The 226,972-nt window shown below is 64.3% G+C and carries 207 protein-coding genes, 17 pseudogenes and 1 riboswitch (2 of these 225 cut by a window edge); of the genes and pseudogenes, 127 read left to right on the top strand and 97 right to left on the bottom strand.

Features of this window, described 5'->3' with window-relative positions; genetic code table 11:
- Together ACQCSW_RS17430 and ACQCSW_RS17425 are read left to right on the top strand one after the other, a co-directional pair.
- Positions 1-1,317: the 3' portion of a dynamin family protein gene (locus tag ACQCSW_RS17430; RefSeq protein ID WP_426990725.1), read on the top strand. Its footprint begins 651 nt before the window's first position; only the last 1,317 of its 1,968 coding nucleotides appear in the window; its start codon lies off the left edge, out of view; the stop codon is at positions 1,315-1,317.
- Positions 1,314-2,807: a dynamin family protein gene (locus ACQCSW_RS17425; protein WP_426987868.1), complete on the top strand. Its 1,494-nt coding sequence runs from the start codon at positions 1,314-1,316 to the stop codon at positions 2,805-2,807. The genes ACQCSW_RS17430 and ACQCSW_RS17425 overlap by 4 nt, the downstream gene beginning before the upstream one ends.
- A 9-nt stretch (positions 2,808-2,816) precedes the next feature.
- Here ACQCSW_RS17425 and ACQCSW_RS17420 read toward each other — a convergent pair whose 3' ends face one another.
- Together ACQCSW_RS17420 and ACQCSW_RS17415 are read right to left on the bottom strand one after the other, a co-directional pair.
- A complete protein-coding gene (locus ACQCSW_RS17420) occupies positions 2,817-3,437 on the bottom strand; it encodes a hypothetical protein (RefSeq protein ID WP_426987866.1) in 621 nt (206 codons plus the stop codon).
- A 5-nt stretch (positions 3,438-3,442) separates the two neighbouring features.
- Positions 3,443-3,910, bottom strand: coding sequence for a PLD nuclease N-terminal domain-containing protein (locus ACQCSW_RS17415; protein ID WP_426987864.1), 468 nt, complete (start codon positions 3,908-3,910; stop codon positions 3,443-3,445).
- Between the two features lie 60 nt (positions 3,911-3,970).
- Here ACQCSW_RS17415 and ACQCSW_RS17410 point away from each other — a divergent pair, with 60 nt between their 5' ends.
- Positions 3,971-4,312, top strand: coding sequence for a DUF4229 domain-containing protein (locus tag ACQCSW_RS17410; protein WP_426987862.1), 342 nt, complete (start codon positions 3,971-3,973; stop codon positions 4,310-4,312).
- Positions 4,313-4,330: 18 nt separating this feature from the next.
- On the opposite strand, the gene ACQCSW_RS17405 is transcribed toward ACQCSW_RS17410, so the two are convergent.
- From ACQCSW_RS17405 to ACQCSW_RS17385, 5 genes are all read right to left on the bottom strand, one after another.
- On the bottom strand, positions 4,331-5,212 hold the full coding sequence (locus ACQCSW_RS17405) for a 1,4-dihydroxy-2-naphthoate polyprenyltransferase (RefSeq protein ID WP_354252951.1): 882 nt from the start codon (positions 5,210-5,212) through the stop codon (positions 4,331-4,333).
- Between the two features lie 79 nt (positions 5,213-5,291).
- Entirely contained in the window at positions 5,292-6,524 is a 1,233-nt protein-coding gene (locus tag ACQCSW_RS17400; RefSeq protein ID WP_426987860.1) for an AMP-binding protein, read from the bottom strand.
- A gap of 60 nt (positions 6,525-6,584) precedes the next feature.
- On the bottom strand, positions 6,585-7,556 hold the full coding sequence (locus ACQCSW_RS17395) for a 1,4-dihydroxy-2-naphthoyl-CoA synthase (RefSeq protein ID WP_426987858.1): 972 nt from the start codon (positions 7,554-7,556) through the stop codon (positions 6,585-6,587).
- A gap of 21 nt (positions 7,557-7,577) precedes the next feature.
- Positions 7,578-8,018: a VOC family protein gene (locus ACQCSW_RS17390; protein WP_426987856.1), complete on the bottom strand. Its 441-nt coding sequence runs from the start codon at positions 8,016-8,018 to the stop codon at positions 7,578-7,580.
- Between the two features lie 49 nt (positions 8,019-8,067).
- Entirely contained in the window at positions 8,068-8,829 is a 762-nt protein-coding gene (locus ACQCSW_RS17385; RefSeq protein ID WP_426987854.1) for a CPBP family intramembrane glutamic endopeptidase, read from the bottom strand.
- A gap of 77 nt (positions 8,830-8,906) precedes the next feature.
- Here ACQCSW_RS17385 and ACQCSW_RS17380 point away from each other — a divergent pair, with 77 nt between their 5' ends.
- The 3 genes from ACQCSW_RS17380 to ACQCSW_RS17370 are packed head-to-tail and all read left to right on the top strand — an operon-like array spanning position 8,907 to position 11,590.
- Positions 8,907-9,920, top strand: coding sequence for a metal ABC transporter substrate-binding protein (locus ACQCSW_RS17380; RefSeq protein ID WP_426987852.1), 1,014 nt, complete (start codon positions 8,907-8,909; stop codon positions 9,918-9,920).
- Positions 9,917-10,708, top strand: a complete 792-nt coding sequence (locus tag ACQCSW_RS17375) for a metal ABC transporter ATP-binding protein (RefSeq protein WP_111908944.1) — start codon at positions 9,917-9,919, stop codon at positions 10,706-10,708. Before ACQCSW_RS17380 ends, ACQCSW_RS17375 begins: the two co-directional genes overlap by 4 nt.
- A gap of 3 nt (positions 10,709-10,711) precedes the next feature.
- Positions 10,712-11,590 (top strand): metal ABC transporter permease, encoded by an 879-nt coding sequence (locus tag ACQCSW_RS17370; RefSeq protein ID WP_354252317.1) that lies wholly within the window; start codon positions 10,712-10,714, stop codon positions 11,588-11,590.
- Positions 11,591-11,789: 199 nt separating this feature from the next.
- On the opposite strand, the gene ACQCSW_RS17365 is transcribed toward ACQCSW_RS17370, so the two are convergent.
- From ACQCSW_RS17365 to ACQCSW_RS17355, 3 genes are read right to left on the bottom strand one after another with little or no spacing between them, the layout of a single operon-like run.
- Positions 11,790-11,957: a hypothetical protein gene (locus ACQCSW_RS17365; RefSeq protein WP_426987849.1), complete on the bottom strand. Its 168-nt coding sequence runs from the start codon at positions 11,955-11,957 to the stop codon at positions 11,790-11,792.
- A 38-nt stretch (positions 11,958-11,995) separates the two neighbouring features.
- The gene (locus tag ACQCSW_RS17360; protein ID WP_426987847.1) at positions 11,996-12,859 is read right to left on the bottom strand and encodes a DUF4097 family beta strand repeat-containing protein; all 864 of its coding nucleotides are present in this window, start codon (positions 12,857-12,859) and stop codon (positions 11,996-11,998) included.
- A complete protein-coding gene (locus ACQCSW_RS17355) occupies positions 12,859-13,374 on the bottom strand; it encodes a histidine kinase (protein ID WP_426987845.1) in 516 nt (171 codons plus the stop codon). The genes ACQCSW_RS17360 and ACQCSW_RS17355 overlap by 1 nt, the downstream gene beginning before the upstream one ends.
- A 221-nt stretch (positions 13,375-13,595) precedes the next feature.
- Here ACQCSW_RS17355 and ACQCSW_RS17350 point away from each other — a divergent pair, with 221 nt between their 5' ends.
- From ACQCSW_RS17350 to ACQCSW_RS17330, 5 genes are all read left to right on the top strand, one after another.
- Positions 13,596-15,323, top strand: a complete 1,728-nt coding sequence (locus ACQCSW_RS17350; protein ID WP_426987843.1) for an ABC-F family ATP-binding cassette domain-containing protein — start codon at positions 13,596-13,598, stop codon at positions 15,321-15,323.
- Positions 15,324-15,577: 254 nt separating this feature from the next.
- The gene (locus tag ACQCSW_RS17345; RefSeq protein ID WP_426987841.1) at positions 15,578-15,925 is read left to right on the top strand and encodes a molybdopterin oxidoreductase; all 348 of its coding nucleotides are present in this window, start codon (positions 15,578-15,580) and stop codon (positions 15,923-15,925) included.
- A complete protein-coding gene (nirB, locus tag ACQCSW_RS17340) occupies positions 15,925-18,441 on the top strand; it encodes a nitrite reductase large subunit NirB (RefSeq protein ID WP_426987840.1) in 2,517 nt (838 codons plus the stop codon). The genes ACQCSW_RS17345 and nirB overlap by 1 nt, the downstream gene beginning before the upstream one ends.
- Positions 18,438-18,806: a Rieske (2Fe-2S) protein gene (locus ACQCSW_RS17335; protein WP_426987839.1), complete on the top strand. Its 369-nt coding sequence runs from the start codon at positions 18,438-18,440 to the stop codon at positions 18,804-18,806. The genes nirB and ACQCSW_RS17335 overlap by 4 nt, the downstream gene beginning before the upstream one ends.
- A 189-nt stretch (positions 18,807-18,995) precedes the next feature.
- A complete protein-coding gene (locus ACQCSW_RS17330; protein ID WP_426987838.1) occupies positions 18,996-20,456 on the top strand; it encodes an amino acid permease in 1,461 nt (486 codons plus the stop codon).
- Between the two features lie 184 nt (positions 20,457-20,640).
- On the opposite strand, the gene ACQCSW_RS17325 is transcribed toward ACQCSW_RS17330, so the two are convergent.
- Together ACQCSW_RS17325 and ACQCSW_RS17320 are read right to left on the bottom strand one after the other, a co-directional pair.
- Positions 20,641-21,384, bottom strand: coding sequence for a dienelactone hydrolase family protein (locus ACQCSW_RS17325; protein ID WP_426987836.1), 744 nt, complete (start codon positions 21,382-21,384; stop codon positions 20,641-20,643).
- Between the two features lie 216 nt (positions 21,385-21,600).
- Positions 21,601-21,777 carry a CsbD family protein gene (locus tag ACQCSW_RS17320; protein ID WP_111908936.1) on the bottom strand — a complete coding sequence of 59 codons (177 nt, stop codon included), beginning with the start codon at positions 21,775-21,777 and terminating at the stop codon, positions 21,601-21,603.
- 133 nt (positions 21,778-21,910) lie between these two features.
- On the opposite strand from ACQCSW_RS17320, the gene ACQCSW_RS17315 reads away from it, so the two are divergent.
- From ACQCSW_RS17315 to ACQCSW_RS17290, 6 genes are all read left to right on the top strand, one after another.
- Positions 21,911-22,369, top strand: coding sequence for an SRPBCC family protein (locus ACQCSW_RS17315; RefSeq protein ID WP_426987834.1), 459 nt, complete (start codon positions 21,911-21,913; stop codon positions 22,367-22,369).
- Entirely contained in the window at positions 22,369-23,031 is a 663-nt protein-coding gene (locus ACQCSW_RS17310) for a pentapeptide repeat-containing protein (RefSeq protein WP_426987832.1), read from the top strand. Before ACQCSW_RS17315 ends, ACQCSW_RS17310 begins: the two co-directional genes overlap by 1 nt.
- A 91-nt stretch (positions 23,032-23,122) precedes the next feature.
- Positions 23,123-24,334, top strand: a complete 1,212-nt coding sequence (locus tag ACQCSW_RS17305; RefSeq protein ID WP_426987830.1) for a thiolase family protein — start codon at positions 23,123-23,125, stop codon at positions 24,332-24,334.
- Positions 24,334-25,119 carry an enoyl-CoA hydratase/isomerase family protein gene (locus ACQCSW_RS17300; protein WP_426987828.1) on the top strand — a complete coding sequence of 262 codons (786 nt, stop codon included), beginning with the start codon at positions 24,334-24,336 and terminating at the stop codon, positions 25,117-25,119. The genes ACQCSW_RS17305 and ACQCSW_RS17300 overlap by 1 nt, the downstream gene beginning before the upstream one ends.
- Positions 25,120-25,121: 2 nt before the next feature.
- Positions 25,122-25,982: a 3-hydroxyacyl-CoA dehydrogenase family protein gene (locus ACQCSW_RS17295; protein ID WP_426987826.1), complete on the top strand. Its 861-nt coding sequence runs from the start codon at positions 25,122-25,124 to the stop codon at positions 25,980-25,982.
- A gap of 9 nt (positions 25,983-25,991) precedes the next feature.
- Complete coding sequence (locus ACQCSW_RS17290; protein WP_426987824.1) at positions 25,992-26,600, top strand: GNAT family N-acetyltransferase; 609 nt, start codon at positions 25,992-25,994, stop codon at positions 26,598-26,600.
- An 84-nt stretch (positions 26,601-26,684) separates the two neighbouring features.
- Here ACQCSW_RS17290 and ACQCSW_RS17285 read toward each other — a convergent pair whose 3' ends face one another.
- Positions 26,685-27,605, bottom strand: coding sequence for an SGNH/GDSL hydrolase family protein (locus ACQCSW_RS17285; protein WP_426987822.1), 921 nt, complete (start codon positions 27,603-27,605; stop codon positions 26,685-26,687).
- A gap of 161 nt (positions 27,606-27,766) precedes the next feature.
- Here ACQCSW_RS17285 and ACQCSW_RS17280 point away from each other — a divergent pair, with 161 nt between their 5' ends.
- Together ACQCSW_RS17280 and ACQCSW_RS17275 are read left to right on the top strand one after the other, a co-directional pair.
- Entirely contained in the window at positions 27,767-28,213 is a 447-nt protein-coding gene (locus tag ACQCSW_RS17280) for a tyrosine-protein phosphatase (RefSeq protein WP_426987820.1), read from the top strand.
- 139 nt (positions 28,214-28,352) lie between these two features.
- Entirely contained in the window at positions 28,353-31,010 is a 2,658-nt protein-coding gene (locus ACQCSW_RS17275) for a S1 family peptidase (protein WP_426987818.1), read from the top strand.
- A gap of 80 nt (positions 31,011-31,090) precedes the next feature.
- On the opposite strand, the gene ACQCSW_RS17270 is transcribed toward ACQCSW_RS17275, so the two are convergent.
- The gene (locus ACQCSW_RS17270; protein WP_426987816.1) at positions 31,091-31,534 is read right to left on the bottom strand and encodes a PaaI family thioesterase; all 444 of its coding nucleotides are present in this window, start codon (positions 31,532-31,534) and stop codon (positions 31,091-31,093) included.
- A gap of 132 nt (positions 31,535-31,666) precedes the next feature.
- On the opposite strand from ACQCSW_RS17270, the gene paaZ reads away from it, so the two are divergent.
- Together paaZ and ACQCSW_RS17260 are read left to right on the top strand one after the other, a co-directional pair.
- Entirely contained in the window at positions 31,667-33,775 is a 2,109-nt protein-coding gene (paaZ, locus tag ACQCSW_RS17265; RefSeq protein ID WP_426987814.1) for a phenylacetic acid degradation bifunctional protein PaaZ, read from the top strand.
- Positions 33,776-33,892: 117 nt separating this feature from the next.
- A complete protein-coding gene (locus ACQCSW_RS17260; protein ID WP_426987812.1) occupies positions 33,893-34,300 on the top strand; it encodes a VOC family protein in 408 nt (135 codons plus the stop codon).
- A 139-nt stretch (positions 34,301-34,439) separates the two neighbouring features.
- Here ACQCSW_RS17260 and ACQCSW_RS17255 read toward each other — a convergent pair whose 3' ends face one another.
- Positions 34,440-35,720: a haloacid dehalogenase-like hydrolase gene (locus tag ACQCSW_RS17255; protein WP_426987810.1), complete on the bottom strand. Its 1,281-nt coding sequence runs from the start codon at positions 35,718-35,720 to the stop codon at positions 34,440-34,442.
- 394 nt (positions 35,721-36,114) lie between these two features.
- On the opposite strand from ACQCSW_RS17255, the gene ACQCSW_RS17250 reads away from it, so the two are divergent.
- Positions 36,115-37,182, top strand: coding sequence for an IS110 family transposase (locus ACQCSW_RS17250; protein ID WP_426987808.1), 1,068 nt, complete (start codon positions 36,115-36,117; stop codon positions 37,180-37,182).
- Between the two features lie 56 nt (positions 37,183-37,238).
- Here ACQCSW_RS17250 and ACQCSW_RS17245 read toward each other — a convergent pair whose 3' ends face one another.
- The 4 genes and pseudogenes from ACQCSW_RS17245 to ACQCSW_RS17230 all read right to left on the bottom strand — a co-directional run.
- The gene (locus tag ACQCSW_RS17245) at positions 37,239-37,844 is read right to left on the bottom strand and encodes a TetR/AcrR family transcriptional regulator (RefSeq protein WP_354252296.1); all 606 of its coding nucleotides are present in this window, start codon (positions 37,842-37,844) and stop codon (positions 37,239-37,241) included.
- Between the two features lie 311 nt (positions 37,845-38,155).
- Entirely contained in the window at positions 38,156-39,523 is a 1,368-nt protein-coding gene (gene paaK, locus ACQCSW_RS17240) for a phenylacetate--CoA ligase PaaK (RefSeq protein WP_426987806.1), read from the bottom strand.
- A 6-nt stretch (positions 39,524-39,529) separates the two neighbouring features.
- The gene (locus tag ACQCSW_RS17235; RefSeq protein ID WP_354252294.1) at positions 39,530-40,003 is read right to left on the bottom strand and encodes a hotdog fold thioesterase; all 474 of its coding nucleotides are present in this window, start codon (positions 40,001-40,003) and stop codon (positions 39,530-39,532) included.
- A gap of 431 nt (positions 40,004-40,434) precedes the next feature.
- Positions 40,435-40,909, bottom strand: a pseudogene (locus ACQCSW_RS17230) (glycogen debranching N-terminal domain-containing protein); the annotation flags it as partial.
- Positions 40,910-41,282: 373 nt separating this feature from the next.
- Between ACQCSW_RS17230 and ACQCSW_RS17225 the strand changes: the two are divergent.
- Positions 41,283-41,567 carry a hypothetical protein gene (locus ACQCSW_RS17225; RefSeq protein ID WP_354252293.1) on the top strand — a complete coding sequence of 95 codons (285 nt, stop codon included), beginning with the start codon at positions 41,283-41,285 and terminating at the stop codon, positions 41,565-41,567.
- Positions 41,568-41,746: 179 nt separating this feature from the next.
- Here the strand turns inward: ACQCSW_RS17225 and ACQCSW_RS17220 are convergent, their stop codons facing one another.
- From ACQCSW_RS17220 to bioB, 5 genes are all read right to left on the bottom strand, one after another.
- On the bottom strand, positions 41,747-42,925 hold the full coding sequence (locus ACQCSW_RS17220; protein ID WP_426990724.1) for a cytochrome P450: 1,179 nt from the start codon (positions 42,923-42,925) through the stop codon (positions 41,747-41,749).
- A gap of 14 nt (positions 42,926-42,939) precedes the next feature.
- Entirely contained in the window at positions 42,940-43,617 is a 678-nt protein-coding gene (gene bioD, locus ACQCSW_RS17215; protein WP_426987803.1) for a dethiobiotin synthase, read from the bottom strand.
- A complete protein-coding gene (locus ACQCSW_RS17210; protein ID WP_426987801.1) occupies positions 43,614-44,771 on the bottom strand; it encodes an 8-amino-7-oxononanoate synthase in 1,158 nt (385 codons plus the stop codon). Before ACQCSW_RS17210 ends, bioD begins: the two co-directional genes overlap by 4 nt.
- Positions 44,772-44,779: 8 nt before the next feature.
- Positions 44,780-46,138 (bottom strand): adenosylmethionine--8-amino-7-oxononanoate transaminase, encoded by a 1,359-nt coding sequence (locus ACQCSW_RS17205; RefSeq protein WP_426987799.1) that lies wholly within the window; start codon positions 46,136-46,138, stop codon positions 44,780-44,782.
- A gap of 217 nt (positions 46,139-46,355) precedes the next feature.
- Positions 46,356-47,381 (bottom strand): biotin synthase BioB, encoded by a 1,026-nt coding sequence (gene bioB / locus ACQCSW_RS17200; protein ID WP_426987797.1) that lies wholly within the window; start codon positions 47,379-47,381, stop codon positions 46,356-46,358.
- Positions 47,382-47,685: 304 nt separating this feature from the next.
- Here bioB and pta point away from each other — a divergent pair, with 304 nt between their 5' ends.
- Entirely contained in the window at positions 47,686-49,773 is a 2,088-nt protein-coding gene (gene pta / locus ACQCSW_RS17195; RefSeq protein WP_426987795.1) for a phosphate acetyltransferase, read from the top strand.
- A 118-nt stretch (positions 49,774-49,891) separates the two neighbouring features.
- On the opposite strand, the gene ACQCSW_RS17190 is transcribed toward pta, so the two are convergent.
- From ACQCSW_RS17190 to ACQCSW_RS17180, 3 genes are all read right to left on the bottom strand, one after another.
- Positions 49,892-50,176, bottom strand: coding sequence for a hypothetical protein (locus ACQCSW_RS17190; protein WP_426987793.1), 285 nt, complete (start codon positions 50,174-50,176; stop codon positions 49,892-49,894).
- A gap of 96 nt (positions 50,177-50,272) precedes the next feature.
- Positions 50,273-50,395 carry a type B 50S ribosomal protein L36 gene (gene ykgO / locus ACQCSW_RS17185; RefSeq protein WP_058931424.1) on the bottom strand — a complete coding sequence of 41 codons (123 nt, stop codon included), beginning with the start codon at positions 50,393-50,395 and terminating at the stop codon, positions 50,273-50,275.
- A 73-nt stretch (positions 50,396-50,468) separates the two neighbouring features.
- Positions 50,469-51,584 (bottom strand): GTP-binding protein, encoded by a 1,116-nt coding sequence (locus ACQCSW_RS17180; RefSeq protein ID WP_426987791.1) that lies wholly within the window; start codon positions 51,582-51,584, stop codon positions 50,469-50,471.
- Positions 51,585-51,725: 141 nt separating this feature from the next.
- Here ACQCSW_RS17180 and ACQCSW_RS17175 point away from each other — a divergent pair, with 141 nt between their 5' ends.
- From ACQCSW_RS17175 to ACQCSW_RS17165, 3 genes are all read left to right on the top strand, one after another.
- The gene (locus tag ACQCSW_RS17175; protein ID WP_426987789.1) at positions 51,726-52,169 is read left to right on the top strand and encodes a hypothetical protein; all 444 of its coding nucleotides are present in this window, start codon (positions 51,726-51,728) and stop codon (positions 52,167-52,169) included.
- Positions 52,166-52,471 carry a winged helix-turn-helix domain-containing protein gene (locus tag ACQCSW_RS17170; RefSeq protein WP_426987787.1) on the top strand — a complete coding sequence of 102 codons (306 nt, stop codon included), beginning with the start codon at positions 52,166-52,168 and terminating at the stop codon, positions 52,469-52,471. Before ACQCSW_RS17175 ends, ACQCSW_RS17170 begins: the two co-directional genes overlap by 4 nt.
- A gap of 102 nt (positions 52,472-52,573) precedes the next feature.
- A complete protein-coding gene (locus ACQCSW_RS17165; RefSeq protein WP_426987785.1) occupies positions 52,574-53,740 on the top strand; it encodes an acetate kinase in 1,167 nt (388 codons plus the stop codon).
- A 225-nt stretch (positions 53,741-53,965) separates the two neighbouring features.
- Here the strand turns inward: ACQCSW_RS17165 and ACQCSW_RS17160 are convergent, their stop codons facing one another.
- Genes ACQCSW_RS17160 through ACQCSW_RS17150 form a run of 3 tightly spaced genes read right to left on the bottom strand, consistent with a single transcriptional unit; the run spans position 53,966 to position 55,698 of the window.
- Positions 53,966-54,565 (bottom strand): hypothetical protein, encoded by a 600-nt coding sequence (locus tag ACQCSW_RS17160; protein WP_426987783.1) that lies wholly within the window; start codon positions 54,563-54,565, stop codon positions 53,966-53,968.
- Positions 54,562-55,113 carry an RNA polymerase sigma factor gene (locus tag ACQCSW_RS17155; RefSeq protein WP_426987781.1) on the bottom strand — a complete coding sequence of 184 codons (552 nt, stop codon included), beginning with the start codon at positions 55,111-55,113 and terminating at the stop codon, positions 54,562-54,564. The genes ACQCSW_RS17160 and ACQCSW_RS17155 overlap by 4 nt, the downstream gene beginning before the upstream one ends.
- 33 nt (positions 55,114-55,146) lie before the next feature.
- Positions 55,147-55,698: a protein tyrosine phosphatase gene (locus ACQCSW_RS17150; protein WP_426987779.1), complete on the bottom strand. Its 552-nt coding sequence runs from the start codon at positions 55,696-55,698 to the stop codon at positions 55,147-55,149.
- 275 nt (positions 55,699-55,973) lie between these two features.
- Between ACQCSW_RS17150 and ACQCSW_RS17145 the strand changes: the two genes are divergently transcribed.
- Positions 55,974-56,531, top strand: coding sequence for a GNAT family N-acetyltransferase (locus ACQCSW_RS17145; protein ID WP_426987777.1), 558 nt, complete (start codon positions 55,974-55,976; stop codon positions 56,529-56,531).
- 67 nt (positions 56,532-56,598) lie between these two features.
- Positions 56,599-56,772 (top strand): annotated as a pseudogene (locus ACQCSW_RS17140) (putrescine oxidase); the annotation flags it as partial.
- A 59-nt stretch (positions 56,773-56,831) separates the two neighbouring features.
- Here the strand turns inward: ACQCSW_RS17140 and ACQCSW_RS17135 are convergent.
- Both ACQCSW_RS17135 and ACQCSW_RS17130 read right to left on the bottom strand, forming a co-directional pair.
- Positions 56,832-57,476 (bottom strand): hypothetical protein, encoded by a 645-nt coding sequence (locus ACQCSW_RS17135; protein WP_426990723.1) that lies wholly within the window; start codon positions 57,474-57,476, stop codon positions 56,832-56,834.
- 28 nt (positions 57,477-57,504) lie between these two features.
- Positions 57,505-58,047, bottom strand: a complete 543-nt coding sequence (locus ACQCSW_RS17130) for a hypothetical protein (protein ID WP_426987775.1) — start codon at positions 58,045-58,047, stop codon at positions 57,505-57,507.
- 219 nt (positions 58,048-58,266) lie between these two features.
- Between ACQCSW_RS17130 and ACQCSW_RS17125 the strand changes: the two genes are divergently transcribed.
- A complete protein-coding gene (locus ACQCSW_RS17125; RefSeq protein WP_354252275.1) occupies positions 58,267-58,734 on the top strand; it encodes an SRPBCC family protein in 468 nt (155 codons plus the stop codon).
- A gap of 39 nt (positions 58,735-58,773) precedes the next feature.
- On the opposite strand, the gene ACQCSW_RS17120 is transcribed toward ACQCSW_RS17125, so the two are convergent.
- On the bottom strand, positions 58,774-61,038 hold the full coding sequence (locus ACQCSW_RS17120; RefSeq protein ID WP_426987773.1) for a S9 family peptidase: 2,265 nt from the start codon (positions 61,036-61,038) through the stop codon (positions 58,774-58,776).
- A 361-nt stretch (positions 61,039-61,399) separates the two neighbouring features.
- Entirely contained in the window at positions 61,400-63,064 is a 1,665-nt protein-coding gene (locus ACQCSW_RS17115) for an alkaline phosphatase D family protein (protein ID WP_426987771.1), read from the bottom strand.
- A gap of 171 nt (positions 63,065-63,235) precedes the next feature.
- Here ACQCSW_RS17115 and ACQCSW_RS17110 point away from each other — a divergent pair, with 171 nt between their 5' ends.
- Both ACQCSW_RS17110 and ACQCSW_RS17105 read left to right on the top strand, forming a co-directional pair.
- Entirely contained in the window at positions 63,236-63,652 is a 417-nt protein-coding gene (locus ACQCSW_RS17110; protein WP_426987769.1) for a hypothetical protein, read from the top strand.
- Between the two features lie 154 nt (positions 63,653-63,806).
- The gene (locus ACQCSW_RS17105) at positions 63,807-64,004 is read left to right on the top strand and encodes a hypothetical protein (RefSeq protein WP_252570151.1); all 198 of its coding nucleotides are present in this window, start codon (positions 63,807-63,809) and stop codon (positions 64,002-64,004) included.
- An 89-nt stretch (positions 64,005-64,093) separates the two neighbouring features.
- Here ACQCSW_RS17105 and ACQCSW_RS17100 read toward each other — a convergent pair whose 3' ends face one another.
- Together ACQCSW_RS17100 and ACQCSW_RS17095 are read right to left on the bottom strand one after the other, a co-directional pair.
- Positions 64,094-65,197, bottom strand: a complete 1,104-nt coding sequence (locus ACQCSW_RS17100) for an LCP family protein (RefSeq protein ID WP_426987767.1) — start codon at positions 65,195-65,197, stop codon at positions 64,094-64,096.
- Between the two features lie 438 nt (positions 65,198-65,635).
- The gene (locus ACQCSW_RS17095; RefSeq protein WP_426987765.1) at positions 65,636-66,277 is read right to left on the bottom strand and encodes a low molecular weight phosphatase family protein; all 642 of its coding nucleotides are present in this window, start codon (positions 66,275-66,277) and stop codon (positions 65,636-65,638) included.
- A 220-nt stretch (positions 66,278-66,497) separates the two neighbouring features.
- Between ACQCSW_RS17095 and ACQCSW_RS17090 the strand changes: the two genes are divergently transcribed.
- Entirely contained in the window at positions 66,498-67,196 is a 699-nt protein-coding gene (locus ACQCSW_RS17090) for a hypothetical protein (RefSeq protein WP_426987763.1), read from the top strand.
- A 144-nt stretch (positions 67,197-67,340) separates the two neighbouring features.
- Here the strand turns inward: ACQCSW_RS17090 and ACQCSW_RS17085 are convergent, their stop codons facing one another.
- From ACQCSW_RS17085 to ACQCSW_RS17070, 4 genes are all read right to left on the bottom strand, one after another.
- On the bottom strand, positions 67,341-68,225 hold the full coding sequence (locus ACQCSW_RS17085; protein ID WP_426987761.1) for a F510_1955 family glycosylhydrolase: 885 nt from the start codon (positions 68,223-68,225) through the stop codon (positions 67,341-67,343).
- 80 nt (positions 68,226-68,305) lie between these two features.
- Positions 68,306-68,941, bottom strand: coding sequence for a DUF305 domain-containing protein (locus tag ACQCSW_RS17080; RefSeq protein ID WP_426987759.1), 636 nt, complete (start codon positions 68,939-68,941; stop codon positions 68,306-68,308).
- Positions 68,942-69,084: 143 nt separating this feature from the next.
- Positions 69,085-69,549: a hypothetical protein gene (locus ACQCSW_RS17075; RefSeq protein WP_426987757.1), complete on the bottom strand. Its 465-nt coding sequence runs from the start codon at positions 69,547-69,549 to the stop codon at positions 69,085-69,087.
- 96 nt (positions 69,550-69,645) lie between these two features.
- Entirely contained in the window at positions 69,646-71,604 is a 1,959-nt protein-coding gene (locus ACQCSW_RS17070; protein ID WP_426987755.1) for a heavy metal translocating P-type ATPase, read from the bottom strand.
- An 18-nt stretch (positions 71,605-71,622) separates the two neighbouring features.
- On the opposite strand from ACQCSW_RS17070, the gene ACQCSW_RS17065 reads away from it, so the two are divergent.
- Positions 71,623-71,841, top strand: coding sequence for a hypothetical protein (locus ACQCSW_RS17065; RefSeq protein WP_426987753.1), 219 nt, complete (start codon positions 71,623-71,625; stop codon positions 71,839-71,841).
- A 37-nt stretch (positions 71,842-71,878) separates the two neighbouring features.
- Here ACQCSW_RS17065 and ACQCSW_RS17060 read toward each other — a convergent pair whose 3' ends face one another.
- From ACQCSW_RS17060 to ACQCSW_RS17050, 3 genes are all read right to left on the bottom strand, one after another.
- A complete protein-coding gene (locus ACQCSW_RS17060; protein WP_426987751.1) occupies positions 71,879-72,193 on the bottom strand; it encodes a heavy-metal-associated domain-containing protein in 315 nt (104 codons plus the stop codon).
- Between the two features lie 201 nt (positions 72,194-72,394).
- A complete protein-coding gene (locus tag ACQCSW_RS17055) occupies positions 72,395-72,754 on the bottom strand; it encodes an ArsR/SmtB family transcription factor (RefSeq protein WP_426987749.1) in 360 nt (119 codons plus the stop codon).
- Positions 72,755-72,758: 4 nt separating this feature from the next.
- Positions 72,759-73,988 carry an MFS transporter gene (locus tag ACQCSW_RS17050; protein ID WP_426987747.1) on the bottom strand — a complete coding sequence of 410 codons (1,230 nt, stop codon included), beginning with the start codon at positions 73,986-73,988 and terminating at the stop codon, positions 72,759-72,761.
- Between the two features lie 152 nt (positions 73,989-74,140).
- On the opposite strand from ACQCSW_RS17050, the gene ACQCSW_RS17045 reads away from it, so the two are divergent.
- Positions 74,141-74,551, top strand: a complete 411-nt coding sequence (locus ACQCSW_RS17045) for a hypothetical protein (protein ID WP_426987745.1) — start codon at positions 74,141-74,143, stop codon at positions 74,549-74,551.
- A gap of 32 nt (positions 74,552-74,583) precedes the next feature.
- Here ACQCSW_RS17045 and ACQCSW_RS17040 read toward each other — a convergent pair.
- Both ACQCSW_RS17040 and ACQCSW_RS17035 read right to left on the bottom strand, forming a co-directional pair.
- Positions 74,584-75,135, bottom strand: a pseudogene (locus tag ACQCSW_RS17040) (AAA family ATPase); the annotation flags it as partial.
- A gap of 54 nt (positions 75,136-75,189) precedes the next feature.
- Positions 75,190-75,393, bottom strand: coding sequence for a cold-shock protein (locus ACQCSW_RS17035; RefSeq protein ID WP_426987743.1), 204 nt, complete (start codon positions 75,391-75,393; stop codon positions 75,190-75,192).
- Positions 75,394-75,583: 190 nt separating this feature from the next.
- Here ACQCSW_RS17035 and ACQCSW_RS17030 point away from each other — a divergent pair, with 190 nt between their 5' ends.
- The gene (locus ACQCSW_RS17030; RefSeq protein ID WP_426987741.1) at positions 75,584-75,802 is read left to right on the top strand and encodes a hypothetical protein; all 219 of its coding nucleotides are present in this window, start codon (positions 75,584-75,586) and stop codon (positions 75,800-75,802) included.
- Positions 75,803-75,983: 181 nt separating this feature from the next.
- Here the strand turns inward: ACQCSW_RS17030 and ACQCSW_RS17025 are convergent, their stop codons facing one another.
- Positions 75,984-78,479, bottom strand: a complete 2,496-nt coding sequence (locus ACQCSW_RS17025; protein ID WP_426987739.1) for an ATP-dependent Clp protease ATP-binding subunit — start codon at positions 78,477-78,479, stop codon at positions 75,984-75,986.
- Between the two features lie 398 nt (positions 78,480-78,877).
- Here ACQCSW_RS17025 and ACQCSW_RS17020 point away from each other — a divergent pair, with 398 nt between their 5' ends.
- The 13 genes from ACQCSW_RS17020 (at position 78,878) to purU (ending at position 92,003) form a co-directional block, all read left to right on the top strand.
- Entirely contained in the window at positions 78,878-79,021 is a 144-nt protein-coding gene (locus ACQCSW_RS17020) for a hypothetical protein (RefSeq protein ID WP_354252254.1), read from the top strand.
- A gap of 145 nt (positions 79,022-79,166) precedes the next feature.
- Positions 79,167-79,307, top strand: coding sequence for a hypothetical protein (locus ACQCSW_RS17015; protein ID WP_426987737.1), 141 nt, complete (start codon positions 79,167-79,169; stop codon positions 79,305-79,307).
- Positions 79,308-79,790: 483 nt separating this feature from the next.
- On the top strand, positions 79,791-79,964 hold the full coding sequence (locus tag ACQCSW_RS17010) for a hypothetical protein (protein ID WP_426987735.1): 174 nt from the start codon (positions 79,791-79,793) through the stop codon (positions 79,962-79,964).
- Entirely contained in the window at positions 79,961-80,206 is a 246-nt protein-coding gene (locus ACQCSW_RS17005; RefSeq protein WP_426987733.1) for an AzlD domain-containing protein, read from the top strand. The genes ACQCSW_RS17010 and ACQCSW_RS17005 overlap by 4 nt, the downstream gene beginning before the upstream one ends.
- Before the next feature lie 38 nt (positions 80,207-80,244).
- Positions 80,245-80,342: riboswitch (glycine riboswitch) on the top strand.
- A 161-nt stretch (positions 80,343-80,503) separates the two neighbouring features.
- Positions 80,504-83,371 carry an aminomethyl-transferring glycine dehydrogenase gene (gene gcvP / locus ACQCSW_RS17000; RefSeq protein ID WP_426987731.1) on the top strand — a complete coding sequence of 956 codons (2,868 nt, stop codon included), beginning with the start codon at positions 80,504-80,506 and terminating at the stop codon, positions 83,369-83,371.
- Positions 83,372-83,393: 22 nt separating this feature from the next.
- The gene (gene gcvT, locus ACQCSW_RS16995) at positions 83,394-84,506 is read left to right on the top strand and encodes a glycine cleavage system aminomethyltransferase GcvT (protein WP_426987729.1); all 1,113 of its coding nucleotides are present in this window, start codon (positions 83,394-83,396) and stop codon (positions 84,504-84,506) included.
- A gap of 87 nt (positions 84,507-84,593) precedes the next feature.
- Positions 84,594-84,977, top strand: coding sequence for a glycine cleavage system protein GcvH (gene gcvH, locus ACQCSW_RS16990; RefSeq protein ID WP_354252249.1), 384 nt, complete (start codon positions 84,594-84,596; stop codon positions 84,975-84,977).
- The gene (gene glyA, locus ACQCSW_RS16985) at positions 84,974-86,299 is read left to right on the top strand and encodes a serine hydroxymethyltransferase (RefSeq protein WP_426987727.1); all 1,326 of its coding nucleotides are present in this window, start codon (positions 84,974-84,976) and stop codon (positions 86,297-86,299) included. Before gcvH ends, glyA begins: the two co-directional genes overlap by 4 nt.
- 104 nt (positions 86,300-86,403) lie before the next feature.
- Positions 86,404-87,801: an L-serine ammonia-lyase gene (locus ACQCSW_RS16980; RefSeq protein ID WP_426987725.1), complete on the top strand. Its 1,398-nt coding sequence runs from the start codon at positions 86,404-86,406 to the stop codon at positions 87,799-87,801.
- Between the two features lie 13 nt (positions 87,802-87,814).
- Complete coding sequence (lipA, locus tag ACQCSW_RS16975; RefSeq protein ID WP_426987723.1) at positions 87,815-88,825, top strand: lipoyl synthase; 1,011 nt, start codon at positions 87,815-87,817, stop codon at positions 88,823-88,825.
- A gap of 27 nt (positions 88,826-88,852) precedes the next feature.
- The gene (locus ACQCSW_RS16970) at positions 88,853-89,680 is read left to right on the top strand and encodes a methylenetetrahydrofolate reductase (RefSeq protein WP_426987721.1); all 828 of its coding nucleotides are present in this window, start codon (positions 88,853-88,855) and stop codon (positions 89,678-89,680) included.
- The gene (cycA, locus tag ACQCSW_RS16965) at positions 89,670-91,148 is read left to right on the top strand and encodes a D-serine/D-alanine/glycine transporter (protein ID WP_426987719.1); all 1,479 of its coding nucleotides are present in this window, start codon (positions 89,670-89,672) and stop codon (positions 91,146-91,148) included. The genes ACQCSW_RS16970 and cycA overlap by 11 nt, the downstream gene beginning before the upstream one ends.
- A complete protein-coding gene (gene purU, locus ACQCSW_RS16960) occupies positions 91,149-92,003 on the top strand; it encodes a formyltetrahydrofolate deformylase (RefSeq protein WP_426987717.1) in 855 nt (284 codons plus the stop codon).
- Positions 92,004-92,149: 146 nt separating this feature from the next.
- Here the strand turns inward: purU and ACQCSW_RS16955 are convergent, their stop codons facing one another.
- Entirely contained in the window at positions 92,150-92,890 is a 741-nt protein-coding gene (locus ACQCSW_RS16955; RefSeq protein WP_426987715.1) for a GAF and ANTAR domain-containing protein, read from the bottom strand.
- Positions 92,891-92,976: 86 nt separating this feature from the next.
- On the opposite strand from ACQCSW_RS16955, the gene ACQCSW_RS16950 reads away from it, so the two are divergent.
- Positions 92,977-93,138: a type II toxin-antitoxin system prevent-host-death family antitoxin gene (locus ACQCSW_RS16950; protein ID WP_426990722.1), complete on the top strand. Its 162-nt coding sequence runs from the start codon at positions 92,977-92,979 to the stop codon at positions 93,136-93,138.
- A gap of 111 nt (positions 93,139-93,249) precedes the next feature.
- Here the strand turns inward: ACQCSW_RS16950 and ACQCSW_RS16945 are convergent, their stop codons facing one another.
- Entirely contained in the window at positions 93,250-93,984 is a 735-nt protein-coding gene (locus ACQCSW_RS16945) for a GAF and ANTAR domain-containing protein (RefSeq protein WP_426987713.1), read from the bottom strand.
- Positions 93,985-94,019: 35 nt separating this feature from the next.
- The gene (locus ACQCSW_RS16940) at positions 94,020-94,145 is read right to left on the bottom strand and encodes a hypothetical protein (protein ID WP_426987711.1); all 126 of its coding nucleotides are present in this window, start codon (positions 94,143-94,145) and stop codon (positions 94,020-94,022) included.
- Positions 94,146-94,252: 107 nt separating this feature from the next.
- On the opposite strand from ACQCSW_RS16940, the gene ACQCSW_RS16935 reads away from it, so the two are divergent.
- Both ACQCSW_RS16935 and ppsA read left to right on the top strand, forming a co-directional pair.
- Positions 94,253-95,071, top strand: coding sequence for a pyruvate, water dikinase regulatory protein (locus ACQCSW_RS16935; protein WP_426987709.1), 819 nt, complete (start codon positions 94,253-94,255; stop codon positions 95,069-95,071).
- 152 nt (positions 95,072-95,223) lie between these two features.
- Positions 95,224-97,608 carry a phosphoenolpyruvate synthase gene (ppsA, locus tag ACQCSW_RS16930; RefSeq protein ID WP_426987707.1) on the top strand — a complete coding sequence of 795 codons (2,385 nt, stop codon included), beginning with the start codon at positions 95,224-95,226 and terminating at the stop codon, positions 97,606-97,608.
- 102 nt (positions 97,609-97,710) lie between these two features.
- Here ppsA and ACQCSW_RS16925 read toward each other — a convergent pair whose 3' ends face one another.
- From ACQCSW_RS16925 to ACQCSW_RS16915, 3 genes are all read right to left on the bottom strand, one after another.
- Positions 97,711-98,676 carry a hypothetical protein gene (locus tag ACQCSW_RS16925; RefSeq protein ID WP_426987705.1) on the bottom strand — a complete coding sequence of 322 codons (966 nt, stop codon included), beginning with the start codon at positions 98,674-98,676 and terminating at the stop codon, positions 97,711-97,713.
- Between the two features lie 199 nt (positions 98,677-98,875).
- Entirely contained in the window at positions 98,876-99,277 is a 402-nt protein-coding gene (locus ACQCSW_RS16920) for a VOC family protein (protein ID WP_111906859.1), read from the bottom strand.
- 22 nt (positions 99,278-99,299) lie between these two features.
- Positions 99,300-99,725 (bottom strand): helix-turn-helix transcriptional regulator, encoded by a 426-nt coding sequence (locus ACQCSW_RS16915; RefSeq protein WP_426987703.1) that lies wholly within the window; start codon positions 99,723-99,725, stop codon positions 99,300-99,302.
- A gap of 378 nt (positions 99,726-100,103) precedes the next feature.
- Here ACQCSW_RS16915 and ACQCSW_RS16910 point away from each other — a divergent pair.
- The 5 genes and pseudogenes from ACQCSW_RS16910 to ACQCSW_RS16890 form a co-directional block, all read left to right on the top strand.
- Positions 100,104-100,223 (top strand): annotated as a pseudogene (locus ACQCSW_RS16910) (zinc-ribbon domain-containing protein); the annotation flags it as partial.
- 126 nt (positions 100,224-100,349) lie between these two features.
- Positions 100,350-102,143, top strand: a complete 1,794-nt coding sequence (locus ACQCSW_RS16905; protein ID WP_426990746.1) for a hypothetical protein — start codon at positions 100,350-100,352, stop codon at positions 102,141-102,143.
- Between the two features lie 217 nt (positions 102,144-102,360).
- Complete coding sequence (locus ACQCSW_RS16900) at positions 102,361-103,968, top strand: hypothetical protein (protein ID WP_426987701.1); 1,608 nt, start codon at positions 102,361-102,363, stop codon at positions 103,966-103,968.
- Between the two features lie 23 nt (positions 103,969-103,991).
- Entirely contained in the window at positions 103,992-104,981 is a 990-nt protein-coding gene (locus ACQCSW_RS16895) for a GDSL-type esterase/lipase family protein (RefSeq protein WP_426987699.1), read from the top strand.
- 85 nt (positions 104,982-105,066) lie between these two features.
- Positions 105,067-105,711, top strand: coding sequence for a hypothetical protein (locus ACQCSW_RS16890; RefSeq protein ID WP_426987697.1), 645 nt, complete (start codon positions 105,067-105,069; stop codon positions 105,709-105,711).
- Positions 105,712-105,743: 32 nt separating this feature from the next.
- On the opposite strand, the gene ACQCSW_RS16885 is transcribed toward ACQCSW_RS16890, so the two are convergent.
- Complete coding sequence (locus tag ACQCSW_RS16885; protein WP_426987695.1) at positions 105,744-108,035, bottom strand: ATP-binding cassette domain-containing protein; 2,292 nt, start codon at positions 108,033-108,035, stop codon at positions 105,744-105,746.
- Positions 108,035-109,894, bottom strand: a complete 1,860-nt coding sequence (locus ACQCSW_RS16880; protein ID WP_426987693.1) for a protein kinase domain-containing protein — start codon at positions 109,892-109,894, stop codon at positions 108,035-108,037. Before ACQCSW_RS16880 ends, ACQCSW_RS16885 begins: the two co-directional genes overlap by 1 nt.
- Positions 109,895-110,077: 183 nt before the next feature.
- Between ACQCSW_RS16880 and ACQCSW_RS16875 the strand changes: the two genes are divergently transcribed.
- Together ACQCSW_RS16875 and ACQCSW_RS16870 are read left to right on the top strand one after the other, a co-directional pair.
- Positions 110,078-110,491, top strand: coding sequence for a HepT-like ribonuclease domain-containing protein (locus ACQCSW_RS16875; RefSeq protein WP_426987691.1), 414 nt, complete (start codon positions 110,078-110,080; stop codon positions 110,489-110,491).
- Between the two features lie 138 nt (positions 110,492-110,629).
- The gene (locus ACQCSW_RS16870) at positions 110,630-113,200 is read left to right on the top strand and encodes an AMP-binding protein (protein WP_426987689.1); all 2,571 of its coding nucleotides are present in this window, start codon (positions 110,630-110,632) and stop codon (positions 113,198-113,200) included.
- Between the two features lie 191 nt (positions 113,201-113,391).
- Here ACQCSW_RS16870 and ACQCSW_RS16865 read toward each other — a convergent pair whose 3' ends face one another.
- Positions 113,392-114,366 (bottom strand): hypothetical protein, encoded by a 975-nt coding sequence (locus ACQCSW_RS16865; protein ID WP_426987687.1) that lies wholly within the window; start codon positions 114,364-114,366, stop codon positions 113,392-113,394.
- A gap of 309 nt (positions 114,367-114,675) precedes the next feature.
- Here ACQCSW_RS16865 and paaA point away from each other — a divergent pair, with 309 nt between their 5' ends.
- The 10 genes and pseudogenes from paaA (at position 114,676) to ACQCSW_RS16815 (ending at position 122,748) form a co-directional block, all read left to right on the top strand.
- A complete protein-coding gene (paaA, locus tag ACQCSW_RS16860; protein WP_426987685.1) occupies positions 114,676-115,668 on the top strand; it encodes a 1,2-phenylacetyl-CoA epoxidase subunit PaaA in 993 nt (330 codons plus the stop codon).
- Positions 115,665-116,024, top strand: coding sequence for a 1,2-phenylacetyl-CoA epoxidase subunit PaaB (gene paaB / locus ACQCSW_RS16855; protein ID WP_426987683.1), 360 nt, complete (start codon positions 115,665-115,667; stop codon positions 116,022-116,024). Before paaA ends, paaB begins: the two co-directional genes overlap by 4 nt.
- Positions 116,021-116,887, top strand: coding sequence for a 1,2-phenylacetyl-CoA epoxidase subunit PaaC (gene paaC / locus ACQCSW_RS16850; protein ID WP_426987681.1), 867 nt, complete (start codon positions 116,021-116,023; stop codon positions 116,885-116,887). Before paaB ends, paaC begins: the two co-directional genes overlap by 4 nt.
- Positions 116,884-117,402 carry a 1,2-phenylacetyl-CoA epoxidase subunit PaaD gene (paaD, locus tag ACQCSW_RS16845; RefSeq protein ID WP_426987679.1) on the top strand — a complete coding sequence of 173 codons (519 nt, stop codon included), beginning with the start codon at positions 116,884-116,886 and terminating at the stop codon, positions 117,400-117,402. The genes paaC and paaD overlap by 4 nt, the downstream gene beginning before the upstream one ends.
- A 9-nt stretch (positions 117,403-117,411) precedes the next feature.
- Complete coding sequence (gene paaE, locus ACQCSW_RS16840) at positions 117,412-118,650, top strand: 1,2-phenylacetyl-CoA epoxidase subunit PaaE (protein ID WP_426987677.1); 1,239 nt, start codon at positions 117,412-117,414, stop codon at positions 118,648-118,650.
- 7 nt (positions 118,651-118,657) lie between these two features.
- Positions 118,658-119,440 carry an enoyl-CoA hydratase/isomerase family protein gene (locus ACQCSW_RS16835; protein WP_426987675.1) on the top strand — a complete coding sequence of 261 codons (783 nt, stop codon included), beginning with the start codon at positions 118,658-118,660 and terminating at the stop codon, positions 119,438-119,440.
- Positions 119,441-119,789: 349 nt separating this feature from the next.
- The gene (locus ACQCSW_RS16830) at positions 119,790-120,965 is read left to right on the top strand and encodes an ATP-binding protein (protein WP_426987673.1); all 1,176 of its coding nucleotides are present in this window, start codon (positions 119,790-119,792) and stop codon (positions 120,963-120,965) included.
- 114 nt (positions 120,966-121,079) lie between these two features.
- Positions 121,080-121,241 (top strand): annotated as a pseudogene (locus ACQCSW_RS16825) (hypothetical protein); the annotation flags it as partial.
- Between the two features lie 279 nt (positions 121,242-121,520).
- Positions 121,521-121,958 (top strand): annotated as a pseudogene (locus ACQCSW_RS16820) (2Fe-2S iron-sulfur cluster-binding protein); the annotation flags it as partial.
- Between the two features lie 7 nt (positions 121,959-121,965).
- Positions 121,966-122,748, top strand: coding sequence for an enoyl-CoA hydratase/isomerase family protein (locus ACQCSW_RS16815; protein WP_426987671.1), 783 nt, complete (start codon positions 121,966-121,968; stop codon positions 122,746-122,748).
- A gap of 381 nt (positions 122,749-123,129) precedes the next feature.
- Here ACQCSW_RS16815 and ACQCSW_RS16810 read toward each other — a convergent pair whose 3' ends face one another.
- From ACQCSW_RS16810 to ACQCSW_RS16795, 4 genes are all read right to left on the bottom strand, one after another.
- A complete protein-coding gene (locus tag ACQCSW_RS16810) occupies positions 123,130-124,404 on the bottom strand; it encodes a type II toxin-antitoxin system HipA family toxin (protein WP_426987669.1) in 1,275 nt (424 codons plus the stop codon).
- Positions 124,401-124,649 carry a helix-turn-helix transcriptional regulator gene (locus ACQCSW_RS16805; protein WP_426987667.1) on the bottom strand — a complete coding sequence of 83 codons (249 nt, stop codon included), beginning with the start codon at positions 124,647-124,649 and terminating at the stop codon, positions 124,401-124,403. Before ACQCSW_RS16805 ends, ACQCSW_RS16810 begins: the two co-directional genes overlap by 4 nt.
- Before the next feature lie 158 nt (positions 124,650-124,807).
- Positions 124,808-124,987 carry a hypothetical protein gene (locus ACQCSW_RS16800; RefSeq protein ID WP_426987665.1) on the bottom strand — a complete coding sequence of 60 codons (180 nt, stop codon included), beginning with the start codon at positions 124,985-124,987 and terminating at the stop codon, positions 124,808-124,810.
- 20 nt (positions 124,988-125,007) lie between these two features.
- The gene (locus ACQCSW_RS16795; RefSeq protein ID WP_426987663.1) at positions 125,008-125,217 is read right to left on the bottom strand and encodes a hypothetical protein; all 210 of its coding nucleotides are present in this window, start codon (positions 125,215-125,217) and stop codon (positions 125,008-125,010) included.
- A 130-nt stretch (positions 125,218-125,347) separates the two neighbouring features.
- On the opposite strand from ACQCSW_RS16795, the gene ACQCSW_RS16790 reads away from it, so the two are divergent.
- The 5 genes from ACQCSW_RS16790 to galU all read left to right on the top strand — a co-directional run bounded on the left by ACQCSW_RS16790 (position 125,348) and on the right by galU (position 129,870).
- The gene (locus tag ACQCSW_RS16790) at positions 125,348-125,794 is read left to right on the top strand and encodes a helix-turn-helix domain-containing protein (RefSeq protein ID WP_426987661.1); all 447 of its coding nucleotides are present in this window, start codon (positions 125,348-125,350) and stop codon (positions 125,792-125,794) included.
- A complete protein-coding gene (locus tag ACQCSW_RS16785) occupies positions 125,791-126,231 on the top strand; it encodes a HepT-like ribonuclease domain-containing protein (RefSeq protein WP_426987659.1) in 441 nt (146 codons plus the stop codon). The genes ACQCSW_RS16790 and ACQCSW_RS16785 overlap by 4 nt, the downstream gene beginning before the upstream one ends.
- A gap of 759 nt (positions 126,232-126,990) precedes the next feature.
- A complete protein-coding gene (locus ACQCSW_RS16780; protein WP_426987657.1) occupies positions 126,991-128,133 on the top strand; it encodes a 2Fe-2S iron-sulfur cluster-binding protein in 1,143 nt (380 codons plus the stop codon).
- A gap of 7 nt (positions 128,134-128,140) precedes the next feature.
- Complete coding sequence (locus ACQCSW_RS16775; protein WP_426987655.1) at positions 128,141-128,923, top strand: enoyl-CoA hydratase/isomerase family protein; 783 nt, start codon at positions 128,141-128,143, stop codon at positions 128,921-128,923.
- 56 nt (positions 128,924-128,979) lie between these two features.
- Positions 128,980-129,870, top strand: coding sequence for a UTP--glucose-1-phosphate uridylyltransferase GalU (galU, locus tag ACQCSW_RS16770; RefSeq protein WP_426987653.1), 891 nt, complete (start codon positions 128,980-128,982; stop codon positions 129,868-129,870).
- A gap of 46 nt (positions 129,871-129,916) precedes the next feature.
- On the opposite strand, the pseudogene ACQCSW_RS16765 reads toward galU, so the two are convergent.
- A pseudogene (locus ACQCSW_RS16765) lies at positions 129,917-131,209 on the bottom strand (ISL3 family transposase).
- A gap of 741 nt (positions 131,210-131,950) precedes the next feature.
- Between ACQCSW_RS16765 and ACQCSW_RS16760 the strand changes: the two are divergent.
- The 7 genes and pseudogenes from ACQCSW_RS16760 to ACQCSW_RS16730 all read left to right on the top strand — a co-directional run bounded on the left by ACQCSW_RS16760 (position 131,951) and on the right by ACQCSW_RS16730 (position 138,267).
- A complete protein-coding gene (locus ACQCSW_RS16760; protein WP_426987616.1) occupies positions 131,951-133,309 on the top strand; it encodes an IS110 family transposase in 1,359 nt (452 codons plus the stop codon).
- A 306-nt stretch (positions 133,310-133,615) separates the two neighbouring features.
- Positions 133,616-134,392: pseudogene (locus ACQCSW_RS16755) on the top strand (transposase); the annotation flags it as partial.
- 122 nt (positions 134,393-134,514) lie between these two features.
- Positions 134,515-135,315 (top strand): site-specific integrase, encoded by an 801-nt coding sequence (locus ACQCSW_RS16750; RefSeq protein ID WP_426987651.1) that lies wholly within the window; start codon positions 134,515-134,517, stop codon positions 135,313-135,315.
- Entirely contained in the window at positions 135,296-135,739 is a 444-nt protein-coding gene (locus ACQCSW_RS16745) for a tyrosine-type recombinase/integrase (protein WP_426987649.1), read from the top strand. Before ACQCSW_RS16750 ends, ACQCSW_RS16745 begins: the two co-directional genes overlap by 20 nt.
- A complete protein-coding gene (locus ACQCSW_RS16740) occupies positions 135,736-136,650 on the top strand; it encodes a tyrosine-type recombinase/integrase (RefSeq protein WP_426987647.1) in 915 nt (304 codons plus the stop codon). The genes ACQCSW_RS16745 and ACQCSW_RS16740 overlap by 4 nt, the downstream gene beginning before the upstream one ends.
- Positions 136,647-137,633, top strand: a complete 987-nt coding sequence (locus tag ACQCSW_RS16735) for a tyrosine-type recombinase/integrase (RefSeq protein ID WP_426987606.1) — start codon at positions 136,647-136,649, stop codon at positions 137,631-137,633. The genes ACQCSW_RS16740 and ACQCSW_RS16735 overlap by 4 nt, the downstream gene beginning before the upstream one ends.
- A gap of 118 nt (positions 137,634-137,751) precedes the next feature.
- Positions 137,752-138,267 (top strand): ISL3 family transposase, encoded by a 516-nt coding sequence (locus ACQCSW_RS16730; protein WP_426987645.1) that lies wholly within the window; start codon positions 137,752-137,754, stop codon positions 138,265-138,267.
- Positions 138,268-138,505: 238 nt separating this feature from the next.
- Here ACQCSW_RS16730 and ACQCSW_RS16725 read toward each other — a convergent pair whose 3' ends face one another.
- Both ACQCSW_RS16725 and ACQCSW_RS16720 read right to left on the bottom strand, forming a co-directional pair.
- Entirely contained in the window at positions 138,506-139,864 is a 1,359-nt protein-coding gene (locus ACQCSW_RS16725; protein ID WP_426987643.1) for an IS110 family transposase, read from the bottom strand.
- A gap of 566 nt (positions 139,865-140,430) precedes the next feature.
- Complete coding sequence (locus ACQCSW_RS16720) at positions 140,431-141,504, bottom strand: LCP family protein (protein WP_426987641.1); 1,074 nt, start codon at positions 141,502-141,504, stop codon at positions 140,431-140,433.
- A gap of 458 nt (positions 141,505-141,962) precedes the next feature.
- Here ACQCSW_RS16720 and ACQCSW_RS16715 point away from each other — a divergent pair, with 458 nt between their 5' ends.
- The 14 genes and pseudogenes from ACQCSW_RS16715 to ACQCSW_RS16650 all read left to right on the top strand — a co-directional run.
- The gene (locus ACQCSW_RS16715) at positions 141,963-143,345 is read left to right on the top strand and encodes a polysaccharide biosynthesis tyrosine autokinase (RefSeq protein ID WP_426987639.1); all 1,383 of its coding nucleotides are present in this window, start codon (positions 141,963-141,965) and stop codon (positions 143,343-143,345) included.
- Between the two features lie 190 nt (positions 143,346-143,535).
- Positions 143,536-145,329, top strand: coding sequence for a polysaccharide biosynthesis protein (locus tag ACQCSW_RS16710; RefSeq protein ID WP_426987637.1), 1,794 nt, complete (start codon positions 143,536-143,538; stop codon positions 145,327-145,329).
- The gene (locus tag ACQCSW_RS16705) at positions 145,326-146,459 is read left to right on the top strand and encodes a DegT/DnrJ/EryC1/StrS family aminotransferase (protein WP_426987636.1); all 1,134 of its coding nucleotides are present in this window, start codon (positions 145,326-145,328) and stop codon (positions 146,457-146,459) included. Before ACQCSW_RS16710 ends, ACQCSW_RS16705 begins: the two co-directional genes overlap by 4 nt.
- 43 nt (positions 146,460-146,502) lie before the next feature.
- Complete coding sequence (locus ACQCSW_RS16700; RefSeq protein ID WP_426987634.1) at positions 146,503-147,561, top strand: polysaccharide biosynthesis protein; 1,059 nt, start codon at positions 146,503-146,505, stop codon at positions 147,559-147,561.
- Between the two features lie 119 nt (positions 147,562-147,680).
- The gene (locus ACQCSW_RS16695) at positions 147,681-148,649 is read left to right on the top strand and encodes a capsular biosynthesis protein (protein WP_426987632.1); all 969 of its coding nucleotides are present in this window, start codon (positions 147,681-147,683) and stop codon (positions 148,647-148,649) included.
- 6 nt (positions 148,650-148,655) lie between these two features.
- Positions 148,656-149,801: a non-hydrolyzing UDP-N-acetylglucosamine 2-epimerase gene (wecB, locus tag ACQCSW_RS16690; protein WP_426987630.1), complete on the top strand. Its 1,146-nt coding sequence runs from the start codon at positions 148,656-148,658 to the stop codon at positions 149,799-149,801.
- A gap of 56 nt (positions 149,802-149,857) precedes the next feature.
- A complete protein-coding gene (locus ACQCSW_RS16685; RefSeq protein WP_426987628.1) occupies positions 149,858-151,186 on the top strand; it encodes a lipopolysaccharide biosynthesis protein in 1,329 nt (442 codons plus the stop codon).
- Between the two features lies 1 nt (position 151,187).
- Positions 151,188-152,471, top strand: coding sequence for a glycosyltransferase family 4 protein (locus ACQCSW_RS16680; RefSeq protein ID WP_426987626.1), 1,284 nt, complete (start codon positions 151,188-151,190; stop codon positions 152,469-152,471).
- 17 nt (positions 152,472-152,488) lie between these two features.
- Complete coding sequence (locus ACQCSW_RS16675) at positions 152,489-153,562, top strand: GNAT family N-acetyltransferase (RefSeq protein WP_426987624.1); 1,074 nt, start codon at positions 152,489-152,491, stop codon at positions 153,560-153,562.
- A gap of 89 nt (positions 153,563-153,651) precedes the next feature.
- Positions 153,652-155,499: a sugar transferase gene (locus tag ACQCSW_RS16670; RefSeq protein WP_426987622.1), complete on the top strand. Its 1,848-nt coding sequence runs from the start codon at positions 153,652-153,654 to the stop codon at positions 155,497-155,499.
- Between the two features lie 20 nt (positions 155,500-155,519).
- Entirely contained in the window at positions 155,520-156,278 is a 759-nt protein-coding gene (locus ACQCSW_RS16665; protein ID WP_426987620.1) for an N-acetyltransferase family protein, read from the top strand.
- 10 nt (positions 156,279-156,288) lie between these two features.
- A complete protein-coding gene (locus ACQCSW_RS16660) occupies positions 156,289-157,227 on the top strand; it encodes a DegT/DnrJ/EryC1/StrS family aminotransferase (RefSeq protein ID WP_426987618.1) in 939 nt (312 codons plus the stop codon).
- 621 nt (positions 157,228-157,848) lie between these two features.
- The gene (locus ACQCSW_RS16655) at positions 157,849-159,207 is read left to right on the top strand and encodes an IS110 family transposase (RefSeq protein WP_426987616.1); all 1,359 of its coding nucleotides are present in this window, start codon (positions 157,849-157,851) and stop codon (positions 159,205-159,207) included.
- Between the two features lie 313 nt (positions 159,208-159,520).
- Positions 159,521-159,844: pseudogene (locus ACQCSW_RS16650) on the top strand (transposase family protein); the annotation flags it as partial.
- A 125-nt stretch (positions 159,845-159,969) separates the two neighbouring features.
- Here ACQCSW_RS16650 and ACQCSW_RS16645 read toward each other — a convergent pair.
- The gene (locus tag ACQCSW_RS16645; RefSeq protein ID WP_426987614.1) at positions 159,970-160,485 is read right to left on the bottom strand and encodes an ISL3 family transposase; all 516 of its coding nucleotides are present in this window, start codon (positions 160,483-160,485) and stop codon (positions 159,970-159,972) included.
- Between the two features lie 165 nt (positions 160,486-160,650).
- On the opposite strand from ACQCSW_RS16645, the gene ACQCSW_RS16640 reads away from it, so the two are divergent.
- From ACQCSW_RS16640 to ACQCSW_RS16625, 4 genes are read left to right on the top strand one after another with little or no spacing between them, the layout of a single operon-like run.
- Positions 160,651-161,874: a tyrosine-type recombinase/integrase gene (locus tag ACQCSW_RS16640; protein ID WP_426987612.1), complete on the top strand. Its 1,224-nt coding sequence runs from the start codon at positions 160,651-160,653 to the stop codon at positions 161,872-161,874.
- Positions 161,871-162,266: a hypothetical protein gene (locus ACQCSW_RS16635; protein WP_426987610.1), complete on the top strand. Its 396-nt coding sequence runs from the start codon at positions 161,871-161,873 to the stop codon at positions 162,264-162,266. The genes ACQCSW_RS16640 and ACQCSW_RS16635 overlap by 4 nt, the downstream gene beginning before the upstream one ends.
- An 8-nt stretch (positions 162,267-162,274) precedes the next feature.
- Positions 162,275-162,784, top strand: coding sequence for a tyrosine-type recombinase/integrase (locus ACQCSW_RS16630; protein ID WP_426987608.1), 510 nt, complete (start codon positions 162,275-162,277; stop codon positions 162,782-162,784).
- Positions 162,781-163,767: a tyrosine-type recombinase/integrase gene (locus tag ACQCSW_RS16625; RefSeq protein ID WP_426987606.1), complete on the top strand. Its 987-nt coding sequence runs from the start codon at positions 162,781-162,783 to the stop codon at positions 163,765-163,767. Before ACQCSW_RS16630 ends, ACQCSW_RS16625 begins: the two co-directional genes overlap by 4 nt.
- A gap of 75 nt (positions 163,768-163,842) precedes the next feature.
- Here the strand turns inward: ACQCSW_RS16625 and ACQCSW_RS16620 are convergent.
- Positions 163,843-164,619 (bottom strand): annotated as a pseudogene (locus ACQCSW_RS16620) (transposase); the annotation flags it as partial.
- A gap of 186 nt (positions 164,620-164,805) precedes the next feature.
- Between ACQCSW_RS16620 and ACQCSW_RS16615 the strand changes: the two are divergent.
- From ACQCSW_RS16615 to istB, 7 genes and pseudogenes are all read left to right on the top strand, one after another.
- Positions 164,806-167,043, top strand: coding sequence for a putative transposase (locus ACQCSW_RS16615; RefSeq protein ID WP_426987604.1), 2,238 nt, complete (start codon positions 164,806-164,808; stop codon positions 167,041-167,043).
- Between the two features lie 17 nt (positions 167,044-167,060).
- A pseudogene (locus ACQCSW_RS16610) lies at positions 167,061-167,402 on the top strand (ISL3 family transposase); the annotation flags it as partial.
- A gap of 133 nt (positions 167,403-167,535) precedes the next feature.
- Positions 167,536-169,091: pseudogene (gene istA, locus ACQCSW_RS16605) on the top strand (IS21 family transposase).
- Positions 169,088-169,837, top strand: coding sequence for an ATP-binding protein (locus tag ACQCSW_RS16600; RefSeq protein WP_426987602.1), 750 nt, complete (start codon positions 169,088-169,090; stop codon positions 169,835-169,837). The pseudogene istA (ACQCSW_RS16605) and the gene ACQCSW_RS16600 overlap by 4 nt, the downstream one beginning before the upstream one ends.
- Positions 169,838-169,954: 117 nt before the next feature.
- On the top strand, positions 169,955-170,107 hold the full coding sequence (locus ACQCSW_RS16595) for a hypothetical protein (RefSeq protein ID WP_426990745.1): 153 nt from the start codon (positions 169,955-169,957) through the stop codon (positions 170,105-170,107).
- Between the two features lie 69 nt (positions 170,108-170,176).
- Positions 170,177-171,418, top strand: a complete 1,242-nt coding sequence (gene istA, locus ACQCSW_RS16590; protein ID WP_426987600.1) for an IS21 family transposase — start codon at positions 170,177-170,179, stop codon at positions 171,416-171,418.
- Entirely contained in the window at positions 171,415-172,173 is a 759-nt protein-coding gene (gene istB, locus ACQCSW_RS16585; RefSeq protein WP_426987598.1) for an IS21-like element helper ATPase IstB, read from the top strand. The genes istA (ACQCSW_RS16590) and istB overlap by 4 nt, the downstream gene beginning before the upstream one ends.
- A gap of 222 nt (positions 172,174-172,395) precedes the next feature.
- On the opposite strand, the pseudogene ACQCSW_RS16580 reads toward istB, so the two are convergent.
- From ACQCSW_RS16580 to ACQCSW_RS16570, 3 genes and pseudogenes are all read right to left on the bottom strand, one after another.
- Positions 172,396-173,442: pseudogene (locus ACQCSW_RS16580) on the bottom strand (IS110 family transposase).
- A gap of 277 nt (positions 173,443-173,719) precedes the next feature.
- Positions 173,720-174,706, bottom strand: a pseudogene (locus ACQCSW_RS16575) (IS110 family transposase); the annotation flags it as partial.
- Positions 174,707-175,287: 581 nt separating this feature from the next.
- Positions 175,288-176,499 carry a hypothetical protein gene (locus tag ACQCSW_RS16570; RefSeq protein WP_426987596.1) on the bottom strand — a complete coding sequence of 404 codons (1,212 nt, stop codon included), beginning with the start codon at positions 176,497-176,499 and terminating at the stop codon, positions 175,288-175,290.
- Between the two features lie 373 nt (positions 176,500-176,872).
- Here ACQCSW_RS16570 and ACQCSW_RS16565 point away from each other — a divergent pair, with 373 nt between their 5' ends.
- Together ACQCSW_RS16565 and ACQCSW_RS16560 are read left to right on the top strand one after the other, a co-directional pair.
- Complete coding sequence (locus ACQCSW_RS16565; RefSeq protein WP_426987594.1) at positions 176,873-177,880, top strand: alpha-ketoacid dehydrogenase subunit beta; 1,008 nt, start codon at positions 176,873-176,875, stop codon at positions 177,878-177,880.
- Positions 177,877-178,433 (top strand): annotated as a pseudogene (locus tag ACQCSW_RS16560) (2-oxo acid dehydrogenase subunit E2); the annotation flags it as partial. The gene ACQCSW_RS16565 and the pseudogene ACQCSW_RS16560, both read left to right, overlap by 4 nt.
- Here ACQCSW_RS16560 and ACQCSW_RS16555 read toward each other — a convergent pair.
- The 7 genes from ACQCSW_RS16555 to ACQCSW_RS16525 form a co-directional block, all read right to left on the bottom strand.
- Positions 178,376-178,675: an integrase core domain-containing protein gene (locus ACQCSW_RS16555; RefSeq protein WP_426990721.1), complete on the bottom strand. Its 300-nt coding sequence runs from the start codon at positions 178,673-178,675 to the stop codon at positions 178,376-178,378. The pseudogene ACQCSW_RS16560 and the gene ACQCSW_RS16555 sit on opposite strands and share 58 nt — an antisense overlap.
- Positions 178,676-178,844: 169 nt before the next feature.
- Positions 178,845-179,885 carry a tyrosine-type recombinase/integrase gene (locus ACQCSW_RS16550; RefSeq protein WP_426987592.1) on the bottom strand — a complete coding sequence of 347 codons (1,041 nt, stop codon included), beginning with the start codon at positions 179,883-179,885 and terminating at the stop codon, positions 178,845-178,847.
- Positions 179,882-180,841 carry a tyrosine-type recombinase/integrase gene (locus ACQCSW_RS16545; RefSeq protein ID WP_426987590.1) on the bottom strand — a complete coding sequence of 320 codons (960 nt, stop codon included), beginning with the start codon at positions 180,839-180,841 and terminating at the stop codon, positions 179,882-179,884. Before ACQCSW_RS16545 ends, ACQCSW_RS16550 begins: the two co-directional genes overlap by 4 nt.
- On the bottom strand, positions 180,838-181,674 hold the full coding sequence (locus tag ACQCSW_RS16540; protein ID WP_426987588.1) for a tyrosine-type recombinase/integrase: 837 nt from the start codon (positions 181,672-181,674) through the stop codon (positions 180,838-180,840). Before ACQCSW_RS16540 ends, ACQCSW_RS16545 begins: the two co-directional genes overlap by 4 nt.
- Positions 181,625-182,044: a hypothetical protein gene (locus tag ACQCSW_RS16535; RefSeq protein WP_426987586.1), complete on the bottom strand. Its 420-nt coding sequence runs from the start codon at positions 182,042-182,044 to the stop codon at positions 181,625-181,627. Before ACQCSW_RS16535 ends, ACQCSW_RS16540 begins: the two co-directional genes overlap by 50 nt.
- Positions 182,045-182,096: 52 nt before the next feature.
- Entirely contained in the window at positions 182,097-182,789 is a 693-nt protein-coding gene (locus ACQCSW_RS16530) for a DDE-type integrase/transposase/recombinase (protein ID WP_426987584.1), read from the bottom strand.
- A gap of 20 nt (positions 182,790-182,809) precedes the next feature.
- On the bottom strand, positions 182,810-183,121 hold the full coding sequence (locus tag ACQCSW_RS16525; protein WP_426987582.1) for a transposase: 312 nt from the start codon (positions 183,119-183,121) through the stop codon (positions 182,810-182,812).
- A gap of 282 nt (positions 183,122-183,403) precedes the next feature.
- On the opposite strand from ACQCSW_RS16525, the gene ACQCSW_RS16520 reads away from it, so the two are divergent.
- Complete coding sequence (locus tag ACQCSW_RS16520) at positions 183,404-183,529, top strand: hypothetical protein (protein ID WP_426987580.1); 126 nt, start codon at positions 183,404-183,406, stop codon at positions 183,527-183,529.
- A 215-nt stretch (positions 183,530-183,744) separates the two neighbouring features.
- Here ACQCSW_RS16520 and ACQCSW_RS16515 read toward each other — a convergent pair whose 3' ends face one another.
- A complete protein-coding gene (locus tag ACQCSW_RS16515; protein ID WP_426987578.1) occupies positions 183,745-185,487 on the bottom strand; it encodes a hypothetical protein in 1,743 nt (580 codons plus the stop codon).
- Positions 185,488-186,782: 1,295 nt separating this feature from the next.
- Between ACQCSW_RS16515 and ACQCSW_RS16510 the strand changes: the two genes are divergently transcribed.
- The 3 genes from ACQCSW_RS16510 (at position 186,783) to ACQCSW_RS16500 (ending at position 190,547) form a co-directional block, all read left to right on the top strand.
- The gene (locus tag ACQCSW_RS16510; RefSeq protein ID WP_426987576.1) at positions 186,783-188,390 is read left to right on the top strand and encodes an MDR family MFS transporter; all 1,608 of its coding nucleotides are present in this window, start codon (positions 186,783-186,785) and stop codon (positions 188,388-188,390) included.
- Positions 188,391-188,446: 56 nt separating this feature from the next.
- Complete coding sequence (locus ACQCSW_RS16505; RefSeq protein ID WP_426987574.1) at positions 188,447-189,679, top strand: acyltransferase family protein; 1,233 nt, start codon at positions 188,447-188,449, stop codon at positions 189,677-189,679.
- 70 nt (positions 189,680-189,749) lie between these two features.
- Positions 189,750-190,547, top strand: a complete 798-nt coding sequence (locus ACQCSW_RS16500) for an SGNH/GDSL hydrolase family protein (RefSeq protein ID WP_426987572.1) — start codon at positions 189,750-189,752, stop codon at positions 190,545-190,547.
- Between the two features lie 39 nt (positions 190,548-190,586).
- On the opposite strand, the gene ACQCSW_RS16495 is transcribed toward ACQCSW_RS16500, so the two are convergent.
- Positions 190,587-191,051, bottom strand: a complete 465-nt coding sequence (locus ACQCSW_RS16495) for an Lrp/AsnC family transcriptional regulator (RefSeq protein WP_056345240.1) — start codon at positions 191,049-191,051, stop codon at positions 190,587-190,589.
- A 159-nt stretch (positions 191,052-191,210) separates the two neighbouring features.
- Here ACQCSW_RS16495 and ACQCSW_RS16490 point away from each other — a divergent pair, with 159 nt between their 5' ends.
- From ACQCSW_RS16490 to ACQCSW_RS16480, 3 genes are read left to right on the top strand one after another with little or no spacing between them, the layout of a single operon-like run.
- Positions 191,211-192,428: a thiamine pyrophosphate-dependent dehydrogenase E1 component subunit alpha gene (locus ACQCSW_RS16490; RefSeq protein WP_426987570.1), complete on the top strand. Its 1,218-nt coding sequence runs from the start codon at positions 191,211-191,213 to the stop codon at positions 192,426-192,428.
- Complete coding sequence (locus ACQCSW_RS16485) at positions 192,425-193,537, top strand: alpha-ketoacid dehydrogenase subunit beta (protein WP_426987568.1); 1,113 nt, start codon at positions 192,425-192,427, stop codon at positions 193,535-193,537. The genes ACQCSW_RS16490 and ACQCSW_RS16485 overlap by 4 nt, the downstream gene beginning before the upstream one ends.
- Positions 193,538-193,539: 2 nt before the next feature.
- Positions 193,540-195,027: a dihydrolipoamide acetyltransferase family protein gene (locus ACQCSW_RS16480; RefSeq protein WP_426987566.1), complete on the top strand. Its 1,488-nt coding sequence runs from the start codon at positions 193,540-193,542 to the stop codon at positions 195,025-195,027.
- Between the two features lie 5 nt (positions 195,028-195,032).
- Here ACQCSW_RS16480 and ACQCSW_RS16475 read toward each other — a convergent pair whose 3' ends face one another.
- Positions 195,033-195,968: a hypothetical protein gene (locus tag ACQCSW_RS16475; RefSeq protein ID WP_426987564.1), complete on the bottom strand. Its 936-nt coding sequence runs from the start codon at positions 195,966-195,968 to the stop codon at positions 195,033-195,035.
- Positions 195,969-196,924: 956 nt separating this feature from the next.
- Here ACQCSW_RS16475 and ACQCSW_RS16470 point away from each other — a divergent pair.
- Positions 196,925-197,768, top strand: a pseudogene (locus ACQCSW_RS16470) (IS5 family transposase).
- Between the two features lie 162 nt (positions 197,769-197,930).
- Positions 197,931-198,746: an MBL fold metallo-hydrolase gene (locus ACQCSW_RS16465; RefSeq protein WP_426987563.1), complete on the top strand. Its 816-nt coding sequence runs from the start codon at positions 197,931-197,933 to the stop codon at positions 198,744-198,746.
- A gap of 337 nt (positions 198,747-199,083) precedes the next feature.
- On the opposite strand, the gene ACQCSW_RS16460 is transcribed toward ACQCSW_RS16465, so the two are convergent.
- A complete protein-coding gene (locus tag ACQCSW_RS16460; RefSeq protein ID WP_426987562.1) occupies positions 199,084-199,653 on the bottom strand; it encodes a hypothetical protein in 570 nt (189 codons plus the stop codon).
- Positions 199,654-199,924: 271 nt separating this feature from the next.
- On the opposite strand from ACQCSW_RS16460, the gene ACQCSW_RS16455 reads away from it, so the two are divergent.
- Entirely contained in the window at positions 199,925-200,221 is a 297-nt protein-coding gene (locus tag ACQCSW_RS16455; RefSeq protein ID WP_426987560.1) for an antibiotic biosynthesis monooxygenase family protein, read from the top strand.
- A gap of 100 nt (positions 200,222-200,321) precedes the next feature.
- Here the strand turns inward: ACQCSW_RS16455 and ACQCSW_RS16450 are convergent, their stop codons facing one another.
- The gene (locus ACQCSW_RS16450) at positions 200,322-200,603 is read right to left on the bottom strand and encodes a DUF805 domain-containing protein (RefSeq protein ID WP_426987559.1); all 282 of its coding nucleotides are present in this window, start codon (positions 200,601-200,603) and stop codon (positions 200,322-200,324) included.
- A gap of 434 nt (positions 200,604-201,037) precedes the next feature.
- Between ACQCSW_RS16450 and ACQCSW_RS16445 the strand changes: the two genes are divergently transcribed.
- Positions 201,038-202,297, top strand: coding sequence for a Fic family protein (locus ACQCSW_RS16445; protein ID WP_426987557.1), 1,260 nt, complete (start codon positions 201,038-201,040; stop codon positions 202,295-202,297).
- A 286-nt stretch (positions 202,298-202,583) separates the two neighbouring features.
- Entirely contained in the window at positions 202,584-202,751 is a 168-nt protein-coding gene (locus ACQCSW_RS16440) for a hypothetical protein (RefSeq protein ID WP_426987555.1), read from the top strand.
- 191 nt (positions 202,752-202,942) lie between these two features.
- Here the strand turns inward: ACQCSW_RS16440 and ACQCSW_RS16435 are convergent, their stop codons facing one another.
- From ACQCSW_RS16435 to ACQCSW_RS16425, 3 genes are read right to left on the bottom strand one after another with little or no spacing between them, the layout of a single operon-like run.
- Positions 202,943-203,728: an ABC transporter permease gene (locus ACQCSW_RS16435; RefSeq protein WP_426987553.1), complete on the bottom strand. Its 786-nt coding sequence runs from the start codon at positions 203,726-203,728 to the stop codon at positions 202,943-202,945.
- Positions 203,725-204,462, bottom strand: a complete 738-nt coding sequence (locus ACQCSW_RS16430; protein ID WP_426987551.1) for an ABC transporter ATP-binding protein — start codon at positions 204,460-204,462, stop codon at positions 203,725-203,727. The genes ACQCSW_RS16435 and ACQCSW_RS16430 overlap by 4 nt, the downstream gene beginning before the upstream one ends.
- A complete protein-coding gene (locus ACQCSW_RS16425) occupies positions 204,459-205,031 on the bottom strand; it encodes a TetR family transcriptional regulator (protein ID WP_426987550.1) in 573 nt (190 codons plus the stop codon). The genes ACQCSW_RS16430 and ACQCSW_RS16425 overlap by 4 nt, the downstream gene beginning before the upstream one ends.
- A gap of 397 nt (positions 205,032-205,428) precedes the next feature.
- Here ACQCSW_RS16425 and ACQCSW_RS16420 point away from each other — a divergent pair, with 397 nt between their 5' ends.
- Positions 205,429-206,709 (top strand): MinD/ParA family ATP-binding protein, encoded by a 1,281-nt coding sequence (locus tag ACQCSW_RS16420; RefSeq protein ID WP_426987549.1) that lies wholly within the window; start codon positions 205,429-205,431, stop codon positions 206,707-206,709.
- A gap of 203 nt (positions 206,710-206,912) precedes the next feature.
- Here the strand turns inward: ACQCSW_RS16420 and ACQCSW_RS16415 are convergent, their stop codons facing one another.
- The 4 genes from ACQCSW_RS16415 to ACQCSW_RS16400 all read right to left on the bottom strand — a co-directional run bounded on the left by ACQCSW_RS16415 (position 206,913) and on the right by ACQCSW_RS16400 (position 211,142).
- A complete protein-coding gene (locus ACQCSW_RS16415; RefSeq protein WP_426987547.1) occupies positions 206,913-207,665 on the bottom strand; it encodes an SDR family oxidoreductase in 753 nt (250 codons plus the stop codon).
- A gap of 49 nt (positions 207,666-207,714) precedes the next feature.
- Positions 207,715-209,148 (bottom strand): TrkH family potassium uptake protein, encoded by a 1,434-nt coding sequence (locus ACQCSW_RS16410; protein WP_426987545.1) that lies wholly within the window; start codon positions 209,146-209,148, stop codon positions 207,715-207,717.
- The gene (locus ACQCSW_RS16405; RefSeq protein ID WP_426987543.1) at positions 209,145-210,542 is read right to left on the bottom strand and encodes a hypothetical protein; all 1,398 of its coding nucleotides are present in this window, start codon (positions 210,540-210,542) and stop codon (positions 209,145-209,147) included. Before ACQCSW_RS16405 ends, ACQCSW_RS16410 begins: the two co-directional genes overlap by 4 nt.
- Positions 210,543-210,641: 99 nt before the next feature.
- Positions 210,642-211,142, bottom strand: coding sequence for a hypothetical protein (locus tag ACQCSW_RS16400; protein WP_426987541.1), 501 nt, complete (start codon positions 211,140-211,142; stop codon positions 210,642-210,644).
- Positions 211,143-211,286: 144 nt separating this feature from the next.
- Between ACQCSW_RS16400 and ACQCSW_RS16395 the strand changes: the two genes are divergently transcribed.
- Entirely contained in the window at positions 211,287-211,628 is a 342-nt protein-coding gene (locus ACQCSW_RS16395) for a hypothetical protein (protein ID WP_426987539.1), read from the top strand.
- A gap of 70 nt (positions 211,629-211,698) precedes the next feature.
- Here the strand turns inward: ACQCSW_RS16395 and ACQCSW_RS16390 are convergent, their stop codons facing one another.
- A complete protein-coding gene (locus tag ACQCSW_RS16390) occupies positions 211,699-214,176 on the bottom strand; it encodes an Ig-like domain-containing protein (RefSeq protein ID WP_426987537.1) in 2,478 nt (825 codons plus the stop codon).
- 28 nt (positions 214,177-214,204) lie between these two features.
- On the bottom strand, positions 214,205-214,837 hold the full coding sequence (locus tag ACQCSW_RS16385) for a hypothetical protein (RefSeq protein WP_426987535.1): 633 nt from the start codon (positions 214,835-214,837) through the stop codon (positions 214,205-214,207).
- A gap of 370 nt (positions 214,838-215,207) precedes the next feature.
- Between ACQCSW_RS16385 and ACQCSW_RS16380 the strand changes: the two genes are divergently transcribed.
- The gene (locus tag ACQCSW_RS16380) at positions 215,208-215,546 is read left to right on the top strand and encodes a hypothetical protein (protein ID WP_426987533.1); all 339 of its coding nucleotides are present in this window, start codon (positions 215,208-215,210) and stop codon (positions 215,544-215,546) included.
- Positions 215,547-215,678: 132 nt separating this feature from the next.
- Here ACQCSW_RS16380 and ACQCSW_RS16375 read toward each other — a convergent pair whose 3' ends face one another.
- Complete coding sequence (locus ACQCSW_RS16375; protein WP_426987531.1) at positions 215,679-216,020, bottom strand: hypothetical protein; 342 nt, start codon at positions 216,018-216,020, stop codon at positions 215,679-215,681.
- A 121-nt stretch (positions 216,021-216,141) separates the two neighbouring features.
- Between ACQCSW_RS16375 and ACQCSW_RS16370 the strand changes: the two genes are divergently transcribed.
- Positions 216,142-217,359 carry an MFS transporter gene (locus ACQCSW_RS16370; RefSeq protein ID WP_426987529.1) on the top strand — a complete coding sequence of 406 codons (1,218 nt, stop codon included), beginning with the start codon at positions 216,142-216,144 and terminating at the stop codon, positions 217,357-217,359.
- Between the two features lie 7 nt (positions 217,360-217,366).
- Here ACQCSW_RS16370 and ACQCSW_RS16365 read toward each other — a convergent pair whose 3' ends face one another.
- A complete protein-coding gene (locus tag ACQCSW_RS16365; RefSeq protein ID WP_426987527.1) occupies positions 217,367-217,726 on the bottom strand; it encodes a ribbon-helix-helix protein, CopG family in 360 nt (119 codons plus the stop codon).
- Positions 217,723-218,064, bottom strand: a complete 342-nt coding sequence (locus ACQCSW_RS16360) for a hypothetical protein (RefSeq protein ID WP_426987525.1) — start codon at positions 218,062-218,064, stop codon at positions 217,723-217,725. The genes ACQCSW_RS16365 and ACQCSW_RS16360 overlap by 4 nt, the downstream gene beginning before the upstream one ends.
- A 315-nt stretch (positions 218,065-218,379) precedes the next feature.
- On the opposite strand from ACQCSW_RS16360, the pseudogene ACQCSW_RS16355 reads away from it, so the two are divergent.
- Positions 218,380-219,050, top strand: a pseudogene (locus tag ACQCSW_RS16355) (MFS transporter); the annotation flags it as partial.
- Between the two features lie 487 nt (positions 219,051-219,537).
- Here ACQCSW_RS16355 and ACQCSW_RS16350 read toward each other — a convergent pair.
- From ACQCSW_RS16350 to ACQCSW_RS16340, 3 genes are all read right to left on the bottom strand, one after another.
- Positions 219,538-220,266 (bottom strand): signal peptidase I, encoded by a 729-nt coding sequence (locus ACQCSW_RS16350; protein ID WP_426987523.1) that lies wholly within the window; start codon positions 220,264-220,266, stop codon positions 219,538-219,540.
- A gap of 61 nt (positions 220,267-220,327) precedes the next feature.
- Complete coding sequence (locus ACQCSW_RS16345; protein ID WP_426987521.1) at positions 220,328-220,933, bottom strand: TasA family protein; 606 nt, start codon at positions 220,931-220,933, stop codon at positions 220,328-220,330.
- Between the two features lie 354 nt (positions 220,934-221,287).
- Positions 221,288-222,196, bottom strand: a complete 909-nt coding sequence (locus tag ACQCSW_RS16340) for a phosphatase PAP2 family protein (protein ID WP_426987519.1) — start codon at positions 222,194-222,196, stop codon at positions 221,288-221,290.
- A 192-nt stretch (positions 222,197-222,388) separates the two neighbouring features.
- On the opposite strand from ACQCSW_RS16340, the gene ACQCSW_RS16335 reads away from it, so the two are divergent.
- Together ACQCSW_RS16335 and ACQCSW_RS16330 are read left to right on the top strand one after the other, a co-directional pair.
- Positions 222,389-222,556: a hypothetical protein gene (locus ACQCSW_RS16335; RefSeq protein ID WP_426987517.1), complete on the top strand. Its 168-nt coding sequence runs from the start codon at positions 222,389-222,391 to the stop codon at positions 222,554-222,556.
- A 26-nt stretch (positions 222,557-222,582) separates the two neighbouring features.
- Positions 222,583-224,052, top strand: coding sequence for a glycoside hydrolase family 32 protein (locus ACQCSW_RS16330; RefSeq protein ID WP_426987515.1), 1,470 nt, complete (start codon positions 222,583-222,585; stop codon positions 224,050-224,052).
- A gap of 8 nt (positions 224,053-224,060) precedes the next feature.
- Here ACQCSW_RS16330 and ACQCSW_RS16325 read toward each other — a convergent pair whose 3' ends face one another.
- The 3 genes from ACQCSW_RS16325 to ACQCSW_RS16315 form a co-directional block, all read right to left on the bottom strand.
- A complete protein-coding gene (locus ACQCSW_RS16325) occupies positions 224,061-225,125 on the bottom strand; it encodes a LacI family DNA-binding transcriptional regulator (RefSeq protein WP_426987513.1) in 1,065 nt (354 codons plus the stop codon).
- Between the two features lie 144 nt (positions 225,126-225,269).
- Positions 225,270-226,448: an MFS transporter gene (locus ACQCSW_RS16320; protein ID WP_426987511.1), complete on the bottom strand. Its 1,179-nt coding sequence runs from the start codon at positions 226,446-226,448 to the stop codon at positions 225,270-225,272.
- A 140-nt stretch (positions 226,449-226,588) separates the two neighbouring features.
- Positions 226,589-226,972, bottom strand: the 3' portion of a protein-coding gene (locus ACQCSW_RS16315; RefSeq protein WP_426987509.1) for an SRPBCC family protein. It continues 123 nt past the right edge of the window; the window shows 384 of its 507 coding nt (coding positions 124-507); its start codon lies off the right edge, out of view; the stop codon is at positions 226,589-226,591.

The following is a 226,972-nucleotide window of genomic DNA, read 5'->3' as shown; positions in this document are numbered from 1 at the left end:
CGGCGGGTGGAGGCCATGGACCGTGCCCAGCTCGCGCAGATGGCGCCGGACATCCCACTGTTCGCGGTTTCCTCAGATCTCCGGCTGGAGGCTGCACGCCTGCAGGACAGCGAACTCAACGCCGAGTCGGGTTTCCCCGTGCTGATCGGCCACCTCCGGAATGAAATTGTGGGCAAGGCGGAACGGCTGCAACGGCGCTCCGTCAGCCAGGACCTGCTCTCCGTGACCGAGAACCTGCGCCTGTCCTTGCGGTCCGAGCTGGGAGCGCTTGAGGATCCTGAGGGGACGCCGCGGATGATTGCGGGGCTGGAGGAGGCGAAGACACAGGCCGATGAGCTGCGCAAACGTTCCGCCCGGTGGCAGATTACGCTCAACGACGGCATCGGCGACCTGATCGCGGACATGGAGTACGACCTCCGGGACCGACTGCGGCGCATCCAGCGCGAAGCCGAGGCCGCTATTGACCAGGGCGATCCCGGCCCCACCTGGACCCAGTTTTCCGCGTGGCTCGAGGAGTGCGCCGCCGCCGCGATCTCGGACACGTTTGTGTGGACCAGCGAACGCGCGCAGTGGCTGGCCGCCCAGGTGGCCGAGCATTTTTCAGAGGACGAAGTGGCCCTGCCGGTGCTTCACGTCTCGGACACCGGCGACGCGCTGGACCCGGTGGACAACATGCCCGGGCTTGACGATGGGCACGTGAACCCCCTGCAGAAGGTCCTGATCGGCATGCGCGGATCCTACGGCGGCGTGTTGATGTTCGGGCTCTTGACGGGAATCTTCGGTATGGCCCTGATCAATCCCCTGTCAGTGGGCGCGGGCCTGCTGCTGGGCCGCAAGGCGTACCGCGAGGACAAGGAAGCACGGCTGAAGCGCCGGCAGGCCGAAGCCAAAGCGCTGGTCCGCCGCCAACTGGATGATGTCACCTTCCAGGTGGGCAAGCAGCTCAAGGACCGGCTGCGGCTGGTGCAGCGCTCCACCCGGGACCACTTCACTGAAATCGCGGACGAACACCACCGCTCCCTCGCGGATTCGGTGGCGGCGGCCCAGAAGGCAGCCACCACCTACACGCTGGAAAAGGATATCCGCATCCGCGAGATCAAGGCGGAGCTCAAAAAGGTGGACGCCCTGCACCATGCGGCCGGTCTGGTGGCCACCGAAGTGGCCCAATCCCCGGAGCCGCAGTCTCCGGCCGGGCAGTCTCCGGCCGGGCAGTCTCCGGCCGGGCGCGGCACGGCGGTGGGAAATCCGGCGTCGGGAAGTCCGACGGCGGGCGGCCAGTCGGTGGGCACGGCGCCGGCGGTTGCGGCGGCCAGATGAAGAAGTCCATCAGCGCGGGAGTGGCGGACCTGATCCAGGACGCCCTGCTCGTGTATGCGGACGACCCCGCTGCGGCTGCGGCATTGGAGACCTACGCCCGGCGGCTGTCCGAGCCCCTCAGGCTCGCTGTGGCAGGCATGGTCAAGGCGGGAAAATCCACGCTGCTGAACGCCATCATCGGGGAGGAGATCGCCCCGACCGACACCGGGGAATGCACAAGGATTGTGACTTGGTACCGCTACGGGCACACGCCGCGGATCACGGCCTACCCCATTGCTGGTGAACCGCATATCCTGCCGCTGAAGCGCGTGGACGGCCGCCTGGTGTTTGTCCTGGGCAACGCCCGCGCCCAAGACGTGGAACGGCTTGTCGTGGAGTGGCCCTCGCCGGCCCTGCGCGAGCTCACCCTGATAGACACCCCGGGAATCGCCTCGTTGTCCGAAGACGTCTCTGCCCGGTCCACCGATTTCCTCATCCCCGTGGACGCGCCCTCTGAGGCTGATGCCATCATCTACCTGATGCGCCACATGCACGCCTCGGACCTTCGGTTCCTCGAATCCTTCAGGGATACCGAGGCGGGTAGGTCGGGAACCGTGAACGCCCTTGCCGTGCTGTCCCGGGCCGATGAGATCGGCGCTGGCCGCATTGATTCGCTTCTGTCAGCCGGTGAGATCGCCGAGCGTTATCGCGGGGACCACAACCTGCGAAAGCTGGCGTTGGGGGTGGTCCCGGTGGCCGGGCTGCTGGCGCAGAGCGCACGCAGCATGCGCCAGTCGGACTTCGAGTCTTTGCGGGTCCTGGCCGGCATGGAGCGGTCCGCCCGGGAGCGGATGCTGCTGTCGGCGGACAGGTTCATCAGGGCCTCTGTCCCGCAAAGCCTGGGCGCTGAAGCCCGAGCCTCCCTCCTTGAGCGGTTCGGCCTGTTTGGGATCCGGCTGGGCGTGGTGCTGATCCGGAGTGGCTTCACTGAACCCACGCCACTGGCGCATGAACTGGCCCGGCGCAGCGGGCTGGACCCGTTGCTGCACCTTGTGGCCCGGCAGTTCCAGGCCCGCGGGGATGCCCTCAAAGCCCGCACTGCCTTGGTGGGAGTGGAAAGCTTGCTGCGCACTGCGCCCAGGGAGGGGGCCGGTCACCTGGCCGCAGCCTTGGAACGCCTTCAGGCCAACGCCCATGAGTTCCGTGAGCTCCGCCTGCTCGCCACGATCCGTACCACCGGGGTATCCCTCAGCGATGAATTGGCCGCGGAAGCCGAAAGGCTGGTCGGCGGCTGGGGAGCGGAGTCCGCCCTGAGGATGGGGCTGGCTCCGGATGTCGGCCCGGACGAAGTCCTGGCCGAAGCCCGCCGCTGCCTGAACCGGTGGCGGACAGTATCGGAAAACCCGTTGACGGAGCGCTCAGCCGTGGAGGCCTGCCGCGTGGTGATGCGCAGCTGTGAGGGCGTGGTGGCTGAATGCTCGGCCCTGCAGCTGCACCGGCAGTCGGCCTGAGGTCAGCCTTTACTGCCGCGCCCGCGCCGCACTGACCTGCGCCGACTGGATCCGTCCGGCCTTGAGCCATCTGCCAGCCGACGGCACAAACACCGCCACCAGGCCGAGGAAGGCAAGAAGCAACTGGGCTCCCCAGAGCAGGACAACGTAGCTGCCGGCGTCGCCCTCGGGAACGAGGAAGGCTGCGGCCACCACCATGACCATTACCTGGCCGGCCAGCAGCGGGATCATCAGCCAGCGGACCCAGCCGTGGCGCGCGGAGAAAATCGCCAGCGCCGCCGCTCCTAGCAGAATCATAAACAGCAGGGCGCCGAGGCTGCCCCAAAAAACAATGGCCGTGGAAGTGGTCACGGCGTCGGCTTCCCCGCCGGGCGCCATTTGGTCCACCACCGTGCGGAGCCGCTCCAGGTGTGAGTCGCGGGTCAGGAAAGAGCCGATGAGTACGGCCAAACCGGCGACGAAGCTGAACAGCCAGAACGTCCTAGCCAAGCGGACGCTGCGGGGCGTCGGCGGCGTGACCAGGATCGGCGCCGGTGCGGCGTAGGAGAGTCCGGGCCGCGGCGGAGGCGGCGGACTGGCAGCCCCGGCGGCGGCAGGAAGTTGGGGGTCTACGTCGGGGTGCTGGGCCATGGGACCTACTTCACGTCGCCGGTGTCATGGGTGTCTGCGTCTCCGGTGCTGGCACCGCCGGTCTCGCCGTGGCCGGTTCCCTTCCCGCCCGGGCTCCGCGTGCCGGAACTGTCCGGCCCGGTGCCGGCAGAGCCGCCGTCGGCCTTTGCCTTCGCCTCAAGCTCATCCTTGAGCTTCTTGAGGCGGTCGGCTTCTGCCTTGTTCCGGCGGCGCATTTCCAGGTTGCGGAGGAAATCGGGATCATCATCCGGAGCGGTGGGGTGGCTGTGTGTTTGGCGGACCGGGGCTGAGTCACGCGGACGGCCGATCAGCAGCCACAGGATGGCGCCGAGGACCGGAAGGACAATCATCACCACGATCCAGGCCGGCTTGGAGATCCCGCGGGTGACGCGGCCGTCAGTGCGGATCACGTCCACCAGGCCATACACAAAGATGACGAGAACTGCGACGGCGAGAACCACACGGAAGAGCATGCCATTAAGTCTATCGTCCGCGGCCCGAGGGCGTTCAGGCAGGGCGGCTAAACTTGTACCGTGGCCTTTCTGAAATACTCCCTGATCCGGCTGGCGCTGTTTGCGCCGCTCTTTGTGCTCTTTATGTTCCTGAAGCTGGGGGCGGTGCTGTCAGTCATCTGCGCAGCACTGATCGCGTTTGCGGTCAGCTACCTTTTCTTCCAGAAACAGCGCGACGCCGCCGCGGCCGCCATTCACGGCCGGCTCTCCGGCAAAGCCAAGCCGCTGCGCAGTCAAGGCGAACTGGCCGACGCCGATGCCGAGGACAGCCTCCTGGACGCCAACCCGGACATCACCATCCGGAACAGCGGCCCGAAGACACGCGAAACGAAGGCGCCCGAAACGAAGACGCCCGAAGCCTAGGATCCGCCTGGATTCGGCCTAGAATCCGTGGCTGAGCACCAGTCCGAGTGAGAACAGCAGGCTGTACCCGAGGTTGATCAGGCCGGTCTGCTTGAGCACCGGGATGAGGCTCTTGCGCTTGCGGCCGTTGATCATCAGCCAGGCGGGCATCAGGCAGGCCGGGATGAGCAGCAGCACGATCAGCATCCACGGCCGCCCGGGAGCCAGGATGACCACCAGCAGAATGGCCACGGCGAGCATCAGCACGTAGCTTTCCCGTGCGTGCTTATCTCCCAGCCGCACCGCAAGGGTCTTCTTGCCCGCCTGGATGTCCGTAGGGATATCGCGGACGTTGTTCGCCATCAGCAGCGCCGTGGCGATCAAGCCGGTGCCGATCGCGCCGATCACGGAGGGCAGGCTGACCTGGCCGGCCTGGGTGTACGTGGTGCCCAATGTTGCCACCAGGCCGAAGAAGACAAACACAAAAACATCGCCCAGGCCCATGTAGCCATACGGGTTCTTGCCGCCGGTGTAGCCCCAGGCTGCCATCACGCAGCCGATCCCCACCAGGATCAGCCACCAGCTCTGGGTGATCACCACCAGCACCAGGCCCAACACCATGGCCAGCGCGAACGTTCCGAACGCCGCGTATTTGACGTGCTCCGGGCGGGCAGTCCCGGATCCGACCAGCCGCAGCGGCCCCACCCTGTCCTCGTCGGTGCCGCGGATTCCGTCCGAATAATCATTGGCGTAGTTCACGCCGATCTGCAGCAGCAGCGCCACCAGGGCGGCCAGCACGGCATTAACGGGGCGGAACGAATCCAGCTCGTAGGCCGCGGCGGTGCCGATCAGTACCGGGGCGATGGCGGCCGGCAAAGTGCGGAGGCGGGCGCCTTGGATCCATTGTGCGGCTGTGGCCACGGTCAGTACCTCGTGTTGGGTCGGGAGAACGATGAAACGGTGGTGGCAGCAGCGAACGGGCCGCCGGTGCAGCTCTACTCTACTTTCCCTGATGCAGCGCGTTGAGCCGGTCGATCATCGCCAGGCGGTCCGGCTTGCCGTTGGGAAGCATCAGCAGTTCGGGGCCGGCCAGCACGGTTTTCGGCGCCAGGAGGCCAAGCCGCCGGTGCCATTCCTCTTCGAGTACGACGGCGTGATCCCCGGTTGGCGTGCCCGCGGCACCTGAGTCCCCGGTTGGCGTGCCCGCGGCACCTGAGTCCGCGGCTGCGCCAAAGGCGGCGCCGTCGAGCGCGACAAAGGCGGCCACGGCCTGGCCCCACTCCGTGGAGGGGACGCCCGCCACAAAAGCCGCCGTGACGCCGTCGGACTTTTCCAGCTCTTCCTGCACATGCGCGGCGGAGACCTTGACGCCGCCGGTGATGATGACATCGTCGTCGCGGCCCAGCACCGTGAGCCGGCCGTCCGCGTCCAGCGCGCCGAGGTCATTGGTGCGGTACCAGCGGACGCCGTCCTCCTCGAAAAAGGTGTCGGTGGCTTCCGGCGCGTGCAAGTAACCGGCGGCCACGGTATCGCCGCCCAGCAGGATACGGCCGTCGTCGGCCACCCGGACCTGGACGCCTTCCAGCGGCACGCCGTCGTACACGCAGCCGCCGCAGGTTTCCGCGGACCCGTACGTGGTGATCACCCTGACGCCGGCCTCGCGGGCCGCGTCCAGCAGCCCGGCCGACGCCGGTGCGCCGCCCAGCAGGATGCCGTTGAACCGCCGCAGGACGGCCAGCGTCTCCGGCGACGGCGCCTCCAGGACGCGTTGGAGCTGTGTGGGCACCAGCGACGTGAAGCGGAACTTGTCAGTCAGCTCCAGCGCGCCGGCCGTGAAGGCCTCGGGGGTGAAGCCGCCGGACATGTCCATCACCCACGGCCGGGTCCCGGCGAACAGCGACCGCACTAGGACCTGGACGCCTGCCACGTACTGCACTGGCAGCGCGAGGAGCCACTGGCCCTCGCCCTTGAGCGCCAGGGCGGTGGCCATGGATGAGGCCGCCAGCGCCTCGACGGTCAGGATGGTGGCCTTCGGCGCGCCTGTCGAGCCGGAGGTGCGGACCACCGCCACGGCGTCATCGCAGCCTGGCGTCTCGGTGTGTCCCACCACCAGTTCGCCGTCGGGGCCCATGGAAAGTTCGACGGCGGGTCCCTCACCGTGGAGGGCGGCGGCCAGGGCTTTGAGCACCGGGTCGATGTCCGTGGGACCGATAGTCTGGGTTCCGAGATTCATGTGCGGTCCTGCCTTTGTGGTCAGCCGGGGCCTGGAGGCGGGCCGGATTGGAAGTGGTGCCTAGAAGTAGTGCGGGAAGCGGGACCAGTCCGGGTCCCGTTTCTCCAGGAAGGCTTCCTTTCCTTCCACCGCCTCATCCGTCATGTAGGCCAGTCGCGTGGCTTCGCCGGCAAAGACCTGCTGGCCGGCCAGGCCGTCGTCGGCGAGGTTGAAGGCGAATTTCAGCATGCGGATGGCCTGCGGTGACTGCCGGGCGATGTCCGCGGCGTATTCCAGGGCCACCTCTTCGAGGCGCTCGTGGTCCACGGCCTCGTTCACGGCGCCCATGCCGACCATGTCGTCCGCGGAGTACTCGCGGGCCAGGAAGAAGATTTCGCGGGCGGACTTCTGGCCGATCTGGCGGGCCAGCAGCGCAGAGCCGTACCCGGCGTCGAAACTTCCCACCGTGGCGTCCGTCTGCTTGAACTTGCCGTGCTGGCGGGAGGCGATGGTGAGGTCCGAGACCACGTGCAGCGAGTGCCCGCCGCCGGCAGCCCAGCCGTTCACGACGGCGATGACCACCTTGGGCATGGTCCGCATGAGCCGCTGGACCTCGAGGATATGGAGGCGGCCGGCGCGGGCGGGATCGATGGTTTCCTGGGTCTCGCCGTCGGCATACCTGTATCCGTCCCGGCCGCGGATGCGCTGGTCGCCGCCGGAGCAGAATGAATGTCCGCCGTCCTTGGGGGAGGGGCCGTTGCCGGTGAGCAGGACGGTGGCGACGTCCGGGGTCATGCGGGCGTGGTCCATGGCGCGGTAGAGCTCGTCCACGGTGCCGGGGCGGAAGGCGTTGCGGACTTCCGGGCGGTTGAAGGCGATGCGGACGGTGGGCAGGTCCCTGGTGACGGTTTCTGTCCCGGTTGGTCCGGTTGTCGAGACGCGCTCGACCTGCCGGTGGTACGTCATGTCCTGGAAGTCGTCGAAGCCGGACACGGTGCGCCAGCGGGTGGGGTCAAAGACGTCGGACACCTTGGCGGGAAATTGGTTGCTCACTGGACAAGTCTAGTAATCGGCTCAGCTGATGCAGAACTCGTTGCCCTCGGGATCGGCCATGGTGTGCCACTCGAGCGGGCCCTGGCCGGCGGTCCACAGGAAGCTGGCGCCGCGGGCTTCGAGTTCCTTTCGGACATCATCCTTGTCGCGACCATCCAGGCGCACGTCCCAGTGGATGCGGTTCTTGACGGTCTTTCCTTCCGGCGCCGTCTGGAACAGGATGCGGCGTGCAGGTGCGGCGGCTTCGATTTCCTCCACTGGGCGGATGGCCTGTCCTGTCCGCCACACGAGTTTGTCCTTATGGACCAGCGTCTCGGCGTCCGTGGCGTAGCCCCGGCTGATCATGGAGCGGATGAAGTCCTCGTCCTGCGGTTCCACCGCCCAGTCCAACGTTTCCGCCCACCAGTCGGCGAGCTCATGCGGGTTCTTGCTGTCCACGACGATCTGGATGTTCAGTCCCATCCCACCAAAATACGACGGCGCGCGGCTGCTGGGTAGGGGCGGCGCGTTCCTAGGGCTGGACCTGCTGCAGCTGCTCGAAAAGCTCGGGCGGGATGGCGTAGATGAAGATGACCGCCAGGAGGTTCTTCGCCGCGTGCACAAAGTAGGAGAACACCAGGTTCTTCCCGGTCCACACGTAGACAAAGACCAGCGTGGCGCCCATGGCCAGGTAGGGGAGCAGCGCATTGAGCGTGATGGCTTCCTGGCCCGCGATGTGGATGCCGGCAAAGAGGACCACAGACAGGGCGCAGCACAGCCAGATGTTGAGCCGGCGGCTGAGCTTGCCGATCAGCAGATGCCGGAAGATGTACTCCTCCACAAACGGGCCCACCACCACCAGGACCGGCACCATCAGCCAGGCGGGTACCTGTTGCATCAGTGCCTGCAGTCCGGCCTGGTTCGCGGAAGTCTGCACCCCGCCGCCGGCCGCCACCACAATAGCCGTGAGGATCATCATGGCGATCACCGCCGCGGGCACCATCAGCAGCGTGAACCACGGGCGGGTGGCCAGTACGCGCAGGTCCCTGGCCACGACCCGGCGGGCGGCGGCCAGCGCCAGGATCCCGATTGAGCCATAGAAGATGAGGTTCCTTGCGTACGACGCCGCGGCCGGGCTGGGCGCAAGCTGGCGTATAAGCGGGGCCAGCAGTTCCCCGGCCACGGCGAATTGCCCGGCCACTGCCACGTAGAGGCCGACGGCGGTGAAATCAAGGGTGGAAAACCGGTACAGCTCGGGGTGTGGCAGGGGTGGTTTCCGGTGTGTGGTGGCCATACGTTCAGCCTAGTTGGGCAGGGGAGGGGTGCGTCGCAGATTGCGGGGCCAGCTCTGCATCCCGTAGAATATTCGGCATGCCTAACTTTCTGTTTCGGTGCGCCAAAGTAGCCGCCCGAACCCTCGCCGGGGGATCGGCGGCGTTCCGCGGTGCCGGCGCCGCCGTCGTCGTCCTCTTGACCCTCTCCCTTACCGCGTGCGGGGGTGACGCTTCAGGCAACAGTGACAGTGACAAGCCCGTAGTTCTGACCACCTTCACGGTACTGGCCGACGTCGCCCGGAACGTTGCTGGGGACAAGCTCACCGTGGAGTCCATCACCAAGGCGGGCGCCGAGATCCATGGCTACGAACCCACCCCCGGCGACATCCGCAAGGCAGCCAAGGCGGACCTCATCCTCGACAACGGCCTGAACCTCGAAGCCTGGTTCGGGCAGTTCGTGGAGGGCCTGGACGTGCCGCACGCGGTGGTGAGCGACGGTGTGGAGGTTATGCCCATCGGCGAGGACTCCTACCAGGGCAAACCGAACCCGCATGCGTGGATGTCGCCCGTGAACGTGCAGATCTACGTGGACAACATGGTCAAGGCGTTCAGCGAGCTTGACCCGGAGAACGCCGCGGCTTTCAAGGCCAACGGTGACGCCTACAAGGCCGAACTGCAGGCTGTGCAGAACGAGATGAAAGCAAGCCTCGCCGGCCTCCCGGAGAACCAGCGCGCCCTGGTGACCTGCGAAGGCGCCTTCTCCTACCTGGCCCGCGACGCAGGGCTCAAAGAGGTCTACATCTGGGCGGTCAACGCCGAACAGCAGGCCACGCCGCAGCAGATCACGCGCGCCATTGAGTACGTCAAGGCCAACCAGGTTCCCGCAGTGTTCTGTGAATCCACGGTGTCCGACGCCCCCATGCAGCAGGTGGTGGGCGCCACCGGAGCCAAGTTCGGCGGCACGCTTTATGTGGATTCGCTGTCCGAGGCTGACGGTCCTGTGCCCACCTACCTGGACCTGATCAGGCACGACGCCGACCTCATCACCAAGGCCCTGGCCGGCACGTCAGCCGTCGCGTCTGCCAACGCCTCCGCGGGGTCCAAGCCATGAGCACCCCCGCCATCCTGGTTGAAAACGTCACAGTCCACTACGGCGAGGTCCTGGCGCTCGATTCAGCCTCGCTCACCCTGGACGCCGCCCGGATCTGCGGCCTGATCGGTATGAACGGGTCCGGGAAATCCACCCTGTTCAAGGTGATCATGGGAATGATCAAGCCCGACGCCGGCCGCGTGCTGATCGGCGGACAGTCTCCTGCCAGGGCGCGCAAGGAGGGTGGGATCGGCTACGTGCCGCAGAGCGAGGATGTTGACTGGCAATTCCCGCTGTCCGTCCGCGATGTGGTGATGATGGGACGCTACGGGCACCAGGGCTTCACCCGCCGCCCCTCCAAGGCCGACCGCGCCGCCGTCGACCAGGCGCTGGACCGCGTGGAACTGTCCGAATTCGCGGAGCGGCAGATCGGGCAGCTGTCCGGCGGGCAGAAGAAGCGCGCTTTTGTGGCCCGCGGCATCGCCCAGGGCGCCACCATGATGCTCCTGGACGAACCGTTCGCCGGCGTGGACAAGCGCTCCGAGGCCACCATCACGCGGCTGTTGCGCGAGCTCGCCTCCGACGGCTGCACCATCCTGATCTCCACCCACGACCTGCATGCCATGCCGGCCCTCTGCGACGAAGCCGTACTCCTCATGCGCCGCGTCCTGATGCACGGTGCCCCGGACCTGGTGCTGCAGCCGGAGAACCTGGCCATGGCGTTTGGCCTGGACGTGCTGAACCGCGACCTCCCGGAACCTGCCGCACCCGCCATCGTCCATCCCGCCGGCACCGAGAGCAGGGGCTGACCCATGGAACTCCTCGACATCCTGCTCGAACCGCTCAGCTACGACTTTATGGTCCGCGCCATCATCACCACCGCGCTCGCCGCCGTCGTCTGTGCCGTCCTCAGCTGCTGGCTGGTGCTGATCGGCTGGTCCCTGATGGGCGACGCCGTCTCCCACGCCGTCCTGCCCGGCGTTGTGCTGGCCTACATTGTTGGCGCCCCGTTTGCGCTCGGTGCACTGGTGTTCGCGCTGATCGCTGTGACCCTGATCGGCGTGGTCCGCAACACCAGCCGGGTGAAGGAGGACGCCGCCATCGGCATTGTGTTCACTTCGCTGTTCGCCCTGGGCCTCGTGCTCATCTCCGTCACGCCCAGCCAGACGGACCTGAACCACATCATCTTCGGCAACCTCCTGGGCGTCAGCATCCCGGACCTCATCCAGGTGCTGGTCCTCGGCGTCGTTGCCTTCGTCATCCTGATCCTGAAGCGCCGCGACCTGACGCTTTACGCGTTTGACCCCACGCACGCCCACGCGATCGGGCTCTCCCCAAAACGGCTGGGGGCGCTGCTCATGGGGCTGCTGGCGCTGACGTCCGTAGTGGCGCTGCAGACCGTGGGTGTGGTGCTGGTGGTGGCCATGCTCATCATCCCCGGCGCCACCGCCTACCTGCTCACGGACCGCTTCAACCGGATGCTGGTCATCGCCCCGGTGGTCTCGGCCGTGTGCTCCATTGCCGGCATTTACTTCAGCTACTACCTGGACACGGCTTCGGGCGCCATGGTGGTTCTCACCCAGGGCGTGGTGTTCGCCGCCGTCTACCTGTTCAGCCCCCGGCAGGGGCTGATCGGCACCCGGCTGGCGAAGGCCCGCCGCCGGAAGGCCGCCGCGCTTCTGGTCGCGTAGGATTTCCCGCCGGTCCACAGCAACGCGGGGTCACTTACGGCCCATCCCGAGTGGAAACTTGGGCCGTAAGCGACCCCGCGTTGCTCTTAACTAGGCCCCGCCGAGAACTGCCCGGTGAGGCCGATCTTGTCGCGCACCTCATCGGCCTGGCGTACGACGTCGAAACCTCCCACCGCAATCTCCCCGCCGTCGGCGCGGATCAGGGTGGAGAGGATATGGACGATGGTGGTCTTTCCTGCTCCGTGGGGCCCAGAAGGGCAAAAACGGTTCCAGTCGGCACGGCGAAGTCGACGCCGTCGAGGACTTGTTTGCTGCCGTATGCCTTGCGCAGCCCGGCCACGGTGATGGCCGTTTGGGTGCTTGCCATGACTTTTCCTTTGCTGATGTCTTGCCTGGTGTGGTTTCTTACCTGGTGGGAACAGGGGAGCGCCGCACGGTGATGTCGCCGTAGGCGCTGCGGGCGCGGATCTCCACTTTGGCGTCCGTCTCGCTTGGCCCTGTGGTGGCGTCGAGTCCGTTGCGGACGCGCCCGTACTTGGTGCTGAGGTCCAGCCACGCGGCGCTGCCTTCGCGGACGCCGATGGCCAACGAGCCCGCCGCGGTCTGGAGGGTGAGGGTTCCGCGCGCCACCTCGCCGACGGTGATGTCGCCGTTGGAGGCCTTGATGGTGGTGGTGTCGCCGGCCCGTTCAAGGGCGACGTCCCCGTTGGCGGCACTGACCTTGAGTTCACCGGCGGCATCCACGATGTGCGTGCTGCCGTTGCCGTTCTTGACGCTGGCGGTCCCGTCGATTTCCCGGATACGGATCTTGCCCGAGCCGGTCTTGATTTCGGCCCGCCCCGCGACGCGTTCCACGGTCACATCGCCCATGCCCGTGTGGACCCGGAGTTCCGTGCAGTGATCGAGGTGGACGTGGCCCATTTCCGTCTTCAGTTCGGCGGAGCCGAATTCGCCCTCGCAGCGGAGGTCGCCCATTCCGGACTTCAACTCCAGGCTGCAGCCGATGGGCACTTCAACGGTGATGTCCACGGCGCCGCCGTCGCCGAACCAGCTGTGGCGGCGCTGGGGACGCAGCCTTACCTGCAGGCGCCCATCCGTATAGTCCACGGTGGTCTGCTCGGCCACCCTGATGTCCAGGGCCCGGGTTGCATCGCGGGGCCGGACGTTGACTGCGGTGTCGGTGCGGTTACCGGCGACAATCAGAATGTCGGCACGGACGGACACGTCCACCACGACGGCGATTGGTTGGGGGGTCTCGAAGATTGTCATCAGCGTGCCCATCCTGTGAAGTTCTGCTCGCCCGGATCGCGGCGAATGGTCCGTTGGGTGGATTTGCTGCCGTTGAGGGCGTCCGCGACCGCCCGGATCAGCCAGGAGTTTACCGACAGGCCTACAAGACCGGCGGCCTCTTCGACCTGCTGCTTGAGGTGATCCGGAAGACGGAGCGTCGTGCGGGAGGTGCTGGCGCCGTCGAACTCTTCCGGGACCTGCCGCGCCGGCTGGGCGGACCGTTCCGTCACCGCTTCGAAGTCGCTGGCAGCGGGCGGGCTGGTGACCACAAACTCCGGATCGCGTCCCCGGAGCCGTACCTCCACCGACGCCGGGGCCAGCTCGAGGGTGATCTCGCTGGCGGCGTCGGAGAGGGCTTCGAGCAGGACGAGCCGGACGGTGGACTCAAGCGCGGCAGTGAGGCGTTCGCTGAGTTCCCGGGCCTCAGGGCCACCGGCTTCGGCGGCGACGCCCAGCTGATGCTGGACGGCTGATACGTATTGGTTGAGTTGCATGACACCATTCTGACGTCACTCTGGTGTCACGTCAATACCCTCCGGCGAATTATGGTGTCACCGGTGGTGTCCCGGCTTGACGCTGCGGCTTCCGGCGGGCAGGCTGGAGCGATGAAGTCCTGAGCAGCAGTCCGGCATTGCCGGACTGTGTCCCCGAATCCAGGGCCGCCGTCGAGCACCAGTTCCGGCGGCCACACTCCGGAATCTTGCGAGGACTTGTCTTGACTGAACACCTGAACCTTTCCGGCGTCTCCCACGGCTACGGCGACCGGCAGTTGCTGGACGGAATCGGCCTGGTCATCACGGCCGGCGAGCATGTTGCCATCGTCGGCGAAAACGGCGCCGGCAAATCCACGCTGCTCCGGATCCTGGCCGGGCTGGAAGCGCCCGACGAAGGAACTGCGATCAGCCACGGCCGCGTTGGATACCTGGCCCAGACGCACGGCCTGCCCGAATCCTTCACCGTGGGCGCCGCCGTCGACTCTTCCCTGGCCTCGCTGCGCGCCCTCGAAGCCGAGCTTGACCGGCTGGAGGCCGGCCTCGCCGATGCCGAGGACGACGAGCTGGAAACGTACGGCCGGCTGCAGACCGAGTACCAGCTGCGCGAGGGCTACGCCGCGGAATCCCGCGTGGAGGCAGCACTGGACCGGTTGGGCCTGGGCGGCCTCGACCGGAAGCGGACGCTGGGATCGCTCTCCGGCGGCGAGCAGGAACGCGTGGCGCTGGCCTGTGTCCTGGCCGATCCGGCTGACATCCTGCTCCTGGACGAACCCACCAACCACCTCGATGCCCGCGGAACCGCCTGGCTGGAGGACCGGCTGGCCGCCCATCGCGGGACAGTGGTGGTGGTGTCCCACGACCGTGTGCTGCTGCGCAAAGTTGCCACCACGGTGATTGAGGTTGATGCCGAGCGCCGCGCCGTGACCCGGTACGGCAACGGCTACGACGGCTATCTCCGCGAGAAGGCCGCCGAACGCCAGCGCTGGGTCCAGCAGTACCACGAGTGGATCGATGCGATGGAGGCCGAACAGCGGCAGGCGGACACCGTGGCCGGAAAAATGGGCTACGCCCGCAAGCGCGACAACGACAAAATGGGCTTCGACTTCAAAGCCGGCACCTGGCAGAAGGCGGCGAGCAGCAAGGTCCGCAACGCGCAGGAACGGCTCCGGCGCCTGGAAGCGAGCCCCATTGACCGCCCGCCGGTGCCGCTGCGGCTTGCGGCGGAGCTGGCCGTGGATCCGGAGGCTCTGTCTGTCTCTGCGGCGGCCGGGGCTTCCGGGGCAAATGCGGCCACCGGAGACGACTCCCTCTTGGCGGCGTCGGCGGTCCTCGTTGCCCGCGGCGTCAACGTTCCCGGCCGACTGGGCGTCACTGATTTCGCAGCCGGCACTGGGGAGAAGATCCTCATCACCGGCCCGAACGGCGCCGGCAAATCAACTCTGCTCTCCGTGCTGGCGGGAACCCTGGAGCCCGCCGAAGGGTTGGTTCAGCGGCCTTCGCGGATCGGCTACCTGCAGCAGGAACTCGAACTGCCGCAGCGGCCTACCCTCCGCCTGCTCCCGGCCTTCGCGGCTGGCCTCGGCGGCAACATCGATGAGCACGCCGAGGCGCTCCTGCGCCTGGGGCTGTTCCGCACCAGCGAGTTCCACGTCCCGGTGGGCAGCCTGTCCGCAGGCCAGCAGCGAAGGCTTGCCCTGGCGCGCCTGCTGCTGGGCGGCTATGGCACGCTGATTGTGGATGAACCCACCAACCACCTGGCTCCGGTCTTGGTGGAGCAGCTCGAAGAGGCGCTCGCCGGCTTCACCGGGACCCTGGTTATGGTCAGCCACGACCGCGCCCTCCGGGACTGGTTTGCCCGGTGTGCGAAGAAGGGCGACACCTCCCGGACCGACCAGGCCGGTCGCTGGATCCGGTACTCGATGGACAAGGGCGTGCTGGCCCCGGCCTGACGCGGCCAAGACACACCACCGTCCTTGGGGGCCACGACTGCCCGTGCCCGTTTAGACGGTTCCGTGCCCTCTCGACGTCGGCCGCCGTCGTACCCGCAGGGAACCGTCTAAACGGCGCCGCACGCCCGGGGAGGACCTCCCGGAAGGAGGTGAGATTTGCGCAAAGGAAAAGTTACGCGCCGACCGGCAGGCGGAAACATCGGCGGCGGAAGATAGGCCTATGCCAGTCTCCCGCCGGCCGAAAGGATCTGTCCGTGATCACCAAAAACCTTTTCCTGCAGGGCATCTTCCCGTTTGAGGGCACCGGGCTGGAAAAACCCGTCCCCATCCACAGCGAACTCTCCCACTTCGTTCCCGACGGCATCATCAACCAGACGCTCTATTTCCGGGGCGGCAATTCCAGCAGTGAACTCATCACCGTGGTGCTGATGCGGAACGGCGTGCCCATGCGCTATTTCCCGATCGGCGCCAAGAGCGACGTCCATGTGCCGCTTCGGGTGGTGGAGGACATCGACGGCGGCTCGGTGGTGGAGCTCTATCTCGCCGCACCGGATGGTGTTGGGGGATCCGTGGTGGTGGACCTGGGCATGGTGGAGCACTGATGACCAGCGTGCTGGACCGGCCGCAGGGGAGGCACGCAGGCGCCGCGCCGCGCGGTCGGCTGGTGGTGGTGGGTAATGGCATGGCCGGTGCCCGGGCGGTGGAGGAGATCCTCGCCCGGGGCGGCGCGGACCAGTTCACGATCACTATGTTCGGGGACGAGCCCTACGGAAACTACAACCGGATCATGCTCAGCCACGTCCTCTCCGGCGAGGAAAGTGACGCGGACATCTTCCTGAACGCCCTGTCCTGGTACCGCGAGAACAGCATCACCCTGCATGCCGGCGTCCGTGTTGACCGGATCGACAAGTTCACGAAGCACGTCTTTTCCAACGACGGCCGCGTGACGCCGTACGACACCCTCATCATCGCCACCGGGAGTCGCTCCCACATGCCGCCGATGGACGGGCTGTACACGCCGGGCGGGTCCGTGAAGAACGGTGTGTTCGGGTTCCGCACCATCGATGACACCCGACACATGGTCCAGCATGCGCGGCAGGAGCACCACCGGCGGGCGGTGGTGATCGGCGGTGGCTTGCTGGGTCTGGAGGCGGCCTACGGACTGAAAAGCCACGGTATCGCGGTGGAGGTGGTGCACTCGGGCGGGCACCTCATGAACGCGCAGATGGGGCCCGACGGCGGTGCGGTGCTGCGTAGGAGCGTGGAGGCACTGGGTATCCGGGTGCACACGTCCAGCCGCACCACAGCAGTCCTCGGCACGGAGCGGGTCAGCGGCGTCAGCCTCCGGGACCGGGAGGACATCGCCTGCGACATGGTGGTGGTGGCCGCGGGGATCCGGCCCAACGTGGACGTGGCCGTGCTGAGCGGGCTGCCGGTGGAGCGGGCCATCGTGGTGGATGACAGGCTCCGGGTCCAGGACGAAGACGATATCTACGCTGTTGGGGAGTGCGTCCAGCACCGCGGCGAGGTCTATGGCCTGGTGGCGCCGCTGTGGGAACAGGCCGTGGTGCTTGCCAACCACGTCACCGGCGCCGATACCTCCGCGGCCTACCTTGGTTCGCGGACCGCCACCAAACTCAAGGTGGCCGGCGTGGAGGTCGCGTCCATGGGGCTGCACGGGCCTGAACTCGACACGGACGAGCACATTGTCTTCTCGGAGCCCAGCCGCGGTGTGTTCAAGTCCATCGTGGTCCGCGACAACAAAATGGTGGGGGCCACGCTGCTGGGCGACAGCAGGAAGGTCGCCTACCTGACGCAGGCCTACGACCGCGGGTTGCCCCTGCCGGAGGAACGGATCGCCCTGATGTTCGACGTCGGGGGGCCGGGTGAGGAGGTGGGTGTGGCCGAGCTCGACGACGGCGCCCAGGTCTGCAACTGCAACGGCGTCAGCAAGAAGGCACTGGTGGACGCCGTGAAGGGCGGCTGCACCACGGTTTGCGGCGCCATGGACGCCACCCGCGCCGGCAAGGGCTGCGGTTCCTGCAAACTCCTGGTCAAGCAGGTGGTGGAGTGGGCCGCGGACGGGGCTGTGGAGGAGGACCCGGCCGCCAGCTATTACGTGCCGGGGATCCCACTGGACAAGCCGTCTCTGATGGCCGCCATCCGGAAGCTCGGGCTGCGCTCGGTGTCCCAGGTGTTCGCTGCCTTGGCGCCGGGGAGCGCCGAGGACGCGAAGTCCAAAATGGGCCTGGCATCGTTGCTGAAGATGATGCTCGCCGACCAGTACATCGACGAACGCGACGCGCGCTTCATCAATGACCGTGTGCACGCCAACATCCAGCGCGATGGCACCTTCTCCGTGGTGCCGCAGATGAAGGGCGGCGTGACGTCGGTGCAGCAGCTGCGCCGCATTGCCGACGTCGCCGAGAAGCACAACGTACCGCTGATCAAGCTGACCGGCGGGCAGCGGATCGACCTGCTGGGGATCCCCAAGGAGGACCTCCCGCAGGTCTGGGCGGACCTGGACATGCCGTCCGGCTATGCCTACGGCAAGAGCTTCCGTACGGTGAAGACCTGTGTGGGCAAGGACTTCTGCCGGTACGGCACCGGCGATTCCACCAAACTGGGCATCGAGATCGAGTCCCGGTTCCAGGGGATCGAGTCGCCGGCCAAGCTGAAGCTGGCGGTGTCCGGTTGCCCGCGGAACTGCGCGGAATCGCTGGTCAAGGACGTGGGCGTGGTGGCCGTGGAGGGCGGCCGCTGGGAGTTGTACGTCGGCGGCGCCGCGGGAGCGCACATCCGCAAAGGTGACCTGCTGGCCACCGTGGATGATCCCGAGGAGGTCAAGCTCCTCACCGGCCGCTTTATGCAGTACTACCGGGAGCAGGCCAACTGGCTGGAACGGACCTACGCCTTTGTGCCGCGGGTGGGCATCGAGCACATCCGCTCGGTGATCGTGGAGGATTCCGAAGGCATCGCCGAGCGTCTGGACGCAGCGATGCAGGCGTCCGTGGACAGCTACATGGACCCGTGGAGCGAACGCGACGATCCGCTCACGCCGGGCCAGTTCCGCACCTCCCTGCCCCTCACCGTCCCGCCCCAGGTGCCGGTCCGATGAGCGCCGACCCGATCAGCACTGAGCCCGTCAGCGCCAACAGCCACATCCTGGGCTCCGTGGACCAGATCCCCTTTGGTGAGGGACGGGCTTTCGGAGTGGGCGGCGAGCAAGTAGCGGTCTTCCGGCTCAGGGACGGGTCGCTTCGGGCGCTGTCCGCCGTCTGCCCGCACCGCGGCGGTCCCATTGCGGACGGGACCATCGACCGGCAGGTGGTGATGTGTCCCCTCCACCAGCACGCCTTCGACCTGAAGACGGGCTGCTCAATTACCGGCGCCGAACCACTGCGCACATACGGCGTCCTGGAGGACGCAGAACAGAACATTGTTCTGCAAATCCCCCATATAGGTGGCAATAGCTTGGCTTAACCGTGACTGAGTGTAGCCCGCGTCACTTGCATCGGTTCGAATCTTGTAGGATGGAAAGGCCGCGCGAGCCTTCGACGCCTGAGAGTTTTTGTCCACATAAGTACCCCAAATGCGGGATTATCCCGAATTATCTGGACAAAAACTCGGCGTTTCCGGTGCCGGCCAATCCCCTACCCCCAAGGAATTGTTGTGCCTCAAAGTACCCCCACCGAACTCGAGAGCCCCACGGCGCAATCCGCCGTCGTCGACTCCACCCTCAGCGCCGAGGGCTATAAGAAATCCCTGACCGGCCGCCAGGTCACCATGATTGCCATGGGTGGCGCCATCGGCGTCGGCCTCTTTATGGGGGCCGGCGGACGCCTGGCCTCCACGGGCCCCGCGCTCATCTTCTCCTACGCCATCGCCGGCGTCATCGCCTACCTGCTGATGCGGGCGCTGGGCGAACTGATCATGTACCGCCAGACGTCGGGCTCGTTCGTCAGCTACGCCGGCGAAATGTTCGGCAAGAAGGGCGCGTACCTGTCCGGCTGGATGTACTTCATCAACTGGGCAATGACCGGTATCGCCGAGCTCATCGCGATCGGACTGTACTTCCAGTTCTTCTTCCCCAACGTGCCGGTTGAACTCAGCGCCATCGCCGCGCTGCTGCTGCTCGTGGGCGTCAACCTCCTGAGCGTCAAGGCGTTCGGCGAATTCGAATTCTGGGCCTCCTGCCTCAAGGTGGGCGCCATCGTGATCTTCCTGGCCGTGGGCACCTTCATGGTGGTCACCAACGCCCAGGTGGGCGACGGCAACGCCTCGGTGAACAACCTTTTCGCCGCCGAAGGCGGAATGTTCCCCAAGGGTGCGCTGGTGATGATCCTGGTCCTGAACGCGGTGATCTTCGCCTACAACGGGATTGAACTCGTGGGCATCACGGCCGGCGAAATGCAGGACCCTGCCAAGGAAGTGCCCAAGGCAATCCGCGCCGTCGTCTTCCGCATCGTGGTCTTCTACGTCGGTTCCGTGACCCTCCTGGCCATGCTGCTGCCCTCGGACCAGTACGTGGCCGGCACCTCGCCGTTCGTCACCGTGTTCGGCCAGATGGGCCTCGGCTGGATGGGCGACGTGATGAACATGATCGTCATCACTGCCGCGCTGTCCTCCTGCAACTCGGGCCTGTACTCGATCGGCCGGATCTTCCGGACCATGGCCAACAACGGACACGCTCCGGAGTGGCTGACCCGGATGTCCAAGAACCACGTCCCGTACGCCGCCATCCTGGCCATCGGCGCCGTGTACCTCGTCGGCATCCTGCTCAACATCTGGCTGGGCGGCTCACACGCCTTCGACCTCGCGCTCAACTCCGCATCGATCGGCGTGATCTTCACGTGGGGCGCCATCTTCGCCAGCCAGATCGCGCTGCGCAAGAAGAAGGGCAAGGTCTCATCACTGCCCGCGCCGGGCGGAACGTGGAGCAGCTGGGCCGGCCTGGTCGCCCTGCTGGCCATCACTGTGCTGATCGGCTTCGACACCATGACCAGCAAGTCCGGCGAGGTCTTCCACCTCGGTCTCTGGACCCTGGCCACGATCCCGTTCTTCGTGTTGGTCCTGTGGCTGGGCTGGCAGAAGGTCAAGCACAACGAGCCCAAGAGCGAGCTCTTCTGCTAGGGCTTTTCGCCTCAGCAGGCGGACGCTAAGAAGTCCGACGTCGGCGGGTCACCCTCTCGGGGGCGGCCCGCCGTCGTCCGTTCCCCCGTGCGTTCCTGCCCACTTGCGCGGCCCGGCGCGCCCAAAAGGCCGGCGCGTCGCGGGTGGTCGACGGGAAACCGGGGGACTAACTGGGCAGGAGCGCTCAGGTGCGGTCGGCGTCCACGCTCTTGAGGTGCCGCGCAAAGTGGTCTTCGATCCGCTGCCAGGCTTCGGGGGAGGACGCCGGGTCCGGGCCGATGCCCATGACCCGCATCAGCGGCCGGAAAACTGCCGGGCCAAGGTCTGTTTCGTTGAGGAACGCGTGCCCGGCGGTGGGGAATTCCTTGACGCTGTTTTCGATGCTGAGGTTGTCCAGGGCGGTCTCGAGCTTGCCAGCCGCGCCCTTGAGGGTGAGGTCGCGGCCGCCGAAGTTGGCCACGATGGGGCAGGCGCCACGGAGGGCTTCCTCGAGATTGCCGGGCAGGTGGCCGTAGTTGACCGAGGCCGCGTCGAAACCATCGCGGGCCACGAGCAGCGCGAAACCGCCGCCCATGCAGAATCCGATCACCCCGGTCTTTCCGGTGGACAGCGGTGAATTAGCCAGCCAGGTCCGGGCGGTAGCGAGGTCGGTGAACGCTCGGCCGCTTCCCCTGAGCATGCTCCGCATGGTGCTGACCAGGCAGCGGCGCGGGCCGCCGTCGCTGAACAGGTCCACCGCCAGCGTCAGGTACCCGGCGCGGGCCATCCGGTCGGCATGCCCGCGCACCAGGTCGTTCAGGCCGAAGGCTTCGTGGATCATCAGGACCGCGGGGAACGGGCCGGTTCCGGCAGGCGTGGCGAGATATCCGCCGAGCGAAGGCGAACCACCGGAAGCGGCACTCTGGGCACTCAGGTCCACGTATGTCATGGGCCAAGGGTAGCCGCCGCCGTCGATCCCCTCCATCGATTGCTCCCCGCCGGCCCCCTCGCCTGACAAGTTCGGCCAGGGAAACCTGCCGGAGTGGGTCCGGGGCCCCTCTGGGGCTTTTAAAGAGGCCGGTGGGGAGCAATCGACGGGGTGGGCAGACACAAGAGCGGCGGCGGACCCCCCATGGGAATCCGCCGCCGTTCGAATGTGGAAGGACTAGTCCTTCTTGAAGGTGTCCTTGACGTTTTCGCCAACCTTCTTGGCATCAGCCTTGACTTGGTCTGCCTGGCCTTCGGCCTTGAGTTTGTCGTTGTCCGTGGCGTTGCCTGCAGCTTCCTTGGCCTTGCCGCCCAGGTGCTCTGCTTCGTTACTGATCTTGTCTCCGAGGCCCATGAGTCTGGCCACCTTTCGTGTCCGTTGATCAAACAATGCTTTTTCAGCCTAACACAAAGCATGCTTACCATTTCAAGGGTCTTCCGATATTGACTGCCTGTCGAATGTCTGTGCCCCCGGCTAGGCTCGATGCATGGAACACAGCACAAGCCTGACCCAGCACATCCATGCCACGCCGGAAAAGGTATGGGCTGTCATCTCGGACATCCCGGGTTCAGCCGCCACCCTGTCCGGGATCGACGCCGTGCAGATGCTCAGCGACGGGCCCTACGGCGAGGGGACGCGCTGGAAGGAAACGCGGACCATGATGGGCCGTTCGGAGACTGTGGAGATGTGGGTGGCGCAGGCCGATCCTCCCCGCAGCACCACGGTCAAAGCCCTCCAGGGCGGCGCCGATTACACTTCGCGCTTCAGCTTGGCCGAGCGCGACGGCGGGACGGACCTTACGCTGACCTTCGGCGCCGACGTCGTCAAACCCACCCTCTTCAGCAAGATCACCATGGCACTGTTCGGCAAGCTGGGCATGAGCATGACGCGCAAGGCGCTTACCAAGGACCTGGCGGAAATCGCGGCCAAAGCGGAATCGCTCTAGTGGCCGCAAAGGCCCCCAAGGTAACGGCTCCCCGGCTCTCGCCGGTCAGCCTGGAGGATGTCACGGATGATCCCGCCCCGGACTTCCGGCGTGGTGAAAGGTACGACGGCGTCCGGTACAGCCGGGCGGCCGCCGACGGTCTGGAGCTGAGCGGCACGGATTTTGCCGAGTGTGAGTTCCAGGGCGTCTCCTTCAATGACACCCAGCTCCGCGGGGCCACCTTCCGGGACTGCATCCTGTCCGAGCTGTACGCGCCGGTCTTCCGGGCCGCCCGCTCCACGTGGCGGGACGTTCAGCTGAACAATCCGCGGCTGGGCTCGGCTGAGCTGTATGAGACCGGCTGGCAGTCGGTCCGGATCGACGGCGGAAAACTGGACTTCCTCAATCTGCGCGGGTCCAAGCTGACCGACGTCGTCATCAGCGACTGCATCATCAACGAACTGGATCTCGGTTCCGCCGCCGGGACGCGGGTGGCGCTGAAGAACTGCACTATCGGAACCCTGGATCTCACCGGCGCGCGGCTGAAGGACTTTGACCTTCGCGGCACGGATTTCCGGACCATCAGCGGCCTCGGGAGCCTGGCCGGCGTGGTGATCGACGACTATCAGCTGAGCCTGCTGGCGCCGCTCCTGGCCGGGCACCTCGGCGTCGTAGTCCTGTGAGTGTAGTCTTTATAGAACGAACGGTCGGTAAATAGGGCGGTCACTGGACGGTCCCGAAGATTCCGGCTCCCTGGCGTAAAGGATGTTCTCAATGGTCGAGGCTTTTCTTGTTGGCGGCGTCCGCACTCCCGTGGGCAGGTACGGTGGTGCGTTGTCGGCGGTCCGCCCGGATGATCTCGCTGCACTGGTGATCCGCGAGGCCGTGTCCCGAGCAGGCCTGGATCCGGACAGCATCGAGGAAGTCATCCTCGGCAACGCCAACGGTGCGGGCGAAGAAAACCGCAACGTGGCCCGGATGGCCACCCTGCTGGCCGGACTTCCCCTCCACATCCCCGGGATCACGGTCAACCGGCTTTGCGCGTCAGGACTGAGCGCCATCATCCAGGCCAGCCACATGATCAAGTCCGGCGCCGCGGATGTTGTGATCGCCGGCGGTGTGGAGTCCATGAGCCGTGCGCCGTGGGCTCAGGAAAAGCCCGCCACGGCGTTCGCCAAACCGGGCCAGATCTTCGATACCTCCATCGGCTGGCGCTTCGTCAACCCGCTCTTCCAGAAGGGCGGGTTCGCCAGGGACGGCAAGATGACCTACTCCATGCCGGAGACCGCGGAGGAAGTGGCCCGCATGGACGGCATCACCCGCGAGGACGCTGATGCCTTCGCGGTCCGCTCCCACGAGCGTTCCCTCGCCGCCATTGCCGCAGGGCGCTTCAGGGACGAGATCGTCCCGGTGACGGTCAAGTCCCGCAAGGCCGAAACGGTGGTGGACACCGATGAAGGCCCGCGTGCCGGCACCACCCTGGAAGTCCTAGCAGGGTTGCGCCCCGTGGTTCCGGGCGGTTCCGTGGTCACGGCCGGGAACTCGTCCACGCTGAACGACGGCGCTTCGGCCATCATCGTTGCGTCCGAGGCCGCCATCCAAAGGCTTGGCCTGACGCCGAGGGCCCGGATCATCGACGGTGCCTCCGCCGGCTGCGAACCTGAGATCATGGGCATCGGCCCGGTCCCTGCGACGCAGAAAGTACTCAAGCGGAGCGGCCTCAGTGTCGGTGACCTGGGCGCCGTCGAGCTTAACGAAGCGTTCGCCACGCAGTCACTCGCGAGCATGCGCCGGCTCGGGCTGGACCCGGGCACGGTAAATAACGACGGCGGCGCCATCAGTTTGGGGCACCCGCTCGGTTCCAGCGGATCGCGCATCGCCATCACCCTGCTGGGCCGGATGGAACGCGAGGACGCAAGAATCGGCTTGGCAACGATGTGTATCGGCGTGGGCCAAGGCACCGCGATGCTGCTGGAGCGTGTCTGATGCCCACCCCGGACGGCGCGGACGGATCCCTGGGTTCGGTCGACTTCAGTACCCTCCTGGTCGAGGAGCGGGAGGACCGCGTGGTGGTCCTACTCAACCGCCCTGAAGTCCGGAACGCCATCGACCAGCAGATGGTGGACGAACTCCACGTGGTCTGCGCTGCGCTGGAGCAGAGTCCCAAAGTCCTGATCATCTCAGGGGTCGACGGCGTCTTCGCCTCGGGCGCGGACATCGCCCAGCTGCGCGAGCGGCGCCGCGATGATGCCCTGCAGGGCATTAACTCCACGATCTTCGTGCGGATCGCCAAGCTGCCCATGCCGGTCATTGCCGCACTGGACGGCTACTGCCTGGGCGGCGGCGCCGAGCTCGCCTACGCCGCCGACTTCCGGATCGGAACGCCCAGTGTCCGGATCGGCAACCCCGAAACAGGGCTGGGGATCCTCGCCGCGGCCGGGGCCAGCTGGCGCCTAAAGGAGCTGGTGGGGGAGCCGTTGGCCAAGCAGATCCTGCTGGCTGGCCTGGTGCTCCGGGCCGAGGACGCCCTGGCTGCCAGCCTCATCACTGAAATCCACGAGGCACCGGACCTGATGGATGCCGCGCACAACCTGGCGGACAGGATCGGCCGCCAGGATCCGTTGGCCGTGCGGATTACCAAGTCGGTGTTCCACGCCCCCCCGGAGGCCCACCCGCTGATTGACCAGCTGGCGCAGGGGATCCTTTTTGAATCCCAGGCCAAGTTTGACCGCATGCAGGCTTTTCTCGACAAGAAATCAGAGAAGAAATAACCATGACGAACCCGAACCTTCCCTCCACAGTCGGCGTCCTGGGCGGCGGGCGGATGGGCGCCGGCATCGCCCACGCCTTCCTCATCAACGGGGCCAACGTCCTGGTGGTGGAACGCGATGAAGCGTCCGCCGAAGCCGCCCGCGAACGCGTGGAATCCGCGGCCGCCAAGAGCATCGAACGCGGAGCCACCGACGGCAACCTCGATGAGATGGTGTCACGGCTCGCTGTCACGGTGGACTACGACGACTTCAAGGACCGCCAGCTGGTGGTCGAGGCCGTTCCCGAAGAGTGGGACCTGAAGGTCACCTCGCTGCGCGGCATCGAGGAGCGCCTGGACGATCACGCTTACCTCGCCTCCAACACGTCGTCCCTGTCCGTCACCGGCCTGGCCCGCGAACTCAAGCGCCCGCAGAACTTCCTCGGCCTGCACTTTTTCAACCCCGTCCCTGCCTCCACCCTCATCGAAGTGGTGCTTGGCGAGCAGACGTCCCCGGACCTTGCTGCGGCGGCGAAAAGGTGGGTCGAGGCACTCGGCAAGACCGCCGTCGTCGTCAATGATGCCCCGGGCTTTGCTTCTTCACGGCTGGGAGTGGCCATTGCCCTGGAGGCCATGCGCATGGTGGAGGAGGGGGTGGCGTCCGCGGCCGACATCGACGCCGCCATGGTACTTGGGTACAAGCACCCCACCGGCCCCCTGAAGACCACGGACATCGTGGGCCTGGACGTGCGGCTGGGCATCGCCGAGTACCTGCACTCCACGCTGGGTGAACGCTTCGCCCCGCCGCAGATCCTGAAGGACAAAGTGGCCCGCGGAGAACTCGGACGCAAGACGGGAAAGGGTTTCTTCGACTGGTCTGAGTAAGCTTTGCAGGTGATCTCGATTGAACCCATCACCTTGGCCGGACAGCACGTCATCCTGGAACCCCTGAGTCAGGCCCACCACGACGGCCTGGTTGCCGCAGCGCAGGATGGCGAGCTGTGGAACCTTTGGTACACGTCCGTGCCCACACCCGACGGCATGGCGGCTGAGATCGGCCGCCGGCTCAGCCTCCAGGAGCAGGGGTCCATGCTGCCGTTCACTACGCGCCTGACCGATCCCGCCACGGGCGGCCAGGGCAGGATCATCGGCATGACCACGTATATGAACATCGACGCCGGCACACCACGCGTGGAGATCGGCTCCACGTGGAACGCGGCTTCTTCGCACGGCACCGGAACCAACGCAGACTCCAAGCTGCTGCTCCTGCGCTATGCGTTTGAGACGCTCGGCTGCCCCGCTGTGGAATTCCGGACGCACTGGCTGAACCACCAGTCCAGGGAAGCGATCGCCAGGCTGGGTGCGAAGCAGGACGGCGTGCTGCGTAGCCACCGGCGGACCAGCGACGGCGTCCTGCGCGACACCGTGGTGTTTTCAATCCTGGCGCACGAGTGGCCCATGGTCCGGAACGGGCTGGAGCACAGACTCGCCAGGCACCTGTAGCGGCCGTACCTCCGAGTTTTTGTCCAGATCAAGCGCCAAACCCGTCGGCCAACTGGCGTTATCTGGACAAAAACTCGGAATGCGCTACTGCCGGGCCAGCAGCGCCGGCTTAATCGCTCCCATCAGTGCGGCAGCATAGCCCCGGGCGTGGCCGGCCTTGTTCGGGTGGAAGTTGTAGTCCGCCGTGGGCAGGCTGGGGTTCAGCTGCACCCACGGATCAGTGGAATTCACTGCATGCCCCATGAACCTGGCTGTCACATCGACGTACTGCGTGTTCGCCTGGTAAACCGCGTTGGCCGTGCCGGCGGCTGCGGCCACGGTGGAGTTCAGTGCCAGGGCCGCCTGGTTGACGAGTGTCTGGTTGGCCGGCGGAATGGGTGCGAAGGGGCTGGCCGGGTCAAAGAGCAGCGGGTACCCCATGACGGCAATCCTCGCGCGAGGCGCCGCAGAGTGAATGGCAGCGTATGTCTGTACCAGGCCCGCGTTGAGGGCCTGCAGTGCAGCCGGCGCCGAAGCCTGCTGCAGCACCGCCGCGCAGACCTCCTGCGTGTTCGTGGCGCAGACGCCTATCACGTAGGAAAAGCCAAGGTCGTTCGCGCCGGCCGTGATGCTGACCAGCCCGGTGGCCGCCGATATCTTGCCCTGGACAGCCAGTCCGAAGAGCTGATCTTCAACGGTGGGGGTATAGAGGCCGGTGTCGTAGAAGGGACTGGCGTTGCTGAGAACGGCACCGTGGCAGGCTGCATTGGCTACCAGGTTGACGCGTCCCGTCTGGCCTACGTCGTCCACGTAGCCAGGGTGGCTTTGCCAGCAGGCCACCCCTGCGGGCCGGAACGGGTCGCCGGCGCCGGTCCCGGCCGTGTAGGAATCACCGAGCGCCACGTAGGCCACTGGCGCTGGAGGTGCGGCTTGGGCGGGAGCCGCCGCCAGCCCTACCGCCACCGCCAACGCGGCGAGACCCGCGGCAAAAGCCGAGCGCCGCCGTCGTAATGTCATATGTCCCATTTCTAAACCCCTTTTATTCGTCGAAAACGGGTGGAGTGCATACACATGTCACCGTACGCCTCACGCGGGAAAGGGGCACTGGTCGAAAGTACCTGTTTTTCCGCACCTGCCCACTTATTTTGTGGCGTGCGGCACGCAGGTGCTTGTGGTTAGCTGGGCGGATGCAGAATTCCGGCGGCTGCGTGGACTGGGACGGTGCGGTCAACGTCGGGCTCTTCGCGGAGAAACTTGTGGGGGTTTTCCGGGCCCTGGCCGCTGCCGGCGAGCAGGGTTCGGTGGTGATCCACTGCGCCGCAGGCCGGGACCGCAGCGGCATGGTGTCTGCCATGCTCCAGGACCTCGCAGGGGACTCCGACCAGGACATTGCTGCCGGCTACGCCCGGGCCGCCCGCGGCATCAACGAACGCTACCGGACCCACGGACCTCCACACGCTCGGGAACGGTACGTTCCGGAAGTCGAACTCGCGCCACTCCTTGAACTGCGGGGCGGCGCGGCAGTTTCGTTCGTACGGGAGCTGGATACCCGGGAATTCCTGCTTGAACATGAATTCAGCCCTGCCGAACTGACCGCCCTTCTGAGCCTGCTCGGCAGCCGGGTACACTTGTGACCGATGTGACCTATGTGACAGGTGGTGACGGCGCCCCAGTTGACGATCAACGTTTAATGGCGGACAGACGTCGATAAGTGGGACGAACGGAACGGCGACCCGAATGAAACGGATTTTTGCTGCAGGAACGACAGCTGGGATGGCTCTGGCGCTGGGATTCGGTGCCGTTCCAGCCGTGGCCTTCCCGGATACGGCCGGCTCCGAAAGCCCGACGCCGGATAGTGCCGGAACCAACGGCGCGCCCCTTAGCAGTGCCGAGGTCCCGGTTTCTGCCGTTCCAGCAGGCGCCGTACCGGCGGCCGGCCCCTCCGATGCAGGCCTAGCTGTAGCGGTCCGTCGTGATCTCGGCATGAGCCTGGCGGAATTCAACGCCGCCGGGGAACTGGGACGCCGGGCAGCCGACGCCGCCCCTTCCCTGACTGGGCTCCCTGGCTTCGTAGGCATCAGCCTGAAAGCCGGCAAGATCATGGTTGAAGGCGCTGGCCCCGAACTGCAGGCCAGGGTGGATGAGCTGAACCAACCCGGCCCTGCAAACTTTGTGCTGGTGGCATCGTCAACGCCCGTTGCTGCCACGCCCGTTCCCCAAACGGCAGCTGCCACACCTCTCGGCACGGCCGCCCCTACCGCCGTCCCCACCACAGCTCCGTCCACTCCCGCTCCATCAACGCCCGAGTTGGTCGCGGGGAACATAGATCAGTTGTTCCAGGCCTACGTCCGTGACGTCGGCACCCAAGGCCTTCAGGCCGTTGCCTACACCGATGGTCAATTTGTCATCCGCACCGGTTCTGTCAACACCCCGGAATCAGAGGGCACCGCCAACCTGGGCAGTCAGCCGTTCCCAGCGGCCGCCTCCCCAGCAGCGTCCGCGCCCGCGCCGTCCGCGGCCGGCAAGTTGACGCCCGCGCAGTTCGTGGCACGTTACGCCAACGTCCAGCTTGAAAAGGGCGCCGCCGTCAAAACCGAAGACGACATCTTCGGCGGCCAGGGGTACTTCATCGATAACATGGCCAGATGCTCGGCGGGCTTCGGAGCGTTCAGCCCCTCCGGTCTGCCGCTGGTCCTGACCGCCGGACATTGCGCCGAAGACGGCTTGGCCAAAGCTGCAGCACTTGAGCCCCTCGCCTGGGCTCCGGCAAGCGGCTCCAATACTCCGACACCTCAAGCGTTGCCCCCGCTCGCGCCGCTCGGCAGCTTCGGGTTCAGCCAGTTTGGTGGCCCGAACAACTCGGCAGCCACGGCGGACCGATCCAATGGCGGCACCGATATCGCCGTCATCCAGGACATCGCCCCCGGGCTCAACCTGCAGGCGGCCGCCACCAAATGGGACAAGCCCAGTGCCCCGGGCCAGGGCGCCGTCAAGATTGTGGGGATCGCGGCGCCCTTCCAGGGCCAAGACGTGTGCAGGTCCGGGCGGACATCAGGATGGAAGTGCGGCACCGTTGATGCAGTCGGCATCTGGATGATGCCGGGGTCAAAGAGCGTCCCGCCGAATTATGACAACGACCTCCGGCCTGTCCGAGCCTTCGATTCCACGTCAGTGAAGTCAGCGGGCGGCGATTCCGGCGGCCCCTGGATCAGTGGCAACTTTGCCGTCGGCACGCATACCGGGGCCGAAACTCTGAATGGCGTACAGACCCGAGCCATTGCCGCCACCCTCGAGGACTCTGTGACCAGCATCCCCGGCGGAGTCCAGCTCCAGTTGTTCCTGAACAAGCCCGAACTCGCCGCACCCGCGGATCTGACTTTCAAAGCCGGCACGAGCATCACCGGGAGGATTGCCGCCGCTCCTGCGTCGGTCGTCGCTGCGGGTTCAAAGGTCAGGATCACGGTTGCGGGGCAGCAGCCCCTCGAGGTACCGGTGGACGCCAGCGGCAACTGGTCCTTCCCGGCGCCACTGCCAGCCGGCTCCTTGACATTCACGGCGGAAACCGTGAACGGCTTCAGCCGCTCCGGCGCCGCTTCACTTTCCGTGGTGGTGGCACCGTCGCCGCTGGCTGCACCGACAATCACGACGCCGGCAACAGCACGGTTGACCGAGCTGAAGAGCCTTGAGGGCACCGGAATGCCCGGGGCCATTGTGACACTCTCGGGCAACGTCGCGGGTTCGGGGAGTGTGGGACTCGATGGAAAATGGACGGTTCTCCTCACAGGCCCCGCAGTCTTTGGCAAGGTGACGGCGGAGGCTGTGCTGTCCTCCCCGCGGACAGCGGACAGTGCCCCCGCATCGGTAACGTTTACCCTCATCCCGCCGGCCCCTGCCGTATCCAGCATCTCCGACGGCCAGCACCTCCGGCAGGACGACCTTCCGGCAGCCATTTCAGGAAGCGGAGTCAGTGGCGCGGAGGTGACCGTGTCCGTTGACGGGGTTCCCCTGACCGGCGCGCCAGGTGGTGGCGGAGCCGGGTCGAGGTCCGCTGCGCGTGCCGTGGCTCCGTGGGTCCTGGTGGCCGGCGGACAGTGGAGCGTGCCGTTCCCCGCCGGATTGGCCCTTGGCACACACGCGTTCTCAGTCACGCAGGCTGTTGACGGAGTCGTGTCTGCCCCGGCCGTTGCGTCGTTCGCCCTCGACGCCCCGCCCCCGGCTGAAGTACCAGCCGCGAACGGTGCGGTGCCTCCGGCAGGTAACAGCGCCGCCGTCGTACGTCCGCTGGGTGACAGCGGGGCGGCAAGCCTGGCCAACACCGGTGCATCCAGGCTGATTCTGTTCGCCAGCCTCGCTGCTGGGGCGCTCGCCGTCGGCGGTGTGTTGCTGGCTTTGGCCCGACGGCGGAAGCGGCAGCGCCCCACCCCAACTTGATCTCTCACTTAACGTCGTCATCGGCGAGGAATGGCGACGTTAAGTGATAGGGCAACCGGGGGTGGGTGAGGGGGCTATTCCTAGCGCTTCCGATCCATCAGCAAGTTGGTGATGCGCAGCGTGCAGAGGCGCTGGCCGGCGTCGTTGGTGATCAGGACCTCGTGGGTGGTCAGGGTGCCGCCGAGATGGATGGGCGTGGCGGTGATGGTGATCTGGCCCTCGCGCGCGGAGCGGTGGTGCGTCGCGGAGACGTCCACTCCCACGGCAGTTTTCCCCAACGTGCTGGCGTGGATCACTGCCGCCCAGGAGCCCACAGCCTCGCCCACCGCCAGGGACGCGCCGCCGTGCAGCAACCCGAACGACTGCCTGTTGCCCTCCACAGGCATCGTCGCCACCACGCGCTCGACCGATTCCTCGAGGATTTTCACGCCCATCTTCTCGTCGAGCTCGCCGAGGACGATCTTCCACGGGGTGGCGTCCGGGGTGGTGTCCCGCGCAGCGGCGTCCGGGGATAGGGCGGTCATGGGTCTCCTTTGGCGAGGCTGAACTTCCAGTGTGCAGTACAGCACAGTCATGTACTGTAGACATATTACCGAACGGACGGTCAGTAAAGCCCTGGCCGCGTTCTGTCCCCGTGTTGGAAGGACCCGTCAACGATGACCACCACCGCAACCGCTGAAGCCACAGTCGACACCGTAGAGACCGTCCCCAGTTTTGTGCAGGACTCCTGGTGGACTCCCGACGCCGGTTCGGCAGCTTCCGCCGTCCCCGTGCGGGATGCGAGCACCGGGGAAGTCCTGGCCAAGGTGAGCACCGACGGCCTGGACCTTGCCGCCGTCGTGGATTACGGCCGCACCACGGGACAGTCCGAACTGGGCAAGCTGACCTTCCACCAGCGCGCGCTGAAGCTCAAGGAGCTGGCGCAGTACCTGAACGCCCGGCGCGAGCACTTCTACACGTTTTCGGCCCAGACCGGTGCCACCAAGATCGACTCGATGATCGACATCGACGGCGGCATCGGCGTCCTCTTCACGTTCGGTTCTAAGGGCCGGCGCGAGCTGCCCAACTCGCAGGTGGTGGTGGACGGCCCCATGGAGGTGCTGTCCAAGGACGGTTCGTTCGTGGCCGAGCACATCTACACGCGCATCCCCGGCGTTGCCGTGCAGATCAACGCGTTCAACTTCCCGGTCTGGGGCATGCTGGAGAAACTTGCGCCCGCCTTCATCGCCGGGGTCCCAACGATCGTCAAGCCGGCCACCCCCACCGGGTACGTGGCCGCGGCCGTGGTGAAGGCGATCATCGAATCCAATATCCTGCCGAAGGGCTCGCTGCAGCTGATTTCCGGCTCCGTCCGCGGCCTCCTGGACGTGCTGGACTACCGCGACCTGGTGGCTTTCACCGGCTCCGCGTCCACCGCGCTGTCCCTGAAATCGCATCCCAACGTGGTGCAGGGCGGCGTCCGGTTCACGTCCGAAACGGACTCCCTCAACGCCGCCATTCTTGGTCCGGACGCGGTGGAGGGCACCCCGGAATTCGACGCCTTCATCAAGTCCGTGGTCACCGAAATGACGGTCAAGGCGGGCCAGAAGTGCACGTCCATCCGCCGCGCCATCGTCCCGCAGGAGCTGGTGCCGGCGGTGATCGCCGCGATCGGCAAGCGCGTGGACGAGCGTGTGGTGCTGGGGGATCCCCGCGCCGAGGGTGTCACCATGGGCGCTTTGGCGTCGCTCGAGCAGCTCGCTGACGTCCGTGCCGCAGTGCAGTCAATGCTCGACGCCGGCGGTGAGCTCGCGTACGGAACGCTCGATTCGCCGTCGTCGACGTCAGCCAGCGGTGCCACGGGCGTAGTGGATGCCGGCGCCTTTATGTCGCCGTTGGTGCTGAGCTGGGCTGACGCGGAGGCTGACGCGATCCACTCGCTGGAGGCGTTCGGACCGGTGGCCTCCGTGATCGGTTACAAGGACCTGCCCGACGCCGTCCGCCTCGCCGCCCGGGGTGGCGGCTCCCTCGTGGCATCGGTGTGCACGAACGATCCTGCCGTTGCCCGCGAACTCGTCACCGGGATCGCCGCGCACCACGGCCGTGTCCTGATGCTCAACCGCGAGGACGCCCGCAGTTCCACCGGGCATGGCTCACCCGTGCCGCACCTGGTCCACGGCGGTCCAGGCCGGGCCGGCGGCGGCGAGGAGCTGGGCGGCATCCGCTCGGTCATGCACCATATGCAGCGCACCGCCATCCAGGGTTCGCCCAACATGCTCACCGCCGTTACCGGCCTATGGCACACCGGGGCGGACCGGAACTTCACAGTGGAGGCCGAGGGGACGCACCCGTTCCGGAAGTCGCTGGCGACTTTAAGGATCGGCGACGCCGTCCGGTCCGGCCTGCGGGAAGTGTCCCTGGCGGACATCACGGCGTTCGCGAACTCCACGGGCGATACCTTCTATGCGCACACCAACCAGGAAGCGGCCGAAGCCAACCCGTTCTTCCCGGGCATCGTGGCGCATGGCTATTTGCTGCTGAGCTGGGCCGCCGGGCTGTTCGTGGAGCCGGCGCCGGGTCCGGTCCTGGCCAACTACGGCCTGGAGAACCTCCGCTTCATCACACCTGTGGCTGCCGGCGATTCCATCCGGGTCACCCTCACTGCCAAGAAGATCACCCCGCGCGAAACCGACGAGTACGGCGAGGTGGCCTGGGACGCGCTCCTGACCAACCAGAACGACGACATCGTGGCCACCTACGACGTCCTCACCCTCGTCGAAAAGTAGGCCCGGTGGTTAAGTCTGTCGAAACCAGGGCCCGGTGGTTGAGTCCGTCGAAACCCGCCTGCGGGAGATCTTTCGACGCCGCTCAGGCGTAAAATTTCCACCGTAGGAGGTGGCCAAATGAACCTAGCCCTGAACACAGCCACAACCATCCTGCCCGTCGATGATGCAGCGCGCGCCCGCAGTTTCTACACCGAAAAACTGGGCCTCCCGCACCGCGGAATGACAGACGATGGAAGCGAATTACTCGGTAGCGACGGCGGCCCGATGCTGCAGTTGTTGCCAGTCTCGGACGGGAAACACTCCGAGCACACCGCCCTCAGTTTCGAGGTGCGTGACATTGAGCGGATCGTGCAGGACATGGAGGCCAAGGGCGTCCGGTTCCAGGACTATGACCTGCCCAACCTGAAGACCGAGAACCACATCTGCACTAAGGACTCCGAGAAGTGCGCCTGGTTCATGGACACGGAGCACAACATACTCTGCGTTCACGAGACGTTGGGTATGCAGGCCGAGTACCAGCTCTGACCTGCGTTACTCTGACCCGCGCCACACCATGAGGGGGCGTCCCGGCCTGCGGGACGCCCCCTCGTGGGCGAGTCCGCCTTGCCTACATCTTTAGTTGCTTCTTTATTGGCTACGGTTCACCGTCCCAAGATCCGGCTGATCAGTGAGCAGTGTCTGTCTGGTCTGGAATCACACTGCCGTCTACCCGTTTTACCGGCCCTGGGCTGTTGTTGGGGTTGGTGTAAGCCTTCGTAGAGCAAGCGTAAGGATCGGTTCGCTGGGGTTTGGGATCTATGAACATCGGCGTCACCAGCCATTTGCCGTCGTCATTATCGTACGCACGGCACATGAGCTCGGCCTTGTTGCGGTTGATAACGAGGCGGGCCTCGGTGGCGTCACCCACAAAGGTGACGTCGGTGACAGAGTCACCCGCAGAGAGTATCTGACGGTGCTCCGCCGGAAGCTGCTCAAATGCCGCGGGCCCTTCGACTCCGAAGATCACCTGGTTTGCCCAGCAGCGCTTCCCGTCGATGTAGGTCATGACAGAATCGTCGCCGTCAGGCACTCCCCCGCAGCCCTCCAGATGAGGTGTCTGGATGCCGTTTTCATAAACGCTTCGTACACCGACGATATGCGCAGCGTCGATCCCGACCTCCTCGGCCCACACCTTGACAATTGGTTCCGGCGATGCTGAAACCACCCAAGTCTGAACACCGTGAGCCTGCAGGGTGCCGATGAGGTCCTTGATTTGCTGATACACCCGGATGTATCCGTCCACCTGTTTCGTCCCGACAGTCTGCGTCGCGCCCTCCGGGGCTCCCAAGTTCTCCTGTTTCATCGCGGCAGCGAATCCCTCCAAATCCTCCGCGGTGTAACCGGCAGACAAGGCCGCCCCCCAGGAATATGCCCCCGTCATGCGGCGTGCGTCGAAGCCTGCAAAGGCGGGTTCACCAGCGCGCGTTGTGTCATCTAGGACTGCAACGATCTCGTCCGCACACTCGGCATCAGTGCTTGTCTTCAGCGGCCGGCCTGCAGGAGTCTCGCTACCACAGGCGGCGCTCAAAGCGACGGCCGCCGCATCGGTGAGATAGCGGTCGGTCGTTTTCCAATCCTTGTTGGCAGGCTGAAGAACCTTATCGTTACGCAACATCCAGAAGTTCGTCCCGTACCCTATGTCGTTCTTGACAACCGTGTTGTCCCAGTCAAAGATCGCCACCGGCGCCCGTCCGCCTGAAAACGTGCCGGTGCAGCTGCTGTGTGCGTCGATCGTCGTCTGCAACCGTTCGCGAATGTTCCCGAACCATGGCAGGCCCGGGCTGAGCTGGCGACATTCCGTGACCGTCGATGCGCCGCTTCCAGGGGTGGCAGCGCAACCGGCCAATGCCATTTGGGCGACAAGAGAGGCCGCAACGATGGCGGTTAGTCGGACTATACGGCGCATGAGTTGTCCCCTTCGAAGTGGTATGGAAACAGACCATAGCATTCGATGGATAAGTTGTATATAGCGCAACAGGACGCACTGGCAGCTTGGTTGGGGACCACTTTGTTGGTCTGGCATGAGGTCACCTGCGACTTGCTGAGGGCACGTCCCGACGAGGGGTGGTTGAGCCTGTCAGTAATGATTGATGTGGGGGTCGGGTTGGTCTGACTCAGAGCCTGTCTGACGCTTTGGCTGTCTTTATTTCGATGCGTCGGCCGGCCTGGTCCCCGTCACTAATTAGTGATGCGTTCAGGAATGCCGTGCATGACTTAATAGGAGCCTGACTCCAGTCCCGTTACTGACTTGTCTGTTGGCATTCCTGAACGCTGACCCTCACGAAAGGGCTTCTTCCAGCATGCCGGAAAACATTCATAAAATCATCATTGGTGTGGACACCCATAAGGACTTCCACCACGTTGCCGTCATCACCACGTTGGGTGCAGCGGTCGCTGACCGCCGGTTCCCGGCGACCCAGGCCGGGTACGGGGAGATGCTGGACTGGGTGGCCGGTCACGGGCAGGTCCTGCGGGCCGGCGTGGAAGGGACGGGTTCCTATGGTGCCGGGCTGACCAAACGATTCCGGGTTGCCGGCATCGAGGTCGTTGACGTCATTGCCCCGGATAAGCAGGAGCGGCGTTTGCGGGGCAAGACGGACAAGATTGATGCGTATTCCGCGGCCCGGGCCGTGCTCGCCCAACGCGCCACGACGGTCCCGAAGACCCGTGAGGGCCACGTCGAGGCGATCCGGGTCCTGCACACCACCAAGCGGCTGGTCATCAAGCAGAGCACCGAAACGATGAACCAGCTCAAGGGCCTGCTGGTCTCCGCCCCGGACACGTTGCGTGAGAAGCTGGCCGGCCTGACGGGCAAGCCGCTTTCCCGTGCCTGCACGGGCCTGCGCGCGCTCAAGACTGATGACCTGGTGACCCAACACAGCAAGACGGCCCTGAAAGCACTCGGGAACAGGCACCTGGCGCTGCAGGCCGAAGCCGCCGCCCTGCTGAAGGACTACGAGGCATTGGTCAAGGACTACGCCCCGGAGCTTCTGGCCGTCCACGGCGTCGGTCCCGACGTTGCTGCGGCCCTACTGACCGTGACCGGGGAGAACGTTGACAGGATCACCAGCGAATCAGCTCTCGCCCACCTCTGCGGCGCAGCTCCGATCCCCGCGTCCTCCGGGAAAACGAACAGAAACCGGCTGAACCGGGGAGGAAACCGGCAAGGCAACGCCGCCCTCCACCGCATCATTGTCAGCCGTTTGAAAGGCCATCAAGCCACCAAGGACTACATGACCAAATCCCTGGCCCGAGGGAAGAGTAAACGCGAGGCCATGCGGCTACTCAAACGCTACGTCTGCCGCGAAATTCATCCCATCCTCATCAAGATCCAACAACGCCACCAAACCCTTCAACAAGCCGCTTGACAACCATAGGAGCATCGAGATCCCAATGGCTTCGGCAGGCTCAACCACCGTCCCTGTCAGGCCTGCGCGTGGAGCCCTTCGAACGCGATGGTGATGACGTCGTCGGCCAGTTTTTCCGGCGTGAGGGAGCCGCCCGGCTTGTACCATTCCACGATTGAGTTGATGGTGCCGAACAGCAGGCGCGTGACGGTGCGGGGATCGATGTCCTGGCGCAGCGAGCCTTCGTCGCGGGCCGCGGAAATCAGGGCGGCCACCTCGTGATCAAACGCGCGACGGCGTTCAAGGGCGTCGCGCTCAATGTCAGTATTGCCCCGCAACCGCAGGAGCAGCGTGACAAACGGCAGACGCTCCACCAGTACCGCCACGGTCTGCCGCAGCACAAACTCCAGCCGTGCATCCGCCGCGCCGCTTTGCGCCCCGGGCTGTTCGAGGATTGATTCCAGGCCGCCCAGCGCATGATCGAGCGCGAGCTTCAGGAGGTCGCCCTTGGACGGCACGTGGTGGTAGATGGCCGATTTTGAGATGCCCAGGTTCTCGGCGAGGATGCCCATGGAGGTGGCGTCGTAGCCGTGCCGGTTGAAGACGTCGACGGCGATGAGCAGCACTGACTGCTGGTCGTAACCGGGACGGCCGCGCTTGTTGGGGGCTGCTGTAGTGGGCATACCCGCTATTTTCCCATGAACGTTCGGTAATCCCTGTAGCGGCGCAGCCCACGGACATTCGGCAGACAAAAGCGGCGGCCCACCGTGGTGGGCCGCCGCCTGTCTGGAGCAGGGTTGGACGGGAGGGCTGGGGCCTCAAGTGTCCGTTCGCGCTTAGCTGGCGTTTTCCTCCAGGGTGAGGTCGCGAAGCCCTGGATGAACCGCAGAACGGTCAGGAGGACCGGGGCCAGGATCCCTACGGATTCGTAGGTGGGGAGCAGGCCCATGGCTAACGCGTGTGCCAGTTCGCGCAGCTCGGTCTTGGTGACGGACTATGTCTTGGGCCGCAGGTCGTAGATCCGGCGCAGTTTGCCGTTTGACCGCTCCAGCGAGCCCGGCTCCACCACGTCAACGGCGCACGAAGAACCCACGTGGATCTTGATCTGTTCCTGCAAGGTGCGCGCCGCCGTCGTACTCTGCTCCACGGTCACGGCGTCCCGGCGTTCGATCTTGACCGTCAGCTGGTCCATCCGCTGGCCCTCGGGGCGGGTGAGTTCGAGCTGGAAGTGCGGGCTGAGTTCGGGGATGCGCAGTGCGATTTCCTCGATCTGGGACGGGAACAGGTTCACGCCGCGGAGGATGATCATGTCGTCGCTGCGGCCGGTGATGCGGCCCATCCGGCGGTGCGCGGGACGGGCGGTGCCGGGCAGCAGGCGGGTGAGGTCCTTGGTGCGGTAGCGGATGATCGGCAGCGCTTCCTTGGTGAGCGATGTGAACACCAGTTCGCCGTGTTCGCCGTCGCGCAGTACGTTTTCCTTGCCCACCGCGGGGTTGAAGGCGTCGATGATTTCGGGGCGGAAGTGGTCCTCCCAGATGTGGCTGCCGTCCTGGGTTTCCACCGATTCGCCGGCGACGCCCGGCCCCATCACTTCGGACAGGCCGTAGATGTCGCAGGCCTTGATGTTCATGGTGACTTCGAGTTCGTGCCGCATCTCCTGCGTCCACGGTTCGGCGCCCAGCACCGCGTACTTGAGGGAGGTGGACGTCGGGTCGATGCCCATGTGCGCCATGGCATCGGCGATGGTGAGCAGGTAGGTGGGAGTGCAGAGGATCGCGTCAGGCTGGAAATCCTGGATGAGCTGGATCTGGCGTTCAGTCTGCCCGCCGGACATCGGGATGACGGTGCAGCCCAGTGCTTCGGCGCCGGCGTGCGCGCCCAGTCCGCCGGTGAACAGGCCGTAACCGTAGGCGTTGTGGACCTTCATGCCGGGCCGGACGCCTGACGCGCGGAGGCAACGGGCCACGAGTTTGGCCCAGTCGGCCAGGTCCTGTTTGGTGTACCCGACGACGGTGGGCCGGCCCGTGGTGCCCGAACTTGCGTGCACGCGGGCTACTTCGCTCTGCGGCACGGCGAACATGCCGAACGGGTACTCGGCGCGCAGGTCTTCCTTGGTGGTGAACGGGAAGTTTCCCAGATCGCCCAGTTCGCGCAGGTCCGCGGGGTGGATGCCGGCGTCGTCGAACTTGCGCTTGTAGAGCGGCACGCGGTCATAGGCGTAGGCCACTGTGTGCTGCAGACGGGTGAGCTGGAGGGCTTCGAGTTCGTCGCGGGAGATGGTTTCTTCGCGGTCCAGCGTGGCGGGATCGGCGGCTGCGTTGGTGGACTGCGGTGTGGGGGTTTCGGAGGCGTGGAGGGTCATGGTTTCCTACTTCTTGGGGATGGTGCGGCTGCGTCCGCGGAACTCGGCAATGAGTTCCCCCGGTGTGCCGGAACTGGGCAGTGAACCGGGCTGCGCGTCGGCGTCGGCCGCGAAGATCTGGATGTCGTACAGGCCGCTGCGTCCCGAGCTGGAACGGCGGTCCGCGACGGCGGTGATGACCTGGCCGCGGTAGGCGGGCTTCAGGAAGTTGATGTCGACGCCGGCGGCAACGGTAATGCTGTCGGCCTCTTCCGGGGTGGGGTTGACCGGATTGCAGGCCAGGGCGAAGGCAGAGTCGGCGAAGGCGAAGATCATTCCGCCGTGGGCCATGCCGAAGCCATTGAGCATTTCCTGCCGGAGTGTCATGCGGATGGTGGCGTGCCCGTCGCTGACGGCGAGGACTTCGATGCCCATCCATTCGGAGGCGTAGTCGTTTTCCAGGATGGGGTGGGTGGCCCCGGAGAGTGCTGCTTCAGCCATGCGTCATTGCCTCCAGCTTTATTTACCGAATGTTCATTAGGTAATCCCAAGTGTGGTGCCGGTGTCAAGGGTGCGGCGGAGTTCTTCGGCGTGCTTGCCGGAACAGAGCGTGTGCGCACCAGCCGGGTTTGTCAGCACCGGACCAGCCCTCCGCCCCCATCCCGTTCATCGCCGCCTGGATCTTCCAGAACACCGAAAACGGCCATGGTGTGGGCGGTGATTTCTCCGGTGGCCGGCTTCAGTGCATGGCCCACGACGTTGACCGCGTGAACATCCAGACCAATGAAAGTATGCTCAAACATAAGCCGGGACCTCCCAAACTTCACATGTGGCACTACCATTGCACCCAAGCCGGCGCTGCGGGACCGCCCCGGCGATAATGGCCGGTCCCGGACGGGCCCAGAACCTGCACCCCTCACGTCATATCGTCTGAGGCCGCTGGAGACATCGAGCCTGACCTCGTGCAGCATCTTCCCCGGCTCCTCCTCGCTCACCGGGTTCACCACCCTGCCCTGGCGGTCGGCCAGCGTCTGGATGGTGCCAAGGGCCAGGGAAGGATCTACGGGCAGGGCCATGAGGGACGCCCACAGCGAGTCCATGCCGAACAGCGCCAGGAACCATGGCGCGCCAGCAGCCACTACGATCCGATCAGGGTGTTCAGGATCCTCAATGCGAAGTGCGCCCAGATCGTCGTAGCTGCGTCGTTCCCTCGATGATAGGCGCCACACTGACGGTGGCGCTCCATTGTCCGTGCGACGGAACAACGGTCCGGTAAATCAGCGTTTCCGGTGCGACGTCGGCGCCGATGGCCGAAACGACGACGCCCTTCCTGACATCCTGCCAGACAGTCCGGATCGTCAGCGATTCGCCATCGGCTTCGCGGGACTCCTCCCAGCGCCGCTGGATTGACTACACAGCACCCTGGCAGCCCGGTGGTCCATTATCGAGCCACTCGATCGCTGTTTCATTTACACAACCGACGCAACGCCCGCGGACCAAGTGAAGCCAGTTTGACCTGCAAAGTGCTGAGAACCTCCCCGCGCATCCTCATGGGGCATGGCGCGGCTTTGGCTTCCTCGTCCGGCAATTAGTAAGGGCAGCTCGACTGACGGATCGCCTCGGTTAGCCGCGCGACCAAATGGAAATGCATCAGATTTTTCCAAGCTTGTGGTTCCGCCGGCACCGGTCCTTACTAGTGTGAGGAGGCTAAGCCCCCGAGCTTGCCGCCAACCGCTCGAGTGGCGTGCAGGCTTCACGAACGACTGTCGGAGGATTAACAATGTTCGCTCGCGTCAGTACCTACCGGCCCGCCCCTGACAGCACCGGTGCGCCTTCAGAAGAAACCGTTCGTCAGGTGCTTGGTCTGCCAGGATGCCTGGGTATCTATTACTTGCTGGGAAAAGAAAACACGTCACTCGCGCTCACCCTTTGGGACGACGAGGACGCACTTGCCGACAGCCGTCAGGCGGCGGACCGTATCCGCGCCAAGACCACTGTGGAGCAACACATGGAGATTCTTGGCGTAGACGAATTTGAAGTACTAACCCAGCAGCTTAAGGAGTGAGTAAACGTCCAAGTCGGGGATGAACTCCAGGAATGGCGTCCTGGCCGGCCGATGCCGCCATCACTTGCAACCGACTCACCTCGACCTCACCTCAATCAACGGTACCAACAACTATTCATCAGTTGTCGTGGCCGCAATAACCCCTAGATTCCGGGCAACGCAACATTCAGTCCGTGTTGTCAGCAGGGCTTGTTCCTAACGGCGACCGTTTTGGGTGCCTGGAATGACAGGAATCGGATCCATTCGGGTTCGGGGTCACGGAGTTGTATCCCCGGCAGTGCGGCGGCGGTTTCCTGGACGATGACGGCGGCCTCGAGTTCGGCGAGCTTGGCTCCGAGGCAGCGGTGGATGCCGGACCCAAAGACCAAGCCGAGGCCTGGGTTGGATGATCCGTTCTGGTCCGCCTGTCCAGGTAACGGCTGGCTCCCGGGGCCGGACGGTGAGGTGATCTGGTTACCGGTCAGTTCGAGGAGGATTTCGGTACCCGCCGGAATCCGCGAGCCGGCGAGGTTGGTGCCGTGGGCTGCCACACGACGCCAGGTGGGGACGGATGATTCGGTGGCCAGCATGTGCCGGACCACGGACCGGGCGCCCGTTTCGGAGGCCGCGTCCTGCCAGTTTTCGGGCGCGGATCCCTCAAGGAGCCGGAACAGGGTAGTGCTGATCAGCTGCGTGGTTGTCTCCTGGCCGGCGATCAGCAGGAAGTAGCCCAGCGAGCAAATTTCAGGCATTGACAGGCCGTGTTCGGCCAGGGATTTGACCAGGTTGCGTCCTGGGGCCTTCATGGATTCCGTGACGAGCTGACGCAGCCAGACGTAGAAATCGGCGGCGCTGTGGGCGAGTTCGAGTTGCCGGTCCTCGTCGGGCCAGCCCCAGAACAGCTCCATGGAGTCAAGGCCCCACCGTTTGAGGGCCGGAAGGTCCCGCACAGGCAGCCCGAGGAGTTCGAGCATAACGACCGCCGGAGGGAAGGCGGCCACTGTCTGGACGAGATCCACGTGACCGGAGGTGGCGAGCTGGTCCGCGGCGTTCTGTACCGCTTCCCGGGCCAGTTCCCGGATCCGCGGTTCCATGCCGGCGACGGTGGCAGGGGTGAAGAATCCGGCTACTACCTTGCGGGTCCCGGCATGCGTGCCGGTGTCGTTGCTGGCCAGCACCGGAGGGAGGGCAAAGCGCACGCGCTGCAGCACGCGCAGGGCAGGCCCCTCCAGGGGCGTCACGGCAACCAGGGCATTCGCAGGGCTGAAGTCGGCAGGCCGCTGCAGGACGTCACGGACCGCTTCCGGGTCACGCACCACAAGGTACGGGCAGCGGGCCTGGCCGGAGCCTCCCCCCATCGACTCCGCGGATCCGGCCATCGACAGCAGCGGGTTCATGCGGGCAGTCCGTTCAGCCACGCTGCTGCTTCGGCACGGAAAGTTTCCGGGGACAGTTCCGAGGCCTGCTCGGGAAGGGCACCGAGCAGTGGCACCCGCAGCGATTCGAGCACCTCCCGGTTGCTCTGGTGCACGACCTCAGGGGCGGAGGGCCAGCTTCCGAGCACCACGCCAAGGACCTGTTGGTCCCGCGCCTCCAGCGCCTCGAGGGTCAGCGCGGTGTGGTTCAGGGTTCCGAGGGCCGGCCGGGCGACCAGCACAAACGCCGCCGCGAGGAGCGATCCGAGGTCAGCGAGCGTGCCGCCGTCGGCATCCAGCTCCACCAGCAGCCCGCCCGCGCCTTCAGCCAGGACATGATCGTGGGACGCGGCGAGTTCCCGGATCCTCTCCGCGTGCGCAGCCAGCGTCGGGAGCTGCGTTCCGTCGGCGGCGGCAGCGGCGACAGGTGCCAGCGGCTCCTGCAGAACCACTCCCGCTTCCGCCGTCACGGCGCCGGTGAGCCGGACAATTTCGGTGGTGTCGGAGTCGCCGTCGGCGGCCCCGGACTGGCAGGGCTTGTACACGGCGACGCTGCGCCCCCTTCCGTGGAGGACGGCTGCGAGGGCCGCCGTCGTGATGGTCTTGCCGACTCCGGTGTCGGTTCCGGTGACCAGGATGATGCCGGGCAGGTTCATGGAATGTCCTCCAAAATGCCGCGCAGCACTGCGCGGCTGTCTTCGATTTGCTCGGGGGTCAGGGTGGCGCGGGCGGTAAGCCGCAGCCTCGAAATGCCGTCCGGAACGGACGGCGGGCGGAAACAGCCGATCCGGACGCCGGCCGCGCGCGCGGCACCGGCGGCTGCCAACGCCGATTCGGCGGACGGCATGGCGATGGACTGGACCGCCCCCGCCCCGTGCTCGACCTCAGCGCCGCGGGCTGAAAGGGCCGGGGCGAGCCCGGCGGCCAGTGCCGCAGCGTTGGTTTGGACGGATTGGGCCCGCCATGGTTCGTCGCGGATGATCCGCACCGCGGCGAGGGCAGCTGCGGCGGAGGCCGGCGCCAAGCCGGTGTCGAAGCTGAAGGTCCTGGCCCGGTTGACGAGGTGCTCCCGCAGCAGGGGTGACCCGAGGACCGCTCCGCCTTGGCTGCCCAGGGCTTTGGACAGTGTTGCGGTCACGATCACGTTTGGATGCCCTGCGAGTGCTGTCCCGGCCACCGAGCCGCGGCCCTGAGAGGCCCCGGCGCCGGTGACTCCGAGGCTGTGGGCCTCGTCGATGAGCAGCATGGCGTCGTACTGTTCGGCCAACGCCAGCAGTCCCGCGAGCGGGGCTTCGTCACCGAGGACGCTGTAGACGGATTCGACGGCAATGAGTGCGCGCGGTTCCGGCCGTCCGGCCAGCAGGCGGCTGGCTTCCTCCACGCTGTTGTGGGCGAAGGATTCGGTGCGGGAGCGGCTGAGCCGGAATCCGTCGATCATCGAAGCATGGCAGTGCTCGTCTGCGACGATCAGGGTCCCGGGGCCGCCCAGCGCCGTGATCACACCGATGTTCGCCAGATAGCCGGAGGAGAACACGAGCGCCGTTTCCATCCCCGCCAGGCTTGCGAGTTCATTCTCCAAATCAAGATGCAGCCGGGTGGTCCCGGCCACCAGCCGCGAGGACGTGGCGCCGGCACCCCACCGCGACGCTGCCGCCGCGGCTGCCTCGGTGACCCGCGGGTCCGTCGTGAGGCCCAGATAGTCGTTGCTGGCGAGGTCGATGAACTGTTCGTCTGCAGCGCGGGGGAGCGGGCGGCGGACCAGGCCCCTACGGTCCCGGACCGCGGCCTGGCGCTCAAGCCATCGGATCATCGAGGCGCTCATCCCACGCCCCCGGACCGCGCCGCGACGCCGTCATGAACGTGGGCGACGGCCGCCGTCATACCCGCGGTGATCTGGTCAATGTCCGCAGCGGTGCTGATGTAGGGAGGCATCGTGTAGACGAGGTTCCGGAACGGCCGGACCCAGACTCCGTGCCGGATGGCTGCGGAGCTGACCGCGGTGACGTCGACGTCGTCGTGCAGTTCAATGACTCCCACCGCGCCGATGGTGCGGACATCCCGGACCGCCCCGAACTCCCGGGCGGGAGCGAGCCCGGCCACGAGGCCTGCGTTGATCCGGGCAACATCCGCCCGCCAGCCGCCGTCGTCGATAATGCCGAGGCTGGCGTTGGCCACCGCGCACGCCAGCGGGTTTCCCATGAAGGTGGGGCCGTGCAGCAGCGCCCCGGCCCGGCCGGCCGAGACCATGGCCGCGATCTCGCCTGTGCACAGCGTGGCGGCGAGGGTCAGGTACCCGCCGGTCAGGGCCTTGCCCACACACATGATGTCCGGCACGACGCCGGCATGATCGGCCGCGAACAGTTCGCCGGTACGCCCAAAACCGGTGGCGATCTCATCGAAGATGAGCAGCAGCCCGTGCCGGTCCGCCACCTGCCGGAGCGCTGTCAGGCATTCGGCCGGGTAGGCGTGCATGCCGCCGGCGCCCTGGAGGACCGGTTCGACGATGATGGCGGCGAGCTCCCCGGAATGCGCAGCAGCGATCTCCTCGAGTTCGGATTCCCACGCCCGGATGCTTTCCGGCGTGGCGGAAGCCGCAGCCGGCGGCCGCGGAGCAAAGACGTTGCCCGCCAGCAGGCCGGGGAAGGCGCAGTGCATGCCATCCACGGGATCGCAGACGCCCATCGCCGCGAAGGTGTCGCCGTGGTATCCGCCGCGGATGCTCAGGAACCGCTGGCGCTGGGGGTACCCGGACGCGGTCTGGAACTGCACCGCCAGCTTCAGTGCTACCTCCACCGCGACCGAACCGGAATCCGCCAGGAACACCCGCTCCAGGGCCGGCCTTCCGGGTGCACCAGGGGCCATGTCCACGAGCCGCTCGGCCAGTTCCACCGCCGGGGCGTGCGTGAGGCCGCCGAACATTACGTGGCTGAACGTCTCCAGCTGCCGCCGCGCGGCGGCGTCGAGCACGGGGTGGCGGTAGCCGTGGATCGCCGACCACCACGAGGACATCGCATCCACCACCTCATGGCGTGTGCCGTCCTCGCCCCGAAGCTGCAGCCGCACGCCGTCGGCCGCCTCGACCTCCCACAGCGGAAGGTCCGGGGAGGCCGGCGCGTAGGGATGCCACAGCCGCGCGCGGTCCCGCTGGATCAGGCCCAGCTGCGCCTCACCAGTCATAGTGCAAGCACCCCGTGGCGGGAGCATTCCGCCGTCCAGCCCAGCGGTGTGACCTGGACTTTCATCCGGCGCCGGCAGGCGGCGCAGTACCGCGGCGGCTCCATCGCGAGGCGCTGTGCGCAGCTTTGGTGAGCGTCCGACGGCGGCTGCGCACCGGCGTCGTACGTCCCGCCGCAGTGCCCGCAAAACTCAGCCGTGGTTGGGAGGGAAACCGCGTTCACAGCGCCTTCTGGAGTTCCTTGATGGGCATGTTCAGTTCCACCAGGAGGTTGAGGTCGGCGTTGGCGGGGCGGCCCAGGGTGGTGAGGTAGTTGCCGACGATGACGGCGTTGATGCCGCCGAGCAGGCCCTCGCGGGTGCCGAGGTCGCCGAGCGTCAGTTCACGGCCGCCGGCGTACCGCAGCACCGTCCGGGGCATGGCGAGGCGGAAGGCAGCGATCGCGCGCAGGGCGTCCTTGCCGTCCATGATTCCCTGGTTCTCCAGCGGGGTCCCGGGCCGGGGGTTCAGGAAGTTCAGGGGGACCTCGTGGGGTTCCAGGGCTGCGAGCTGGGCTGCGAGTTCGGCGCGCTGCTCCAGGGTTTCGCCCATGCCGATCAGGGCGCCGCAGCAGAGTTCCATGCCGGCGGCCTTGACCATGTTGCAGGTCTCCAGACGTTCCTCGTAGCTGTGCGTGGTGACCACTTCGGGGAAGTAGCTGCGGGCGGTTTCGAGGTTGTGGTTGTAACGGTGCACGCCCCAGCTGGCGAGCTGGTCCACTTGGCGCTGGGTCAGCATCCCCAGGGAACAGGCGATGTTGATGTCCACTTCTTCGTTGATGCGGTCAATCGCGAACTTGATCTGGTTCATGAGTTTGATGTCGGGGCCGCGGACGGCGGCGACGATGCAGAACTCGGTGGCTCCGGTTGCGGCCGTCTCCTTGGCGGCCTTGACCAGCTCAGGGATGTCGAGCCAGATGCCGCGGACGGGGGAGTCGAACAGGCCGGACTGGCTGCAGAAGTGGCAGTCCTCGGGGCAACCGCCGGTCTTGATCGAAATAATGCCTTCCACCTCGACGTCTTCGCCGCAGTGTTTCAGGCGTACTTCGTGGGCCAGCTGCAGGGCGGCGGGCAGATCCCGGTCCGGAAGCCTGAGGATTTCCAGAAGCTGGCGTTCGGAGAGTCCGGTGCCCTGCTCCAGAACCTGCGTCCGGGCGGTCTCGAGGATGGTGCCGGGGTTGGCCTGGAGGTCTGGCTGCATCGTCATCGATAATCCTTTGGGGTGCATAGCTGCGGATATTTCCTCGGAACAAACGCTAGGTCCCAGTGAGAGGCGAGATTTTGTTGGGTTCCGACAAAGTGATGAAGCGGATATTGGACGGACCACGTGCTGCCCCAAGTGGCGCTGGCGATCGGTTTCCGAACGGCCGGTTCACGATTTCGAGCGTTGTAACTTTGCGGTTCCGTGAGGACGCGCTCGGGCGCGCGCCGGCGATGAGCCGGGTCGCCTCAGCCCGCCAGGGAAGTGCAAGGATGGAGGGACCGGCACCACGCACAGCAAAGGGCGGACCATGGCCAAAGGCATCTACGTCAGCGCGACCACTCCGGGATCGGGCAAATCGCTCGTGGCCCTGGGCCTCGCGGACACGCTCCACCGGCATGCGGACCGGATCGGGTTCTTCAAACCGGTGGTCCACGGCCCGGACGCCGCCAATGACCCCATGGTGGCGCTGATGAAATCACGCTTCGCGCTCGACGACGACCGCTGCCGAGGGGGCCTGACGTCCGCCGAAGTGCGTGCTCTCCTGGCAGACGGAAAACGCGCGGACATCGACGCCCGCTGTGTGGAGATCTTCGCCGACATCGCCAAGCATTGTGACGTGGTGATCGTGGAAGGGACGGACCTCACCGGCCAGGACGCCGCCGTCGAGTTTGACCTCAACGCCCGGCTGGCCAACAATCTGGCCGCGCCGGTGGTTGCCGTGGTGGGCGCCAAGGGGCTCAGTGTTGCCGAGGCTGCGGCCGCCGTCGAGGTTGCCCGCAAGGAGCTGGCGGCGGAGAAGTGCACGCTGCTGGCCATCATGGTGAACCGCGCGGACCCGGACTTGCTGGAGGAAATCGCGGCCGCCGTGAAGCCCGGTGCATCCAAGCGGCCGGTGTACGTCCTGCCGGAGCTTGAGGAGATCGCCCGGCCCACCACCGGTGAGGTAGCTGCGGCCCTCGGCGTACGCCAGATCGCCGGTCTTGCGGACATGGAACGCGACGTCCGGGATATCAAGGTGGCGGCCATGAACGTGGGCAACTTCCTGAACGTGCTGGACGAGGGCGCCCTGGTGATCGTTCCCGGCGACCGCGCGGACGTGATGGTGGCCTGCCTGGCGTCGTCGTTCTCGCCGGAATTCCCCGTTCCGTCGGCGCTGATCCTCACCGGTGGCCTGGCCCCGGACGCCAACATCTACCCGCTCCTGGCGCAGGCACCCTTCCCCGTGTTTGCCGCCAGCGATGACACCTACACCACCGCCAAGAGGGTCTCCGAGGTCCGCAGCGAGATCTGGTCCGGGCACCGCCGCAAGGTGGCGTCCGCGCTGGGCCTGTGGTCCAAACGGGTGGATGAGGCTGAGCTCGTGGAGCGACTCCACCTGCCGCGCCTGGAACGGATGACCCCGCTGCGGTTCCTGCACGACCTCATCGAACGGGCCAGGGGGCAGCGCCGGCATGTGGTGCTGCCGGAGGGAACGGACGTCCGGATCCTGCAGGCCGCCGAAATCCTGCACCGCCGCGACGTCTGCGACCTCACCCTGCTGGGGCCCGATTCGCAGGTCCGGGAGCTGGCGGCGGCCAACGGCATCGACCTCACCGGGATCAACATAGTGGACCCGGCCACCTCGGAGCTGCGGCAGGGTTTCGCGGAAAAGTACGCGGAGCTGCGGGCACATAAGGGCGTGGACCTGCCCAAGGCACTGGAAATCATGCAGGACGGCAGCTACTTCGGCACCATGATGGTCCAGCTGGGCGTGGTGGACGGCATGGTGTCAGGCGCCGCTCACACCACGGCGCACACCATCCGCCCGGCGCTGGAGTTCGTCAAAACCCGCGACGGCGTGAAGATCGTATCCTCCGTGTTCCTGATGCTCATGCCGGACCGGGTGCTGGTCTATGGCGACTGCGCCGTGAATCCGGACCCCAACGTGGAGCAGCTCGCGGACATCGCCCTCGCCTCGGCCGAAACCGCGGTGCAGTTCGGGGTGGAGCCGCGCGTGGCCATGCTGTCCTACTCCACCGGCGGCTCGGGCTCCGGCGAGGCCGTGGACGAAGTCCGGCAGGCCACCGAACTGGTGCGCGAACGCCGCCCGGATCTCGCCGTCGAAGGCCCCATCCAGTACGACGCAGCCGTGGACGCCTCCATCGCGGCCTCCAAGATGCCTGGCTCGTCGGTGGCAGGGCAGGCGACCGTGTTCATCTTCCCCGACCTGAACACCGGCAACAACACGTACAAGGCGGTGCAGCAGAGCTCCGGCGCGGTCGCCGTCGGGCCCGTCCTGCAGGGCCTGCGCAAGCCGGTCAACGACCTCTCCCGCGGCTGCACCGTGGAGGACATCGTGAACACGGTGGCCATCACGGCCATCCAGGCGCAGGTGCCGTCTCCGGCGTCCGTTTAACGTCCGACGGCGGCACCCGGTTTGGGTCCCGGACGGTAAGCAGCGAGATGGCACTTCACGGCAATGTTTCTCGAAAACACTGCCGCGAAATGCCATCTCGTGGAGGTTGAAGGTGGCCCTAGCTGTTCTCCGGCTTGGCCACGCTGTCCGGGTCCTCCTGCTTGGCCGGCTCATCGGAGAGTCCTTCGGGCGTGAGGTCCAGGTTTTCTGGATCCTCGGGCTGCTCAGGGGCCTCGCCCACCTCGTCGGCTTTGGGGCTTCCGGTGTCGTCCAGGGCCGGGTTGGCACCCTCGACGCCGGTGGGGTCCATGGTGCCGGAGCCTGCGGCGCTGGGCTCGGTGCCGGGGGCGGGTGCTGCGGTCTCGGGTTCGGTGTTGTCGGGCTGAGTGGTGTCGTTCGGCATGGAAGTCCCTCTCTGCATGGTGCAACGTGTCCGCCGACTCTAAGCGCCTGCCGTGGCTGGCGCAACGGCAGGCGCGGGGTGAGCCCGACCCCAGCCTCAGCCCTGACGGGCCTTCATCCGCGGGTTCTTTTTGTTGATCACAAAGGTGCGGCCCCGGCGTCGGACGATCTGGGCGCCGGGAACCTTCTTCAGGGCGCGGAGGGAATTTCTGACTTTCATGGGCTTGCTCCTTGTGTAGTGGCGGTTGATGGGCGGCGTTTTGGCCGGTGGCGCAGTGTGAAGCCGGGGCCGTTCAGGACGGGGCGGGGTCGAGCTGGAACGGGTCGGTCAGCCCGGCAAACCCGGCCTCCATTTCCGCGTCGGTGAGTTCGCAGGCGGAGAGCAGCTGCGCAATTTCCCCCGGGTCCATGCCCTCTCCGGTCGCGGCCAGCACGCTTCCGCGGTCCCCGTGTTCCGGATGCCAGTCGAGGTGTGCGTCCACGTGGTTGAGGGGATCGGGCGCCGCACCGGCGTCCTGGTCTGCCAGCCACGGTCCAGTATTTTCGAGCCAGACGCGAGGGCCGATGCCCTGGATGGCGATCCGGCACTGAGGTGCGGCGGCGATCCACAGGCGGCCCCGCAACCAGCAGCACCCCTCCGCGAGCGATGCCAGGGCGTGCCGGAACCGCTCTGGGTGCAGCGGACGTTGGGCCCGGTGCGTGACAGTGGTGAACGGTGAGATTGAGGACGACGCCGGGATCCGCACCGAACCGGGGACCGTCCGGCTCAGGGCGTCCTGGTAGTCGTGGCGGCCGGGGCGGATGAGGCCGGCGTTTTCCACCACGTCAGCGTGCGGAGCCAGTTCCCTCACCAGTTGCACGCCGCGAACCCGCAGGGCTGGGTCAGCCGGAAACAGGTCCACCTCCGCCAGCAGGACGGTGTCATTGAACGACAGCTCGCCAATGAGGAATTCGCCCGCAGTGCGCTGGTCCTCCGGGACCGGCGTGAACCCGGATTCAAACAGGGTGTGGTGGTCCCAAATGTGGTCCTCCAGCGTGTCAGGGGCGCAGGCAAGGACAGCGGAATCAATCGTCACCGGGCGGGAAAGGCCACGCCGCAGTGCCCCGATCGCGGCCTCTGCGGACACCGCCGGAGGGAGCCCGATGATGGCCTGAGTCTCCCCGCGTTCCAGCAGCCGCTCGATGGTGGGCACGAGGTCCAGCCTCACGGTGCAGCTCAGGCAGCCATGTTCCAGCCGTGTCTCGGCGCGCTCCAGGAGCCCGGACTGGCTGGAGATCCTGCGGATGACGACGCCGTTCTCCAGAAGGTCGTGCAGGACCACCACGGCGCCGGGATTGGCCGCGGCCGCGTCTTGGCAGGCTTGCTGGCGGCACGGGGCGTCCAGGGAGCTGATCACAGTGAGATGCATGCCGATCACTCTAATAAGAATGATTATCAAATACAAGTCGCTGAAATCATCGGCCTTTCTTCATGATGGAAAGCACTTGACGTAATGGAAAGTACTTTCCTGTGATGAGTTCACTACTCAGCAGCGGCGAAAGGCAACACCATGGACGAGACATCGGCAAGTCCCACTCCTGCCGAGGCACAGGAGCTCCTGGCGAAGGCGCAATCGATCGGCGCCACCTCCATCAACGCGGCGGCATGGCCTGTTGCCATGGTCTTCACCAGCCTGGCCATCCTGGGATCGATGCTGATGATCGGCATGCACATCGTGTCCCACACCGGCTACGGCGCGCCGCTGCTGGCGACCGCCGTCGGAATCTGGGGAGCGGCAACGGCCTGCATCTGGCCGATGTTCCAGACGTCCACCAAAGCCGGGTACACCAGCCGGTTCCTGACGTCATTGATCGCCTACTTCGTTCTGTATGGCATCGCGCTGGGGGTAGGAGCCAGCCTCTTCCGCGACGGGAACCTCTGGTTCTACATGAGCGCCGCCGTCGTACTCGCCGGAGTTGGCCTGGCCGCCGCCTTCCGTGAGCTGCGGGCATGAGCACCGCAGCGGAACATCCCCGCCACCGGCTCGACGACCTTATCCACCAGCCGGTCCGCTTCTCCATCATGGCGGCGCTGGCAGGTGCGGAGTCGCTGGACGTCAAGGACCTGCGGGACGCCATCCAGGTCAGCGATTCCGTGCTCAGCACGCAGCTTGCCGTGCTTGAAAAGGCCGGCTACGTCAAGATCAGGAAAGGGTTCGCGGGGAAGATGCCGCGGACCTCGGCGAGCGTGACCGCGGCAGGGCGGAAGGCCTGGGACGGGCACCTGCAAACCCTGCGGGACATCGCCGGCGGCTGACGCGGCAACTTATAGAGTGGGACCCTGGGAGCGCTCCGCCAGGCTCCACCACCACCACCCCTCGTCAGCTGTGCCCGCGGTACCAAGGCTTCAGGAGGCCCCATGCTTGTGCTCGTCATCAATTCCGGTTCGTCCTCGCTCAAGTACCAGGTCCGTGACGTGGCCGCCGGCATTGTGCTGACCGAAGGACTGATCGAGAAGATCGGCATGGGCAACGGCGGCGATGGCGACGGCGAAATCGAGGGCCCCCGCGACCATGCGGAGGCACTGGAACAGGTGGACGCCGCGATCCATGCCGAGCTCGGGGACCCCGAGTTGGCGGCGGTGGGCCACCGCGTGGTGCACGGCGGCGAGCGGTTCGCCGAGCCGGTGCTGATCGACAACGAGATCACCCGCGCCATCGAGCGCCTCAACCCGCTGGCGCCGCTGCACAACCCCGCCAACGTCCTGGGCATCCGCGCCATCAGCAAGAAGTGGCCGGACCTGCCGCAGGTGGCCGTGTTCGACACCGCTTTCCACCGCACCCTGCCCGAGCACGCCTGGCGCTACGCCGTCCCCGACGAGCTCTATACGAACCACGGCATCCGCCGCTATGGCTTCCACGGCACCTCGCACGAGTACGTCACGCACCGCGCCGCCGCGCTGCTGGATCTGCCCGTGGACGAGTTCGACGGCGTGATTGCCCACCTGGGGAACGGCGCCTCCGTCACGGCCATCCGGGGCGGTCATTCTGTGGACACGTCCATGGGCTTCACCCCACTGGAGGGCCTGGTGATGGGCACGCGCTCAGGCGACCTCGATCCCTCCATCCTGGTATTTCTCGGCCGGAACGGCTGGACGCCGGAGGACATCGACACCATGCTCAACCGTGAATCGGGGCTGAAGGGGCTCGCCGGGAACAACGATATGCGCTCGGTGGTGGAAGCTTCCGAGGGCGGCGACGCCAAAGCCGCGATGGCGCTCGCGGTCACGTCCTACCGGCTGGCCAAATACATCGGCGGCTACCACGTGGCCGTCGGGGGCGCCAAGGCCCTCGTGTTCACGGCGGGGATCGGCGAGAACTCGCACCAGTTCCGTGCCCTGGTGACTGACCGGCTGCGTGCGCTGGGCATAGAGCTCGACGCCGGCCTGAACAGTCAACGGTCCAGGGAACCGCGCGTGATTTCCACGGCTGCGTCCGTCATCCCGGTGTTGGTGGTGCCCACCGACGAGGAACGCGCCATCGCGGAGGCAACTGCCGCCGTCGTCCACTCATCGATTGCTCCATAGCGGCCCTTGGGGGCGCTCAAAACGGCCGTTACGGAGCAATGGACGGGCGCTTCAATCAGCGCCGAAGTCAGCTGCGGGCCCGCCTGAGCAAGGCATTGGACGCACCGCTCAGGCGTGAGAACATCGTGACGGGCTTGACGGAGAGGACCTGCGGCCTTCGACCAGGACCGTTACGTATTCAAAATTGGCATTTTCGTCCATGGCAATGCTCCTTCGGGCGCCCACTCATGGGCGGCTGCGCGCGGTGTCCGTTGCCCTGGGCGGCGTAGCCACCGGGGGCGTCCCTGGACTGATCAGTGGACGGGCTTCGTCTCCCGAATTTCCGGTCCCGGGGGCGGATGAGGTGACCTTCGGCCCGGTGCGGCCGGATTCGTTCCCGCCAGGGCCTCGAACGTCGGGAGCTTTGGCGGGGGTGGCGGGAATCGCCGGAACCACGGGCGACGGCGGTGCGGCCGGTTCAGGCCGCCCGGGCCGGCCTTGCGTGACTACGTTGACCACCGTGTTGATGGCCGCCTGGGCCTTTTGCCGGAACCCGGGGTCTGCCGCGGCCACGGCGCCGCTGCCAATTCCCATGGACGCTGCGATGGCCAGGGCGGCAATCGCGGCGTGATGACGATGGCGCCGCCGGCGGGCGTCCAGGCTCACCGGCCCCGTCGACATTAGTGCGGCAAGTTCGGCCGAAGCAGCCACAGGCGGCCCTGCCGCGAAGGAGCGCAGCTCCAACAGCGCCAGCCTCAGGTCCTCGAAGTCGTCTTCTTCTTCTTCTGTTTCGAGAAGCAGTTGATCGACGATCTGTTCGTCCTGAAGCGTGTGCACGGTGCTCATGTTGGCACTCCGTTCTTTGCTCTTAGCTGGTTCCGGAGACTGGCCATCGCCCGGTGCTGGAGCTGCGTGACGGCTCCTGGCGATTTCTGCATGATGTAGGCGACGTCGTTCACGGACAGTTCCGCGATGATGCGCAGCCGGAGGACCTCCCTGTGATCCTCACGGAGGCCCTCCAGCAAGGCCAGGGCGTTGGCCTCGGCGTTGCCATCAAGGGCCACATCTTCGGCTGATGCGCTCAGGCGCTCGTCCCTCCCGGGATCGTATTCCGCCGGGGCAGGCATTCTGGTGCGGCGGCGGTGGTGATCGACCAGGCGGGCGTGGGCGATGGAGAAGATCAGCACCCGCAGGCCCTGCGTTCCGCCACGGACCGCCTTCAGTCTGGTGTACAGGGCAAGGAATACGTCATGGGTGACGCCTTCCGGATCCTCCACACCACCGGCGCGCAGGTAACCGGCAACGCCCGGAGAGAATGAGCGGTAGGCGGCGCTGAACAACAACGCTGCGTCGTCGTGGCCCGCAGCCATCAGGTCCTCAGTGATCGGATCCATCCCCACCTCCGGTCAGTCGCTGGTGGTGCTGGTTTAGGGTTTCCCGGCCGTGACTGGCTTGTGCGAGAGGCCCTTGTTTGCCTGGGCCGGCGGTGTTCCGTTGTTCCGTGACCCGGAGTCTCCTGAATTGCCCTGAGATTCGCTGCGGTGGTCGGCGGACTGGCCCGGTGCCGGCACGGACTTGCAGTACGCGGCGATATCCCCGCTGTCCTTCGCCGCCGCGACCAGGGACTTGTAGGCCACTGAGGCCGGATCCAGGCCGCCTTTGGTAAACGCCGTGCAGAGCCCGAATGCGGCCGGTCCTGTGGCGTCAGGGCCCACTGCCGCGGCGCTCGTATTAGGGCTAGTCGAAGCAACTGCAGGTCGCGAGGCCTTTCCGTGCGAGGCAACAGCGGCCTTCTGGCCGCCAGTATCGGAGGCGGCGGCCGGTGCCGGGGCGCCGATTATGGTGTGGGCACTTTCCTGCAGCGGCGCAGGCGGTGTTCCGGTATGGGCCCCGGCGGCGGCGCCGCCAACGGCCAGAGTTCCTCCGGCCAGAACTCCAGCTGCGATCTTGCTGGTCACCAATGCGGTAAAGAACGACATGAAATCCTCCGATATGAGAAAACCTGAAAGTGCGCCTGGACGTCTTGGAGTCCATATCAAAGTAATCGCCGCGAGGAAGGAAATATTACGGAAAAACCTCAAATTCTGCGCATTTAATTCCAAGGAATTGATCAAGGGAGGCCCCGGCGGTTGAGCCTGCCGGCGGCACCACAAAACCGCCGTCGTCCACTCATCGATTGCTCCGTAGCGGCCCTTCTGGGCGCTCAAAACGGCGGTTACGGAGCAATGGACGGGCTGCGGAGTAGCCTCAGTCCATGCCTGAGATCACTTTGCCCATCCGCACCGAGCGGCTGATCCTGCGCCGGTTCGAAGGTACGGACCTGGACGCCTTCCATGCCTACCATTCGCTGCCCGACACCGCCCGCTTCCTGCCGGGGGAGGCCAAGAGCTACACCAAGTGCATGGAGTCCGTGGGCAAGTACGCCAACTTTGTCTTCGAGAAGGAGGGCGACTGGGTATGCCTGGCCATCGAGCCGATGGGATCGCCGGAGCTGGTGGGCGAAGTGGTGCTGAAGTGGCTTCCGGGGCGCGGCCAGGGCGAAGTCGGATGGACCCTGGCGCCGGCCGCGCGGGGCAAGGGCTACGGGGCCGAGGCCGCGGATGCGGTGCTGAAGCTGGGGTTCGAGGAGCTGGAGATGCACCGGATCGAGGCAAAGCTCGACGCCCTGAATACCGCCTCCGCCGCCTTGTGCGAACGGCTCGGCATGCGGTTAGAAGCCCGGCTGGTGGACAAGTGGCACTACAAAGGCCAGTGGGCCACCGAGCTGGTCTACGCGATCCTCAAGGACGAATGGCGCGCCCCCTCCTGGTGATCGCCCCCTCCCGGTGATCGAGCCCTCCCGGCGATCGAGCCTGTCGCGATGCGTTATTTCAGGCCGCCGCTGCGGGAGGGACCAGTCCACCCCCGTGGGCCCTATTTGCTGGTGCTCCTCAGACATCGCCGCTGAAGGGTACCGGCACGTGGACGGCGCCATCAGGATGGGACGGTTGACCGCGGCCAGGGTCGCGAAAGCGGCCCGCGTTGCCGAACGTGCCCCCGAACCCGTGGCATGACGTTCGTCGAGCGAATGATGCCACAGCGCTCAGCCGCGGACGCCACCCGAGGAATCATGTCAAGATGCCCGCGTAGCGTTTATCGAAGAATCATTTGATTGTGCCCGGATGGGTGGTTGGCTCTTGGGGCCTTGCTTGGCCGTGGTGAGGGTGAGAAGTTCAGCGCAGAGTGCTTGAACCTGACGTTGGATTGCCGCCGGATTCAAGGGCTTGTTCTCCCGCCTCAACTTCGCCTTCACACCTTTCTGGACCGTGCCCTCGTCGGTCAGGACCCGCTGGTACGGGGTTGCCGGCCGGTCATATTTCTTGCTGATCTTTGCGCCGGTCCGGATCTTCTGGACGAGTTTCTGCTGGGGTCCGAAGTGATTGGTCAGCCGCCCCTGCAACGCCCAGATCCGGTTCAGCAGTTCCAGTTCGGCCGCCGTGTCGTAGCGGTGGTATCCGACGGTTTGCCGGACAACATGCCAGTTCTTCTGTTCCACATGCGCGCCGTCATTCTTGTTCCCGGACCGGGACCTGGTGAAGGTCAGTTGCTCCTGTTCACACCACCGCAGCAGCCCCCAATTGATGAACTCGCTCCCGTTGTCCGAATCGATCCCCCGGATCGGGAACGGGAACGCCGCGGTGGCTTCCTTGATCGCGGCGAACACCCACTTCTGGGCCTTGTTCCGCACCGACCGGGTCTCGGTCCACCCCGTGGAAATGTCAGTGATCGTCAGGGTGAAACAGAACTCACCCCTGAATTGCCGCCCTCGTGGCCAACCAGATCAATCTCCACAAAGCCGGGCACCGCATCGTCCCATTCGGCCCAGGTCCGCATCGGGATGGAGTCCTTGAGCAGTGTTCCGGGCTTCGTGTGGGAGCGGCCCCTTGGATCGAGTTTGTCCCGGTCACCTTGAGCCGGCGGTCGATGGTGGCCGGAGCGATCTTCAGCAACAACGCCGCCGTCCCGTCCTCGATCGCCAACTCCTTGAACCGGCGCAGCCGCGGCACCAAATCCGGCAGCGCTGCGGCCAGCAGGCGCCCGCACGGGGTGCCCTGCACGGCCCAGCAGAACCGCAGCGCCTCGATCACGTCCTCGCCATAGAGCGCGGGCCTGGGCGGCCGGGACTTGACCTGCTTGAGCACCAGCGCCTGCCGCAGCGCCTTACGCGCATGGTCCCGGTGCCAAAGCGTCAGGGCACACAGCTCGTCCAGGATGGTCTTCTTGGCCGCACGGTCCGACCGGGCATATCGGAGGGCAGTGGTCTTCGTGACGGCCTTGCGTTCGCTCATCGAAAGCTCCATGGCTCACAGTGCCGGGCCAGCGGATACCACCCCAGCAGACGCGCCGCTACGCGGGCATTACCAAATGATTCTTCGATAGCAGCTACGCGGGCATCTTTGATGAGTCAACGCGCGCCATTGACTGTCTGGTGCGCCAGGGCCAAACTGGCGTTGTGCTTAGCTGCCGGCCACGCCGCGCTGGCAACAGGCGTTTCCGAGGAGAATCCGATGCCTGTCGTGGAAGAAACCGTCTACATCGCCCGGCCGCCGCAGGAAGTGTTCAACTTCTTGTCGAAGAGCGAAAATATTTCAGTCTGGGACTCCTCGGTGGTGCACGCTGAAACAATCGGGACCGGGCCCGTTGGGCTGGGCACGCGGGCCAAAGGAACCAGCAAGATAGTGGGACGGAAATTCGACTGGACCACGGAAGTGGCGGAATTCCAGCCGCCAAGCCGCTTCGTTTCCAAGTCGGTGGAAGGAAAGATGGACTTCACGGTATCCTCTGCCCTGGCACCCGAAGGTGACGGCACCCGCCTGAACTACCGGATCGACGCCGCGTCCGGACTGGGCGGGGTGTTCGGCAAACTCGCCGACCGGTTCGTGGAAAAAGCCCAGGCCCGGACCGTCCGTGCCAACCTCGAGACACTGGCCGAACTGCTGGCCGAGCACCCCGAATACGGCAGGGATGAGGGCTGAGGTGGTGGGCCCAGGCTCAACCACCGGACTTGAGAAGCCCTACTTCAGCCCAGCCCCGGGCAACAGGTCCTTGGCGCCGAGGGAGTCGGCTATGAACGCGTAGTCCCACGCCCGCTCGCGCCACTGGACATAGCGCCCGGACGCGCCGCCGTGGCCGCCGTCCATCTCGATCTTCATGACCACCGGCTCCGTGCCGGTGGTCTTGTTCCGCAGCTCCTGGACCCACTTGGCGGGCTCCACGTAGAGCACGCGGGTGTCGTTGAAGGACGTCACCGCGGCTACCTTGGGGTAAGCAACTGAATGCACGTTCTCGTACGGCGAATAGGACTTCATGTAGGCGTACACGTCAGGATCCGTGATGGGGTTGCCCCATTCCTCCCATTCCAGGGCTGACAGCGGAAGCTCCGGGTCCAGGATGGTGGTGAGGGCATCCACGAACGGCACCTGCGCCACCACCGCGGCGTACTTTTCCGGCGCCAGGTTGGCCACGGCGCCCATCAGCAAACCGCCCGCCGAACCGCCCAGCGCCGCAATGCGGGACGGATCCACCCAGCCGGAGTTGGCCAGCCAGTCGGTGGCGTCCACAAAGTCCGTGAAAGTGTTCTTCTTCGTGAGCTTCTTGCCGTCCTCGTACCAGTGCCGGCCCAGCTCGCCGCCGCCGCGGATGTGCGCGATCACAAACACCACACCGCGGTCCAGCAGCGACAGCCGCGCGATGCCGAAACCGGGGTCCATGCTCAGCTCGTAGGAGCCGTACCCGTAGACCAGGCCCGCCGCCGTCGAATCCTGCTTCACGGTCTTGTGCCGCAGCACAGACAGGGGGATCCGCGTGCCGTCCGCGGCGTCGGCCCATTCGCGGGTGGCCACGTACTCGCCGGCGGAGTAGCCGCCGAGCACCGGGCTTTCCTTGCGGAGCAGCAGTTCGCCGGCGGGCTGCGCCGGGGTGGGCAGCACAAAGTCGTAAACGCGCGACGGCGTGAAGTAGGACGTGTAGCCCAGCCGGATCACCGGCGCCTCGTAGTCCGACCCGCCGACGCCGGCCGTGTACAGCTCATCGTCGAACGCGGGTTCCACCGGAGCTTCCTGCGCGGGGGTGCCGAGGGCCGCCAGCCCCATGACCTGGACGCGCTCGATGGTGTCCTTGCGGACGGACACAATCAGGTGCGTGGAGGTAACACCGGCACCGTTGACGCGGACGTCATCGGAATGTTCGACGACGGTGCTCCAGTGCTGCTCGGCCAGCGGCTTGGCGAGCTCGGCAGGGTCGATCAGGGAGACCATGGAGTTCACGGCGTTCCGGTTGTGCGTGATGATGATGCGTTCCGACTTTTCACCCTCCGGGCCGGTGAGCAGGAAGGGTTCGGCCTCATAGAGGACGCGCTCGTCCCGCGAAATCACGGTGGTGAGGGCCGCCGTCGGGTCATCGAAACGCAGGAGGCGGGTCTCGCTGTACTCGGAGCAGCCGATGCCCAGCACGAGGTGACGCCTATCTGAGGAGAGCTCAAAGCCCAGCCACATGGCGACGTCGTCCTCCTGGTAAATCACCTCATCGTCGGTGACCGGCGTGCCCAGGACGTGGGACTTGACCTGGTACGGCCGCCACGAATCGTCCACCACAGTGTAGAAAATGCGGGTGCCGTCGGGGGAGAAGCTGACGCCGTAGAAGATGTTCTCGATGACGTCCGGCAGGAGTTTACCCGTGCGGAGGTCCTTGATGCGGAGGGTAAAACGTTCGTCGCCGGCGTTGTCCACGGCGTAGGCGTAAAGGTTCCCGTCCACCGTGACGGCCGAGCCGCCCACCGAAAAGAACGGCTTGCCTTCGGCTTCAATGTTGCCGTCCAGCAGCACTTCCTCGCCGGGGATTTCGACGCCGGCCTCCACTGCGGGGGGAGTCCAGTCGGCCACGGGGTTGCCGGAGTCCTGGGCGCGGACGCGGCACTGGATGCCGTACTCCTTGCCCTCAGCCGAGCGGCTGAAGTACCACCAACCGTCCTTGCGGTTTGGAACAGATAGGTCTGTCTCCTGGGTGCGGCCCTTGATTTCCTGGAAGATGGCCTCGCGCAGCGGCTCCTGGTGGGCGGTGACCGCCTCCTGGTAGGCGTTCTCAGCCTTCAGGTGCTCAACCACCTCGGCGGATTCCTTCTCTCGCAGCCACTCGTAGTTGTCCACGAAAGTGTCGCCGTGGTGCGTCCGCTCGTGCGGTACTTTCTTGGCTACGGGGGGCGCCGGCGGCGCCGGCGGCGCGGGCGGCACCGGGTAGGCGGCGGAAGAACTGGCGGAATCCTGCAGCGGAGTCTGGGTCATGCCTTCAATATATAGAGCCGGGCGGACAAAAAGACCGCCGTTCGCTACCGGGGTAGCCACCTCAAACGCTCTCTCACTCCGCCAATCCGGACGTGCAGCTAAGTTACCCGCCGGAACCCCTTGAACCCGCCTCCGTACGGTGCTAGAACAGCATTACCGGGAGGATCCGGACGCGTTCTTTTTCATCTGCCTCCTTAGGGCGGTTAGCCGTTTGGGCACGCCACAGCGCCAATAGCGCATCGGCAGTCTGCGGGTGACCCTCCCGATACGGTGGCCCCCGGCATTGCCGGGGGCCATCCCTAATGTCTGGCAAAGAAGCTCTGGCAAAGAAGCTCCGGCTAACGGTCGAAGGCGACCGTCCTCACCGTTCGGGAGTGAGCACCTGGGAGAAGACCACGGCGCCGTTGGCATTGCGGAGGCTGGCGGTGAAGCTGTCATCCTCGCCCAGCTGGACGTGGCCGAAGAACTGGTTCTCGCCGTCGCGCGGTGATTCGCCAGGGAACCGTCCCGCCTTGGTGAATACCACCTCGGGTCCGAACGTCCCGTCCATCGGGTTGGGCCCGAAGGATCCGGCCGCGATAGGGCCGGCCACGAACTCCCAGAACGGATCGAAGTCCGTGAAGGCCGCGCGCTCGGGGGAGTAGTGGTGGGCGGCGCAGTAGTGCACGTCGGCCGTCAGCCACACCACGTTCTTCACCCGGTTCCGCTTGAATGCACTGAGTACCCCGGCGATTTCGAGCTCGCGGCCCAGCGGCGCACCGGGGTCGCGGTTGGCCAGGCTTTCCTGGTTCACGGCACCATCCGGGACGACGATGCCCAAGGGCAGGTCCGCGGCGATCACCTTCCAGGTCGCCTTGGACCTGGAAACCTCGCGGATCAGCCAGTCCACCTGCTCCTGGCCAAGGATGGAGGTGGCATAGGCCTCCTTGCCGTCCGTGTTGGGCGACTTGAAGGTACGCATGTCCAGGCAGAACACATCCAGCTGCGGACCGCGGGGGATCTTCCGGTAGATGCGGGCCGGCTGGTACTGCCCGCCGTCGTCGAACGTTCCCGGGCGCCACAGCGCGGAACTGTCGGCGATGGGCATGTTCTCCTGCCAGGCCTGCCGGCCACGCGCTGCGAGGGTGTTGACGTCGCGGACGGTGTAGCGGGGGTCGTCGATGATCTCGCCCGGGTACCAGTTGTTAGTGGTTTCGTGGTCGTCCCAGTTGGCGATCACGGGGACGTCAGCGAACATGGCGCGCATGTTGGCGTCCAGGGAGTTGTAACGGTGCCGCCCGCGGAACTCGGTGAGCGTTTCGGCCACCTTGGAGACCTCCTCCGTGACAAGGTTGCGCCATACCTGCCCGTCCTTCTCCACCACGGTTTCGGTGATGGGGCCGTCGGCGTAGACGGTGTCGCCGGAGTGGATGAAGAAGTCGGGCCGGGTGTTGTGCATGGCCCGGTAGCCGCGCATGCCGCCGATCTCCTCGTTGATGCCCCAGCCCTGGCCCGCGGTGTCGCCGGTCCAGACGAAGCTTTGGGCGTACGACGTCGGGAGGTCACCGCCGGTGCGTCCCTCCCCATTGTGGCTCCCGGCGTCGGGGGCCGTGCGGAAGGTTCCCTTGACGGTCTCGCCGGCCGCGCCGCCGTCGTCCTCGAAACTGATCTCCAGTGCGAAGCGGGTGTTGGATGGCAGGTTGCCGGCGTGGATTTTGGCCGTGAAGTCCGACGCCTGGGTGGCCCGGGGGCCGCGGAGGGTGCGTTCGAAGGCGCCCCGCCCGCTCAGCACAGTGCCGCCGTCGTTCACGGCGCGGAGGGTGGCGGCCATCCGGCCGGCGGCGGAGGAACGGGACCAGAGCACGGCGGAATCGGAGGTGACGTCACCGGTGGCGATGCCGCTGGGCAGGGTGAGGCGGTTCCGGACCAGGGGGATCCCGGTCCTGCCGGCCGGGAAGCTGCTTGCGTTGGCGGCGGCGGGCGCGGCCGCCAATGCTGCTGCGAGGACGGAACCTTTGACGATGGTGCGGCGTGAGATATCAGTCATGGCCCCACCCTGCCCGCGGCGCGCACACGGCCCGTTTCCCCAGGATGAACGCCCGGCGTGGCGCGGGTTAACTCATGCTGGTGTGGGTTGCCACATAACGCTGAGCGGAACCTTGACAGGGCGTCATTTTCGCGGGCTAATTGTAAGCACTCTTAGTAATTTTTGGGGGCGATGATGCGAAACCTGATACCGAAAGGCACCCTCCGGCAGATGCTCCTGCCGCCCACGTTCGGGCTGCACCTGACGCGCGGCGCTGAGTTCACGGTGCTCTCCGTGGAAGTCTGGAGCACGTGCCTTGTGGTCAACATCCACGTGGAATCCGCGGCCGGCAGAGCGGTCCCGGAAATTGCCATCGAGGACCATTGGGGCACGCTTTATACCTTCCGGGACTCCGCCAGCCTGGGGTTCCGGAACCTGCAGGTGTTCACTCCATCGGTGCCGCCCGGCACCAGGAGCCTGACAATCCGGTCCACCGACGACGCCGATGCCCGCCTTGTGGTGAGTTTCGCTGTCCCCCGGATACGTAATGCTGAAGACGTGGACCAAGTCCCGATGTCCCACCCGTCCCGCCTGCGCCGCCCTGCATAGAAGCCCGCCAGATCGGGAACGGGCCCGCACATCCTGATGGGAGGTGAGAGCGCGGTGGGGAAATTCCTGCAGGAAGTGAGAGAGCGTTGGAGGCGGGGCAGGCGTATCCTGATCACGCAAAGGCGCACCCGCCCAGCGTGAAAGGGGAAGTTCCATGACCATCCCGCCAGTGCACGAACCAGAGCCGTTCCCGCCGGAACCAGGCCCGGACCCCTTCAACCCGGACCCCACCCATCCCGGCCACCCGGGACCGGACCGGCCCAGCCCCATCCCGACGCCGGAACCTCCCGGCCCGCTGCCCGTCCCGGACCCGGGGCCGGCACCGTTGCGCCCGGACCCCACCCGGAGCTAAATCACCAATGAAACGGCCCCCGGCCCAGCCGGGGGCCGTTTCGCTTAGTGCCCGGACCGTGTTGCCCCGGCGTACTACCCGCCGGCGTACTACCCGCCGGCGTACTCGGGCAGCCGGCCTTCGCGCATGGCAGCCGCCACCTGGGCGATCCCGCCGTAGTCCGGGAACACGACTGACGCTCCGCCGGCCGTCAGGCCCGCGCCGGCCGTCGGCAGGGTGAGGGTCACTACGGCGTTGGGGTCGATGCCGCGCATGCCGTAGGCAAGGATCGCCACGCCCACAGGATCAAAGCCCTGATCCACCGTGAGGTAACCTCCCGCAAAATTCACTAGGGCCCGCACGGCAGTCACGTCGTTCAGGGCGCCGTCGCTGGTCAGCCGGGCGAGGATGGCCCGGAGGAACGTCTGCTGGTTCCGGACCCGCTGGAAGTCGCCGTCAACGAAGGCGTAGCGCTCGCGGACGAATTCCAGCGCCGCCTGGCCGTCGAGGCGGTTCACCCCAGCCGTGAAGATGTGCTGCGTTTCGTGGGTGGACTGGAACGGCACGGTGACGTTCACGTCGATTCCGCCCAGCCCGTCAGTGAGGGTCTTGAAACCGTTGAAGTCCAGCATGAGGGTGTGGTCGATGTGGGTCTCCATCAGGGACTCCACCGTCCGGGTGGCCAGCGGGATGCCGCCCACCTGCAGGCTGCTGTTGATCTTGGCGTAGCCGTAGTCGGGGATGTTTACGTACAGGTCCCGCATGAGGGAGACCACGTGCACGCTGCGGCGGTCGGCCGGGATGTGGACCAGCATGAGGGTGTCGGCGCGGTGGTCCTGGGATTCGCCGGTGGCCGCGGTGATGGCCGCCTGCTCCCGGGCGTTGGCGCGGCTGTCGCTGCCGATCACCAGGATGTTCATGGGCGCCGCCGGGAGCTCGGGAATTGGTTCGGGCGGCGGGGGAGGGGCCGGTGCCGGTGGGGGCGTCGTCTCCGAAGGAGTGGGGGTGGCGGTGTCAGTGATGGTGGGCGCCGGGGCTGCAACTTCCGCGGCAGGGCGGCTGAACAGCAGGGCGGACACGGCGACGACGGCCACCAGTACCAGCGTCAGTACCGCGGCGATCACGCGGCGCCGTTTCGGCGCGGCAGGGGCAGCAGGCTCGGGGCCCGAAGAGGCCGGGCCGATCGGATCAGGACCGCTTGGGGTGCTCACCATGACTTAGTGTCCGCCCTCGGGCGCCGATACGGCTACAACGCGGAGCGTGTCGTTTCCGTGCTGTAGCCTACGACGGCGCGCCGGGTTCAGCGGACTGCCCCCCCCCGCAGTGCGGGGCACACTAGGCTCTTGGCCAGGAACGGGATATCTGTGGGGGGATCTGATGGAAAAGACGAAGCCGGTTCTGCTTGTCACCAGCCGGGCGGCCTGGGAGAAGCAGTACGAGCGTTACAAGCGAACGGGCAAACGGCTGAATGCGGTCCATGGGCTGCTGTTCATTCCGTTCCTGGCCAGCATGCTTTACCTGGCAGGGGGTGCTCTTCCCCCTGGTTACAGGGGACATTGCGTTTGGCCACCCGGGCCACTACTGGTACCGCGCGGCTAGCGACACAGCGCTGTTGATCCTCGCCATAACCTTCGTGCTCTACGCAGTGTTCGCTAAGCCGGAACGTTCAGGCGGGCGTGCCGCAGGACAGAAACGATGGCGGGGGCCAGCTCGTCTTCCATCTGGCTGTAGATTTCGGGGCTGCGCCGGTAGGGGTCGATGATGTCGTTCTCGGCGGAATCCGTCGGCAGTGACAGGTGCCGGACGGACGCGGCCCGCGCGGGCAGCCCCCGCCAGAAGGCGGTGTTGGCGCTGAGGGGACTGCCGCCGTCGGCCGTTACCGGAACGTTTCCGGCACTGTCCGCACGCTCGTCCAGGACGTCGAGCATGCGGGCGAACTCGCGGATGGTGAAGGTGCGCTTGAGCAGGGAGGCGTCCAGCTGGAGCACTTCGCCGCGGTGGCCGGAGGTCATGGTGAGCACCAGGTCCACGCCGCGCAGGATCTTGCTGGTCAGCTGCCGCGAGACGAAACCGTCCGGGTTCCCGCCAAAGGTGCGCACGATGTCTCCGGACAACGGCTGCATGGGGTCGCCCACCATGGCCCGCGTTCCGGCGCTGGTGACCTCAAATCCGCCCGGCATCACCTGGTCCAGCCCGGCCTGCAGCAGCCGTTCGGCCACGGGCGAACGGCAGATGTTACCGGTGCAGACCGTCAGAATCCTCACGGGTGTGGGGGCGGGTTGGGGGAGTTGCAACAGGGATACGCCTTCCAGCCGGTGCACCGACCGGGCGGTCCGCACATTTCAACTTAACACGTGAGGGCGCGGCTGCCACCCAGGCCGGGTGCCGCCGTCGTCCTCCACGGGTGCCGCCGTCGTCCTCCACGGGTGCCGAGACCCATCCGCGGGCTCATGTGCTACGAATCACATCTGACTGCCGGGAGTTCCCCGGTGGGCGTTGATCAAGGAGCGAATTATGAAACGCAATACAAAGCTTGTTCTCGGCGGTGCCGGCGTGGCGATGCTGGCTGCAGTATCCCTGGGCGCTGGCCCGGTCGCAGCTCAGAACGCAAAGCCGTTGGAGAAAACCGTAACGCTGACGGCAAACCTCACGGAGCTCAACGGCTCCGGGGCTTCCGGAACAGCTACCGCCGTGGTTCGTAACCAGAAGATCCAGCACATCGAGGTGCACGCAACAGGTCTGACGCCCGATGCTCCCCACGCCCAGCACATTCATTACGGCAACCAGGCCTTGAATGAGTGCCCCACCCTGGCGCTGGACAGCAACGGAGACGGTCGGCTGAATACTATCGAGGGTGTTCCGGCCTATGGCCCCGTGGTGGTTTCGCTGAACACCACCGGCGATACCACGCCCGCCAGTTTCCTGGCCGTTTCCCGATTCCCCGTCTCACACAATGGCAGCTATGACTACAGCAGGGACAACATCGAGTTTACGGACGTGGCGGGGACCGGCTACCCCGGTGCCGGCGGTCTCGGCACTGCCAAGCAGATCGCCGACGCCATCCGCGACGGCGAGGGCGTGCTGGTGATCCACGGGCAGGACTACGACGGCAACGGAACCTACAACTTCAGCGATCCTGAAGGTGCCAGTGAGCTTGACCCGAACCTCCCGGCAGAGGCTACCGACCCCACTGCCTGCGGCGTGCTGCGCTAAGCACGCACTTCCCCGCCGTTCGGAGCCCAAGCAAGGCTAAACCCCAGTGCCGTGCTTGGCCTGAAGGCGGCAATGAACGGCAACAGGTAGGGCCGGTCCGCGGAGTGCGGACCGGCCCTTCCTCTGCTTTTGGCAGTGAACGGGTCAGCCGGCGTCCGAGGGCCGGAAGGTGGCCCCGCCGTCCGTCGATACGACCAGTCCGGTGGAGGTGGCGGCCCAGACCCAGGGGTTCGCGCCTGAACCCTCCACCGCCGCTATCGCCTGCACCTCCCCTTCGATCCGTCCCGTCCGGGACCAGGTGGTTCCACCGTCGGTCGAATAATGGACGGAACCGTCCGGTTCCACGCCGATGGCTTCGGTTGGGCTGGCGAAGCTCACGAACTGGATCACCGGGGCGGCCGGCGCCAGCGCCCAGGTCTTGCCGCCGTCCGTGGAGCGCTGCACCCCGTCGCGGGTGGTCGCAAGCACCGTGTCACTGGACGGGTCCGCGGCCAGTGCCGCCGGAATGAACCGGGCGGCGACAGCGGACCAGGTCTTCCCGTCAGGGCTCGTGCGCAGGGTCCCGTCAAAGGCCACGATCCCGGACTTGGCCGAGGTGAGCGCGTGGAAGTCCGATTCACCCTGGCGGGAGAGCTGCTCCCAGGACTTGCCGCCGTCGGTGGATTTGATCAGGCCCATAGGGTTAGGCAGGTCGGAGCCTGGCCCGGGATGGCCCGAGGCGTAAAACACGCCCTGGTCAGGGCCCGCGGTGAAGCCCATCAGGTCGTTGGTGCCACCGATTTTGGTGGCGGGCTGTGCAGTGACGTCGTACAGACCATCGTGGGTGGCCAGGAGAACCTGGTCCGTTTCGCGGTTCACGGTGAGGCCGTGGATGTGGCTGCTGGGCAGGCCGGTCGCGGAGTTGGTCGGGGCAGCGGTGCTCGCGGCCGGTGACGAAGCGGGTGTGCAGGCGGCAACGGTGAGCAGAAGTGCGGTCGCCGCGGCGGCGGCCGAAGCGGAACGGTAACGGGTGAATGTGTGCGCGGGCATCGGAAACTCCAGGTGGCGGAACGGAAAATGTGGGTGGTCAGGCACCGGCCCGTGGCCGGGCCGGTGCCTGGGAACTGCTGCTACAGGGTGGCCAGCAGCTGCTTCATCTCTACAATCTCGGCCTCCTGCGAGGTGATGATCGCCTGGGCCAGGGCAATGCTTTCGCTGTCCTTGCCGGAGTCGACCTCTGTTTTGGCCATGGCAATGGCGCCTTCGTGGTGGGCGACCATCTGCGTGAGGAAGAGTTTCACGGCCTCATCGCCCTTGGCGGACTTGAGCTTATCCAGATCCTCGGAACCGACCATGCCGGACATGCCAGCACCCGGCATGGAGTGGCCTGAAATCATGTCCGTGGGCTGGTTCCAGCTCTTCAGCCAGGCGGTCATCTGCTCGATTTCGGGCGCCTGTGCTTCCTTGATCCTGGTGGCCAAGGAGGTCACCGCAGCCGGCAGGCCAGTCTTTGCCAGCATGATGTCGCTCATCTCCACGGCCTGGGAGTGATGGGGAATCATCATCTGCGAGAACATGATGTCCGCGGCGTTATGGTCCGCCGAGGCGTCCGGCATCATGCTGGACATCGGGCTGGAGCCGGCCATCGGCCCCGAGCTGCTGTGGTTCATGCCGGACATGGGCTGGTTGCTTGTTCCGGTGGAGCAGCCGGCCAGGGCAATCGCTGCAGCGATGGAAACGGCGGAAAAGGTCAGGGTCTTTTTCATTAAAATCAGGGTCCTTCGAACGATCAAGCGGCGTCTGGCGCCGTTGCGGATGTGTGCAAGGGAATGTGGGCCGGTTGGCGGCCCCGGCGTTCGCCGGGTTGCTGCGCAGGGTGCGCCGGGCAGAACACGGCGCAGGGCAGTTTCTACGTCCGGCTGATGCAGAGGTCGCCGGGGGAAGGGCTGCCCGGCAGATAGGAATAGCTGGTGGTGACCAGGGCGCCGCCGGTGACGTCAAGGGCCGGGAACGGCGTGGTGCCCGGCAGCGGCGCCGACAGGGAGGTGCTGGCAGGGGACAGGACACAGACCGCGTCCATCGCGGACATGGACGGGCAGCTGCCGTGGGCCGCGCATGCGGACGCCGTCCCGGACACCGCCGCCGATGCTCCGGTAGCGGCGGATTGGGCTGCCGGGTGGTCCCCATGGTCGGCATGGGAGCCCTGGATCTGGGTCAGGGGCATGTCCGTGCCGGCAGAGGCTGCCGCGGGCATGGTGTGGGCGCCTGACATGAGGTGCATACCGAAAATCCCGGCGATGACAGCCAGCAGCCCGGTCAGCAGCCCTGCACGGAGGAGGAGCGCCCCGAAGGGTTTGGATGCTGTTGCTGCCACGGCGTTCCTCCTACTCGGGTGGGCGGGCCTGCTGGTTTAGGCCAAACGGCTTGTCGTTAGCCTAACGACTTGGCCTTTGTCGGGTGGTTCTCTGGTTCAACGCACCTGGGCGGGGTTGAGTTTCACGCGGCGCAGCAGCTGGGCGTTCAAAGCCACCACGATCGTGGACACTGACATCAGCACGGCGCCGGCCGCGGGGGACAGTACCACCCCTGCGAAGGCAAGCACGCCCGCGGCCAACGGGACGGACAAGACGTTGTAGCCGGCGGCCCAGATCAGGTTCTGCCACATCTTCCGGTAGCTGGCACGGGACAGGTCCACCATGGACAGCACCGCGCGGGGGTCGTTGCCGGCCAAAACCACACCGGCCGATTCCATCGCCACGTCAGTGCCGGCGCCGATCGCGATGCCGACTTCAGCCCTGGCCAAGGCCGGGGAGTCGTTGACGCCGTCGCCCACCATCGCCACTTTCAGCCCGCGGCCCTGGAGCTCGGCGACCTTTTTGTCCTTGTCCGCGGGGAGGACTTCGGCGAAGACCTCGTCGATGTTCAGGTCTTCGGCAACGGCCTGGGCGACCTGCCGGGCATCACCGGTGATCATGGCCACCTTGATTCCGCGGTTCTGCAGGGCCGCCACGGCCTGCCGGGATTCAGGGCGGACGGCGTCTTCGAGGCTGACGGCCCCGAGGACACTGTTTCCGTCGATCACGTGCAGCACGGCGGCTCCACGGTCCATCCAGCCCCGGGTGGAGCGAGCCAGCGGTTCAGGCTCGACGGCGCCGAGCTCGCGCAGGAGGGCTGGCCCGCCCACGTGGATCGTCCGGCCGTTCATGGTGGCGCGGACGCCGCGTCCGGTCATGGAAGTGAAACCGGTGGCCTGCGGAATGCGCAAGGTCCGCTGCCGGGCCGCCCTGACGATGGCCCGGGCAACGGGGTGTTCGCTATCCGCCTCCACGGCGGCGGCGAGCGCAAGCAGCTCGTCCTGGCTGCCGCCGTCGGACGCTATGACGTCTTTGAGCTCTGGCTCGCCCGTGGTGAGGGTGCCGGTCTTGTCAAAGAGGACGACGTCGATAGTCCGCATGCGTTCCAGGGCCATCCGGTTCTTAATCAGCACTCCGGCCCGGGCAGCCTGTTCGGTGGAGATCGCGATGACCAGCGGGATGGCCAGGCCCAGGGCGTGCGGGCAAGCGATTACCAGGACGGTGACGGTGCGCGTGACGGCCTCCGGGACACTGCCCAGCAGTGACCAGACAATGAAGGTGATGACGCCCGCGCCGGCGGCGAAGTAAAACAGGAACCCCGCGGCCCGATCGGCCAGCGCCTGCGCCTTGGACGAGGATGCCTGCGCCTCGGCTACGAGCCGCTGGATGCCGGCCAGCGCGGTGTCCTCCCCGACGGCGGTCACCCGGACCCGGACGGTGTTGTCCGTCGCCACGGTTCCGGCCACCACTTTGTCACCGGGGGCGCGGGGGACTGTTTTGGATTCGCCGGTGATCATGGATTCATCGAACTCGGCCTGGCCGTCGACGACGGTTCCGTCGGCGGGCATCCGGGCGCCGGAGCGGACCAGGACTGTGTCGCCTTCACGGAGTTCCGAGACGGGTACGGTCTCCGTGCCGGCGTCGGTAATGCGGTCGGCTTCATCCGGGAGCAGGGCCGCGAGGGCGTCCAGGGCGCCCTGCGCGGAACCGAGGGCCCGCATTTCAATCCAGTGGCCCAGGAGCATGATGGCAACCAGCAATGCCAGCTCCCACCAGAAGTCCAGGTCGAAACCGCCGATGCCTAAGGTGGTGACCCAGGATGCGGCGAACGCAACAGTGATGGCCATCGCGATCAGCAGCATCATCCCGGGGCTCCGGGTCTTCAGTTCCTGCAGGCCGCCCTTGAGGAACGGCTGGCCCCCGTAGAGGAAAACCACCGTTCCCAGCACGGCCGGGATCCAGGTTGAGCCGGGGAACACCGGCGGCATGTAGCCCAGGAGGTGGCCGACCATCGGGCTGAAGTACACCACGGGCACGGACAGGACCAGGGTGAGCCAGAACCTGTTCTTGAACATGGCGGTACTGTGCCCTGCGTGCTGCCCGTGGCTGTGGACCGCGTGGTCGTCGTCGTGAGCACCATGCTGCTGGTGGGCGTGACCGGCGTGACCGGCGTGGTCGGCCGGTGGGCTGGCCACCGCCGTCGCCTGGCCCGCTACGGGCTGCGGGGCCTGGTGGCCGACGTGGTCCACGCCGCCGTCGTGATTGTGGTGGTTTTCCATTGTTGCCCTCCTGTGTGGGGAAGTCTTCCCTGAGGAAGCCGCCAGGGCTGCCCTCAGGGCGGGAGTTGGACTACCTGCTGGTGAGGCTGTACCCGGCGGCGGCGACGGCGTCGCGGACGGATGCCTCCGTGTGCGGCCCCGAGACGCTCAGGAGTGAGGTCCCGCCGGCGACGAGTTCGACGGCGGCCGACGTCACGCCGTCGAGCGCGGAGACTGCCTTTTCAACGGTCTGGACACAGTGCCCGCACGTCAGGCCGGTGACGGAGTACTCCGTACCTTCTGCCTGGGGTGACAGCTGCTTCGCTGAAGGGGTGGAGCAGCAACTGCACCCTGCAGTTTCGGCTGCAACGATGGGCAGTTCGGTCCGGACCTGGGGTGCACTCATATCAGTTCTGTCCTTTTGCAAGAGAGGTGTGATGAGGTGCTGGGGTTGAACGGCTGTAAGGGCCGGAATTGCACGGGCCTGGACAAACCACTTCACTGGCAACACCCAAAGAATACCCCCATGGGGTATATTTTGCAATGTGCCGATGCCCACAGCTTCGGGGGAGCGGGCGGCCGCGCGCTCGCCTTACCGCCAGGGCAGTCAGTCGTGGCTCGGTTCCCCCGTGACGGTGTGGTCGGCGTGGTTCAGGCCTTCCAGGACAAGCCGGGCCAGGTGGCCGTCCGCGATGCTGTAGACCACCCTGCGACTGACTTTTTGCGTGCTGACGAGGCCGCTGAAGCGGAGCTTGGCCAGGTGCTGGCTGACTGAGGTCCGGGGGGCTCCGGTGCGTTCCACCAGGGTGGTGACGTCGGCCGGTTCCTGGGTCAGGAGCCAGAGCACATGCAGGCGGGTGGGATCGGAGAGCATCCGGAACGTGGCCGTCGCGGCATCCAGCCGGCGGGCATCGGGGAGCCTGGGGTGGTGAAGGCTCGGTGTGTTGACGTCTTGGGCCTCTTCCACCGGATCACCCTTTCCTGCTGGCCGGTTCTGAGTCGGTCCTGGAGGCAGCCGGCCAGAATTTCAGGGCCGCTGCTGTACTGATCATAGCCACCACAGTCAGGACTGCTGCGGCCGCGGGCTGGCCAGCGGACGCGCCGATCCAGCCGGCTACCGGGTAGGTGATGATGAAGCACGCGTGGGAGAGGGAGAACTGGGCGGTGAAGATGTAGGTCCGCGTGCTTTCCGATGCGGAGCGGCGCAGCAGCCGGGCCGAAGGGGTGCTGATCATCGAGGTTCCGGCCCCCAGGGCAACCCAGAGCCCCAGTAGCATGAGCCACGGCCCGGCAGTCGCCAGCAGGACAAACGTTCCGGCGAGGCCAATGCCAAGAAGCGCAGCTCCGGACATCATCAGCGAGCGGTCCCCCAGGCGGTCCAGCGCCCCGGGTGCGCTCAGCGCGACAGCCATCGAACCGGCGCCGTAACAGGACAGGGCGATGGCGACGTCTGCGTTGGATCCTGCGAACAGGTCCCGGGCATAGACCACCGTGTTGACCAGCACCAGGGCTGTAGCGGCCGCAACGGCCAGATTCAAAGCGAGGAGGCCACGCAGTTCCGGCGTCTTCATAAAGATCCGTGCACCCAGGGTGGTGCGGCGCCAGACTGATCCTTCCTGACGGGCTGCCGGTGTTGCAGGCAGCCTGGTGGTCACCACCAGTGCCGCAGAGAACATAAAGCCTGCCACGGTGCCGAGGAAAAGTTCGTGGAAGGAAAGTACAGACAGTAGTCCTGCGGCCAGGGCCGGGCTGATCAGGGATTCCAGGTCATACGCGAGACGGGAGAGTGACAAGGCCCGCGTGTACTGCCGTTCATCGGGAAGCACCACCGGGATCAAGGACTGGAACGTCGGCGTGAACGTAGCCGAGGCGCTCTGAAGGACAAAGACCAGCACATAGATTTGCCAGGCCTGATCCACCGCGGGCAGCATCAGGGCGATTCCTCCACGGATCAGGTCGGCGGCCACCAGGACCGGCTTTTTTGGCAGCCTTTCCACCAGTGCCGCCATGACTGGTGCGACGAAGACGTAGGCCAGCATCTTTATGGTCAGCGCTGTCCCGAGCACGGCCCCGGCCTGCGCTCCTGCAAGGTCGAACGCCAGCAGTCCGAGGGCCACCGTTAGCAAACCGGTCCCCAGAAGCGCAACAATCTGGGCTGAGAAGAGCTTCCGATAGGCAGGAACTGCCAGAACTTCGATCATGCGGACCCCTCAATCCAAACAACACGTGCGTACATGTGCACTCATTATACGAGTTGTGTGTTGTCTGCTCCGTCTGAACGCCCCGGATGAACCCAGGCCTCCGCCCTAGTGTTCGGCTAGATTCGGGGTATGCGACCAGTTGGAGTGACGCAATGACTGACCCGGCAAACGGGAATCCGGACCTCCTTGCCCTGATAATGCTCGTGGAGGACTGGCTGTTCATCGACGGGACCATTGACAACACCGTCGCCATCGCCGCCGTGGATGGCCCTGACTCCGCCGTCGAGCAGGGCCACTCGATCCGCGAGGCGGGCTGGGCGGCAACCCGCGCCCACCCCCGGAACAAGGACGGCTGGGGCGGCTGGCCGCCCACCGATGACGAGATTACCGTGGCGCTGCCGCCAGCGGCGTGGCGGTTCGTCGTACAGGAGTTGTACAGGTGGGAGCAGGTGATGGCCGACGGCGGCGCGGGTGTCGGTGCCGACAGCGGGGATTCGGAGGTGCCCGAGACGCGGGGCTTTGCGGTTGCGCGCCGTCTGGTGGAACGCCTCGGCGAGGCGTAGCGCGAATCGGAGTAGCCGCAGGTCAGCGACAATCGCGCCAGCTCCGGGGTCAGCGACCTGACGCGGGACTCGGCCCGGACCGGGCCGGGCCCGCTGTCAGGGGAGCCGATCACGCAGGCGGTCCCGTCGTCGTGCTAGGCGAGCCAGGCGTCGAGGACCGAACCCAGCTCCGACGTCGACCGGTGGACAACGGCGATGCCGCTGCTCCGGATGGAGGTGGGCACGTTTGCGTCCGGGAGGACGGCCCTGATGACCGGCTCGGATTCGGCCAAGACCTCCTCCGGCGTCCGGTAGTTGATGCTGAGGCTCGCCAGGTTCACGTCGGCCATTCCGACCCGCTTGAGCCGTTCCTGCCACGACTCGGCGAACCCGTGCCTGGCCTGGGCGCGGTCTCCCAGGATGGTGAAGCTCCGGGACGGGCAGCGGAGCAGCAGCATCTGCCACTCTGCGTCGGTCAGCTCCTGCGCCTCGTCCACCACCACGTGGGCGAACGGGCCAGCGAGCACATCCGGGTCGGCGGTGGGCAGCGCGTCCTCGTCCACCAGCTTGTCCTGGATGTCCTGCCCGCGCAGCATCGACATCACCAGCATCAGCCTTGCGGCGCGGGCTGATGTTCCGCAGTCGCTGTCCTGCATGTCTTAGAGCGGGTGAATGTTCTCCGCCTGCGGTCCCTTCGGGCCCTGGGCCACATCGAATTGGACTTTCTGGTTCTCTTCCAGGGACCGGTAGCCGCTGCTGGCGATTGCTGAATAGTGGGCGAATACGTCTGCGGAGCCGTCGTCATTGGTGATGAATCCGAAGCCTTTTTCGGAGTTGAACCATTTCACTGTTCCTGTTGCCATGTCTGCTTTCCCCGCCATACTCTCTGTTCCCGCCGGCGCTCAATGGCCGGGGGCTGCGGAAACCCTCGTCCGCTGTCCCAAACGTACGGTGCCGGATCGGCAGGTGCAAGCGCCTAACCGCGGAACAACGCGGCGGCCCCTCCATGCCTTCACTACAGAGCAGAAGGGCGGGGCTCCTGCTTGGGTTCTAATGGTCGTTGCAGCACCCAAAGATTTTGGGAGTTGCAACGACCGTGCCGCATTAACAGACAAATCGCCGGGAAACAGGAAGTACACGCAGCAGGAGAAGGATGAGTTCTTCGCGGTGCTCGATACACGGTTCCTGGAATGGCAGCATTCATCCAGCGCCAGTACGAATCCTCCGCATAGCCATTTAGCCAGCCAATTCCTGCCGCCAGGCGACCTGTGACTCTCCGGGCCGTGACGGCGGACGCCAACCACCCGAACAAATTGTGCTGGTCTATCCCTGTCGAAGCAGCAGCACCCCGGCTGGATCCCCAGGGCGTCATGGAATCCTTCGCCTGCAGCACAGTGAGGTGTGACACCGGACTTCAGCCCGCCTCGACGGTAGTCAGACGTGGTTTTCCTGGTTAGCTCGCGGCCGGCAGTGCGTCCGGGATCCGGGGTTTCGTGTTTCCTGCGAAGGTGAACTGCGCGTCGTCGCCGTCGCCGTCAACGTCCACCACAACGATGTCGCCCGGGTGGAGCTCTCCGACGAGGATCTTCTCGGAGAGCTGGTCCTCGATCTCGCGCTGGATGGTGCGGCGCAGCGGCCGCGCACCCATGGCCGGGTCATACCCGCGGGTTGCCAGGAGCACCTTGGCTGCGGTGGTGAGCTCGATACCCATGTCCTTGTCTGCCAGGCGCTGCTCCAGGCGGCCGATCATCAGGTTCACGATCTGGATGATCTCCTCCTGGGTCAGCTGGGGGAAGACGATGACGTCGTCAACACGGTTCAGGAACTCGGGACGGAAGTGCTGCTTGAGCTCTTCCGTCACACGGGCGCGCATCCGGTTGTAGCCGGTCTGCGTGTCCGTGCCCGACTGGAAGCCGGTGGCAACGCTCTTGGAGATGTCCCGCGTGCCGAGGTTCGTGGTCATGATGATCACGGTGTTCTTGAAGTCCACCACCCGGCCATGGCTATCGGTCAGGCGGCCGTCTTCGAGGATCTGCAGGAGGGAGTTGAAGAGGTCCGCGTGGGCCTTCTCAACTTCATCGAACAGGACCACGGAGAACGGACGGCGCCGGACCTTTTCGGTCAGCTGCCCGCCTTCGTCGTAACCGACGTAGCCCGGAGGCGCACCGAAGAGCCGCGAGACCGTGTGCTTCTCCGAGTACTCGGACATGTCCAGGGTGATCAGAGCGTCTTCGTCGGCGAAGAGGAACTCGGCGAGGGCCTTGGCGAGCTCGGTCTTGCCGACGCCGGTGGGGCCGGCGAAGATGAACGAGCCGCCGGGACGCTTCGGGTCCTTGAGGCCGGCACGGGTGCGGCGGATAGCCCGCGAAACCGACCTAATCGCCTCATCCTGGCCCACGACGCGCATGTGCAGCTCGTCTTCCATCTTCAGCAGGCGGGAGGACTCCTCCTCAGTGAGCTTGAACACCGGGATGCCGGTGGAATTCGCCAGCACCTCGGCGATCAGTTCCTCATCAACTTCGGAGATATCGTCCATGCCGCCGGTCTTCCAGTGGCGTTCCTTCTCTCTGCGCACGGCGACGAGCTTCTGCTCCTGGTCGCGCAGCGCTGCGGCACCTTCGTAGTCCTCCGCATCCAACGCGGACTCCTTCTCCATTTTCAGAGCAGCGATGCGCTCGTCCATCGCCTTGAGCTCCGGCGGTGCGCTCATGCGCCGGATACGCAGCCGGGCGCCAGCCTCATCGATCAGGTCGATGGCCTTGTCCGGCAGGAAGCGGTCCGAGATGTAACGCTCCGAGAGGTTCGCGGCGGCGACCAGCGCGCCGTCGGTGATGGTGACCCGGTGGTGTGCCTCGTACCGGTCACGCAGGCCCTTGAGGATCTCGATTGCGTCGGCCACGGAGGGTTCCGGGACCTGGATCGGCTGGAAGCGGCGCTCCAGGGCAGCATCCTTCTCGATGTGCTTGCGGTAGTCATCGAGCGTGGTCGCACCAATGGTCTGCAGCTCGCCCCGGGCCAGCAACGGCTTCAGGATCGAAGCCGCATCGATCGCACCCTCGGCCGCACCGGCACCGACAAGGGTGTGGATCTCATCAATGAACAAAAGAATATCCCCGCGGGTGCGGATCTCCTTCAGGACCTTCTTCAGCCGCTCCTCGAAGTCACCGCGGTACCGGGAACCGGCCACCACGGAGCCCAGGTCCAGCGTGTACAGCTGCTTGTCCTTGAGAGTCTCCGGGACATCGCCGCGGACGATCGCCTGGGCGAGGCCTTCGACGACGGCGGTCTTGCCGACGCCGGGCTCACCGATCAGGACAGGGTTGTTCTTGGTGCGGCGCGAAAGGACCTGCATAACGCGTTCCATCTCGGATTCGCGACCGATCACGGGGTCAAGCTTGTTCTCCCGCGCAGCCTGGGTGAGGTTGCGGCCGAACTGGTCCAGCACCACGGAACCGGTAGGGGTACCTTCGGCCTGGCCCGGGCCTAGGTCTGCGCCCGTGGTCTCCTTGCCCTGGTAGCCCGAGAGGAGCTGGATGACCTGCTGGCGGACCCTGTCCGGGTCCGCGCCGAGTTTGACGAGAACCTGCGCGGCAACACCCTCACCCTCGCGGATGAGGCCCAGCAGGATGTGCTCGGTGCCGATGTAGTTGTGGCCCAACTGCAGGGCCTCGCGCAGGGCCAGCTCCAGCACCTTCTTGGCCCGCGGAGTGAACGGGATGTGGCCTGACGGGGACTGCTGGCCCGGGCCGAGGATCTCCTGTACCTGCTCACGCACGCCGTCGAGTGAAATGTTCAAGGACTCAAGAGCTTTGGCGGCAACGCCTTCACCTTCATGGATCAGACCCAAGAGGATGTGTTCGGTACCAATGTAATTGTGGTTCAGCATGCGTGCCTCTTCTTGGGCAAGCACAACTACGCGACGGGCACGGTCCGTAAATCGCTCAAACATTTCGCCACACTCCTGGCTGCCGCCTACTTTGATGCTACGTCGCCGCAGGCCCTCTTGGGGTGTTCGTCGAGACGCAGGATAAAGAGAGCCGGGTTCCCGTGACTTTCCCATGTAAGAGGCAGGGTTTCGCACCGCTATCCGCCACGTCACCGCGTGTCACCGTGTGGGCGCAGAGGCACCGCAGTCGCCGAGCGGAAAATCGATGCGCATTACGATGCGCATTATCTGCAAACCTGTGGGACCGACTCAGTCTCCTGCGCCAGGTGCCAAACCTGCGGGGGCGGAACTCACAGCCGCAACTACCGCATGGGACCATCCGAAATCCCCGGAAAACCTCATCGAGCTTGCCAGTGCCGGCACACAGCGAACGCCCGCCGGCTCAGTAGCCCGTCCGCGCGTTGTTCCTGTGTACGGGCAACAGCGTCCGGTCCCAGATGATCGAGGCGACCTTGGAGCGCCTGGGCGGCTCTCGGATCGAAGCCGCCAGCGCCGGTAGTCACCCCCAAAGACCTTCACCCCAACGCCGTACGAGTGATGCGTGAGCGTGGCATTGACATTAGTGGCGCACGCTCCAAGCATCCGGGGGAGTTCGTCGAGCAGCGATTCGAACATGTGATCAGCCTTTGTGACCGCGTACAGGAAGCATGCCCGGACTTCCCAGGGCCGCCCGCGATGGTGCTTTGGAGCATGCCCGATCCGGCGGCCGAAGCGGCGGCGGACCAAGACAGATATCCGGCGTTCGTCCGCACAGCGGACGAACTGAACACGCGGATCCAGTTCCTGCGTTACGCGATCGAGTACTCCCAAACGAGTTCGGAGCGGAGCTAGAAATGCCCAACGACCTTACGGACCTGGTCAGCGTCCGGTACGTGGTCGACGACGTCGATGCGGCTATCGACTTCTAGACCAAGCAGCTGGGGTTCACCCTCAGGATGAGCGCCGCACCGGGGCGTGAACTGTTGGTCGTTAAGGCACATGAGACCAAGGAGGTCTTGCCATGGGCGATGGGGCAGATCGGCGCGGCAGCTGTGACTGTTAACTTCGCTTGGCGGCTAAATCGCAGCTTCGTTTGGCGGTTGGCCGTGCGGTTGAGGTTCGCCCTACTGGGATTGTTCTTTGAGTAAGCGGCGGCGAGACTGCCAAGGCTAGGGTCGCATGGCTAGGATGCTTTGCATTGTCGGTGATGAAGTGTGGGCCCCGGCGTCCCTGGCGCTGCTCCGGCAGTGGATCAACGCCTACATCGAGGACCCCCAAAACCAGAAGGCATAGCCGGTGGGACCTTCAATTTCGTGGGCGACGAGGTGGCGGCGTTTGCGTGGCTTTGATCGGGTATGGGCGGGTATCAACCAGGGAACAGCACCCGACGGGACAAACGGACGCCCTCGAACCTGGGCGCTGCGCGCGGCCCCGTTCGCCCTGCTGGCCGCGCTGCATCACAGCGCACTGCTGCCCTACCTGAACGAAAACATGCGGCTGGCATCATGACCATCCTCGTCTTCTATACGGTGCGGCACGCCCCCGTAGCCCTGACGCCGGTCGCCGCCGCAGTCGCTGCAGGGCTCATCGTCACCGCCGGCCTCCACCTCTGGCGGCGCAACGCCATCGTGAGCGTCCTCGGCGGAACCGCCGTCCATGTGGCACTGGCATCCACGCTCCCTGCCCGTAACGACTCATGTCAAGACGCTCGCGAAAGTGTTGTGCTTGCCAGCAATCCAGAATCCGGCTAACCTGTGAGACGTGTCACGGACAAAGTGGCACATGCTTTTGATCTGCGGCGGGAGAGTCTTGCCGGTACGTTCAGCAGGCGCCGTAGGAGCAAATCCTCTCCGGGAATCTCTCAGGCCCACGTACCGCCGCGGTTAGGCAACTCTGGAAAGTAGTCCGGCAACGGGCTCACCGACGGTGCAAGCGTCACCCTGCGACAAGCAGGTGGGCGCGGAAACTCTCAGGTCCAATACAGAGCGGGGAGGAACCCGAATCAATGTGGCGTACCCAGCGCGCCACCTGAATTATGGAGTTCCTTCATGACCATCCAGTCGTCCCCTTCCACCTTTGCCGATCGGCATATTGGTGCGCGCCGCCAGGCCGATGTTGACACCATGCTCAAGGCCGTTGGCTATGACAGCGTTGACGGTCTCGTGGACGTTGCCGTCCCCGACTCCATTCGCCAGGCCAAGCCGCTGGCCCTCAAGGACGCCCTCAGTGAGGTTGAGGTTCTTGCGGAGCTGCGTAAGCTCGCGGCGAAGAACAAGACCGCTGTGCAGATGATCGGGCAGGGCTATTACGACACCGTGACGCCCGCGGTGATCCGCCGGAATATCCTCGAAGCCCCTGCCTGGTACACCGCCTACACCCCGTACCAGCCGGAAATTTCCCAGGGCCGGCTGGAGGCGCTGCTGAACTTCCAGACCATGGTCCAGGACCTGGTGGGCCTGCCGATCGCGAACGCGTCGCTGCTGGATGAAGCCACCGCCGTCGCCGAGGCCGTCCTCATGATGCGCCGGGCGAACAAGAACAAGGAGGCCCGGGACGGCAAGACGGTCCTGGATGCCGACTGCCTGCCGCAGACCATCGCGATTGTGAAGGGCCGCGCCGAGGCGCTGGGTTTCGAGGTGGAGGTCGCTGACCTGTCCAAGGGACTGCCCGACGGTGTCATCAACGGCATCGTGCTGCAGCAGCCGGGCGTGTCCGGCCGGGTCTTCAACCACGCCGCAGTGATCGCGGCAGCCAAGGAGCGCGGCGCGCTCGTCACCGTTGCCGCCGACCTGCTGGCCCTGACCCTGATCACCCCTCCCGGGGAGCAGGGCGCGGACATTGCCGTCGGCTCGACCCAGCGTTTTGGTGTGCCGTTGTTCTTCGGCGGCCCGCACGCCGCGTACATGGCGGTGGCGAAGGGCCTGGAGCGGTCCATGCCCGGCCGCCTGGTTGGGGTGTCCAAGGACGACGCCGGGACCCCCGCGTACCGTCTGGCGCTGCAGACCCGTGAGCAGCACATCCGCCGCGAGAAGGCCACGTCCAACATCTGCACCGCGCAGGCGCTGCTGGCCATCGTCTCCTCCTTCTACGCCGTCTACCACGGCCCCGACGGACTGAAGGCCATCGCCGAGCGCGTCCACCACAACGCCCGCACGCTGGCCACTACGCTGAAGGTCGCCGGCCGCGAACTGGTCACCGAGACCTTCTTCGACACCGTCACGGTCCGCGTCCCGGGCAAGGCCGCCAAGGTCATCGCCGCCGCCGAAGCACGCGGCATCAACCTGCGCCACATCGACGAGGACACCATCGGCGTCTCCGCTGATGAAACCACGACGACGGATGTCCTCTCCGCCATCGCCGTCGCCTTCGGTGCCGGCCCGGTAGTGGACGCGAAGGGCTTTGACCTGCCCGAATCGGTGCTCCGCACCTCCGAGTACCTGCAGCACCCGGTGTTCAACACGCACCGTTCCGAGACCCAGCTGCTGCGCTACATCCGCAGGCTGAGCGACCGTGACCTTGCCCTGGACCGGACCATGATCCCGCTGGGTTCCTGCACCATGAAGCTGAACGCCACGGCCGAGATGGAAGCCATTTCCTGGCCGGAGTTCGCCTCGATCCACCCGTTCGCCCCGGACTCACAGACGGTGGGCTGGCGCGAGCTCATCAGCGGGCTGGAAGCTGACCTCGCGGAAATCACCGGTTACGACCAGGTCTCTCTGCAGCCGAACGCCGGTTCCCAGGGTGAGCTCGCGGGCCTGCTGGCCATCCGTGGCTACCACCTGTCCCGCGGCGATGACCAGCGCACCGTTTGCCTGATCCCGGCCTCGGCCCACGGCACCAACGCCGCCTCGGCCGTCCTGGCCGGCATGAAGGTTGTTGTCGTCGCGACGGCGCCGGACGGCAGCATCGACCACACGGACCTGTACGCCAAGATCGAGGCGAACAGGGACGTCCTCTCGGCCATCATGATCACCTACCCCTCCACGCACGGTGTCTACGACGCCGACGTCACCGAAATCTGCGACGCTGTGCACGCTGCCGGCGGCCAGGTCTACGTGGACGGCGCCAACCTCAACGCCCTCGTGGGCCTGGCGCAGCCGGGCAAGTTCGGCGGCGACGTCTCGCACCTGAACCTGCACAAGACCTTCTGCATCCCGCACGGCGGCGGCGGCCCGGGCGTTGGCCCGGTCGCGGCCAAGGCCCACCTGGCACCGTTTATGCCCGGCGACGCCAACAAGGCCGCGCACGAGTCCGGCTCTGCCGGATCAACAACAGGCGTGGCCATCTCGGCGTCCAACTACGGCTCCGCAGGCGTCCTGCCGATCTCCTGGGCCTACGTGAAGCTGATGGGCGCCGAAGGCCTGACCGAAGCCACGAAGTCGGCGCTGCTCGCGGCGAACTACGTCGCGGCCCGCCTGAACGAGTACTTCCCCGTCCTCTACACCGGCGAAGGCGGACTCGTGGCGCACGAATGCATCCTGGATCTCCGTGAGCTGACGGCGAAGACCGGCGTCACCGCGGAGGATGTGGCCAAGCGTCTGATTGACTACGGCTTCCACGCCCCCACCCTGGCGTTCCCGGTTGCGGGCACGCTGATGGTGGAGCCCACGGAGTCCGAGGACCTGGTGGAGATCGACCGGTTCATCGACGCGATGATCACCATCCGGAAGGAAATCGACCAGGTGGCCAACGGCGACTTCACCGTGGAGAACAGCCCGCTGCGCCACGCACCCCACACCGCGTCCGCCGTCGTCACCTCCGACTGGGCCCGCCAGTACCCGCGTGAGCAGGCCGCGTTCCCGGTCCACCACCTCAAGCAGGACAAGTACTTCCCGCCCGTCGGCCGCATCGACGGCGCAGCCGGGGACCGCAACCTGATCTGCTCCTGCCCGCCCATCGAAGAGTTCGCGAATTAGTTTCGTGTGAAAGGCTTTCATAATGACTGAGAACTACACCGCTCTCTACGAAGAGCACAAGAAACTCGGCGCTTCCTTCACCGATTTCGGTGGTTGGCAGATGCCCCTGAAGTACAGCTCCGAGCTGGCCGAGCACCACGCGGTGCGCAAGGCTGCCGGCCTGTTCGACCTCTCCCACATGGGCGAAGTCTGGGTCACCGGCCTGGAAGCCGGGGCGTTCCTGGACTACGCGCTGGTGGGCAAGCTCTCCGCAATCGCGGACGGCAAGGCCAAGTACTCGCTCATCTGCAACGCCGACGGCGGCATCATCGATGACCTCATCGTGTACCGCTTTGGCGACGAGAAGTACCTCGTGGTCCCCAACGCAGGCAACGCCCCCACTGTCGCCGTCGCCCTGGCCGAACGCGCCGTGGCGTTCAACGTGAAGGTGGAGGACGCCTCCGCAATCACCTCGCTGATCGCGGTCCAGGGTCCCAAGGCCGAGGCCATCCTGCTCAAGCTGACCGCTGAGGCCCAGCACGCACTGGTCACCGACCTGAAGTACTACGCGTTCAACGAGCTCACGGTGGCCGGCCACGACGTCATCCTGGCACGCACCGGGTACACCGGCGAGGACGGCTTCGAGCTCTTTGTACCGAACGACGGCGCCGCCTCCCTGTGGGCGTCCGTCGCCGAAGCGGGGGCTGAGTTCGGCATCGTTCCGTGCGGCCTCGCTTCCCGCGATTCGCTCCGCCTCGAAGCCGGCATGCCGCTCTACGGCAACGAGTTGTCGCTCGAACGGTCGCCGTTCGACGCCGGCCTGGGTGGCGTTGTGGCGCTCAAGAGCAAGGAAGGCGACTTCGTGGGCCGCTCCGCCCTGGAAGCCGACAAGGAAGCCGGATCAAAGCGTAAGCTTGTGGGCTTGAAGGGACTCGGCCGTCGCGCCGGCCGCGGGCACTACCCGGTGCTCAAGGACGGTGCCGTGGTTGGCGAAGTCACCTCCGGCCAGCCCAGCCCCACCCTCGGCTACCCGGTGGCGATGGCCTATGTCGACGTCGAGCACGCCGAGATTGGCACCGCCCTGGACATCGATCTGCGCGGCAAGGCAGAGCCTTTCGAGGTTGTCGCCCTGCCGTTCTACAAGCGCCAAAAGTAAGTCCCGCCCGGTGGTTGAGCCTGTCGAAACCCCTGGATCTCGACAAGCTCGATCACCGGAACACCACAAACTTAAGGAATAGACAACATGGCTAAGGTTGCCGCTGAACTGAAGTACTCCGCCGAGCACGAGTGGATCTCCACTGATGGCTCTGGGCCATCCATTGTTGGCGTGTCCGCTGTTGCCGCTGAGGCGCTGGGCGACATCGTCTACGTTGACCTGCCCGAGGTTGGCTCCACTGTGACCGCAGGGGAGACCTGCGGCGAGATCGAGTCCACCAAGTCCGTTTCTGACCTGTACTCCCCGGTGACGGGCGAGGTCACGGAAATCAATGATGGCGCCGTGAGTGATCCCGCATTGATCAACTCCGATCCGTACGGTGCCGGCTGGCTGTTCAAGGTGACCGTTGAGTCCGAGGGCCCGCTGCTGTCCGCGCAGGAATACGCCGAAGTAAACGGTGGCGAGCTGTGAGCGCCGCTGCAGCAGGCACCGCAGTCTTTGAGCAGGTAGTCTCCGCGAGCCTGGACACCGACCTCTCGGTGCTGGACCCCGAGATCGCCGTCAAGATCGACGACGAACTGGGCCGCCAGCGTAATGGCCTGGAAATGATCGCCTCCGAGAACCACACGGCCGTTGCCGTGATGCAGGCGCAGGGCTCGGTCCTGACCAACAAGTACGCCGAGGGCTACCCGGGCAAGCGCTACTACGGTGGCTGCGAGCACGTTGACGTCATCGAGCAGCTGGCCATCGACCGGGTCAAGGCCCTTTTCGGTGCTGAGTTCGCCAACGTGCAGCCGCACTCCGGCGCCCAGGCGAACGCCTCGGTCATGCACGCGCTGATCAAGCCGGGCGATACCATCATGGGCCTGAACCTGGCCCACGGCGGCCACCTGACCCACGGCATGAAGATCAACTTCTCCGGCAAGCTCTACAACGTGGTCCCGTACCAGGTCCGCGAAGACACCCACACCATTGACATGGCCGAGGTGGAGCGCCTGGCGCTGGAGCACAAACCGCAGCTGATCGTCGCCGGCTGGTCGGCCTACGCCCGCCAGCTGGACTTCGCCGAGTTCCGCCGGATCGCCGACCTGGTGGGCGCCTTCCTGATGGTTGACATGGCGCACTTCGCCGGTCTGGTGGCAGCTGGCCTGCACCCGTCGCCGGTGCCGCACGCCCACGTCACCACGTCCACCACGCACAAGACCCTCGCCGGTCCGCGCGGCGGCATCATCCTCTCCAACGACGCCGCGATCGCCAAGAAGATCAACTCGGCTGTCTTCCCGGGACAGCAGGGCGGCCCGCTGGAGCACGTCATCGCCGGCAAGGCCGTGGCTTTCAAGATCGCAGCCACGCCTGAGTTCAAGGAACGCCAGGAGCGCGTCCTGGCCGGTGCCAGCATCCTGGCCGACCGCCTGGTCCAGCCGGACGTCACCGCCAAGGGCATCAATGTGATCTCCGGCGGCACCGACGTCCACCTGGTCCTCGTTGACCTGCGCAACTGCGAGCTGGATGGCCAGCAGGCCGAGGACCGCCTGGCCGCGATTGACATCACCGTCAACCGCAACGCCGTGCCGTTCGATCCGCGCCCGCCGATGGTCACCTCCGGTCTCCGGATCGGCACCCCCGCACTGGCCACCCGCGGTTTCGGCGAAGCAGCCTTCCGTGAAGTTGCGGACATCATCGCCGAGGCATTAATTGCCGACGCCGACGCGGACCTTTCCGGCCTGCGTCACCGGGTAGAGGCACTCGCCGCCGCCCACCCGCTGTACCCGTCAGTCGCTCCCCTCAGCTGATGGAGTTTTTGTCCAGATAATGCAGCTTTTGAGCTCGTTTAGGCCCATTATCTGGACAAAAACTCCTGACTGGTCACGAAGAATTAGTTAGTTAGGAAACGCACATGGCCGTTGGAGTCTTTGATTTGTTCTCCGTCGGGATCGGGCCGTCGAGTTCGCACACCGTTGGCCCGATGCGCGCCGCCGCAGTGTTCGCCGAGGAGCTCAAGGTCTCCGGCAGCCTGGACAAGGTGGCTGGGCTGCGGGTGGACCTGTACGGTTCGCTGGCGGCGACGGGCCACGGCCACGGCACCATGACGGCGATCCTGCTGGGCCTGGAAGGTTTCCACCCCGAAAAGATCCTGCCGGCCGAGGTGGAGGAGCGGCTCGCCGCGATCGCCGACACAGGCACTCTCCAGCTCGCCGGTTCCGTCCCCCTGCCTTACGGCGTCAAGGATATGGTCCTGCGCCCGCTCACTGTCCTGCCCCGGCACACCAACGGCATGACGTTCACGGTGACGGACGCTGAAGGCGAAGTCCTGCACAAGGCCACGTTCTTCTCCGTCGGCGGGGGCTTTATTGTCCGCGAGGGCGAAGAGGACGCGGCCCTGAAGGAGCTGGACGAGTCCAAGAAGGAACTGCCGCTTCCTTTCCGCACGGCTGCGGAGCTGCTGGGCCGGTGCCAGTCCAAGGGTTTGTCCATCGGCGACATCATGTTCGTCAACGAGCGTGCGTCCCGGTCCGAGGAGGAAATCCGCGAAGGCCTGCTGCACATCTACTCCGTCATGGAGGAGTGCGTGGCAACCAGCCTCAAGCGTGAGGGGCTGCTGCCCGGCGGACTGAAGGTCCGACGTCGTGCTCCCGACTGGCATGAGCGGCTGGAGAAGGAGGACAAGGACCGGGACGCGAAGTACTGGCAGGAATGGGTGAACCTCATCGCCCTGGCAGTGAACGAGGAGAACGCGTCCGGCGGCCGGGTGGTCACAGCACCCACCAACGGCGCTGCGGGCATCATCCCGGCAGTCCTGTACTACGCACTGCATTTCGCACCCGGCATGGACAAGGCCACGCAGGAAGACCGCGACGACGTCGTCGTCAAGTTCCTGCTCACGGCCGGTGCCATCGGGGTGCTGTACAAGGAACAGGCGTCCATTTCGGGTGCCGAGGTGGGCTGCCAGGGCGAGGTGGGATCGGCGTCGTCCATGGCGGCCGGTGCCCTCGCCGAGGTCATGGGCGGGACACCCCAGCAGGTGGAGAACGCTGCGGAGATCGCGATGGAACACAACCTGGGCCTGACGTGTGATCCGATCGGCGGGCTGGTCCAGGTGCCGTGCATCGAGCGCAACGCGATCGCGGCGGCGAAGGCCATCAACGCCGCGAAGATGGCCCTGTGGGGGGACGGTACGCACCGGGTGTCCCTGGATGAGGTGATCGTGACCATGCGCGAGACCGGCAGGGACATGAGCTCCAAGTACAAGGAAACGGCCATGGGCGGCCTCGCCGTCAACGTAGTGGAATGCTAAGGGAAGAGAACTGATGACACTGGCACCAGAAGGCCGGAAGCTGCTGCGTGTTGAGCAGCGTAACTCTGCAGTACCTGTGGAGCGGAAGCCGGAGTGGATCAAGGCGAAGGTCCAGATGGGTCCTGAGTATGTCCAGCTCAAGAACCTGGTCAAGAAGGAAGGCCTGCACACGGTGTGTGAGGAGGCCGGCTGCCCGAACATTTTTGAGTGCTGGGAAGACAAGGAAGCCACGTTCCTGATCGGCGGGTCCGAATGCACCCGGCGCTGTGATTTCTGCCAGATCGACACGGGCAAGCCCTCCCCGGTGGACATGTTCGAACCGACCAAGGTGGCCCGCTCGGTCCTGGCCATGCAGTTGCGCTACGCCACCGTGACGGGGGTGGCCCGTGATGACCTGGCCGATGAGGGTGTGTGGCTGTACGCCGAGACGGTCCGGAAGATCCACGAGCTGAACCCGGGCACCGGCGTGGAGCTGCTGATCCCTGATTTCTCCGGCAAGCCCGAGCACATCGAGGCGATCTGCGATTCCAAGCCGGAGGTCTTCGCGCACAACGTCGAGACCGTCCCCAGGATTTTCAAGCGCATCCGTCCGGCGTTCCGGTATGACCGGTCCCTGGATGTCATCACCCAGGGCCGGAAGCTGGGCATGGTGACCAAGTCCAACCTGATCCTGGGCATGGGTGAGACCCGTGAGGAGATCTCCGAGGCGTTGCGGGACCTGCACGAGGCCGGCTGCGACCTGATCACCATCACCCAGTACCTGCGCCCGTCCGAGCGGCACCTGCCGGTGGACCGCTGGGTCAAGCCCCAGGAGTTCGTGGACCTCCAGGACGAGGCCAAGGAGATCGGGTTCCTGGGTGTGATGTCCGGGCCGCTGGTCCGTTCCTCCTACCGTGCCGGCCGGCTCTGGGCCACCGCGATGCGCAAGAAGGGCTGGGAAATCCCCGCCCAACTCGCCCACATCGAGTCCTCCGGCAGCACCCGCCAGGAAGCCAGCTCACTGCTCGCCGCACACGCCAGCTGACCGCCCGAGATCAGGAAAGGACCGAAGATGTTCCCTACAAGAATCGAAATCATCCCCTCAACCGGGATCGTTGACCAGGTCCAGGCGCTGGTTCCGCTGACCACCACGCTCACTATGACCTGCCTGCCGCACCACGGCATCGAGCGGACCATGCGCACCTCGGTGGAGCTGAGCACCCTCGGCTACACCGTCATCCCGCACCTGGCCGCGCGCAGCATCCACGACCGGGCCGAACTGACCCGGATCATGCGCGAGTGTGACGGTGCCGGCATCGGCGAGGTGTTTGTGATCGGCGGCGACCGGAAGCAGCCCGCCGGACCGTACGACTCAGCCCTCCCGCTGCTCGAGGACATCGCCCAGTACACCGGCGGCCGGATGCGCGCAGGCGTGGCCGGCTACCCGGAAGGCCATCCGACGGTGGCCGCCCTGGACCTGCTGGATGCCCTGCAGGACAAGAAACACCTGGCCACGCACGTTGTCACCCAGATGTGCTTCGACGCCCCCAAAATCCTCGACTACACGGCGCTCCTGCGCCGCGAAGGCGTGGATCTGCCCGTCTGGGCTGGCGTGGCGGGGTCCGTCCCGCGGACCAGGCTGCTGGCACTGGCCACGCAGATCGGCGTCGGAAGTTCCCTGAAGTTCCTCAGCAGCAAAGGAACGCTGGCGCGCAAGCTGCTCAGCGGCGACCGCTACTCACCCCACACCCTGGTGGCCGGGCTCGAAAACCAGCCCGGCATCGCAGGGATCCATCTTTACAGCTTCAACAACCTCGATGCGGTCCCCAACGAAGCGGCCGCGTCTTCCACAATGGCACTCCAGCCAGCATTGATTCGAGGAGCAGCACGTGAGCACTAAAACCGTCACTACCCCGGGCACGCCCCACTTGGAGCGGCAGCTCAGCAACAGGCACATCCAGCTGATCGCCATTGGCGGCGCCATCGGTACGGGCCTGTTCATGGGTTCCGGCAAGACCATCTCGGCCGCCGGCCCGTCCGTCATTTTCGTCTACATGATCATCGGCTTCATGCTGTTTTTCGTCATGCGGGCCATGGGCGAACTGCTGTTGTCCAACCTGAACTACAAGTCCTTCAGCGACTTCGCCGCTGACCTGCTGGGCCCCTGGGCCGGCTTCTTCACGGGCTGGACCTACTGGTTCTGCTGGGTGATCACCGGCATCGCGGACGTCATCGCCATCGCCGCCTACTCCGAGGAACTCTGGCCGGGTGTGCCACTGTGGATCCCGGGCATCGCCACAGTGATCATCCTTCTGGTCCTGAACCTCGCCACGGTGCGGGCGTTCGGTGAGACCGAGTTCTGGTTCGCGCTGATCAAGATCATCGCCATCGCGGCGCTGATCATTGTGGGTCTGTTCATGATCTTCAGTGGCTTCCAGTCCGACGCCGGCCCTGCCACCTTCACGAACCTGTGGAGCCACGGCGGTATGTTCCCGAACGAATTCATGGGCTTTGTTGCAGGCTTCCAGATCGCCGTATTCGCTTTCGTTGGCATTGAACTCGTAGGTACCACCGCAGCCGAAGCCAAGGACCCGGAGAAGAACCTCCCCAAGGCCATCAACTCCATCCCCATCCGCGTCCTGCTCTTCTACGTAGGCGCCCTCATCATCCTGATGTCCGTGACCCCCTGGACCCAGTTCCAGGCCGGCCACAGCCCGTTCATCGCCATGTTCTCCCTCGCCGGCCTGGGCGCCGCAGCCACCATCGTGAACCTCGTGGTGCTCAGCTCGGCCATGTCCTCGGCCAACTCCGGCATCTACTCCACCTCCCGCATGGTCTACGGCCTGGCCCAGGAGGGCGACGCCCCCACCGCGTTCAGCAAGCTGTCCCGCCGCAAGGTCCCGCAGAACGCACTGTTCCTCTCCTGCATCCTGCTGCTCTCCGGCATCATCCTGATGTACGCCGGCAAGGACATCGGCAAGGCGTTCGACATGGTCACCACGGTCTCCGCCGTCTGCTTCGTCTTCGTCTGGTCCATCATCCTGGCCAGCTACCTGAAGTTCCGTTCACGCCGGCCGCACCTGCACGACGCGTCCAAGTACAAGATGCCCGGCGGCATCCCCATGGTCTGGGTGGTCTTCGCGTTCTTCGCCTTCGTCCTGTGGGCACTGACCACGCAGCCGGACACGCTTGTGGCGCTCCTGGTCACCCCCACCTGGTTCATCATCCTCGGCGTCGCCTGGTTCATCCTGCGCAAGCGCCCGGCCCACCTGGCCCGCTACGCGGAGTTCCAGAAGGACCTCGCTGGCGAGAAGGCAGTGGCCGACGAGAAGGCCCTGGCCGATGCGAAGGCTTCGCGGGAGAGCTAAGTGGTCTCCGAACACGTTCTGACGGTCAACTGCGCGGAGTCCCCGGGCATCGTCCACGCCATCACCGGGTACCTGCTGGATCACGACTGCGACATCATCGACACGAAGCACTTCGGTGACCGCCAGGCCCAGCAGTTCTTTATGCGGGTGCATTTCGCAGCCGGGAAGACGGCCTTCAGCACTGAAGATCTCCGCCGGGACTTCGAGCCCTTGGCCGCTGAGTGGGCCATGAACTGGCAGCTGGAGCCGCACGGCCGCAAACGCCGGGTCCTGGTGATGGTGTCCAAGTTCGGGCACTGCCTCAACGACCTGCTGTTCCGGGCCCGCACGGGCGATCTGCCGGTGGAAATCGTGGCCGTGGTCTCCAACCACACGGACCACGAGGAACTGGTGAAGTGGCATGACATCCCGTTCTTCCACCTCCCGGTCACCAAGGAGACCAAGCCGGCGCAGGAAGCGCGCCTGCTGGAGCTCGTGGATGAGTTCGAGGTGGAACTGGTGGTCCTGGCCCGCTACATGCAGGTTCTCAGCGATGAGCTGTCTGCCCAGCTGACGGGCCGGACCATCAACATCCACCACTCGTTCCTGCCGAGTTTCAAAGGCGCCAAGCCGTACCACCAGGCCTACGACCGTGGGGTGAAAACCGTGGGCGCCACGGCGCACTACGTCAACGCGGAGTTGGATGAGGGACCGATCATCGCCCAGCAGGTCATCGACGTGGACCACACGTATACGGCCGATGACCTGGTGCGCGTGGGCCGCGACGCTGAGTGTAAGGCGCTGAGCAACGCGGTCCGGTGGCACTGTGAAGGCCGGGTAATGCTCGACGGCGGGCGCACAGTGGTTCTGCGCTGACCGTCCCTGCGCGTCCCCACCAAACTGAGTCGCAGTAGATGTCGTTATGAGCCCTCATAACGACATCTACTGCGACCTGCATTCGGGGGAGTGTGGTGGGGCGCCACCGTTCGGAGGCAGGGTAGGGCTCGACGGCGGGAGCCGGCTCAGGCGCGCTGCTGGACGTGTGTGGCCGGAACGACGCCGGGCAGGGTGCGCAGCATCCCTTCGGCAACGTCGCGGATGGCCAGGTTCCGATGGTTCGAAGCGAGGGTGAGAATCTGGAACGCTGCCTCGTAGGAGCACTGGTTCTGGCCCATGATCATGCCGCAGGCGGTGTTGATTGCGGTGCGGCTGGCCAGGGCTGCGCGGAGCTCTGCGGAATGGGCCAGACCGGCCCTGACCTGCAGTGCCAGGACCAAGCTCTTGGCCGCCACCTCGGAGAAAGCCAGTGCCTGGGTGGCGGCAACCGGGGTGAACACGTTCGTTTCCGCCGAATACACCGTCAGTGCGGCCCGGTAGCCATGCTCCAGCTTCAACGGCACGGCGACGGCTGATCGGAACCCGGCGGCACTGAGACTGGCCGGGTATTCCTGCCAGCGCGTGTCCCGGCCGTGGTCGTTGGGAAAGATGGTCAGGCGGCCGTCCAGTGCCCTCGACGTGGGGCCCCGTCCGGCGAGCTGGTCCCAGCGGGAAAGGCCGCCGGCGCCGTCGGTGGTGGCCGCTGTGAAGGGCGTCCCGTCCGGCCGCACGAGCGTTACTGTGCTCTCCACGGGGGAGCCGGCAATGTCTCTCACGGCGGACGCCGCGATCCGGGCCAAGGCACACGCCGATGCCGCTTCCGAGTGTCCGCGGATATCCAGCAGGACGCCCGAGGCGCGCCAGTCCACCTGTTGATCGATCATCATGCCCCAGTCCTCATGTGTCGGTACGCCCTCATCGTAAAAGCCCCAACCGGCTGGCACACGAGTAGTGAGTACTCGCTTTTGCAGGCATCACCCGCCACGGTAAGCCTGTGGCTTTCCTGATCGGCGTTGAGGACTTCGCGCGCCTGGAGGAGCTGGAGGACGCCGCGGATCTCGCCGAGTTCCGTGCTGCCAAAGCCGAGGACGACGGCCGTCGAGTGAGCCTGGCTGAGCTTCAGGCCGAACTCTAGGCGTGGGCGTCCATCGCAGGGTTGGCAGCAGATCCGCGACCCGGTGGATGCAAGAAGCTGGCCGGCGAACAGAACGCTTGGAGGGTCCGCATTGCTGACACTAACCGAGCACTACATGTCGAAGTAGGTGCTGGCTTCCTCGCCTGAGACCTTCCGGACGATCTCGTCGGCCACGTCCCGGAGTTTCTGGTTCCGGTGGCTGGAGACGTTCATCAGGATGGACATCGCCTCGGCCTGGCTGCAACGGTTCTGGGCCATGATGATCCCGCCGGCAAGGTTGATGGCTGTGCGGCTCATCATCGCCGCGCTGAGGTCATCCGCGACGCTCTCGGCGGTTCCCACCCTGACGGCCAGGCGGACGGCACGGCCGGCGACGTCGGCGAAGCTGGCTGCCTCACTGATGGTTTCCTCTGTGAATACGCCAGTGGCCGGCGCGAAGAAGTTCAGGACTGCCGCCGCATTTTCGCCGAGTTCAAGGGGGACGCCGAGGACGCTGTGGATGCCCTCCGCGATCAGCCGTTCCTGGAAGGCAGGCCAGCGCGGGTCAGTGCGGACGTCGGCCAGCAGGACGGGGGTCGCCGTTCGCAACGCTGCGATGCAGGGCCCGTCGCCCACATCCTGTTCGATGCGGTCCAGGTGGATGGCGCGCTCAGTGCTCCCGCCGACCGTTGCGGTTTTCCTGACGCGCTTGAGCGTGACTCCGCATTCCACCGTTGCGCCAGTGGAGCGGCTCAATGCGGCCGCGGCGATGATGGCGAACCCGCCCAGGAAGTCAGCCACCGATCCCGTGCCGATAATCAGGTCCTGCAGCTCCAGGATCAGTTCATGTTCGGGCGAATTGGTCATGCCCAAATCTAGGCCGAACCGCGGGCGCTCACAAGCTAGCCGGCCGCCTGCGGGGCCGCCACTTTGATGATCTCCAGAGCATCCGGGTCCAGCAGCTTCCGGGTGCCGGTCCTCGCGTCCAGGATCCAGATCAGGTCCAGTGAACGCACGACGTCGGTCACCCGGCCTTTGTGGAAAAGCTTGCCGTTGTGCCACGCCTCGATGTGGTCGCCGGGGTGTTTCTACCGGGTGATTTTTCCGTGTCGGCTACCCGGTGGAGAATGCGTTCATGACCAATGACGAGATTCGGCCTGTCTACTTCCTTTCGGACAGCACCGGCATCACCGCGGAAACCCTCGGCAATACCTTGTTGACGCAGTTCCCCGCGAATAACTTTGACCGCATCACGGTCCCGTTCATTACCACCGTCGAACAGGCCAGGACCGTGGTGGGAACCATCGATAAGCTGGTGGCCACCGGCCCGCGGCCCATCGTCTTTTCCACCGCCGTCAGCATCGACATCAGACAGGCCATTGCAACGTGCCGGGGGATCATCGTGGATCTTATCGGGATGCATGTGGGACAGCTGGAGCAGGCCCTCGGTTCCCAGGCCAGCGCTGAACCCGGCAGGGCCCACGGCCTGGGCAACGCGGAGCGCTATCAGTCCCGGATGGCCGCCGTCGAGTATGCAATGGAACATGACGACGGCCAGAGCCTGCGGGCGCTGGAAAAGGCACAGGTCATCCTGGTGGCACCGTCCCGCTGCGGAAAAACGCCCACCACCATGTACCTGGCGCTACAACATGGCATCTTCGCCGCGAACTTCCCGCTGGTGGATGAGGACTTTCAACGGGAAGGGCTGCCTAAGCCGCTGCGGCCCTTTGTTGAGAAGTGTTTCGGGCTGTCCTCCAACCCCCTGCGGCTGAGCCAGATCCGCACCGAACGGCGCCGCGGCTCACCCTACGCGTCGCTGCGGCAGTGCGGCTTCGAGCTGCGCAGTGCCGAGCAGTTGTACGTCTCCCACCGGATCCCGTACTTGAATTCGGCCACCGTGTCCGTGGAGGAAATGGCCGCCACCATCCTGCAGCGGATGAACCTTAAACATTAGGGAAAAATTTCACAAGCTTGGTGTGGCGCACATCATGTTGGAAAGAGCGCCCCGGACCTGTCACTGTAGACAGGATTCGCGCCCACCAACCGGCCACAGCCGCGAGCGGGGCGGCGCCAAGGCATGCCATCATCTGCGAAGGAGCAGCAATTATGACGACAGACATCCTGTGGTTCTCAGAACTCGGACTCAAGGACCTGGACCGGGTAGGCGGCAAGAACGCCTCCCTCGGTGAGATGGTGCAGAACCTGACCTCTGCCGGCGTCCAGGTTCCGGACGGCTTCGCCACAACAGCCGACGCCTACCGCAGCTTCCTGGCTGACTCGGGCCTGGACCAGAAGATCGTGGACCGGCTGGTGGGCCTGGACACCGATGACGTCACGGCCCTGGCAGCAGCGGGCAAGGAGATCCGGGCGCTGATGCGCCAGACGCCCTTCCTGCCGGACTTCGAGGCGCAGATCCGGAACTCCTACCAGCAGCTGGTGGACAAGCACGGGGGATCCGAGGACCTCTCCTGGGCCGTCCGGTCCAGCGCAACGGCGGAAGACCTCCCGGATGCCTCCTTCGCCGGGCAGCAGGAAACCTTCCTGAACGTCCGCGGCATCGAGAACATCCTGATCGCCATCAAGGATGTGTTCGCGTCCCTCTACAACGACCGCGCCATCGCCTACCGCGTGCACCATAAGTTCGAACACGCCGAGGTGGCACTCTCGGCGGGCATCCAGCGGATGGTGCGCTCCGACGTCGGGGCCTCCGGCGTTATGTTCACGATGGACACCGAGTCCGGGTTCCAGGACGCCGTGTTCGTCACGTCCTCCTACGGCCTGGGCGAGGCCGTGGTCCAGGGCGCCGTGAACCCTGATGAGTTCTACGTCTACAAACCCGCGCTGCAGGCCGGCCGCCCGGCCATCCTCAAGCGCGGCCTGGGCGAGAAGGCCCTCCAGATGACCTACACGGACAGCCAGGAGATCGGCCGCACCATCGACTTCGTGCCGGTGGAGGCCTCGCTGCGGAACCGCTTCAGCCTCAGCGATGACGACGTCGAGCAGCTCGCCCGGCACGCCGTCGCCATCGAGAACCATTACGGCCGCCCCATGGACATCGAATGGGGCAAGGACGGGACCGACGGCGGCCTGTACATCCTGCAGGCCCGCCCGGAGACCGTGCAGTCCCGCCGGGCCGCCGGCAGCCTCAGCCGTTTCCGCCTCAACGCGACCGGCCGGGTCCTGGCCGAAGGCCGCGCCATCGGCCAGCGCATCGGTGCCGGCAGCGTCCGCATCCTCACCGCGATCGACCAGATGGCCGCCTTCAAGACCGGCGATGTCCTCGTCGCCGACATGACCGACCCGGACTGGGAACCGATCATGAAGCGTGCCTCCGCCATCGTCACCAACCGCGGCGGACGCACCTGCCACGCGGCCATCATCGCCCGGGAACTGGGGATTCCCGCCGTCGTCGGCACCGGAAGTGCTACGGATTCCCTCACGGACGGCCTCGAGGTGACCGTCTCGTGCGCCGACGGCGAGACCGGCACCATCTACGAAGGGCTCCTGGACTTCAGCGTCGAGGAAACCGCCATCACCGAGCTGCCCGAGGCCCCGGTCAAGGTCATGATGAATGTGGGTACCCCGGAGCAGGCGTTCACGTTCGCGCAGCTGCCCAACCACGGCGTGGGCCTGGCCCGGCTGGAGTTCATCATCAACCGCCAGATCGGCATCCACCCCAAGGCGCTCCTGAACCTGGACAGCCAGCCGGCGGACGTGGCCGCGGAAATCCGGGAACGGATCGCCGCCTACGACAGCCCGCGCGAGTACTACATCAAGCGTCTGGCCGAAGGCGTGTCCACCATCGCGGCGGCCTTCGCGCCGGAGCCGGTGATTGTGCGCATGTCCGACTTCAAGTCCAACGAGTACGCCAACCTGATCGGCGGACCGGCCTACGAGCCGCACGAAGAGAACCCGATGCTCGGCTTCCGCGGTGCCTCCCGGTACCTGGAGCCGTCCTTCCGGGACTGCTTCGACCTTGAGTGCGAGGCCCTGTCCTTCGTCCGCAACGAGATGGGGCTGACCAACGTCAAGCTGATGATCCCGTTCGTGCGGACCTTGGATGAGGCCCGCGGCGTCATCGAACTGCTGGCGGAGAACGGCCTCGTCCGTGGCGAGAACGGCCTCGAGGTGATCATGATGTGTGAGATTCCGTCCAACGCGCTGCTGGCGGACGAATTCCTGGACTACTTCGACGGCTTCTCCATCGGTTCCAATGACATGACCCAGCTGGCCCTGGGCCTGGACCGGGATTCCGCGATTGTCTCGGGCGGCTTCGATGAACGCGATCCTGCCGTCAAGAAGCTCCTGAGCATGGCCATCAAGGCCTGCAAGGAGCGCGGCAAGTACGTCGGCATCTGCGGCCAGGGTCCCAGCGACCACGCGGACTTCGCCGAGTGGCTGGTCGAGGAAGGCATCGACTCGGTCTCCTTGAACCCGGACACCGTGGTGGACACCTGGCTCCGGCTCGCCGGCGCCGCAGTCGCGAGCTGAACGTATGACGTCGGCACCCGGCCTGGGTGCCGACGTCGGTCCTGGCGCTACGCATATTCCTTGTCGACACCCAAATATCGGGGGCGCCAGGGAATATGCGCGTCACGGTCGGGTTTGCGCGTCGAAAACCGCGGAACGCGTACGACGGCGGGGCACGCCAGCCGCTGCCAGCTTGCGTTCCAGCTTCCCAGGCTCCATCAGATCGGCCCAATCCCACCTCACCACGTTGAACCCAGGCGCGGATTCGCGCTTCTTTTCCTCCACCACTGACTGCGACGAGGTCCGGCCTTTGAGGTACTCGGGTTTGACGTACTTCTCCACACCATCGAATTCGCCGACAACCCTGGCCTGCTTCCAACAGAAGTCTGTGTAGCCCACCAGGCCGGCCTCGTCGTGGATGGCTTGCTGCAGGACCGGGGCTTCGAAGCCGGCCACATGGATCAGTGCGCGGCTGTAGGACTCCTCTGCGGAACCGGACATAGGGTCCGCGAAAGCCACGGCGGTCAGGACCCTTCGCCCCGCAGCAGCGGAATACACAGATCCGATACCTGCCTCCAGTTCAGCCTTGGTCACGGCAGGCAGCCGCAGGGTCCGGTCTGGTCGAAGCACATGGTCCAGGGGTGCGGCAGCTTCGGTGAAAGGCGTGTACGCCGCCAGGTCCAGGACAGTGCGGATGCGGCCGGTGACGAGCAGGCCCTCCCGCCGGACCACCATCAGACCTGCCGGCGCAGCAAAGTGGCGGCTGACTCCAGCACGTGACCGGCCGCCGTCGTTCTTCATGGTGAGGGCCTGGACCGGGTGGTTCGGGCCGATGGTGGGATTTCCCCACACGCTGGCGGCGGAGTGCCTGGCGAAGAACGTGGGTTTCTCGAACGTTTCCGCAGCTGCCTGGACGCGGAGGCGATATTGCTCCCACGGCTTCAGTCCCTTCCAGACCTGCCCGTCCGTGTAGACGCCGTGCCGGACGCGGACCAGGGAACCGGCCGTTACGCGCTTGGTAAGGTCATTCGGGGTCAGTCCGTGAAGGACGCGGTTGCGGGACAGGAACAGCGGCGGAAGGTCTGTCATATACCGAAGTTGCCAGCTGCGCACCCTCGGCGGGAGGGGTAGGTGCCGCTATGTGGAGAAGTCCTGGCGACGCGCTTGTTCGTTTCCGACCTACACCTACCCTGGCGCACCCGGAATTTGGACTGCGTAGAGGAATATCCGCGTCGAAAACGACTTTGCGCGTCCCAGGCCCGGCAAGCTCGACCACCGGCCGCCCAAATCAGCCCTGGTTGATGCGGATCATGTTGCCGGACGGGTCGCGGAAGGCGCAGTCGCGCGGGCCCCAGGGCTGGACGATGGGTTCCTGGAGGACCTCCGCGCCGGAGGCCCGGGCAGCTTCGAACGCGGCGTCGAGATCGTCTGTGCTGAACACGAGCATGGGCATAACGCCCTTGGTGAGCAACTCCTGGATGGCGTCCCCGTCGGCCTGGGAGCGGCCGGCGTGCGGTGGGGACAGGACGATCTCGAGGTCGGGCTGGGCGGCACTGCCAAGGGTGACCCAGCGCTGTCCGTCCGAGCCGACGTCGTTCCTGACTTCCAAGCCGAGGGCGTCGCGGTAGAACGCGAGGGACTCATCGAGATCGTTAACGGTGACGTGTGCGTACTTCAATGAAATGTTCATAACTCCCACGCTAGGGGAGTGGCTAGGAAGAAGCTTCTTCAATCCTGCTCGGCTTCCGGGCGGGCCGGGTGTGCTGCCGGGCGATGCACGTGGGCATCGCTTTCACGGCGTGGTGTTCGCGGGCGCGGTAGGCGCTGGGCGTCATGCCGACGATCTCGGTGAACCGCGAGCTGAACGAACCCAAGGACGTGGAGCCCACCTCCATGCATGCATCGGTCACGCTGGCACCGGCGCGCAGCAGCGCCATGGCGCGTTCGATCCGCCGCGTCATGAGGTAGTTGTACGGCGTCTCACCGTAGGCGGCCTTGAACTGGCGGGAGAAGTGCGCCGCTGACATGAGGGCACCGGCGGCCATGGTGGGCACGTCCAGCGGCCGGGCGTAGTCGCGGTCGATCAGGTCACGGGCCCGGCGCAAGTGGGCCAGGTTGGCCAGCTCCTGCGGTGTCATGCCGCTATTCTACGGTGGTCGAGCTGTCCGGGACCCCGGTGCTTGAGCCTGCCGAAATCTCGGTCCGGAGCCAGATCGGTTCCAGTGAACGAACGACGTCGGTTACCCGGCTTTTGTGGAAAAGCTTGGCTATTTTTCAGTTTTGTTTTAGGACTGCTTGTTCGTTGTATTACCTGATTGCGGAGGCAGCGCGGGGAAGTGGCTGGAACAGTCCTGAAAGGCTCATTATTCCCTCTGCTTTTGTATTGACTTGAAATATCACTGTTCATATGTGGGTACTGGCTTGCGGGTACGGCACGCTCCCTCTAATCTAAGCTCTGACTTATAAATCTCCATCGAAGTTTCTATGGAGACACATAAAACATTTGGGGGAATGCTTTGGAACAGACGATATTTAGTGAATCCACGAAGGATGGCACACCGGGCGGTGCCGCGGGATTCTGCTCGTCGTGCGGAACGGCGGTAGCACCAGAAGCGCAGTTTTGTGCGTCGTGCGGTTCCCGAGTCCTCCTGACTGAACAGGGTAATCCGGGAGCTGCGTTTCCCCCCGCGCCCCTGCCGAGGACGCCGCGCAAGTCTTTCAAGCTGTCGCGGCGCCTGACGGTCCTGCTATCTGTCCTTGGCGTGCTCGCCATCGCGGGTGTAGTGGGCGCCATTGTGCTGACCAATATCCTTCGGGGTGGAGCAGACACGCCTGAGCAGGCCGTGACGAAGTCCATCGAGGCCGTGACCAACAAGGACCTCGTTGGACTCTTCACCATGGTGTCGCCCCATGAGCGTGACGCGGTGATGCGCGTCCAGGATGCAGTTGTAAAGAAGGTCAAGGATGAGGGCATCACCGACGCTGCCAAGTCCGTTGCTGCGAAGGACGGCGCGGACGCGGGTTCGGAGCTCGTCTTCGACGGCGTGGATGTGACGTTCTCGGGGATCAACCCCTCCGTCAGCCAGGTGTCCGAGGACGTTGCAGTGGTTCACATCAGCAGCGGCGAGGTCAAACTGCACGTGGATCCGGCCCAGACCAAGGGCGCCATTCGTTCCTTTGTGGACAACTTTGAAAATGCTTCGGTCACAGACCAGACCTTGGACATCAGTGACCTCGGGCCGTCCAACTCCGGCCTGTCGCTGCTGGCGACCAAGAAGGACGGGCGCTGGTATGTGAACCTGGTCGGTTCAGTGTTGGAGGCTGTCAACAGCTACCAGGGAACACCGCGCGGCGTCATCCCGGCCTCCAGCCAGACAGACGGCGATAACCCGCAGAGCGCAGCCAAATCGGCTGTCCAGGCGTCCCAATCGCAGAGTGCTTCGCAGGTTGCACCGTTCATGGTCAAGGACGAAGCCAACATTTTCTACCTCTATGGACATCTGTGGAACAACTTCAACACGGGCTCCAGTTCCAGGTTCTCCTTTGGCAACGTGGACTTCACTGAAGGTCCCCGTGAAGGCAACCGGGCACAGGCCTACGTCAGTCAAATCAACGTCTCCACAGGCAGCAGTGACAAGTTCACTCTGACGGACAAGTGCTTCAAGAACAGTTCCTCCAGCCAGGATGGCAACTGCCTCAACGGCTCGGCCTACCAGAGCAACGGCTACGGCTACGGCGAGATCAACTGGGTGAGCGCCCTCCTCTCGCACGATGGCAAATTTGCCCTGACCACGGTGAATGAGGACGGCAAATGGAGGGTCAGCCTCCTGGACTCTGCGGCCGATCACCTGGTCAGTGCCGTCAACAGCCTCACACATGAGCAGTCACTGGCTGTGAGCAGCCTGGCGCGTTCGCAAGCCGCCTCCGGTTCGATCAGCCTTGGCGAGTCCAAGGACCTTGATTTTAACAATGCCGGGTACGCGATATCCACTCTCAAGCTGGACAAGGCCACCAAGCTGCAGCTGGAGAGCAAGTCCACCCTTGGTGCGGTGAGGCTCTTTACCGCCGACGGCAAGGAGGAAAAGGGAGGCGTCTCCACCGGCGACTACAACTCCGTCACCTTCGAACCGGGTGACTACAAGGTAATCGCCTGGGCGGGGAGCGAATTCCGGGATGCGGCCCGGACGGACGGCAAAACCGCAGGGCTTAAGGGCAAGATCAACATCCTGGAATACGTGGAGCCGGCAACGATCAGCGGAAGCACAACCGTTTCCAGCACATACGTCTCGTCGTCGTCAAATAGCTATAGCGTCACCGTGCCCACAGACCGGGCCGGCGCGCTGTTGCTGAAACCGTCTTCCGGCACAAGCTCCGGCATCAGGATCGTGGCCACCATCAACGGAAAAACCTATGACGTTGATCCCACTGTCGGGAAGAGCACGGGCATTCCTGTGGGCGTGGGAAGCCACACCCTGATGCTGGATGTGGAGTCGACATCCTCCAAGAGCTTCTTCTCGGGCTATGCATACCTCGACATGTCCTTTGAGAACCAGTAGCCGGCGAAACAGCCGCTCCCGCAAGTCCACCAACCACTGAAAGGCAGTCATGTCTTACTGCACCAACTGCGGAGGCCAGCTTGCGCCCGGCGCACGGTTCTGCACCTCCTGCGGAACGCAGCAACAGGCCCAAGCGCAACAGGCCCAGCCGCAACAGCCCCAAGCCCAGCAGTCCCCGAATGGGAACCCCCACCAGAGCCACCATCCAGCACCCCGCGTGACGTCAAGCGCGTTCGCTTCGGTACCCGTGTCCGATTACGTCCGGGATGGTCTGGCGGTCTTCCTGCTCCTGATCTCCATGTTCATGGTCTGGACTTACGGCACCACCCCCTCCGGAAGCGTCGCCGCCACCAGGATCGACGTCATCCTCATCACGCTGGTGAGCATGTTCAGCGTCGCCATCCCATACTTGTGGCGGTCCGGGGTCTTCGGGCAGGCCTGGGATTACCGAAGGACGCAGCTGGCCCGGCTGGCCGCCAACGCCCCGTACTTTGTGCTGGTGGTGGTCTACCTGATCCTGGAATTGATCAACAGGAGCGGCCTGGGTCCGGCCATGGCATTTGGCCTCGCCGGGGCGATCTTGGCGGCCCAACCCCGCCGCGCGGAGCTGGGATCTGCAGCGGCGGACGCAACCACGGACAAGAGGTGGGGCATCGCGCTTCTCGGCTTCGCCGTTCTCGTCGGTGTGCTCTCCGTGATCCAGTTCATTGAACGGATGGCCTTGGTGGCGTCAGGCGAATGGGCAGGCACGCTTGCCACGGTCCTGCTGGCAGCAGCAAATGTGGCCCTCCTGGTGTGGACCGCTATCGGGGCAAGCCGCGGGCACAACCTGCGCCGGCTCATCGGACTCGGCGTTGGCGTGGCAGGGACTGGAATGGCGCTGTTGGCACTCATCCCGGCTGTGACTGTGGTCTCACTTATCTTCCAGGCATTCTCGCCCGGGCTCAGTGTCTTCTTCTGGCTGGCCTTCGGAGCACTGGCAGCGTCTCCTTCAGTGGCCAGGATCTGCACCCACGCCGAACCGCGGGACTCCAACGGCGCCCTGGCGAGGACCCGCGTGCTTACAACCCTCGCGGTCATCGTCCTGGGCCTGCTCGTGGTGGTCTCGGCGCTCGTGCTGATTTCCTACGCAACGTACGCGGGCTACGGCGTGGCCGCCAACACGGTCCCTTGGGTGGTGGTCATTTTCCTGGCAGTCGTGGGCGCGGTGGGCGGCTTCGTCGCAAAATCTGCCCTGAACCAGCACACCAGGCAGTCCTACCTCGTAACGGCCGGTTACGCCGCGGTGCTCTTCATCCTCGGCCTCGTCATTGTCATCATGGCTGCCACTTCCCAAATGGTGTGGAACGGTACGCTGGGCCTGCTGGTCGCTTTTGCGCTCCCGGCAGCCCTGGTTCTGTCGATGTTTGGGTCCGCGTCCCAGCGGGAAGCCTTCCGGGCTGCCGATCACGGCGGCCACAGCGGTTTCACCTTTGAGAATCCCGCACCCGTGTGGAGCCAGCCGGAAAGCACGACGCCGGAAGTCACCTACCAGCCGAGCGACGCCTTCCAGCCGGCCCCCGAGGTCCATAGCGCCCCCGGCAGCGAGCCGGCGATGCAGGGTGGGGGCACAGTGGTGCAGGTGGACGAGGAACTGGCACGGATCCTGGCCGAGTCGGCCGATCCCGCATCGCCGCCCGCCCGCCTTTACGAGATCGCTGCGCAGTATCCGCAGGCCCGGGCCCTGATCGCCGGCAACCCTGCAGCGTATCCGGCTCTCCTCACATGGCTGGCCGAGCAGCGGGATCCTGAAATCGACGCAGCCCTGGCGCAGCGTCGGGAGTGAAAAAACGGCCAGCCTCGGTGGCCGTGGCAATTCTTGCCGCGGCCACCGTTGCTGCGCTCACGGGGCTGGGACAGGTCGTGGCTCCCGCCACCCCCATCGTGGCAGGGCCTACCGCGGCCGTTACAGCCACTGATTCCCCATCCAAGCCCGTTCAGCCAGCGCCGGGCACCGACGCCTTTGCCGGGGTGAGCATCATGCTGCTGGGGGATTCCCTGGCGGCGGGTGAAGGTGCCGGCAGCTACTTCAGTGGCACGGACCAGCCGCACCAGCGTTGTCACAGGAGCGCCGCTGGCTGGTTTTCCGGGACGGCCGCGGACGTCACCAATGCAGGATGTTCCCGGGCCATCATCCGAAACCTGGATTCTGGGCAGCAGCACGCCGAGTTCAACGCCCGCGCCGAACCGGCCCAGTTTGAGGCGACCTCCGCCGAGACCCCTGACATTACGTTGGTGATGCTGGGCGGCAACGACATCCGCTTCGCCGAGATCTTCAATGAGTGCGTCCTTTCAGACGCCGACTGCACCTCCGACGGAGCGTTCACTTCGGGAGCGCTCCGCTCTGCCGGAGCCCTGACGGACGCGCTGGCGGGCGCATACCGCCGCGTGGCGGACCGGGTCGACGGCAAAACCGTCCTGGCCCCCGCCTACCCTCAATTGCTCGGCGAAGGTGCATCGGGTGGCTGTGGCAGGATCAGCCCTGCAGAAGCCATTTTTGCCCGTGCGCTCATCGCGGCGTTGAATGACTCTGTCCGCGCAGCGGCTGAGGAAGCAGCCAAAACCTACGCGGACATCAGGTTCGTCCCGGCTACCGAGGACGCCCTTGCCGGGCATGGAGCCTGTGACCCGGAACCGTATGTCCACACCGTTCTGCCAACGGCGCTCATTGACGCCGCCCATAAGCAAAGCGCGGCGCAGGAACTGTTGCATCCCAACGCTGACGGCTACGTCAGGCTGACCGAATCCCTCACGGGGTGGCTGGCCAGCAACCCCTCAATCGTCACCACAGCACCCTAAGGATCACCCGATGTCGCAGCTGCCCCCACCTCCGTCGCAGCTGCCCCCACCTCCGCCGCCTCCTCCTGCGAGTTCTCCTGCCGGGGTGCCGCCCGGCAGCAGGGGGCCGCGAAGGGGCCGGACAGCGCTGCTCATCTCCGCGGGGCTGCTGCTCCTTGCGGCTGCGGGGGCGGCGGCTGTCATCTTCATCCCGTCACTCTCCGCACTGGCCGGGATCGATGGGGCGGCGCCGTCCAGTGGCGCACCGACAGTCTCCGGCTCCGGCCCAGCCACGGCTTCAGCGTCCGCAACGTCTTCCGCCGCTTCACCCAGCGCCACTGCCACGCCGACGTTCCAGATGGCACCCGTCATCACCAGCCCGCCGCCCGTGGCAGAAACCGCCCCGCCCGCTAACACCAGCCTGGATCTCGGTCTGGCCATTCCCGTGGACCTCGTGCCGTGCAATGGCCAGTACCTGACCTTCTATTACTCGGCGATAACCCCCGGCACGTACGCCTCTGAGATACAGGCATCGCTTGACACCCATCCGGGTAGCCGTTACCTGGTCACCGAAGGAAGCTGCAGCGCCCTGAACCAGGTCTCGAAGGACGGCACGCGCATCTATGGCGTCTACAGCGGTCCATACACCACCGCGGCGAGTGCGTGCCTGGCGAGGGCGGGGGAGTCCGGCGCCTACGTTAAGGTCATGAATCCCAGCACCAATTCGGAGTCGACGGTGGCCTGCGGCTAGGGCGTGAGTCCCATGGCCAGTTGGGACGTCAATTACCCGTTGTTCCGCGGGAGTTTCGCCAGCCGCGCCCAGGCGAGGATCCAGGAGAGGGCCCCTAAAGCCAGCAGGGCACCGGTGGCTAGCCCTGCGCGCTTCAGTGAGTGGGTCCACAGCCAGTCGTCCTCGGTGGTGGGCACCAGGGACTTAAGGTCGATGGACTGAGCGCCGATGGCGAAGCCCCAACGGGTGGGGGAGAACCATGAAACCTGCTCCAGGCCTGCCCGGCCTGTGACGGGAATCAGGCCGCCAGCGAGGACAAGCATGGCCATGGCAGTGACTACCAGCAGCGGCATCACCTGTTCCGAGGTCTGAACCCAGGCGGACATGGCCAGCCCCAGGAAACTGCACACGCAGGCCGTCAGGGCAATGGCAAAGAAGATCTCCAGGCCCGGAATATCGGTCACCAGATAATTGTCGGGCGCGGGCTTTCCAACCAGGACAATTCCCGTCATGACCGCGGACTGAATAAGGCACACCGCGGTGCAAACAATTGATTTAGCAAGAAGATATGGAGCCGGGCGCAAACCCACCGCATTTTCGCGCCTGAAAATTGCCCTTTCACTCACTAGATCCCGTGCCGAAAGTGCCATTCCCATAAAGGCAGATCCGAAAATGAGCACCACCAGGAGCTGGCTCGGTTCGCCTATTTCTTTGAGCGTCGGCGTCCCGAATCCCTTGGTGCCCGGAACCACCAGCGCAAGGCCGCCCAGGACAATGGGCAGCAGCGTCAGGAAGATGAAGTAGCCCTTGTCTGCCCAGAGCAGGAACAGCTGCCGGGTGATGATCGCCCGCAATTGGCGGAGGCGGGACGTCGGGGGAGCAACCGTTGCCGGTGGTGCTGCGGCCGTCTCCGAGGGCTCCGGGTGGACTCTGGGCCCGGCAGGATTCAGTGTACGGAAGTTTCCATAGAGCTCGTCCGCTTCCTCGGAGGCCTTCTTGAACACGCCGGCCCAGTCGGCCGTCTTGAAGTGGGACAGGATGGTGTCCGGACGCCCCGCGTAGGCGGGCAAGCCGCCTTTGGCCAGGAGAATCACCTGGTCACAGACCCCCAGGTTGGCCACGTTGTGCGTTACTACCACCACCACGCGCCCTGCGTTGGCGAGCTGCCGCAAGGTATCCATGACCTGTTTGTCCATGGCCGGGTCCAGCCCGGACGTTGGTTCGTCCAGGATCAGCAGTGACGGTTCGGTCAGCAGTTCCAGCGCCACGGATGCGCGCTTGCGCTGGCCGCCGGACAGCCTGCTGACCTTCGTTCCGGCGTGCTCCACCAGGCCCAGCTGCGTCAGGACACTGTCGATCTGGGCGCGTCGTTCTTCGGCGGTTGTGTCCGCGGGCAACCGGAGCCGCGCGGCAAACTCCAGGGCCTGCCGGACGGTCAGGGTTCGGTGCAGGATATCTTCCTGCGGGACAAACCCGATCCGGGTGCGGAGGGCTTCGTAGTTTTTGTTGATGTCCTGGTCGTCGAAACGGACACTGCCCGACGTCGGACGGTTGGCACCGGTCATGACGCTCATGAGCGTGGACTTGCCGGCGCCCGACGGGCCGATGACGGCCAGCAGGCGCCCGTGCGCGGAGGCGAAGTCCACATCCCGGAGCAGGGCCTTGGCCTTGCGTCCGTCGCGGATTTCATAGCCCACCGAATCAAGCCGCAGGCCTTCCCCATCCGGAACTTTCTCGACGGTCAGGGCCGAGCCGGCCATGGTGATCCGGTAGTCGGTGTTGCCGATCGTGAGGCGGTCGCCGGGCTGGGCGGTGGCCTCTCCGGAAACGCGCCGGCCGTTGAGGAAGGTGCCGTTGAGGCTGCCCAGGTCTTCAACCCGGATCTGTTTCCCGGCCGGCCGAAGGACCGCGTGGTTCCGCGAGGCCAGGACATCGGAGATCGCGACGTCGTTCCCCGCGCCGCGGCCCAGCCGCACAGTCCCTGCCGTGAGCATCGCCGGGGCAGGACCGGCCGCGGAAGCGGCCGGCGCGCGTTCGGGCGCGCGCAGGGTCAGGGTGACCTCCGGGGCGCCCGACTCTGGATTGCCCAGATGGGCGGAGGTGGCGGCGTCGATCCTGGTGCGGGGCTCCCGCCGGCCGCCTACCCAGAGCCCGGCGGCACTTCCCTCGTCCTGGATCCACCAACCATCGTCGTAATGGACAAACGCATGGATCCGCGAGACCGAAGGCTCAGAAACACTGATTTCCACCTCGGTGCCCCGCCCGATCCGGGCTGAATCGCCGGGCGCAAGTACCCAGGAGCGGACGCCGAAGCGGACTTCAAGGTGGGTACCGGCGGCTGTCATCACGGCGCCGTAGTCGGTACGGGCGCGCGGCCGGGCAGGCCCAACAGCTTGGCGCTGCCTAAGGCGAGGCTCGCCTCGCCGCTGCTCTTGTTGCAGCTGGTGGGCTGCCACTGGATCTTCATCCGCAGCACGTCCGTCATGTCAGCCGTGATGGGGAACGCCTGACCGTAGACCACTGACTGGCTGGATACCTTGCGGCCGTCGGCAAAGACTTCCACCAGGACCACTGCGGTGCTGTCCTCTGAGCCGTCTCCCAGGCCGGCGGTGGCATTGAACGTCTGGTAGTTGCGGCCCAGGTTGTATTCAACCGAGGCGCCGGAGTTGTAGCCGCAAACATCGGTTGCGATGCTGTGGGCGTAGGTGGTTCCTGAAATGGTGGCTGCCTGGGAACTGCTGCGCCACGAGCCGCTGACGGGGGCCTGGTCGGCCAGGTACGCCACTACTTCCGAGCGTGCCACCGTCAGTTCAACGCGCGACGTCGATCCGGTCACTGCTGCCTGCGCCAGGACCGTGCCGTCAGGCTTGGTGGCGTCGTACTTGTCCACGACCTGCACCGTCACGGAGCTGCCCAGGGTCTTCTGCGCGTCCGGCAGGAGCTTGCCCACCACATTCACGAAGCCGGCGACGGACGCCGATGCGGAGGCTGTGGCGCTGGCGGACGATGTGCTTGTCGGGGAGGGCGAGGGGGAAACAGTGTTTGTGGCGGTGGCCGACGGCGACCCCGCTATGGTCTCGCTTGCCGTTGCGTCCTTGCCGCCGCCGTTCAGTGCGTTGACGGCAGTGAATCCGCCGGCGGCAACAGCCAGCACCACCGCGATTCCGGCGATTATCACCAGACGCCGCTTCTTGTTTGGTTTCTCGGGCGCAGAGGCCGCAGCTGCGGGCGCCGGTGGAAGGGGCGGCAGGGCGGCGGGCATGTCCGGCGCGCCCTGGCGCGGAAGGGCCGACGTGGCGGGCAGTTGGGTGAACGGCACTGCCATGGTGGCCCCGGTCTGCAGTCCGGTCACCGGCAGGGGCGGTTCGGTCAGTACTTTGCCCGGCGGGTAGTTGGCCAGGGAAGGGCCCAGCGCGTCAAGGATGGTGGCAACCTGCTTGGCGGTGGGAGGACGTTGTCCTGGTTGCTTATTCAATAGCCACGAAATGAGGTCCCACAGTTCGTCCGGTAGCGAGTCCGGGCGGCCGGGAAGAACATCGCTGTGCCGGCGCAGCACCGCCATCACGGAGCCGCCGGCGAAGGGAGTGACACCACAGGCCAGCTCGTAGAGCATGATGCCCAGGGCATACAGGTCCGATGACGCCGTGACATCGTGGCCTTCGCTGACTTCCGGGGCGATGTACTGCGGGGTTCCCACCAGCATGGTGCTGCGGGCGCGTTCAGTATCCACCAATGAGGAGATGCCGAAGTCTGTCAGCTTGGGCACGGCCCGGCCATCAGCGTCCTTCATGAGGACGTTCTCCGGCTTGATGTCTCGGTGGACGATTCCCGCGGCATGGACGGCTGCCAGGCCCGTGGCCACGGCAGAGCCGATCCGGCACACTTCGGACGGGGTGAGGGTTCCGCGCTTGCTGAGGTATGACCGGAGATCCGGCCCGTCCACGAGCTCCATCACGATAGCGAGCGTGGCGCCCTCAACAACAAGGTCTACAACGCCCACCAGGTTGGGGCTCTTAAGCGCTTCCAGGATGCCGCGTTCCTTAACGAACCTGCCCACCACGTCGGCATCACTGGCAAGGTCCGGATGCAGCACCTTGAATGCCAAAGCAGTGCCCTGTTGGTCGTGCCCCCGGAAGACCTCACCCATGGCGCCGCGGCCAATGCTGTCTTCGAGAATGTATTTACTGCCAAGCTGACGATTCAAGACGCCCCCACTATCCAACCTGAGACAGGTCTGAGGGCAAATCAACGATGCCCCCACGACCGTGATCAACGAATCGGAACGACTCGTGTCCGAATTTCGTGCCCGTCCAGTACTTGGCCGAGCGTGAACAGTCTATGGCCGGGACGAGGCACAACACCGTACCGGCGCATTTGTGTCACGAAAATGGGTCCCCGGGCAGGTTGCCGGAGTGTTCATGCCGCCGACTTTTTCCCTCGCCACGGCCCCGAAGGCAGGGTCCTCCAGCTGATCGGCGACATGGAGGAACGGCTGGGCTGGGCACAGCAGATCGTGGACGAGCGTGAGCCCGCCTTCAACGATCCTGACAATTGGCGGTCACGCGAGGCCATGAAGTCCATCTTCATTGACCTGAACGCTGCCGCGGACCGGATCCCGGAGCCACTGCGTGATCAGTACCCCGCGATACCCTGGCGCCAGATACGCGGACTCCGGAACGTGCTCTCCCACGACTACGCGGCCATTCGTAACGACACTGTGTGGCAAACGGCAGCGCGCAGTCTGCCGGAGCTCAGGACCCAGCTTGCCCACATGCGTGCCGACGTCGAGCGCTGGTCCTAGTCGGCCCCATGCGTGCGCATTAGGCAAGCGGCTGGAGAAATAGGGCACATTTTAGTTTCTTAATTTGCTCATGCCAGGTGTACTCTTCCAAGGTTAGGCTTCCCTAAATCGCCGAAGACACCCTATGGACCACACGCTATGAGCACCCAGCTTGACCTTCAACACCTGTCGTTTGCCGCCAACCTTGCGGACAACGGTGACAGGACTGCCGTTGCCACCAGCAATGGTGTCCTGACGTATCGGGAACTGGCTGACCGTGTTGAGGAGCTGGGCCGGCGCCTCGGTACCGAACGTCGCCTGGTGGCCCTGACGGCCAGTAACGATGTTGACTCGCTGGTGGGGTATTTGGCGGCCATGGCCGCCGGTCATCCGCTGATCCTCCTGCCCGCGGACAAGCCTGCCGCCCTGGAATCCCTCGTCGCGGCCTATGATCCGGACGTTATCCTTAGTTCCGCGAACGGCCGGACAGTACTGGAAGAACGAAGGCCTGGCACCGGACACACTCTGCACCCGGACCTGGCTCTTCTGTTGAGCACCTCAGGTTCCACCGGTTCACCCAAGCTTGTGCGCCTGTCCTATGAAAACCTCCAGGCGAACGCAGAGTCCATCGCGGAATACCTCGGCATCACCGAGGATGACCGGGCAATGACCACGCTGCCCATGTCCTACTGCTATGGACTGTCGGTGATCAACAGCCACCTGCTGCGTGGCGCCAGCCTGGTCCTGACGGATCTGTCCGTGGTGGACCCCTGCTTCTGGGATCTGTTCCGCAGCGAGCGTGCCACGTCGTTCGCAGCCGTTCCCTACACCTTCGAGTTGCTCGAACGGGTGGGGTTCGCCGCGATGAATCTGCCCACGCTCAGGTACATGACTCAGGCTGGCGGCAGGCTCGGCCCTGACCTGGTCCGGCGTTACGCCGAACTGGGCGCGCGGAGCGGCTGGGATCTCTTTGTGATGTATGGCCAGACGGAGGCCACGGCACGCATGGCTTACCTCCCTCCGCGGATGGCAGGTACGTCGCCCGGCGCCATCGGAATCCCTGTCCCCGGCGGCGCCTTCCGAATAGACCCGGTCCCTGGGCTGGAGCATGGGGAGCTGGTCTATTCCGGGCCCAACGTGATGCTGGGTTACGCCCAGACGCCGGAGGACCTCGGCCTCGGGCGGACGGTGGATGAACTCCGAACCGGAGACCTGGCACGCCGGAACTCTGAGGGACTGTACGAGGTGGTGGGAAGGCGCAGCCGGTTCGTCAAGATCGTCGGCCTGCGTGTCGACCTTGGACAGGTGGAACGGATCCTTGCCGATCTTGGTATTCAGGCGGCGAGTGCCGGCACGGACCAGGGACTCGTCGTCGCCGTCGAGGGTGAACACGACCCAACCCTCTTGGGCAAGCTCCTCGCCCAAGGCATGGGCCTGCCGCGCGCCGCCCTGGAAGTCCACGCGGTGCAGGAGCTCCCGCGTCTGGCGTCCGGCAAGCCGGACTACCCTGCCGTCCTGGCCCTCTCCAAACAGGGCGGTCCCACAGTTCAGGACCCGGCTTCCAGCGCGAAATCCGGGGCTTACCCGCGGGACAGTGTGGTGCGGATTTTTGAAGACACGCTGGAGCTGACAGGCATTTCCGACGACGACACGTTCGTTTCGCTCGGCGGGGACTCGCTTTCGTATGTGGCAGCGTCAGTCCGGCTTGAACAGGCATTGGGACATTTGCCGCCGGACTGGCACATCACCCCGGTGGGGGTGCTTGGGGCCGGGCTTGAACAGCCACGGACGCGGAAGCGCCGCCTGTTCGCCCGGCTTGAAACCAGCATCGTGCTGCGGGCGGTCTCCATTTTCCTGATCGTCAGTACCCACATCGGATTCCTGCACTGGCAGGGTGCCGCCCACGTGCTTATGGCCGTGGCGGGGTTCAACTTTGCCCGGTTCCAGCTGTCGGGGGAGCGGGTGCCGCGCCTGAAGAAGCAGGTGGCCAGCCTGGCCCGGGTGATTATCCCCAGCGTGGTGTTCATCGGTTTCGCCTACCTGATCACCGACAAATACAGCCTGGCGAATATCGTCTTGCTCAACGCGATTATCGGACCCGAGGAGGTGACCACGCAGTGGCATTTCTGGTTCATCGAGGTGCTCGTCTACCTGCTGGTCAGCATGACGGCACTGCTCGCCCTGCCCTGGGTCAGCCGGGCCGAAAAACGCTTCCCGTTCCTCTTTCCGCTGGTGCTGCTCGGCGCCGGACTGCTCACCCGGTATGAGCTTCTTGAGCCGGGAATTCCGCACACGACGCCGGCGCTCTGGCTCTTCGCGCTGGGATGGGCGGTTGCCCGGGCCCGTCACATCCTTCAGCGATGCGCCCTGAGCCTCGTGGCCGCTTTGACCATCCCGGGGTTCTTCGACAACCCCACCCGCGAACTGACTATCCTTGCCGGGATCCTCCTGCTCCTTTGGCTGCCCAGCATTCCCGTCCCGGCCGGTCTGCGGCGCCTCGCCGTTCTGCTGGCGAGCGCGTCCCTGCATATCTATCTGGTGCATTGGCTGGTCTACCCGCTGCTGGTTGAGCTCAGCCCCGCCCTCGCCTTCGTGGCCTCGCTGGCCGCAGGATCGGCGTACTGGGCGCTGTGCAGCCAGGCGCCGGCGGTCATCGTCTGCGGGAGGAACGTCCGACGGCGGCAGGCGCCCCGGCAGCCGGCCCCGGTCGGCTGCCCTCCCGGTAATTGAGCCTGGCCCTGGGCCCTGTCGGGCCCGCGGGTAGCCGCGGTCCATCAGTCGACTAAAGCGTGCGCCTGCGGGCGCCGGACTGGCCGCCCGGACCTGGTCCCCATAGCAAGTGTATGGATGGTCTATCGCCATGGCGCTGCGCATATGCCCTTGGGACACCCAAATTCGGGTGTCGCCAGGGCATATGCGCGTCAAGGGGTCTTTCCCGCGTCGAAGTCGGCGGAACGCGCACGACGGCGGGGCACTCCGGCCGCTGCCAGCTTGCGTTCCAGCTTCCCGGGCTCCATCAGATCGGCCCAGTCCCACCTCACCACGTTGAACCCGGTGGCCCGGATTCGGTTCTCGCGCTTCTTTTCCTCCACCACCGCCTGCGATGCCGTCCTGCCCTTGAGGAACTCCGGTTTGACGTACTTCTCCACGCCATCGAATTCGCCCACCACCTTGGCCAGCTTCCAGTAGAAGTCGGCATAGCCCACGAGCCCGTCCTTGTCGTGGATGGCTTCCTGCAGGACCGGGGTTTCAAAACCGGCGACCCGGATCAGCGAGCGGCTGTAGGATTCCCCCGCCGAACCGGACAAAGGATCTGCGAAGGCCAAGGCGGCCAGTATCCTTCGCCCGGCCGCCGCCGAATAGTTTGTGCCGATGCCCGCCACCAACTCATCCTTGGTGAGGGCCGGCAGTCGCAGGGCGCGGTCCACTTTCAACACATGGTCCAGCGGCGCTGCCGCCTCCGTGAACGGCGTAAACGCGGCCACATCCAGGACGGTGCGGAGGCGGCCGGTGACGAGCAGGCCTTCCCGCCGGATGACTGTCAGACCCGACGGATCAGCGAAGTGGCGGACAACACCAGCGCGGGACCGGCCGCCGTCGTTCTTCATGGTCAGCGCGTGGACAGCATGGTGCATGCCAATGGTGGGAATGCTCCAAACAGCCGCCGCGGAATGTCGGGCAAACACCGTGGGCGTTTCGAAGGTTTCGGCCGCCGCGCTGATGCGGAGCCTGTACTGCTCCCAGGGCTTCAGTCGCTTCCACGCGGCGCCGTCGGTATAGACGCCGTGCCGGATCCGGACAAGCGAACCGGCCTTTACGCCCTTGGCGAGGTCCTTGGCGGTCAGTCCGTGCTGGATGCGGTCGCGGGCCAAGAGAAGCGGTGGAAGGTCGGTCATGTACCGAAGATGCCAGCTGAGCGCCCATTGCGACAGATCAAGCTGCCGCCATGTGGAAAACCAACTCCACCACGGTCGACGCGCACGTCTATTCTCGACCCGCATATGATCTGGCGCGCTCGAAATTCGGGCCGCGTCAGAGCGTTTGCGCGTCATCAGGGAATCTGCGCGTCGCCGCCCGGTGATGAATCCTGCCCCCTCCGGTGATTGAGCCTGTCGAAATCTTGACGCCTCCCGCACCCGCGCATATCCTGAACGAACGGTCGGTAAATAAATCGGACCAATCCAGGCAGGTGCATAGGAGCAACCATGGAAGCCAACGCCCAGCGCGACGCGGACAGCCAGGCCAAGGACCGCCAAGATGCGGACGGCCAGGCCAACTTTGACCGCGTGATCGCCGAAGACTCCCGCATTGAACCAAAAGACTGGATGCCGGACGCCTACCGCAAGACCCTCCTGCGCCAGATTTCCCAGCACGCCCACTCGGAGATCATCGGGATGCAGCCGGAAGCCAACTGGATCTCCCGCGCCCCGAGCCTCAAGCGCAAAGCCATCCTGATGGCCAAGGTCCAGGACGAGGCCGGCCACGGGCTCTACCTCTACTCGGCCGCCGAGACCCTGGGCCAGAGCCGCGACAAGATGATGGCCGACCTCATCGCCGGCAAGGCCCGCTACTCCAGCATCTTCAACTACCCGGCCCTGACCTGGGCGGACATGGGCGCCATCGGCTGGCTGGTGGACGGCGCCGCCATCTGCAACCAGGTGCCGCTGTGCCGCGCCTCCTACGGCCCCTACGGCCGCGCCATGGTGCGCGTCTGCAAGGAAGAGTCCTTCCACCAGCGCCAGGGCTTCGAGATCCTGCTGGAACTCGCCCACGGCACCCCGGCGCAGAAGCAGATGGCGCAGGACGCTGTGAACCGCTGGTACGCCCCGGCGCTGATGATGTTCGGTCCGCCGGATGACGATTCGCCCAACTCCAAGCAGTCCATGGCCTGGAACATCAAGCGGTTCAGCAACGATGAACTGCGCAGCCGGTTCGTGGGAATGATGGTGGAGCAGGTCCGCGTGCTGGGCCTCACCCTCCCGGACAGCGATGTCCGCTTCAACGAGGACACCAAGCGGTGGGAGCACGGACCGCTGGACTGGAACGAGTTCCATGAGGTCCTCGCCGGCCGCGGCCCCTGCAACGCCCAGCGCCTTGAGCGCCGGAGGGAAGCGCACGACGACGGCGCCTGGGTCCGCGAAGCAGCCGCCGCCTACGCGGCGAAACAGTCAATGAAGACAAAGGAATACGCAGCATGATCCCCACCGACTCCCCAACCTCGCAAGCTCGGCCGGGGACCCCTGTCGGCGTGGCCCCAGAGGAAACCACCGACCGCAACGCCTGGGGCCTCTGGGAGGTCTTCGTCCGGTCAAGCCGCGGCCTGTCCCATGTCCACGCCGGGTCCCTGCACGCGCCGGATGCTGCCATGGCCCTGCGCAACGCCCGCGACCTCTACACCCGCAGGAACGAAGGCGTGTCCATCTGGGTGGTCCCGGCCGACGCCATCGCCGCCAGCGATCCCGACTCCAAGGGATCGTTCTTCGAATCCCCGCAGGGCAAGGACTACCGCCACGCCACGTATTACACCAAGAGCGAGGGCGTGAAGCACCTATGAACGCCGTACCTATGGGCAATGAGTCCGCCACCCGCATCACCCCCGGCAACGCCCTGCGCCCGGAGGACATCGCCCTGGAGGTCCGCACCGGCCTCGCGAAACCCACGGAGGACGTGGCCGAGTACGCGCTGCGCCTGGGCGACGATGGCCTGATCCTCGCCCAGCGCCTGGGCCACTGGATCTCCCGCGGCCCCGAGCTGGAAGAGGACGTGGCCCTGGGCAACATCGCCCTGGACCAGCTGGGCCACGCCCGGAGCTTCCTCACCTACGCCGGCGGCGCCCTCGGAGAAGATGGCGCGGTCAAGACGGAGGACGATCTGGCGTACTTCCGGCGCGAGCACGAGTTCCGCTCCGCCCACCTCTTTGAGCAGCCCAACGGCGACTTCGCGGCCACCATCGCCCGGCAGTTCGTGGTCAGCTACTACCAGTTCGAGCTGTACCGCAGGCTCACCCAGTCGAGCGACGCCACGCTTGCCGCCATCGCCGCCAAGGCCGTGAAGGAAGTGGATTACCACCGGGACCACAGCGCGCAGTGGGTCCTGCGCCTGGCCGGCGGCACCGAGGAATCCCGGACACGGATGATCCAGGGCCTGAAGCAGATGTGGCCCTACGTCGCCGAGCTCTTCGCGGACGACGAGCTGACCGCGCGCCTGGCTGATACCGGCGCCGCCGTCGAGCCTTCCAGCCTGCGTGCGGACTTTGACCGCCTGACGGGGGAGATCCTGGCGGAAGCGGAGCTGGAGGTCCCGGACGTCCCGGCCGCCCCCGGCGGCGGGCGGCATGGCCGGCACTCCGAGCACCTGGGCTACCTCCTCGCGGAGATGCAGGTGCTGGCGCGCGAGTACCCCGGAGCAAGCTGGTGACCGCCGTGGCCGTCGAACAAGTGACACAGCAGCAGCAGGCGTGGGATATCGCGGCCACGGTCTGCGATCCCGAGATCCCGGTGCTCACCATTGAGGACCTGGGGATCCTCCGCGACGTACACGTGACAGAGGAGCAAGGGGTACGGGTCACCATCACCCCCACGTACTCGGGCTGCCCGGCCATGGACGCCATCCGCGACGACCTCAAGGCCGCGTTCGCCAAAGAGGGCTACAAAGACACCGAAGTGGACCTGGTGCTCGCCCCGGCCTGGACCACGGACTGGATGACTGAGGCGGGGAAGGCGAAGCTGCAGGAGTACGGCATCGCGCCGCCGTCGGGCATGGCAGCAGCCGGCGGCCACAGCGGCCCCATCAGGCTCAAAATGGCCGTGAAATGCCCCCAATGCTCCAGCCTGAACACCAAGGAGCTCACCCGGTTCGGTTCCACGTCCTGCAAGGCGCTGTACGTCTGCAAGGACTGCCTGGAACCGTTCGACTACTTCAAAGTCCTGTAAGGAAGCCCCATGCCTGTTGTGCGCCAGACCGCCGCCGAATCGGCGCTAGCCAGCGGCCGCCGTCGTCCGTCCTTCCACACTCTGACCGTCAATGAGGTGCGCCGGCTGACCGAGGACGCCATCGAGGTGACCTTCGGAGTGCCCCAAGAGCTCGCCGGCCAGTTCGACTACCTGCCCGGCCAGTACGTGGCCCTGCGCACCACGCTCCAGGATGAGGACGGCGAGCCGCATGAGGTGCGCCGCAGCTACTCCATCTGCGCCGAGCCGCGCACGTTCCCGGACGGCAGCAGCGAGATCCGGGTGGCCGTGAAGCAGGACCTGGGCGGGCTGTTCTCAAACTGGGCCAACGCGGAGCTGAAGGCGGGGGACACCCTGGACGTCATGAGCCCCATGGGCGCGTTTGTGTCCAAGCACGGCCGGGACGGCAAGGCTGTGGAGCAGAACGTCATGAACTCCATGAACCGGCCGCAGGAAATCGCAGGCGAGATGGCAGGGGAGCCGGGCACCTTTGTGGCCATCGCAGCGGGGAGCGGCATCACCCCGGTGATCGCGATCGCCCGCACGCTGCTGGCTGCCAACCCGGGGACCCGGTTCGACCTGATCTACGCCAACAAGGCCGCCATGGACGTGATGTTCCTGGAGGAGCTGGCGGACCTGAAGGACAGGTACCCGCAGCGGCTGGCCATCCACCACGTGCTGTCCCGCGAGCAGCGGATCGCGCCGCTGCTCAGTGGACGGATTGACGCCGGGAAGCTCCGGCAGCTGCTGGGCACCGCCATCCACGCGGACGATGTGGACGAGTGGTTCCTGTGCGGGCCGTTCGAGCTGGTGCAGCTGTGCCGGGATACCCTGGCCGAGCGCGGGGTGAAGCCGGAGCAGGTACGGTTCGAGCTGTTCACGTCGGGCAAGCCGGACCGCCCGGAGGGGAACGCCGGCCGTCCCGTGGTGGTGGACGAGTCCCAGGAGACGTACAGGATCACGTTCAAACTCGACGGCCTGCAGGGCGAGGTGGCCAGCCCCACGCACGCCCGCGAATCCATCCTGAACGCGGCGTTGCGGGTCCGGGCGGACGTGCCGTTCGCGTGCGCCGGGGGAGTGTGCGGCACCTGCCGGGCCAAACTGGTCACCGGCACCGTGACGATGGACGAAAACTACGCCCTGGAGCAGGATGAACTGGACAAGGGGTACGTCCTGACCTGCCAGAGCCACCCCACGAGCAAAGAAGTAACAGTCGACTTCGACGTCTAAGGAACCCATGATCTCCCTCTCCATCGCCAACAACGTCGCCGAAGTGGTCCTGGACGCGCCCCACAAGCTGAACTCCCTCGACGAGCAGGCGCTCGCTGATTTAACACAGGCGTACGACGACGCCGCTGCCGCCGCCGCGCGCGGTGAGGTGCGGGCGCTGCTGCTCAGGGGAGAGGGCCGCGCCTTCTGCGCCGGCCGGGACATTTCGGCCGTGACGCCGGAGACGGATGACGCCGAAGCGTATTTGGGCGGGCTGGTGCAGCCGCTGCTGAAGAAGATGAGCGCGTTTCCGGCTCCCACATTCGCCGCGGCGCAGGGCGCTTGCCTTGGCGTGGGGCTGGGCCTGCTGCTGGCAACGGACGTGGTGTACGTGGCGGAGAACGCGAAGTTCGGTTCGCCGTTCGCGAAGCTGGGCGCGACGCTGGATTCGGGCGGGCACTGGTACTTCACCGAGCGGCTGGGCATGCACCGGACGCTGGACCTGATCTACACGGCCGAGCTCATGTCCGGGACGGAGGCCGTGGCGCAGGGGATGTTCAGCCGGGCGATGCCTGCGGATGAACTGTTGGACAACACCCGGGAAATTGTGTCGAAGGTGGCCACCGGTGCCACGGGCGCGTTCACGGCGAGCAAGGAGCTGGTGGCGCACATCCGCGACCGGCGGCTGGGCCTGTGGGACGCCATGGCCGAGGAAAACGCCGAGCAGGCACGGCTCTGCAAGAGTGCCGACTACGCCGAGGGCTTCCGGGCTTTCCAAGAGAAGCGGTCGCCGGTGTTCAAAGGCCGGTGAAATTTTCCGGACAAAGGGGGCAGGGTGAAGCCGTCAGAGCCCTTCGATGCTTGAACGCAGTGCGTCCGGCACCGTCGCCGAATATTGCTCCCCCGCCGGCGTCCACCCGCACCGTCTGCCGCGCAGCGACACGACGTTCAACCATGCGCATGACGTGATGAGCATGCGCATTAGGCCGGATGAGCATGCTCATCACTTAATGGGCATTGGTCTACATGCTTTGGGGCGCGACCGAGAACGTTCCGCCCTTTCCTTGATGCCCTGGTGTGTTCTCACGCCGCTGGTAACGAAAGATATGGTCTTATAACAAAAAGTGTTATATCTCGTTAGAAGTGGGTATCATTGGGGCATGGATCCAGCACTGAACCCCTTTAACCCCGGCTCCGGCGTCCGGCCTCCGGAGCTTGTCGGCCGTGATGGAGAGATAGATGCCTTCGATCTGTTGGTCGCACGCGCCAAGTCCAACACCGTGGGGGACCGGGGCATGGTTCTGTCCGGCCTTCGCGGAGTGGGCAAAACCGTTCTGCTGAACGTCTTCGCAGAGCACGCGCGACGGAACGACTGGCTGGTAATCCAGCTTGAAGCCCAACCAGGGGACGCCGGCAAAAAGGCCACCCGGGCGAAGCTTGCCCGTGAGCTTGAAGTAGGTGCGCGCAGACTCCGCGGAAAGCCAGCCTGGAGCTTTCTGCAGAATGCCTTGAACAGCATCGGCAACATCTCAGCGAGTTTGGGGGTTGCCGGCGTCTCCGCGTCGGTGACGACCAAACAAGGGCGCGCCGATTCAGGCAACCTGGACATCGACCTCGAGGAACTTGTCGAGGATGTATCACTCGCGATGCGAAAAGCCAGGGGCGGGTTCGGCTTGTTCATTGACGAAATGCAAGACCTGGACGGAGAGCTCCTGACCATACTGTTGTCCGTTCAGCACCTTGCGGGCCAGCGCGGATGGCCTTTTTACATCATCGGTGCGGGCCTACCCAACCTGCCCGGCAAGATCTCGGAGGCCAGGACCTATGGTGAGCGGCTGTTTCTCTACAGGACCATAGGCCAGGTCAACGAAGAGGCCGCCTCGGAAGCCCTCGCCTTGCCCATCAACAGGCTCGGCGCCTCCTTGGCGCCTGATGCGCTGTCACTCCTGCTCTCTGCCGCGAACGGCTACCCCTTCTTCCTTCAGGTCTACGGACGTGCCGCCTGGGAAGCATCATCGGAGAAGATCATCAGCGCTGACGACGCGCACGTGGCAGTCCGCCACGGCACCAACGACCTGGACCATGGCTTCTTCGAGGCCAGATGGCAGCGTGCCACCAATGCAGAACGCCTCTACCTCAGGGCCATGGCCCAGGACAGCGATACCCCTTCCTCGACTGGAGAAATCGCCGAACGCCTTGGGAAGTCGACCAGCAAACTTGCCGTCATCCGCTCACGACTCATCGACAAGGGTGTTGTGTATGCACCCGAACATGGCTCTATTCAGTTCACGGTGCCCGGAATGGCTGCCTTCATCGGGCGCCAGGCCGAGGACTGATATGCGCTAGTTTCAGCGCTCGGCTGATTCAGGCGGGTCAGCGTCCGACGCCAGGCGGCCAAGGAGCTACGTAGGCAATCACGTGTGCAGGGGCGGAAGAGTCTGAAGCCCGAAATGTTCGTCGGCTCCGGCACCGTCGAAGCCGGCTGCAATGCCATCGTCGGCCAACGCCTCAAACTCTCCGGCATGCGCTGGTCCGGCCCCGGAGCCACCAGCATCACCACCCTGCGCTGCCAACACGCCAGCACCCACCACAACCAGACCACAGCCGTCTAACCACCACACACGACCCCAGAAACATGCCACAGCACAGCTACCTACAAATCTGACGCACACCCGAACCCTGGTTGCAGCATTCCTGTGTTGAATCCTGGGTCCGTGACAAGTCTCAGCGGGGACTAAGCGCAGTGAGGGGGCTGACGCTTGGATTGGCTTGCTGGGGGCTGCCGGCAGACCATCGTGTCGGAGACCTGCTCATTTTGGGTCGTGATTCCCTTCGCCGGTCATGGTGGTGGGGCCGGTGATTTCGAACCAGGCAACGATCGCCCCGGCCCGTGCGGGCCGTTCGAGCTGGTGCAGCTGTGCCGGGACACCTTGGCCGAGCGCGGGGTGAAGCCGGAGCAGGTCCGGTTCGAGCTGTTCACGTCGGGCAAGCCGGACCGTCCGGAGGGGAACGCCGGCCGTCCCGTGGTGGTGGACGAATCCCAGGAGACGTACAGGATCACGTTCAAGCTGGACGGCCTGCAGGGCGAGGTGGCCAGCCCCACGCACGCCCGCGAGTCCATCCTGAACGCTGCCCTGCGGATCCGGGCGGATGTGCCGTTCGCGTGCGCCGGGGGAGTGTGCGGGACATGCCGCGCCAAACTGGTCACCGGCACCGTGACCATGGACGAAAACTACGCCCTGGAGCAGGATGAACTGGACAAGGGGTACGTCCTGACCTGCCAGAGCCACCCCACGAGCAAAGAAGTAACAGTCGACTTCGACGTCTAAGGAACCCATGATCTCCCTCTCCATCGCCAACAACGTCGCCGAAGTCGTCCTGGACGCACCCTGCAGGCTGAACTCCCTCGACGAGCAGGCGCTCGCTGATTTAACACAGGCGTACGACGACGCCGCTGCCGCCGCCTCCCGCGGTGAGGTCCGGGCGCTGCTGCTCAGGGGAGAGGGCCGCGCCTTTTGCGCCGGCCGGGACATTTCGGCCGTGACGCCGGCGACGGACGACGCCGAAGCGTATCTGGGCGGGTTGGTGCAGCCGTTGCTGCAGAAGATGAGCGCGTTCCCGGCGCCGACGTTCGCCGCCGCGCAGGGTGCCTGCCTTGGTGTGGGGCTGGGCCTGCTGCTGGCCACGGACGTGGTGTACGTGGCGGAGACTGCGAAGTTCGGCTCGCCGTTCGCCAAGCTGGGCGCCACGCTGGATTCGGGCGGGCATTGGTACTTCACCGAGCGGCTGGGCATGCACCGGACCCTGGACCTGATCTACACCGCCGAGCTCATCTCAGGGACGGAGGCCGTGGCACAGGGGATGTTCAGCCGCGCCATGCCGGCGGACGAACTGTTGGACAACACCCGGGAAATTGTGACGAAAGTGGCCACCGGCGCCACGGGCGCCTTCACGGCGAGCAAGGACATGGTGGCGCACATCCGCGACCAGCGGCTGGGCCTGTGGGACGCCATGGCCGAGGAAAATGCTGAGCAGGCGCGCCTCTGCAAGACCGCCGATTACGCCGAAGGCTTCCGGGCGTTCCAAGAGAAACGGGCACCGGCCTTCAGAGGCCGGTGATTGAGCCTGTCGAAATCCCCCGGTGGTCGAGCTTGTCGAGACTAAGCCCCCGATGATTGAGCCATCGACATCAAATGCATTTTTTACCGGCTCTCCTGACGGCCGCCGCCTGTTTGCCCGGCTGGAAACCAGCCTCGTGCTGCGGGCGGTCTCCATCGTCCTGATTGTCAGCACCCATATCGGATTCCCGGAATACTCGTGCTCCTGTGGCTGCCCATCCTCCCCGTTCCGGCCGGGTTCCGGCGGGCCACTCTTCTGCTGGCCAGCGGGTCGCTGCACATTTATCTGATGCACTGGCTAGTGCCAATTCTAAGGAGCCGAAAATCAGCCGCCGGCGGGCGCCTCAACCCGGATGATCTCCAACGGTCCGCGTCCGAAACCTCAGGTGCCCGACGGCGCCTGACCGGCAAGTGCACGGCGGGCCGTCCTGCCTTCAAGCAGTTCGCCGGCCCGCGCGGCAACGAGTTCGTTCAGGAAGCCAATCTCCTCCGGCGCGGGCACCGCGGCCGCCGCCGCGGCCACCGCTTCCAGCACGGTAGCAGCGGTCTCCCGTGCATCCCCGGCGTCCATGCCCCACGCGGCACCTTCCCGGGTGACGTGGTCCAGGGTGAGGTAGTTCAGCCTTGATTGGCCGCCCACCACTTGGCCTGCGTTGTTGCTCGGTGCGTAGAGTAGCAGGGTGGGGGCGACGTCGTAGAGCGGGGCGAGCATCACTTCGCCGCCGTCCCGAAGCAGCATCGAGTAGTTTTTCGAGTGCGCGTCCCCGTTACCGATCACGAGGTTGAAGGTGATAGCCCGCAGCAGCGCGCGCCGGAATTCCCGGTCGTCCCTGGTGTGCGGTGCCGCGGCTTTTGCGAGCTGGGTCAGCCGGGACGGCGGGGCCGTGGAGGTTTCGTACTTGGAGGTGCTGGCCAGTGCCAGGGCCTGGGTGAAGTCCTCCTGGTGCAGCCGGCCGCCGTCCGGAGTCCGGTCGTACCGGGTCACGACGATCACTTGGCGGGACCCGAACGTCTCCAGACGGGCTTCCGCGGCGGGCAGGCCGGCGGCCGCAGCCACCTTTAGCGCCCAGTCTTCGGAGGCGAGCAGGTGCGGGACCGGCGAGTCCAGGGGCTCCGGCTTGATGATGTGTGTGGACACTGCCCCACGGCCCGGCCAGGCCCACCCGTCCCCGTGCCGGCTCAGCAGCACCTTGGACTGGATGCCGCCCAGCGAGGCGGTGATCGCGAAGTCATCGGGCAGGTCCCAGGTAGGCAGCGCCTCGACGACGCCGGCGACCTCGTCAACGGTCATGGGCCGGGCGCCGGCTGGGCCGTCCGGGGACGTGTCCGCGGGGAGGGCCTGGACGGCGCCGGCGCAGTCGGCGCCCAGGACGGCCAGCAGCCCCAGGGCATCCGGGGTCGAGAGTCCGTTCTCTGCTGCGATGTGCGAACGGACCTGGCCCTCGGGCAGGAGCCCGTCAAAGTAGTTGTACACCGCGGCGCCGTCGATCTTCTTCCGGTCCACCGGCAGCGACAAGGACAGCAGGATGGAGGAGGCACCGTACTCTGCGACGATGTTCTGGTCGTACCGGAAGGACATCTTCAGGCCGGATCCGGTCAGGACCCCGACGTGTTCCCCGTGCAGGAACACCTCCAGGCTCTTGTTCCTCGGGCTCATGGCTTCACCTGCAGCTTCGCGAACCGGGGGACCAGGGCGACGTCGCGGCCGAGCGCCCGGATGGCGTTCATGGCGACGACGACGGAGACAGCTTCGCCGTGCTCGAGCCGGACGATGGTCCGGCGGGCGGTGCCGAGCCGGTCGGCCAGGTCCTGCTGGGTCAGTGAGGCCTCCTTGCGGGCATCACTGATGGCCCGCCCGAGTGAGACGGCGTCCACGGCCCGGTAAAACGGAGTTTGTGACATATATTGACCATACTCGGCCAGACCCCGTTTGTGCCAGATATTGCCCATTCACTCCTTATTGGCGGTTGTGACAGATCTGGCGCACCGCTGCCGACGGGCTGCGCACCGATGGGGAAATTATCTCATCAGCGCCGCCTGCCGACAGGACTGCGGGCCCACTACCAGCCCAGCGTGCTGTTCAGGACCAGGCCAGGCAGCAGTACCGCCAGCGTGAAGAACGAGATGGCGATGATCCGCAGGGTGGGGTGCTCGCGGCGTTCCGGGGTCCTTGCCGGCGAACTGCCAGGAAAGCGCGACGGCGGACGCGACTTCGATGACTGAGCCCAGGCCGAAGCCAATCAGGTTGAGCTTGGCGGAATCAACCGCCGGCTGGCGCCACCCGGACGATCTCCAGTGCGTCCGGATCCAGCAGCTTCCGCGTGCCGGTCCTCGCGGCCAGGATCCAGATCAGGTCCAGTGAACGTACGATGTCGGCCACCCGGCCCTGGTGGAAAAGCTTGCCGTTGTGCCACGCCTGGATGTAGTCCCCGGCCTGCAGCTTGATGGTCCGTTCCTGCTGCGTTGTCATGCTGTGCCCCCTGCTGGTTGTCCCCGTAGGCCCCAGCATGCCCCGGCCAGGTTGCCGGAGCGTTTCCGGCCGGTGATTTTTCCATGTCCGGGCCAGCCCCAGATGTATATCGCCCCGATATACTTGACCTATGACCAGCGAGATAGCCGAGAAAAGGGTTCGTGCCGGGCTTAGCCAGAAGCGGCTCGCGGAACTCTCGCACGTCAGCCAGCCGAATCTCTCAGCCTATGAATCCGGGAAGCGCATCCCGCGGCCCGAAACCCTTGGCCGGATCATGAAGGTATTGCGGCGCCGGCCCTCTGAGATCCTCGCTGAACACCGCGGCGAGACACTGGAGATCGCCCACAGGTACAAAGCACACAACATCCGCGTTTTCGGATCTTTGGCACGGGGCGAGGACACGCCGGCATCCGACGTCGATCTTCTGGTTGACCTCGAACCGGGCGCGACACTCTTCGACCTGTCCGGTTTCCGCCTGGACATGATTGACCTGCTCGGCGTCGAAGTGGACATCGTCCCGTCGGGTTCAGGGGGCCCGATAATGGAGCGCATCCTCCGCGAAGCAGTTCCCCTGTGAGCCGGCACCCCGAAGAGATTCCCGTGGGCGGCCAGTTCGTGCCTCCAGAGCAGAAGGATCCCTCCTTCTCCCTCACGGCGGCTCCGAAGGACCGGGTCCTCCAGCTGATCGGCGACATGGAGGAACGGCTGGGCTGGGCACAGCAGATCGTGGACGAGGGTGAGCCTGCCTTCAACGATCCTGACAATTGGCGCTCGCGCGAGGCCATGAAGTCCATCCTTATCGACCTGAATACTGCCGCGGACCGGATCCCGGAGCCAGTGCGTGAACAGTACCCCGCCATACCTTGGCGCCAGATGCGCGGACTCCGGAATGTGCTCTCACACGACTACGCGGCCATTCGTAACGACACCGTGTGGCAAACGGCAGCGCGCAGTCTGCCGGAACTCAGGAACCAGCTTGCCCAAATGCGTGCCGACGTCGAACGCTGGCTGTAGCGCAGCTTCCGCGTCCAGGATCCAGATCAGGTCCAGTGAACGTACGACGTCGGTCACCCGGCCCTGGTGGAAAAGCTTGCCGTTGTGACACGCCAGAAGTGGTCCGATCACCCACTCAGTCACCACATGTGGTGATGCCCGGTCACCCTACGCCGCCGTAGCGTCGAACTGTCCCCGGCACCTTACCTGGTCACGACTTGATAAGTAAGGCAGGCAGGTATGCCTGAATTCTGGAGGACATCAGAGGCTCTTGACTTTGAGGCAATGCGCGAAACGACGACTGCTATGAATCGTGAATGCGGCCAAGCGGGCGGGAATCATCCCCGCATCCGCTTTCACCCAGCTGGCTGCACCCATTGCCCAGCTTCCGCGTGCCGGTGTTCGCGTCCAGGATCCACGACGTCGTTGCCGATGCGCGTCGCAGTTTCCGGACAATGTCCTTCAATTCTTCTGTTTGCACTTACTTGGCCCTTTAGATTCCTGTGAGTTTGACGCGCGTCCTCACGGTCCGTGTCAGTGAGCATGCGCACTGAATGATGAGCATGCTCATGAGTATTGTAGCCATGCGCATGACGTGATGGGCATGCGCATTAGGCCGGATGAGCATGCTCATCACTCGATGGGCATAGCTACAAGCTTTAATCTCAGTCGGCCTGCATCCTGTCGGACTGGCTCGGAAGCTGAGCGCAGTGAATTGCTGGCACTCGGAAGGAATGCGAGGCATCGAGGCTGCAGATCACGGTCCTTCTTGAGTTCATTTTGGGCAGTGATTTCCTTCGCCGGTCATGGTGGTGGGGCGCCGGTGATTTCGAACCAGGCAATGATCGCCCCGGCCAGTACGTGGCCCTGCGCACCACGCTGCAGGATGAGGACGGCGAGCCGCATGAGGTGCGCCGCAGCTACTCCATCTGCGCCGAGCCGCGCACGTTCCCGGACGGCAGCAGCGAGATCCGGGTGGCCGTGAAGCAGGACCTGGGCGGGCTGTTTTCCAACTGGGCCAACGCGGAGCTGAAGGCGGGGGACACCCTGGATGTCATGAGCCCCATGGGCGCGTTTGTGTCCAAGCATGGCCGGGACGGCAAGGCTGTGGAGCAGAACGTTATGAACTCCATGAACCGGCCGCAGGAAATCGCAGGCGAGATGGCAGGGGAGCCGGGCACCTTTGTGGCCATCGCGGCGGGGAGCGGCATCACCCCGGTGATCGCGATCGCCCGGGCGCTGCTGGCTGCCAACCCGGGGACCCGGTTCGACCTGATCTACGCCAACAAGGCCGCCATGGACGTGATGTTCCTGGAGGAGCTGGCGGACCTGAAGGACAGGTACCCGCAGCGGCTGGCCATCCACCACGTGCTGTCCCGCGAGCAGCGGATCGCGCCGCTGCTCAGTGGACGGATTGACGCCGGGAAGCTCCGGCAGCTGCTGGGCACCGCCATCCACGCGGACGATGTGGACGAGTGGTTCCTGTGCGGGCCGTTCGAGCTGGTGCAGCTGTGCCGGGATACCCTGGCCGAGCGCGGGGTGAAGCCGGAGCAGGTACGGTTTGAGCTGTTCACGTCGGGCAAGCCGGACCGCCCGGAGGGGAACGCCGGCCGTCCCGTGGTGGTGGACGAGTCCCAGGAGACGTACAGGATCACGTTCAAGCTGGACGGCCTGCAGGGCGAGGTGGCCAGCCCCACGCACGCCCGCGAATCCATCCTGAACGCGGCGTTGCGGGTCCGGGCGGACGTGCCGTTCGCGTGCGCCGGGGGAGTCTGCGGGACATGCCGCGCCAAACTGGTCACCGGCACCGTGACCATGGACGAAAACTACGCGCTGGAGCAGGACGAACTGGACAAGGGGTACGTCCTGACCTGCCAGAGCCACCCCACGAGCAAAGAAGTAACAGTCGACTTCGACGTCTAAGGAACCCATGATCTCCCTCTCCATCGCCAGCAACGTCGCCGAAGTCGTCCTGGACGCGCCCCACAAGCTGAACTCGTTGGACGAGCAGGCGCTCACGGATTTAACTCAGGCGTACGACGACGCGGCAGCCGCCGCCTCAGGCGGTGAGGTGCGGGCGCTGCTGCTGAGGGGAGAGGGCCGCGCGTTCTGCGCGGGCCGGGACATTTCGGGCGTGACGCCGGAGACGGACGACGCCGAGGCGTACCTTGGCGGGCTGGTGCAGCCGCTGCTGAAGAAGATGAGCGCGTTCCCGGCTCCGACGTTCGCCGCGGCGCAGGGTGCCTGCCTTGGTGTGGGGCTGGGCCTGCTGCTGGCAACGGACGTGGTGTACGTGGCGGAGGACGCGAAGTTCGGCTCGCCGTTCGCCAAGCTGGGCGCCACGCTGGATTCGGGCGGGCACTGGTATTTTACGGAGCGGCTGGGCATGCACCGGACACTGGACCTGATCTACACGGCCGAGCTCATGTCCGGGACAGAGGCTGTGGCGCAGGGGATGTTCAGCCGGGCGATGCCGGCGGATGAACTGTTGGCCAATACCAGGAACATTGTGACGAAGGTTGCCGCCGGGGCAACGGGCGCATTCACGGCGAGCAAGGAGCTGGTGGCGCACATCCGCGACCAGCGGCTGGGCCTGTGGGACGCCAGGGCTGAGGAAAACGCCGAACAGGCCCGGCTCTGCAAGAGTGCGGACTACGCAGAGGGCTTCCGGGCGTTCCAGGAGAAACGGACACCGGCGTTCAAAGGTCGGTGATGGATCCTGTCGAAATCAATTGCACGTTTTTACCAACGATTTTGTATGGTTCACCTATGACAATGGGGAAATCTATTACTAAAGCCGTCATTCCTGCTGCCGGCATGGGGACTCGCTTCCTGCCCGCCACCAAGGCAATGCCGAAGGAAATGCTGCCGGTCGTAGACCGGCCCGCCATCCAGTACGTCGTTGAGGAAGCCGTTAATGCCGGCCTCACTGACCTACTGATGATCACAGGCCGCAACAAGCGCGCCCTGGAAGACCATTTCGACCGCGAACCTGGCCTGGAGCGTGCGCTGGAACTAAAGGGCGACCAGGGACGCCTGGACTTGGTGCAGCAGGCATCCGACTTGGGTCCCATCCACTATGTCCGGCAGGGCGAAGCCAAGGGCCTGGGCCATGCCGTCCTTTGTGCGAGCCAGCACGTGGGCGACGAGCCCTTCGCCGTGCTGCTGGGTGACGACCTCATCGATGAGGCCGAGACCCTGCTTACCACCATGATGGACGTTCAGCTGAAGACCGGTGGTTCGGTCATCGCCCTGATCGAGGTGGATCCGTCCCAGATCAGCGCATACGGCTGTGCAGACATCACAGCCATCGAGGGCGAGGAGTTTGTTCGGGTGAACAGCCTGGTGGAGAAGCCCGCTCTAGGCGAAGCACCGTCCAACCTGGCCGTCATCGGCCGATATGTGCTGCACCCGTCAGTGTTTAGCGTCCTGGAGAACACGGCGCCGGGCCGCGGTGGAGAGATCCAGCTGACCGATGCGCTCCAGACCCTTGCTGCCGGTGAGGGCGAAGGTTCCGGCGTGTACGGGGTGGTCTTCAAAGGCCGGCGCTTCGATACCGGCGACAAGCTGAGCTACCTCAAGGCAGTCATCACTTTGGCTTCTGAGCGCGTGGAGTTCGGTGAGGACCTGAAGACCTGGATGAAGGGCTTCGTCAGCTAACCGGGCTCTTCACGGTTCATGGTGAATATTCTGCCGTGATGGGTGTTCATGCCGCTGTTCTGGCGGCACTGCGCAACAGGATACGCGTTTTGTAGTTGCGCGCGTTGGTGAATCCCCGGCCTGTCCGTTTTATGTGCTTGATCGCGGTGTTGTTGGCTTCCACTTTCGCCGTTGTCGCGCCCGTGACAATGAGGACTTCGATCTCTCTCCACCACCGGCAGACCGTGCGCCAGAGCCGGCTCGTTTCAGGCTGGGCGGCTCGTTCGACCAGGGCCTGCAGGCGGTCTTTCGCCACGGCTGCGTCGGCAAGTGACCCGGTGGCAAGCAGGGCCCGGAGCTGTTCCTTGACCAGCCAGGCGGCCCGCAGCTTCCCGGTGGCATCGTCGGTCGCGAACACGGTGCTGAGCCTGTCCCGTCCCCGGTCCGAGAGTGTGTCCCCGGCCCGGAGGAGCAGCCTCCGGTTGGCCCAGACAGGATCAATGGACCGTCCCCGCCGGCCGTGGACCTGCTGGGTGAGTCGTTGCCGGACTTCGGTGAGCATGTCATTGCCTAGCTTGACCAGCTGAAACGCGTCGACCGACACTGCCGTGCGCGGCAGCCACATCCGCAGGGCCTTGCGGAACGCCGCTGAGGGGTCGATCGCAACGACCTGCACGCCCAGACGCCACTCCAGAGGGCGGGCGAAGAGCCAGTCTCCGACGCCCACGCTGTCACGGCCGTCAACTATCCCGAGGACTTGTCCGGTGTCCAAATCAACAATGGTGGTCATCCACGGTTCGTACCGTTTCCAGGCCTTGGTCGCCGGGTCGCGGAAGAACCGCACGGACCGGTAGCGGTGTTCATCAATGCCCAGCATCCGCGGTGCGAGGGCGTCGACATCGGGCAAGGTCAGCGCCGCTGAATCCAGGGCCCGCTGGACCAGCCACCACGACACACCGAACGAGGACGCCGCCTCCGCAGCCGCCCTTCCGGATCCGATCACGGCGGCCACTCAGGCGTCACGGAGCCGGCGGGTGGACCGGGCCCGGCGCGGGACCTGGGCTGTTTCCTCGGTGAATGTCAGGCGCGGGCACAGATACTCATCGCAGAAGAAGCGGCGCTTGGCGGCCCAAATCACTTCGACCGGGCCGCCCACAGGAATGTCCCGCAGGCGCTGCGGCCGGCGGGAATGAACGCGGGTGCTGATCACACCACAGTCGGGGCAGCCGGCCTCGGCGGTGGCCTCGACACTGACGCGCCGCTGCCCGAACGAGAGGACCTCGATGCCGGTGACGCGGTAGTCGGGCAGGTTGAAAATGGCGGTGGCAGCATCGGGGCGCGGGGAAGTAGGCTCGATCAAGGCTCGTAGCTCCTGACTCTTGATGAATGCGTAGAGAACATCCATCACAGCAGGGCAACGAGCCCTTCAGCTTTCAAGACACGGAACCTGTTTCACCACCAACCATAGTGAAGAGATTCCCTAACGCTTGTCAACCCTTTTTTGGCTCTGGACGGCAGGCATGCCGGGTGCACCCTCGCCTGTGTTTTGCCGGTGAAGGCTGGGGTGCTGCCCCGTCCGGGGACACACCGGTCGCAGGGTGCCGCCGGTGGGCTGGTGGTGGGGCAGAACGGCATGGGTCCGGTCGCCGAACGGAGCGGAGGGCCAGTGGTACTTACCGTGTTAGGCGGCTTGTATCTCTTAAGTACCCCCTGTTGAGGTGGGTGGCTGTCGGTTTACGGTGGCCTTGGGAGGGGCCGGGGTGGTTCCGGTTTTCGGCTGGGCGTCATGGCCCGTGAAAGAGATCGTCGCCCCCGGCCTGTCTTCCAAGCAGACCCGATTGAGGGAATTGGTGGCCGGAAGGAAACGGTGCGCAGCACCGGTTTCCGTCCGGGCAGGCACCGGATGACTTACAAGCGCGGGAACCGTATCCGACGCTTCCTCAGCAGTTGCGGGCATGTGAGGGAGGTCGCCGCCCGGCGCTGGAAGCAACGCATGACGGTTCTCCCAAGAGGTGGACTACCCGGCCTGGTGACTCGGCTGGTGGACCGGCAACGACGGGTTGTTCCATCGCACGTATTCGATGCGAAAGGGAGAACCATCATGCAAGATCAGGATAAACCCGCGGGGATCGTGCGGGCAGTGGCAGGTATCGATGCGGCCATCACAGCACGGCATCACATCGCGGTGCGGGAGTTTTTCGACGACGGAACAGAACATCTGAGCCGCTTCACTGTCGACCCAACCCTTGCCGGGCTGGAGAGACTCTCACAGCGGCTGGCCGCAGTACCGGCGCCGCTGACAGCGGTCGTGGAACCGACATCCATGACCTGGCTGGCGCTGACCCTCGCGGTCGAACGGGCCGGCGGGCAGATGGAAATGATCGGCGCCCGGCACTCCTCACGGCTGCGCGCGGCCATCATGGGCAAAAACAAGTCCGACGTCATCGACTCCGAAGTACTCACCCACGCCGGGGAGATCTTCGACCCGCCACCGCTGGTCCTGGCATCCCCGGGGCAGCTGGCACTGCGACGGGCCGTGGTCCGCCGGGCCGGCGCCGTCATTGACGGGAACCGGCACTGGCGGCGGCTGCTGTCGCTGGCACGGTGGGCCTTCCCCGATGTGTGGACTGCGTTCGCCGGATCCGAGTCAACAGCATTGGCGGTTCTGGGCCGCTGGCCGCACCTCCGATCACTGGCATCGGCGCGCTCAGCAACGCTTACTGCCGTGGTCGCCGAGCATACCCGTGACGTTGGAGATACGCCCGCCCGTGCTGCCGCGATCAAGGCCGCGGCGCGGGGATGGGCAGATTTCTGGGAGGGGCATCTGGATCTGGACGCGCTGGCCGTGGACGTCACCGAACACCTGACAGATCTGCAGGAGTCACGGGCCAGGGTCGAGCGCTTCACCTCCCACGCGCGGCAGTGGTGGGAGCACCTCTACGGCGATGACCCGCTGGTGCTGTCCTTACCCGGAGTGGGCCCGGCCATCGGTCCCTGCATCCGCGCCTACTTCGGCGACGGATCCGGGTTCGACAGCGCTAAGAAGGCTGCCAACTATGTTGGTATTACCCCTTCGAACTGGTCATCCGGGACGATGCACCAGTCCCACCGGGCCATCAGCAAGGAAGGGCCGGCACCGCTGCGGCTGGCGTTCTACCAGGCCGGCAGCGTCGCCCGGACCATGGACCCGCAGCTGGCCGCGTTCTATCACCGGCTCATGACCGAACACGGCCACTGCCACACCCAGGCCACCATCGCGGTCGCCAGGAAACTGGCCGAAAGAACCTGGAAAACCCTCACCACCGGGCAGATGTACGAGCTGCGCGACCTCCAAGGGCAGCCAGTCACCAAACGGGCAGCGAAAGAGCTCATCGCCTCCCACTACACCGTCACGCCCCAACAGCGCACCCAGTCGCGGTCCCACACCCTCGAAGCGAAACGGGCACGCCTAACACGGTAAGTACCACTGGCCCTCCGCTCCGTTCGGCGACCGGACCCATGCCGTTCTGCCCCACCACCAGCCACCGGCGGCACCCTGCGACCGGTCTGTCCCCGGACGGGGCAGCACCCCAGCCTTCACCGGCAAAACACAGGTGACGGTGCACTCAGCCTGCCTGCCGTCCAGAGCCAAAAAAGGCTTGACAAGCGTTAGGGAATCTCTTCAAGGTTCCCGGGGAAATAGGTTCGTGTTGTAGCTAGCAGAGGACTCGTGGTCCTGCTGGGATGAGTGTTACTACGCATTCAACCTGAACAGGAACCACGAGCCTTGTTAGAGCCTACTGTGGCGGCCGAAGATGCTGCCAGCCTGATCTTCAACCTGCCCGATTACCGTGTCACCGCCACCGTCCTGCTCCCGGATGGGGCACGCCATGTCACGGTGGAGTCCACGTTCCCGCCCGGGTGCCCGAGCTGCGGGGTGATCGCGTCGCGGGTGAAGGAACGCCGGTGCCAGCGGCTGCGGGATATCCCGGTTGCCGGCCTGGTAGTGCTCCTCTGGGACAAGCGGCGCTGGTTCTGTGACGAGTACCTTTGTGAGCGGAAATCGTTCTGTGAGGCGACGCCGCAGGTGCCGCGCCGGGCACGGTCGACACGGCGGCTGCGCGAGACCGTACTGGATGCGGTCATAGATTCAGGCCGGGCCGTGTCTGAGACCGCCGTGGCATTCGGGATCTCGTGGTGGCTGGTCCAGCAGGTCATCGGCGACGCCGCTCTCCGCCTGCCTGATGTGGACTTCCTCGCACCCAGGATGCTGGGCATCGATGAGCACCGCTACCGTTCTGTGCGGTTCTTCCAGGACCCCGGCACGAAGGCCTGGACCCGGTACGAGCCCTGGATGACAACGATCGTGGACCTGGACACCGGCCAGGTCCTGGGCATCGTGGACGGACGCGACCACAAGGGCGTCGGAGACTGGCTCTTCGCCCGGCCGCTGCACTGGCGGCTCGGCGTGCAGGTCGTCGCGATCGACCCGTCCGCGGCCTTCCGGAAAGCACTGCGGATGTGGCTTCCACGCTCGGCGGTGTCGGTAGATCTGTTTTATGTTGGACTCCGTGTTATGCCGATCACCCCGGTATCGGTGCATGTCGGTGACGTTTCTGCGGGGTTCTTGTCGGCATAACCCTGCGGGGTAATTCTAAAGTCTCCATCGATTGTGAGGAGGCTGAAATGTATGATCCTGATCTTTCCAAGGTTCGTTTCACCGGACCGTTGGCAGAGTTCGCTCCGGGCTGGCGTGAGATGTTGATCGCGCAGGGGTATGTGTCGTGTTCGGCGGCCAACAAGCTCCAGCTCGCCGCGCATCTTTCGCGCTGGCTGCACGCGCGGGACCTGGGGGCCGGTGAGCTAACGCCGCCGGTCATCAACGATTTTCTGGCAGAACGGAGGGCGACCTACACCAACCAAAAATCCCTCGAAGCTCTGGAGCCTTTCCTGGATTACCTCCGTTCCCTGGAGGCCATCCCTGGGCTGGAGCCTGCCGTGCCGGTGACGGCGCAGGAAGTTCTGTTGGCTGAGTACCAGAACTATTTGTTGGTGCGGCGTGGCCTGAGCACCCCGGTGATCGCTGCTTATGGGCATTGGATCACGCCCTTCCTTGACTACCTTCAGGGATTGGGTTGCCGGGTCCAGGACGATGAGGTGACTGGGGAGACCGTAGCTGGCTACCTCACGAGCCGGTTGGCGGGGTTGTCGCGGAAGTCGGCGAAGATGACGACCAGCGTGCTGCGGTCCTTCCTCGGCTTCATCCATGCCGCGGGGTACAGCACGGCGTCGTTGGCCGCGGCGGTTCCACCCATTGTTTCCTGGCGGCAATCGGGCCTGCCCCAGCCCCTGGGCCAAGACGAAACAGCTGCTTTGCTGAGTGCCGTGGACAGGAACACCACTGCCTGGGATGCGGGACTACGCGGTGGTGCTCCTTCTGCTGCGGATGGCGCTTCGGTGCCAGGAGGTGGCGGACCTGCAGCTTAGAGATGTGGACTGGGTGTCGGGTGCCGTGGTCGTTCATGGCAAAGGCGGGCGGATTGACACGCTGCCGTTGCCTGTGGACGTTGGTACCGCACTGGCTGACTACCTCCAACATGCCCGGCCGCCAAAGATAAAGGCCAAGGAGATGTTCATCAGGGTCAGGGCGCCGTTCCGGGGGCTTACCCCCACGAGCGTCACCTATATTGTTGCCCGTCTGGCGGAAACGGCAGGTATCGGTACCGTCTATGGCCATCGGCTCCGCCACACGGCGGCCTCCAAGGTGCTCAACGCCGGGGCCAGCATGGAAGAGGTCGCTCAGTTCCTGCGTCATGCCAGCACCGAGACCTCTATGATCTACGCCAAGACGGACATGACACGCCTTGCTGGTCTTGCCCGCCCCTGGCCACAGATGGAAGCCCTGCCATGAACGACCTGCCACGGATGGTTGATCAGTATCTGCAGATCCGACGCGCGCAGGGCTCGAAAGCAGTCGATGTGGGGCGGATCCTGGCGATGTTTTGTGAATATGTTGACAACGAGGAAGCCGTGGACTTGACCGTGCAGGTGGCTGTAGGTTTCGCGACGGCCAAGGCTGGCCTTTCGGACCGAAGTACCGCCCTGCGCCTGTCAGCGGTGCGGGGGTTCTGCCGCTGGGCCCAGACCCTCGATCCCGGGATCGAAGTCCCGCCGGGTGGCCTGCTCAAGGCTCGCCAAACCCGCAATGTCCCCTACATCTACACACGGGAAGAGATCAGCGAGTTGATCGTGGCTGCTGCCGGCCTGCGCCCTGGATTCCGTGCGACAACGCTTGCGGCCCTGATTGGGTTAATGGCGGCGACCGGGATCCGCACCGGCGAAGCCTGCGCACTGGACCTTGCGAACATCAACCCGGCATCCGGGACCCTGAGGATCACCGGAAAATACGGCAAGATCCGGATGCTGCCGCTGGATTCCACGGTCATGGCAGCCCTCACAACCTACGTCGAACTCCGGACCGGGCTCCCACAGGCGGCCAACTGCCCGGCGTTGCTGGTCTCCTCCCTCGGGAACCGGCTCCGCTCAAGTATCCTCGACGCGAGCTTTCGGCAAGTCTTGGAGCACACCTCACTGGGCCAACGCTCGCGCAGATGCCGCCCCAGGTTGACGGACCTGCGCCATACTTTTGCCGTGAACACGATGCTGGATGCCTACGAGACCGGGCAGGACCCCACAAAGGTCCTTCCCGTCCTCTCCACCTGGATGGGGCACGCACAGATCGCCGAAACGTACTGGTACCTGGGCTGCACGCCGGCCCTGATGCAAGCCGCGGCAAAACGCCTCGAAAGAGAAGAATCATGAGCGCACTGGCCCCAACCCTTCAAGCGTTCTTCACCGTTCGCCTGACCAGCCAATACGGAGTCAGCCCACATACGGTCGCCTCCTACCGTGACACCTTCAGGCTGCTGCTGGCCTACGCTCACGAAGCCGCCGGGACCCGACCCTCGGACTTGGACGTCGGTCAACTGGATGCGAACCTGATCACAGGCTTCCTTGACTATTTGGAACACGGACGCGGCAATACCATCCGGACCCGCAACGCCCGCTTGGCAGCAGTGCATTCCTTCGCCACCTACGCCAGCTACAAGCATCCCGAACACGCGACAGTTCTCAGTCAGGTCCTGGCAATACCCCGCAAACGCCAGCACCAGCCGGAGATCACCTTTCTCACCAATAACGAAGTCGACGCCCTGCTGGCCGCCCCAGATCCTGACACCTGGATCGGGAGGCGGGACAGGGCACTGCTACTGGTCGCAATCACCACGGGGCTGCGCGTCGCCGAACTCTCCGCACTCACCGGTGCCGACATACATTTGGGCACCGGCGCCCACATCACCTGCCACGGGAAGGGACGCAAGGACCGCACCACACCCCTGACCGCCGGGGCGATCCAGCTCCTCCGTGCCATCGGCGCGGACCAAACCGCACCGGACAGCTTCGTCTTTTCCACCCTCACCGGACACTGGCTCAGCCGCGACGCGATCGCCGCCCGGATCAGCCTCCATGTCACCAGCGCCAGCAGAGGCTGCCCCACACTCGGGACCAAGAACGTCACCCCGCACGTACTGCGGCACACTGCTGCCATGCGCCTGCTCGAAGCAGGCATCGACGTGGCGATGATCGCCATTTGGCTCGGACACGCTGGCATTGAATCCTCCCAGCCGTACCTGCACGCGAATATGAAAATGAAAGAAGAGGCCCTCAACAGAACCACACCAACCAACGTCGCCGTCGGACGCTACCAAGCCACCGACGAACTCCTCGCCTTCCTCAACGGCCTCTAGTTATGCCGACAAGAACCCCGCAGAAACGTCACCGACATGCACCGATACCGGGGTGATCGGCATAACACGGAGTCCAACATAAAACAGATTATGCCGACATCGGCATAACGCGTTCCACATGACGATGCTCGCCAACGACATGCTCACGACCGTCCGTCAGGGCCTATCACAACAGGTTCGGGGCCGGCGGGGCAGGACCACGGACCCGGCCTGGGCGAACCGGATGCTGCTGCTGAAAGCCGATGAGAAACTCTCAGAACGTGCCCGGCATCGCCTTGCAGGCGTGTTCGCCGCTGACGATCCGACTGGCAGCCTTCAAGTCGCCTGGCAGGTCAAGGAACAACTCCGCACGCTGCTGAACACCGGCTCCCTCGAAGCCGCCGCCGCGGCGAAGACTGCCCTCGCGGACCTGGTCGAACGGGCGGCGATGCCAGAAACCAACAGGCTCTACAAGACCGTCTGCCGGTGGTGGGCCGAGATCGAAGTCCTCATCGTCACCGGAGCCACAACAGCCAAGGTCGAAGCCAATAACACCGCGATAAAACACATCAAACGAACGGCGCGGGGCTACCGCAACCCGGACAACTACAAATCCCGTATCCTCTTGAGAAGTGCAGCCCGGATGGCAGCATGAGCAATCATCTCAGCAGACCATTCCCCGGGAACCTTCAAGAGCTTCCCTAACGCTTGTCAAGCCTTTTTTGGCTCTGGACGGCAGGCAGGCTGAGTGCACCGTCACCTGTGTTTTGCCGGTGAAGGCTGGGGTGCTGCCCCGTCCGGGGACAGACCGGTCGCAGGGTGCCGCCGGTGGCTGGTGGTGGGGCAGAACGGCATGGGTCCGGTCGCCGAACGGAGCGGAGGGCCAGTGGTACTTACCGTGTTAGGCGTGCCCGTTTCGCTTCGAGGGTGTGGGACCGCGACTGGGTGCGCTGTTGGGGCGTGACGGTGTAGTGGGAGGCGATGAGCTCTTTCGCTGCCCGTTTGGTGACTGGCTGCCCTTGGAGGTCGCGCAGCTCGTACATCTGCCCGGTGGTGAGGGTTTTCCAGGTTCTTTCGGCCAGTTTCCTGGCGACCGCGATGGTGGCCTGGGTGTGGCAGTGGCCGTGTTCGGTCATGAGCCGGTGATAGAACGCGGCCAGCTGCGGGTCCATGGTCCGGGCGACGCTGCCGGCCTGGTAGAACGCCAGCCGCAGCGGTGCCGGCCCTTCCTTGCTGATGGCCCGGTGGGACTGGTGCATCGTCCCGGATGACCAGTTCGAAGGGGTAATACCAACATAGTTGGCAGCCTTCTTAGCGCTGTCGAACCCGGATCCGTCGCCGAAGTAGGCGCGGATGCAGGGACCGATGGCCGGGCCCACTCCGGGTAAGGACAGCACCAGCGGGTCATCGCCGTAGAGGTGCTCCCACCACTGCCGCGCGTGGGAGGTGAAGCGCTCGACCACGGCCCGTGACTCCTGCAGATCTGTCAGGTGTTCGGTGACGTCCACGGCCAGCGCGTCCAGATCCAGATGCCCCTCCCAGAAATCTGCCCATCCCCGCGCCGCGGCCTTGATCGCGGCAGCACGGGCGGGCGTATCTCCAACGTCACGGGTATGCTCGGCGACCACGGCAGTAAGCGTTGCTGAGCGCGCCGATGCCAGTGATCGGAGGTGCGGCCAGCGGCCCAGAACCGCCAATGCTGTTGACTCGGATCCGGCGAACGCAGTCCACACATCGGGGAAGGCCCACCGTGCCAGCGACAGCAGCCGCCGCCAGTGCCGGTTCCCGTCAATGACGGCGCCGGCCCGGCGGACCACGGCCCGTCGCAGTGCCAGCTGCCCCGGGGATGCCAGGACCAGCGGTGGCGGGTCGAAGATCTCCCCGGCGTGGGTGAGTACTTCGGAGTCGATGACGTCGGACTTGTTTTTGCCCATGATGGCCGCGCGCAGCCGTGAGGAGTGCCGGGCGCCGATCATTTCCATCTGCCCGCCGGCCCGTTCGACCGCGAGGGTCAGCGCCAGCCAGGTCATGGATGTCGGTTCCACGACCGCTGTCAGCGGCGCCGGTACTGCGGCCAGCCGCTGTGAGAGTCTCTCCAGCCCGGCAAGGGTTGGGTCGACAGTGAAGCGGCTCAGATGTTCTGTTCCGTCGTCGAAAAACTCCCGCACCGCGATGTGATGCCGTGCTGTGATGGCCGCATCGATACCTGCCACTGCCCGCACGATCCCCGCGGGTTTATCCTGATCTTGCATGATGGTTCTCCCTTTCGCATCGAATACGTGCGATGGAACAACCCGTCGTTGCCGGTCCACCAGCCGAGTCACCAGGCCGGGTAGTCCACCTCTTGGGAGAACCGTCATGCGTTGCTTCCAGCGCCGGGCGGCGACCTCCCTCACATGCCCGCAACTGCTGAGGAAGCGTCGGATACGGTTCCCGCGCTTGTAAGTCATCCGGTGCCTGCCCGGACGGAAACCGGTGCTGCGCACCGTTTCCTTCCGGCCACCAATTCCCTCAATCGGGTCTGCTTGGAAGACAGGCCGGGGGCGACGATCTCTTTCACGGGCCATGACGCCCAGCCGAAAACCGGAACCACCCCGGCCCCTCCCAAGGCCACCGTAAACCGACAGCCACCCACCTCAACAGGGGGTACTTAAGAGATACAAGCCGCTAAGGATGCCGGCGAGTTCGCCTTGAACGGGTTCATCTACGGGGTTCGGCCAGAATGCGACCAGCGCTAAAGGGACCAACATTACTGCCAGGGTACCGCGCCAGAGTCTTGGATTTTCCAGGAATTTCCTGGGGGCTATTCCAGGATTGCTTAGTTACCCTTTTCGAAATTGTTGGCTGCCACGTAGTCTCCGAGGGTTCCACTGGATAGAGCTGCGGCAATTTTCTCGATGGCTTCGGGTTGGGGGCGGACAATCGACTGTTTATCTGCGGAGGTCCCGATACCCAGAGTCGGGAGAGTGAACATCACCATATTTTGCGGTCTTACGTCCTTCAATTCCATCGCGAGACCGGCCACGGTCGCCGCGTCAACGCCTTTATCGACACTTATGAAGGGCGAGACCGCCCCAACCAGATTGTTGACGGTCACTGGGTTACTCAACGTGTCGGCATTGAGCGTCTTGGCAATTACGCCCTTCAGGAAGGACTGTTGATTGCGCACTCGCTGATAGTCACCATCGGCAAAGGCATACCGCTCGCGAACAAAGGCGAGAGCTTGTGTGCCGTTCAGAGTGTTCGATCCCGGGGCAAAATATTGATCAGGCATGCTGCTGGAGGCGAACGGCACACTCACTTGGACGTCGATCCCCCCGAGGGCGCCTGTGAGGCCGCTAAACCCTTCAAAATCGACCATGGCCACATGGTCAATTCGCTGGCCAAAGATCGACTCCACAGTCTGGACCATCAAGGGCACGCCGCCTAAGGCAAGGGCCGCATTTATCTTTGCTTCGCCATGATTGGGGATACCAACCCAAAGGTCCCGCATCAGCGAGATTGTGTATATATTTTTGCGGTCGGCGGGTACGTGCATCAGCATCAGGGTGTCTGCACGTTGATCGGTAGCGGAGCCGTTTACTGCATCCACCTCTGTGGCACCCCGGCTATCGCTCCCCATGACCAAGATGTTAATTGGAGCCTTGCCATTGACTGGCCCTTGCTTTTGAGGTCTGGTGGACTCTTCGGGAAAGGCAGTCTCTATCGTTTCAGACTTCTCGTTATAAGTCCGGGCAAGATTCACGACGTAACCACCAGCTATCAAAGCGGCGACTATGACCACGGCTGCCGCCACGATGAGGACGTTTCTTGCCTTGTGACCCCGCCGGGGGCCACTGCTTCCGTGCTCGTATCCTGCGGCGTTATCTTGAGGGCCAGGGGTGAAAGACATGTATTCCTTGAGGTTTTAGTTCGCGGATAGGGAGGTTATCAAGCCCGTGGCTTCAAATGCTCAGGTCCCTTTATTCTGGTGGTCAAATTTCCGCGGCTGTGCATGACAGGGCGGCTTCTACGGAGTGGTGATCCTATGCGGTTCTCAGGAGGGCAAATAGAGCCAGTCCTATGGAGCCTACAGCTAAGAGCCCAAGCCATATGAGGGGCAACGATCGGCGCGGAGGCGATGGTACGGATAGGCGCAGGCTCCATCGTCGTGTCCGCCAGTGCCTCCCCATACCGAGTTCTTACCACACGGACGGCTGGTGGCGACAGGTGACTCGTCATTTCACATCGAGTCCTATCCGGCTCACGTACAAATCTCCCTACGTGCTTTAATGGTCACGGGCGCGCCGGGCGATCCGGCGATTTCTAGCGAGAAATATGCTGCTTCTGCAGCGGAAAAATTGGGGAGCAATGGAGTTGCAGGACTATTTGCGTGTGATTCGCCAACGGTGGATGATCATCGTGACGATGGCGTTCGTCGGCTTGGCATTGGCTGCAGGTTTTACCTTCACCCAGACGCCCCAATACGAGGCCCGCAGTCAGCTGTTTGTTTCTGTTAAGGGCGGAAGCACCGCCACGGACGTTATTCAAGGGAACACATTCGCGGAAAAACGCGTGACTTCCTATGTGAACCTGGCGACAAGCCCTAGGGTTCTCCAGGCTGTCGCCCAAGAGCTGGGGCTCCAAGGTGGGGCAAAGTCGCTCACCGGAAAAGTCATTGCGAGCACGCCGGCTCAGACAGTTTTGATCGACATTAACGTCACGGATCCGAGCGCTGAGCAGGCCGCAAAGATCGCCAACTCCAGCGCGCGTCAGCTGATAACTGCGGTTGGTGAAGTGGAAGACGTTTCGATCGTGCGTCTCAGCATCTTCGAGAGTGCCGCCCCGGCAACGGCCCCCTCATCGCCTCGGGTCCCACTGAATATTGCCATCGGCCTGGCTCTTGGCCTTCTGGCTGGTATCGGCATTGCGGTTCTTCGCGAGATGTTCGACACGCGTATCAGGAGCCAAGACGATGTAGAGCGTGTCGTCTCCGCCGGGATCCTAGGGTCGTTCACGGTGGATTCTTCCCTGAACGATGAGCCACTGATCACGCAAGGGGACCAGTTCAGTCATCGAGCTGAGAGCTTTCGGCAGCTGCGGACCCATCTGCACTTCACGAACATCAGCGGCGGGTCACAAAGCGTTGTAATCTCGTCATCAATTCCGGGTGAAGGCAAGACCTCGACGGCCGTGAATCTCGCTATCATGCTGGCTGAGAGCGGCTCGAAAGTACTCCTCGTTGATGCTGACCTTCGACGCCCCAAGGTGGCCAAGTACTTGGGTCTCGAAGGTTCCGTTGGTCTCTCCGGGGTGCTGTCACACTCAGTGGCTCTAGAAGACGCCATCCAGGCGTGGGGAAGGGGGGGCGCGCTGCACGTTCTTGCGTCAGGAATGGCTGCGCCCAATCCCAGCGAACTTCTTGGGTCCCCGTCCATGGAAAAGCTAATTTCCCGGTTCGAGTCCGAGTACGAGGTTGTCATAATTGATGCGCCTCCGTTGCTTCCCGTGACCGATCCTGCGGTTCTCGGATCAATGGCGAGTGGTGTGGTGCTCGTAGTCAGCGCCGATGGCAAGACGCACAGAGGCGAACTTGAGCACGCAGTTAAGGATCTTGAAGCCGTAAAAGCCCGCCTCCTTGGCATCGTATTGAACCGAGTGGATCACGTGTCGGGCAGCCACATGTACTATGACTACCGGCCGGAGCCCGTGGTTACCGGCCGAAGGGGCAAGAACGTCCCCGGTCGCGCCTAATTCCTGGACCATACCGGAGTTCACTTCTCCGACCGGACATTGTTGAAGTTTGCAACAGACAATGTTCTGAAGACTTGGGTCATGGACCCAAACAAGCATTAGTCGTCAGCATGTCTCAAATACGCTGACTAAGTATTACGAAGCACTGATCAACGGGGGGAATAAATCAATGTGCGCGAAAGCAATTCGATTGAAGCCACGACTAGTCTTTCGCTGGAAGGAGTATCTCTTAGACGCTGTTGTCTGGAGTTTTGCCGTTCCGGTAGCCGCTGCGGTTCGTTTGGACTTTGACACGTCAACAATTGCGCGCGGTGCTGTGGTGATAACGGTGCTTACAGCCCTCGTGTTGCAGGCTGTGCTCGGATGGATGCTGGCATTATACAAATACCGGCACCCCTACGGCTCGCGGCATGAAGCTCAGAGCTTGTTGTTGGTCGTTGTCGCCGTCGGGACCACGCTCGCCGGGTTCCGATTGCTCGTACCGGCCTCGGATGGCTTTCCGCGAAGCGTTCCTTTAATCGCAATGTTGCTTGGTTTCGTCATGATGGCGGGAATCCGCCTCCTGCACCGCGTGGCGTTAGAGCGCGAGTTTCGGCCCGGCGACGAAGCTGCCCCGACTCTTGTCTACGGCGCCGGCCACCTCGGGCAGCATGTCGTACAACTCATGAATCGTGACCGATTTTCGCCGTACAGGCCGGTTGGGCTCATAGACGATGACCCCAAGAAAAGAAATCTTCATCTTAACGGAATTCCGGTCCTTGGTGGCCTTGAAGACCTAACCGACGTCGCCAAGGCAGCCGAAGCAGAGGTACTTGTTTTTGCGATTGCTCGAGCGGACGCAGATCTCCTTAGGGTCGTGTCCGACTTCGCGGACTCGGCCGGCCTTCGTCTGTTGGTGTTGCCTACACTGTCCGACATCCTGGAGGGCAAGGCGCGATTGGGGGACTTGCGGGATGTATCAATTGAGGACCTCATAGGACGCCATCCCGTTGATACGGAGGTGGAGTCGATTGCAAGCTTCGTAACTGACAGACGGGTTCTTGTAACAGGCGCGGGAGGCTCCATCGGATCAGAGTTATGTCGGCAGCTACTAAGATTCTCGCCAGCTGAACTGATCATGTTGGATCGAGATGAAACAGGGCTGCAGGGCGTTCAGATTTCGATTTCAGGGCATGGCCTTCTTGACACGAATGAGGTGGTTTTGGCCGACATTCGAGACGCCGACACTATAGAACGAATTTTCATGGATAGGTCGCCTGATGTCGTTTTTCATGCTGCGGCGCTCAAGCATCTACCGATGCTGGAGCAATATCCTCATGAGGCTTGGCAAACTAACGTGCAGGGTACCATCAACGTTCTCAACGCAGCCCGCTCGGCTGGCGTGGCGACTTTTGTCAACATATCCACGGATAAGGCCGCGAATCCAACGAGCGTGCTCGGTTTCTCGAAGCGGTTGGGCGAGAGACTCACCGCATGGTTTGGTCACGAAACAAATTGCAACTTTCTCTCAGTCCGGTTTGGCAACGTCATCGGGAGTCGCGGGTCCATGCTGCCGACGTTCACTGCCCAGATTGAAGCCGGCGGACCAGTGACAGTTACTCACCCTGACGTAACCCGGTACTTCATGACAATTCCGGAGGCCTGCCAATTGGTGATTCAGGCCGGGGCCATTGGGGGTCCGGGGGAGGTACTCATCCTGGACATGGGGGAGCCAGTCAGAATCCTGGATGTCGCTGAGCGGATGATTGCCAGGTCCGGGCAGGACGTCAAAATCGTAATCACGGGCCTGCGACACGGCGAAAAGCTTCACGAAGAGCTTGTCGGGGTTGGGGAAGCCGAAGAACGCCCGATTCACCCTAAGATTTCACACACAGCGGTTCCCCCGCTCTCGCCACTCGATCTTCCCGAAGATGCCTGGATTGGGCAGTCGATCGACGAGGTAGACGCCATGGATCTGGCATCAGGACGGGAACAAAAGCTATGAGCGACCGCATATACATGTCGTCACCGGATGTCGGGGAGCTGGAGGAGAAGTTCGTCCTGGACGCGTTACGTTCGGGATGGGTTGCGCCTCTTGGACCGGCCGTGGACGCCTTCGAGGCCGAAGTCGCTGGGCGCGCAGGAGTAAGGCATGGGGTCGCCCTCAGCTCTGGCACTGCGGCCATACATCTTGCACTACTGGGTTATGGAATCGGGGAGGGTGATGTGGTCCTCACATCGAGTATGACCTTCGCAGCTACGGCCAACGCCATCCGCTACACCGGAGCGGAGCCGTTCTTCATCGATTCGGATTCCACAGGGAACATCAGCATTCCCTTGCTGGAACTCGCTGCAAAACGTCTCGCAGCCGAAGGACGTCCGGCCAAGGCTATTGTCGCGGTTGATTTACTTGGAAAGATCTGCGACTACGAGGGCATAGAGCGGATAGCGGCAGAATATGAACTCACAGTAGTAGCGGATTCGGCTGAATCGTTCGGGGCCAGCAGAGGTGGTCGCCAGGCGGGCTCATTTGGCGACACAGCTATCGTGTCCTTCAATGGCAACAAGATCATGACGACATCCGGGGGCGGTATGCTGCTCACGAACGACGCGGACCAGGCGGCCCGAGCACGCTATTTGGCAACCCAGGCGCGTATGCCGGTTGCCCACTATGAGCACGTGGATATTGGATACAATTACCGCCTAAGTAATCTCCTCGCTGCTCTTGGAAGGGCGCAGCTTACCCGCCTAGATGAAATGATTGCTCGACGCCGTGCACACCGCGAGGCCTATCGTCATTTCTTCGAAGGGGTCAGAGGAGTGTCATTGTTCGGAGCCGACGATGACGGCGCTGACAACTGCTGGCTCACGTCGATTGTAATCGACCCGACTGTTGCTGGCTGGTCGGCGGAAGAGTTGGCGCGATACCTGGGTGAGACCAGCATCGAGGCGCGCCCGTTATGGAAGCCCATGCATCTTCAACCAGTTTTTACAGACGCGGGGCGTCTAGTGGATGGCACGTCGGAGAATTTTTTCCTTCGCGGTCTGACTCTTCCGTCAGGGTCCGCTCTAACCCGGGAACAGTTTTCAAGGGTGATCTACGGCTTGGAATCGTTCATCACCTCCCGGTCATGATCTATCAGCTCTATACCTCGCACGCGAATTGAAAGGCTCTAACGTGACTAATTCCCGCTATTCGGGTAAGCGAATCGTGATCACCGGTGGCACCGGTTCCTTCGGACACACCGTGGCCAAAAAGCTTCTGGAGGAGACGGACGTTGAACAGATCAGGATCCTGAGCAGGGATGAGGCAAAACAGGATGCGATGCGTCATGACGTCCCGGATTCCCGCCTAAAGTTCTATGTGGGTGATGTGCGGGATTTCGACAGCGTGGACCGAGCCACCAAGAACGCCGACTATATCTTTCATGCTGCGGCGCTCAAGCAGGTTCCGTCCTGCGAATTTTTTCCTATGGAAGCCGTCCGAACGAACATAACTGGCAGCGAAAACGTCGTGCGGGCCGCCGAGAAGAACGGCATCAAGTCGGTTGTTTGTCTCAGCACCGATAAGGCTGTCTATCCTGTCAACGCTATGGGCATGAGCAAAGCGATGATGGAGAAGGTTGCTCAGTCCCACGGCTTAAACAACCCCGGCGCTGACACCATCGTTTCATGCGTCCGGTACGGAAACGTAATGTATTCCCGCGGGTCAGTCATCCCTCTCTTCATCAATCAGATAAAGGGAGGAAAACCTCTGACAGTTACAAACCCGGAAATGACGCGTTTCCTTATGTCGTTGGCTGATTCCGTAAGCTTGGTTGAGTTCGCCTTTGAGAATGCACGTCAAGGTGATCTTTTCGTGAAAAAGGCACCAGCTTCCACCATTGCTGACCTCGCCCAGGCGGTGGCTAACTTGTTCGAGTCAAAAGCGGAAGTTCGGGTAATAGGCACCCGTCACGCGGAAAAGCTGTCCGAGGCGCTGGCCACACGGGAGGAACTGACACGGGCTCAGGACATGGGCGACTACTTCAAGGTGCCAGCAGACAACCGCGACTTGAATTACAGCCTGTTCTTTGAATCGGGGGACGTGAATCAAGCGAAATACACTGACTACGATTCCCACACTGTTGAGCGCATGGACATCGCCGACATCGAGAATTTACTGCTGACCCTTCCTGAAGTCCGCCGAGAGCTTTCTCTGGCCGGCCTTACCGACCGGATCGGCTCCACGCTGTGAACCTGGCGCTTACCGGGGCAGGAGGGTTCCTTGGCTTTCATACACGTGCGCTCGTCCGCAGTGTCGGCGGAAGCGCGACGGCAGTCGAGGTCGGAGCTAAGTACCAGATCAATAAAGCCGTGTCACTTCTCGAGGGAACTGAACGGCTCGTCCATCTAGCAGGCGTGAACCGCGGTACAGATGAAGAGGTCCGCTCCGGAAACGTTGAGTTCGCTCAGCAGCTTGCCGAATCTTTGCTGAAGGCGGGCAATCCACCGCAGGAAGTTGTATTTGCCAATTCGGTGCAAACGGGTAACGGTTCCGTCTATGGAGAGGCTAAGGCAGAAGCAAGCGCCATACTGAAGAGCGCGGCCGAGATCGTGGGCGCGAACTATACGGACGTTGAGCTGCCCAATCTCTTCGGAGAGCATGGGAAGCCCTTCTATAACTCAGTTGTGGCTACATTTTGCCACCTGCTGGAGAAGGAGCAGACACCTGAAGTAAAGGATGACAAAGAACTTGTCCTCGTCCACGCGCAGAACGCGGCGGAAGTCTTGGTTGGTGCTGCAAGTCCTGAATCGCTGTCGGCGTTGTCATCTCGGCAGACGGTCTCCGGCTTGCTGGTCCAGCTAAAATCGATTGCGGAGACATATCGCAGCGGAGACATCCCGGACGTCTGCTCCAGCTTTGATTTGGACCTTTTCAACACTTACCGCTCCTTTAGAGTAGGCTCGGACCTTCCTTTTAAGCTGGAGCGCAGAGCTGACGCCCGTGGGAGTTTTTTCGAGGTTTGTCGGTCGCATGGTGGGCAAGGCCAGACGTCGTTCTCCACCACGGCCCCTGGAATTACGCGTGGACAGCACTTTCATCGCCGGAAGGTGGAACGGTTTGTGGTGCTGTCGGGTGAGGCACTTATCAGCATGCGGCAGCTATTCACAGGCGAGGTACTGCGGTTCAGGGTCACCGGTGACTCACCTGTTGCGATCGACATGCCGACATTGTGGACTCACGACATGACCAACGTCGGAGATTCCGAGCTATATACGATGTTTTGGACGAACGATATTTTTGACCCGTCGAACCCCGACACCATTGCAGAGGAGGTGTAGCAGCCCATGAAATACAAGCTTAAAGTCGCCACTGTAGTCGGCACCCGACCTGAGATCATCCGCTTGGCCGCCACGATCAAGCGGCTGGATAAGTACACCGACCACGTACTTATCCATACGGGCCAAAATTACGACTACGAGCTGAACGAGATCTTTTTCGAGGATTTGGGCCTGAGGAGACCGGACCACTTCTTGGAAGCGGACGTCTCGTCGCTGGGCGCGGTCCTGGGTTCCATCTTGACGAGAGTCGAAGGCGTTCTCTTAGAGGAGAAACCCGACGCCATGGTCGTCTTGGGAGATACGAACAGCTGCATCTCGGCCGTCATTGCCCGGCGGTTAAAGATTCCCGTTTTCCATATGGAGGCGGGAAATCGCTGTTTTGATGAAAACGTACCTGAGGAAGTGAACCGGCGGCTCGTAGATCATGTGTCGGACTACAACTTGGTCTACACGGAGCATGCTCGCCGGAACCTCCTTGCGGAAGGAATTCATCCGGCGCGCATCCTTCTTACGGGATCCCCAATGAAGGAAGTGTTGGCTCTGAATGCCAGCGCCATCGAGGACAGCGACATTCTAGAACGCCAGGGTTTGACCGCAGGCGGTTACATCCTGGTGAGCCTGCACCGTGAAGAGAACGTCGATAGCCCAGAACGCCTCAGCACAGTTTTGGAGGCACTCAGCTCGGTGGGTGAAAAATACCAGGTTCCAGTTCTGCTTTCTACCCATCCGCGAACCCGTAAGCGCTTGGAAACCCAGCCGGAAGAGTTGAAGAGCGGTGTAATTATGCACCCCCCATTCGGGTTCAACGACTACGTGAGGCTTCAGAAGGAGGCACTGATCGTACTTTCGGACAGCGGCACGATTAGCGAGGAATCATCGCTACTGGGTTTTGCTGCTGTGACGCTCCGCGATTTCATTGAGCGTCCAGAATCTCTCGACACCGGAGGCATAATCACTTCTGGGCTGCATAAAGAGAGCATTTTGGATTCAGTTGACATGACGCTTCAGCAGATCGCCGAAGACGACTACGTTGGTGCCCCGGTCGACTACGGAATCGGAGATACCTCCCGCCGAGTGGTGAATTTCATTAGATCGACGGCCCACAGCCACCATCAGCGAGCAGGGCTTAGACGGACGGATCCGAGAGTTTAGTGCAGAATTCGCTCCGGCCTCGTGGTTTTCTGAATTGCAATGAATGAGGCGTTATTATGTCATCTAGACTGATAAATTGGCGCCTTCAGGCGATCGCGGCCCGCGGGCTTGCAATGGTGGGTAGCTTTCTTCAGGTGGTGGTTATTTCGCGCGCCTTGACCCTGAACGATGCTGGACTGGTTTTTTTGCTTTTCACGCTGATGAACTTGGCCGCAACGGTAGGACGATTCGGTACAGACAACCTCGTTCTCAGGAGGATTGCCTCGAACCAATCCGGGCACGCGGTTGAGGCCCGATGGCTGAAGGCCATCTGCTGGGCTGCTTCGAGTATGTCAGGGACGATATTGTTCTTCCTGCTGATTTCAGGCGTCCTGCCCTTGCCTACGCATGGACTAACGGTGCTTGATGCAGCCTGCGTCGGGATCATGACCGTGTTCTATTCGCTTAGCGTATTTGCTGGGGCCGTACTGCGTGGTTCTGGCGTCCTCGTTGCGGGTATCTGGGCAGAGCTCGGAATCGCCCCTTGGCTGACATCCACATTTGTCGGACTACAAATGCTCACAGGAGAGGCGACGGTATCGACGGTACTGGGCTCGCTGCTGGCAGCCGGTGTGATCACCGCGCTGTGGGCACTGCGTGCAGCAAGACCCGTCGTTGCCACCAGCAGCAACATGGATTGGCAACGGGGCTTTACGTTTTTGCGGGAGCACACAGGTAGCCTTGCATCCTTGATGGGAACGTCCTTGCTTTTTTTCGCATTGGTGTGGGTACCGCAGCTCGGACTGGGCGTGGTCGGAACAGGGGCCCAGGTGGCGCAGTACACGGCAGCTGCGAGGATCGCGAGTTTGATTACGATTTTTCCCGGAATTCAAACGTCATACCTCGGTCCCCGATTCGCTGCCTTGGCATATTCCAACCGCAGACAAGAGCTGGGTGTCCAGTGTGGACGCGCGACGGCAGGCGCTATGCTTGCGGCAGTTCCACTGCTGATGGTCATATCTGCGGCGCCAGAACAGCTACTGGACCTCTTTGGGGCACGGTATGGCAATGCAGCCGTTCCGACTCTCATTCTGTGCATTGGGGCCTACGTTGGACTGGCCTTTGGGCCAGTGAATACTTTGATGCTCGCAGCGGGGCTGGAAGGAACTTCCCTGATTCTCAATGGGCTGCTCCTAGCCGTAGTCGCGGTGCTTACTGTATGGGGGGCACCAACTATCGGTGTCGTCGGGGTCTCCATTGTGAGCGCGGCGGGTGGACTGACTTATTCCGGTCTGGCGTCCGCACTCATTACGCGGAAACTTCGCGTCAACCCAACGCTGATGAACTACTTCCGACCCGCAGAACGTGCACCAGGTCGGGCGCCCATCACCTCTGACAGGGAATGACATGACCATGGACCCATCTAACCGGACCAAATCCGGCAATCAGTGCGAGATTCGCCTCCTAGTGTTTGCCGGAGAATTCTCGACGACACTCGATGATCGCTGGTTGCTGGATGACATTGTTGACGAACTCGCCGCCCAGGGAGCCATAGTCGATGTAATCGTGTTCGACAACAACCGCCCACGTCCCCGCGGAGTGAGTGTTCGCAACGGTGGCCGCGTGCGCGTAATCAGTGTGGGACCAGAGAGAAGGCCCCGAAGGTTCGCGCTAAAAGCATGGAACTACCTATGCTCGGCCTGGCTGATGCACACAAAGGTATATCGCCTCGTTGGTCGGGCGCGGTACGATCTGGCCCTGTTCACATCAGTCGGAATCATGACCGCTGGTGTCCCAGCCCGTCTCAAAGCCAATGGAAAAGTCGAGAAGCTGCTCTTTGTATTGTGGGACTTCTTTCCGGTGCATCAGGTGGAGATAGGTCGGCTTCCCGGAACTTCGTGGGTGGAGTCCTTACGGCATGCCGAGTACCTCAGTTTTGCCAGGGCTGACGTGGTCGCGGTCATGACACCGGCGAATTCCAGCTTCCTGGCTGCTTACCACCCGCGCTATCAGGGAAGAGTCATCTTACTCCCACCTTGGGCGCAGTCCTTCCCGGAGGACGAGTCCAAGGGGAGGCAAACGACAGTGTTTACGGCCGTCTTTGGGGGCCAACTCGTAGCGGGGAGAGGGGTGGAAACTCTGCTACACGCAGCTCGCTTGCTTGATCTTCGTGGTTTGAGAATTCGTATTGTTATTGCGGGCGAAGGGCCACTTCGCGAGGGGTTGGAATCAATGGCCCGGTCACTGGGCCTTAGCAATGTCACCTTCCTCGGCGCTCTTCCACGGCCCGAGTACCGTGAACTGCTGAAGACTGCCCACGTCGGGATCGCTGCTACTGTAGCCGGAGTTTCAGTACCGTCTTTTCCCTCGAAGATCGTCGAATACTGTAGGGCGTCGCTCCCAGTGGTTGCCTGCCTAGAAGAAGCCACGGACGCGGGCAAGATTCTTCTCCAATCAGGGGCCGGCACTAGCGTGCCAGCGAACGACGAGGAGGCCCTGGCCGCCGCACTGGAGAATATGGAAGCGCAGCATCGCTCTGGCGAGTTGCATGTCATGTCGAAGGCAGCCCGCTCATTATTCGATTCGACTCTTTCCGCCACCCATGCAGCCCGCACCATCTTGGCGGAATGTTCCGAAAATCCGACCTCTCCGCGGGCGACAGTTGTCGAGTATGAGCACCGCGATCGATAGTTTAGAGAAACGTGGCCATGACAAATTTTAACGTTCTTTACAGTGATAATGCCCGGGATTTTGCACAGTGGACTGATGCTTGGAATCGATGGCCGGAACGCGAAGTATTTGCGCACCCCAATTATCTCCGCCTATTCGGCTCAGGCGGAGACCACGCCGTCTGTGCTCTTTTGCAATCGAAGCACGGAACGGTCTTGTACCCTTTCTTTCTCCGAGATGTTCCAACCGAAGACTTAGTAGACCTAGATCACCACGGTGCGCGTGATCTCATAAGTCCCTACGGCTATGGCGGTGCGGTTTGCTTTGAAATTAACGACAAAGCGACTCTGACGAAGGAATTCTGGAGCCTCTTCGACGCTTGGTGTCTTAGCACAAACGTTGTCTCTGAATTTGTTCGATTTAGCCTCTTCTCCGACTCGCTGCTCGACTTCCCGGGCGTGGTGGAGACCAAGCAGGACAATATTGTCCGATCTTTAGACCTAGATCCAGGCGACCTATGGATGGATTTCGATCATAAAGTACGGAAGAATGTGAAGAAGGCGCAGAGACTGGGTGTTGTAACTGAGATCGATCCCGAAGGCAAGTTCTTCGATGACTTCTACCGTATTTACACGAAAACGATGGACCGGCGAGCCGCCTCATCCGGTTACTACTTTAGTGAGGATTTTTTTCGAGCCATTCACTCTACACTTCCCGGACAGTTCGCGTACTTCCACGCTCGACACGAGGAACGTATAGTGTCGACGGAGTTGGTTCTTTTGTCTGAGGAGAACGTTTATTCGTTTCTTGGCGGCACTGAAAGTGGCGCATTCGACATGCGACCGAACGATTTGTTGAAGTACGAAATTATGACGTGGGCTGCGGCTAGCGGCAAGAGACGGTTTGTCCTCGGCGGTGGCTACGTTCCCGATGACGGGATATACAAATACAAGAAGGCCTTTGCGCCGTCCGGAGTCGTACCTTTTCGGGTAGGTCGTCGAATCTCGAATCCGGCTGCATATGATTCTTTGGTTGAGGCGCGTTTGGCAAGAAGTGTCGCCAGTGTCGATTCCAGTCTCGAAGAGGGCTTTTTCCCCGCATACCGAGGATGAAGAACGTTGCGCGTGTCACATAGGAAGACGCCTGAATTCCCGTAGTCATATCTTCCTCCACATTCTCAGTCGCTCGATCGGATCCAGAGATGCACGTTCTAATTGTTAGTCAGTGGTTTGATCCCGAGCCCACATTTAAGGGCCTGCTTTTTGCGAAAGAGTTGCAACGGCAAGGTCATGAAGTGAGCGTCCTGACGGGATTTCCCAATTATCCTGGGGGAGAGGTTTATCCCGGGTATCGCGTCAGGCTGTTTCAACACGAGGTGATGGAGGGCATCCCCATAACGAGGGTTGCTCTGTACCCGAGCCACGATGGCTCGGGACTTAAGCGAGCCCTCAATTACGTTTCCTTCGCCGTCTCGGCCAGTATCGGTGCCTTGATAGTGAGGCGGCCCGATGTGGCTTATGTATATCACCCGCCAGCTACAGTGGGGCTCCCCGCAATGGTGCTGAAGGTCCTAAGAGGGGTTCCTTTTGTATACGATGTCCAGGATTTGTGGCCGGACACCCTCGCTGCGACCGGGATGATAAATAGGCCTATCGCATTGTCGCTCATCGGTCTGGGAATGTCTGGGATTTATCGGATGGCTACCAGGATCGCTGTACTTTCGCGTGGCTTTGGTGCTGCATTGGAGCGAAGTTCGGTTCCCGCTGGACGCATAGATGTCATTCCGAACTGGGCTGACGAAGCCCAGATCAACGTTGGGCCGCAAAGCTCTTCCGTTCATTCGCAATGGCCGGCAGAGTTGCGTGACAAGTTCACGGTTACGTTCGCGGGCAACATGGGCAAGGCGCAGGCTCTTGAGACCGTCCTGGACGCTGCGGAGCTGCTGCGCGATCACGATGACCTCCGGTTTCTCCTCATTGGCGGAGGCGTGGAGGCATCAAAGCTGGCGAACGAAGCTAAGCGCCGCGAACTGAGGAATGTTCTCTTCCTTCCGCGACGGCCGATCAACGAAATCGGGGAGTTCCTCCGACGCTCAGATGCCTTACTGGTGCACCTCCGCAAGGATCCTTTGTTTGAAATCACCGTACCCTCAAAAACTCAGGCCTATCTGATGGCGGGGCGCCCCATCCTTATGGGAGTTAAGGGCGACGCAGCAGCAATGATTGAAGAGGCACAGGCAGGTTTTGCTTTCGAGCCCGAAAATCCGGTTGAGTTGGCCGAAGCTGTAGCCAAAGTTATGAATTTGGCCCCCGAAAAGCGCTTGGCGATGGGCTCGTCGGGTGCGATGTACTATGCGGAAAAACTCGCCTTGCGCGTAGGTGCGGAACGGTTCAGCATGGCGCTGTCCATTGCGAGCTTGTCCAGACCTTGGACGCTTGCCGGGAAGCGGGTGTTCGACGCCTCAGTGTCGGCGGCGCTTCTAGCTGTTTTCTGCGTTCCTATGGCTGCGATCGGGATGCTGATCCGAATGAGACTGGGGTCGCCCGTAGTGTTTAGACAATTGCGCCCAGGTCGGGACGGCAAGCTCTTCGAAATGTATAAATTCAGGACAATGACAGATGCCAGAGACACTGAGGGTAACGTGCTGCCCGACGCGGAACGGTTGACCAAAATTGGATCTTTCCTTAGGTCAACGAGCATCGACGAATTGCCTGAGCTATGGAATGTTTTGAAGGGGCAAATGTCGTTAGTGGGCCCACGACCGCTTCTGACGCGCTACTCGGAGTTTTTCACTGCGGAGGAAAGCGTTCGAACTGTCATGCGGCCGGGGATCACGGGCTGGGCCCAGATCCACGGACGTAATATCGCCTCTTGGGACGCGCGCCTTGCGCATGACGCCTGGTATGTAAGGAACTATTCTTTTTGTCTCGACGTCAAGATCATGTTCCTGACGGTTCTTAAGGTCTTCCGCAGGCAGGGTGTGGTCGTCGACCCAGAGTCGATCATGCAAAACCTAGATGACGAACGACGGGGAGCGAAAGTACTTTGAGTTCAATATCTGTGCGACCCATGATTTTGGCTGACGTTGCGGCTGTGTCGAGGTTGATCCGTGACTCTTTCTCTGCTGAAGTGCGGTCATTCATGACATACACGCAGCATGGCATTGCAGCGTTCTTGTCCGTGCCATTGAAGTATCCGGAAGCAGACCCTGACCGGCATTTTCTGGTAGCGCTGGATGCAGGCAGACCGCAGGTGATTGCCGGATTCGCAGAGTTCCGCGTCGTTGCAGGCAAAGTTGGTTTTCTCTCATACGTTTGTGTCGCTGAGTTGTTCCGCGGACGGGGAGTTGCGCGTACGCTTCTGAGCTCGTTCAGGAAAGAAAATCAAGAGCTCCAAGGATTGCAGTTGGACGTATTTCGGGATAATTCTCCTGCAAAGTCGCTATACCGGAAGCTCGGCTTCGAAACTGAAAGTGCCGTTGCGTGGGTGACTCGATCGACGCCCCGCCCATCCGGTTTTGTCAAAATTCGAGCGCTGCCAATGGCTATAGCAAGTCACAGCGTTTACGGCTTCTGCGAGATGGCTGTTGTAAACGAATCTGGGGAGACAAGGATTGGCCTTATAGGGGGCGAGGTTTTGCGATGCTTTGCGTTTGAATCTTTCATCGATGACGTACTCCTTTCGGGCGTGTCACGACTTTTTCCGAGCGTCCGAACCGCCCTTGCAATCTTGCCAGTCGACACCCTTTCAGATATATCCACTAGCCACCGTGTGATCAACTACTCCGATCGCATGTACCTTAGCCGAGACGGCCTTTCAGCTTTGTAGAGGAACACTAATGCACGGTCAGATATCAAAAACTGCCTCAAATAGCGATAATTTTTTCGAGCCCGCATTCTTTTATCGATCTGCTAGGGAAGGGATGTGCGATTTCCTTGCCCAAAACTTCGCCGAGCCACACGACGGAGTTCTACTTCCGGCATTTATTGGATGGTCGCCCAATGAAGGTAGTGGAGTTTTCGACCCCGTTAAAGAGCTCGGCAATCCATTTGGTTTTTACAACCTGAATCCGGACTTGACGGTAGAACTGCAGGATTTGGAACGGAAGCTTGCTTCCGGGGACTTTCGCATACTGGTGATAATTCACTACTTCGGACGCACAGAACCCGCACTTCTAACCATCAGCGCGCTGGCGGACAAGTATGGCGTCCTCCTTGTTGAGGATTTGGCCCACGGCTTCTTTAGCGCAGTTGGGGGGAGCGAGGCAGGATCGTTCGGTCATGTCCGGCTCTTCTCGCTGCACAAGATGTTTCCGTTCACTCAGGGCGGGCTGATTACCTACGCCAGTCCGTCGCTCGTGAAGGGCCAGAAGTCGACCATGGCCGAACTCGCCGTTAACATTCTGTCGTACAACTGGACGTCGATCGCAGAGAGGAGACGTTCAAATTTTGTTGATATCACGGAACGCCTCAAGAGTCTTCCCGAATGCGGCTCAAAGTTCGAGCTGCTGTGGCCGGAGTTGGGGTCTTCGGACGTGCCGCAGACGCTTCCAGTGCGCATCGCGGGAGATTCGCGGGACGACGTCTATAGGCGTATGAACGAAGCGGGCTTCGGCATGGTCAGTTTGTACCATACGTTGATAGAGCAAGTTCGAAACGACTTCGACTCAATGACGGAGCTTTCGCGGCACATTATCAACTTTCCGGTACACCAGGACGTCTTGCCGGAACTGCTCGATGCTCTGGTTCGGACGTTCCAGTCCCATCTCAACGACTGACGAACACGTTGGCGCCAGATTATCGGCTTCACGGTTCATGGGGAAATGATTTCGTGTCGTAGCTAAAGAAGGGGCCCGTGGCCCTGCTGGGATGAGTGTGTCTAGCATTCAACCAGAAACAGGACCACGAGCCTTGACCGAGCCTATCGTTGTGGCGCCCGGCGCTGCCACCAGCATTTTCAACCTGCCCGACTACCGTGTCATATCGGCTTGTATCTCTTAAGTACCCCCTGTTGAGGTGGGTGGCTGTCGGTTTACGGTGGCCTTGGGAGGGGCCGGGGTGGTTCCGGTTTTCGGCTGGGCGTCATGGCCCGTGAAAGAGATCGTCGCCCCCGGCCTGTCTTCCAAGCAGACCCGATTGAGGGAATTGGTGGCCGGAAGGAAACGGTGCGCAGCACCGGTTTCCGTCCGGGCAGGCACCGGATGACTTACAAGCGCGGGAACCGTATCCGACGCTTCCTCAGCAGTTGCGGGCATGTGAGGGAGGTCGCCGCCCGGCGCTGGAAGCAACGCATGACGGTTCTCCCAAGAGGTGGACTACCCGGCCTGGTGACTCGGCTGGTGGACCGGCAACGACGGGTTGTTCCATCGCACGTATTCGATGCGAAAGGGAGAACCATCATGCAAGATCAGGATAAACCCGCGGGGATCGTGCGGGCAGTGGCAGGTATCGATGCGGCCATCACAGCACGGCATCACATCGCGGTGCGGGAGTTTTTCGACGACGGAACAGAACATCTGAGCCGCTTCACTGTCGACCCAACCCTTGCCGGGCTGGAGAGACTCTCACAGCGGCTGGCCGCAGTACCGGCGCCGCTGACAGCGGTCGTGGAACCGACATCCATGACCTGGCTGGCGCTGACCCTCGCGGTCGAACGGGCCGGCGGGCAGATGGAAATGATCGGCGCCCGGCACTCCTCACGGCTGCGCGCGGCCATCATGGGCAAAAACAAGTCCGACGTCATCGACTCCGAAGTACTCACCCACGCCGGGGAGATCTTCGACCCGCCACCGCTGGTCCTGGCATCCCCGGGGCAGCTGGCACTGCGACGGGCCGTGGTCCGCCGGGCCGGCGCCGTCATTGACGGGAACCGGCACTGGCGGCGGCTGCTGTCGCTGGCACGGTGGGCCTTCCCCGATGTGTGGACTGCGTTCGCCGGATCCGAGTCAACAGCATTGGCGGTTCTGGGCCGCTGGCCGCACCTCCGATCACTGGCATCGGCGCGCTCAGCAACGCTTACTGCCGTGGTCGCCGAGCATACCCGTGACGTTGGAGATACGCCCGCCCGTGCTGCCGCGATCAAGGCCGCGGCGCGGGGATGGGCAGATTTCTGGGAGGGGCATCTGGATCTGGACGCGCTGGCCGTGGACGTCACCGAACACCTGACAGATCTGCAGGAGTCACGGGCCAGGGTCGAGCGCTTCACCTCCCACGCGCGGCAGTGGTGGGAGCACCTCTACGGCGATGACCCGCTGGTGCTGTCCTTACCCGGAGTGGGCCCGGCCATCGGTCCCTGCATCCGCGCCTACTTCGGCGACGGATCCGGGTTCGACAGCGCTAAGAAGGCTGCCAACTATGTTGGTATTACCCCTTCGAACTGGTCATCCGGGACGATGCACCAGTCCCACCGGGCCATCAGCAAGGAAGGGCCGGCACCGCTGCGGCTGGCGTTCTACCAGGCCGGCAGCGTCGCCCGGACCATGGACCCGCAGCTGGCCGCGTTCTATCACCGGCTCATGACCGAACACGGCCACTGCCACACCCAGGCCACCATCGCGGTCGCCAGGAAACTGGCCGAAAGAACCTGGAAAACCCTCACCACCGGGCAGATGTACGAGCTGCGCGACCTCCAAGGGCAGCCAGTCACCAAACGGGCAGCGAAAGAGCTCATCGCCTCCCACTACACCGTCACGCCCCAACAGCGCACCCAGTCGCGGTCCCACACCCTCGAAGCGAAACGGGCACGCCTAACACGGTAAGTACCACTGGCCCTCCGCTCCGTTCGGCGACCGGACCCATGCCGTTCTGCCCCACCACCAGCCCACCGGCGGCACCCTGCGACCGGTCTGTCCCCGGACGGGGCAGCACCCCAGCCTTCACCGGCAAAACACAGGTGACGGTGCACTCAGCCTGCCTGCCGTCCAGAGCCAAAAAAGGCTTGACAAGCGTTAGGGAATCTCTTCACTATGGTTGGTGGTGAAACAGGTTCCGTGTCTTGAAAGCTGAAGGGCTCGTTGCCCTGCTGTGATGGATGTTCTCTACGCATTCATCAAGAGTCAGGAGCTACGAGCCTTGATCGAGCCTACTTCCCCGCGCCCCGATGCTGCCACCGCCATTTTCAACCTGCCCGACTACCGCGTCACCGGCATCGAGGTCCTCTCGTTCGGGCAGCGGCGCGTCAGTGTCGAGGCCACCGCCGAGGCCGGCTGCCCCGACTGTGGTGTGATCAGCACCCGCGTTCATTCCCGCCGGCCGCAGCGCCTGCGGGACATTCCTGTGGGCGGCCCGGTCGAAGTGATTTGGGCCGCCAAGCGCCGCTTCTTCTGCGATGAGTATCTGTGCCCGCGCCTGACATTCACCGAGGAAACAGCCCAGGTCCCGCGCCGGGCCCGGTCCCAGGACTCTGGACATAGATTAATGCTGTGAAGTGTCTTCCGCGTGATTCCGGTGTTTTTGTTGCGTGGTTGGCTGTTAATTTGGCTCTTGAAGGTTCCCGGGGAATGGTCTGCTGAGATGATTGCTCATGCTGCCATCCGGGCTGCACTTCTCAAGAGGATACGGGATTTGTAGTTGTCCGGGTTGCGGTAGCCCCGCGCCGTTCGTTTGATGTGTTTTATCGCGGTGTTATTGGCTTCGACCTTGGCTGTTGTGGCTCCGGTGACGATGAGGACTTCGATCTCTGCCCACCAGCGGCACACGGTCCGGTAGAGCCTGTTTGCCTCGGGCATCGCGGCCCGTTCGACGAGGTCCGCGAGGGCAGTCTTCGCCGCGGCGGCGGCTTCGAGGGAGCCGGTGTTCAGCAGCGTGCGGAGTTGTTCCTTGATCTGCCAGGCGACTTGAAGGCTGCCAGTCGGATCGTCAGCGGCGAACACGCCTGCGAGACGGTGCTGTCCGCGTTCTGAGAGTTTCTCATCGGCTTTCAGCAGCAGCATCCGGTTCGCCCAGGCCGGGTCCGTGGTCCTGCCCCGCCGGCCCCGAACCTGTTGTGATAGGCCCTGGCGGACGGTCGTGAGCATGTCGTTGGCGAGCATCGTCATGTGGAACAGATTATGCCGACATCGGCATAACGCGTTTTATGTTGGACTCCGTGTTATGCCGATCACCCCGGTATCGGTGCATGTCGGTGACGTTTCTGCGGGGTTCTTGTCGGCATAACCCTGCGGGGTAATTCTAAAGTCTCCATCGATTGTGAGGAGGCTGAAATGTATGATCCTGATCTTTCCAAGGTTCGTTTCACCGGACCGTTGGCAGAGTTCGCTCCGGGCTGGCGTGAGATGTTGATCGCGCAGGGGTATGTGTCGTGTTCGGCGGCCAACAAGCTCCAGCTCGCCGCGCATCTTTCGCGCTGGCTGCACGCGCGGGACCTGGGGGCCGGTGAGCTAACGCCGCCGGTCATCAACGATTTTCTGGCAGAACGGAGGGCGACCTACACCAACCAAAAATCCCTCGAAGCTCTGGAGCCTTTCCTGGATTACCTCCGTTCCCTGGAGGCCATCCCTGGGCTGGAGCCTGCCGTGCCGGTGACGGCGCAGGAAGTTCTGTTGGCTGAGTACCAGAACTATTTGTTGGTGCGGCGTGGCCTGAGCACCCCGGTGATCGCTGCTTATGGGCATTGGATCACGCCCTTCCTTGACTACCTTCAGGGATTGGGTTGCCGGGTCCAGGACGATGAGGTGACTGGGGAGACCGTAGCTGGCTACCTCACGAGCCGGTTGGCGGGGTTGTCGCGGAAGTCGGCGAAGATGACGACCAGCGTGCTGCGGTCCTTCCTCGGCTTCATCCATGCCGCGGGGTACAGCACGGCGTCGTTGGCCGCGGCGGTTCCACCCATTGTTTCCTGGCGGCAATCGGGCCTGCCCCAGCCCCTGGGCCAAGACGAAACAGCTGCTTTGCTGAGTGCCGTGGACAGGAACACCACTGCTGGGATGCGGGACTACGCGGTGGTGCTCCTTCTGCTGCGGATGGCGCTTCGGTGCCAGGAGGTGGCGGACCTGCAGCTTAGAGATGTGGACTGGGTGTCGGGTGCCGTGGTCGTTCATGGCAAAGGCGGGCGGATTGACACGCTGCCGTTGCCTGTGGACGTTGGTACCGCACTGGCTGACTACCTCCAACATGCCCGGCCGCCAAAGATAAAGGCCAAGGAGATGTTCATCAGGGTCAGGGCGCCGTTCCGGGGGCTTACCCCCACGAGCGTCACCTATATTGTTGCCCGTCTGGCGGAAACGGCAGGTATCGGTACCGTCTATGGCCATCGGCTCCGCCACACGGCGGCCTCCAAGGTGCTCAACGCCGGGGCCAGCATGGAAGAGGTCGCTCAGTTCCTGCGTCATGCCAGCACCGAGACCTCTATGATCTACGCCAAGACGGACATGACACGCCTTGCTGGTCTTGCCCGCCCCTGGCCACAGATGGAAGCCCTGCCATGAACGACCTGCCACGGATGGTTGATCAGTATCTGCAGATCCGACGCGCGCAGGGCTCGAAAGCAGTCGATGTGGGGCGGATCCTGGCGATGTTTTGTGAATATGTTGACAACGAGGAAGCCGTGGACTTGACCGTGCAGGTGGCTGTAGGTTTCGCGACGGCCAAGGCTGGCCTTTCGGACCGAAGTACCGCCCTGCGCCTGTCAGCGGTGCGGGGGTTCTGCCGCTGGGCCCAGACCCTCGATCCCGGGATCGAAGTCCCGCCGGGTGGCCTGCTCAAGGCTCGCCAAACCCGCAATGTCCCCTACATCTACACACGGGAAGAGATCAGCGAGTTGATCGTGGCTGCTGCCGGCCTGCGCCCTGATTCCGTGCGACAACGCTTGCGGCCCTGATTGGGTTAATGGCGGCGACCGGGATCCGCACCGGCGAAGCCTGCGCACTGGACCTTGCGAACATCAACCCGGCATCCGGGACCCTGAGGATCACCGGAAAATACGGCAAGATCCGGATGCTGCCGCTGGATTCCACGGTCATGGCAGCCCTCACAACCTACGTCGAACTCCGGACCGGGCTCCCACAGGCGGCCAACTGCCCGGCGTTGCTGGTCTCCTCCCTCGGGAACCGGCTCCGCTCAAGTATCCTCGACGCGAGCTTTCGGCAAGTCTTGGAGCACACCTCACTGGGCCAACGCTCGCGCAGATGCCGCCCCAGGTTGACGGACCTGCGCCATACTTTTGCCGTGAACACGATGCTGGATGCCTACGAGACCGGGCAGGACCCCACAAAGGTCCTTCCCGTCCTCTCCACCTGGATGGGGCACGCACAGATCGCCGAAACGTACTGGTACCTGGGCTGCACGCCGGCCCTGATGCAAGCCGCGGCAAAACGCCTCGAAAGAGAAGAATCATGAGCGCACTGGCCCCAACCCTTCAAGCGTTCTTCACCGTTCGCCTGACCAGCCAATACGGAGTCAGCCCACATACGGTCGCCTCCTACCGTGACACCTTCAGGCTGCTGCTGGCCTACGCTCACGAAGCCGCCGGGACCCGACCCTCGGACTTGGACGTCGGTCAACTGGATGCGAACCTGATCACAGGCTTCCTTGACTATTTGGAACACGGACGCGGCAATACCATCCGGACCCGCAACGCCCGCTTGGCAGCAGTGCATTCCTTCGCCACCTACGCCAGCTACAAGCATCCCGAACACGCGACAGTTCTCAGTCAGGTCCTGGCAATACCCCGCAAACGCCAGCACCAGCCGGAGATCACCTTTCTCACCAATAACGAAGTCGACGCCCTGCTGGCCGCCCCAGATCCTGACACCTGGATCGGGAGGCGGGACAGGGCACTGCTACTGGTCGCAATCACCACGGGGCTGCGCGTCGCCGAACTCTCCGCACTCACCGGTGCCGACATACATTTGGGCACCGGCGCCCACATCACCTGCCACGGGAAGGGACGCAAGGACCGCACCACACCCCTGACCGCCGGGGCGATCCAGCTCCTCCGTGCCATCGGCGCGGACCAAACCGCACCGGACAGCTTCGTCTTTTCCACCCTCACCGGACACTGGCTCAGCCGCGACGCGATCGCCGCCCGGATCAGCCTCCATGTCACCAGCGCCAGCAGAGGCTGCCCCACACTCGGGACCAAGAACGTCACCCCGCACGTACTGCGGCACACTGCTGCCATGCGCCTGCTCGAAGCAGGCATCGACGTGGCGATGATCGCCATTTGGCTCGGACACGCTGGCATTGAATCCTCCCAGCCGTACCTGCACGCGAATATGAAAATGAAAGAAGAGGCCCTCAACAGAACCACACCAACCAACGTCGCCGTCGGACGCTACCAAGCCACCGACGAACTCCTCGCCTTCCTCAACGGCCTCTAGTTATGCCGACAAGAACCCCGCAGAAACGTCACCGACATGCACCGATACCGGGGTGATCGGCATAACACGGAGTCCAACATAAAACAGATCTACCGACACCGCCGAGCGTGGAAGCCACATCCGCAGTGCTTTCCGGAAGGCCGCGGACGGGTCGATCGCGACGACCTGCACGCCGAGCCGCCAGTGCAGCGGCCGGGCGAAGAGCCAGTCTCCGACGCCCTTGTGGTCGCGTCCGTCCACGATGCCCAGGACCTGGCCGGTGTCCAGGTCCACGATCGTTGTCATCCAGGGCTCGTACCGGGTCCAGGCCTTCGTGCCGGGGTCCTGGAAGAACCGCACAGAACGGTAGCGGTGCTCATCGATGCCCAGCATCCTGGGTGCGAGGAAGTCCACATCAGGCAGGCGGAGAGCGGCGTCGCCGATGACCTGCTGGACCAGCCACCACGAGATCCCGAATGCCACGGCGGTCTCAGACACGGCCCGGCCTGAATCTATGACCGCATCCAGTACGGTCTCGCGCAGCCGCCGTGTCGACCGTGCCCGGCGCGGCACCTGCGGCGTCGCCTCACAGAACGATTTCCGCTCACAAAGGTACTCGTCACAGAACCAGCGCCGCTTGTCCCAGAGGAGCACTACCAGGCCGGCAACCGGGATATCCCGCAGCCGCTGGCACCGGCGTTCCTTCACCCGCGACGCGATCACCCCGCAGCTCGGGCACCCGGGCGGGAACGTGGACTCCACCGTGACATGGCGTGCCCCATCCGGGAGCAGGACGGTGGCGGTGACACGGTAATCGGGCAGGTTGAAGATCAGGCTGGCAGCATCTTCGGCCGCCACAGTAGGCTCTAACAAGGCTCGTGGTTCCTGTTCAGGTTGAATGCGTAGTAACACTCATCCCAGCAGGACCACGAGTCCTCTGCTAGCTACAACACGAACCTATTTCCCCGGGAACCTTGAAGAGCCGTTAATTTTCGCCTGTTTGCGATAAAATCTAGACAAGACAATGAGTCGTGATGGTGGGGTGGGAAGATGGGTGTGATGACTGCGCAACTGCCTCTTCCCGCCTCGATGGACGCCGGAGCTGTCCCGATAGGCGCTGCTGCGTCGCTGGTTGAGGACGAGGACGGTGGCCGGGTTTTCGTCCATGGCGAGCTGTCCTATGTGTGGGATGCCGGGGATGCGGTGTCTCGTCGGTTCGCGGCGGCGAAACTGGCGGATATCAAAGCAGGTTCGGTCGCTGAGGTGGCTGCCGGGTTCGGGGTGGATCCGGGCACGTTATGGCGGTGGCGCCAGGACCTGAGCGCGGGCGGGGTGCTGGGGTTGGCTGCTGAAAAGTCCGGCCCGAAAGGGCCCAGCCGGCTGACGGAAGCCGTGATGTCCCGGATCCGTTCCCTGCGTGCGACGGGACTGTCCCTGCGCGCTGTCGGAACGGCTGTGGGCGTCTCCGAATTCAGCGTCCGCCGCGCCCTGGCGATGAAAGCACCTGTCCCGCAAGAGCCGGCAGCTGAGCGGCCGGGCAGGCCGGAAGCGGAGCCGCTACAGGAGGAGTTGCCGGTTCTGCCCGCGCCGGTGGACCGGTCCGGGGAGCGGGCTGACGCCCGTGCAGGGTTGGTGGAGTGCGCGTCCCCGGTCTTCGCCCCGGCGGGCCGGGTGCCGTTGGCCGGACTGTTCCTGGCCCTGCCCGCCCTGGAAAACACCGGGCTGCTGGCCTGCGCGAAGGAGACCTTCGGGGCGTTACCGAACGGGTTCTACGGTCTGGAGACCATCCTCACCGGTGCCGTGTTCCAGGCCCTGGCCGGGGAACCACGGGCCGAGGGGATCACCCGGATCGACCCGGCAGCGCTCGGCAGGGTCCTCGGCCTGGACCGGGCACCCGAAGTGAAAACCCTCCGCCGTAAAACCGCCGCCCTGGCCACGCGAGGCAAAGCCGGAGACCTGCTGACGGCGATGGCATCCAAACACCTCAACGGCAGTCACGAAGAAGGCGGGGATCTGGCCGCGGTGCTCTACGTTGACGGACACGTGCGCGCTTACCAGGGCACCCGGAAGATCGGGAAGGTCCACTCCACGAGGTTAAAGTTCCCGGTCCCGGCGACCGAGGAGACCTGGGTCGCGGACGCCCACGGCGCCCCGGTGCTGGTGGTCATGACCGAGCCCGGGGCAGCGCTGACCGGGGAACTGCGCCGGCTCCTGCCCGCCCTGCGCCTGATCGTCGGCGATGACCGCCGGGTCCTAGTCGGGTTCGACCGCGGCGGCTGGTCCCCGGCACTCTTCCAACACATGAGCTCAGCCGGTTTCGATGTGCTGACCTGGCGCAAAGGCACCACCGAAGACATCGGAGCCTCCCTGTTCACCGAGGTCACCCACACCGACGGGAACGGACAAACCCGGTCATGGACCGCGGCCGACACCCAGGTGGAGGTGCCCGCCGGGAGTACCGGTGAGGTCTATCCGATGCGCCAGCTCAGCCGGCAAGTCAACACCCCCGGCGGCGGGTCCCGGCAGATCCATATCCTCACCACCAACACCGAGATGCCCGCCGGGGAGATCATCTACCGGATGGGCGCCAGGTGGCGGCAGGAAAACTATTTCCGCTACGCCAGGATACGGTTCGCCCTGGATTCCCACGACGCCTACACCAGCACTGATGATGATCCGGAACGGTCGGTACCGAACCCCGCCAAACGCAAGGCCTACCAGCAGGTCCTCGCCGCCAAAACCCGCTACGAAAAGACCCTCGCCGACACCGACGCGGCCATGCTCGCCGCCCGGACCCCGCCGCCGGGAACATCCACGGTCCTGATCACCAACACCATCCACAACAAGATCACCGCGGACCTCCTGACCGCCGAAACCGCTCTCGAGGCCACGCAGGCAGCCCACCGGGAGATCCCGGCCCGGGTACCCCTCGGCGAGATAGCCCCGGGACAGCAGGTCCTGGAGACCGAAACGAAACTCCTCACCCACGCCATCCGGATGGCCGCCTTCAACACCGCGTCCACCCTGGCGAGGGAGATCCGCACCAACACCGGCTACGCCCGCGGAGACGACGAAGCCCACGCCCTGATCCGGCAAGCCCTCACCCGCAGCGGCGACATCGACCCCCGCCTGGACGGCTACCTCACCATCCGTCTGGACCCGCTCCCCACCCGCCGGGCAACCACCGCGATCGGCGAGCTCTGCGACCACCTCACCGCCACCGAAACCCGTTATCCGGGCACGGACCGGATCCTACGATTCGAAATCAAAAACAAAGAAACTTCACCCAGCAATTAAAACGCTATGTCCGGAGTCCTGGGTCCACCCGCCGGCTCCGTGACGCCTGAGTGGCCGCCGTGATCGGATCCGGAAGGGCGGCTGCGGAGGCGGCGTCCTCGTTCGGTGTGTCGTGGTGGCTGGTCCAGCGGGCCCTGGATTCAGCGGCGCTGACCTTGCCCGATGTCGACGCCCTCGCACCGCGGATGCTGGGCATTGATGAACACCGCTACCGGTCCGTGCGGTTCTTCCGCGACCCGGCGACCAAGGCCTGGAAACGGTACGAACCGTGGATGACCACCATTGTTGATTTGGACACCGGACAAGTCCTCGGGATAGTTGACGGCCGTGACAGTGAATATTGGCTTCTGTGGGCTCCACCTGTGGTGCGGGTGAGCGCCATCGTCCGGTAGCGCGACTTGTGTGGTTGAGCGCCACTGTTGGGTGTGGTTGAGCACCACCTGAAAAGCTCCTTCACCATGTGACGGACACATGGTGGAAGGAGTACCGGTAATGGTACGGAAGATCAAGGCGAAGCTGGTGTTGCAGCTGCGTAATCAAAGCCTGTCGCGAAGAGCAATTGAGTCCGCTCATGGGATATCCCGGCACAGCATTCAGGCGGTCCTCGATGCGGCGGAGCTGGCAGGTCTCGGTTGGGATGACGTCGCCGAGCTGTCGGAGGCCGAGGTGTATTCGGCGTTGTTTCCCGGCCGCGGGGTCCGCGAGAGCGTGTTCGCGCAGCCGGACTGGGCCCGGGTGCACACCGAGCTGGCACGGGTGGGGGTGACGTTGAAGCTGCTGCACCAGGAGCATGTCGACGACTGCGGTCGGGCGGGCCAGGCGGTGATGAGTTATGACCGGTTCTGCCGGCTCTATGGCGAGCACGCCGCCGTGACTGGGGCGTCGTCCCGGGTTGGTCACAAGGCCGGCCGCAGCATTGAGGTTGACTGGTCCGGTCCCACGATGCAGCTGCTGGATCCGACCACGGGTGAGATCTCGAAGGTGTATTTGTTCGTCGCCTGCCTGCCCTTCAGCCGGTATGCGTTCGTGGAAGCGAGCCTGGATATGCGGCAGGAGTCGTGGCTGCGCGCCCATGCGGCGATGTTCGCCTTCTTCGGCGGCAGCGTCCCGCGCCTGGTGCCCGACAACCTGAAGACCGGGGTGATCTCCCACCCCCGGGAGGGAGAGGTCGTTCTCAATGACGCCTACCGCGAGATGGCGGCGCACTACTCGGCCGCGGTATTGCCGGGCAGAGTTCGGGCTCCGAAAGACAAGGCGAGCGTCGAGAACACGGTCTCTCATGTCGCGACCTGGGTCATCGCGGGGCTCAGGCACGAGCAGTTCACGTCCCTGGCGCAGTTGCGCACCCGGGTCTATGAGCAGATCGATGCCTATAACCGGCAACCGTTCCAGAAACGCGCCGGGTCCCGGCTGAGCGTCTTCACCACTGAGGAACTGCCGCTGATGCAACCGCTGCCGGCAGCCCCGTTCGAGATCAGCACGTGGTCCTACCGGCGCAAGGTGAACAAGAACGCCCACGTGGTCTGGGCGAAGAACTTCTACTCCGTCCCCTTCAGCCACATCGGCTCGCTCGTTGACCTTCGCGTCACGGACACAATGCTGGAGGTCTATAAGGCTGACGAGCGCCTGACCAGCCACCTGCTGCTGCCGGCAAGCACGGTGAATCAGTTTCAGACGAACGACGCGGACCTGCCCGAGGGGGCAGTTGGCAGGCCTGGGACCGGGCCCGGATTGAGGACTGGGCAGCCCGGATGGGCCCGGCCACGGTGACGGTGATCGGCAAAATCTTCGAAGCAGCCTCCATCGAGGAGGCCGGGTTCGACCCGGCGTTGGCAGTGCTGCGCCTATCGCGCCGGTTCTCCCCGGCCCGGGTCGAAGCGGCCTGTCAGCTCGCGCTGCGAGGGCCGATCCGCTCCCCGCGGTATGCGCACCTGAGACCGATCCTCGATACCGGGCAGGACAAGACCGGCCAGGCCCCTGAGGAGCCTGAGGGCGATGATGGCGGATACGTCCGCGGCAGCTCCTACTACGCCGGTGGGACCCGTTGAGCCGCCTGGACGGGGAGACCAAACGCAAGCTCAGGGAGATGAACGCGAGCGAGCTGCTCGAGGCCATCGACACCCAGGACGAGACGCTGTCGATCAGTCTGTCGTTCGAAGAGCGGGTGAGGCTGGTCGTCGATGACGCCTACTCCACCTTCATGCACTCCAAGGTCGCCGGCCTGATCCGGCGGGCGGGGCTGCGTTATCCGAACGCGGATTTACGCCGCATCGACCTGCTCGACGAGCGCGGCCTGAACCGGCCGCTGCTGAGCCAGCTCGGCACCTGCTCGTTCGTGGACCGGCAGCAGAACGTCGTCTTCCAAGGGTTCACCGGGTCGGGGAAGTCGTATCTGGGCTGCGCGATCGCCAAACGCGCCTGCGAGCACCGCGTCCGCGCCCACTACGTCCGCATGCCCGACCTCGAGGAAGCCTGGATCGCCGCTCAAGACACTCCCGGCGGGTCCGGGAAGTTCCTCCGTAAATACGCCGCGTTCACGTTGCTCGTCATTGACGAGTGGTTACTGGACCGGCCGACAGAGTCGATGCGCACCATGCTGCTGGAGCTGATGGAGCGCCGTTACGGCGAAACGTCGACGGTGTTCTGCACCCAGCATTCGCAGAAGGACTGGCACCAGCGCCTCGGCTCCGGTGTTCATGCGGACGCGATCATGGACCGGATCATCCACAACACGATCTGGGTTGAGACGGGCACCTACAACATGAGGGAGCACACCGCGCTGGCCAGCGCGTAATCGATGACGGAGGGCGTCAGTGGCTCCCAGCCACACCACCACTGGCGCTCTCCCGCACGATCGGTGGTGCTGAACCGCACGATTTGGTGGTGCTCAAAGCCTCAAATACTCAACAGCGTGGGCGTCGGAGACTGGCTCTTCGCCCGCCCTCTGGAGTGGCGTCTGGGCGTGCAGGTCGTTGCGATCGACCCCTCAGCGGCGTTCCGCAAGGCCCTGCGGATGTGGCTGCCGCGTATCCTGTTGCGCAGTGCCGCCAGAACAGCGGCATGAATGTTAACGCCAACCGAAAACAGGACCACTTCTGCCATTTGAAAACAGGGCCACCGACCATTATGGAAGGTGATCAATTTGGATGATTGGGCGGAGATACGCCACCTGTTTTCGACAGGCAAGCACTCGAAGCGTGAGATCGGCAGAATCGTGGGGGTTTCCCGCGGAACGGTGGAGCGTGCGCTGGAGTCGGACCGGGCACCGAAGTATCAGCGGGCGGCCGGAGTATCGAGTTTTGATGCGTTTGCTCCCAGGGTGCGTGAGCTGCTGGTGAAAACGCCGACGATGCCGGCCGCGACGCTGGCGGAGCGGGTGGGCTGGTCCGGGTCCGCGTCACTGTTCCGGGCGAAGGTCGCCGCGATCCGGCCCGAATACGCGCCGCCTGACCCGGCCGACCGCCTGGTCCACGAGCCGGGGTTCCAGGTCCAGTGCGATCTCTGGTTCCCACACGAGCCGCTGCCCGTCGGTGAGGGCCAGAACGACACGCCCCCGGTGCTGGTGATGACTTCAGCGTTCTCGGGATTCATCCAGGCACGGATGCTGCCGTCGCGGACGACGCCGGACCTTCTGGGCGGAATGTGGACTCTGCTGCAGGACGCGCAAGCGGTTCCGTCGCGGCTGTTGTGGGACAACGAGTCCGGCATTGGCAGGCGCAAACCGACGGAGCCGGTGGCCGCGTTCGCCGGGTCTTTGGGATTGGAGATCAAGCTGCTTCCGCCGCGGGATCCGGAGTCCAAGGGCATGGTCGAGCGGATGAACAGGTTCTTCCGGCAACGCTTCATGCCGGGCCGGGACTTTCGCTCCCCGGCGGACTTCAACGGCCAGTTGGAGGACTGGCTGCCCAAGGCCAATCACCGGTATTCACGGTCCCGCCACGGCCGCCCTGACGAGCTGATCGTCCTGGACCGGGAGAGGATGCGGGAGCTGCCGCCGGTGTCCCCGGAGGCGGTGTTCCGCAACGCGGTGCGGCTCCCGCGGGATTACTACGTGCGGGTGTTCTCCAACGACTATTCCGTGGACCCGTCATTCATCGGGCGCATCGTGGACGTCGTCGCTGATCTGGACACCGTCTGGGTCACCCATGACGGCGTCATCATCGCCACCCACGTCCGGGCGTGGGCCCGGCATCTGGTCCTGACCGATCCTGTCCACGTGGCCCGCGCGGCGGTGATGCGCCGGGACTTCCGGACCCAAAGAGTCCACCGCCCCGAACCCGAGGAAGTCGTGGAGGTACGGGATCTGGCCGCCTACGACGAGATCTTCGGCATCGACCTCGGCCAGCAGCCGACCCTTCTGGAGGTGGCCTCATGAGCGGGACACCGGCACAGATCGAGTACTACGCCCGGGCCCTGCGCGCACCACGGATCAGCGACGGGTTTCGCCGGCTCGGGGACCAGGCCCGGGACTCCGGCTGGTCCCATGAGGAGTACCTGGCCGCGGTCCTCTCCCGGGAAGTCTCCGAACGCGAAGCCTCGGGAGCGGCGACGCGGATCAAGGCCGCGAGGTTCCCGGCCCACAAGGATCTCGAAGAGTTCAACTTCGACCATCAGCCCTCCGCGGACCGGAACCTCATCGCGCATCTGGGCACCGGGGTGTTCCTCTCTGAGGCCAAAAACGTGGTCCTCCTCGGGCCGCCGGGCACGGGCAAAACCCATCTCGCGGTCGGCATTGGCATCAAGGCAGCCAAGGCCGGGCACCGGGTTCTCTTCGACTCCGCCACCGGCTGGGTCGCCCGGCTCCAGGAGGCGCACTCCCGCGGGAAACTCTCCCAGGAACTGGTCAAACTCCGCCGTTACAGCTTGCTGCTGGTCGACGAAGTCGGCTATATCCCGTTCGATCAGGACGCGGCGAACCTGTTCTTCCAGCTCGTCTCCAGCCGCTACGAACATGCGTCCATGATCCTGACGTCGAACCTCCCGTTTGCCCGCTGGGGTGACGTCTTCGGAGACCTGACCATCGCCTCGGCCATGATCGACCGGATCGTCCACCACGCCGAGGTCATCAGCCTCAAAGGCAACAGCTACCGGCTCAAAAAACACCAACCCGACGCCAGTACGGCACAATAGAACCACAACCCCGTGGCCCCGTTTTCAATTGGCACTAATGGCCCCATTTTCGGTTGGCGTTAACACATGAACACCCATCACGGCAGAATATTCACCATGAACCGTGACACTCCTATTGATTGATGTCAAGGCGTTGATGTCCCCCGTGGGGCTTGCAGTGTTTGGACGATGAGGGGGTAGAGCTGGCGGACGAGGTAGCGTTTGACCCTTCTATGATGTCCGTCAAGCAAGGAGGGTCTGCAGTTCACGGAAGATGGCGCGGGCTGTGTAGCGTTTCAAGGCGCGTTTGATTTCCCGGTAGGTTCGGCCTTCACCCCTCCGGCGTTGTGTGTAGCTCTTGGTGGCCTCATCGCGGACCATGCGGACTTTCACGATGATGTCCAGGGCCATGTTCAGCTGCCGATCACCGTGGCGGTTCAGGCGGTGCCGCACCGTGTTCCCGGAGGACGCCGGCAGCGGGGAAACGCCGGCAAGGGCTGCGAACGCGGCCTCGGAGCGTATCCGGCCGTGGTGCGAGTACGCGCAGAGGATGACCGCCGCCGTGACCGGACCAACGCCCGGGCGGGCCAGGAATCCCGGGGCGAGTTGCTCGACGAGTTCCTTCAGCTGCGTTTTCATACGGCGCAGGTGCCTGTCGGCGTCCTTGACCGCGGCCGCCAGCCGAGCGGCTTCCTGCCGGGCGATCTGCCGGTCTACCGTATCGGCGGCGCGCTCTTCCCAGCCGGCGATCATCGTGACCTGCGCACCGGTGAGGGCCTTGCGCGCATCAACGCCCAGGTCGGTGGTGCGCACCAGCGCGTTGAGGGCGTTGCGGTCTGTGGTGCGGCGCGTATCCAATCCGCGGCGGCCGGTCAACAGCACACGAAGAGCCCCCCGGATCCCGTCAGCACGGGGCACCGCGAGACGGTCCACGCCCCGGTGCAGAATCTGCCGGGCAGCTTCCACCGCGTCGATGGGATCGGACTTGCCCACCCCGGCACGGGCTTCTCGGCGCGGGGGGCTTCACCTCCGCCACCGGGATACCGGCCGTCTTCAGTGCACGGGTGAGCCTGGCCCCGTAGGAGGAAGTGCCCTCAACGGCGGCGAGCACGCTCCCGTTCGTGTTCCGTTTCACCCAGGCGATGGCCCGTTCGATGCCGGCGCCCGTGCTGGGGAACGATTCGGTTGCCACGAGGCACCCGTAGAGGTCTCTACGATCGCGTAAGTGTGTGTCCGGGCATGGGTGTCCACGCCCGTGACGTGGCCATATTCTTTTGCAACGATGGTCATTGCGGGGTCTTTCCTTCCTGGAAGCAGGTGCCATGGATTGGCGTCGGCCTGGAAGGGTTCTTTCGAGGCAGCTCTCTAATGAGTCACAGGTGCACCCTGGACGACCTTCTATCAAGCCATCGGAAGAGGACAGGTCGGCGCCAGCCCCGCCGGACGGACAAGTCAAACGAAAGGCACCATCGCAACCGGATGGGCCAGAGGCAGCGCGAGTCACGTCTGGCAGGACTGGCAGCCATCCTGCCAGCAGGCACCAGACCAGCCAACATCTATTAGAGAGGCAGCGGACGATTTCCATTTTCGTTTTGCCCTCGGCGGTGCGTCGAGCAGCGTAGTCTCGGGTTGCCTGGTCGTAGCGCAGCCGCACGATGACGATGTGGTAGAGCGCCGAATTCTCTTGGCGATCACCGGCTCGGTTCAGCCGGTGACGGTTCGTTTTTCCCGATGACGCCGGGATCGGGCTCACGCCGGTCAGTGCGGCGAATGCAGCTTCGCAACGGAGCCTTTCGGGGTTGTCTCCGGCGGTGATCAGCAGCTGGGCGATGGTGTCTGGTCCGCAGCCAAACACGCCCATTAGGGCTGGGGCGTGGTCCTCCAACAGCCGTTTCAGGTGCCGGGTCAGGTCTTGGATTTGCTCGGTCAGATCCAGCCAACGCCGCGCGAGAAGACGCAGGCTGTAGGCCGTGGCCTCGGCCGCAGTGACGGGCCTCTTCGTTGGTCTCGATGTCGCCAGTACGGCAATCAGTTTGGTGTTTGACAGGTCACGGTAGCGGGCTCGTAGTTGCTCAGGTGCTGCGATCAGCATGCCCTTGATCTGGTTGATCGTGGCGGTCCTGGCCGTCAATGCTGAGGACCTTGACGTGCGTAGTACCCGCAGAGACTCCACGAGGCCGTCACCGCCCTTCGGTGCAGCCGTTGCGCGCCCGGACAGCACCGCTTCGGCGGCCGAGTAAGCATCGAAGACGTCAGTCTTGCCCCGGAGCCTGCGATCGAATCGGTTGGGCCGGTTGACTTCGAACACCTCGATACCGGCCTCGCGGACGACACGGGTCACCGCGGCCCCATAGGAGCCGGTGCACTCGATGCCCACGCTCACCAATGCCGGCCACGTTCCCAGGAACCGTAACGCCGCTTGGTAACCAGCAGCGGTAGCGGGCACCTGCACATCTGCCAACCGTTGTCCTGTTGCGTCGATGACCGCGACGTGATGCGTATCGGCGTGCGTGTCGATCCCGCCGTAGACCTTGATCTGCTTCTCGCTCACCATGGAAAGTGCCCTTCCTCGTTGTCGGGTGCGCAGCTCGGTGGGCGTCAGTCAGTTCACTATCGGGGACTCGCCAGACTCCTATTAGGACATAACTGCCTGCCGGGCTGCACTTCGAAAATGAGCCAGGTCGGCCGACACGTCGTGGGCAGGACAATCACCACGGGGTGATGTCAGAAGAGCCGAGAGTCAGACCCGCCTCACCAGACCATCCTGCGTCCAGCAAGGCGAGGCCGCCACGCCCATCAAGGAGCCAGACCAACCGGTCAACGACTCCATAGTGAAGAGCCGGTATTCGCGGTCCCGCCACGGCCGCCCTGACCGTCCTGGACCGGGAGAGGATGCGGGAGCTGCCGCCGGTGAACCCGGAGGCGGTGTTCCGCAATGCGGTGCGGCTGCCGCTGGACTACTACGTGCGGGTGTTATCAAACGACTATTGCGTGGCGTTAACAAGCTATCGCATGCAGGCTCGTCAGCTAACAGAGGCCCGATCACCGCCATATCGGCTCCTGGCTGGAAGGCCCTTAGTCGTGGTTGTTGAAGCGGTTACACTGCTATTCCCACAATCCCCAAGGGGGGGGACCTCAGGGGGTGTTGGCGCCGACTCTGCTAGGTTCATCTTGCCATGAGGGTCGATCGACACCTCGACCAGATGAAAGCTTCTTTGGACCTTCGGAAGTGGATGCCAAGGAAATCTTGCGTCCTCGTGCGACAAAGAGGATGACCAAAAGTGAGTAACCTATATAAGTTGGCCCGCTAAGAGCTAGTTGCAGGTTCTGCGGAATGAACACAAGCGCTACCAGTGTGTATCCGAAAACGGTGATCGATAGCCAATCGCCAAAGCGAAGAGCTGCGCGCCAAGATGCGCCAAGGATGAGGGCCATGGACCCCACGACGACGGGAATCAGCGGCCACGGAAAATCACTCGCAAGTGCAGTCAAGGCAGTGCTCCAGTATCCGGTTTCTGACCAGCCGAGCGCGTCCAGCTGATTAGGAACACGCAAAATGGATCCGGTGCCGAGGGCAGGATCGATAAGACTGGCCAGCGCCGGGGAGTGGCTGAAACCTCCACCGAAATGCCAGTTCGCGTTCAGCGCCCGCCCGAGACCTTCATATCCTTGGCTTGCGTAAGACGTAACTGTTACCCAGGTTGCCTCCCACACTGACGGGAAGGCATGCGGAACAGTGCAGATGTCAGATCCGGGAGCGCAGATGGGCGCTGCAGGGTTTCTTGAGAGCTTCCTAGCCCCAAAACCGACCAGCGAAATCAGCGCCAACGGCATCAAGATACTCAACTGCCTCCGTGACAGGCCGGTCCCCTTGCGTGCTTTGGAGAGAAGCCACGCCGCCGTCACTAGTAGGATGGCGAGGCCCATTTGCTGATCTCGGCCAACGAGAACGCTCCATACAATTGGACTCATAGCGCAAAGTAGAAATAGCAAGCGATATCGTCTGGCTTCGAAGAACTCAAAGGCGAAGAATGGCAACGCAGTTAGCGTTAGCGGCGACAGCAAGGTCTGCATGGCAACGATGCCGCTCCGAGAATGCGTGCCTTCCGCAATCCTCGTGCTGGCATCAGAATAGGCCTGACCCTGATCGCTCAGCGCGTCACCAAATTGGCTCAAATTGAATCCGGAGTAGGTGGTGCTCATCGGCACGATCAGTATCAATGTGCAAACCAAACCGAGGAGTGGAACCATGGGAATCCGTTGGCGGGTGGCGAAAATGGGCGCTGGCACGGATGCCTTGCTGCCGATCTGGAAGCCAACGAATGAGCAAATAATTGTGGCGGCCATCAGACTCGCAACGCCCCAGAAATTTGTACGGTTGTATGCAATGGGCCAGGCAATAGCGTAAGTCGTAAATGTGAGGATCCACCATGACCCGCAGATGATAGCCGGAACCCAGATCCTAGCTCGCCCGGCTGACGGCTGGGTATCCGGAGCTACGGATAGATCGCGTCCGCCGGTCTTCGTTGTCAATGATGCCTTCGATCAGTTCGGGGAATGCTGTCCTTTCCTATGATAGTGGGGTGTGCTCAATCATCGAGACCGCAAACGGAGGCGCTATGCCGGGGCTCTTGCCTCGATCTTTCATGAGGTGGTGTTTCCGGTGGTCTGGGCTTATGGCTACCTGATTCTTCTGTCAGATGGATGGTGATCCGCGGGCATGGCTACTGCCCGTGCTGCCGCCTCTGCCGCAGCCACCGCCGGAGCTGCCGGACCGCAGGCCGTCACCCTGGCCAAGGCCCTCAACACGGCTTTGGCGGATGCGATGCACGCCGACCCCTCCGTCCTGGTCTTCGGCGAGGACGTGGGTCTCCTGGGCGGGGTCTTCCGCATCACGGATGGTCTCACGAAGACCTTCGGGGAGCAGCGCTGCTTCGATACCCCGCTGGCCGAGTCCGGCATTGTGGGCATGGCCGTGGGCATGGCCATGAACGGGATGCGGCCGGTGATCGAAATGCAGTTCGAGGCCTTTGCGTATCCGGCGTTCGAGCAGATCGTCAGCCACGTGGCCAAAATGCACAACCGCACCAGGGGCGCCGTGAAACTGCCCATGGTGATCCGGATTCCCTACGCCGGCGGGATCGGGGGAGTGGAGCACCACTGCGATTCCTCCGAGTCCTACTACGCCCACACCGCAGGCCTGAAGGTCTTCACCCCCGCCACCGTGGCCGATGCCTACCGGATGCTGCGGGAGGCCATCGATTCCGATGACCCCGTCATGTTTATGGAGCCCAAGAAGCTCTACTGGTCCAAGGACCTGGTGGACCTCGAGGATCTCCGGGCGCAGCACACTACCAACGCGGCAGCCGGAACGTCCTCGGAAGGCCGGGCCGCCGTCGCCCGTTCCGGGACCGACGCAACCCTCATCGCCTACGGACCGTCCGTGCCCATCGCCCTGGCGGCCGCCGCCGCTGCTGCGGAGGAGGGGCGCTCGCTGGAAGTCATCGACGTCCGCTCCATCGTCCCCTTCGATGACGAGACCGTGTGCGCCTCCGTCCGGAAGACCGGCCGGGCCGTGGTGATCGCCGAAGCGCATGGGTTTGCTTCAGTGTCCTCCGAGATCGTGGCCAGGATCCAGGAGCGCTGCTTCCACTACCTCGCCGCAGCGATCCGCCGCGTGACCGGATTCGACGTCCCCTACCCGGCGCCCAAGCTCGAGCACTCCTGAGTGAAATCCACAGATCCGGTGACGTTGGGCTGATCAGGCGCCGGGACGTTGAGGCCGCCATCACTGCGCCGACAGTAAAGGATGATACGAGCCATCAAGCGCCGGGTGTCCACCAGGATTCGATCGACTCCCGTACGGGCCTGGGCATCCACTTGTGGAGCTTCGTGAAAGTCTCAAGAAGGGTGGCGCCGATGCCCCCGGGCTGCTTGCCATAATCGCGCTCTTTGTGACCGCCGGCCTGAAGAAGTACCCGGAGCTCAACACCCGCATCGAGACCGCATCAGATGGTTCTCAGGAGATCGTTGCCTTTGAGGGAGTCAACTTGGGCTTCGCAGCGCAGACCGAGCGAGGGCTGATGGTACCGTCCATCCGGTCCGCGGAAAAGCTTATCGCCCGTAAGCTGGATGCGGAGATCCGCCGGTTAACTGAGTTAATGAGGGAGGGCAAAGCCAGTCCCTCTGAACTTGGCGGCGGGACCTTGAACCGTCCCGGGAATCATGCCGCCTGTTTGTTGGCGGCGTCGTCGGGTAACGGGCCGGTTTGTAGATCATAATATGTTTGCTCATATTCCTCTGGCGTCTGGTGATCCAGGGCGGAATGCAGGCGTTCGTTGTTGTACCAGTGGACCCATTCGAAGACGATCTCCATCCCGTCGGTTTCGGTTTTCAACGCTCCGCTGCGGAAGGGTGAATCCTTCGCGACGGCCTCGTTCTTGAAGAGCCCCATCACGGTCTCGGCGGCAGCATTGTCATAGGCGTCGCCCACGCTGCCGATGGAGGGCTGGAGTCCTTCCAGGGCCAGTGTGTCGGTATAGCGGATGGAAGTGTACTGAGAGCCGGCATCTGAATTAAGCCGAATTCGGCTTAACAGCGATTATGCCGAGGAATACGTTAAGCCGCGGGCGGAGGTTGTTGGCCCGTGTTTCCGCGGTTTTGTGCCCTGTTCCTCGGCTTAATGTTCCGTGCTACTTCAGTGAGTAGAGCATCTGGAGCTTGTCTTCGCTGAGCGGTTCGATGTTCGCGGCGTTGATTGCTGGGGTGGCGGCATTCATTGCTTCTCTCATCATGTCGAGGGTGGCAAAGGCGTAGAAGGCTGAGGTGGTGCTCATGTTTTCGTGGCCGAGCAACTGCATGATGATCGGCAGCGGTATTCCTTGCTTGTAGAGATCCATGGCTTTGGTCTTACGAAGCATGTGGCAGTGGAGGTTGCCCGGAATTGATGGGCATCGTTCACGCCCGATGCGTCCTGCGGTTTTGAGGACGGCGGCAACGGTGTCGCTGGAGAGCGCAGTTGGCTGCCCGTGCTGGCTGCTGAAGAACAGGGGACGCGTCGCGGCCTGGGTTCCGCGGTGGGGATGGAATTCCTGGAGGTAGACCTTGAGATGTTCAACGGTTTTCTCTCCCAGGGGAACGACGCGGCTCTTGTCTCTTTTCCCGGTGAGGGTCAGGTGCGCGGGTTGTGCCAGTGCCAGGCCGTCAAGGGTCAGTGCTGTGATCTCGCTGACGCGCGCACCGGTGTCGTAGAGGAGGATGAGCAGCATGCGGTTCCTGCGTGATTTGGCGTCCTTGCCGTCGTACGCGGCCAGGAGCGTTGCCGTCTCGCTCTCTTCCAGGTATTCGATGGGTTTGCGCGGCGGGGGCGGTGCCTTGATGTTCTTGGCTGACTGGTAAACCGTGACCAGGGTGAGTTCTTCCGCGGAGGCGAAATGCAGGAATGCTTTGATGGCGCTCAGACGCAGGCCGATGGTGCTGGGCTGGTAGTGCTTAGCTTGGCGCATCCAGACCAGCCAGGCTTTGAGGAATTCACGGGTGAACTCATCGAAGCTGATGTTTTGGCGGGGAACCTGCTTCTCTGTGACCAGGTAATTGACGTAGTTCTCCAAACTGATCCGGTAGGCCTCAACGGTTCGCGGTGCCATGGCTCTGACGTTGGGCAGGTAGTCGTGCAGATAGTTCCGGGCGTAGCCCCAGAAGTCAGGGACTGATGTGCGTATTGGGTGTTTCATGCGAAGCCCACCTCGGGGAGCACGCGTTGGCTTTCGTGGGTGAGTGCGGCATACCCGTCCATGAAGTCCGGTGATGTATGGATGTAGTAGAAAGTGCTATCGAGCGTCGCGTGGCCCATGTAGCGGGCCAGGTAGGGAAGCATCGCGTTGACGTCCCGGCCCTCGGCCATCCAGCGCTCGATGTTGGCGTAGGCAAAGTGGTGCCTGAAGTCGTAGGGCCGTGGCTGCTTGCCCGCAAGGGCCCGGGGCAGTCCGGCATGGTCCCAGATCCGGTTGAACATGACCCCGACTTGGGACGGTGACACCGGTGCCGGGGTCGAAGAGATAAAGAACCCGGGACGCTGTTGCCCGAACCTTTGACGGGACTTCCGGTCGCAATCGGTAAGGACATCGATGATCTGGCCGGTGATCGGCAGGCGCCGGCTGCGGTTGCCTTTGGACCACACCACATCGATGAATCCTCCGGCCAGGTCAACATCCTTCGGTTCCAGCTTGCGGGTTTCGCACGTCCGCAGCCCGCATGAATGCATCAACGCGAAGAACGCTACGGCCTGCCATTGCCACGGCGAGGTGGACTCCAAATCGGCTGCGGACCGGAAGAACGCATCGACCTCGTGGCCGCTCAACAGATAGGGCTGGGGACGGATGAATTCGCTTTTCCGCGACTCGGCAAGCACATACGCCTCCGGAGTGCCGTGGCTGCGCATCCACCGGCCGAAGTCCCTGATATACGACATCCAAGACGGGGCCGAACCTGGCTGGGATGCCTTCCTGGAGATAACCCAGTCTTCGATGGCCTGCTGGTTGAAAGCCCTCACCCCGTGTTCTGTGCAGTAAGCGTCGAAACTGCGTAGATACCAGATGCGTGACTGGCCGTAGCAGCCCATGGTTTCCTTGAAGGCAAGGTACCGTTCCAACTCCTTGGCGAACACACTGGCGAAGGCATGCTCGCTCATCGCAGTGCCCCTTCCGGCAGCGGAAGGATGCAGGAGCGCAACCGTTCGGTATCCGCGTTCAGATACACATTGGTCGAGTCGGGATGGGCATGTCCCAATACCGCCGAGATCGTCGGCAAGGCCGTTCCCGCACGCAACAATTTGGATGCCGCGTTATAGCGAAGAGCCCGGGTACCAACCTTCACATCCTTCACACCGGAAGCGCGGAACACCTTGCCCACGATCACGTAGATCGCCGCATGGTCTGCCGAGGCAATATGCGGGGCCTTCAGCCTCAAGAACGTCTCTTGCGCATCGGAGACCGGCCTTTCCCGGAGCACATAGTCGGCAAGTTTAGCCAGAATCAGTGGCGCCAACGGCAGCATCAGCGGGTTCCCGGTCTTTTGCTGCACGATCCCGATCGTTCCGCCCCGCCAATCAACATCCGCCAGGCGCAAGCTGCGGATATCACACGCCCGCAGGCCCGTGGACAGCGACAGCAAGGTAACAGCAGCGTCCCGCGCCGACACCACCCCGTGTCCGCAGGCGTCAACAACTTTCCGTTCGCCACCGTCATCGAGCAACGGAATGATGTCATGGTGGCGTCTGGCCCGGGCCAAGGCCAGCGCATCCAGCAGATCCGTGCGGGCCGTGAATTTCAGGAAGGGGCGGAAGCTGGCCACCGCCGACCACATGCTCGATGCAGCCCACCTGCTTCGAAGAGATCCCAGGAATCCCAGAACATTGGACCCATCGGCGGCATCCCAGGAGGAAACCCCCATGTCATCTAAATAGGCCAGGTACTCACACGCCAACGCACCGAAACAATTTTTGCGTTGAAGGCGCCAGGCCACGCTGCTCCATGTTTTCGGCCCATGAAGCCAACAGCACGGCGAATTCCGTGCAGCTCGGCCCGTGCCTCCGCCGCCGGCGTGGCCTCATGGAAAGATCCACAGCGCCCGTTTCCACATACGCATCGAACAACCACACGAGCCGGCCGTAATCGAAATGACGCTGGGAACTGTACCTGCCAGTCCTCGGGCTGACCGTCATGGAAGCGAATTCCGCCCCCAACTCGTGCGTATAGACCCCACCTTGTTTCCTGGCCAGCGCACCCAGCCACTTGATGGACTTGCGATACTGGCTAATCGTGGACTGCCTGTAACCCGCGTTCTCCAACACGGCCACCACGACATCTCCGATAGCCGTGATTGTTGTATCCATTGCCGTCTCCTTCCACGAGGAACATGGATACAGGACAGGCTAGGACCAAACATTAAGCCGAGGAATACACCGCCAACCCGCGGAAACACGGGCCAACAACCTCCGCCCGCGGCTTAACGTATTCCTCGGCATAATCGGAGTGGTGGATCAGTCCCGCCGGCACGGGCCGGCCGGTGTGTTGGCGCCGCCACAGGGCCATCCGCAGGCAGTGTTCGACGAATGCGGTGTCCTTGACGGTCGAGGTTTCCCAGCCGACGATCGCCCGGGAGTACAGGTCGATGACCAGGGCGACGTAGACGAATCCGGTGTAGACCGGGACGTAGGTGAAGTCGGTCACCCAGATCTGGTTCGGGGCCGGGGAGGTGAAGTCCCGGTTCCGCAGGTCGCCGGCGCGGCGGCCGTCCTTGCCGGGGATGGTGGTGCGGGTCTTGCGGCCTCGGACGAGGCCGTTCATCCCTTCTTCGCGCAGGAGCCGGTCCACGGTGTGTTTGGAAGCTTCGGAGAAGCCGTTGCGGCGCAGCCACTGCGTCATTTTCCGCCGCCCGTAGATGATCTCGGGCCGGGGTCGTCCCTTCGCATCGGGGACTTTCAAGCTGCGAAGGGCATCGGTGTTGCGGGCGTCTTCGATGGTGCGCAGGGCTGGCAGGCGTTTCTTCCACGCCCGGTAGGTTCGTGCGGCGATCTGCACGCCCTGCTCCCGCAGGACGGCACAGATCGACTCGACCGCATGACCTTCAGCGCGCATTTCGTCGATGAATCGACAGATCAGCGGCGGCGAGGGTCGAGCTCCCTCGCGAAGAAAATCGAGGCCTGTTTGAGGATCTCGTTGGACTCTTTCAAGTCCCGCACTTCAGCCCGGAGCCGCTTGATTTCCTCCAGCTCCTCACTGCTTGGTCCGGTCTTCTCGCCGGCATCGACTTGGGCTTGGACAACCCAGCGGCGCAGCGATTCAGGTCCGACTCCGAGCTTTGGCGCCAGTGCCTTGCAGGCAGCATAGACAGACGGGTATTCGGGTAATCGATCCAAGGTCATGCGCACTGCACGGTCACGGACGTCGGGCGGGAACTGCTTGGGCATACGCACTATCTTTCTCAAAGAAGATAGCGGCATCAAACGGGACGGTTCACCTTCATGGTTGGGTCCCTTGTTTAGGAGTCCATTCGGGATCGGTGGCCGGGGTTTCCCCAGATCCTAGGCTTCGACGCTGACGTCGGTCAGCGACAGCAAGATGGAAACGTTCTGGACCGCAATCCTGCGGTCGCGAAGGCCCGCGGGTCGTGCGATGCCCGGTAAGGCCGAAGAAAGCCATCGGCACGGTGTTCCAGGGCGCTGTGTGGGCAGCGCTGCCGGGTCCACTTCATGCGAAATGTTCTCTCGACCGTCCGGAACGAATCTCAGGAAATGGTCGCTTCGATCATTGGCACCGTTTTAGCCCAGCCCGATGCCGGGCGCGTCAACACCCACAGTCCGAGGAGGTCGCAATGATGCTGGTCAATCGCATCCGAAGGTTCCCGCAATGCTCGGCCTCGCGGGAGTGAACGACTGGGCGTTTGCAGGCTTCCAGGCACTCGAGTCAGTTCTGGTCCACAAATCCCATGGAGCGGGTGAATAAGGACATCCCGAGACGGACCGATGTCGTAGGCCCTCGGGGTCTCCCGCACGGTGCCGAGAAACTCCACGACTCCGCGGGAGACGTAACCTTACGCCTGGGTTGCCAGCACGATCTCCACTCCATTAGAGAATTTCACACAGAGCTGGGTTTTGCCCGCCCCGTTGTCTTTCGCATAGAACCTGACCGTATTCGCCGCCCCCGCAGTTGGCGCAGCCGACAGTTCTGCGATTTCGAAATGCCTTGCTCCGGCTTGGACCTGGCTAGGTGCCGTGGCGGCGGTGAGGATGCCGAGCGCCACTGAGTCATTGTGGGTGCCTGTCGTGGCCCCGAATCCGAGCGCCACACCTGAATCGGATAGTGCCCCCCTGCCTAGGGCAGTCCCCGCGTTACCGGCGCGGGCCAGCCTGCCAATCGCAGTTCCTGCCCCGGCCGTGACTGTCGCGCCCGCACCTACAGCTGTCGCCTCGGTCCCTGACGTTGAGGCCAGCTCTCCCACTGCGACAGACGTTGGCGCGGATGACTTGGACTGCGATCCGACAGCGACCGAACCGTTCGCAGATGCTTCAGCAAGGAGGCCAACCGCCACGCTGTTAGCGGCGGCACTGGTCGCCCGGTTGCCGACTGCAACTCCCCCGTTCCCAGCCGCAGCGGACGCCCCAATAGCAGTGCCTGCAGTGGCGGTCACTGACGAGTTGGCACCAATCGCCGTCCCGTCCGCGGACCCTGCGGAGGCGGCTTTACCTAATGCGATGCTGGTGGCTGCTGTGGCCTTGGCTCCGGGTCCGGCGGCCACGGCCGACGGGGCAGTGGCGCTGCCGCCGCGCATATTCCCGACGTCGCTGGATGTAAATGCAAGGTGCCCGCGGACGGTGGTGGGGACGCCTGACATTTCAGCGTATGCGGTGAGCGTTGACGGTGTCGTCCGGGCCGCGAAGTAAAACCTGTCTGCACCGGCAACCGACGGGAGCGTAGGCCATTCGTACACGAGTCCGCCAGACCCAGCTGTGCCTGCCGCGATGCTTGGCCGGGTGTCGTCGTACTCGGCCCGAAACGTCACATACACCAGTCCTGTTTCCGGGTCGCGCCATCCACGCTGGGCGAACGTGACCAGCCCATCACGGCCCGTGTGCATCGTCCATGTGTGGGTCGCCACCTGGTCCATCGGATTTGCCTGACGGACCACACCGAATAGGCCGTTGTGGGAGTTGTCAGAGCCCATGACCAGGCCGTCGTCCGTAGCTGTGATGACTGTGGGTGCGTTGTAGTTCCCGCCAGGCTCCGGCAGTCGCATCCCCGGTGCCACCGCCCACGTCATCCCATCTTTGGTTGAGTGGTAAACGCCGCCAGCGGGGCCATGCCCTTCTCCAATGTAGAACGTGTCGTTCCATGGGTCATAGCAGGCGGCGTGGAGGTGGGACGCTGCGTTGGCAGCGGAGCCCCAAAGTGCCAGCGTGTCGTAGCGCATCGTCCAGGTAGTCCCGGAGTCGATGCTGATGTATCCGTACCGGGACTCAGACCATGAGGCGGGGGTCGGTGCATATTCCACGAGGACAAACTTCGTTCCGTTGCCGTCGAGCCCGAACCCGTTGAAGATGCCGGAGCCGTTGTTGGGCACTTTCTTTGCGGACCAAGTGGCGGCGTTTCCGCTGGCCCAGCCGGACGATTTCCGGATCTCGTGGTCGGACAGGACGAGTACTTCGCCGTCGCTGGTCTTCACGATCCGGGCAAGGAAAGCTTCTTCCCCGACACCTGGCCACGAGTTGCAATACGCCGTCCACGTGGCGCCCTGATCGGCCGACCGGTAGATGTCGCCTGCGAGAGCGCCCCACATGTACCCGTCAAAGTAGTCGACAAAACGCGGGGCCGCCTCCGTCTTCTCTGAAGTCGCATCTAGGAGAACAGGTGGTTGGGTTGATGCAGCGAGCTTCCGGGGCGATGCGTAGTTAGCCGATCCTGAGGCGGGGGCATATGTGGCAGAAAGGTCAGGAAGTTGGGCAGGGGGGATCTTGGTTCCAGTGTCCAGTGTTGCCACACCGGAGGCGACGCCCTTTTCCGCAGTGGGAACGTATGAGTTAGAGGGGCTGCCGCCTGAAGCAGCATTGGCACCGCTGGCGCCAATAGCGGAAATGGCGGAAGCACCAGTAAACGCCGTTACTAAAGTCCCAAGCCGCAGAAGCCCTCGGCGTTTTACCCTAGCATCCGGTCCGGGTGTGGGCTGTTCCTCCTGGCCACCAAGATTAGCCACGGCTGGCCCCCGGCATAACGGACCACGTAAAGAAGCCGTGTTCGCTGGGACGACTGCGGCCCTGGCCGAATCGTTTGCCGGAGGCGCAGCCATTCGCCTCGTTGCAGATCCGTGTGCCACTGGGATTTACCGTTCTGTAGTCTAACATTTGCGCCTCCCACGCTCATAAAGTGTGATATTCAGAAGATAGTGACTTGGAATTGCATAAACCACCGTGATCACTACCCGTCTTATCGAATGTAGGTACTTGCAAGTATTGTGTGAGTACTCATCTACCGGCAGCGAATACTTACCGCTCGAGGCAGGATGCCCTATCGGAAGTTAATCAGTGCCCTGTCGATGGATATGAGGAGAAATCAATGTAATTGATTCAATATTGAGCGAATAGCCGCATAAACTTGAGCAATGAATTGTTTCTCGAAAAATATCGAGGACTTAGTACGTTGCGTGGTCTGCCGACAGTGCGCGCAACAGAATCGGAGCTTGCCCCATCTAGCTCCGCCTGCTTGAAGTTGTCTGTTGCTTGGCTTGGCAAGAATCTCTTCTGGGGATTAGGTCCAGCGAAAGGGCGGCTGCGCTTGTTCCGGCCCGTGGTGGACTGCCGACTTTGCGCATCAGACATGTGATGGAGGTAAACGTTCCGCGGTGGATAGTTCGGCATCCGATGATGCCGAGCCAGGTTTCCCCATCAAGCCCCGGGTTTAAATGGAGGGTGTTGAGTCCTTGAAAGGATGAGCACCATGTCAGCACCAAAAAGGTATCCTGACCGTGCCCGCCAAGTTCAGAGCAAAATCCCCCGATTTCGACCCCGCCACAGGACTCACCCCCGAGGACTCGGCCCCCGCGGTGGCGCTTTTTCACCACTTACAAAGGAAACTCTCATGACCAACGCCCCTGGCCCCGAGGTGGGGCAGGCCCCGGAAAAGCAGCACATCATCCTGCTGTTCGTGGGCCTGATGCTCTCGATGCTTCTCGCCGCACTGAACCAGACGGTCCTCAGCACCGCGCTGCCCACCATCGTGGGCGAACTCCACGGCGTCAGCGACATGCTGTGGGTCATCACCGCGTTCATCCTTACCTCCACCATCAGCATGCCCATCTACGGCAAGCTCGGTGACCTGATGGGACGCAAGTCGCTGCTGATCGCCGCGATCATCCTGTTTATGATCGGTTCGGTCGTCGGCGCGCTGGCCAACGACATGGGCGTCCTTATCACCGCCCGCGTCATCCAGGGCCTGGGCGGCGGCGGCCTGATGATCCTCTCCCAGGCAGTGATCGCCGACGTCGTTCCGCCCCGGGAGCGCGGCAAGTACATGGGCACGATGGGCGGCGTCTTCGCCATCGCGTCCGTTGCCGGACCGCTGCTGGGCGGCTGGTTCACCGAAGGGCCCGGCTGGCGCTGGGTGTTCTGGATCAACATCCCCCTGGGCGTGCTGGCCCTCGCCGGTGCAGCGTTCTTCCTGAAACTGCCCAAGCACGCCGGAAAGCCCAAGCTGGACCTCGGCGGAATGCTCCTGATGGCCAGCGCCACCACCGCCCTGGTGCTCTTCGCCACCTGGGGCGGCAGCAAATATGACTGGAATGACCCCATCATCCTGTCCCTGATCGCCGTCACCGTGATCAGCGCCGTCGGCTTCGTCCTGGTGGAGCGCCGCACCGCCGAGCCCATCATCCCGCTCCACCTGTTCAAGGACCTGAACTTCAACCTGGCCACGTTCGCGGGCATGCTGATCGGTGTGGCCATGTTCGGTGCTATCGGCTACCTCCCCACCTACCTGCAGATGGCCTTCAGCGTGAACGCCACCGAATCCGGCCTCCTGATGATCCCCATGATGGGCGCGCTGCTGGTGGCCTCGGTGGTCTCCGGCCAGCTGGTCAGCCGGACCGGCCGGTACAAGTGGATGCCCATCGTTGGTTCCGTGCTGGTGGCCATCGCCCTGGTGCTGCTCTCCACCCTCAAGCCCGGCCAGCCGCTCTGGGAAATCTGCGCCTACCTGGCCGTGATGGGCCTCGGACTGGGCCTGAGCATGCAGATCCTGGTCCTCGTAGTGCAGAACTCCTTCCCGCTGCGTGAAGTGGGCATCGCGACGGCGTCCAACAACTTCTTCCGCCAGATCGGCGCCACCCTCGGCTCAGCGGTGGTGGGAAGCCTGTTCGCGAGCAGGCTGGCCGAGCTCCTCGCCGAGCGCCTGCCCGCCGCCGCGCCGGGCGGCGGCACGCCGGGCGGATCAAACTCCCTCACCCCGACAGTGGTCAGCTACCTGCCGGCAGAGATCAAGGACATGATCATTTCCTCCTACAACGACGCCCTGACCCCCATCTTCATCTGGATGGTTCCCCTGGCGGTGATTGCCGCGGCGGTGCTGTTCTTCATCAAGGAGAAGCCACTGGCCACCGCCGTGGAACACGACGTCCTGTCCGAGTCGATCGCCGAGGGCAATATCCTCATCACGGCCGACGACGACGAGGTCGCCACCGCGTCCAGGTAGGGGTCCATCCAGCCCGCACCCAGCGGGGTTACAGAAACGTTATATATGCTTGATGGGTGAATTCTTGGTCAAGTAGTGGAATCCAGACGACAACGGAACGCCCGTTTACGCCCGAAACCGGGCTCATTTCCGGGCGGAAACACGCCCTCGATGGGCTGCGCACCGTCGCTGTATCCGTAGTTTTTCTCTTCCATACCCTCACCGCGTTCGCCCCCGGCGGGTCCATGGGCGTGGACGTCTTCTTCACGCTCAGTGGCTTTGTAATCACGCTGCTGATCCTGAAGGAGTACCGGGCAACCGGCCGGCTGCGCCTGGGGGTTTTCTACGCCAAGCGGCTCGCCCGGCTCTGGCCGGCACTGCTGGCCGTCTGCGCCGTGGTGGTTATCGGCGGCCTGGTATTCCCAGCCTCAGGGTGGGGCGGCCAGGGCGCAAATGCCATCCCGGCGTCGGCCTACGTGATGAACCTGACCAACTATGGAGCCTTCGGTTCCTCCACCGGCGGCAACGCGCTGAGCCCCACCTGGACGCTCGCCGTCGAGGAACAGTTCTACCTGGTCTGGCCCGTGCTCCTCCTGCTGATGCTGCGGTTCTGGAAGGTCCGCACCGTTGCCTGGATAACCGCCGTCCTGGCGGCCGGGTTCCTGGTTGAACGGTTCCTCCTGGTATCCGGCGGGGCGCCGCTGGCCCGGCTCTACAACGGACCGGACACCAGGGCCGACCAGCTGCTGCTTGGCTGCACCATGGCCCTGGTGTTTGCGTCGGTCAGGCCAGGCTCCAGGGTCCATGACTCCCTGCAGGCCGGTGCACGCTGGGGCGGTCCCGCAGCCGGGCTCGCCCTGGTGGTTGCCGTGTTCACCTTCAAAGAACCGGACAAGCCCGGCCCATGGTTTGACGTGTTCTGGACCGCCGGTCCCACCGCTCTGGCACTGCTGGCCGGGCTGGTGATCGGATCGCTGGTTCTCCGGCCGGCCGGCCTGGCCTCAAGGGTGTTGAGCCACCCCTGGCTGGCAAACCCCGGCCGCGACCTGTCCTACGCCGCCTACCTCTGGCACCTGCCCGTCTATCTTCTGCTGCTTCCCCTCATCCCCTCGCCCTGGGTGCGCGTGCCGCTGGCGGCAGCCCTGACTGTGCTGATGGCCTACCTGTCGTTCCGGTTCGTGGAGAGGCCCATCCGCCAGTGGGCCTCCAGAAGGCTGGATCCCGCCGTCGTCCGTCCCGCCGTCGTCGATCCCGCCCCGGAGCCCGCGCGGGAGTCTGCCCGGGAGCTGGAGACGGCCGGACGGACCTGAACGTACTGAGTTTCTCCGCGACGACGCCGGTATGATGTGCCGGGTGACGAGAAACGGTGGGCGGCTTAACGTGACCAAGCAGGAATGGATCAAGTACGGTGCACTCTTTCTGCTGGCCGTCGTTGCTTTCGGAGTAGCAGGAATCGCCCTGACGAATCCCCGCGGCCCGCGCGAAGCCGTAAGCCCTGTGGCGGCTAGCTCTCCGGTGGCCACGCCGACTCCTACGGCAACCCTGGCACCCAGAGCCACCGCAGCAGCGCAGCAGCTGAAAATTCAGCTTCCCGCCCAGCCGGTCCTCCTTATTCTTGGTGATTCGTACACTGCCGGTGACGGCGCGGACCGGCCCGGCCAGGGGTGGGCGTACCTTGTTGCCGGCTCGCTCGGATACCCCACCAACATCGACGGTGAGGGCGGAACCGGCTTCGCGTGGGGCGGTGGTCCCCAGGACAACGAGGCCCGTGAGTACGAAGTCCGGTTGCGGGAAATCGCTGAGGATCCGCGTTTCGTCCCCAACGTCCTCATACTGCAAGGCGGCCAGAACGACGCCCTGAACACCAGCCCTAATGAAATTCAAACCGCCACGGCGCAGACAATCGATGCGGCCCGCAAGCTGTGGCCAGGCGTCCAGGTAATAGTTCTTGGGCCTTCGGCCCCCCAGCCGTTAGCGGAGAAACTGCAAGGTGCGAACGCCGCCGTCCGCGCCGGGGCCGCAGCCGCTGGTGCTCCGTTCATCGATGCCTACGAGGCCGGCTGGTTCACGGCTGCCAACAGCCCGGGCTTCGACTTTGACGGTGCACACCCGAACACCGCCGGCCACGCGCATCTCGCTGAGAAGTTCCTGGAGTCCTGGGCCACGCTGATTCAGTGAGCCGCCTTCTGCGGACGCGGTGATGCCTCTCGGTCACCTTTAGCGCGTATCCACATCCTCAAACACCAGAAAAGTCTGCGTGTCCTGGACGCCCGGCATGGCCTGCAGTTGGTCGAAAATCACCCGCCGCAGGTCGGTGTTGTCGATGGCACGCACCAGCAGGATCACATCAAAATCGCCTCCCACGAGGGCGATGTGGTGGACCTCCGGGATCGCGCGCAGCTGCTCGCGCAGCTCACGCCACGAATGCTGGCTCACCTTGAGCGTCACGTAGGCGGAGGATTTCAACCCTGCTTTGATGGGGTCCACCAACGCCGTGAATTTAGTCAGCACACCCTCGCCGGTCAGCCTGGCGATGCGGGTATAGGCGTGGGCGCGGGAGATATGGACGTTCTCGGCTACCTGGGTCACGGACATCCTCCCGTCCCGGGTGAGCTCGGCGATGATCCGCCGGTCGACGTCGTCCAGCGGCACCTCCCCGGAATCTCCCTCAAGTCGCGCCAATTCGTCCACCGCTCCCGCCCGTTGTCCGGATCACATCTCAATTCGTCTTCCAGATTAGGCCCATTCTGCAGAACCTTCCATGATTCCGGGAAGTACTGGATACGAAACTTCCCTTGGGGCGATACTGGAGGCGACTAGTGGCTACAGAAGGACGGACCAATGACGATCTCCGCGGACCACTCTGCCCCGGACCAGGCCGAGCGCCTGCCGGCTGAAGATGCCGTATCCGAAGCGGTGCGCAAGTTCGGCATCACGGTGGAGGACTACATGCTGCCCGCCCGCCACCAGATCCAGATGGTGGACCCGGACGGACGGCTCATGGCAGAAAGTGAGCAGGGCACCGAACCCGGCCACGAGTACCCGTTGCCCGGCGACGACGAACTGATGGCCGCCTACGAGCAGCTCGTCGTCGGACGCCGGGTCAACGACCAGAACTCGGCGCTTGTCCGCCAGGGGCGCATGGCCGTGTACCCGTCCAGCCATGGCCAGGAAGCCTGCCAGGTGGCAGCCGCACTCTGCCTCTCCGACGGCGACTGGCTGTTCCCCACCTACCGGGACGCCGTGGCGGTCATGGCACGGGGAGTTGATCCCGTGGAGACCATGACCATCTTCCGGGGCGACTGGCACAGCGGCTACGATCCGGCCCGGCACAAGGTGGGCATCCAGTGCACGCCGCTCACCACCCAGCTGCTGCATGGCGTGGGTGTCGCGCACGCGGCAAAGCTCCGCGGTGAGGACACTGTGGTTCTGGCGATGTGCGGAGACGGCGCCACCAGCGAAGGGGACTTCCATGAGGCCCTGAACTTCGCCGCTGTCTTCCACCTGCCCGTTGTCTTCTTCGTCCAGAACAACAAGTACGCCATCTCGGTTCCGCTGGCACACCAGTCCGTGGCGCCGTCGCTCGCCCACAAGGCAGTGGGGTACGGCATGGCCGGCGAACGGGTGGACGGCAATGACGTGGTGGCCCTCCTCGCTGTGCTGGACCGCGCCGTTGCGCTGGCCCGGAGCGGCTCGGGTCCGCTCCTGGTTGAGGCACACACGTACCGGATGCAGGCACACACCAACGCCGACGATGCAACCCGCTACCGGCAGGACAGCGAGGTGGCCGAGTGGCTGGCCAAGGATCCGATCAGCCGGATGAAGACGTACCTCACCGGGCGTGGACTGCTGGACGACGACGGCGCCGCGCGGATCGCGGAAAAGGCGGAAGCGGTGGCCACCCAGTTGCGGGACGGCCTGGGCGAGGACGTCCCGGTGGACCCCCAGGAACTCTTCCGGCACGTGTTCTCGGTGCCCACACCCCAGCTGAAGGAGCAGTCAGCCATGCTGGCCGACGAACTTGCCCGCGAAGCGTCAACCAAGGAGACGGCGAAATGAGTCCGACCATCACCACCTCGTCCGAGGCGAACGGCAACGTCAGCGCAGCAACTGCCCGGGCTGCGGCTTCTGCCGCGGCCACTGCGGATTCTTCGGGTCCTCAGCCTGTCACCATGGCCAAGGCCCTCAACACGGCCTTGGCGGATGCGATGCACGCCGATCCGTCCGTTCTGGTCTTCGGCGAGGACGTGGGCCTGCTGGGCGGGGTCTTCCGCATCACGGACGGCCTCACCAAGACCTTCGGGGAGCAGCGCTGCTTCGATACCCCGCTGGCTGAGTCCGGCATCGTGGGCATGGCCGTGGGCATGGCCATGAACGGGATGCGGCCGGTGGTGGAGATGCAGTTCGATGCGTTCGCGTATCCGGCGTTCCAGCAGATCGTCAGCCACGTGGCCAAGATGCACAACCGCACCAGGGGCACCGTGAAACTGCCCATGGTGATCCGGGTTCCCTATGCCGGCGGGATCGGGGGAGTGGAGCATCACTGCGATTCCTCCGAGTCCTACTACGCCCACACGGCGGGCCTGAAGGTGTTCACGCCCGCCACGGTGGCCGACTCGTACCGGATGCTGCGGGAGGCCATCGATTCGGATGACCCCGTCATGTTTATGGAGCCCAAGAAGCTCTACTGGTCCAAGGACCTGGTGGACCTTGAGGATCTCCGGGCGCAGCACACTACCAACGCGGCAGCCGGAACGTCCTCGGAAGGCCGGGCCGCCGTCGCCCGTGCCGGGACTGACGCGACGCTCATTGCCTACGGACCGTCCGTGCCCACGGCGCTGGCAGCTGCCGCTGCTGCTGCGGAGGAGGGGCGCTCGCTGGAAGTCATCGACGTCCGCTCCATCGTTCCCTTCGATGACGAGACGGTGTGCGCGTCCGTCCGGAAGACCGGCCGGGCCGTGGTGATCGCCGAAGCGCACGGCTTCGCGTCCGTGTCCTCCGAGATCGTGGCGCGGGTCCAGGAACGCTGCTTCCACTACCTCGCCGCGCCCATCCGCCGCGTGACGGGATTCGATGTCCCGTACCCCGCGCCGAAGCTCGAGCACTACTACCTGCCCGGCGTGGACCGTATCCTCGACGCCGTAGACGACCTCCAGTGGGAGAACTGACCATGAGTGAAACGAAAGTATTCCTGCTGCCAGACCTCGGCGAAGGCCTGACCGAAGCCGAGCTGGTCAACTGGCTGGTGTCCGTGGGCGACGTGATCCGCGTGGACCAGCCCATCGCCGAAGTGGAGACGGCCAAGTCCATGGTGGAAGTCCCGTCGCCGTACGCGGGCACTGTGACGGTGCTCCACGGAGAGCCGGGCCAGACGCTGGACGTGGGCAAGCCGCTGATTTCCGTGCTTCCGATTGGTGCGACGGCGCCGGTGGTCGAGCCTGCCTCGGTGGTTGAGCCTGTCTTGGTGGTCGAGCCTGTCGAAACCCCTGTCGAAACCCCTGTCGAAACCGGCGCAGCGGATGCCTACCGCGAAGAAGAGAAGGCCGGCTCCGGGAATGTGCTGATCGGGTACGGGACTCCCGGCGGCAGTGGTGCTGCCCGGCGAACCAGGGCTCCCCGCGACGCTTCGGTGATTGAGCCTGACGCCCAGAAGGCGGCCGATGACCTGCTGCTGCTCCGCACGCGGGTCCCCGGGAAGCTGGGCGCCGTCATTTCACCGCTCGTCCGGCGGATGGCCCGTGAGCACGGCGTGGACCTCGGCGGAATGCAAGGCTCGGGTGACAGCGGCCTGATCATGCGGAAGGACGTTGAGGCCGTGATCCATCCTGAATCTCGACAGGCTCGATCACCGGAGCAAACAATCACCGCTACTCCGGGATCTCGACAGGCTCGATCACCGGAATCGGTTTCGACAGGCTTAACCACCGGTGGCGTCGACACCCGCACAGGGCTGGGCATTTCCTCACGGACACCCGTCAAGGGTGTCCGGAAAGCCGTTGCCGCAAACATGTCCCGCAGCCGTGCGGAGATCCCTGAGGCCACCGTCTGGGTGGACGTTGATGCCACGGCGCTGGTGGAACTCCGGGCAGGCCTCAAGAAGTCTGATCCGCACCATACGCCCGGGCTCCTCGCATTCATCGCGCGTTTTGTCACCGCTGGGTTAAAACGACTCCCGGAGCTGAACACCCGCATCGAAACTGCTGCCGACGGCTCCCAGGTGATCGTTGGCTTCGACGGTATCAACCTCGGCTTCGCGGCCCAGACGGACCGCGGGCTGATGGTTCCCTCTATCCGCAACGCGGACAAACTCAGTGCCCGCGAACTGGACGCGGAGATCCGCCGGCTCACCGCCGTCGTACGCGAGGGCAAAGCGACGCCGGAGCAACTGGGCAGCGGCACCTTCACGCTGAACAACTACGGTGTTTTTGGGGTGGACGGATCCGCAGCCATCATCAACCACCCCGAGGTGGCGATCCTCGGGGTGGGACGCATCATCGACAAGCCGTGGGTGGTGGACGGGGAACTCGCTGTCCGCAAAGTCACCGAACTGACGCTCACGTTCGATCACCGCGTGTGCGATGGCGGCACAGCAGCAGGATTCCTGCGGTTGGTCGCTGACGCGATCGAGAACCCTAGCTCATTGTTCGTGGACCTCTGATCCAACTACGGCGCGTCGACCATGCTCACGTCATCCGTGAGTTCCAGCCAAAGCTCCGACTCGGTGGTCAGGCTGCCGGGGCAGGCCAATGCCAGTTCCATCAGTCCGTTGCTGCTGGCGGTGGCGCGTACGGCCATCCGGTAGATGACGTCTATGTCTTTGTCGTTCTTGAAGCGGAGCTCGGCTTCCTGCAGTTCGATGTCCTTGTTGCCGTCGCGCAGCTTGACGTACGTTGAGGCGGCGTCGTCAATGACTTCCACGGGCTTGCCGACCGACTTCTCTACGGCGTCGATCTCCGAGGCCATGACAAGGGCTGTGGTGGCCTCGTCTCCGGTTTCTCCGGTTGGCTGCAGGACCGCCTGGTACGTGGTGAACGTGCACTGCAGGCTGGCGTTGCGGTAATTGGTCATGCCCTCCTTGACCGGTTCCTTGGTCCAGCCCGAGGGCTCCTTGATGGACCATGCGGGCGGGCTGCTGAAATCGGAGTCGTCGAACAGGTACACGGCGTCCCCGCCGCCGGCACCGGCACCTGCTGCCGCTTCGGCTGACTCTTCGGGCGCTGCGGATTCGCTAGCGATGGGGGCGGGAGCGGCTTCCGGTTGTTTGCTGCCGCTGGCGAGGCCGTTGAACGCCATCACGCCTGCAACAGCGATGACCGCCACCGCGCCGACGCCGCCAGCCACCCAGCCCCAGACGGGCATTCCCGGCTTCGGTGGCGTCTGGGTGAAAGCGGGCGCCTGGACATACTGCTGTCCGGGTGCGCCGTAAGGTTGCTGGCCCTGCTGCTGCTGTTCGTAAGGCCGGGACTGCGGAGGCGGCCAGCTCTGGCCAGGGGCCTGGCCCGGGGCCGGAGGAATCGGCGGATACGGCGAGCTGTCTTCAGGCTGCTGCGGCTGGTTCCCGGGCTGTTGCGGCCATCCGGGCTGCTGGTTGTTGTTCACTTGGTTCCCCCAATATTCGACGCGAAAGTGCAACCACCATCATGTCGTATCCGCGACGCCGGCCGCGATGGGGAGCGGTGCCCATCAGCGCCGGGTCAGTTAGCCTGAGCGCACACGTAATTTCACATATTGGGGGCATCATGGAAAATCGACGAGCGAAACACAGTCCGGGCGCATCAACGAAGCTGCGCAAGGCCATGGCAGCCCTGGCAGCAGTCCCGCTCTCGGGAATCATCGCACTGAGCGGCGCTGGACCTGGAAGCGCGGCGGAGCCCATTGTGCCCCCCAGCCCCAGTGGCTCGTGCCCCGCCGGTTCTTACCCCGCCATCGTTGCCCGTACCGGGCAACTCTTCTGCAGTCCGCTCCTCCTGCCCCCGGCCCCGCCTGAACCGGTTCCGGCATACACTCCTCCTGCACAAGTTCCGGCTCCGCCACCTGTACAGCAGGCACCTGTCCCGGCCTACAACGGAAACACCACAACGGTGGACCAGTTGCCTTCCGTGCCGAATGTCAGCGTCCCTGTTGAAGTCCCACAAGACGCGGCAGCCATTCAAGTCAAGACTGAGGCGGATGCCAAGGCCACAGCCGACGCTGAAGCCGCCGCCAATGCGGAGGCAACGGAAAAGCCCAATTCTGACGCCCAGGCCTCTGCCACGCCATCCGCTTCGCCATCAGAATCGGTGGCAGCTTCACTGACTCCGGAACGGGCTAGCTTGGATAAGGTCTCATCGGAACGCGATGTCAATTCAGGCTTGGTGATTGGTGGCTTCTTCGTGGCAGTCCTCGTCTTGGGTTCTGCAGTGGCGCTTTGGCTTAGGAGCCGTGCGGCGAAACTTTAGCCGGCTCCTCCTAGGGCGTGTCTCCTAATGCTGGGGGTGGCTTGTTGGCAAAATTGAGTGGTGAGTTCGCGTTATGCCTTGTTGTCCGATGCCCAGTGGGAGTTCATTGCCCCGTTGATGCCTGATTCCTCGGGGAAACCGGGGCGGCCGTTCAATGACCACCGGTTGATGACAGAGGGCATCATTTACCGCTACCGGGCAGGTATTCCATGGCGGGATCTCCCTTCCCATTTCGGGTCGTGGAAGACCGTATGGAAGCACCACCGCCGCAACAGCGCCAGCGGGATCTGGGACAGGGTACTGGCTGCGTTGTTGACCCGTGCCGACGCGCAAGGGCTGATCAACTGGGAGGTGTCAGTGGACTCCACGGTGAACCGTGCCCACCAGCACGGCACGAACCTTCCCCGCCACACAGGGGGACCTCTCGAATTACAGGAATCTGCTTGATGAGCCGGATGATCATGCCATCGGACGCTCCCGCGGCGGCCTGACAACCAAGATCCATGCCCTGGTTGACGGCAACATGCGCCCCTTGGTCCTGCTCCTGGGGCCCGGTCAGGGCGGGGACTCGCCCATGTTTGAAAACCTCATGGATGCCCTGAAAGTCGAACGGGAAGGTCCCGGACGGCCCCGCGGCCGCCCGGACCGGGCCATGGCTGACAAAGCCTACTCATCCAAAGCGATCCGGAGCTACCTGCGCGGGCGGGGCATTGAATGCGTCATCCCAGAAAAGGAAGACCAGAAAGCCAACCGGAAACGCAAGGGCTCCTCCGGCGGCCGGCCCGTCACCTACGACAAGGACGCTTACAAGCGCCGCAATGTCGTCGAACGCAGTTTCAACACCCTCAAGCAATGGCGCTCCCTGGCCACCCGCTACGACAAACTGGCCCTCACCTACCGCTCAGCGGCCGTTCTGCACACCGTCATCATCTGGAGCGCACTATTAGGAGACACGCCCTAGTGCTCACCGCACCGCACCGACGCGATCAGCAGCCCGCGCCGTCGGCCGTTTCATAGCGCGTGCGAGGTTGGTGACCTTGCCACCTCCCGGGAACACCAAGGGCCCGTGGGTAGAATCGAGGCCAAGAAGAATGCAGTCGCTTTCCGGAGGTACGGAGAAACAATGTCAGAATGGCTCGACGTCGGCGCGGACAACTACGTGTTGGTCACCGAAGGATCCCTGCTGAATACCGGCCTCATTGTGGGCTCCGAGCGTGCCATGGTGATCGATACCGGCTGCGGGCCGCGGCAGGGGCGCGAGATCCTGGACGCGGTGCGGGAGAAGACGGACCTGCCGCTCGTCGTCGTCAATTCGCACGCGCACTACGACCACTTCTTCGGCAACGCCGTGTTCGCGTCCGACGGCGCCACCGAGTTCTGGGCACACGAAAACTGCGCCCAGGAGATCGACGAGCACGGGGACCTGCAGCGACGGTTCGTGGGAACGCTGGAGCCGGAGATGTCCACGGGCGAGGGCGAGAACGTGGAACTGGTGGTGCCCAACGCCATCGTCAAGGACCAGCCCGTGCTGGTGGACCTGGGCGGAATAACCGCAACCCTCTTCTACCTGGGCCGCGGCCACACCGACGGCGATCTCCTGGTGGGCACCCCCAGCACCCTCTTCGTGGGCGACCTCGTGGAGCAGGGCGCGCACCCCTCCTTCGAGGACTCCTACCCGGAGGAATGGGCCGACTGCCTGCGCCACATCTCCGCCCTGCGCCACCGCTATGAGTTCCTGATCCCCGGCCATGGCCAGCCCTGCAGTGACCAGTTCGTCAAGACCATGGCCAACACCATGACCACCGCCGTCCGCCAGGCCCAGCAGTCCATCCGCGAAACCCCCACCGACGCCACCAAGGCAATCCCCGTGCTGCCCTACGGCCCGGAGCAGTCACGCTGGTTCATCAAGCGCCTGCAGGAGACTCGGCCGCTGCACTAGCTTTCGGTACACCCCGCGCGTTTGGGTTGACAGCGGAAATTCAAAACGCTGTACTACAGAAGCTTCCACCCCGTCGGCCAGCGACGCGGTGACGGTCTTATCCTGGGCCTGGGGCGACGGAGTGCATCCGTTCAATGCCAGGGCAGCCGCAGTCAATGCCGCCAGGATGCCTGTGAGGCGGAAGCGCATCCTGGCACCCTTTAATAGCTGATCATTACGTTCCCCCATGAAGCCGGGGTTGCTCCCTGCAACCTCCGGGTCGTTCAATTTGCGCGCCAAGAACAAGGGCGCGGACGGCTAGGCCGTCCGCGCCCCTGCAGATCGCTCTGCGGAAAGGTTACTTGTCCGTCAGATTACGGTTCAGCTGCTCCTGCAGATTAATCTGGGCCTGCTGGTTCAGGAGGTTCATGCTGTGCATGCCCATGGTTTCCTGGTGGCGGAGCCCCTGCTGATCGGCGAAGAGCCGCGTGTTCACTTCGTTGCGGAACTGCTCGAGCTTGGCTTTCTCAAGAATCGAAACCTGGAGCTTGGTTTCCCCGCCGCCGTTGTTCTTAATCTTCATCACGGCGCTCATTGCGTTCAGGATGAGGGAAATGGCGAGCAGCAAGGCGACCCAGCCGAAAAACGCATTGAGGTTGGTAAGCCCAACAATGAGGAGGATGAAGCCAACGATAGCCCGGCCCAAGGAGAACTTGATCTCTACACCGACACCAGCGGTGTTTGCCAGCGGGAAGGTTTCTTCCGCGTATCCCAAGGGAATTACGCCCAACAAGCTGTTGGCACGCTTCGAGATAATTCGAGTGTTTGTGACTCCCAGCTCGGTCTTGAGCCAGAAGAGGATAACGGATGGGCTGAATTTTGCAACGTGGACGTTGGATTCGCCCGGGGCAAACTGAAGATTGGACAAGATTATCCCTCTCGGATGATGTTTACGGATCCCTGAGGGAAATACTGTTTGCCGGTCATGAATGCCTGCATTGGCCTCCCCCCAAGAGGCAATACATGGAGGAATATATCACGGCAACTGCATTTCTTTGGACACCAAAAATTGTGCAAAAAATGCGTTGACGTTGAGACTCGAATGGACTATTAGCGCAGGTCAGCCCTGGGTGGCTCGCTTTATATTTCATTAACGTGGACGGTGACGGTATTTACGTGCGCGATGCCATGATGGTTGGGTGATTACCGAACATGCATTGCTCTCCGTCAAGCCCGGCATGGAGGACGAATTCGAGACTGCTTTTGGCAAAGCGAAATTTATCATTGGCTCCATGCCGGGATTCCAAGGCCTCACGCTTTCACGTTGCATCGAGAACCCGGCCACATACCTGCTGCTGGTGGAATGGGCGCGGCTGGAGGACCACACCGAGGGTTTCAGGGGATCCGCTGAGTACCAGGAGTGGCGCGGGCTCTTGCATCACTTCTATTCGCAGTTTCCGAGGGTGGAGCACTACGAGCCTGTTGTTGTGATGTAACGCCAGGGCTTCCGCCCTGCTACAGCTTGGACGGCTCCGACATACGAATGGCCATAACGATCAGGCCCGCGATCGGGATGAGCAGCCAGAAGAGCTCTGTCTACCGGCGGCCGGCATCACGGAGGCGGCGGACACCGACGGCGAGCGTGGGGATCATCGTGCCGATCACCCAGAGCGAGGCAAGGCTTGAACCAACACCGATCACCCCGTTGGGAGTGGCCACGTTCAGGGCGCCGAGGCCACTGGATACCAGAATCACGAAGAGCATGAACCACCAGAACTCGGCCACGCCGGCGCGGCCAGCGAACTCGGCATACTGCCGGAAGCCCGCGAGGATCGCGTCGCCGAACGACATGGTGGGGTGCCCTGCGGCCTGAGTCATGACCGGATTCTACCGCTGCGCATGGTCTGTGGCGACGGTGTTCCGGGCGCCGGGGCCCGCATCGCCGGCGCCAGTCTGGACGGACCGCGGCCGCTGTCTCGCTCGTTTGAGGTGATCTCTTCAAGGTCCGCAGGACCGCGGGACGCACATAGGCGACCGTCCCGGCGTCGTGCGTCACGTCCTTTTTGGCGACTTCCGCAAAACCTGTTGACTTCCTTGGCACAGTCAACAGCATCGGTCGGCACAGATTGGGGATCAACAACGCCGTGGACATTGTGGCCGGCGACGGGCTTGAGGCCCGCGAAGATCTGCAATTTGTCGGCGTGGATCTTTTCATATCCTGCAAGAAGTGAAATAGTTGAGTGTTGATCTTTTCACTTCCGATTGATGTGAAATACCTTGCAATGGGGATTCTCGGTTTGAGTCAGGAGACCTTGGAACAGCCACACAGGCCCGGAAAACAAAACTCCGCGGCGTCCGCCGAGCCTGACGTCGCGGTCGAAGCCAAGGCGGACGGCGGCTGGCCGCCGCTGGGGTGGGAACGGCTGGAATGGGAGACCAAGATCGGTGCCGGCCCGCGGACCATGACTGAGAACCCATTCGTGCCGTACAAGGCAGCCGTCCCGCCATTCATCGCGTCCATCCGTTACGCGCCCTCCGGTGAGGTGACTGCAGCGGTTGAAGACGCAGCCCTGGCCATCCGGGACTTCGACCACGACTTCGGCGGCGACGTTGCCCCCTTCTCGGCCATATTGCTGCGCACCGAGTCCGTGTCCTCCTCGCAGATCGAGAATGTCACCGCCAATGCCCGCAGCATCGGAATGGCAGAACTGGGTGATGACTCCAAAAGAAATGCCACCCTGGTTGTGGACAACGTGGCAGCCATGAACGCCGCCTTGGCCGCCGCCGACTCCCTGGAAGCGGTGACCGTCCTGGAGATGCACCGCGCCCTTATGCGTCACGCGGATCCGCAGGGCGCAGGCAGGTTCCGGGAGGAGCCGGTATGGATCGGCACTTCCAGCATCAGCCCGGCCGGGGCCGACTTCGTAGCCCCGGATTCCCGCCGAGTCCCGGAACTCATACATGACCTGATGGACTACGCCCGCCGGAACGATGTCCAGATCCTAGCCCAGTCTGCGATAGCACATGCCCAGTTCGAAACCATTCACCCGTTCACCGACGGCAACGGCCGCACGGGCCGGGCACTGCTGCACGCCATGCTTCGCAACAAGGGCCTGACGCGCACGGTGACCGTACCTGTGTCGGCCGGCCTCCTCAACGACGTGAGCGGCTATCACGACGCCCTGACCGCCTACAGGAAGGGGGATCCGGACCCGATAATCCTGCTTACCGCAGAGGCGACGTTCCGTGCCATTGACAATGGCCGGAAATTGGCGGGCGACATCACCGCTGCCCGAGAACGGTGGAAAGAAGCCATCAAGGCCCGCAAGGATGCTGCGGCGTGGACGATCGCTGACCTCCTGGCCCGCCAGCCAGTGGTGAACGCCGAACTGCTAGAGGACCGGCTGGGAATTTCGCCGGCAACCATCTGGCGCCAGATGCAGGTCTTGGAAGAAGCCGGTGTAGTCCAGGGGTTCGACAAGTTCAAGCGTGGCCGCCACTGGCGCTCGGATGAGATCCTTGCCGCCCTGGACTCCTTCGCGGATCGTTCAGGTCGCCGCGTGCGCAGCTGAATCGCCAAATCTGTCATATTCGGCGTGACTTGAGCAAACCTTCAGACCGTGTCATAGCCTTGGGGCATAGGGAAATATGGGGGCACACAGTACGCGCGCGACTCCCGGAGCGAGCTCCGCCGTCGTAGATTTCAGGCCGTTTCCTACGTTGCGCTGGCCGCGCTGGCAGTGGCCACGGTGGCAGTGGTGGTAATCGCGCTCAACCGCTGACGGACGGCCGTGGATGGGCGCCCGTGATGTGACTTGTCAGTAGACGTGACGAACCGATAGCGTGACCTCTGATCGCATGGGTGATCACTCTAACGTTCGGACCATCGTGGCTCTCATCGACTATGTCCTGGCGCTGTGCGCACTTTTGGGCACACTGCTGATTCCCTTCTATGCGATGTACCACGTGCTGCGCCGTAAGCGACGGGCAGTGCGGGTGACCGCCATGAGGAGTAACCGCAGCTAGCCATGCCCTATATCGACATCAACCCACATAAGGGCCGTCCCAAATGGCAGGCCTACGCCATACTTGCCGTACTTCTGGTCCTGACCGCCGCCGTCGTCATCGCCGCACTCACCCGCGGCTGACTGATCGTGTCAACCTGATCGGAGCCCACTAGGACGGCCCGAACGGTACCCACTTGGCTGCGGCCTTTCTCAACCGGAGCTGATTTGCATGTTCTTCCACCATTGACCGGTAATGGCGATGCCGAGCACGGAGACCGGGACGCAGAGGAAGAGCTGGAGTGGGCTGACCGTTTCGGCGGCCGCCGCGCCGCCCATGCCCATCCACAGTCCGGGCGCTGCGTAGGGAAACCACGCCCCGGCTCCGAACGCCGTCACCACCTGCGTGACGACCACAAGCAGCACCAGTGCGCCGACGCCGGGAAGATAGCCGCGGGCAACGCTGGCCACGACTGCAAGCGGACAAGCCAGCAGGGCTGCCAGGGCACCGCCGCACCATGCCTTGCCTGCGGCCACCAGATCCTCCGGGCCGGGCGCGCCCAGACCGATGACGGCACCGGCAAGAAAGGCGACCGCTACGCTGACCAGGCAGAGCAGCAGGGCCCAGAGCAGGATCACCGTAAACTTCGCATAGGCGAGCCGGGCCCGGCTGACCGGCAGGGCAAACAGGCAGGCCTGGGTTTTTTCGGTGAACTCGCGGCCGAAGCACCAACACACCACGAAACCGACGCCCATCAGTGCGCCGACGGACAGAAGCATTCCCACCATCGCCAAATACCCGGTCCAGCCTGCACCTGTCAGCATGGCCGCGGCTTTGAGGCCGATCTGGCTGGACCCGTCGGAGGTCGCGGCGACCATGAAGGCCGCTGCGAGGACCGGCAGGGCGACGCCGATCAGGACGGACACCGTCAGCACCACGGGCGCCCGGCGGAATTTCAGGGCCTCGAATTCCCGTGCCTGCCCGGAAGTGCTCATCATTGCTCCTGCTCGTGCATGTCGGACTGCAGCACCAGGTCAAAGAACCGGCGTTCAAGGTCCACGGTCCCGGGCTGCAGCGAACCGATGATCCTTCCCCGGTGAAGCACGCTGATCCTGTCGGCCATGCGTGCGACCTCATCAAGGTGGTGGCTGGAGACCAGGATGGCGGCACCCCTGTCCCGGCAGGCCTCCTGGAGCAGCCGGCGGAGGACGATGACACCGCGCGGGTCCAGTGCGTTGGTCGGTTCGTCAAGGACGAGCACATCCGGTCCATGGACCAGGGCGGCGGCCAGGCCTACGCGCTGCCGGTTTCCCAGTGACAGCGTCCCGGCGCGCCGGGTGGCATATTGCTCCAGGCCCAGATCAGATAATGCCCGTGCCGCGGCGGACCCGGCGGCGTCCCGGTCCATCCCGTGCAACCGGGCGGAGCAGTACACATTCTCGCGCGCGGTCAGCTCCGGGTAGGCGAAGGGGGTCTCCAGCATCTGCCCGACCCTTGACCAGACCTGCGCTCCTGCACCGGATACGGGGAGCCCCGTCAGGTGAGCCGCGCCCCGGTCCGGTTTGAGCATGCCCAGAAGGATCCGCATCAACGTGGTCTTACCTGCTCCGTTCAGCCCCACCAGGGCGTGGATTTCCGAGGGCCCCACGTCCAGGGACACGTCGTCCAGGACGGGTAATCCGCCCAAGGCCTTCGATACGCGCTCCGCTTTGATGGCCGCTGACGTTTTCATCGGGTGCGCCGCACTGTCCTGCGTGAATCGCCCATCAGGTCCAAGGCCGTATTCATCCGGTCCCGCAGTTCGTGCCCATCCGGCGCCGATGCCCAATCCAGCAGGGCGGCCGTCAAACCGCCCAGGCACGCTCCTGCGGCAACCCGTGCTTCAATGCGGCCTACGCCGGTTCCGGTCAGGGCGTCAACGATCAGGTCCTCGGTCCTGCGGTTGTTCTCCCAGATGCCGGCAGCAAGCCGCGTATGGCCTGCTATCAGCCTGATCCTGTCTCTGACCGCATCGTCTGTGGGGTCGGGCACCGAGCTCCACGCGGCCAGCAAGCCCAGCCGGACACGCTCCAGCGCCGGCAGCCCGGGATCCTGGGCGGCAACCAGGTCCGCGATCACCGGATCGTACGGGTCATCAAAGACCACGGCGTCCTTCGTCGGAAAATATCGGAAGAAGGTCATCTGCGAGACACCGGCCGCCTCGGCGATCTGCGCGACGGTTGTCTCGTCGAAACCCTGTTGAACAAACAATGCCATGGCCTGCTCCTGCAGGAGCGCCCGGGTGGCAGCGGCTTTTCGCATAACAAAAATGTTAGCCTCTAACATTTAAGCCGGTCAAGAGTTGCTCTCGGACTTTCTCACCGCCGCGTGTTCTTCCACAGGTGTTCCGCCTCCGGACAACCACCAGGCACAAGGCCGGGGACCGCTGGGTCTTCCGCTCCTGCGAGGACACCCGATGCCGGCCGATGCAGTCTCCTGACCTCGCAATTCCGCCCCAGCGCCTAGACTTACTGATTGAATCAGTCCGTAAAGTGCCGCAGAACCTTGTGCCGAAAGTCCTGGGGGGACAGACATGCCCGATCCGGCGGATCAGAACGCACGCCCCATCGCAGAAGATGCAGGGCTACCGCAACCGCCCCGGCGACGCCGTGACCTCCGTCGCGCCGACAGTGCGCTGCAGGATGCCCAGACAGGAACCATGCCAGCCGTAACGCCAGATCTTTCGAACACCCCCGACGCGAACACCCCCGACGCCGGTACCCCGGTACCGCGCCGCAGCTCCTGGGCGGAGGCGGCCGCCGCCGCCGACCAAGCCAGTCCCGCAACGTCGGCTCCCATCACCTCAGTTCCTGCGCCCACCCGCCGGCCCGCCCGGCCGCCGGTCACCGCGCAGCCGCAGGCCGGGCAGCCCGCCGCGCCGGACTCAGGCACCCCCGCATTGGCGTACGACGGCGACGAAGCCGCGCCGCCGTCGTCGTACATTCCTGACGAAGCACCGGCGTTCCGGCGCATCCGCCCCACGGCGGCGGACGTCATCGCCGACAGCCCCATGCCTGACTTCATCAGCTCCCCGGGCCTGTTCGTCCGCGAACAGAAACCGCGGCCGGTGGGCGGCGTCCGCGGCGCCCTCTACTCGCTCACGGGCGGGGCCTGGAACCTGGGTCCCGGCGCCAAGCAGCGCGAGGAAGACGAACTGGCCCGCCGCATCTCCCGCCAGCTGCAGGGCAGCTACAACACCGCGGTGCTGAGCCTCAAGGGCGGCATCGGCAAAACCTCCACCACGGTGGGCGTGGGCCTGACGCTGGCAGAATTCCGCGGCGACCCGCCCTGCGCCATCGACGCCAACCCGGATTCCGGTGACCTCGTGGAGCGCGCCCTCGGCGAGGGGATCTACCAGCAGGCCAGCCCGCGCACCATCACGGACCTGCTCAAGAACATCGACGGTGTTGACTCCCTCACCGCACTGGCCCGGTACATGCACCACGCCGGCCGGCTGCACCTGATCGCGGGGGAGCAGGACCCGGAGGTCTCGGACTCGCTCACGGCCGCCGAGTACCTGCGGATCCGCAAGCTCATCTCCAACTACTACTCCGTGGCACTGACCGACTGCGGCACCGGCGTGACACACAATGCCATGAGCGGGATCCTGCAGTCCGCGGACAACCTGATCATCGCCGCCGGGTATGCGGTGAGCGGGGCAAAGCGTGCCCGCAGCACCCTGCACTGGCTGGCGGGCCACGGGTACGAGGACCTGGCCCGGAACGCCGTCGTTGTTATCACGGACAAGGACGAGGTCTCCTCCCGCGTGGACAAGGACGCCATCGAGGAACACCTCGCCGGGATCTGCCGCCAGCTCATCGCCGTCCCGCACGACAGGGGTGTGGCCGACGGCGACCTGGTCACCCTGGACGTGTTGAAGCCGGAGACGCGGAGGGCGTACAAGGAAATCGCGGCGTCGATCGTGGACGGGTACCGGTAAGTTCTTTCTGAATCTTGAGTGAACGCACCGTGCCATCTTTGGCCGATCCTGAGCATCAATCACTAGCGTCAGCGCATCAGCCATATGAAAGGTGCGTCAACGATGACCATTCTTGAATACCTCGCAGGCCTGGCAATCATCCTCGGATCCCTTATGGGCATCATGGGGCTCTCCGCCGCAGTTATGCGTCACAGGCAGCGCCACTAGTCGACTGGAAGCCTGGTTTCCAGCCACTCGTGGAACGTCTGGCGTCCGACGGCGGAGCCGGCCGACGGGACCAGGTCACCACGACGCATGGCTTGACCCATGGCGCCGGGTGCCGGGACCTTCACGACCAGCTTCCGCTGCCCGGATCTCCGCAAGTATTCGCGCACCAGATCCGCGAGCTGCTCCCGACGGGGACCGCCAAGATCAGCAACCACTCCGCGGGGTCCCTGCTCTGCTGCATCCACTAACGCCTCAGCCACTTCCCGCGCCGCGACCGGCTGAGTGATCATCTGTGGAACCAGCACCACCGGGCCAATCGAGGCGGCGTTGATGGCCATAGGCACAAACTCGTGGAACTGAGTGGACCGCAGGATGGTCCACGGCACTTCTCCGTGCCGGACGGCATCCTCCTGCGCGAGCTTCCCGGCGTACAGGCCCGAATTAGCCGTGTCGATGCCTACGATCGAGAGCGCAATATGGTGCCTGCACTGAACCGCCACCTCAGCTGCGAGCAGGTTCCGGGTGGCGGCGGTGAAAAAGTCCACGGCCTTCCTGGTGGAAATCGTCTGGATTCCGGAGACATCAATAACGGTGTCCACACCGTGCAGGGCTTCGTGCAGCCCGAGGCCCGTGGACAGGTCCACACCTTCCGATCGGGTCAGGCTTGTCACCCGATGTCCGCGGTCCCTGGCAATAGAGACGACATGGTGGCCAACGGCCCCGGTACCTCCTGGAACGGCAATATGCATGCTCAGATCCTATGGCCGGACCAGCGTTGAATATGGCAGCAAAGCGGGGTTATCCGATAATGGGTCGTTCTTCGGGGAGTTGGTACAGGCGGGGCCGTGAGGACAGTGCGAGGGCGGAGGCGACGGTGATGGTTCCGATGCGTCCGGTGAACATGAGCGCCATGAGGACCCATTGGGCGCTGGGTGGCAGGTCGTAGGTGATGCCGGTGCTCAGGCCTACGGTGGCGAAGGCCGAGATGGATTCGAAGAGAACTTTGTCGAGGCTGTAGTCGGTGAACATGAGCAGCAGCTGGGTGCCGGTGATGACGGCGGCGACGCCCAGGAGTGCCACGGACAGGGCCTGGCGCTGGGATGAGGAGCTGATGGAGCGGTGGGCGATGGTGACCTGGTCCCGGCCGCGGATTTCGTTCCAGATCGCGAAGCCCAGGACGAGGAATGTGGTGATTTTGATGCCGCCGGCGGTTCCGGCGCTGCCGCCGCCGATGAACATCAGGATGTTGGTGACCATCAGGGTTTCGGGTGCTGCGGCGCCGTAGTCGATGCTGTTGAACCCTGCGGTGCGGGGGAAGACGCTGCCTGCAAGCGTGGCCAGGAGTTTCCCGGCGAATGACAGCGGGCCCAGGGTCTGCTCTCTGTTCCACTCGAAGGCAGCGAAGAGCGCGGCGCCGGCAGCCAGGAGGAACAGGGTGCCGTAAATTGTCAGGCGCAGGTGGACGGACCAGTCTTTCATCCTGACCCCTCCCCTGAGCAGGGTGATGAGCACGGGAAATCCGATCCCGCCGGCGATGATGGCTGCGCAGATGGGGATGATGATCCATGGGTCATCGGCAACGCTGATGAGGCTGTCGCTGTAGAGGGCGAAGCCGGCGTTGTTGAACGCTGAGATGGCGTGGAAGGCCCCGTGCCAGAGCGCGGTGCCCGGGTTCGCGTCGTAGGCGATCCAGAAGCGGACGGTAAGGATTATGGCGGTGACGGCTTCGAACAGGACCATGATGCGGGCAACCCGGAAAAGGACGGAGCGGACATCCCCGAAGTTCAGGGTGTGGGTTTCGGATTGTGCGACAAGTTGGCCGCGCAGGCCGATGGTCTTCCTTACCAGGAGCGCCAGCAGTGTGGCCAGGGTCATGATGCCGAATCCTCCGACTTGGATGAGTCCGAGAATCACCCCTTGGCCGAAGGGTGTCCAGAACGTGGCGGTGTCTACGGTAACCAGGCCGGTGACGCATACGGCCGAAACGGCTGTGAACAGGGCTGGCAGCAGGGGGTCAGTGCCGGCTGCGGTGCGTGCGGCCGGCAGCATCAGCAACCCGGCGCCGAGGAGTATCACGGCAAGAAACGCCAGCGGCACGGAGCGGACCGGATGCAGCAGCGCCCGCCTGAGACCGGCTCCCGTGTCCCGGAGCCCGGAGAGATCCGGGAACCTACCGTTGACACCGGCGTTGCGGATTTTCGGGTTTTTTTGGGTCTTGCTGTCGGGTTTCATTCGGTGGTCTCTTCGGCTTCGGCGGCGACGTTGCGGATACCGCGGGGTTTTCCGGCCTTGACCCATGCCCGGTACAGGACGGCGGCGATGGCCAGGGCGGCCGCCAGGCTGACGATGGGCAGGCCTCGGGAGAGGTTGGCGACGAGGGTGAAGGCCACTACCACCGCGCCAGCGAGGTTCATGATGAGGTAGCCGCGGCGGTGGTCGCGGTAAGAGAACAGGGCCATGGAGAGCAGCCCGGCCAGGAAGCTGAGGAAAACGGAGACGGCGTAAAAGAGCACCAGTTCCTGGTCTCGTCCGCCCGCGGCGGCGGTGACGAGCCCGGCCAGAACGATGAACAGCACCACACCCCAGTAGGGCGTGTGGTGGGTGTTCGTGCGGCCCAGAGCCGGGGTGAGGATCCCGATGGTGTGTCCTTTCGCGGTGGTGTGGCGGGCGAGGGCCTTGAGCAGACCCGGCCCGGCCTGGAATGAGGAGCTCGCGGCCGAGAGCAGCAGCAGGGCGGTGACGAGCTGAAAGGCGGCGAAGACGGGGCCGGGAGCGGCCAGCCGGGCCAGTTCGGCGATCTGCGTGCTGTCCTCCGGAGGGATGCCGATTTGCAGATGTGCCGCTTCAAGGGTCAGGCCCAGGGTGATGGCTCCCACGATGGCAAGTGTGAGCCAGAGGGTGACCCGGCCGAACCGGCTCCGGCCGGCGTTATCCAGCTGGCCCAGCTGGGCGATCGCAGAGGATGGCGCTTCAACGCCCGTGGCCAGGGCCATGGCCACCGGGAAGGCCAGGACCACGGCGATGACCGGCGGATGCCCGGGAGTATCGGCAATGGTGCCGACCGGCTGGGGGGAGGCCCCGAGCCCGTAGAGCAGGACGATGGCGGTGACGATGATGAACGCCACTGTCATCGCGGCGAAGACCAGCCGCCCCAGATGACCGAACCACGTCGCGGCTCCGACCAGGACAACCAGGGCCAGTGCGAGCAGCAGCCGCCAGGGCGCCAGCACGGGGAAGTAGGCGGTGGCCGCGGAGGCCCCGGCCGAGACGCTGATGGCAATGGTCAGGACGAAATCGACCACCAGGGCGCCGATCGGAATAAAGGACCACCGGTCCCCGAACGCCTCACCGGTTGCCGCCGCGGCACCGCCGCCCTGCGGGTAGCGGATGATCAGCTGACGGTAATTCACGATCACGAGGGCGATGATCGCCACCACGAGGGTCATCGTGGGGACGAGCAGCGCCAGGTCACCGTTCAGTGCCCGCAGGGCTGCTTCAATAGCGTACGCGACGGAGGAGACGGGGTCGGCCATGACCGCGAAAGCAAAGGCGAGTAACAAAGCCGTCCGGGAACGGAGGGCCCCGGCCAGGCCGCGGCCCGGTTCGACCTTCTCAGGTGCCGCCATCGGCTGGTCCTTTCCTTTGTGAGGAGCCCACACTCATCTGTTCCATGTCTTCCACCTACTGCTCAGAGGTCCTCCGTCAATCGTTTTGAAGGGCAGGAATCAATCGTCGTGCACTCCGGGTCGTTTGCTGGCATCGTGTTCAGCAGCGGCCAACAGCTCCCGGGTGATGCGGGCGACTTTGCCTTCACTCCGGGTCCGGAACGGCAGGAGGCTGACAAGGCGGTTGTCGCCGGACCTGGTGAAGTAGAGGTGGGGCAAGAGGCCTGTCACGTCCCGGATGTGCAGGAGCACGGCGGCGATGGTGTTCGGCGCCGCAGGGCCGTGGGCTTCCAGGACCCGGTATCCGTGCCGTATGACGCCATGCACGGGCAGGCCGGCTTCGAATTTGTTGGCGGTGTCGATAACCACATCCAGGAACAGGGGCTGGTGGTCTGCCGGCAATTCGCGGGCTTCGATCGTGGACGTGAGGCTGGCCCCGTACTCCTCGGCGGCCTGCAGCCTGGGTGGGTGCGCGATGATGCTGATCGGGCCCTCCACTTTGGAGGACACAAATTCCAGGGCATTGGTGTCCAGGTGCACGCTCAGTTCCAAGGGAGCCACCCGTTACTCAGCGGGGCTTTGGTGCCCGGCTGGGCCGCAGGTTCTCGTGGCGGTGTCCTTAACGTTGTCACGAGATCCTTTCCGTCCGGCGTTGCAGGGCGCGACTCCGCTGAAACTAGCAGAAGGAAGAAGGACAGGAATCACGTGCGGGCTGTTTCTTACCGAATCGTTAATGACTATACGGCTGACGATGCCGCTCTGGCCGCTTCCTGGGCCGCGGTGCGGGAGCCTTCGGCGAAGCGAGGAGCCGTCCCCCCGGGCCTGTTCAGGGTCGTGTGCCCGGCTTCCACCGGCTGCGCGGTGCTTGTATCCTGTGGTTCGGACGCCGATGATGCCAGGACCACCGCTGCGGCTGCCCTGGAGGCCGTGGCCGGAGCGGCGGCCACGACGCGTGCGGAGGGCAGCATCGGATTCCTGGGTGAACTGGTCCCCGCCCGGGCAACTGACCTGCTGAACGGTGAAACAGCCCGCCGGACCCTGAACTGAGGGAGTGGCTGCTCCGTCCTGGGTTTCGACAGACTCAACCACCGGGGGACAGGCTCAACCGCCGGATCCGTCAGAAGTCCCGGTCCAGCGTCCCTGTCTCGGTGGCTGGGGCCGTGGATGAGGCGACGCCCGCGCTCGTGGCGACTGACGCCGTCGTGCTCCACACCATGGCGACCGCCGTGGACGACGTCCACAGACTCCCGCCGCCGCTTGCCACGCTGCCCAGCATGACCGTCACTACGGTGCGCGGCACGCCGCCGGCGGTCACGGTAGTGGCAGTCATGGTCGCGTTCAGGGTGACAGTTTTCTTGTTCTTGACGAAGTTGGACTTGGTGTTGACCGCGCCCAGGTTGACGGTGCTGCCGGGCCGCTGGATGTCCAGGGTATCGCCGTTGTTGCCCAGGCCGAGGCCGGACACATTGCCGTCGCGCAGCCGCACCGTCACCGGGAGCGGGGCGCCGGCCCAGCCGGGGGTGACGGTGGCGAGGTTGACCTGCTGGCTGTACGTGAAGCTCAGCGCGTCCCCGGCATCCATCTTCCCGACGGCGCCTGAGCCGTTTGCTGCCTGAATGTCCGCTGCGCGCAGGGGGCTGTTGTCCACCCGGCGTCCGGTTACGGTGGCGGAAATAGTCTGTTTGCCGGCGCCGTCGGTGAGGATGGCGCGGACATCGTAGAGCCCGTCCGGCACAGTGGACGTGTTCCAGGCGCAGGAGAACGGAGCCACGGCGAGGGTGCAGCGCGTGGTCCAAGTGGTGGTGCCGGCCGGGGCCGCCTGGATCCGCACGCTCCCGACGCCGGCTGTTGAGTTCGCTGCCGCGTTCAGGGTGACCGTGCCGGTCAGGTAGGCGCCCGGGTTTTCGACGGACACGGAGGAGACGGTGTTGTCCACCACTCGGGTGACGGCTGCCGACAGCGTGCTGTTGCCTGCTGCGTCGGTTGCCACAGCGCGGAAGCTGTAGCTGGCACTGGTGCTGGTCAGTGATGTGGTATCGAACCGGCAGGAGTGCGGCTCCACGTCTGCCGTGCAGAGGGGTAGCCACGTACTGGTGCCGGTCCGGGCGTACTGGATCTGCACCTGGGCTATGCCTGAGTGGGCGTCCGTGGCGGTGGCCGTGAAGGTCCTGGTTCCACTCAGCGGTGTTCCTGGGTCCACCATGCTGGCCGTTGGTGCCGCGTTGTCCACCAGGACGCCGGCCACCGTTTCGGAGTACGTGCTGCTGAGCCCGGACAACGCCACAGCGCGGAGGTCATACTCGCCGTTGGCGAAGGCGCCGGTGGCCCAGGAACAGTTGTACGGGGCAATCAGGTTGAGGCAGAGGGTGTTCCATTTGTTGGCTCCGGCTACGGAGTATTCCACGCGCACGGCACTGATGAGGCCGGGGGGATTGAACAGGATTGTGGACAGGCTGACCGTGCCGCGCCGGATCTCGCCCGGATCGGCATTGACGACGGCGAACGTGTTGGCCACCCGTGTTTCCACAATGGCCGAGGTGGTGGTAAAGCCTGCGTTGTCGGTGGCCACGGCGCGGAGGCTGTAGCTGCCGTCCGTTACGGACGCGGTGTTCCAGTTGCACGTGTAGGGCTGGGCGGCGGGCGTGCAGAGGACCGTCCAGGTGCTGGCCCCGGCACGCTGGTATTCGATGGTGACGCTGCGGAGGCCGGATTCGGCGTCGGATGCGTCAGCGGTAAGGACGACGGCGCCCTTAACCGTGGCTTCGGGGTTGGCCAGGCTCACGCTCGGTGGATTCCAGTCGGCGGCCGTGCCGAAGGTGTTGGCGGCGTTTGCCGTGCTGGCGGTAAAGGCGGCCGAGGAGAAAACGGTGGCGCCGGCAATGACCAGGGCCGCCAGCGCCGCAACGAGGCCCAGAGCGCTGCCCGCTCGGAGGCGAAGTGAATTACTGCGGTGGGACCTGGTTCGGTGCGACTTGGTGCGGTGGGCTGGAGGGGGAGTGCCGCCGTCGTCCGTCTGTTCTGCTTGCCCTGCGGGACGCCCGCCGAAAAGGGCGGCGACGACGGCGAGCAGCGTCAGCACTGACCACAAGGCCAAACCCGGAAGGTTGCCCAGGCCCAGCCACAAACCGGGGAGCCCGATCGACGGGACCAGGAGCCTGCCCTGGCCCGTGATCTGCCCGCGCTCCAGCGGGATGCTGTCCACCTCGGCGTTGGCGTCCCCGGCCGTGACGAAGCTGCCGTCCGGGTTCTCGGCGACGATCCGGTGCAGGCGGGTCTTTTCCACGCCGCTCGGCTCGGCCTCCGCCGGGCTGGTGAACTCCATGACGCCGCCCACGGGCACGCGCTGATCGGAACCGAACGCGGCCGCGAGGACAACGTCGCCCGCGCTGATGTGCGGCTCCATGGAACCGCTCTGGACCACGGTGCCGTGCCAGCCCAGCAGGGCAGGCAGGACCGCGATCAGGGCAAGGCTGAGCACCACGCCCAGATACAGTCGCGACAGGGTGGACGCCACAAAGAGCGCCCAGCCGTCAGCGGAAAACAGCGGGTCCCACCAGGAGGAATCCCGGGCGGACCCGGGTTCCTCCCGGTTCACAGTTCTGCTTTATGCCCCAGCGTCTCGGCTACGGTGCGGCCGGTGCTGGCGACTCGTCCGACTGGAGCTCCCACACCAGGTCAATCCCCACGCGGGCACCCTGCAGGGCGTTGATGTCGTCCTGGCTCAGGCCGGTGGTGTCGAACCGCCACGTGCCGCGGTAGCTCTGGGTTTCCCCGGGCGTGCCGGCGGTCTCCCACCGTGCGCCGCCTGTGGCGAAGTCGCGGTTGACGGAGGCCAGCGTGGAGATGGGCAGTTCAGGGACCGTGTTGGTGGTGGGCGTGAATCCCGTGCAGTCGTTGAAGGAGCCGCCGGTGCCCTGCTCCAGGTCAAAGAAGATCCGGTTCTCCAGGCCCTTGGAGGTGATCAGGTTCTGTGTGTAGGCCCTGACCTCGCCCGCGACGTTTGACTGGGAGGTGACCACGATGCACTTCTGGCCGGTCTGGCCAGGCACGATGTTCTCCACCGTGAAGGCGGCCGCCCCCAGGTCATCGTCCGTGAGAACCACGTTGCCGGTGCTCCAGGCGCTGCCGGAGTTGCGGGTGGAGGCGGTGAAGGCAGCCTGGGAGCCCTGCCAGACCATGCCACCGGCCACCAGGATCGCCAGCGGCCCGGCGGCGAGCACTGCGATTTTGCGGGTGAGTGGGGAGGGGGTTTTCATGGCTGAGACCTTTGCTGTGAGACCGAAATCGTGTTTTGCTGCCCGGTCTGTCCAGCGAATCCATGTGTGGCGTCCCGCTGGCCCCCAAAGCAATGACACCCTCAGGCTAGGGCAGTATGTCAACTTATTCCAATTACCTGTCAGTAGGTTCCTGCGCGGTGAATTGTCTGTGACTAAATCTGTCTAGTCACCCCTCGGGCGGATCCTGACGCGGATGGCCGGGCAGACGCGGGGTGGCTGGACATATATGCGACCGAATGTTGCGCACATCACATTCCTTGCCTACTCTGAATGAGGCTGTAGAAAAACGGCCATTGGCCGCAGCGTCGCGGCCTCCCCGGCTGCAGCGTCGCAGCCACGCAAGGAAGGCATGATCATCTTGTCCGATAAGCTCAGCATTCTTGTCCGTGTAGATCTCGACCACGCGAAGGCACAGGTCCTCGCCAAAGGCCACGTCACCGTGCACAGCATCCAGGCCCTCTACGTTGTGGTGAAACGCGCAAACGCGCTGAAGGAAAACCTGGACCTGGAACTGGACGTGCGGAACGCCCGCGTCGATCCCGAAGCCCTGCGGCAGCTTCAGCTCTGCTCCGAGACGCATCACCTGCCCGCCAGGATTGACCCGCAGCAGACCCGGTGCACGCTGAGCATCCTCCCGCCCCGCCGTGCCACCGCCAAGGCCGCCGAGTTCAGCCACGTCGCCGCCTGACCCCGCACCACTTAGCGCGAACTGGCAGCTAATGACCTCAAATCCCGGATTTGGCGTCATCAGCTGCCTGTTCGCGCTTGGAGAAGGGGCTTAACTGTCCGTTCGCGCTTTAGAGGAGGCCGCCGTCGCGGGTTATCCGACGGCGGGAATCCCGCCGGCCAGTTCCGCCGCCGCGGCGAGTGCCCACCGGTCGCTCTCCGGAACAAAGAAGACCACCATGGACGCGTCGGCGTCGCGGGCCTCGTCAAGGGCGAACAGCAGGGCATCCTCAAGATGCTGAGCGTGCTCCAGCCGTTCGGGAAGCGTGCCCGGCAGGTCGCTGTCGTCAATTACGACGTGGGCCTTGCCGTCCACGATGACTTTCAGCGCAAAACCCTGGTCCTCATGCAGGGACCCGCGGGTGGATGCAATTTCCGTGACTTTGTCGGCCCGGACCAAACTGTTGCTGATGGTGCGGATCCATACTTCACCCATGAGACCTCCTTGGCTGTGAGGGGCAGGCGGCAGCGCCCCACAAGGCAAACGTTAGTCCTCGCGGAGCCTCTTGTGACCCCCTGAATGCTGGGGAATTTCCCGCGGGCATAAGATAAATCTGATGACTTCGCCAGGATCCCCGCAGCCCTTTAATTTCCGAAGCATCGCCATACCCGCATTCGGGCCGGCCCTGCTGTTCTGCATCGGCGAAGGTGCGGTCCTTCCGGTGGTGGTCCTGTCCGCCCGCGACCTCGGTGCATCGGTGGCGGTCTCCGCGCTGATCGTCACCCTGATCGGGCTCGGTTCGTGGTTTTTCAACCTGCCCGCGTCCCTGATCACGCTCAAGTTCGGCGAACGCTGGTCGATCGTCGGCGCCGCCGCGGTGGGCGCCCTGGCGCTCGCGGCCGCCGCGATGTCCTCCCTGATCCCCAACGGACTGTGGCTGCTGGCGGTGGCGATGATCGTCGTCGGAATGGCCGCGAGCGTTTTCAGCCTGGCGCGGCAGAAGTACCTCACCGAGGCCGTGCCCGTCCAGTTCCGGGCGCGGGCGCTGTCGACGCTGGGCGGGGTCAGCAGGATCGGCGTCTTTGCGGGGCCGTTCATTGGTGCCGGCGTGATGCAGTTCGCCGGGATCGCCGGAGCGTACTGGGTGGGGGTGGCGGGCATGGCTGCGGCTGCCGTTTTGGCGGTCACCATCCCGGACTTGGTGGTCCCGCCAGCGCCCGACGGCGGCCACAAGGGTCCGGAGCCGACGCTGCGGAATGTGGCGGTTTCGCATGCCCGCGTGTTCCTGACGCTGGGTGTGGGGGTCCTGCTGCTCAGCGCGCTGCGCGCGTCGCGCCAGGTGGTCATCCCGCTGTGGGCGGACCATCTGGGGATGGATGCGGCCCAGGCTTCGGTGATCTACGGGTTGTCCGGCGCGATCGACATGCTGGTGTTTTATCCGGCCGGCAAGGTGATGGACCGACGCGGCAGGCTGTTCGTGGCCATCCCGTCCACCATCATCATGGGCATCGCGATGCTGCTGATTCCTTTGTCGGCGTCCTTTGCTGGGCTGCTGTTGGGGTCACTGCTGATCGGGTTCGGCAACGGCATCAGCTCCGGGCTGATCATGACCCTCGGCGCCGACTTCTCGCCGGACCGTGGCCGCGGCCAGTTCCTGGGCCTGTGGCGGTTCATCGCGGACGCAGGATCCACCGGCGGGCCGGTCCTTCTCTCCGGCGTGACGGCGCTGGCCACCCTCGGCGCTGGGGTCTCAGCCACCGGCCTCCTGGGGTTTGCCGCGGCTGGTGTGTTCGCGGTTGTGCTTCCGCGGCTGAGGCACCGGCGGAATTACTGACCTTTACTCAGGAAGCTTTGGCGAGATATTCGGCCAGGGCATCCCTGATGATCGCCGAGGGGTTCCGGTGTTCCTTTTGCGCCTGCTCAACGAGCTTTGCATCCATGTCCTCCGGCAGCCTGAGGGAACGGGACGGCGATGTTCCTTTGGCGCTGAGTGAGGGTTTGCCGACGGCGCGTCTGACTGCTTCGGGGGAGCCAAGCGCAGCCTCGAGGAGGGAGCGGCCCACGTCCGGACCGTCGGCCTTGCTGATGCGGGCGTCGGGCCCGATGTCTGCGGTCTCCGCCCAGGCCGCCAACTCTGCATAGCGGGCCTGCTCCTCGGGATCGAGGTCCTCGGGTGCCTGGGCTTTTTTTGTTTCGTTCACTTGCCAGCCTGCCTTTCTGCGATGTCCAGGATTTTCCTGCGGGCTTCCATGACGTGGAAGATCAGGATGTCGTTCGGAGGCGTGATGACCGCCATGACCTCAAGGATCCTGCTCCTGTCCCGAGTAGGGCCGATAAACAGGTCTGGCCTTTTGCCCGAACCGACTCGAGGTTCATCGAAATGCTGTACATGGTAGGTCTGATTGAGGATGGCATTCAGGGCATCCTCATGGTCGATGCCATGTTTATCTGCGCTGGCCGCCCAGACGATCCCCATCGCTTTATTGTCTTGCAACACTGGCCGCATTGCAAGACAATATCGGTTCCACGCTTCTGACATGATGCACTTTTGGCCCTCGGAGCGAGGGCCCCGCCGCGGCGTTCTGGGGTTTGCTACGACTGGCGTGTTCGCCGTCGCGCTTCCGCGGCTCGGGCACCCAGCAGCTCCTGGATGACAAGCCGTCCAGCGCTGCGTTCGCGCGTGGCGGGGATTCATGCAGATCCAGGGCGATCGCCGCGATGGCGACTCTTCCGTCAGCGAATGCTTCAGTGACGGTGACTTCCCGGATCGCTACGTTGCCCTTGCGATCCTCGATGAGGCGTATGCGCCCCGGCGGGCATCCGCGTCGCCGGTCCGCGCGTAACCTTCTGCAGTTCCAGCGCCGCCGTTTTGGCGGTCACCATCCCGGATCTGGTGGTCCCGCCAGCGCCCGACGGCGGACACAGGGTCCGGAGCCGACGCTGCGGAATGTGGCGGTGTCGCATGCCCGCGTCTTCCTGACGCTGGGAGTCGGGGTTCTGCTGCTCAGCGCGCTGCGCGCGTCCCGCCAGGTCGTCATCCCGCTGTGGGCGGACCATCTGGGGATGGATCCGGCCCAGGCTTCGGTGATTTATGGGCTGTCCGGAGCGATCGACATGCTGGTGTTTTACCCCGCCGGCAAGGTGACGGACCGTCGCGGCAGGCTGTTCGTGGCCATCCCTTCCACCATCATCATGGGCATCACGATGCTGCTGATTCCGCTCACTGCTTCGTTTGCCGGGCTGTTGTTGGCGTCGCTGCTTATCGGGTTCGGCAACGGCATCAGCTCCGGCCTGATCATGACGCTCGGCGCCGACTTCTCGCCCGACCGTGGCCGCGGCCAGTTCCTGGGACTGTGGCGGTTCATTGCCGACGCAGGATCCACCGGCGGGCCCGTCCTGCTCTCCGGCGTCACGGCGCTGGCCACCCTCGGCGCTGGGGTCTCAGCTACCGGTGTCCTTGGGTTGGCCGCGGCCGGTGTGTTCGCGGTTGTGCTGCCGCGCTTGAGGCAGCGGCGGAGTTACTAAGGGTCAGACGCAGGTGACTGTGCCTCGTTTGGGAACGACGGACCGCCAGAAGTTCGACGTTCCTGAGACTCTGTATTCCGCCCAAACCTCGTAGGTCCAGACCGTGTCGTTGCCAACATTGTTGGGCATAGGCGCCGGCTCGTATGTTCGTCCGGCCGGTGTGCTGAGGCTGCCCGTGTGCTTCAGGACTCCAGCTGAAGGCGGGCTTGCGGGACCGTAAACCCTTAGCTCGAGATAATTGGCAGGATGCACAGCCGGATAGTTTGACGGCACCGAGATGCTCAAGCGAAATTGGCCCTGAACCTTGGGGCAGACAGCGGTCACCGGGAAATTGGCTGGAACCATCAAAGTGGCCGTAGAAAAGCCTGTTGACGCTTGGCTGACAGCCTTGAAGGAGGCGCTTGCTGGGGGTGCGAGCGTCAGGCCAAGAATGACGACGAGCGTAACGCCGATGGCACGCACCAGCCTGCCGGCAGTCCAACTGCGGCTACTCACTGACTGCTGGTTCCGGGTCTTTGCGCCAGATCGTCGTCAATAGCCCGATGACCAGGACGGCGGGAGCCCCATACATCAGAGTGTTGAGGACTACCGGCTGGCGCAGGGTGCGAATGACCTGACCCACGTAGGGGACCGTGAGGACGTGCCGGTCAACGGTCGCTCCGTTGAGGGTTGCGGTCCAAGGATCCACGCCGTTGTTGGCGTCACCTTTGGTCCGCACTGCCGTCGTCCCGTCCGCACTGGTGAGTACCTCGGTGACGCGGTGGGTTTCCATTCGGTGGTCCTCGACCGGGATGTGGTAGGTAATGATGTCACCAGCCCGGATATCGCTGACGGCGGTAGGTGCCGTCACCACCACGTCGCCCGGATTGATCAGCGGGGCCATGGAACCGGTGAGCATGGTGGACGTCTGGTAGCCCAGGACCCGGGGGCCGACGGCGAGGAGCAGGAACGCTGCCACCGCGGCGACGAACAGTGCTGTGGTGAGGGCGCTGACCGTCCGCCGCGCGGCGGCCTTGAAGCGGCTGGACCGGACACTGCTGCTTGCCGGAAAACTGATGCTCCTTGGGACTGTGCTTCTTGGGACAGTGCTGCCCTGGACAGTGGAAGGTGCAGGGATGGAAGTCCCGGCGCCGCCGCCCGGGGCAAGGCGGTGCAGGGACGGCTCAGTTTCCGCGGCGACAGCAGGTGCCGGGGCAAAATCGGTTACTGCGCTCATCGCTGTTCAGCCCTCACGTGAGTCGGGATAGTGCTGCAGGGAGTGGTGCCTGGCCTACCTGTTACTTGACGGTTTCGGTGCGCTGGGTTCCAGTGAAGGCGAAGTCGATGGTGCTGGTCAGGCCCTGGAACGTGTTGTCCGCGGTGGGGGGCAAGGTAGTGGTGACCTTCAGGTTGTCAGCGCCGCTGGTGGCGAGGGAGGCAAGTCCGGCCAGCGCCTTGTTTGCACCGATCACAGGGCTCTTGGCCAGGACCGTGGTAGTGGTGCCGGAACAGGTGTCCGCGGCCGCGGCGACAACGGTCCAGGCAGTGCTGCAGGATTCGATTGTCAGCTGCAGGCCTTTCGTGGTGTCCGAAGTAAGGAACGTCGGAGAAGTGGTGCTCGCAGTGAGCGTGATGTTGTTCAGGGCGGAGTTGCCGGAGTTCGTCAGAGTCGCGAACTTCTCCACGGAGTCGCCCGGCAGGAGTCCGGTGACCGGGACGGCCAAGGTGTTGGATGCGCCGGCGCCAAGGTCGATGACCACCGTGCCGGCGGTGACTGCCTGGCTGGCGGACGTGGTGGAGGTGAAAGAACCGTAGGTGCCCATGCCGGCGACTGCAGCGGCGGTGCCCACCAGTGCGACGGAAGCCAGAATCTTGCCGGAAGTGGTTTTCATGCTGATGCCCATGAGAAGAATCCTTTTCGACGTTGCCCACCCCAGGAGGGCCAGCCGCCCCCCAGTGGGCCGACCGTGAATACCAGACTCACGTGGGCTGGCAAGAAGCCACTTTTCCCGACCAGACGCAACTTATACCCGCGTAATTCCTCAAGATTTTGTCAAGGTTACTTGTGTTTTCGCAGGTCAGGGCCAAATGCCATCCATTTGTTGGATTAATTGCGGAGTCCGCCTGGGTTATCACCTGGCTGACCAACAGACGGGCCAACAGAAACGAAGTCGAGCCCGTAGGGACTCAGAACATCGGCAAGGATGACGCTAAGGGCCCGTAACGGCGCACGACGGCGCCCGACGGCGGGGGCGCGGTCAGCGCCCCTGCGAGTTCCGCCGTCGTGCGGCGTATGCGAACAGCGACGTGGTGGCGACGGTGGCCAGGTATCCGGCGATCACGATGAGCGAGATCCCGGCCCAGAAGTAGTTGGTGGTGCTGTCTTCCTGCAGCGGCCCGGACGCGATCCTGGCGAGCGAATACACTGCCACAGCCGCGGACGCCAAGCCGATCACCACCGGCAGCGTGAGCCAGATTTTCGCCGAGCCCACGTGCTCGCCGAAGCCGTCCCACAGATTCCATTCGGCGCCATTGCGCATGATCAGCCAGCCGGCGGGGATCATAAACGCGCCCACCAGGAGGAAGGCTGCTACGACGTCGGCCGGGCGGTGCCACTGGTTGATCAGCGTGGAAACCCCGGAAGCTATCGCGAAGGTCCCGCCCACAAAACCGGCCAGCGGACGCCACCGCGGCGAAGCCATCAGGAACACCGCCGCCGCAGCCGACGCCGCCAGCGTGGTATGACCGGACGGCAGCGAGTTCAGCTCCAGCGTCACCACGCCCTTGTCCGGGCGCGCAGGCAGCACTTCCTTCAGGATCTGCGTGGCGATATTCGCCCCGATGCACGCGGTGACCGCAATCCCTGCAGCAGACCAGCGTCGTCGGATCACTGTGACAAACAGGACCACGACGGCGGCCACCACCAGTGAGATGGTGGGCAGCCAGTCCAGGAACTCGGTGGCTGCCTTACCCGCAGGTCCATGAATGTCCACGGCCTCAACCAGCGCGGACTCGTCGATGAACTGGCCCGTGGTGGTATGGACGAAGTAGTAGTAGGTGGCGATCAGACCGACAACGCAGGCGAGCCAGGCGAACGCGAACATAAAGCCGGAGCCCGGGGTGGGGCGGGCAGAGGTCCGCGGTGGTGCCTGGCGTGGAATGGTCATCAGTTAAGGGTGTCACAGAAAACTGGGAGGACTCGCACGGTTGCCTCGTGGCCCGCGCTGACCTAACTGCGTAACTTTTGCGGCGTGCACCGAGGGCGGGCCGGTGAGGACGCCAGCCGGCCAAATGTGACACTTGACACGTGTTAGGCCGGCGTTCTAAGCTACCTCACACGTGTTAAGAAGGACATTGACATGACCGGTGCCACAACTGGCCGCCTGCGTGAAATCTCACGCCGGACCGCCCTGGGTGCCCTGGGAGCAGGAATTATGGGAGCAACGGTGGCGTCGTGGCCCCGGCTCTCCGGAACCGATATTCCCGGGCGGGGCGACAACGGCCTCACCGCCGGCAGCGGCAAATAACCTCCACTTCTGAAAGGATTATCTCCATGTCATCCCCGGACCTCGCCGCCGCCGACTTCGCCCGCCTCGCCGCCGCCCACCCCGACCCCGCGTTCCCGCACTTCCACCCCCGCCCCGCCCAGGGCTGGATCAACGACCCCAACGGCATCAGCCACCTTAACGGCCGCTACCACGTCTTCTTCCAGTACAACCCTGCGTCCGCCCGGCACCATAAGATCGCTTGGGGCCACCTCAGCTCGGCGGACCTGGTCCGCTGGGAGGGACACCCCGTGGCGCTCCGCCCCCAGGACGGCGGGCCGGACGAGTACGGCTGCTGGACCGGTGTGGTGACGGACGACGGCGGTGTCCCCACCGCCGCGTACTCCGGCGTCCGCGGCGACGGCGGACACTCCCAGGTGGTCATCTCCCGCGGCTCGGCGGACCTCATCGAGTGGTCCCAGGACGGGCACGTTGCCGCGTCAATGCCGGCCGACCCCATGGTCACGGCGGTCCGCGACCCCTTCATCTTCCGCTTCAACGGCAAGCGCTACGCCGTGCAAGGCGCCGGGCTGGCCTCCGGCCACGCGGCGCTCCTGCTTTACTCGGTGGAGGACCTGTCCGACTGGAAGTACCAGGGCATCTGGCTCACGTCGGGAAACCCGATCGCTGCTGCTCAGACGCCGGCCGAGATCTGGGAGTGCCCGCAGCTGGTGCGGGTGCCGTCCGCTTCCGGCGGGGACGCGTGGGTGATGATGTTTTCGCTGTGGCTCTCCGGCGACGACCACGAGCACGCCAACGGGGTAGGCCACCTCATCGGCTCCCTGACCGAGGACCCTGCCACCGGCCTCCCTGTGTTCTTCCCGGAGACCGGCGGAAAGTCTGACCTGGGCCGCGACTTCTACGCGCCGCAGATCGTGCAGCTTGCGGACACCTTATCCGGTCCCGGAGCTGCCGGTGGTCCCGGCGCTTCGGAGCCCAAGGCGCTGCTGTGGGGCTGGGCCAATGAAGGGCCGGGGCGGGACGGCCGCCGGGGCCGCAGCCAGGCCGAGATCGACGCCGCGGGCTGGGCCGGGGTGCTCACCCATCCGCGAATTCTGTCCGTGGTGGACGGTTCCCTGGCGGTGGCACCCGCGCCGGAGATGGATGCCTACCGTGGCGCGCAACTGGCTTCGCAGGTTGCCGGGAGCGTTGAGCTGCCGCTGTATGCCGAGGCCGTTGTGAGCGGTGGGCCGGCAGCGCTGGCCGCGGACGCCGTCGTCGAACTTTCCCTGGTGGCTGTTGGATCAACGGACGCTGGAGCCGACTCCCCGGCGGAGGGCGGTCAAGTGGTGTTCAGCGGGGCGCTGGCCGCGGGGGAGGAGCTGCGGGTGTTTGTGGACGCGTCCCTGGTGGAGGTGTACCGGAGCGGTACGGTGGCCACCACGCTGCGCGCCTATCCGGCGCCCGGCGAGCGGTGGCTGCTGCGGCTTCCCGAGGGTGCGGCTGCGGACGTTTGGCAGCTGGAACAGCCTCAGTAGGGCGCGGGTCAGGCCCGGCCGGCGGGGACCTGGCCGGTTGACTCGCGCACAACGAGCCGGCAGGGGACCAGCGTCTGGCCGGGGGCGTCGTCGTCGTCGTTATCCTCCGGTTCCTCCGACAATTCCCGGAGGAGCCCGGTCATGGCGGCGGCGCCCATCTCCCGCAGCGGGAGGGCCATGGTGGTGAGCGCCGGGACCATGGTGGAGGCGATCCGGAATTCGTCGTCGTAGCCCATGATGGAGAGGTCCTGCGGGATGGCCAGGCCCAGCCGGTTGGCCGCGAGCACCACGCCGATCGCAAGGCGGTCGTTCGCGCACACGATCGCGGTGGGCCGTTCCGGCGCAGCCACGCCGTCCAGGAGCTTCATGGCGCCGTGGAACCCGGCATCGATGTCCCAGCCCACCTGGAGGATCCGGCCCGGCCGCACCGGCAACCCGGCGGCTTCAAGGGCGTCCCGGTGACCCTGGATCCGGCGCGGGGCGGCGGGCGTGATGCTGTCACCGGCGAGGAACGCGATGTCCCGGTGGCCAAGCTCCAGCAAGTGCGTTGCCGCCTCCCGGCCGCCGCGGACCTCATCCGGAATGACGGCGGGAACGCCTGCCTCGGGACGGTCATCGAAGCAGTTGGCCAGCACCGACGGCACGCGCAGCATGTTGAGCGGGACGTGCAGGGGGCGCAGTCCCACGGTGACATACATCAGCCCGTCCACCTGGCGGTCCAGCAGCGTGGCCACCGCACTTTCGTCACGGGTCTCGTCCAGCTCCGTATCCATCACCACGGTGACAAAACCCTGGGACCTGGCCACGGCGTCCGCGCCGGCAATGATGTTGCCGTCGAACGGGCTGGTGACCACCTGGTCCGAGACGATCCCGATGATCCGCGACCGGCGGTTCCGCAGGCTCACGGCGATGGCGTTGGGCGTGTAGTTCAGCGTGGCCGCCGCTTCACGGATCCGGGCCTGGCTCTCCTTGGCCACATTCCCGTCGCCGCGCCCGTTCAGGACCAGCGACACCGCGCTGCGGGACACCCCGGCGAGCTTGGCGACGTCGAGTGCTGTGGCTTTGCGGTTCATGCTGTGCTTACCTCCGGCGTGCGGTATTTCCTGCAGTCTACCTAACGCGTGTGAGGTGTGCCCGGACCTATCTGTGGCGGCGCCCTCACCCCACTGGTAGCAGCAGGTGTCGTTTTGGGGGCTCAAAACGACACCTGCTGCTACCTACGTGGGCGGGGAGGGTGCGTCCGGGAGGCGCGGGAGGCTGGCTGCCGCGACCAGCAGGGCCAGGGCGCCGAGGCCAAGCGGCAGGGCGGTGAGGGTGGCGATGCCGCCCACGAGCAGCGGCCCGCCGGCGTCGCCGAGTTCGCGGCCGAGCTCCGCCGAACCCATGGTCCGGCCCATGCGCTCCGGCGGCGTGGTGTCGGCCAGATGCGCGAAGCCGAGCGGTGTTGCCAGGCCAACTCCCGCCCCAATGGCTGCCGCGGCAATGAACAGCGTGACCGGACCCGGGATGAGCGCCAGGAGTGCGACGCCCGTGGCGGTAAGGAGGAGTCCCGCCGTCGTCCCTCGGTTATCGCTGATGCGGTGAGCGTCACGCAGCTTGCCGATCCAGGGCTGGGTGAGCACCGAGGTGATGGCCAGTACACTGACCGCGGCCGTGCCGGCAACCGGGCCAAGGCCGTGCCGGGTGGCCAGGGCGGGAACGAATCCGATCGCCGCGCCGAGCGCTCCCGTCGAGGCCGCCAGCACCAGCGTAGGAACCAGGAAGCGCCGCTCGGTGACCTGACGGGCAAGGTCGAGAACGGTGTATCGCTGCCGGGGGAGTGGCGCCAGATGGGGAACGGACACCAGCACCCACACGGCAGTGGCCGCCGCCAGCACCGAGAGGGCCCCGAACAGCAGGGCAAACCCGCCCGTGAGGATCAGGGCCGCCCCCAGCAGCGGGCCGATGACGTAGCCCAGGCTCTTCCACGAACCGTACCGGCCGAAATAGGTCCCGGCCTTCTTGCCCGCCGCCAGCCGCGCAACCATCGCGGACGACGCCGGCGAGAAGGCCGAAGCCGCGGCGCCCTGCCCCAGCCGTGCCAGTCCAAGCATCAGGGGATCCGCCGCCCAGAGGCCGAACAGCGACAGCACCGCAAAGGCCAGGAGGCCGCCGACGACGACGGGCTTGGTCCCGATCCGGTCGCTCAGGGCCCCGAAGACGGGCTTGAGGAAGACCTCGGACACGTCGTAGAGGGCGAGCATGATGCCCAGGTTGAGCAGCGTCAGGCCGATGTTCTCGCTCTGCGCGCCCAGGCCCGCGGCGATGCTGTGGGCGCCGAACGCGGTGACGAACCCGGCCGCGTACAGGGGAGCGGTAGACACCCGGGCGTTGACCACCTGTGCCGGGGCGCTCACGGGTGCACGTCGAACCAGGACGCATGCTTCAGGGAAATCACACCGCAAAGTGTAACAACCGCCCAACTGAGTAGCAGCAGATGTCGTTTTGGAGGCTCACAACGACATGTGCTGCTACTTACTTGTGGGAGAGGCGCGCCTCAGGCGAGGGACGCCGCCAGCTCCTCGATGATCTCGAACTGTTCGCGCACGCCGCCTTCCATGCCGGACTGCGCAATCATGTCCCGGACTTCCTTGCTGCCCGCGTCGGTGCGGATCCGCACGGTGGTAGCGCCGCCGTCGGCCTCGTCAAATGTGACTGTATTGAGCACGGCGCCCTCCTCGCTGTCCGGCGCGGTGCCCGGCATCTCCATGACTTCCGTGTGGACGATCCGCTCGTTGGGCACAATCTCGCGGTACGTCCCGTGGAAGGCGACGTCGAATTCGCCATGCGCCATCATGACGTACCGCCACGCGCCGCCCACGCGGAAGTCCATTGCCGCCACGGTCATCTCACCCCGACGGCCGGGCCACCATTTCTTGAC

Source organism: Pseudarthrobacter sp. Y6 (assembly GCF_050156205.1).
Lineage (GTDB): Bacteria > Actinomycetota > Actinomycetes > Actinomycetales > Micrococcaceae > Arthrobacter.
This window is presented reverse-complemented; position numbering and strand designations above follow the sequence as displayed.

Bases quoted from the DNA above. Each gene is read 5' to 3' on its own strand.
- ACQCSW_RS17425 (WP_426987868.1), top strand. From the start codon at position 1,314: ATGAAGAAGTCCATCAGCGCGGGAGTGGCGGACCTGATCCAGGACGCC.
- ACQCSW_RS17420 (WP_426987866.1), bottom strand. From the start codon at position 3,437: ATGGCCCAGCACCCCGACGTAGACCCCCAACTTCCTGCCGCCGCCGGG.
- ACQCSW_RS17415 (WP_426987864.1), bottom strand. From the start codon at position 3,910: ATGCTCTTCCGTGTGGTTCTCGCCGTCGCAGTTCTCGTCATCTTTGTG.
- ACQCSW_RS17400 (WP_426987860.1), bottom strand. From the start codon at position 6,524: ATGAATCTCGGAACCCAGACTATCGGTCCCACGGACATCGACCCGGTG.
- ACQCSW_RS17390 (WP_426987856.1), bottom strand. From the start codon at position 8,018: ATGGGACTGAACATCCAGATCGTCGTGGACAGCAAGAACCCGCATGAG.
- ACQCSW_RS17385 (WP_426987854.1), bottom strand. From the start codon at position 8,829: ATGGCCACCACACACCGGAAACCACCCCTGCCACACCCCGAGCTGTAC.
- ACQCSW_RS17380 (WP_426987852.1), top strand. From the start codon at position 8,907: ATGCCTAACTTTCTGTTTCGGTGCGCCAAAGTAGCCGCCCGAACCCTC.
- ACQCSW_RS17375 (WP_111908944.1), top strand. From the start codon at position 9,917: ATGAGCACCCCCGCCATCCTGGTTGAAAACGTCACAGTCCACTACGGC.
- ACQCSW_RS17370 (WP_354252317.1), top strand. From the start codon at position 10,712: ATGGAACTCCTCGACATCCTGCTCGAACCGCTCAGCTACGACTTTATG.
- ACQCSW_RS17365 (WP_426987849.1), bottom strand. From the start codon at position 11,957: ATGGCAAGCACCCAAACGGCCATCACCGTGGCCGGGCTGCGCAAGGCA.
- ACQCSW_RS17360 (WP_426987847.1), bottom strand. From the start codon at position 12,859: ATGACAATCTTCGAGACCCCCCAACCAATCGCCGTCGTGGTGGACGTG.
- ACQCSW_RS17355 (WP_426987845.1), bottom strand. From the start codon at position 13,374: ATGCAACTCAACCAATACGTATCAGCCGTCCAGCATCAGCTGGGCGTC.
- nirB (WP_426987840.1), top strand. From the start codon at position 15,925: ATGACCAGCGTGCTGGACCGGCCGCAGGGGAGGCACGCAGGCGCCGCG.
- ACQCSW_RS17335 (WP_426987839.1), top strand. From the start codon at position 18,438: ATGAGCGCCGACCCGATCAGCACTGAGCCCGTCAGCGCCAACAGCCAC.
- ACQCSW_RS17325 (WP_426987836.1), bottom strand. From the start codon at position 21,384: ATGACATACGTGGACCTGAGTGCCCAGAGTGCCGCTTCCGGTGGTTCG.
- ACQCSW_RS17320 (WP_111908936.1), bottom strand. From the start codon at position 21,777: ATGGGCCTCGGAGACAAGATCAGTAACGAAGCAGAGCACCTGGGCGGC.
- ACQCSW_RS17315 (WP_426987834.1), top strand. From the start codon at position 21,911: ATGGAACACAGCACAAGCCTGACCCAGCACATCCATGCCACGCCGGAA.
- ACQCSW_RS17305 (WP_426987830.1), top strand. From the start codon at position 23,123: ATGGTCGAGGCTTTTCTTGTTGGCGGCGTCCGCACTCCCGTGGGCAGG.
- ACQCSW_RS17300 (WP_426987828.1), top strand. From the start codon at position 24,334: ATGCCCACCCCGGACGGCGCGGACGGATCCCTGGGTTCGGTCGACTTC.
- ACQCSW_RS17295 (WP_426987826.1), top strand. From the start codon at position 25,122: ATGACGAACCCGAACCTTCCCTCCACAGTCGGCGTCCTGGGCGGCGGG.
- ACQCSW_RS17285 (WP_426987822.1), bottom strand. From the start codon at position 27,605: ATGGGACATATGACATTACGACGGCGGCGCTCGGCTTTTGCCGCGGGT.
- ACQCSW_RS17280 (WP_426987820.1), top strand. From the start codon at position 27,767: ATGCAGAATTCCGGCGGCTGCGTGGACTGGGACGGTGCGGTCAACGTC.
- ACQCSW_RS17275 (WP_426987818.1), top strand. From the start codon at position 28,353: ATGGCTCTGGCGCTGGGATTCGGTGCCGTTCCAGCCGTGGCCTTCCCG.
- ACQCSW_RS17270 (WP_426987816.1), bottom strand. From the start codon at position 31,534: ATGACCGCCCTATCCCCGGACGCCGCTGCGCGGGACACCACCCCGGAC.
- paaZ (WP_426987814.1), top strand. From the start codon at position 31,667: ATGACCACCACCGCAACCGCTGAAGCCACAGTCGACACCGTAGAGACC.
- ACQCSW_RS17260 (WP_426987812.1), top strand. From the start codon at position 33,893: ATGAACCTAGCCCTGAACACAGCCACAACCATCCTGCCCGTCGATGAT.
- ACQCSW_RS17255 (WP_426987810.1), bottom strand. From the start codon at position 35,720: ATGCGCCGTATAGTCCGACTAACCGCCATCGTTGCGGCCTCTCTTGTC.
- ACQCSW_RS17250 (WP_426987808.1), top strand. From the start codon at position 36,115: ATGCCGGAAAACATTCATAAAATCATCATTGGTGTGGACACCCATAAG.
- ACQCSW_RS17245 (WP_354252296.1), bottom strand. From the start codon at position 37,844: ATGCCCACTACAGCAGCCCCCAACAAGCGCGGCCGTCCCGGTTACGAC.
- paaK (WP_426987806.1), bottom strand. From the start codon at position 39,523: ATGACCCTCCACGCCTCCGAAACCCCCACACCGCAGTCCACCAACGCA.
- ACQCSW_RS17235 (WP_354252294.1), bottom strand. From the start codon at position 40,003: ATGGCTGAAGCAGCACTCTCCGGGGCCACCCACCCCATCCTGGAAAAC.
- ACQCSW_RS17225 (WP_354252293.1), top strand. From the start codon at position 41,283: ATGTTCGCTCGCGTCAGTACCTACCGGCCCGCCCCTGACAGCACCGGT.
- ACQCSW_RS17220 (WP_426990724.1), bottom strand. From the start codon at position 42,925: ATGGCCGGATCCGCGGAGTCGATGGGGGGAGGCTCCGGCCAGGCCCGC.
- bioD (WP_426987803.1), bottom strand. From the start codon at position 43,617: ATGAACCTGCCCGGCATCATCCTGGTCACCGGAACCGACACCGGAGTC.
- ACQCSW_RS17210 (WP_426987801.1), bottom strand. From the start codon at position 44,771: ATGATCCGATGGCTTGAGCGCCAGGCCGCGGTCCGGGACCGTAGGGGC.
- ACQCSW_RS17205 (WP_426987799.1), bottom strand. From the start codon at position 46,138: ATGACTGGTGAGGCGCAGCTGGGCCTGATCCAGCGGGACCGCGCGCGG.
- bioB (WP_426987797.1), bottom strand. From the start codon at position 47,381: ATGACGATGCAGCCAGACCTCCAGGCCAACCCCGGCACCATCCTCGAG.
- pta (WP_426987795.1), top strand. From the start codon at position 47,686: ATGGCCAAAGGCATCTACGTCAGCGCGACCACTCCGGGATCGGGCAAA.
- ACQCSW_RS17190 (WP_426987793.1), bottom strand. From the start codon at position 50,176: ATGCCGAACGACACCACTCAGCCCGACAACACCGAACCCGAGACCGCA.
- ykgO (WP_058931424.1), bottom strand. From the start codon at position 50,395: ATGAAAGTCAGAAATTCCCTCCGCGCCCTGAAGAAGGTTCCCGGCGCC.
- ACQCSW_RS17180 (WP_426987791.1), bottom strand. From the start codon at position 51,584: ATGCATCTCACTGTGATCAGCTCCCTGGACGCCCCGTGCCGCCAGCAA.
- ACQCSW_RS17175 (WP_426987789.1), top strand. From the start codon at position 51,726: ATGGACGAGACATCGGCAAGTCCCACTCCTGCCGAGGCACAGGAGCTC.
- ACQCSW_RS17170 (WP_426987787.1), top strand. From the start codon at position 52,166: ATGAGCACCGCAGCGGAACATCCCCGCCACCGGCTCGACGACCTTATC.
- ACQCSW_RS17165 (WP_426987785.1), top strand. From the start codon at position 52,574: ATGCTTGTGCTCGTCATCAATTCCGGTTCGTCCTCGCTCAAGTACCAG.
- ACQCSW_RS17160 (WP_426987783.1), bottom strand. From the start codon at position 54,565: ATGAGCACCGTGCACACGCTTCAGGACGAACAGATCGTCGATCAACTG.
- ACQCSW_RS17155 (WP_426987781.1), bottom strand. From the start codon at position 55,113: ATGGATCCGATCACTGAGGACCTGATGGCTGCGGGCCACGACGACGCA.
- ACQCSW_RS17150 (WP_426987779.1), bottom strand. From the start codon at position 55,698: ATGTCGTTCTTTACCGCATTGGTGACCAGCAAGATCGCAGCTGGAGTT.
- ACQCSW_RS17145 (WP_426987777.1), top strand. From the start codon at position 55,974: ATGCCTGAGATCACTTTGCCCATCCGCACCGAGCGGCTGATCCTGCGC.
- ACQCSW_RS17130 (WP_426987775.1), bottom strand. From the start codon at position 58,047: ATGAGCGAACGCAAGGCCGTCACGAAGACCACTGCCCTCCGATATGCC.
- ACQCSW_RS17125 (WP_354252275.1), top strand. From the start codon at position 58,267: ATGCCTGTCGTGGAAGAAACCGTCTACATCGCCCGGCCGCCGCAGGAA.
- ACQCSW_RS17120 (WP_426987773.1), bottom strand. From the start codon at position 61,038: ATGACCCAGACTCCGCTGCAGGATTCCGCCAGTTCTTCCGCCGCCTAC.
- ACQCSW_RS17115 (WP_426987771.1), bottom strand. From the start codon at position 63,064: ATGACTGATATCTCACGCCGCACCATCGTCAAAGGTTCCGTCCTCGCA.
- ACQCSW_RS17110 (WP_426987769.1), top strand. From the start codon at position 63,236: ATGATGCGAAACCTGATACCGAAAGGCACCCTCCGGCAGATGCTCCTG.
- ACQCSW_RS17105 (WP_252570151.1), top strand. From the start codon at position 63,807: ATGACCATCCCGCCAGTGCACGAACCAGAGCCGTTCCCGCCGGAACCA.
- ACQCSW_RS17100 (WP_426987767.1), bottom strand. From the start codon at position 65,197: ATGGTGAGCACCCCAAGCGGTCCTGATCCGATCGGCCCGGCCTCTTCG.
- ACQCSW_RS17090 (WP_426987763.1), top strand. From the start codon at position 66,498: ATGAAACGCAATACAAAGCTTGTTCTCGGCGGTGCCGGCGTGGCGATG.
- ACQCSW_RS17085 (WP_426987761.1), bottom strand. From the start codon at position 68,225: ATGCCCGCGCACACATTCACCCGTTACCGTTCCGCTTCGGCCGCCGCC.
- ACQCSW_RS17080 (WP_426987759.1), bottom strand. From the start codon at position 68,941: ATGAAAAAGACCCTGACCTTTTCCGCCGTTTCCATCGCTGCAGCGATT.
- ACQCSW_RS17070 (WP_426987755.1), bottom strand. From the start codon at position 71,604: ATGTTCAAGAACAGGTTCTGGCTCACCCTGGTCCTGTCCGTGCCCGTG.
- ACQCSW_RS17060 (WP_426987751.1), bottom strand. From the start codon at position 72,193: ATGAGTGCACCCCAGGTCCGGACCGAACTGCCCATCGTTGCAGCCGAA.
- ACQCSW_RS17050 (WP_426987747.1), bottom strand. From the start codon at position 73,988: ATGATCGAAGTTCTGGCAGTTCCTGCCTATCGGAAGCTCTTCTCAGCC.
- ACQCSW_RS17045 (WP_426987745.1), top strand. From the start codon at position 74,141: ATGACTGACCCGGCAAACGGGAATCCGGACCTCCTTGCCCTGATAATG.
- ACQCSW_RS17035 (WP_426987743.1), bottom strand. From the start codon at position 75,393: ATGGCAACAGGAACAGTGAAATGGTTCAACTCCGAAAAAGGCTTCGGA.
- ACQCSW_RS17030 (WP_426987741.1), top strand. From the start codon at position 75,584: ATGGTCGTTGCAGCACCCAAAGATTTTGGGAGTTGCAACGACCGTGCC.
- ACQCSW_RS17025 (WP_426987739.1), bottom strand. From the start codon at position 78,479: ATGTTTGAGCGATTTACGGACCGTGCCCGTCGCGTAGTTGTGCTTGCC.
- ACQCSW_RS17015 (WP_426987737.1), top strand. From the start codon at position 79,167: ATGCCCGATCCGGCGGCCGAAGCGGCGGCGGACCAAGACAGATATCCG.
- ACQCSW_RS17005 (WP_426987733.1), top strand. From the start codon at position 79,961: ATGACCATCCTCGTCTTCTATACGGTGCGGCACGCCCCCGTAGCCCTG.
- gcvP (WP_426987731.1), top strand. From the start codon at position 80,504: ATGACCATCCAGTCGTCCCCTTCCACCTTTGCCGATCGGCATATTGGT.
- gcvT (WP_426987729.1), top strand. From the start codon at position 83,394: ATGACTGAGAACTACACCGCTCTCTACGAAGAGCACAAGAAACTCGGC.
- gcvH (WP_354252249.1), top strand. From the start codon at position 84,594: ATGGCTAAGGTTGCCGCTGAACTGAAGTACTCCGCCGAGCACGAGTGG.
- ACQCSW_RS16980 (WP_426987725.1), top strand. From the start codon at position 86,404: ATGGCCGTTGGAGTCTTTGATTTGTTCTCCGTCGGGATCGGGCCGTCG.
- lipA (WP_426987723.1), top strand. From the start codon at position 87,815: ATGACACTGGCACCAGAAGGCCGGAAGCTGCTGCGTGTTGAGCAGCGT.
- ACQCSW_RS16970 (WP_426987721.1), top strand. From the start codon at position 88,853: ATGTTCCCTACAAGAATCGAAATCATCCCCTCAACCGGGATCGTTGAC.
- ACQCSW_RS16955 (WP_426987715.1), bottom strand. From the start codon at position 92,890: ATGATGATCGATCAACAGGTGGACTGGCGCGCCTCGGGCGTCCTGCTG.
- ACQCSW_RS16945 (WP_426987713.1), bottom strand. From the start codon at position 93,984: ATGACCAATTCGCCCGAACATGAACTGATCCTGGAGCTGCAGGACCTG.
- ACQCSW_RS16935 (WP_426987709.1), top strand. From the start codon at position 94,253: ATGACCAATGACGAGATTCGGCCTGTCTACTTCCTTTCGGACAGCACC.
- ppsA (WP_426987707.1), top strand. From the start codon at position 95,224: ATGACGACAGACATCCTGTGGTTCTCAGAACTCGGACTCAAGGACCTG.
- ACQCSW_RS16925 (WP_426987705.1), bottom strand. From the start codon at position 98,676: ATGACAGACCTTCCGCCGCTGTTCCTGTCCCGCAACCGCGTCCTTCAC.
- ACQCSW_RS16920 (WP_111906859.1), bottom strand. From the start codon at position 99,277: ATGAACATTTCATTGAAGTACGCACACGTCACCGTTAACGATCTCGAT.
- ACQCSW_RS16915 (WP_426987703.1), bottom strand. From the start codon at position 99,725: ATGACACCGCAGGAGCTGGCCAACCTGGCCCACTTGCGCCGGGCCCGT.
- ACQCSW_RS16885 (WP_426987695.1), bottom strand. From the start codon at position 108,035: ATGACAGCCGCCGGTACCCACCTTGAAGTCCGCTTCGGCGTCCGCTCC.
- ACQCSW_RS16875 (WP_426987691.1), top strand. From the start codon at position 110,078: ATGGGTCCCCGGGCAGGTTGCCGGAGTGTTCATGCCGCCGACTTTTTC.
- ACQCSW_RS16870 (WP_426987689.1), top strand. From the start codon at position 110,630: ATGAGCACCCAGCTTGACCTTCAACACCTGTCGTTTGCCGCCAACCTT.
- ACQCSW_RS16865 (WP_426987687.1), bottom strand. From the start codon at position 114,366: ATGACCGACCTTCCACCGCTTCTCTTGGCCCGCGACCGCATCCAGCAC.
- paaA (WP_426987685.1), top strand. From the start codon at position 114,676: ATGGAAGCCAACGCCCAGCGCGACGCGGACAGCCAGGCCAAGGACCGC.
- paaB (WP_426987683.1), top strand. From the start codon at position 115,665: ATGATCCCCACCGACTCCCCAACCTCGCAAGCTCGGCCGGGGACCCCT.
- paaC (WP_426987681.1), top strand. From the start codon at position 116,021: ATGAACGCCGTACCTATGGGCAATGAGTCCGCCACCCGCATCACCCCC.
- paaE (WP_426987677.1), top strand. From the start codon at position 117,412: ATGCCTGTTGTGCGCCAGACCGCCGCCGAATCGGCGCTAGCCAGCGGC.
- ACQCSW_RS16835 (WP_426987675.1), top strand. From the start codon at position 118,658: ATGATCTCCCTCTCCATCGCCAACAACGTCGCCGAAGTGGTCCTGGAC.
- ACQCSW_RS16830 (WP_426987673.1), top strand. From the start codon at position 119,790: ATGGATCCAGCACTGAACCCCTTTAACCCCGGCTCCGGCGTCCGGCCT.
- ACQCSW_RS16815 (WP_426987671.1), top strand. From the start codon at position 121,966: ATGATCTCCCTCTCCATCGCCAACAACGTCGCCGAAGTCGTCCTGGAC.
- ACQCSW_RS16810 (WP_426987669.1), bottom strand. From the start codon at position 124,404: ATGAGCCCGAGGAACAAGAGCCTGGAGGTGTTCCTGCACGGGGAACAC.
- ACQCSW_RS16805 (WP_426987667.1), bottom strand. From the start codon at position 124,649: ATGTCACAAACTCCGTTTTACCGGGCCGTGGACGCCGTCTCACTCGGG.
- ACQCSW_RS16795 (WP_426987663.1), bottom strand. From the start codon at position 125,217: ATGACAACGCAGCAGGAACGGACCATCAAGCTGCAGGCCGGGGACTAC.
- ACQCSW_RS16790 (WP_426987661.1), top strand. From the start codon at position 125,348: ATGACCAGCGAGATAGCCGAGAAAAGGGTTCGTGCCGGGCTTAGCCAG.
- ACQCSW_RS16775 (WP_426987655.1), top strand. From the start codon at position 128,141: ATGATCTCCCTCTCCATCGCCAGCAACGTCGCCGAAGTCGTCCTGGAC.
- galU (WP_426987653.1), top strand. From the start codon at position 128,980: ATGACAATGGGGAAATCTATTACTAAAGCCGTCATTCCTGCTGCCGGC.
- ACQCSW_RS16760 (WP_426987616.1), top strand. From the start codon at position 131,951: ATGCAAGATCAGGATAAACCCGCGGGGATCGTGCGGGCAGTGGCAGGT.
- ACQCSW_RS16750 (WP_426987651.1), top strand. From the start codon at position 134,515: ATGTATGATCCTGATCTTTCCAAGGTTCGTTTCACCGGACCGTTGGCA.
- ACQCSW_RS16740 (WP_426987647.1), top strand. From the start codon at position 135,736: ATGAACGACCTGCCACGGATGGTTGATCAGTATCTGCAGATCCGACGC.
- ACQCSW_RS16735 (WP_426987606.1), top strand. From the start codon at position 136,647: ATGAGCGCACTGGCCCCAACCCTTCAAGCGTTCTTCACCGTTCGCCTG.
- ACQCSW_RS16730 (WP_426987645.1), top strand. From the start codon at position 137,752: ATGACGATGCTCGCCAACGACATGCTCACGACCGTCCGTCAGGGCCTA.
- ACQCSW_RS16725 (WP_426987643.1), bottom strand. From the start codon at position 139,864: ATGCAAGATCAGGATAAACCCGCGGGGATCGTGCGGGCAGTGGCAGGT.
- ACQCSW_RS16720 (WP_426987641.1), bottom strand. From the start codon at position 141,504: ATGTCTTTCACCCCTGGCCCTCAAGATAACGCCGCAGGATACGAGCAC.
- ACQCSW_RS16715 (WP_426987639.1), top strand. From the start codon at position 141,963: ATGGAGTTGCAGGACTATTTGCGTGTGATTCGCCAACGGTGGATGATC.
- ACQCSW_RS16705 (WP_426987636.1), top strand. From the start codon at position 145,326: ATGAGCGACCGCATATACATGTCGTCACCGGATGTCGGGGAGCTGGAG.
- wecB (WP_426987630.1), top strand. From the start codon at position 148,656: ATGAAATACAAGCTTAAAGTCGCCACTGTAGTCGGCACCCGACCTGAG.
- ACQCSW_RS16685 (WP_426987628.1), top strand. From the start codon at position 149,858: ATGTCATCTAGACTGATAAATTGGCGCCTTCAGGCGATCGCGGCCCGC.
- ACQCSW_RS16680 (WP_426987626.1), top strand. From the start codon at position 151,188: ATGACCATGGACCCATCTAACCGGACCAAATCCGGCAATCAGTGCGAG.
- ACQCSW_RS16675 (WP_426987624.1), top strand. From the start codon at position 152,489: ATGACAAATTTTAACGTTCTTTACAGTGATAATGCCCGGGATTTTGCA.
- ACQCSW_RS16670 (WP_426987622.1), top strand. From the start codon at position 153,652: ATGCACGTTCTAATTGTTAGTCAGTGGTTTGATCCCGAGCCCACATTT.
- ACQCSW_RS16665 (WP_426987620.1), top strand. From the start codon at position 155,520: ATGATTTTGGCTGACGTTGCGGCTGTGTCGAGGTTGATCCGTGACTCT.
- ACQCSW_RS16660 (WP_426987618.1), top strand. From the start codon at position 156,289: ATGCACGGTCAGATATCAAAAACTGCCTCAAATAGCGATAATTTTTTC.
- ACQCSW_RS16655 (WP_426987616.1), top strand. From the start codon at position 157,849: ATGCAAGATCAGGATAAACCCGCGGGGATCGTGCGGGCAGTGGCAGGT.
- ACQCSW_RS16645 (WP_426987614.1), bottom strand. From the start codon at position 160,485: ATGACGATGCTCGCCAACGACATGCTCACGACCGTCCGCCAGGGCCTA.
- ACQCSW_RS16640 (WP_426987612.1), top strand. From the start codon at position 160,651: ATGTATGATCCTGATCTTTCCAAGGTTCGTTTCACCGGACCGTTGGCA.
- ACQCSW_RS16635 (WP_426987610.1), top strand. From the start codon at position 161,871: ATGAACGACCTGCCACGGATGGTTGATCAGTATCTGCAGATCCGACGC.
- ACQCSW_RS16630 (WP_426987608.1), top strand. From the start codon at position 162,275: ATGGCGGCGACCGGGATCCGCACCGGCGAAGCCTGCGCACTGGACCTT.
- ACQCSW_RS16625 (WP_426987606.1), top strand. From the start codon at position 162,781: ATGAGCGCACTGGCCCCAACCCTTCAAGCGTTCTTCACCGTTCGCCTG.
- ACQCSW_RS16615 (WP_426987604.1), top strand. From the start codon at position 164,806: ATGACTGCGCAACTGCCTCTTCCCGCCTCGATGGACGCCGGAGCTGTC.
- istB (WP_426987598.1), top strand. From the start codon at position 171,415: ATGAGCGGGACACCGGCACAGATCGAGTACTACGCCCGGGCCCTGCGC.
- ACQCSW_RS16570 (WP_426987596.1), bottom strand. From the start codon at position 176,499: ATGGCCGCCACAATTATTTGCTCATTCGTTGGCTTCCAGATCGGCAGC.
- ACQCSW_RS16565 (WP_426987594.1), top strand. From the start codon at position 176,873: ATGGCTACTGCCCGTGCTGCCGCCTCTGCCGCAGCCACCGCCGGAGCT.
- ACQCSW_RS16550 (WP_426987592.1), bottom strand. From the start codon at position 179,885: ATGAAACACCCAATACGCACATCAGTCCCTGACTTCTGGGGCTACGCC.
- ACQCSW_RS16545 (WP_426987590.1), bottom strand. From the start codon at position 180,841: ATGAGCGAGCATGCCTTCGCCAGTGTGTTCGCCAAGGAGTTGGAACGG.
- ACQCSW_RS16535 (WP_426987586.1), bottom strand. From the start codon at position 182,044: ATGGATACAACAATCACGGCTATCGGAGATGTCGTGGTGGCCGTGTTG.
- ACQCSW_RS16530 (WP_426987584.1), bottom strand. From the start codon at position 182,789: ATGCGCGCTGAAGGTCATGCGGTCGAGTCGATCTGTGCCGTCCTGCGG.
- ACQCSW_RS16525 (WP_426987582.1), bottom strand. From the start codon at position 183,121: ATGCCCAAGCAGTTCCCGCCCGACGTCCGTGACCGTGCAGTGCGCATG.
- ACQCSW_RS16520 (WP_426987580.1), top strand. From the start codon at position 183,404: ATGCGAAATGTTCTCTCGACCGTCCGGAACGAATCTCAGGAAATGGTC.
- ACQCSW_RS16515 (WP_426987578.1), bottom strand. From the start codon at position 185,487: ATGTGGGGCGCTCTCGCAGGCGACATCTACCGGTCGGCCGATCAGGGC.
- ACQCSW_RS16510 (WP_426987576.1), top strand. From the start codon at position 186,783: ATGACCAACGCCCCTGGCCCCGAGGTGGGGCAGGCCCCGGAAAAGCAG.
- ACQCSW_RS16490 (WP_426987570.1), top strand. From the start codon at position 191,211: ATGACGATCTCCGCGGACCACTCTGCCCCGGACCAGGCCGAGCGCCTG.
- ACQCSW_RS16485 (WP_426987568.1), top strand. From the start codon at position 192,425: ATGAGTCCGACCATCACCACCTCGTCCGAGGCGAACGGCAACGTCAGC.
- ACQCSW_RS16480 (WP_426987566.1), top strand. From the start codon at position 193,540: ATGAGTGAAACGAAAGTATTCCTGCTGCCAGACCTCGGCGAAGGCCTG.
- ACQCSW_RS16465 (WP_426987563.1), top strand. From the start codon at position 197,931: ATGTCAGAATGGCTCGACGTCGGCGCGGACAACTACGTGTTGGTCACC.
- ACQCSW_RS16450 (WP_426987559.1), bottom strand. From the start codon at position 200,603: ATGACTCAGGCCGCAGGGCACCCCACCATGTCGTTCGGCGACGCGATC.
- ACQCSW_RS16440 (WP_426987555.1), top strand. From the start codon at position 202,584: ATGGGTGATCACTCTAACGTTCGGACCATCGTGGCTCTCATCGACTAT.
- ACQCSW_RS16435 (WP_426987553.1), bottom strand. From the start codon at position 203,728: ATGATGAGCACTTCCGGGCAGGCACGGGAATTCGAGGCCCTGAAATTC.
- ACQCSW_RS16430 (WP_426987551.1), bottom strand. From the start codon at position 204,462: ATGAAAACGTCAGCGGCCATCAAAGCGGAGCGCGTATCGAAGGCCTTG.
- ACQCSW_RS16425 (WP_426987550.1), bottom strand. From the start codon at position 205,031: ATGCGAAAAGCCGCTGCCACCCGGGCGCTCCTGCAGGAGCAGGCCATG.
- ACQCSW_RS16420 (WP_426987549.1), top strand. From the start codon at position 205,429: ATGCCAGCCGTAACGCCAGATCTTTCGAACACCCCCGACGCGAACACC.
- ACQCSW_RS16415 (WP_426987547.1), bottom strand. From the start codon at position 207,665: ATGCATATTGCCGTTCCAGGAGGTACCGGGGCCGTTGGCCACCATGTC.
- ACQCSW_RS16410 (WP_426987545.1), bottom strand. From the start codon at position 209,148: ATGAAACCCGACAGCAAGACCCAAAAAAACCCGAAAATCCGCAACGCC.
- ACQCSW_RS16405 (WP_426987543.1), bottom strand. From the start codon at position 210,542: ATGGCGGCACCTGAGAAGGTCGAACCGGGCCGCGGCCTGGCCGGGGCC.
- ACQCSW_RS16385 (WP_426987535.1), bottom strand. From the start codon at position 214,837: ATGAAAACCCCCTCCCCACTCACCCGCAAAATCGCAGTGCTCGCCGCC.
- ACQCSW_RS16380 (WP_426987533.1), top strand. From the start codon at position 215,208: ATGATCATCTTGTCCGATAAGCTCAGCATTCTTGTCCGTGTAGATCTC.
- ACQCSW_RS16375 (WP_426987531.1), bottom strand. From the start codon at position 216,020: ATGGGTGAAGTATGGATCCGCACCATCAGCAACAGTTTGGTCCGGGCC.
- ACQCSW_RS16370 (WP_426987529.1), top strand. From the start codon at position 216,142: ATGACTTCGCCAGGATCCCCGCAGCCCTTTAATTTCCGAAGCATCGCC.
- ACQCSW_RS16360 (WP_426987525.1), bottom strand. From the start codon at position 218,064: ATGTCAGAAGCGTGGAACCGATATTGTCTTGCAATGCGGCCAGTGTTG.
- ACQCSW_RS16350 (WP_426987523.1), bottom strand. From the start codon at position 220,266: ATGAGCGCAGTAACCGATTTTGCCCCGGCACCTGCTGTCGCCGCGGAA.
- ACQCSW_RS16345 (WP_426987521.1), bottom strand. From the start codon at position 220,933: ATGGGCATCAGCATGAAAACCACTTCCGGCAAGATTCTGGCTTCCGTC.
- ACQCSW_RS16340 (WP_426987519.1), bottom strand. From the start codon at position 222,196: ATGACCATTCCACGCCAGGCACCACCGCGGACCTCTGCCCGCCCCACC.
- ACQCSW_RS16335 (WP_426987517.1), top strand. From the start codon at position 222,389: ATGACCGGTGCCACAACTGGCCGCCTGCGTGAAATCTCACGCCGGACC.
- ACQCSW_RS16330 (WP_426987515.1), top strand. From the start codon at position 222,583: ATGTCATCCCCGGACCTCGCCGCCGCCGACTTCGCCCGCCTCGCCGCC.
- ACQCSW_RS16325 (WP_426987513.1), bottom strand. From the start codon at position 225,125: ATGAACCGCAAAGCCACAGCACTCGACGTCGCCAAGCTCGCCGGGGTG.